Annotated in this window: 189 protein-coding genes, 3 tRNA genes and 1 other RNA gene (1 of these 193 cut by a window edge); 83 read left to right on the forward strand and 110 right to left on the reverse strand. The window is 61.9% G+C overall.

Translation table 11 applies throughout. The features are described from left to right. Window positions 1-50: 50 nt before the first annotated feature. Together ACFWHB_RS12315 and ACFWHB_RS12320 are read right to left on the reverse strand one after the other, a co-directional pair. Window positions 51-809 (reverse strand): tRNA isopentenyl-2-thiomethyl-A-37 hydroxylase MiaE, encoded by a 759-nt coding sequence (locus ACFWHB_RS12315; protein WP_005325367.1) that lies wholly within the window; start codon window positions 807-809, stop codon window positions 51-53. A 128-nt stretch (window positions 810-937) separates the two neighbouring features. Beyond that, window positions 938-1,951, reverse strand: a complete 1,014-nt coding sequence (locus ACFWHB_RS12320; RefSeq protein WP_395948521.1) for a LacI family DNA-binding transcriptional regulator — start codon at window positions 1,949-1,951, stop codon at window positions 938-940. A gap of 250 nt (window positions 1,952-2,201) precedes the next feature. Between ACFWHB_RS12320 and ascF the strand changes: the two genes are divergently transcribed. Continuing rightward, a complete protein-coding gene (ascF, locus tag ACFWHB_RS12325; protein ID WP_395948522.1) occupies window positions 2,202-3,656 on the forward strand; it encodes a PTS cellobiose/arbutin/salicin transporter subunit IIBC in 1,455 nt (484 codons plus the stop codon). Between the two features lie 31 nt (window positions 3,657-3,687). After that, window positions 3,688-5,118 (forward strand): 6-phospho-beta-glucosidase, encoded by a 1,431-nt coding sequence (locus tag ACFWHB_RS12330; RefSeq protein WP_395948523.1) that lies wholly within the window; start codon window positions 3,688-3,690, stop codon window positions 5,116-5,118. A gap of 105 nt (window positions 5,119-5,223) precedes the next feature. Here ACFWHB_RS12330 and purF read toward each other — a convergent pair whose 3' ends face one another. The 7 genes from purF to lrp all read right to left on the reverse strand — a co-directional run bounded on the left by purF (window position 5,224) and on the right by lrp (window position 14,381). Further along, complete coding sequence (gene purF / locus ACFWHB_RS12335; RefSeq protein ID WP_025326767.1) at window positions 5,224-6,744, reverse strand: amidophosphoribosyltransferase; 1,521 nt, start codon at window positions 6,742-6,744, stop codon at window positions 5,224-5,226. Between the two features lie 18 nt (window positions 6,745-6,762). Then, the gene (locus tag ACFWHB_RS12340) at window positions 6,763-7,254 is read right to left on the reverse strand and encodes a CvpA family protein (RefSeq protein WP_106886968.1); all 492 of its coding nucleotides are present in this window, start codon (window positions 7,252-7,254) and stop codon (window positions 6,763-6,765) included. Between the two features lie 187 nt (window positions 7,255-7,441). Next, complete coding sequence (serS, locus tag ACFWHB_RS12345; RefSeq protein ID WP_395948524.1) at window positions 7,442-8,737, reverse strand: serine--tRNA ligase; 1,296 nt, start codon at window positions 8,735-8,737, stop codon at window positions 7,442-7,444. A gap of 288 nt (window positions 8,738-9,025) precedes the next feature. Continuing rightward, window positions 9,026-10,363: a replication-associated recombination protein A gene (locus ACFWHB_RS12350; RefSeq protein ID WP_111910988.1), complete on the reverse strand. Its 1,338-nt coding sequence runs from the start codon at window positions 10,361-10,363 to the stop codon at window positions 9,026-9,028. 148 nt (window positions 10,364-10,511) lie between these two features. Continuing rightward, a complete protein-coding gene (gene lolA / locus ACFWHB_RS12355) occupies window positions 10,512-11,120 on the reverse strand; it encodes an outer membrane lipoprotein chaperone LolA (RefSeq protein WP_395948525.1) in 609 nt (202 codons plus the stop codon). Between the two features lie 69 nt (window positions 11,121-11,189). Further along, window positions 11,190-13,697 carry a DNA translocase FtsK gene (locus ACFWHB_RS12360; protein ID WP_111910986.1) on the reverse strand — a complete coding sequence of 836 codons (2,508 nt, stop codon included), beginning with the start codon at window positions 13,695-13,697 and terminating at the stop codon, window positions 11,190-11,192. Window positions 13,698-13,889: 192 nt separating this feature from the next. Continuing rightward, complete coding sequence (gene lrp, locus ACFWHB_RS12365) at window positions 13,890-14,381, reverse strand: leucine-responsive transcriptional regulator Lrp (RefSeq protein WP_005300047.1); 492 nt, start codon at window positions 14,379-14,381, stop codon at window positions 13,890-13,892. A gap of 150 nt (window positions 14,382-14,531) precedes the next feature. On the opposite strand from lrp, the gene ald reads away from it, so the two are divergent. From ald to ACFWHB_RS12380, 3 genes are all read left to right on the forward strand, one after another. Continuing rightward, window positions 14,532-15,647 carry an alanine dehydrogenase gene (gene ald / locus ACFWHB_RS12370; RefSeq protein WP_106886973.1) on the forward strand — a complete coding sequence of 372 codons (1,116 nt, stop codon included), beginning with the start codon at window positions 14,532-14,534 and terminating at the stop codon, window positions 15,645-15,647. A gap of 183 nt (window positions 15,648-15,830) precedes the next feature. Continuing rightward, window positions 15,831-16,781 (forward strand): thioredoxin-disulfide reductase, encoded by a 951-nt coding sequence (trxB, locus tag ACFWHB_RS12375; RefSeq protein WP_395948526.1) that lies wholly within the window; start codon window positions 15,831-15,833, stop codon window positions 16,779-16,781. 56 nt (window positions 16,782-16,837) lie between these two features. Next, window positions 16,838-18,079: a diguanylate cyclase gene (locus tag ACFWHB_RS12380; RefSeq protein WP_395948527.1), complete on the forward strand. Its 1,242-nt coding sequence runs from the start codon at window positions 16,838-16,840 to the stop codon at window positions 18,077-18,079. Window positions 18,080-18,178: 99 nt separating this feature from the next. On the opposite strand, the gene ACFWHB_RS12385 is transcribed toward ACFWHB_RS12380, so the two are convergent. Further along, window positions 18,179-18,649: a glycine zipper 2TM domain-containing protein gene (locus ACFWHB_RS12385; RefSeq protein ID WP_234676977.1), complete on the reverse strand. Its 471-nt coding sequence runs from the start codon at window positions 18,647-18,649 to the stop codon at window positions 18,179-18,181. 17 nt (window positions 18,650-18,666) lie between these two features. Here ACFWHB_RS12385 and aat point away from each other — a divergent pair, with 17 nt between their 5' ends. Genes aat through infA form a run of 3 tightly spaced genes read left to right on the forward strand, consistent with a single transcriptional unit; the run spans window position 18,667 to window position 20,374 of the window. Continuing rightward, window positions 18,667-19,374 carry a leucyl/phenylalanyl-tRNA--protein transferase gene (gene aat, locus ACFWHB_RS12390; protein ID WP_395948528.1) on the forward strand — a complete coding sequence of 236 codons (708 nt, stop codon included), beginning with the start codon at window positions 18,667-18,669 and terminating at the stop codon, window positions 19,372-19,374. Then, entirely contained in the window at window positions 19,371-20,087 is a 717-nt protein-coding gene (locus tag ACFWHB_RS12395) for an arginyltransferase (protein WP_139435447.1), read from the forward strand. Before aat ends, ACFWHB_RS12395 begins: the two co-directional genes overlap by 4 nt. Next, the gene (gene infA, locus ACFWHB_RS12400; RefSeq protein WP_231557514.1) at window positions 20,057-20,374 is read left to right on the forward strand and encodes a translation initiation factor IF-1; all 318 of its coding nucleotides are present in this window, start codon (window positions 20,057-20,059) and stop codon (window positions 20,372-20,374) included. Before ACFWHB_RS12395 ends, infA begins: the two co-directional genes overlap by 31 nt. 69 nt (window positions 20,375-20,443) lie before the next feature. Here the strand turns inward: infA and clpA are convergent, their stop codons facing one another. Then, entirely contained in the window at window positions 20,444-22,696 is a 2,253-nt protein-coding gene (clpA, locus tag ACFWHB_RS12405) for an ATP-dependent Clp protease ATP-binding subunit ClpA (protein WP_106886978.1), read from the reverse strand. A 60-nt stretch (window positions 22,697-22,756) separates the two neighbouring features. Continuing rightward, complete coding sequence (gene clpS / locus ACFWHB_RS12410; RefSeq protein WP_005325410.1) at window positions 22,757-23,074, reverse strand: ATP-dependent Clp protease adapter ClpS; 318 nt, start codon at window positions 23,072-23,074, stop codon at window positions 22,757-22,759. Between the two features lie 228 nt (window positions 23,075-23,302). Between clpS and cspD the strand changes: the two genes are divergently transcribed. Next, window positions 23,303-23,521 (forward strand): cold shock-like protein CspD, encoded by a 219-nt coding sequence (gene cspD, locus ACFWHB_RS12415; RefSeq protein WP_005300025.1) that lies wholly within the window; start codon window positions 23,303-23,305, stop codon window positions 23,519-23,521. A gap of 126 nt (window positions 23,522-23,647) precedes the next feature. On the opposite strand, the gene asd is transcribed toward cspD, so the two are convergent. After that, window positions 23,648-24,760 carry an aspartate-semialdehyde dehydrogenase gene (gene asd, locus ACFWHB_RS12420; RefSeq protein ID WP_395948529.1) on the reverse strand — a complete coding sequence of 371 codons (1,113 nt, stop codon included), beginning with the start codon at window positions 24,758-24,760 and terminating at the stop codon, window positions 23,648-23,650. 329 nt (window positions 24,761-25,089) lie between these two features. On the opposite strand from asd, the gene sugE reads away from it, so the two are divergent. Continuing rightward, window positions 25,090-25,404 carry a quaternary ammonium compound efflux SMR transporter SugE gene (gene sugE, locus ACFWHB_RS12425; RefSeq protein WP_139744377.1) on the forward strand — a complete coding sequence of 105 codons (315 nt, stop codon included), beginning with the start codon at window positions 25,090-25,092 and terminating at the stop codon, window positions 25,402-25,404. A gap of 80 nt (window positions 25,405-25,484) precedes the next feature. Here the strand turns inward: sugE and ACFWHB_RS12430 are convergent, their stop codons facing one another. Continuing rightward, the gene (locus tag ACFWHB_RS12430; protein ID WP_395948530.1) at window positions 25,485-26,183 is read right to left on the reverse strand and encodes a B3/B4 domain-containing protein; all 699 of its coding nucleotides are present in this window, start codon (window positions 26,181-26,183) and stop codon (window positions 25,485-25,487) included. Window positions 26,184-26,493: 310 nt separating this feature from the next. Here ACFWHB_RS12430 and ycaO point away from each other — a divergent pair, with 310 nt between their 5' ends. From ycaO to pflB, 3 genes are all read left to right on the forward strand, one after another. Then, complete coding sequence (ycaO, locus tag ACFWHB_RS12435; RefSeq protein WP_395948531.1) at window positions 26,494-28,254, forward strand: 30S ribosomal protein S12 methylthiotransferase accessory factor YcaO; 1,761 nt, start codon at window positions 26,494-26,496, stop codon at window positions 28,252-28,254. A gap of 381 nt (window positions 28,255-28,635) precedes the next feature. Then, window positions 28,636-29,484, forward strand: coding sequence for a formate transporter FocA (focA, locus tag ACFWHB_RS12440; protein ID WP_106886983.1), 849 nt, complete (start codon window positions 28,636-28,638; stop codon window positions 29,482-29,484). A 41-nt stretch (window positions 29,485-29,525) separates the two neighbouring features. Then, window positions 29,526-31,808 (forward strand): formate C-acetyltransferase, encoded by a 2,283-nt coding sequence (gene pflB, locus ACFWHB_RS12445; protein WP_025326749.1) that lies wholly within the window; start codon window positions 29,526-29,528, stop codon window positions 31,806-31,808. A 123-nt stretch (window positions 31,809-31,931) separates the two neighbouring features. Here pflB and phnX read toward each other — a convergent pair whose 3' ends face one another. Genes phnX through phnW form a run of 3 tightly spaced genes read right to left on the reverse strand, consistent with a single transcriptional unit; the run spans window position 31,932 to window position 35,300 of the window. Further along, window positions 31,932-32,771 carry a phosphonoacetaldehyde hydrolase gene (gene phnX, locus ACFWHB_RS12450; RefSeq protein WP_395948532.1) on the reverse strand — a complete coding sequence of 280 codons (840 nt, stop codon included), beginning with the start codon at window positions 32,769-32,771 and terminating at the stop codon, window positions 31,932-31,934. Further along, entirely contained in the window at window positions 32,764-34,161 is a 1,398-nt protein-coding gene (locus ACFWHB_RS12455; protein WP_395948533.1) for an aspartate aminotransferase family protein, read from the reverse strand. Before ACFWHB_RS12455 ends, phnX begins: the two co-directional genes overlap by 8 nt. Continuing rightward, a complete protein-coding gene (gene phnW / locus ACFWHB_RS12460; RefSeq protein WP_395948534.1) occupies window positions 34,161-35,300 on the reverse strand; it encodes a 2-aminoethylphosphonate--pyruvate transaminase in 1,140 nt (379 codons plus the stop codon). Before phnW ends, ACFWHB_RS12455 begins: the two co-directional genes overlap by 1 nt. Window positions 35,301-35,529: 229 nt before the next feature. Between phnW and phnR the strand changes: the two genes are divergently transcribed. From phnR to ACFWHB_RS12485, 5 genes are all read left to right on the forward strand, one after another. Beyond that, complete coding sequence (phnR, locus tag ACFWHB_RS12465; RefSeq protein WP_395948535.1) at window positions 35,530-36,237, forward strand: phosphonate utilization transcriptional regulator PhnR; 708 nt, start codon at window positions 35,530-35,532, stop codon at window positions 36,235-36,237. 134 nt (window positions 36,238-36,371) lie between these two features. Further along, window positions 36,372-37,391, forward strand: coding sequence for a putative 2-aminoethylphosphonate ABC transporter substrate-binding protein (locus tag ACFWHB_RS12470; protein WP_106886988.1), 1,020 nt, complete (start codon window positions 36,372-36,374; stop codon window positions 37,389-37,391). A 271-nt stretch (window positions 37,392-37,662) separates the two neighbouring features. Then, window positions 37,663-38,757 carry a putative 2-aminoethylphosphonate ABC transporter ATP-binding protein gene (locus ACFWHB_RS12475; RefSeq protein WP_395948536.1) on the forward strand — a complete coding sequence of 365 codons (1,095 nt, stop codon included), beginning with the start codon at window positions 37,663-37,665 and terminating at the stop codon, window positions 38,755-38,757. After that, complete coding sequence (locus ACFWHB_RS12480; RefSeq protein ID WP_395948537.1) at window positions 38,754-40,520, forward strand: putative 2-aminoethylphosphonate ABC transporter permease subunit; 1,767 nt, start codon at window positions 38,754-38,756, stop codon at window positions 40,518-40,520. The genes ACFWHB_RS12475 and ACFWHB_RS12480 overlap by 4 nt, the downstream gene beginning before the upstream one ends. 18 nt (window positions 40,521-40,538) lie before the next feature. Further along, window positions 40,539-41,945: an FAD-dependent oxidoreductase gene (locus ACFWHB_RS12485; RefSeq protein WP_395948538.1), complete on the forward strand. Its 1,407-nt coding sequence runs from the start codon at window positions 40,539-40,541 to the stop codon at window positions 41,943-41,945. A 123-nt stretch (window positions 41,946-42,068) separates the two neighbouring features. Here ACFWHB_RS12485 and ACFWHB_RS12490 read toward each other — a convergent pair whose 3' ends face one another. Further along, window positions 42,069-42,536 (reverse strand): YcgN family cysteine cluster protein, encoded by a 468-nt coding sequence (locus ACFWHB_RS12490; RefSeq protein WP_395948539.1) that lies wholly within the window; start codon window positions 42,534-42,536, stop codon window positions 42,069-42,071. Window positions 42,537-43,173: 637 nt separating this feature from the next. On the opposite strand from ACFWHB_RS12490, the gene ACFWHB_RS12495 reads away from it, so the two are divergent. Then, window positions 43,174-44,106, forward strand: a complete 933-nt coding sequence (locus tag ACFWHB_RS12495) for a HEPN-associated N-terminal domain-containing protein (protein WP_290028435.1) — start codon at window positions 43,174-43,176, stop codon at window positions 44,104-44,106. A 211-nt stretch (window positions 44,107-44,317) separates the two neighbouring features. Here ACFWHB_RS12495 and sucD read toward each other — a convergent pair whose 3' ends face one another. The 8 genes from sucD to sdhC all read right to left on the reverse strand — a co-directional run bounded on the left by sucD (window position 44,318) and on the right by sdhC (window position 53,900). Then, the gene (sucD, locus tag ACFWHB_RS12500) at window positions 44,318-45,190 is read right to left on the reverse strand and encodes a succinate--CoA ligase subunit alpha (RefSeq protein WP_139435410.1); all 873 of its coding nucleotides are present in this window, start codon (window positions 45,188-45,190) and stop codon (window positions 44,318-44,320) included. Then, window positions 45,190-46,356, reverse strand: a complete 1,167-nt coding sequence (sucC, locus tag ACFWHB_RS12505; RefSeq protein ID WP_106886993.1) for an ADP-forming succinate--CoA ligase subunit beta — start codon at window positions 46,354-46,356, stop codon at window positions 45,190-45,192. Before sucC ends, sucD begins: the two co-directional genes overlap by 1 nt. 106 nt (window positions 46,357-46,462) lie before the next feature. Beyond that, complete coding sequence (gene odhB / locus ACFWHB_RS12510; protein ID WP_395948540.1) at window positions 46,463-47,653, reverse strand: 2-oxoglutarate dehydrogenase complex dihydrolipoyllysine-residue succinyltransferase; 1,191 nt, start codon at window positions 47,651-47,653, stop codon at window positions 46,463-46,465. A gap of 92 nt (window positions 47,654-47,745) precedes the next feature. Then, window positions 47,746-50,556 carry a 2-oxoglutarate dehydrogenase E1 component gene (gene sucA, locus ACFWHB_RS12515; protein ID WP_139744392.1) on the reverse strand — a complete coding sequence of 937 codons (2,811 nt, stop codon included), beginning with the start codon at window positions 50,554-50,556 and terminating at the stop codon, window positions 47,746-47,748. Window positions 50,557-50,670: 114 nt separating this feature from the next. Then, window positions 50,671-51,387, reverse strand: coding sequence for a succinate dehydrogenase iron-sulfur subunit (locus ACFWHB_RS12520; RefSeq protein ID WP_025326736.1), 717 nt, complete (start codon window positions 51,385-51,387; stop codon window positions 50,671-50,673). A 17-nt stretch (window positions 51,388-51,404) separates the two neighbouring features. After that, entirely contained in the window at window positions 51,405-53,171 is a 1,767-nt protein-coding gene (gene sdhA, locus ACFWHB_RS12525; RefSeq protein WP_395948541.1) for a succinate dehydrogenase flavoprotein subunit, read from the reverse strand. A 1-nt stretch (window position 53,172) separates the two neighbouring features. Next, on the reverse strand, window positions 53,173-53,517 hold the full coding sequence (gene sdhD, locus ACFWHB_RS12530; RefSeq protein WP_005326929.1) for a succinate dehydrogenase, hydrophobic membrane anchor protein: 345 nt from the start codon (window positions 53,515-53,517) through the stop codon (window positions 53,173-53,175). Next, entirely contained in the window at window positions 53,511-53,900 is a 390-nt protein-coding gene (sdhC, locus tag ACFWHB_RS12535) for a succinate dehydrogenase cytochrome b556 subunit (RefSeq protein ID WP_025326734.1), read from the reverse strand. Before sdhC ends, sdhD begins: the two co-directional genes overlap by 7 nt. 423 nt (window positions 53,901-54,323) lie before the next feature. Here sdhC and ACFWHB_RS12540 point away from each other — a divergent pair, with 423 nt between their 5' ends. The 3 genes from ACFWHB_RS12540 (at window position 54,324) to ACFWHB_RS12550 (ending at window position 56,608) form a co-directional block, all read left to right on the forward strand. Then, complete coding sequence (locus ACFWHB_RS12540) at window positions 54,324-55,610, forward strand: citrate synthase (RefSeq protein WP_041205909.1); 1,287 nt, start codon at window positions 54,324-54,326, stop codon at window positions 55,608-55,610. Window positions 55,611-55,705: 95 nt separating this feature from the next. Beyond that, window positions 55,706-56,020: a DUF4377 domain-containing protein gene (locus tag ACFWHB_RS12545; protein WP_106886998.1), complete on the forward strand. Its 315-nt coding sequence runs from the start codon at window positions 55,706-55,708 to the stop codon at window positions 56,018-56,020. A 93-nt stretch (window positions 56,021-56,113) separates the two neighbouring features. Continuing rightward, window positions 56,114-56,608 (forward strand): GNAT family N-acetyltransferase, encoded by a 495-nt coding sequence (locus ACFWHB_RS12550; protein WP_395948542.1) that lies wholly within the window; start codon window positions 56,114-56,116, stop codon window positions 56,606-56,608. Window positions 56,609-56,670: 62 nt separating this feature from the next. Here the strand turns inward: ACFWHB_RS12550 and fabB are convergent, their stop codons facing one another. After that, window positions 56,671-57,882 (reverse strand): beta-ketoacyl-ACP synthase I, encoded by a 1,212-nt coding sequence (gene fabB, locus ACFWHB_RS12555; protein WP_111910965.1) that lies wholly within the window; start codon window positions 57,880-57,882, stop codon window positions 56,671-56,673. A 90-nt stretch (window positions 57,883-57,972) separates the two neighbouring features. Here fabB and mnmC point away from each other — a divergent pair, with 90 nt between their 5' ends. Then, a complete protein-coding gene (mnmC, locus tag ACFWHB_RS12560) occupies window positions 57,973-59,988 on the forward strand; it encodes a bifunctional tRNA (5-methylaminomethyl-2-thiouridine)(34)-methyltransferase MnmD/FAD-dependent 5-carboxymethylaminomethyl-2-thiouridine(34) oxidoreductase MnmC (protein WP_395948543.1) in 2,016 nt (671 codons plus the stop codon). Between the two features lie 101 nt (window positions 59,989-60,089). Here mnmC and ACFWHB_RS12565 read toward each other — a convergent pair whose 3' ends face one another. Further along, window positions 60,090-60,695, reverse strand: coding sequence for a DUF922 domain-containing protein (locus ACFWHB_RS12565; RefSeq protein WP_111910963.1), 606 nt, complete (start codon window positions 60,693-60,695; stop codon window positions 60,090-60,092). A 321-nt stretch (window positions 60,696-61,016) separates the two neighbouring features. Here ACFWHB_RS12565 and dcuC point away from each other — a divergent pair, with 321 nt between their 5' ends. The 5 genes from dcuC to ACFWHB_RS12590 all read left to right on the forward strand — a co-directional run bounded on the left by dcuC (window position 61,017) and on the right by ACFWHB_RS12590 (window position 67,641). Then, window positions 61,017-62,369 (forward strand): anaerobic C4-dicarboxylate transporter DcuC, encoded by a 1,353-nt coding sequence (gene dcuC / locus ACFWHB_RS12570; RefSeq protein ID WP_171269763.1) that lies wholly within the window; start codon window positions 61,017-61,019, stop codon window positions 62,367-62,369. A gap of 101 nt (window positions 62,370-62,470) precedes the next feature. Continuing rightward, a complete protein-coding gene (locus ACFWHB_RS12575) occupies window positions 62,471-64,132 on the forward strand; it encodes a bifunctional metallophosphatase/5'-nucleotidase (RefSeq protein ID WP_395948544.1) in 1,662 nt (553 codons plus the stop codon). 384 nt (window positions 64,133-64,516) lie between these two features. Beyond that, the gene (locus tag ACFWHB_RS12580; protein WP_162627260.1) at window positions 64,517-66,160 is read left to right on the forward strand and encodes a hypothetical protein; all 1,644 of its coding nucleotides are present in this window, start codon (window positions 64,517-64,519) and stop codon (window positions 66,158-66,160) included. 131 nt (window positions 66,161-66,291) lie between these two features. Next, window positions 66,292-66,795, forward strand: a complete 504-nt coding sequence (locus ACFWHB_RS12585) for a M48 family metallopeptidase (RefSeq protein ID WP_111910960.1) — start codon at window positions 66,292-66,294, stop codon at window positions 66,793-66,795. Window positions 66,796-66,876: 81 nt separating this feature from the next. Next, the gene (locus ACFWHB_RS12590; protein WP_163149081.1) at window positions 66,877-67,641 is read left to right on the forward strand and encodes a DUF2927 domain-containing protein; all 765 of its coding nucleotides are present in this window, start codon (window positions 66,877-66,879) and stop codon (window positions 67,639-67,641) included. 130 nt (window positions 67,642-67,771) lie between these two features. On the opposite strand, the gene ACFWHB_RS12595 is transcribed toward ACFWHB_RS12590, so the two are convergent. Beyond that, window positions 67,772-68,026, reverse strand: coding sequence for a DinI family protein (locus ACFWHB_RS12595; protein ID WP_025326722.1), 255 nt, complete (start codon window positions 68,024-68,026; stop codon window positions 67,772-67,774). A 255-nt stretch (window positions 68,027-68,281) separates the two neighbouring features. On the opposite strand from ACFWHB_RS12595, the gene ACFWHB_RS12600 reads away from it, so the two are divergent. The 7 genes from ACFWHB_RS12600 to ACFWHB_RS12630 all read left to right on the forward strand — a co-directional run bounded on the left by ACFWHB_RS12600 (window position 68,282) and on the right by ACFWHB_RS12630 (window position 76,597). Further along, the gene (locus ACFWHB_RS12600) at window positions 68,282-68,551 is read left to right on the forward strand and encodes a type B 50S ribosomal protein L31 (RefSeq protein WP_139744400.1); all 270 of its coding nucleotides are present in this window, start codon (window positions 68,282-68,284) and stop codon (window positions 68,549-68,551) included. Next, the gene (ykgO, locus tag ACFWHB_RS12605) at window positions 68,548-68,673 is read left to right on the forward strand and encodes a type B 50S ribosomal protein L36 (protein ID WP_025326720.1); all 126 of its coding nucleotides are present in this window, start codon (window positions 68,548-68,550) and stop codon (window positions 68,671-68,673) included. The genes ACFWHB_RS12600 and ykgO overlap by 4 nt, the downstream gene beginning before the upstream one ends. Window positions 68,674-69,120: 447 nt before the next feature. After that, window positions 69,121-69,828: an oligogalacturonate-specific porin KdgM family protein gene (locus ACFWHB_RS12610; protein ID WP_106887010.1), complete on the forward strand. Its 708-nt coding sequence runs from the start codon at window positions 69,121-69,123 to the stop codon at window positions 69,826-69,828. 545 nt (window positions 69,829-70,373) lie between these two features. Continuing rightward, window positions 70,374-72,836 carry a hypothetical protein gene (locus ACFWHB_RS12615; RefSeq protein ID WP_395948545.1) on the forward strand — a complete coding sequence of 821 codons (2,463 nt, stop codon included), beginning with the start codon at window positions 70,374-70,376 and terminating at the stop codon, window positions 72,834-72,836. After that, window positions 72,833-73,906: a beta-galactosidase BglB gene (locus ACFWHB_RS12620; RefSeq protein ID WP_395948546.1), complete on the forward strand. Its 1,074-nt coding sequence runs from the start codon at window positions 72,833-72,835 to the stop codon at window positions 73,904-73,906. The genes ACFWHB_RS12615 and ACFWHB_RS12620 overlap by 4 nt, the downstream gene beginning before the upstream one ends. A gap of 35 nt (window positions 73,907-73,941) precedes the next feature. Next, the gene (locus tag ACFWHB_RS12625) at window positions 73,942-75,585 is read left to right on the forward strand and encodes an alpha-glucoside-specific PTS transporter subunit IIBC (RefSeq protein WP_395948547.1); all 1,644 of its coding nucleotides are present in this window, start codon (window positions 73,942-73,944) and stop codon (window positions 75,583-75,585) included. Between the two features lie 178 nt (window positions 75,586-75,763). Continuing rightward, on the forward strand, window positions 75,764-76,597 hold the full coding sequence (locus ACFWHB_RS12630; RefSeq protein ID WP_395948548.1) for a sugar phosphate isomerase/epimerase family protein: 834 nt from the start codon (window positions 75,764-75,766) through the stop codon (window positions 76,595-76,597). Between the two features lie 153 nt (window positions 76,598-76,750). Here the strand turns inward: ACFWHB_RS12630 and ACFWHB_RS12635 are convergent, their stop codons facing one another. Then, entirely contained in the window at window positions 76,751-77,083 is a 333-nt protein-coding gene (locus ACFWHB_RS12635; protein WP_111910953.1) for a SemiSWEET family sugar transporter, read from the reverse strand. Between the two features lie 280 nt (window positions 77,084-77,363). Between ACFWHB_RS12635 and kduI the strand changes: the two genes are divergently transcribed. From kduI to ACFWHB_RS12650, 3 genes are all read left to right on the forward strand, one after another. Continuing rightward, window positions 77,364-78,200, forward strand: coding sequence for a 5-dehydro-4-deoxy-D-glucuronate isomerase (kduI, locus tag ACFWHB_RS12640; protein WP_395948549.1), 837 nt, complete (start codon window positions 77,364-77,366; stop codon window positions 78,198-78,200). A gap of 82 nt (window positions 78,201-78,282) precedes the next feature. Beyond that, window positions 78,283-79,044, forward strand: a complete 762-nt coding sequence (gene kduD / locus ACFWHB_RS12645) for a 2-dehydro-3-deoxy-D-gluconate 5-dehydrogenase KduD (RefSeq protein ID WP_106887017.1) — start codon at window positions 78,283-78,285, stop codon at window positions 79,042-79,044. A 67-nt stretch (window positions 79,045-79,111) separates the two neighbouring features. After that, window positions 79,112-79,636, forward strand: coding sequence for a YgjV family protein (locus tag ACFWHB_RS12650; RefSeq protein ID WP_395948550.1), 525 nt, complete (start codon window positions 79,112-79,114; stop codon window positions 79,634-79,636). A gap of 124 nt (window positions 79,637-79,760) precedes the next feature. Here the strand turns inward: ACFWHB_RS12650 and kdgR are convergent, their stop codons facing one another. After that, window positions 79,761-80,555 carry a DNA-binding transcriptional regulator KdgR gene (gene kdgR, locus ACFWHB_RS12655; protein WP_290028453.1) on the reverse strand — a complete coding sequence of 265 codons (795 nt, stop codon included), beginning with the start codon at window positions 80,553-80,555 and terminating at the stop codon, window positions 79,761-79,763. Window positions 80,556-80,866: 311 nt separating this feature from the next. On the opposite strand from kdgR, the gene ACFWHB_RS12660 reads away from it, so the two are divergent. Together ACFWHB_RS12660 and ACFWHB_RS12665 are read left to right on the forward strand one after the other, a co-directional pair. Next, a complete protein-coding gene (locus tag ACFWHB_RS12660; RefSeq protein WP_395948551.1) occupies window positions 80,867-81,829 on the forward strand; it encodes a sugar kinase in 963 nt (320 codons plus the stop codon). Beyond that, window positions 81,813-82,433 (forward strand): bifunctional 4-hydroxy-2-oxoglutarate aldolase/2-dehydro-3-deoxy-phosphogluconate aldolase, encoded by a 621-nt coding sequence (locus tag ACFWHB_RS12665; protein WP_290028455.1) that lies wholly within the window; start codon window positions 81,813-81,815, stop codon window positions 82,431-82,433. Before ACFWHB_RS12660 ends, ACFWHB_RS12665 begins: the two co-directional genes overlap by 17 nt. A 76-nt stretch (window positions 82,434-82,509) precedes the next feature. Here ACFWHB_RS12665 and araC read toward each other — a convergent pair whose 3' ends face one another. The 4 genes from araC to ACFWHB_RS12685 form a co-directional block, all read right to left on the reverse strand. Then, window positions 82,510-83,421, reverse strand: a complete 912-nt coding sequence (araC, locus tag ACFWHB_RS12670) for an arabinose operon transcriptional regulator AraC (RefSeq protein ID WP_163156424.1) — start codon at window positions 83,419-83,421, stop codon at window positions 82,510-82,512. 132 nt (window positions 83,422-83,553) lie between these two features. Further along, entirely contained in the window at window positions 83,554-84,555 is a 1,002-nt protein-coding gene (gene araH, locus ACFWHB_RS12675) for an L-arabinose ABC transporter permease AraH (RefSeq protein WP_111910947.1), read from the reverse strand. A gap of 50 nt (window positions 84,556-84,605) precedes the next feature. Then, complete coding sequence (gene araG / locus ACFWHB_RS12680; protein WP_163136973.1) at window positions 84,606-86,102, reverse strand: L-arabinose ABC transporter ATP-binding protein AraG; 1,497 nt, start codon at window positions 86,100-86,102, stop codon at window positions 84,606-84,608. A 66-nt stretch (window positions 86,103-86,168) separates the two neighbouring features. Continuing rightward, the gene (locus tag ACFWHB_RS12685; RefSeq protein ID WP_163149068.1) at window positions 86,169-87,152 is read right to left on the reverse strand and encodes an arabinose ABC transporter substrate-binding protein; all 984 of its coding nucleotides are present in this window, start codon (window positions 87,150-87,152) and stop codon (window positions 86,169-86,171) included. Between the two features lie 361 nt (window positions 87,153-87,513). Between ACFWHB_RS12685 and ACFWHB_RS12690 the strand changes: the two genes are divergently transcribed. Genes ACFWHB_RS12690 through araA form a run of 3 tightly spaced genes read left to right on the forward strand, consistent with a single transcriptional unit; the run spans window position 87,514 to window position 91,400 of the window. Beyond that, window positions 87,514-89,190, forward strand: coding sequence for a ribulokinase (locus ACFWHB_RS12690; RefSeq protein WP_395948552.1), 1,677 nt, complete (start codon window positions 87,514-87,516; stop codon window positions 89,188-89,190). After that, window positions 89,187-89,885, forward strand: coding sequence for an L-ribulose-5-phosphate 4-epimerase (locus tag ACFWHB_RS12695; RefSeq protein ID WP_395948553.1), 699 nt, complete (start codon window positions 89,187-89,189; stop codon window positions 89,883-89,885). The genes ACFWHB_RS12690 and ACFWHB_RS12695 overlap by 4 nt, the downstream gene beginning before the upstream one ends. 15 nt (window positions 89,886-89,900) lie before the next feature. Further along, window positions 89,901-91,400, forward strand: a complete 1,500-nt coding sequence (araA, locus tag ACFWHB_RS12700) for an L-arabinose isomerase (protein ID WP_395948554.1) — start codon at window positions 89,901-89,903, stop codon at window positions 91,398-91,400. Between the two features lie 111 nt (window positions 91,401-91,511). Here the strand turns inward: araA and ACFWHB_RS12705 are convergent, their stop codons facing one another. Continuing rightward, window positions 91,512-92,402 carry a LysR family transcriptional regulator gene (locus ACFWHB_RS12705; protein WP_395948555.1) on the reverse strand — a complete coding sequence of 297 codons (891 nt, stop codon included), beginning with the start codon at window positions 92,400-92,402 and terminating at the stop codon, window positions 91,512-91,514. Window positions 92,403-92,515: 113 nt separating this feature from the next. Between ACFWHB_RS12705 and ACFWHB_RS12710 the strand changes: the two genes are divergently transcribed. From ACFWHB_RS12710 to ACFWHB_RS12735, 6 genes are all read left to right on the forward strand, one after another. Beyond that, on the forward strand, window positions 92,516-93,667 hold the full coding sequence (locus ACFWHB_RS12710; protein ID WP_395948556.1) for a methionine aminotransferase: 1,152 nt from the start codon (window positions 92,516-92,518) through the stop codon (window positions 93,665-93,667). Window positions 93,668-93,675: 8 nt separating this feature from the next. Continuing rightward, window positions 93,676-94,491, forward strand: coding sequence for a carbon-nitrogen hydrolase family protein (locus ACFWHB_RS12715; RefSeq protein ID WP_395948557.1), 816 nt, complete (start codon window positions 93,676-93,678; stop codon window positions 94,489-94,491). 53 nt (window positions 94,492-94,544) lie between these two features. Further along, window positions 94,545-95,315, forward strand: a complete 771-nt coding sequence (locus ACFWHB_RS12720) for an ABC transporter substrate-binding protein (RefSeq protein WP_111910938.1) — start codon at window positions 94,545-94,547, stop codon at window positions 95,313-95,315. 263 nt (window positions 95,316-95,578) lie between these two features. Next, window positions 95,579-96,292, forward strand: coding sequence for a metallophosphoesterase (locus ACFWHB_RS12725; protein WP_395948558.1), 714 nt, complete (start codon window positions 95,579-95,581; stop codon window positions 96,290-96,292). Between the two features lie 187 nt (window positions 96,293-96,479). Next, window positions 96,480-97,907 carry an exodeoxyribonuclease I gene (gene sbcB / locus ACFWHB_RS12730; protein WP_289983001.1) on the forward strand — a complete coding sequence of 476 codons (1,428 nt, stop codon included), beginning with the start codon at window positions 96,480-96,482 and terminating at the stop codon, window positions 97,905-97,907. Between the two features lie 146 nt (window positions 97,908-98,053). After that, on the forward strand, window positions 98,054-98,560 hold the full coding sequence (locus ACFWHB_RS12735) for a hypothetical protein (RefSeq protein ID WP_106887035.1): 507 nt from the start codon (window positions 98,054-98,056) through the stop codon (window positions 98,558-98,560). A 59-nt stretch (window positions 98,561-98,619) separates the two neighbouring features. Here the strand turns inward: ACFWHB_RS12735 and ACFWHB_RS12740 are convergent, their stop codons facing one another. Further along, window positions 98,620-100,335 carry a glycoside hydrolase family 36 protein gene (locus tag ACFWHB_RS12740; protein WP_395948559.1) on the reverse strand — a complete coding sequence of 572 codons (1,716 nt, stop codon included), beginning with the start codon at window positions 100,333-100,335 and terminating at the stop codon, window positions 98,620-98,622. Window positions 100,336-100,465: 130 nt separating this feature from the next. On the opposite strand from ACFWHB_RS12740, the gene ACFWHB_RS12745 reads away from it, so the two are divergent. From ACFWHB_RS12745 to cdd, 3 genes are all read left to right on the forward strand, one after another. Beyond that, window positions 100,466-100,825 carry a CidA/LrgA family protein gene (locus ACFWHB_RS12745; RefSeq protein WP_106887037.1) on the forward strand — a complete coding sequence of 120 codons (360 nt, stop codon included), beginning with the start codon at window positions 100,466-100,468 and terminating at the stop codon, window positions 100,823-100,825. After that, window positions 100,822-101,508, forward strand: coding sequence for an LrgB family protein (locus ACFWHB_RS12750; RefSeq protein WP_106887038.1), 687 nt, complete (start codon window positions 100,822-100,824; stop codon window positions 101,506-101,508). The genes ACFWHB_RS12745 and ACFWHB_RS12750 overlap by 4 nt, the downstream gene beginning before the upstream one ends. A gap of 237 nt (window positions 101,509-101,745) precedes the next feature. After that, a complete protein-coding gene (gene cdd, locus ACFWHB_RS12755; protein WP_395948560.1) occupies window positions 101,746-102,627 on the forward strand; it encodes a cytidine deaminase in 882 nt (293 codons plus the stop codon). A 193-nt stretch (window positions 102,628-102,820) separates the two neighbouring features. On the opposite strand, the gene ACFWHB_RS12760 is transcribed toward cdd, so the two are convergent. The 3 genes from ACFWHB_RS12760 to ACFWHB_RS12770 all read right to left on the reverse strand — a co-directional run bounded on the left by ACFWHB_RS12760 (window position 102,821) and on the right by ACFWHB_RS12770 (window position 106,087). Then, window positions 102,821-104,485 (reverse strand): AMP-binding protein, encoded by a 1,665-nt coding sequence (locus ACFWHB_RS12760; RefSeq protein WP_106887040.1) that lies wholly within the window; start codon window positions 104,483-104,485, stop codon window positions 102,821-102,823. A gap of 99 nt (window positions 104,486-104,584) precedes the next feature. Next, a complete protein-coding gene (locus ACFWHB_RS12765; RefSeq protein ID WP_111910930.1) occupies window positions 104,585-104,863 on the reverse strand; it encodes a YfcL family protein in 279 nt (92 codons plus the stop codon). 108 nt (window positions 104,864-104,971) lie between these two features. Then, the gene (locus ACFWHB_RS12770) at window positions 104,972-106,087 is read right to left on the reverse strand and encodes an ATP-NAD kinase family protein (RefSeq protein WP_290071892.1); all 1,116 of its coding nucleotides are present in this window, start codon (window positions 106,085-106,087) and stop codon (window positions 104,972-104,974) included. Window positions 106,088-106,160: 73 nt separating this feature from the next. Between ACFWHB_RS12770 and ACFWHB_RS12775 the strand changes: the two genes are divergently transcribed. Next, window positions 106,161-106,919: a TerC family protein gene (locus tag ACFWHB_RS12775; protein ID WP_106887041.1), complete on the forward strand. Its 759-nt coding sequence runs from the start codon at window positions 106,161-106,163 to the stop codon at window positions 106,917-106,919. 78 nt (window positions 106,920-106,997) lie between these two features. Here the strand turns inward: ACFWHB_RS12775 and aroG are convergent, their stop codons facing one another. The 5 genes from aroG to ACFWHB_RS12800 all read right to left on the reverse strand — a co-directional run bounded on the left by aroG (window position 106,998) and on the right by ACFWHB_RS12800 (window position 112,951). Further along, window positions 106,998-108,053, reverse strand: coding sequence for a 3-deoxy-7-phosphoheptulonate synthase AroG (gene aroG, locus ACFWHB_RS12780; RefSeq protein ID WP_106887042.1), 1,056 nt, complete (start codon window positions 108,051-108,053; stop codon window positions 106,998-107,000). A 208-nt stretch (window positions 108,054-108,261) separates the two neighbouring features. Continuing rightward, window positions 108,262-109,542: a 3-phosphoshikimate 1-carboxyvinyltransferase gene (aroA, locus tag ACFWHB_RS12785; protein ID WP_025326697.1), complete on the reverse strand. Its 1,281-nt coding sequence runs from the start codon at window positions 109,540-109,542 to the stop codon at window positions 108,262-108,264. A gap of 310 nt (window positions 109,543-109,852) precedes the next feature. Further along, a complete protein-coding gene (gene serC / locus ACFWHB_RS12790) occupies window positions 109,853-110,941 on the reverse strand; it encodes a 3-phosphoserine/phosphohydroxythreonine transaminase (RefSeq protein ID WP_395948561.1) in 1,089 nt (362 codons plus the stop codon). A 224-nt stretch (window positions 110,942-111,165) separates the two neighbouring features. Then, entirely contained in the window at window positions 111,166-112,095 is a 930-nt protein-coding gene (locus tag ACFWHB_RS12795; protein WP_395948562.1) for an electron transfer flavoprotein subunit alpha/FixB family protein, read from the reverse strand. A 103-nt stretch (window positions 112,096-112,198) separates the two neighbouring features. Beyond that, window positions 112,199-112,951, reverse strand: coding sequence for an electron transfer flavoprotein subunit beta/FixA family protein (locus ACFWHB_RS12800; RefSeq protein ID WP_395948563.1), 753 nt, complete (start codon window positions 112,949-112,951; stop codon window positions 112,199-112,201). 126 nt (window positions 112,952-113,077) lie between these two features. On the opposite strand from ACFWHB_RS12800, the gene ACFWHB_RS12805 reads away from it, so the two are divergent. The 5 genes from ACFWHB_RS12805 to ACFWHB_RS12825 all read left to right on the forward strand — a co-directional run bounded on the left by ACFWHB_RS12805 (window position 113,078) and on the right by ACFWHB_RS12825 (window position 116,800). After that, window positions 113,078-114,748 (forward strand): electron transfer flavoprotein-ubiquinone oxidoreductase, encoded by a 1,671-nt coding sequence (locus tag ACFWHB_RS12805; protein WP_395948564.1) that lies wholly within the window; start codon window positions 113,078-113,080, stop codon window positions 114,746-114,748. A gap of 13 nt (window positions 114,749-114,761) precedes the next feature. Then, a complete protein-coding gene (locus ACFWHB_RS12810; RefSeq protein WP_392417278.1) occupies window positions 114,762-114,848 on the forward strand; it encodes a 4Fe-4S dicluster domain-containing protein in 87 nt (28 codons plus the stop codon). Next, on the forward strand, window positions 114,841-114,945 hold the full coding sequence (locus ACFWHB_RS12815) for a 4Fe-4S dicluster domain-containing protein (protein WP_392417279.1): 105 nt from the start codon (window positions 114,841-114,843) through the stop codon (window positions 114,943-114,945). The genes ACFWHB_RS12810 and ACFWHB_RS12815 overlap by 8 nt, the downstream gene beginning before the upstream one ends. 310 nt (window positions 114,946-115,255) lie before the next feature. Further along, window positions 115,256-116,203, forward strand: a complete 948-nt coding sequence (gene corA / locus ACFWHB_RS12820; RefSeq protein ID WP_005332981.1) for a magnesium/cobalt transporter CorA — start codon at window positions 115,256-115,258, stop codon at window positions 116,201-116,203. Window positions 116,204-116,338: 135 nt separating this feature from the next. Beyond that, entirely contained in the window at window positions 116,339-116,800 is a 462-nt protein-coding gene (locus tag ACFWHB_RS12825) for a DUF2919 domain-containing protein (RefSeq protein ID WP_163156488.1), read from the forward strand. An 18-nt stretch (window positions 116,801-116,818) separates the two neighbouring features. Here ACFWHB_RS12825 and ACFWHB_RS12830 read toward each other — a convergent pair whose 3' ends face one another. After that, entirely contained in the window at window positions 116,819-117,565 is a 747-nt protein-coding gene (locus ACFWHB_RS12830) for a hypothetical protein (protein WP_395948565.1), read from the reverse strand. 287 nt (window positions 117,566-117,852) lie between these two features. On the opposite strand from ACFWHB_RS12830, the gene ACFWHB_RS12835 reads away from it, so the two are divergent. The 5 genes from ACFWHB_RS12835 to ACFWHB_RS12855 all read left to right on the forward strand — a co-directional run bounded on the left by ACFWHB_RS12835 (window position 117,853) and on the right by ACFWHB_RS12855 (window position 124,177). Beyond that, a complete protein-coding gene (locus ACFWHB_RS12835; RefSeq protein WP_395948566.1) occupies window positions 117,853-119,088 on the forward strand; it encodes an MFS transporter in 1,236 nt (411 codons plus the stop codon). Between the two features lie 58 nt (window positions 119,089-119,146). After that, a complete protein-coding gene (locus tag ACFWHB_RS12840; RefSeq protein WP_395948567.1) occupies window positions 119,147-121,120 on the forward strand; it encodes a siderophore amonabactin TonB-dependent receptor in 1,974 nt (657 codons plus the stop codon). Window positions 121,121-121,195: 75 nt separating this feature from the next. Beyond that, complete coding sequence (locus ACFWHB_RS12845) at window positions 121,196-122,212, forward strand: amonabactin ABC transporter permease subunit 2 (protein ID WP_395948568.1); 1,017 nt, start codon at window positions 121,196-121,198, stop codon at window positions 122,210-122,212. An 11-nt stretch (window positions 122,213-122,223) separates the two neighbouring features. After that, window positions 122,224-123,306 (forward strand): amonabactin ABC transporter permease subunit 1, encoded by a 1,083-nt coding sequence (locus tag ACFWHB_RS12850; RefSeq protein WP_395948569.1) that lies wholly within the window; start codon window positions 122,224-122,226, stop codon window positions 123,304-123,306. Between the two features lie 43 nt (window positions 123,307-123,349). After that, window positions 123,350-124,177, forward strand: coding sequence for an amonabactin ABC transporter ATP-binding protein (locus ACFWHB_RS12855; protein ID WP_395948570.1), 828 nt, complete (start codon window positions 123,350-123,352; stop codon window positions 124,175-124,177). Window positions 124,178-124,252: 75 nt separating this feature from the next. Here the strand turns inward: ACFWHB_RS12855 and ACFWHB_RS12860 are convergent, their stop codons facing one another. Further along, window positions 124,253-124,978 carry a 4'-phosphopantetheinyl transferase family protein gene (locus tag ACFWHB_RS12860; RefSeq protein WP_395948571.1) on the reverse strand — a complete coding sequence of 242 codons (726 nt, stop codon included), beginning with the start codon at window positions 124,976-124,978 and terminating at the stop codon, window positions 124,253-124,255. 210 nt (window positions 124,979-125,188) lie between these two features. Between ACFWHB_RS12860 and ACFWHB_RS12865 the strand changes: the two genes are divergently transcribed. Further along, window positions 125,189-126,127, forward strand: coding sequence for an ABC transporter substrate-binding protein (locus ACFWHB_RS12865; RefSeq protein ID WP_395948572.1), 939 nt, complete (start codon window positions 125,189-125,191; stop codon window positions 126,125-126,127). Window positions 126,128-126,202: 75 nt separating this feature from the next. Here the strand turns inward: ACFWHB_RS12865 and ACFWHB_RS12870 are convergent, their stop codons facing one another. From ACFWHB_RS12870 to ACFWHB_RS12900, 7 genes are all read right to left on the reverse strand, one after another. Then, entirely contained in the window at window positions 126,203-127,726 is a 1,524-nt protein-coding gene (locus tag ACFWHB_RS12870; protein ID WP_395948573.1) for an amino acid adenylation domain-containing protein, read from the reverse strand. Then, window positions 127,723-134,010, reverse strand: a complete 6,288-nt coding sequence (gene amoG, locus ACFWHB_RS12875; protein ID WP_395948574.1) for an amonabactin biosynthesis non-ribosomal peptide synthetase AmoG — start codon at window positions 134,008-134,010, stop codon at window positions 127,723-127,725. Before amoG ends, ACFWHB_RS12870 begins: the two co-directional genes overlap by 4 nt. A 135-nt stretch (window positions 134,011-134,145) precedes the next feature. Further along, the gene (gene amoA / locus ACFWHB_RS12880) at window positions 134,146-134,895 is read right to left on the reverse strand and encodes an amonabactin biosynthesis protein AmoA (RefSeq protein WP_395950202.1); all 750 of its coding nucleotides are present in this window, start codon (window positions 134,893-134,895) and stop codon (window positions 134,146-134,148) included. Between the two features lie 20 nt (window positions 134,896-134,915). Next, on the reverse strand, window positions 134,916-138,017 hold the full coding sequence (amoF, locus tag ACFWHB_RS12885; RefSeq protein WP_395948575.1) for an amonabactin biosynthesis non-ribosomal peptide synthetase AmoF: 3,102 nt from the start codon (window positions 138,015-138,017) through the stop codon (window positions 134,916-134,918). Continuing rightward, complete coding sequence (gene amoB, locus ACFWHB_RS12890) at window positions 138,014-138,940, reverse strand: amonabactin biosynthesis bifunctional protein AmoB (protein ID WP_395948576.1); 927 nt, start codon at window positions 138,938-138,940, stop codon at window positions 138,014-138,016. Before amoB ends, amoF begins: the two co-directional genes overlap by 4 nt. Before the next feature lie 23 nt (window positions 138,941-138,963). Next, a complete protein-coding gene (locus ACFWHB_RS12895; RefSeq protein WP_395948577.1) occupies window positions 138,964-140,634 on the reverse strand; it encodes a (2,3-dihydroxybenzoyl)adenylate synthase in 1,671 nt (556 codons plus the stop codon). After that, entirely contained in the window at window positions 140,631-141,794 is a 1,164-nt protein-coding gene (locus tag ACFWHB_RS12900; protein ID WP_395948578.1) for an isochorismate synthase, read from the reverse strand. Before ACFWHB_RS12900 ends, ACFWHB_RS12895 begins: the two co-directional genes overlap by 4 nt. Window positions 141,795-142,116: 322 nt before the next feature. On the opposite strand from ACFWHB_RS12900, the gene ACFWHB_RS12905 reads away from it, so the two are divergent. Both ACFWHB_RS12905 and ACFWHB_RS12910 read left to right on the forward strand, forming a co-directional pair. Beyond that, entirely contained in the window at window positions 142,117-142,668 is a 552-nt protein-coding gene (locus ACFWHB_RS12905; RefSeq protein ID WP_025326676.1) for a lipoprotein, read from the forward strand. 148 nt (window positions 142,669-142,816) lie between these two features. Further along, the gene (locus ACFWHB_RS12910; RefSeq protein WP_395948579.1) at window positions 142,817-144,814 is read left to right on the forward strand and encodes a hypothetical protein; all 1,998 of its coding nucleotides are present in this window, start codon (window positions 142,817-142,819) and stop codon (window positions 144,812-144,814) included. Window positions 144,815-144,877: 63 nt separating this feature from the next. Here the strand turns inward: ACFWHB_RS12910 and glgC are convergent, their stop codons facing one another. Continuing rightward, window positions 144,878-146,152, reverse strand: coding sequence for a glucose-1-phosphate adenylyltransferase (gene glgC / locus ACFWHB_RS12915; RefSeq protein WP_106887061.1), 1,275 nt, complete (start codon window positions 146,150-146,152; stop codon window positions 144,878-144,880). A gap of 187 nt (window positions 146,153-146,339) precedes the next feature. On the opposite strand from glgC, the gene ACFWHB_RS12920 reads away from it, so the two are divergent. After that, window positions 146,340-147,980 (forward strand): EAL domain-containing protein, encoded by a 1,641-nt coding sequence (locus ACFWHB_RS12920; protein ID WP_395948580.1) that lies wholly within the window; start codon window positions 146,340-146,342, stop codon window positions 147,978-147,980. Here the strand turns inward: ACFWHB_RS12920 and ACFWHB_RS12925 are convergent. From ACFWHB_RS12925 to recR, 9 genes are all read right to left on the reverse strand, one after another. Continuing rightward, window positions 147,943-148,437 carry a hypothetical protein gene (locus tag ACFWHB_RS12925; RefSeq protein WP_106887063.1) on the reverse strand — a complete coding sequence of 165 codons (495 nt, stop codon included), beginning with the start codon at window positions 148,435-148,437 and terminating at the stop codon, window positions 147,943-147,945. The genes ACFWHB_RS12920 and ACFWHB_RS12925 overlap by 38 nt on opposite strands. Before the next feature lie 172 nt (window positions 148,438-148,609). Next, the gene (locus tag ACFWHB_RS12930) at window positions 148,610-148,972 is read right to left on the reverse strand and encodes a DUF2750 domain-containing protein (protein ID WP_010674427.1); all 363 of its coding nucleotides are present in this window, start codon (window positions 148,970-148,972) and stop codon (window positions 148,610-148,612) included. Between the two features lie 114 nt (window positions 148,973-149,086). Then, the gene (locus ACFWHB_RS12935) at window positions 149,087-150,715 is read right to left on the reverse strand and encodes a methyl-accepting chemotaxis protein (RefSeq protein ID WP_395948581.1); all 1,629 of its coding nucleotides are present in this window, start codon (window positions 150,713-150,715) and stop codon (window positions 149,087-149,089) included. A 161-nt stretch (window positions 150,716-150,876) separates the two neighbouring features. Then, on the reverse strand, window positions 150,877-152,181 hold the full coding sequence (locus ACFWHB_RS12940) for an inosine/guanosine kinase (protein WP_106887064.1): 1,305 nt from the start codon (window positions 152,179-152,181) through the stop codon (window positions 150,877-150,879). 186 nt (window positions 152,182-152,367) lie between these two features. Then, window positions 152,368-152,760: an MAPEG family protein gene (locus tag ACFWHB_RS12945; protein ID WP_368169494.1), complete on the reverse strand. Its 393-nt coding sequence runs from the start codon at window positions 152,758-152,760 to the stop codon at window positions 152,368-152,370. 64 nt (window positions 152,761-152,824) lie between these two features. Then, entirely contained in the window at window positions 152,825-153,799 is a 975-nt protein-coding gene (hemH, locus tag ACFWHB_RS12950) for a ferrochelatase (protein WP_139744348.1), read from the reverse strand. Between the two features lie 153 nt (window positions 153,800-153,952). Beyond that, window positions 153,953-154,597: an adenylate kinase gene (gene adk, locus ACFWHB_RS12955; RefSeq protein WP_106887067.1), complete on the reverse strand. Its 645-nt coding sequence runs from the start codon at window positions 154,595-154,597 to the stop codon at window positions 153,953-153,955. 254 nt (window positions 154,598-154,851) lie between these two features. Continuing rightward, the gene (gene htpG / locus ACFWHB_RS12960) at window positions 154,852-156,765 is read right to left on the reverse strand and encodes a molecular chaperone HtpG (protein WP_368169496.1); all 1,914 of its coding nucleotides are present in this window, start codon (window positions 156,763-156,765) and stop codon (window positions 154,852-154,854) included. A 306-nt stretch (window positions 156,766-157,071) separates the two neighbouring features. Next, window positions 157,072-157,671, reverse strand: coding sequence for a recombination mediator RecR (gene recR, locus ACFWHB_RS12965; RefSeq protein WP_025326665.1), 600 nt, complete (start codon window positions 157,669-157,671; stop codon window positions 157,072-157,074). Between the two features lie 877 nt (window positions 157,672-158,548). On the opposite strand from recR, the gene hypF reads away from it, so the two are divergent. The 5 genes from hypF (at window position 158,549) to hypA (ending at window position 163,833) form a co-directional block, all read left to right on the forward strand. Continuing rightward, on the forward strand, window positions 158,549-160,954 hold the full coding sequence (gene hypF / locus ACFWHB_RS12970) for a carbamoyltransferase HypF (protein ID WP_395948582.1): 2,406 nt from the start codon (window positions 158,549-158,551) through the stop codon (window positions 160,952-160,954). Between the two features lie 5 nt (window positions 160,955-160,959). Beyond that, entirely contained in the window at window positions 160,960-161,211 is a 252-nt protein-coding gene (locus tag ACFWHB_RS12975) for a HypC/HybG/HupF family hydrogenase formation chaperone (RefSeq protein WP_064337840.1), read from the forward strand. Next, window positions 161,205-162,317, forward strand: a complete 1,113-nt coding sequence (gene hypD, locus ACFWHB_RS12980; RefSeq protein ID WP_395948584.1) for a hydrogenase formation protein HypD — start codon at window positions 161,205-161,207, stop codon at window positions 162,315-162,317. The genes ACFWHB_RS12975 and hypD overlap by 7 nt, the downstream gene beginning before the upstream one ends. An 85-nt stretch (window positions 162,318-162,402) precedes the next feature. Continuing rightward, window positions 162,403-163,407, forward strand: coding sequence for a hydrogenase expression/formation protein HypE (gene hypE, locus ACFWHB_RS12985; RefSeq protein ID WP_395948585.1), 1,005 nt, complete (start codon window positions 162,403-162,405; stop codon window positions 163,405-163,407). 84 nt (window positions 163,408-163,491) lie between these two features. Next, a complete protein-coding gene (gene hypA, locus ACFWHB_RS12990; RefSeq protein ID WP_395948586.1) occupies window positions 163,492-163,833 on the forward strand; it encodes a hydrogenase maturation nickel metallochaperone HypA in 342 nt (113 codons plus the stop codon). Here hypA and ACFWHB_RS12995 read toward each other — a convergent pair. After that, window positions 163,811-164,179: a hypothetical protein gene (locus tag ACFWHB_RS12995; protein WP_338120454.1), complete on the reverse strand. Its 369-nt coding sequence runs from the start codon at window positions 164,177-164,179 to the stop codon at window positions 163,811-163,813. The two genes, hypA and ACFWHB_RS12995, sit on opposite strands and share 23 nt — an antisense overlap. On the opposite strand from ACFWHB_RS12995, the gene hypB reads away from it, so the two are divergent. Further along, a complete protein-coding gene (gene hypB / locus ACFWHB_RS13000) occupies window positions 164,072-164,920 on the forward strand; it encodes a hydrogenase nickel incorporation protein HypB (protein ID WP_395948587.1) in 849 nt (282 codons plus the stop codon). The two genes, ACFWHB_RS12995 and hypB, sit on opposite strands and share 108 nt — an antisense overlap. Window positions 164,921-165,248: 328 nt before the next feature. Here hypB and ACFWHB_RS13005 read toward each other — a convergent pair whose 3' ends face one another. The 42 genes from ACFWHB_RS13005 to hcp1 all read right to left on the reverse strand — a co-directional run bounded on the left by ACFWHB_RS13005 (window position 165,249) and on the right by hcp1 (window position 217,882). Then, window positions 165,249-165,890 carry an ATP-binding cassette domain-containing protein gene (locus tag ACFWHB_RS13005; protein ID WP_395948588.1) on the reverse strand — a complete coding sequence of 214 codons (642 nt, stop codon included), beginning with the start codon at window positions 165,888-165,890 and terminating at the stop codon, window positions 165,249-165,251. Next, entirely contained in the window at window positions 165,890-166,678 is a 789-nt protein-coding gene (locus ACFWHB_RS13010; protein WP_395948589.1) for an ATP-binding cassette domain-containing protein, read from the reverse strand. The genes ACFWHB_RS13005 and ACFWHB_RS13010 overlap by 1 nt, the downstream gene beginning before the upstream one ends. Next, complete coding sequence (locus ACFWHB_RS13015; protein WP_395948590.1) at window positions 166,672-167,487, reverse strand: ABC transporter permease; 816 nt, start codon at window positions 167,485-167,487, stop codon at window positions 166,672-166,674. Before ACFWHB_RS13015 ends, ACFWHB_RS13010 begins: the two co-directional genes overlap by 7 nt. Beyond that, window positions 167,477-168,487 carry an ABC transporter permease gene (locus ACFWHB_RS13020; RefSeq protein ID WP_395948591.1) on the reverse strand — a complete coding sequence of 337 codons (1,011 nt, stop codon included), beginning with the start codon at window positions 168,485-168,487 and terminating at the stop codon, window positions 167,477-167,479. The genes ACFWHB_RS13015 and ACFWHB_RS13020 overlap by 11 nt, the downstream gene beginning before the upstream one ends. After that, on the reverse strand, window positions 168,472-170,100 hold the full coding sequence (locus tag ACFWHB_RS13025) for an ABC transporter substrate-binding protein (RefSeq protein WP_395948592.1): 1,629 nt from the start codon (window positions 170,098-170,100) through the stop codon (window positions 168,472-168,474). The genes ACFWHB_RS13020 and ACFWHB_RS13025 overlap by 16 nt, the downstream gene beginning before the upstream one ends. A 103-nt stretch (window positions 170,101-170,203) precedes the next feature. Further along, entirely contained in the window at window positions 170,204-170,743 is a 540-nt protein-coding gene (gene hybE, locus ACFWHB_RS13030) for a hydrogenase-2 assembly chaperone (RefSeq protein ID WP_395948593.1), read from the reverse strand. Beyond that, complete coding sequence (locus ACFWHB_RS13035) at window positions 170,725-171,255, reverse strand: HyaD/HybD family hydrogenase maturation endopeptidase (protein WP_395948594.1); 531 nt, start codon at window positions 171,253-171,255, stop codon at window positions 170,725-170,727. The genes hybE and ACFWHB_RS13035 overlap by 19 nt, the downstream gene beginning before the upstream one ends. After that, entirely contained in the window at window positions 171,255-172,958 is a 1,704-nt protein-coding gene (gene hybC / locus ACFWHB_RS13040; RefSeq protein WP_395948595.1) for a hydrogenase 2 large subunit, read from the reverse strand. Before hybC ends, ACFWHB_RS13035 begins: the two co-directional genes overlap by 1 nt. Further along, window positions 172,955-174,142, reverse strand: a complete 1,188-nt coding sequence (gene hybB / locus ACFWHB_RS13045; protein WP_139744840.1) for a Ni/Fe-hydrogenase cytochrome b subunit — start codon at window positions 174,140-174,142, stop codon at window positions 172,955-172,957. The genes hybC and hybB overlap by 4 nt, the downstream gene beginning before the upstream one ends. Further along, complete coding sequence (gene hybA, locus ACFWHB_RS13050; RefSeq protein ID WP_395948596.1) at window positions 174,135-175,178, reverse strand: hydrogenase 2 operon protein HybA; 1,044 nt, start codon at window positions 175,176-175,178, stop codon at window positions 174,135-174,137. Before hybA ends, hybB begins: the two co-directional genes overlap by 8 nt. Before the next feature lie 2 nt (window positions 175,179-175,180). Beyond that, a complete protein-coding gene (gene hybO / locus ACFWHB_RS13055; RefSeq protein ID WP_395948597.1) occupies window positions 175,181-176,314 on the reverse strand; it encodes a hydrogenase 2 small subunit in 1,134 nt (377 codons plus the stop codon). Between the two features lie 663 nt (window positions 176,315-176,977). Continuing rightward, on the reverse strand, window positions 176,978-177,790 hold the full coding sequence (locus ACFWHB_RS13060) for a hypothetical protein (RefSeq protein WP_395948598.1): 813 nt from the start codon (window positions 177,788-177,790) through the stop codon (window positions 176,978-176,980). Between the two features lie 30 nt (window positions 177,791-177,820). After that, entirely contained in the window at window positions 177,821-178,270 is a 450-nt protein-coding gene (locus ACFWHB_RS13065) for a hypothetical protein (protein WP_395948599.1), read from the reverse strand. Next, window positions 178,260-180,749 (reverse strand): N-acetylmuramidase family protein, encoded by a 2,490-nt coding sequence (locus tag ACFWHB_RS13070; RefSeq protein WP_395948600.1) that lies wholly within the window; start codon window positions 180,747-180,749, stop codon window positions 178,260-178,262. The genes ACFWHB_RS13065 and ACFWHB_RS13070 overlap by 11 nt, the downstream gene beginning before the upstream one ends. A 9-nt stretch (window positions 180,750-180,758) precedes the next feature. Then, window positions 180,759-182,789, reverse strand: coding sequence for a type VI secretion system Vgr family protein (gene tssI / locus ACFWHB_RS13075; protein WP_395948601.1), 2,031 nt, complete (start codon window positions 182,787-182,789; stop codon window positions 180,759-180,761). Window positions 182,790-182,799: 10 nt separating this feature from the next. Next, a complete protein-coding gene (locus tag ACFWHB_RS13080; RefSeq protein WP_025326642.1) occupies window positions 182,800-183,087 on the reverse strand; it encodes a type VI secretion system PAAR protein in 288 nt (95 codons plus the stop codon). Window positions 183,088-183,382: 295 nt separating this feature from the next. Next, window positions 183,383-184,813: a VasL domain-containing protein gene (locus tag ACFWHB_RS13085; protein ID WP_395948602.1), complete on the reverse strand. Its 1,431-nt coding sequence runs from the start codon at window positions 184,811-184,813 to the stop codon at window positions 183,383-183,385. A gap of 43 nt (window positions 184,814-184,856) precedes the next feature. After that, entirely contained in the window at window positions 184,857-188,348 is a 3,492-nt protein-coding gene (gene tssM / locus ACFWHB_RS13090) for a type VI secretion system membrane subunit TssM (RefSeq protein WP_395948603.1), read from the reverse strand. A gap of 41 nt (window positions 188,349-188,389) precedes the next feature. After that, window positions 188,390-189,817 (reverse strand): type VI secretion system protein TssA, encoded by a 1,428-nt coding sequence (gene tssA / locus ACFWHB_RS13095; protein ID WP_395948604.1) that lies wholly within the window; start codon window positions 189,815-189,817, stop codon window positions 188,390-188,392. Between the two features lie 8 nt (window positions 189,818-189,825). Continuing rightward, window positions 189,826-190,422, reverse strand: coding sequence for a type VI secretion system-associated protein VasI (gene vasI / locus ACFWHB_RS13100; RefSeq protein ID WP_395948605.1), 597 nt, complete (start codon window positions 190,420-190,422; stop codon window positions 189,826-189,828). Further along, entirely contained in the window at window positions 190,422-191,960 is a 1,539-nt protein-coding gene (locus ACFWHB_RS13105) for a sigma-54 interaction domain-containing protein (RefSeq protein WP_394293297.1), read from the reverse strand. The genes vasI and ACFWHB_RS13105 overlap by 1 nt, the downstream gene beginning before the upstream one ends. Window positions 191,961-191,962: 2 nt before the next feature. After that, the gene (tssH, locus tag ACFWHB_RS13110; protein ID WP_395948606.1) at window positions 191,963-194,605 is read right to left on the reverse strand and encodes a type VI secretion system ATPase TssH; all 2,643 of its coding nucleotides are present in this window, start codon (window positions 194,603-194,605) and stop codon (window positions 191,963-191,965) included. Window positions 194,606-194,625: 20 nt separating this feature from the next. Next, window positions 194,626-195,405, reverse strand: a complete 780-nt coding sequence (icmH, locus tag ACFWHB_RS13115; RefSeq protein WP_162519181.1) for a type IVB secretion system protein IcmH/DotU — start codon at window positions 195,403-195,405, stop codon at window positions 194,626-194,628. A gap of 23 nt (window positions 195,406-195,428) precedes the next feature. Beyond that, on the reverse strand, window positions 195,429-196,763 hold the full coding sequence (gene tssK, locus ACFWHB_RS13120; protein WP_395948607.1) for a type VI secretion system baseplate subunit TssK: 1,335 nt from the start codon (window positions 196,761-196,763) through the stop codon (window positions 195,429-195,431). 2 nt (window positions 196,764-196,765) lie between these two features. Continuing rightward, window positions 196,766-197,281: a type VI secretion system lipoprotein TssJ gene (gene tssJ / locus ACFWHB_RS13125; protein WP_139436165.1), complete on the reverse strand. Its 516-nt coding sequence runs from the start codon at window positions 197,279-197,281 to the stop codon at window positions 196,766-196,768. After that, a complete protein-coding gene (gene tagH, locus ACFWHB_RS13130; RefSeq protein WP_395948608.1) occupies window positions 197,281-198,519 on the reverse strand; it encodes a type VI secretion system-associated FHA domain protein TagH in 1,239 nt (412 codons plus the stop codon). Before tagH ends, tssJ begins: the two co-directional genes overlap by 1 nt. A gap of 2 nt (window positions 198,520-198,521) precedes the next feature. Continuing rightward, window positions 198,522-199,520, reverse strand: coding sequence for a type VI secretion system baseplate subunit TssG (tssG, locus tag ACFWHB_RS13135; RefSeq protein ID WP_139744855.1), 999 nt, complete (start codon window positions 199,518-199,520; stop codon window positions 198,522-198,524). Then, window positions 199,484-201,250, reverse strand: a complete 1,767-nt coding sequence (gene tssF, locus ACFWHB_RS13140) for a type VI secretion system baseplate subunit TssF (protein ID WP_234567940.1) — start codon at window positions 201,248-201,250, stop codon at window positions 199,484-199,486. Before tssF ends, tssG begins: the two co-directional genes overlap by 37 nt. 5 nt (window positions 201,251-201,255) lie before the next feature. Beyond that, window positions 201,256-201,687 (reverse strand): type VI secretion system baseplate subunit TssE, encoded by a 432-nt coding sequence (gene tssE, locus ACFWHB_RS13145; RefSeq protein WP_025326630.1) that lies wholly within the window; start codon window positions 201,685-201,687, stop codon window positions 201,256-201,258. A gap of 6 nt (window positions 201,688-201,693) precedes the next feature. Continuing rightward, the gene (gene tssC, locus ACFWHB_RS13150) at window positions 201,694-203,172 is read right to left on the reverse strand and encodes a type VI secretion system contractile sheath large subunit (protein ID WP_025326629.1); all 1,479 of its coding nucleotides are present in this window, start codon (window positions 203,170-203,172) and stop codon (window positions 201,694-201,696) included. Window positions 203,173-203,208: 36 nt separating this feature from the next. Continuing rightward, the gene (gene tssB, locus ACFWHB_RS13155) at window positions 203,209-203,712 is read right to left on the reverse strand and encodes a type VI secretion system contractile sheath small subunit (RefSeq protein ID WP_395948609.1); all 504 of its coding nucleotides are present in this window, start codon (window positions 203,710-203,712) and stop codon (window positions 203,209-203,211) included. Between the two features lie 685 nt (window positions 203,713-204,397). After that, window positions 204,398-205,783: a tetratricopeptide repeat protein gene (locus ACFWHB_RS13160; RefSeq protein WP_395948610.1), complete on the reverse strand. Its 1,386-nt coding sequence runs from the start codon at window positions 205,781-205,783 to the stop codon at window positions 204,398-204,400. Between the two features lie 140 nt (window positions 205,784-205,923). Next, the gene (locus ACFWHB_RS13165; protein WP_395948611.1) at window positions 205,924-206,493 is read right to left on the reverse strand and encodes a DUF6630 family protein; all 570 of its coding nucleotides are present in this window, start codon (window positions 206,491-206,493) and stop codon (window positions 205,924-205,926) included. Between the two features lie 629 nt (window positions 206,494-207,122). Then, window positions 207,123-207,629 (reverse strand): RHS repeat-associated core domain-containing protein, encoded by a 507-nt coding sequence (locus tag ACFWHB_RS13170; protein WP_395950203.1) that lies wholly within the window; start codon window positions 207,627-207,629, stop codon window positions 207,123-207,125. Continuing rightward, entirely contained in the window at window positions 207,524-208,282 is a 759-nt protein-coding gene (locus ACFWHB_RS13175) for an RHS repeat domain-containing protein (RefSeq protein WP_395948612.1), read from the reverse strand. The genes ACFWHB_RS13170 and ACFWHB_RS13175 overlap by 106 nt, the downstream gene beginning before the upstream one ends. Window positions 208,283-208,363: 81 nt before the next feature. After that, entirely contained in the window at window positions 208,364-208,597 is a 234-nt protein-coding gene (locus ACFWHB_RS13180) for a hypothetical protein (RefSeq protein ID WP_395948613.1), read from the reverse strand. A 367-nt stretch (window positions 208,598-208,964) separates the two neighbouring features. Continuing rightward, window positions 208,965-209,186, reverse strand: a complete 222-nt coding sequence (locus ACFWHB_RS13185; RefSeq protein WP_395948614.1) for a hypothetical protein — start codon at window positions 209,184-209,186, stop codon at window positions 208,965-208,967. Between the two features lie 2 nt (window positions 209,187-209,188). Then, window positions 209,189-214,060 (reverse strand): RHS repeat-associated core domain-containing protein, encoded by a 4,872-nt coding sequence (locus tag ACFWHB_RS13190; RefSeq protein ID WP_395948615.1) that lies wholly within the window; start codon window positions 214,058-214,060, stop codon window positions 209,189-209,191. Then, the gene (locus ACFWHB_RS13195) at window positions 214,057-214,788 is read right to left on the reverse strand and encodes a DUF4123 domain-containing protein (RefSeq protein WP_395948616.1); all 732 of its coding nucleotides are present in this window, start codon (window positions 214,786-214,788) and stop codon (window positions 214,057-214,059) included. The genes ACFWHB_RS13190 and ACFWHB_RS13195 overlap by 4 nt, the downstream gene beginning before the upstream one ends. Further along, window positions 214,778-216,844: a type VI secretion system Vgr family protein gene (tssI, locus tag ACFWHB_RS13200; protein ID WP_395948617.1), complete on the reverse strand. Its 2,067-nt coding sequence runs from the start codon at window positions 216,842-216,844 to the stop codon at window positions 214,778-214,780. The genes ACFWHB_RS13195 and tssI (ACFWHB_RS13200) overlap by 11 nt, the downstream gene beginning before the upstream one ends. Before the next feature lie 242 nt (window positions 216,845-217,086). Then, window positions 217,087-217,305: a hypothetical protein gene (locus ACFWHB_RS13205; RefSeq protein ID WP_139746077.1), complete on the reverse strand. Its 219-nt coding sequence runs from the start codon at window positions 217,303-217,305 to the stop codon at window positions 217,087-217,089. 58 nt (window positions 217,306-217,363) lie between these two features. Then, entirely contained in the window at window positions 217,364-217,882 is a 519-nt protein-coding gene (hcp1, locus tag ACFWHB_RS13210; RefSeq protein ID WP_025326621.1) for a type VI secretion system effector Hcp1, read from the reverse strand. A 671-nt stretch (window positions 217,883-218,553) separates the two neighbouring features. Between hcp1 and ACFWHB_RS13215 the strand changes: the two genes are divergently transcribed. After that, on the forward strand, window positions 218,554-219,768 hold the full coding sequence (locus ACFWHB_RS13215) for a hypothetical protein (protein ID WP_106887082.1): 1,215 nt from the start codon (window positions 218,554-218,556) through the stop codon (window positions 219,766-219,768). 328 nt (window positions 219,769-220,096) lie between these two features. Here ACFWHB_RS13215 and ACFWHB_RS13220 read toward each other — a convergent pair. The 3 genes from ACFWHB_RS13220 to dauA all read right to left on the reverse strand — a co-directional run bounded on the left by ACFWHB_RS13220 (window position 220,097) and on the right by dauA (window position 222,286). Then, window positions 220,097-220,225, reverse strand: a non-coding RNA gene (locus ACFWHB_RS13220) — RtT sRNA. 54 nt (window positions 220,226-220,279) lie between these two features. Then, window positions 220,280-220,367, reverse strand: a tRNA-Ser gene (locus ACFWHB_RS13225). A 182-nt stretch (window positions 220,368-220,549) separates the two neighbouring features. Then, complete coding sequence (dauA, locus tag ACFWHB_RS13230; RefSeq protein WP_163149127.1) at window positions 220,550-222,286, reverse strand: C4-dicarboxylic acid transporter DauA; 1,737 nt, start codon at window positions 222,284-222,286, stop codon at window positions 220,550-220,552. A gap of 555 nt (window positions 222,287-222,841) precedes the next feature. Between dauA and ACFWHB_RS13235 the strand changes: the two genes are divergently transcribed. The 9 genes from ACFWHB_RS13235 to ACFWHB_RS13275 all read left to right on the forward strand — a co-directional run. Then, a tRNA-Asn gene (locus ACFWHB_RS13235) sits at window positions 222,842-222,917 on the forward strand. 2 nt (window positions 222,918-222,919) lie between these two features. Beyond that, window positions 222,920-222,995, forward strand: a tRNA-Asn gene (locus ACFWHB_RS13240). Between the two features lie 310 nt (window positions 222,996-223,305). After that, window positions 223,306-224,742, forward strand: coding sequence for a circularly permuted type 2 ATP-grasp protein (locus tag ACFWHB_RS13245; protein ID WP_395948618.1), 1,437 nt, complete (start codon window positions 223,306-223,308; stop codon window positions 224,740-224,742). Next, entirely contained in the window at window positions 224,736-225,662 is a 927-nt protein-coding gene (locus ACFWHB_RS13250) for an alpha-E domain-containing protein (protein ID WP_106887085.1), read from the forward strand. Before ACFWHB_RS13245 ends, ACFWHB_RS13250 begins: the two co-directional genes overlap by 7 nt. Beyond that, the gene (locus ACFWHB_RS13255; RefSeq protein WP_395948619.1) at window positions 225,659-226,459 is read left to right on the forward strand and encodes a transglutaminase family protein; all 801 of its coding nucleotides are present in this window, start codon (window positions 225,659-225,661) and stop codon (window positions 226,457-226,459) included. Before ACFWHB_RS13250 ends, ACFWHB_RS13255 begins: the two co-directional genes overlap by 4 nt. Before the next feature lie 31 nt (window positions 226,460-226,490). Beyond that, window positions 226,491-227,192: a peptidase gene (locus tag ACFWHB_RS13260; protein WP_395948620.1), complete on the forward strand. Its 702-nt coding sequence runs from the start codon at window positions 226,491-226,493 to the stop codon at window positions 227,190-227,192. 87 nt (window positions 227,193-227,279) lie between these two features. Then, the gene (locus ACFWHB_RS13265; RefSeq protein ID WP_106887087.1) at window positions 227,280-227,765 is read left to right on the forward strand and encodes a YqhA family protein; all 486 of its coding nucleotides are present in this window, start codon (window positions 227,280-227,282) and stop codon (window positions 227,763-227,765) included. A gap of 122 nt (window positions 227,766-227,887) precedes the next feature. After that, window positions 227,888-228,337, forward strand: a complete 450-nt coding sequence (locus tag ACFWHB_RS13270) for a hypothetical protein (RefSeq protein ID WP_111912365.1) — start codon at window positions 227,888-227,890, stop codon at window positions 228,335-228,337. A 4-nt stretch (window positions 228,338-228,341) separates the two neighbouring features. Further along, window positions 228,342-230,686: the 5' portion of a YncE family protein gene (locus ACFWHB_RS13275; protein WP_395948621.1), read on the forward strand. Its footprint extends 646 nt past the window's final position; the window shows 2,345 of its 2,991 coding nt (coding positions 1-2,345); it begins with the start codon at window positions 228,342-228,344; its stop codon lies off the right edge, out of view.

The raw sequence follows: 230,686 nt of genomic DNA on the forward strand, positions 1-230,686 counted from the left end.
TTGCGTCGCTCGTAGTAGGAACACCGAGATAGTAGGCAGCCCCTTTGGGCTCAACAACTGTCAGATCTGACAGGCAGGCCGCTATGGAACCTGAACTGCGGATCCGGCGAGCAGATAAGCTCGGCTTCAATCCGGCCAAAATAGGCGACCCGCTCGCTGATATCCTCCCCGGCGTACTGCTCGGCCAGTGCCAGATAATCCTGGTAGTGGCGCGCCTCCGATCGCAGCAGGGAGACATAGAAGCGACCCAGCTCCTCGTCCAGGTGGGGGGCAATCTTCGCAAAGCGCTCGCAGGAGCGCGCCTCTATGTAGGCGCCGATGATCATCTTGTCCACCACGGCCGCCGGCTCGTAGGTACGCACGTGGGCCAGCAGGCTGCGGGCATAGCGGGAGGCGGTGACGGGCCCATAGGGGATGCCGCGGGCCTGCATTATCTCCAGCACCTGCTCGAAGTGGTGCAGCTCCTCCTGGATGAGCCGCACCATGGGAAACAGCAGGGGATTGCGTTCGAGCTCGGCGAACACGCTTCTGTCTGACTCGCCCATGGTGCGTTTACCGAGGATCTCGGCCTTCTCGGGGATGGCATCCAGCTCACGGTAAAATTCAAGCTTGGGCAGCAGGTGGCGCTTCTCCTTGGGCAGGCAGTAGCGGCGCACCAGGCTGTGGGCCGTCAGGGCGGCCTTGTTCTCGCAGTTGGCGTGATCGATGAGCAGGGTCGGCAACTGGGCGGGATCCCGCGCCATCTCCACCCACTCATCCGGGGTCTCGCAATGCAGGAACTGACGAACGGGGGCTAGCAGGTCATCCATCTGAACTCTTGTACTCTCTGGTTAGTCTTGATTGGCATATATTGATGCGGCTTGATACGGCGGGCGAAGCCCGCGAAGGGGGCCCATGCTAACGGATCCCGACCCGCCTGCCCAGCGCAGAGGCGGCCTCACTCCAGCAGGCGCTTGAGGGAATCGCGCCGGACCAGCTTGCCACTGAAAGAGGGCAGCTCACCGGCTTCCCCCTCCTCCACCATGGTGATCAGCCGGCTGATGGTCTCCTGGATCATCTCGGTCACCGGCATCTTGACGCTGGCCAGCGAAGGAATGACGTAGGGAGCCAGGGCGATGTCGTCGAACCCCACCACAGAGACCTGCTCCGGCACCGACACGCCGCTCTCGTACAACTGCTTGATGGCACCGATCGCCATGTCATCGTTGCTGGCGATCAGGGCACTGAAGCTCACCCCGCGCGCCAGCAGGATCGAGACCCCGGCCGCGCCGCAGGCGGGGGTCCACTTGCCGGGAGCGATCAGTGCCTCTCGCACGGGAATGCCGTGCCGGGCAAGGGCCTCGCGGTAGCCGGCGAGGCGCTCCATACCGGTGGGGGAATCCGTCGAGCCTGTGATGAAGGCGATGTCGCTGTGGCCCATCTCCACCAATTTGTCCACCACGGCCGCGGCGGCCGCCTGCTGATCGGAGTAGACGCAGTGCGCCGGGTGTCGCCGCAGCCGCCGGTTGAGCACCATGATGGGCTGGGAGTGCTGCTCGATGATCTCGTCCATCTCCTCGACGCTGAGAAAACGCGGGTAGATGATGACGCCGTCACAGCGGGAGTCGAGCAGGTACTGGATGGCCTGTCGCTCCTCCTCGGCGCTGTGCTTGCCGTCGGCCAGGATCAGCTGCCGGCCCCGATCTTCGGTCAACCGCGCCGCGTGGGAGAGCAGCTCGCTGAAATAGACGCCGTGATAGAGGGTATTGGTCACCACCAGGCCCAGAGTCTGGGTGTTTTTGGTGGCCAGTTGCCTGGCCAGCAGGTTGGGGCGATAGCCGCTCTCCTCTATGGCCTGGAACACCCGATCCCGGGTCTCCTGACTGGTATAGCCATTGCCCGACAGCACCCGGGAGACAGTCGCCTTCGACACCCCTGCCCGCCTTGCCACCTCCAGCATAGTCGTCATCATCTTCCCCTCTTCTCGACGGGCCGCAGTGTACTGCACGGGACCCGCTTGTGCTAACGAGAATGGGCGCAGGCCCCCCCTTTCAGTGATCCCATTCACGGTTCTGCACAATGGCGGTGCGGCCGTCTTGTCTGTGAGCATGAAACTGAGCATGCTGTGTGGAACCGGTTCCACAATGCAGTTTCATTCCCGTTCTTCCCGTCGTCAATGACGGGGTTCGACAGGCCTCATTTGGTAAAAAGGATACGACTAGATGTCAAAGAACTACGCGGCCCTGGCCGGCAAGGTCATCACGGCCCTCGGCGGAACCGGCAACATAGTCGCCGTGACCCACTGCATGACGCGCCTGCGTTTCGTGCTGCAAGACCCCACCCTGGTGGACAGTCCAACGCTCAAGGCCACTGCCGGGGTACTTGGGGTGGTCAGCAGTGATAACCAGTGCCAGGTGATCATCGGCAACATGGTCTCCCACGCCTATCGCGAGGTGCTTGCCCAGTTGCCGGAAGGCGCACGGGGAGACGTGCCGGCGGCCAAGCCAGGTTTCAGCCTGCGCCGCCTGGGCGCCGCCATCCTCGACGCCCTGATCGGCACCATGTCGCCCCTCATCCCGGCCATCATCGGCGGCTCCATGCTCAAGCTGCTGGCCATGGTGCTGGAGATGACTGGGGTGCTGGAGAAAGGATCCTCGACCCTCACCATACTCACTGTGGCCGGTGACGGCGCCTTCTTCTTCCTGCCCCTGATGGTGGCCGCCTCCGCCGCCGTCAAGTTCAAGACCAATATGTCGCTCGCCATCGCCATCGCCGGCGTGCTGGTGCACCCCAGCTTCATCGATCTGATGGCCAGGGCCGCCGAGGGGGAGCAGGTGACCTTCGGCTTTATCCCGGTCACCGCGGTGAAATACACCTACACAGTGATCCCGGCCCTGGTGATGACCTGGTGCCTCTCCTACATAGAGCTCTGGGTCGATCGCGTCACCCCGGCGGTGACCAAGAACTTCTTGAAGCCCATGCTGATAGTGCTGCTCGCGGCGCCTCTCGCCATCCTGCTCATCGGCCCCATCGGCATCTGGATTGGCACCGCCATCTCGGGCCTGGTCTACACGGTTCACGACTACCTCGGCTGGCTGTCGGTGGCCATCATGGGCGCACTCTGGCCCCTGCTGGTGATGACCGGCATGCACCGCGTCTTCACCCCGACCATCATCCAGACCATCGCCGAGACCGGCAAGGAAGGCATGGTGATGCCCTCCGAGATTGGTGCCAACCTCTCCCTGGGGGGCTCCTCCCTGGCGGTGGCCTGGCGTACCAAGAACCCCGAGCTGCGCCAGACCGCGCTGGCGGCGGCCGCCTCCGCCATCATGGCGGGGATCTCCGAGCCCGCCCTCTACGGGGTGGCCCTGCGACTGAAGCGGCCCCTCATCGCCAGCCTTATCAGCGGTTTCATCTGCGGCGCCGTGGCGGGCATGGCCGGGCTTGCCAGCCACTCCATGGCGGCCCCCGGGCTCTTCACCAGCGTCCAGTTCTTCGATCCGGCCAACCCCATGAGCATCGCCTGGGTGTTCGCCGTGATGGCACTCTCGGTGGTGCTCTCCTTCGTGCTGACCCTGCTGATGGGCTTTGAGGACATTCCTGTGGAGGTACCCGGCGAGAGCGCCGCTCCCCAGCCCGTCGCGGCCAGCCAGACGCAGGCCACCGCCGGCGCGTGACTCCCCTATCAGACATGACAAGAGGTAACCAATGTCGTTAGCAAGATTTCCACAAGGCTTCCTGTGGGGTGGCGCCCTGGCCGCCAACCAGGCGGAAGGCGCCCATCTCGAGGGGGGCAAGGGGCTGACTACGGTCGACATGATCCCCCATGGCGCCAACCGCATGGCGGTGAAACTCGGCCAGGAGAAGCGTTTCACCCTGCGAGATGACGAGTTCTACCCAAGCCACGAGGCCATAGATTTCTATCACCGCTACAAGGAAGACATCGCCCTGATGGCCGAGATGGGCTTCACCGTGTTTCGCACCTCCATCGCCTGGGCCCGGCTCTATCCCAAGGGGGACGAGCAAGAGCCCAACCCCGAGGGCATCGCCTTCTACCGGGCGGTGTTCGAGGAGTGCAAGAAGTACGGCATCGAGCCCCTGGTGACCCTGTGCCACTTCGACGTGCCCATGCACCTGGTGGTGGAGTACGGCTCCTGGCGCAACCGCAAGATGGTGGAGTTCTTCACCCGCTACGCGCGCACCTGCTTCGAGCAATTCGATGGTCTGGTGAAGTACTGGCTCACCTTCAACGAGATCAACATCATGCTGCACAGCCCCTTCTCCGGCGCCGGGCTGGTGTTCGAGGAAGGAGAAGAGAGGGAGCAGGTCAAATACCAGGCGGCTCACCACGAGCTGGTGGCGAGCGCCCTGGCGACCCAAATTGCGCACGAGGTGAACCCGCACAACCAGGTAGGCTGCATGCTGGCGGGGGGCAGCTTCTACCCCTACTCCTGCAAGCCGGACGATGTCTGGGCTGCGCTGCAAAAGGAGCGGGAGAACCTGCTGTTCATCGACGTGCAGGCTCGCGGCGCCTACCCGGCCTATGCCGCCAGCCTGTTTCGCGAGAAGGGGGTGACCCTGATCAAGGAGCCGGGGGATGACGAGGTCCTCAAACACAGCGTCGACTTCGTCTCCTTCAGCTACTACGCCTCCCGCTGCGCCTCGGCCGACATGAACGCGGGCAACACCAGCGCCGCCAACGTGGTCAAGTCCCTGCGAAACCCCCACATCCAGCAGAGCCAATGGGGTTGGGGCATAGACCCGCTCGGCCTTCGCATCACCATGAACAGCCTGTACGATCGCTACCAGAAGCCCCTGTTCCTGGTGGAGAACGGCCTGGGGGCCATGGACGAGATCAATGCCGATGGCGAGATAGAGGACGACTATCGCATCGACTACCTGCGCGCGCACATCAGCGCCATGGGGGATGCCATCGCCGACGGGGTGCCGCTCTTGGGCTACACCAGCTGGGGCTGCATCGATCTGGTCGCCGCCTCCACCGGCGAGATGAGCAAGCGCTACGGCTTCGTCCACGTGGACAGGGACGATGCCGGCCGGGGCACCCTGGCGCGCAGGCGCAAGAAGTCGTTCTGGTGGTACCAAAAGGTGATCGCCAGCAACGGGGAAGATCTGGCGTGACGAGGGTCGCCCCCGGTGAGGGCGGCGGCTTGGGACAGAGACGAAAACAGAGATGGGGGCCTGGGCCCCCATCTCTGTTTCATGTCGACGGCAATCGGAAAACGTTTAACTGCCTTCGTTGAAGATCTCCAGGTTGCTGGTCCCTTCCTGCCACTCGCGCACCGCCTTGTTGTCGTCGCTGCGCAGGGCATTCAGGTGGTCCAGATAGCCCTGATCCACGTCGGAGGTCACGTAGTGGCCATTGAACACCGAGGTCTCGAAGTGGCGCAGCTCGGGGTTGATCTCCCGCACCGCCTCTTCCAGATCTTCCAGATCCTGGAAAATCAGGCCATCGGCGCCGATCAGCTTGCACACCTCTTCCACTTCACGGCCATGGGCGATCAGCTCGTTGGCGGTGGGCATGTCGATGCCGTAGACGTTGGGGAAGCGAATTTCCGGTGCTGCCGAGGCGAAATAGACCTTGGCCGCCCCCGCTTCACGGGCCATCTGGATGATCTGCTCCGAGGTGGTGCCACGGACGATGGAGTCATCCACCAGCAACACCTTCTTGCCCTTGAATTCGGAGCTGATGGCGTTGAGCTTGCGACGCACCGACTTCTTGCGCTGGGTCTGGCCCGGCATGATGAAGGTACGGCCTATGTAGCGGTTCTTCACGAAGCCCTGGCGGTAAGGCAGGCCCAGGGTATGGGCGATTTCCAGCGCCACGTCGCAGGAGGTCTCGGGGATGGGGATGACCACGTCCACGTCGAGATCTTCCCACTCCCGCGCAATCTTCTTGCCCAGCTTGCGACCCATGTTGAGGCGGGCGGCATAGACGGAGACCTTGTCGATGCAGGAGTCAGGACGGGCGAAGTAGACGTACTCGAAGATGCAGGAGCTCATCTGGGGGTTCTCCGCACACTGCTCGGAGAAGAGCTGGCCCTGCTCTGTGATGTAGATGGCCTCGCCCGGGGCGACGTCACGCACCGTCTCGAAACCGATAGCGTCGAGCGCCACGCTCTCGGAGGCGAGCATGTACTCCACCTGGCCCTGATCGTCGACGCGACGACCCAGGATCAGCGGGCGAATGCCGTTGGGATCGCGAAAACCGATGAGGCCGTGGCCTATCACCAGCGACACCACGGCATAGGCGCCGCGGATCTGCTGGTGCACCTTGCGCACCGCAGAGAAGATATCCTCCGGCCGCAGCGCCATCTTGTCGCACAGATCCAGCTCGTGGGCCAGCACGTTCAGCAGCACTTCGGAATCCGAGGTGGTGTTGATGTGGCGGCGGGCCACCTTGAACTGCTGCTCCTTGAGATCCTTGGCGTTGGTGAGGTTGCCGTTATGGGCCAGCACCATGCCGTAGGGAGAGTTCACGTAAAAAGGTTGGGCTTCAGCGGCACTGGAGCTGCCTGCGGTGGGATATCTGACATGTCCTATGCCGATATGCCCCTTCAGTCGCTGCATGTGGCGCACTTCAAACACATCCTTCACCAGGCCGTTGGCCTTGCGTTGCCGGAAGTTTCCACTGTCAATGGTCACGATCCCGGCGGCATCCTGTCCCCTGTGCTGCAACACCGTCAAGGCGTCGTAGAGGGCCTGATTGACGGGGGTGGTGCCAACTATACCGACAATACCGCACATGTCTTTGCTACCTCGAAGTCACTGTACCTGTTGAAGAAAACTGGACGAGTTCAGCATGAACCCGAAAAACCACTGGATCACCGGCTTGAACTCGGGAACCAGTCTGGACGCCACCCACCAGTCGCTCTGGGAGAGGCTGGTGAAGGTATCCATAAAAAACAGCAGGGCACTGACGATCAGTACCCCGCGAATGGCGCCAAAACAGACCCCCAGCACCCGATCCGTGCCGGAGAGTCCCGTCTTTTCCACCAGCAGGCCCACCACGTAGTTGACCACGCTCCCCAGGATCAGGGTCGCCACGAAGAGGGCGGCGATGGCCAGGCCGTTGCGCACCATGGCGTCGGAGAAGGAGGTGAAGTAGATGGCGAGATCGGGATAGAAATGGCTGGCAATGAAAAAGGCGACGAACCAGGTGACGAGGGACATGGCTTCCTTCAGGAAGCCGCGCACCAGGCTGATGAGGGCAGAGAAACCGACGATGCCGATGATGGCGTAATCAATCCAGACCATAGAAAAAGATGTCCTGCGAAATTGCGGCGCAGTCTAACAAAAACGATTGCGCAATGCTTGATAAAAATGTGTTAAAGGTTCAATGGAGCGCCGAAGGAGACCGCTCCTCTCCCCTGCCGGGGGGCGACTGGCGCCCAAATGCACAACGCCATGGCATGGCCATGGCGTTGTGCTCAGCAAGGGGAACTTACCCTATGTGGGTCAGGCCGCCCATGTAGGACTGCAGCGCCGCCGGGATGGCGATGCGGCCGTCTTCCTGCTGGTAGTTCTCGATCACCGCCACCAGGGTGCGGCCCACCGCCAGGCCGGAGCCGTTCAGGGTGTGCAGCAGCTGCGGCTTGCCGTCGACACGCACGCGGGCCTGCATGCGGCGCGCCTGGAAGTCGGTGCAGTTGGAGACGGAGGAGATCTCGCGGTAGGTGTTCTGAGCCGGCAGCCAGACTTCCAGATCGTAGGTCTTGGCGGCGCAGAAGCCCATGTCACCGGTACAGAGCGCCATCACGCGATACGGCAGCTCCAGCAGTTGCAGCACCTTCTCGGCGTGACCCACCATATCTTCCAGCGCATCCCAGGACTTTTCCGGGTGCACCAGCTGGACCATCTCGACCTTGTCGAACTGGTGCATGCGGATGAGACCCCGGGTGTCACGGCCATAAGAGCCGGCTTCGGAGCGGAAGCAGGGGCTGTGGGCCGTCATCTTGATGGGCAGTTCCTGCTCGTCGAAGATCTCGTCGCGGGCCATGTTGGTGAGCGGCACTTCGGAGGTCGGGATCAGGGAGAACTTGCGCACCTTGCCCTCGTCTTCCCCTTCGCCCTCGATACCTGTGTTGAACAGATCCTGAGAGAACTTGGGCAGCTGGCCGGTGCCGTACAGGCTGTCCGGGTTCACCAGGTAGGGCACGTAGCATTCGGTGTAGCCGTGCTGCAGGGTGTGCAGGTCCAGCATGAACTGTGCCAGGGCGCGGTGCAGGCGGGCAATCTGACCCTTCATCACCACGAAGCGGGCACCGGAGAGCTTGACGCCGTTCTTGAAGTCCACGCCCTTGGCCGCTTCGCCCAGATCGATGTGATCGCGCACCGGGAAGTCAAACGCGCGCGGGGTGCCCCAGCGGCGCACTTCCACGTTGTCGTTCTCGTCGCGGCCCACCGGGGTGCTGTCGCTCGGCAGGTTGGGGATGGCGTCGGAGATGGCCTTGATGTCGCCCAGCAGAGCCTCGAGCTCGACCTTGCTGGTCTCCAGCTCGTCGTTGATCTTGGTCACCTCGGCCTTGAGCGGAGCCACATCTTCGCCGCGACGGGCAGCCTCACCGATGGACTTGGAGCGGGCGTTGCGCTCGGCCTGCAGCTCCTGGGTACGGGACTGCAGATCCTTGCGTTTCTCTTCCAGAGCGTTGACAGCCGCTACGTCCAGCGCGTAGCCACGTGCAGCCAGACGAGCGGCGGCCTCTTCGATATCGCTGCGCAGATATTTGGGATCCAGCATGGTTTACCTACTTTTTTTAATGGGATCTGGGCCTGGGTCATCCGCCCTGGCGAGAAAACAGATCCGGAAGTTAACATCGGTTGGCGCACCCCTATGTCTTCGGAATCGGGCCTTCTAAATCAAGAAGATGGTGCAAGGCCAAGACAAGCGGGGTCAGAGGGGCAGTGTAGCAGACCGCCCCCCCGCCCGAACAGGGCGTATTGCTGTCGTTTTTGCCAAGTTTGACGGCATCGGCAGGCTTATCTTCGCCGATCAGAGCGATCGCCATGCTGCCCGGGCAAGGCGCCCTTACTTCTCTCTTTGACGCGGGCTTTGGCGGTCCAGCTCGCGCAGATAGTCGAGCTTCTGGGCGATCTGCTTCTCGAGACCCCGTTCGGTGGGCTGGTAGTAGTGCTTGCCAGCCAATTCAGGCGGGAAGTACTCCTCGCCGGCGGCATAGGCGCCGGGTTCGTCGTGGGCATAGCGGTACTCTGCGCCATAGCCGAGCTCGCTCATCAGCTTGGTCGGCGCGTTGCGCAGGTGCGGCGGCACCTCGAAGTCCGGCAGGTTTTTGGCGTCATTGAGCGCTGCCTTCCAGGCGGTGTAGACCGCATTGCTCTTGGGGGCACAGGCGAGATAGACGATGGCCTGGGCGATGGCTCGCTCCCCTTCCGCCGGGCCTATCCGATGGAAGCAGTCCCAGGCTGACAGCGCCACCTGCATGGCACGGGGATCGGCGTTGCCCACATCTTCCGAGGCAATCGCCAGCAATCGGCGGGCAATATAGAGGGGATCGCAACCGGCGCTCACCATGCGGGCATACCAGTAGAGGGCAGCATCCGGCGCCGATCCGCGAATGGACTTGTGCACCGCCGAGATGAGGTCGTAGAAGTGATCTCCGCCCTTGTCAAAACGTGCCACGTGCTCCCCCACCACGGCGGCGAGCAGGGCGCTGTCGATCACCCTCTCCCCTGCCCCATTGGCCTCGGCCATGTCGGCCAGGAGCTCCAGGTAGTTGAGGGACTTTCGCCCGTCCCCATCCACGGCTTTTGCCAGCGCCGCCTTCACCCCGGGGGCAAAGGTGAGGTTCGGGTCATTGAGACCGCGCGGATCCTGCATCGCCTGATCGAGCATGGCGAGGATGTCGTCTTCCTCCAGCCTTTTCAGCAGGTAGACCCGGGCCCGGGAGAGCAGTGCGTTGTTGAGTTCGAACGAGGGGTTTTCGGTGGTGGCGCCGATAAAGGTGATGGTGCCGTCTTCGATGTGAGGCAGGAACACATCCTGCTGGCTCTTGTTGAAGCGGTGCACCTCGTCCACGAAGAGGATGGTGCGCACCCCGCGCCAGCTGTTCTCCTTCGCCTTGTCGATGGCGGCGCGGATCTCCTTGATGCCGGAGGTGACCGCGGAGAGCCGCTCCACCTCGGCCTGGCAGTAGTGGGCCATCAGCTCGGCGAGGGTGGTCTTGCCGGTACCGGGCGGCCCCCACAGGATCATGGAGTGGCAATGCCCCGCCAGGATCGCCTTGCGCAGGGGTTTGTCAGCCCCCAGGATGTGCTGCTGGCCTATGTATTGATCCAGGTTCTGCGGCCGCATCCTGGCCGCCAGCGGACGAAAGTCCGACGAGAAATCCAGGGATAAATTGCTCATCTGCGTTAACCGTCCAGTGCCACGCCGGCCGCCGGTGAGAGGCGCTCCGACGATGATTCCAAAGAGCGCTTGCTCATCTTGGTTGAGAGCCCCCGAGGGGCCGTCAGCGGATGACGGCCCGACCGGAGATCCAAAGAGAGAGGGCTCATCAGCGCTGATCGTCCAGTGCGACCCCCTTGGGTATCTTGAACACGAACTCGTTGCCCTTGAGCACCGGCTTGCGGTTGAAGTTGCTCAAGGTGAATTCGCTCCACTGCCCCTGGGCCTCTTTCACGTCGAACCGGCTGATGTTGTTCTGACGGTCGAAGGTGATGCGAAAGGAGGCAATAAGCTCATCCTTGTTGCGGCTGGTGACTGTGTAGACGTCCCCCTGCTGGGTCACGTCGTAGTTCTTCCAGAGCCCGACATCGTTGCCGGCGATCAGCACGAAGGGGGTGTTGAGCACCGCATCCTTCATCTTGAGGGCGGTGACCTGCTCGACGAAGGGGTCATAGACCCACACATCCTTGCCGTCCGCCACTATCAGGCTCTCGTCCGGGGCAGTGGTGTGCCAGTTGAAGCGATTCGGGCGCTGTACCAGCAGGGAGCCGCTCGCCTTCTGCAGCTCCTCGCCCTTGCTGTCATAGACGGTCTGGGCAAACTTGGCCGAGAACAGGCTGACGCCCGTCAGCTTCTGCTTGAGGTCGCTGGCCGCATCGGCCCACACCTGGCTGCTGGCGAGCAACAGTACAGAACCCATCAATAATGCTTTTTTCATCGCGATTCCCGTTGAAGAGGGTCAGATAAAAGGCCATGTCCGCAGACATGGCCAGGATGATAAGAAGGCTTAATCACGCACCGGGGGCGGTGCCAGCACGTCGCGCTGGCCGTTGCCCCCCGGAGAGCTGACGATGCCCTGGTTTTCCATCTGTTCGATGAGACGGGCCGCCCGGTTGTAACCAATCTTGAACTTGCGCTGCACACTGGAGGTCGAGCCACGGCGGGATTCCACCACGAAGGCGACCGCCTCGTCGAACAGGGGATCCAGCTCCTCGTCACCACCGCCGCCGTACTCGCCGCCACCGCCCTCGCCGTCCGACTCACCGGAGAGGATCTCCTCGATGTAGTTCGGCTCGCCGCGCAGTTTCCAGTCCGCCACCACCTTGTGCACCTCGTGGTCATCGACGAAGGCGCCGTGGACCCGGGTCGGGTTGGAGGTACCGGCCGGCATGTAGAGCATGTCCCCCATGCCGAGCAGGGATTCGGCGCCGCCCTGATCCAGGATGGTGCGCGAATCTATCTTGCTCGACACCTGGAAGGAGATCCGGGTCGGGATGTTGGCCTTGATGAGGCCGGTAATGACATCCACCGACGGGCGCTGGGTCGCGAGGATCAGGTGAATACCGGCCGCCCGCGCCTTCTGGGCGATACGGGCGATGAGCTCTTCCACCTTCTTGCCGACGATCATCATCATGTCGGCGAACTCGTCCACCACCACCACTATGTGGGGCAGCTTCTCGAGCTCAGGCGGCATCTGATCCATGGAGTCACCCGGACGCCACAGGGGATCCCGCAGGGGCTCGCCCTCGGCGGCCGCGGCCAGCACCTTGTCGTTGTAACCCTTGAGGTTGCGCACCCCGACCGCGGACATCAGCTTGTAGCGACGTTCCATCTCTCCTACGCACCAGCGCAGGGCGTTGGCGGCGTCCTTCATGTCGGTGACCACCTCGGTCAGCAGATGGGGGATACCTTCGTAGACCGAGAGTTCCAGCATCTTGGGGTCGATCATGATGAAGCGCAGATCATCGGGGGATGACTTGTAGAGCATGGAGATGATCATGGTGTTCACCCCCACCGACTTGCCCGAGCCGGTGGTACCGGCCACCAGCAGGTGGGGCATCTTGGCGAGGTTCACCACCACGGGTTCCCCCGCAATGTCCTGCCCCAGCCCCATGGTCAGAGGATTGTGGCTGCCAGAGAAGGCCTCGCAGTCCAGGGTCTCGCGCAGGTAGACGGTCTGGCGTACCCGGTTGGGCAGCTCGATGCCGACGAAGGTCTTGCCCGGGATCACCTCCACCACCCGCACGCTGCTGGCGGACAGCGAACGGGCGAGATCCCGCGACAGGTTGGTGATCTTGCTCGCCTTCATGCCCGGCGCCAGATCCAGCTCGAAGCGGGTGATGACGGGGCCCGGATAGACGCCGACCACCTTGGCCTGCACGTTGTAGTCGGCGAGTTTCGCCTCCACCAGCCGGCCCATGCGGTCCAGCTCGTCCTTGCTCATCATCTGGGTCTTGGCGGGCGGTCTGTCCAGCAGATCTATGCTCGGCAGCGGCGCCATGGCGGGCTGGGGGCGACGCTTGGGCTTGACCGGTGCGGCGACCGCAGGGGCGGCAGCGGCCTCCTCCCCTTCCGCCCAGGGCAGATCGAGCTCGTCATCCCCGTCATCGGCCAGGGCCGGCTGACGGCGGGCATGGGCAACGGCGGCGCGCTTGGGTCTGGCCACAGGCGCCGGCTCGTCCTCTTCATCATCGAATTGCGGATCGAACTGGAAGGTATCCTCATCGAGCTCCGGCAACCATTCGTCAGATTTTGACTTCTGGCTCCCCTTGGCCTTGGGGTTGCGCGTCCAGCTGCTATGAGGCTCGTCCTCTTCCTCGTCGAGATCCAGGGCTCCCACGCCCCCTTCCAGCAGGGGATCCGGTCCCTCAAAACGGGGCTGGCGCCAGCCGCCGGTCAGCCAGCGACCCAAGGTGGTGGGGAAATGGTAGATGGCGCTGACGCTGCCGGTGCAGGTGGCACCGATCCGCTCGACTATGGTGAGCCAGGACCAGCCGGTGAACAGGGTGATGCCGGTGGCCACGAAGCAGAGCAGCATCAGGTTGGCCCCGACCCCGCCAAACAGGGGCACCACGGCGGACGCGATCACGTCACCCACCAGGCCGCCCGCGGAGAAATTCTGCAAGTCATTGAAGTTCATGCTGGCAATGGCCGACATGCCGAGCACCGTCAGGACGAAGCCGATGATGCGCACCGACAGGGTGAGATAGTCCACCTCCAGCAGCCGGCTCGGGCGCCAGAACAGGCTCCATCCGAGCAGCACCACCAGGGGAGGCACCAGATAGGAGAAGGCCCCGAAGGTGAACATGGTGATGTCGGCGAGCCAGGCACCGGCGCTGCCCGCCAGGTTCTTCACCTCTCCCTGCCAGGAGGTCTGGGACCAACCGGGATCGGCGGGATGGTAGGTCAACAGGGCAAGCAAGAGATAGGCAGCCATCAGCGTGATGGCGATCAAGACGGCCTCGAAGATCCGTTGCGTACCTGACAAAGGAGTAAACAGCTTTTTATCGGCCAAACTCCGGCTCCTTTCTGAAAACATGTAATGCGGGGATAGGGGGCCTAGTATCCCTGAAAAGCCCACCGATTGTCAGCCAGTGCCTGAGGGCGGGGCCATGAATACAGTAATAAGAAGAAACGAGCGGACCGGCCGCTCGTTTCTGACTATCGTGACTCGTCGTGGTGCTTGCAAGTCACAGCACAATCCCGCTTATCGGGTGCTGATCACCAGACGGCTGCTCTGCTTGACCTCTTCCATGACCACATAGGTACGGGTGTCATTGACGCCGGGCAGACGCAGCAGGGTTTCCCCCAGCAGGCGGCGATAGGCCGACATGTCGCTGACGCGGGTCTTGAGCAGATAGTCGAAATCACCGGACACCAGATGGCACTCCTGGATCTCTTCGAGCACCTGAACAGCCTTGTTGAACTGTTCGAAAACGTCGGGGGCGCCACGATTGAGGGTAATTTCCACGAACACCAGCAGAGACGCATCCAGATAATGAGGGTTCAGAATAGCGGCATATCCTTCGATATAGCCTTGACGCTCGAGGCGACGAACCCGTTCCAGACACGGTGTGGGACTCAGGCCAACTCGTTTGGACAACTCAACGTTCGAAATCCTGCCATCCTTTTGCAGTTCATTCAGAATGTTGCGGTCAATCCTGTCCAAATCCTTTAGCCGACTCTTAGCTTCCATCATTTAATTCCATCCTTTGGCTATTTTTTGGTAAGAATCACCAGTCATTTTATAATAATGGTCACAAATCCTGTCAATACCTGAATATACTAGGCGCAAATGTTGCTTAACATCTGGGCAACATAAACCACCAATCGATAGACGAGGGATAGCATGATTATCGGTGTACCTAAGGAAATAAAAAACCATGAATATCGCGTAGGCATGGTTCCGGCCAGTGTACGTGAACTGACAGCACGAAACCATACCGTTTTCGTCCAAAGCGGCGCAGGAAATGGCATTGGCTTCAGTGACGCAGATTATCTGGCTGCCGGAGCCGAGATCCTGGCCTCCGCGGCAGACGTTTTCGCCAAGGCGGAGATGATCGTCAAAGTCAAGGAACCCCAGGCGGTCGAGCGCGCCATGCTGCGTCCGGGCCAGACCCTCTTTACCTACCTGCACCTGGCGCCAGACCTGGCCCAGACCCGGGAGCTGGTCGACAGCGGCGCCGTCTGCATCGCCTACGAGACAGTCACCGATGGCCGTGGCGGCCTGCCCCTGTTGGCACCCATGTCGGAAGTGGCCGGGCGCATGTCTATTCAGGCCGGTGCCCAAGCGCTGGAGAAGTCCCGCGGGGGTAGCGGCATGTTGCTCGGCGGCGTGCCCGGAGTCGAACCGGCCAAGGTGGTGATCATCGGCGGTGGCGTGGTGGGTTCCAACGCAGCCCGCATGGCCATCGGCCTGCGTGCCGATGTCACCATACTCGACAACAACATCGACACCCTGCGCCGTCTCGACAGCGAGTTCCAGGGGGCAGCCAAGGTGGTCTACTCCAATCGCGAGACCCTGGAGCGCCACCTGCTGGCGGCGGATCTGGTCATCGGCGGCGTGCTGGTGCCGGGCGCCACTGCGCCAAAACTTGTCAGCCGTGACCACATTGCACGCATGAAGCCGGGCTCCGCCATCGTGGACGTGGCCATCGATCAGGGCGGCTGCGTCGAGACCTCGCACGCCACCACCCACGAAGATCCCACCTTCATCGTCGACGAGGTGGTGCACTACTGCGTGGCCAACATGCCAGGCGCCGTGGCCCGCACCTCCACAGTGGCCCTCAACAACGCCACCCTGCCCTTCATCATCAAGCTGGCGGAACAGGGCTATCGCGGTGCACTGCTCAGCGATCCCCACCTGTTGCACGGCCTGAACGTGATGGCGGGCAAGATCACCTGCAAGGAGGTCGCCGTGGCGCACAACCTGGCCTACACGGATCCCCTGACCCTGCTGAACTGATCCCGTCCCCGCAAGGGTGCGTCGATGAGTGAAAATCCGCCCGCGATGGGCGGTTTTTTTATGGCGCAATCCGGCCACCCTCCCCCCTCTTTGGCGATTGCCACAATCGATGCCCTGGCCTTTGACCCCGGATCACGAATTACCTACAATCGCGCAAACTCATCACGTCTCGGAAATCACATCATGAGCGAAGTCATTCATAGCAAACTGCTGATCCTGGGGTCAGGCCCGGCGGGTTACACCGCCGCCGTCTACGCCGCCCGCGCCAACCTCAATCCCCTGCTCATCACCGGCATGCAGCAAGGTGGTCAGCTGACCACCACCACAGAGGTGGAAAACTGGCCAGGTGATGCGGAAGGGCTGACCGGCCCGGCCCTGATGGAGCGCATGAAAGAGCATGCGGAAAAATTCGATACCCGCATCCTCTTTGATCACATCAATGAAGTGGAGCTGACCCAGCGCCCCTTCCGTCTCAAGGGTGACAACGGTGAATACACTTGCGACGCGCTCATCATCGCCACCGGCGCCTCCGCCAAGTACCTGGGACTGCCTTCCGAAGAGGCCTTCAAGGGCCGTGGCGTCTCCGCCTGTGCCACCTGTGACGGGTTCTTCTATCGCAACCAGGAAGTGGCCGTGGTCGGCGGCGGCAACACCGCTGTGGAAGAGGCGCTCTATCTGGCCAACATCGCCAAGAAGGTGCACCTGATCCACCGCCGCGACGAGTTCCGCGCCGAGAAGATCCTGATCAAGCGCCTCAATGACAAGGTCGAGAGCGGCAACATAGTGCTGCACACTCACCAGACCCTGGACGAGGTGCTGGGCGACAACATGGGCGTGACCGGCGTGCGCCTGCGCAGCACCCGGGACGACGCCACCTCCGAGCTGCCGCTGATGGGGGTCTTCATCGCCATAGGTCACCAGCCCAACACCCAGATCTTCGAAGGCCAGTTGGCGATGGAAAACGGCTACCTCAAGGTCCGTGGCGGCCTGGAAGGCTTCGCGACCCAGACCAGCATCCCAGGCGTGTTTGCCGCCGGCGACGTGGCCGACCACGTTTACCGTCAGGCGATCACCTCAGCCGGTACCGGCTGCATGGCGGCCCTGGATGCCGAGCGATATCTGGACGCACAATAAGCACAAGGATATAAAGGGCATGCCAAGTGGCATGCCCTTTTCTTTTAAGGAGCCGGATGAAACGGAAAATATTGATTGTGGAAGACAGCCTGACGGTGCGCCGCATGTTGACCCAGGCCATTGCGCAGCAAACCGGGCTGGAGATAGATGCGTTCGATACCCTGGAGGGTGCCCGTGACTGCCAGGGAGAAGAGTACGTGGTAGCCCTGGTGGATCTCACCCTGCCGGATGCCCCGAGCGGAGAAGCCGTCAACGTGTTGCTGGCGCGAGGGTTGCCCGTGGTGATCCTCACCGCCGACATCAGCGAGGAGAAACGGGAAGCCTGGCTGGAGGCCGGGGTGCTGGATTACGTGATGAAGGATTCACGGCACTCCCTGCAATACGCCGTCAGCCTGGTGCACCGCCTCTACCTCAACCAGGCCATAGAAGTGCTGGTGGTCGATGATTCGCGAACCTCCCGTCATCGCACCGCCGCCCAGCTGCGCAAGCAACTGCTGCTGGTGCACGAGGCAACCTGCGCCCGGGATGCCCTGGCCCTGCTCGAGCAGCACCCGGCCATTCGCCTGATGCTGGTGGATTACTACATGCCGGAGATAGACGGCATCAGCCTGGTGCGGATGCTGCGGGAGCGCTACAGCAAGCAGCAGCTCGCCATCATCGGCATCTCGGTGTCGGACAAGCACGGCCTCTCTGCCCGCTACCTCAAGCAGGGGGCGAACGATTTTCTCAACCAGCCGTTCGAACCGGAGGAGCTGCAATGCCGGGTCAGCCACAATCTGGAGGCCCTTGAGCAGTTCAACAGCATCCAGGAATCCGCCAACCGCGACTACCTGACCGGGCTCTACAACCGGCGTTACTGGTTCAACGAGGGGCAGAAGTGGTTCGAGGAGCATCAGCGTCAGCAGGCGCAGCTCGCCCTGTGCGTGCTCGATGTGGATCATTTCAAGCTGGTCAACGATCACTGGGGCCATGCCATCGGCGATGAGCTGCTCTGCCACCTGACCCGGTTGCTCTCCCAGTTCTTCCCGGATGCCATGATAGCCCGCTTCGGTGGGGAGGAGTTTGCCCTGATGGTGCCCCATTGCCCGGTTCCCGTGCTGCTCAAGCGGCTGGAAGGGCTGCGGCAACAGCTGCGTCAGCAGCCGCTGTCACGGGAAGTGCCGCTGTTCGTGCGCGCCAGTTTTGGCGTCATCAACGTCGGGCGGCTCTCCATGGACGAGGCGCTCTGCGAGGCAGATCGCCAGCTGTATCAGGCAAAGAACACGGGTCGTGACAAGATAGTCTCCCAGGACGCCTGAGCACGTCTCGAGTGAGACGCTCCGTGTAGTACCGCCCGGCGCCCCTTGCGGCCGCCGGGTTATTCCCCCTCCTCACGCCCTGCCCGCCCACGGGTTTCCTCAATAGGTCTTGTCGACCCGCACCCCATCGCTGAAATAGAGGATGCGCACCTTGTCCCCGCTCGCAAACACCATGGCCGGATCGTAATCCTGGATCACGTTGATAAGCCCGTCTTGCTCGTTGCGGATTAGCAGCTCCACCAGCTTGTTCTCCACCACGCTGCCACCGGACTGGTAGTGCTGCACCGCGGCCGCCCCCGCCAATGCCCCCACGGCGGTGGCTATCTCCCGCCCATGACCGCCGCCAAACTGGTTGCCGAGCAGCCCCCCCAGCACGGCGCCCCCCAGGGTTTTCCAGCCGGTATGCTCGGATTCCAGCACCTGGCGCTGGGTGATATTGCGCACCGTTTCCACCTGGCCAAACACCACCTGATCGACGGGGCGCGCAGTATTGCGCTCATAGGGTGCAGCCCAGGCGGGCGCCGTGACAAAGCCCAGCAAGCTGGATACTATCAGGATAATGGCCTTCATCTGTGAACCTCTGTCTTATGTCTCGCTATCTCACCGAACTGGATGATGAGCTGTGCTGGTTTCCCTCCCCCAGCCATGCGCTGGAAGAGCCCAACGGCCTACTGGCGATTGGGGGAGATCTCTCTCCTGCTCGATTGCTGGCAGCTTATCACAGCGGGATCTTTCCGTGGAATGAGCCACACCAGCCACTGCTGTGGTGGTCGCCGGATCCCAGGGGGGTGATAGTGCCCGATGAGCTGCACATAGGGCGCAGCCTGCAGAAGTATCTGCGCCGCACCCCCTTCGACATTACCGTCGACAGTGCCTTCGATGAGGTGATAGCGGCCTGCGCCGCCCCCCGTCGCAGCGCCAGCGGCACCTGGATAAGCGCCCCCATGATCGACGCCTATCGGCAGTTGCACCGCCAGGGCCATGCCCACTCCATCGAGATCTGGCAGGACGGGGAGTTGCAGGCGGGGCTCTACGGTCTCTCCCTTGGCCGCCTCTTCTGCGGTGAATCCATGTTCAGCCGCATCAATAACGGCGCCAAACTGGCCATGGTGGCGCTCTGTCGTCACTTTTCCCGCCATGGGGGTGCCCTCATCGATTGCCAGATGCAGAACGACTTCCTGGCCACCCTGGGGGTCCAGGAGTGGCCAAGAAGCCGGTTTCTGACCACATTGGCGCGCCTGACCAGGCAACCACTGCAGGACGGTTGCTGGCAGCAGAGGAGAATCAGCCTATGACAGAAGAAGTGATCCTCAAGGTAGGCCTGACCCCCAGACACCCGTGCAGCTACCTCGGCCATGAGCAGGAGCAGTTGCTGGTACTGATGGATCATGAGCTGCTTAATGCGGCCGGTTATGAGCGACTGCTGACGGCAGGATTCAGGCGCAGTGGCAACGACATCTATCGCCCCCATTGCCCGGCCTGCAGTGCCTGCCAGTCCCTGCGCATCCACAGCGAGCGTTTCGTGCCGAACCGCAGTCAGAAACGCGTGCGTCAGCTGAACCGGGATCTCGAGCTGGTGCTGAGTTACGACGACAAACCCGAGTATTACCAGCTCTATGAGCGCTACATCCGCGAGCGCCACCACGATGGCAGCATGTACCCGCCGAGTCGGACCCAGTACAAGGGATTCCTGCACTGCGACTGGATGCCACCGCTCTACATGGAGATACGCAAGGAGGGACGCCTCATCGGGGTGGCCACCACGGACCTGCTACCCCACTCCATGAGCGCCATGTATACCTTCTTCGATCCTGACTATGCCGACCGCTCTCTGGGCACCTTTGCCATTCTGAGCCAGTTGGAACTAGCCAGGCGCACGGGCCGCAGCTGGCTGTATCTGGGCTATCTGGTGGAGGCCTGTCGCAAGATGAATTACAAACGCCAATACCTGCCCCACGAGCTGCTGGTGCAGGGAGAATGGAAAAATATCGACACCAAGCCCGAGTAAACTTTACACATAGCCTTAAATCCGGCATGATCCAGCGGTTTTTTGTTGTGGCTTATCAAGAGGATTCAATGGCTAAAGAAGACAGTATTGAGATGCAGGGTACCATTCTCGAAACCTTGCCCAATACCATGTTCCGTGTGGAACTGGAAAATGGTCACGTGGTTATCGCTCATATTTCCGGCAAGATGCGCAAAAACTACATCCGTATCCTGACTGGGGACAAAGTAACGGTGGCTCTGACTCCGTACGATCTCTCCAAGGGACGTATTGTTTTCCGCTCTCGCTAAGCCAGGAATTCAGCAAAAAACCCCAGCCTCTCGGCTGGGGTTTTTTGTCGTTTCTGGCCTCAATCACATTTAGTGAGAGACAGCTTCAACATTGACCTGGAAGTCAAAGCTGAGGCTGTTATTCACCAGCTCCACTCTCACCACTCCGCCATCGACCAGTGAGCCGAACAGGATCTCATTGGCCAACGGCTTCTTGAGGTGCTCCTGAATGACCCGTCCCATGGGTCTTGCACCCATTGCCCTATCATAACCCTTCTCGGCCAACCAGTGCCGCGCCTCTTCAGATACCTCCAGTGACACCCCTTTGGCATCCAGCTGTACCTGCAGTTCGACGATGAACTTGTCGACGACCTGATGGATCACCGTCATGTCCAGATGGTTGAACCAGATGGTGTGATCGAGCCGGTTGCGGAACTCCGGACTGAACGTCTTGTTGATCACCGCCATGGCATCGTGGCTCATGTCCTGCTGCTGGAAGCCAATGGACTTGCGCTGGGTCTCCTGCACCCCCGCGTTGGTGGTCATCACCAGGATCACGTTGCGAAAATCGGCCTTGCGCCCGTTGTTGTCCGTCAGGGTGCCGTTGTCCATGACCTGCAGCAGCAAGTTGAAGACATCCGGGTGCGCCTTCTCGATCTCGTCCAGCAGCACCACCGAATGGGGATGCTTGAGCACAGAATCGGTCAGCAAGCCGCCCTGCTCGAAGCCCACATAGCCGGGAGGTGCCCCAATCAGGCGGGAGACGGTATGGCGCTCCATGTATTCGGACATATCAAAACGCAGCACCTCGACCCCAAGCGCCTTGCCGAGCTGCTGAGTGACTTCGGTCTTGCCCACCCCGGTCGGGCCGGCAAACAGGAAGCAGCCCACAGGACGACGCTCGTTGCCAAGGCCGGAGCGTGACAGCCGGATGGCATCGGTCAATACGGTGATGGCCTTGTCCTGGCCGAACACCACCATCTTGAGGTTGCGCTCCAGGTTCTTCAGCACCTCCTTGTCGGAAGAGGAGACAGATTTCTCCGGGATGCGGGCAATCTTCGCGACTATGGCCTCGATCTCCGGCACATTGATCACTTTTTTACGCTTGCTGACCGGCAACAGACGTTGCCCCGCCCCTGCCTCGTCGATCACGTCGATGGCCTTGTCCGGCAGGTGACGGTCGTTGATGTACTTGGCGGAGAGCTCGACCGCGGCACGGATGGCCTTGACGGTGTAACGCACGCCATGGTGCGCCTCATAGCGGCTCTTGAGCCCCATCAGGATACGAGTGGTGTCATCTATGCTCGGCTCGACGATGTCGATCTTCTGGAAACGGCGCGCCAGAGCCCGATCTTTTTCGAAGATCTGGGAATATTCCTGATAAGTGGTGGATCCCACACAGCGCAGCAGGCCATTGGAGAGTAGCGGCTTGATGAGGTTGGCCGCATCCAGCTGACCGCCGGAGGCTGCACCCGCCCCAATGATGGTGTGGATCTCGTCGATGAAGAGGATGGCCCCTTCCTGGCGTTCGATCTGCTTGAGCAGCACCTTGAGACGCTTCTCGAAGTCACCGCGGTACTTGGTGCCTGCCAGCAGGGAGCCCATGTCCAGGGAATATATAGTGCTGTTAGCTATCACCTCGGGCACGTCACCCTTGACGATACGATAGGCGAGCCCCTCGGCGATGGCGGTCTTGCCCACGCCAGCCTCCCCCACCAGCAAGGGATTGTTCTTGCGCCGACGGCACAGCACCTGGATGGTGCGACTCAGCTCCTGATCGCGACCGATCAGCGGGTCGATGCGCCCCTCCAGCACCAGTTGGTTGAGATTGGTGGCGAAGCTCTCGATCTGGGCTGACGAGACCTCATCATCGGACTCGGCATTGTTGCCGCCACTTTCGGGCTTGCTGTCTTTGCGCACCCCGTGGGAGAGGAAGTTCACCACATCCAGGCGGCTTATTTCGGCTTTTTTCAGGAAGTAGGCGGCCTGGGACTCTTGCTCGCTGAAGATGGCGACCAGCACATTGGCGCCGCTCACCTCGGTATTGCCCGACGACTGGACATGGAACACGGCACGTTGCAGCACGCGCTGGAAGCCAAGGGTCGGTTGGGTTTCTCTGTCTTCGTCATCGCGGGGGATGAGCGGGGTCGTTTGATTGATGAATGCGCGGATCTCCTTGCGCATCTGCTCCACATCCGCACCACACGAACTCAGCGCCTCATGGGCTGAGCTGTTATCCAGCAGGGCTAACAACAGGTGCTCGACGGTCATGAATTCGTGGCGCTCGTCACGGGCCAGTTTGAAAGCCTCGTTCAGCGTCTTTTCTAGATCTTTGTTCAACATAGGCACCTCCCCTCAGTACAGCAACAATGCGGTGTCGTTATCGCCATCAAGTCATCAGATTCAAGCCTTTTCCATGGTACATAGCAGTGGATGTTCGTTATTACGTGAATAGGTGTTGACCTGGACCACTTTGGTCTCGGCAATCTCGGCGGTAAATGTGCCGCAGACTCCCTTACCACTATAATGCACGCTCAGCATGACCTGAGTGGCCTTCTCCAGATCCATACCAAAGAACCTTTGCAGCACCTCCACCACGAACTCCATCGGTGTGTAGTCATCGTTGTTCAAGACGACCTTGTACATGGGTGGCGGTTGCAGCTTCGTTTTCTCTGCTTCTGCAATCTCTTCATTAGCAAAGAGTTCTTTCTGCTTGCTCATAGTTGCGCTTTGGTACCTCTAGATTACTACCGTCTCGCTCAAGATTGTCAATAGACTTGTTAACCAGATCACATCGGTTGTTAACAACTTCTTGACTCGCTTAAAAGTTGGACTAGATTGGTTACTTGCTAATCGGCGCCCGTCTGCTACGGGGTGATGCTCTAGTTATATAAGGCTGGCGCAGGTTACTCAACGACTTCAGGGTAATCAATAAAAGGATGTAGATGTATGGCAACCGGAACAGTCAAGTGGTTCAACAACGCAAAAGGATTTGGGTTTATCTGTCCGGAAGGCGGTGGTGAAGACATCTTCGCTCACTACTCCACGATTCAAATGGAAGGTTACAAGACCTTGAAAGCGGGTCAGGCAGTCAACTTTGAATTGCAGCAGGGGCCGAAAGGAAATCACGCCTCTGTCATCGTGCCAAACGAAGCACAGAACATGTAAGAGTCAAACTGGATAAATTGAAAAACGGCATCCCGCAAGGATGCCGTTTTTTTATGTCGCTCGATGTGCCGGCACAATAAGAAAGGCCAGGCCTTCCTTATTGTGTGCTCTTGCGAGCCATCCCTGTCAGCGTGCCAGCAGGATGTTGAGCATGCGGCGCAGCGGCTCGGCGGCACCCCACAGCAGTTGGTCACCCACGGTGAAGGCCGCCAGGTATTCCGGGCCCATGTTGAGCTTGCGCAAACGGCCTACCGGGATGCTGAGGGTACCGGTGACGGCGGCCGGGGTCAGCTCGCGGGCTGTGATGTCGCGATCGTTCGGGATCACCTTGACCCAGTCGTTGTGGGCGGCCAGCAGGGCCTCGATCTCGGGGAGCGGCACGTCTTTCTTCAGCTTGATGGTGAAGGCCTGGCTGTGGCAGCGCAGGGCACCGATCCGCACGCAGAGACCATCCACCGGAATGGCGGTATCTTCGATCCCCAGGATCTTGTTGGTCTCGGCCTGACCCTTCCACTCTTCGCGGCTCTGGCCGTTGTCGAGCTTGGTGTCGATCCAGGGGATGAGGCCACCGGCCAGCGGCACGCCGAAGTTGTCCACCGGCAGGGTGCCGGATCGGGTCTTCTCGGTGATCTTGCGCTCGATGTCGAGGATGGCGGAGGCGGGATCCGCCAGCTCCACCGCCACTTCGTCGCGCAGCAGCCCCATCTGGGTGACCAGCTCGCGCATGTGGCGCGCGCCACCGCCCGATGCGGCCTGATAGGTGGCCACACTCACCCACTCCACCAGATCGGCCTTGAACAGGCCACCCAGGGCCAGCAGCATCAGGCTGACGGTACAGTTACCGCCGACGAAGGTCTTGATCCCCTTGTCCAGCGCCTCGTCGATCACGTCGCCGTTGACCGGATCCAGGATGATGACGGCGTCCTTCTCCATGCGCAGGGAGGAGGCGGCATCAATCCAGTAACCCTGCCAGCCGGAGGCCAGCAGACGGGGATAGACATCCTTGGTGTAGTCGCCACCCTGAGCCGTGATGATGATCTCCTGCGCGGCCAGCGCCTCGATGTCGAAGGCGTCCTGCAAGGTACCGGCATCGACGCCGAAATTGGGGGCGGCCTCACCGGCCTGGGAGGTGGTGAAGAAGGTGGGTTGAATGCGGGCAAAATCCTTCTCTTCCTGCATCCGGCTCATCAGTACCGAACCCACCATGCCACGCCAACCGACCAAACCAACTTTTTTCATAATGTCCTACCCTGGATAGCTGCTGTAAAAATGAAGTCTCATACGCCGTGATCCCTTGCCGGACACGGGTCCGTTCACAAATTGGCCACAAGCATGATGTGTAATTAATGCGTCTGTCCACATTACGGATTGTGGCGACGGGCGCAAGTCGAATTGCGCAATAATCTGTGTCATTTGCCGCAATAACCATGGGTTCCGGGCTACCGCGCTTGGCGGACTCCCCATCGCTCAGGCATCATGATGTCCGACTGGCAACCACTGCCCCCTGGGGACGACCCCAAGGCCTTCTTGACTCGCAGGGACGACCCTGCCCCGCGTGGAATACTCATATGCCCTGGTTACTCCTGCTACTGGCCGGCCTGTTCGAGGTCGCCTGGGCCATCGGCCTCAAATACACCGACGGTTTCAGCCGTCCCCTCCCCACCCTGCTGACCCTAGCTGCCATGGGGGTGAGCGTGCTGTTGCTCGCCATGGCGGTCAAACAACTGCCCCTTGGCACCGCCTACGCGGTCTGGACCGGCATAGGCGCGGTCGGCACAGTGTTGATGGGGATCTGGCTGTTCAACGAGCCGGCCACCCTGGCCCGGGTGCTTTGCCTGCTGCTGATCATTGGCGGTATCCTGGGGCTCAAGGTTATCGGCTGATAACGAGATGGAAGCGCAGCCCGCGGCGCCCCAGCAGCGCGTATAAAAAATGGCCACCCAGGGTGGCCATTATGTTTTCCTCATGCCCCGTCTGGGCTTCCTATCAGCACACTCTCAATCCGGGCACCCGGCATCATCTGCCTTAACCCCTCGATCAGCCGATCACCGGCCTCCTGCAGCGCCGCCAGCGGCATTTCAGGCAAGCTTTCCAGAATAAACCACATCTGCCCGGACTCGGCGCTGAGCCGGGTTCTGGTCCCCTGGCGCCAATTCCAGCGGCGACAGGTCACGCCTCTGTCATCACACCAGACCACCTCGCCAGGTTCGGGGGTCTCGTGGGCAGGGGCCCCCTCCTTCATGGTGTCAAACAGTTCGGTGCCATCGGCAATGATCAACCGGGGCGACCCCTCATAAGCGGTGAGATCCTCCCCACCGACGGGGATGGCGTATTCGATGCTAATGGCGTTGTAGAGATCGACGACGGGATCGATGCAGGGCAGGCAGCCCTCCCGTTGCACCCGCTTGAGCAGCGCCTGGGCCGAGCAGGGGGTCCGCTGGGGCTTGGCACCGAAGCGTTTGAACACCTCACCCCAGGCGGACAGATGATCCTGTGCCCAGGGAGCACCGCCCGCCGCAACGTATTGGCAGGCCCGCGCCAGCGCCTGTGCGCCGACGTTGCGATCGACCATGGTGGCCCCGTCGACCTGGATGCTCAGGGCCCGGAATCCCGGGGCCAGGCTGGTCACCCTGGCATCAATCTGTGGTGTCATGAATGGCATAGCAACTCCCAATGGGTGAATCGTGGCGAAGGCGAGAACGGCAGACGAGGCCAAGTGACCCATGCCCAGAGGGCTAGCGCGTGATGCTTGTCACCACGAAGAAACAAATCGGCCCCATGATGGACGGCGGCATGGCATAAAAAAATCTACTTTTTCTTAATGTTGTTCAGGAGAGCTAATAACCCAGACTATGCCGGCCACCGACGGCAACCTGACCCGCACCTGGAAGGGGATTGTCCTGGCCGCTTTTCCCGCCACTCATGCTATTATCTGCGACCGAACATGAGCCATTAAAAATCAGGATATTGTGATGACCGACCACACTTTTATTCCCGGCAAGGACGCGGCGCTGGAAGACTCCATCGAGCGGTTCCAGACCAAATTGCAGGCCCTGGGGTTTGATATCGAAGAGGCCTCCTGGCTCAACCCAGTGCCCAACGTCTGGTCCGTGCACATTCGGGACAAAGAGTGCGCCCTCTGCTTCACCAACGGCAAGGGAGCCAGCAAGAAGGCGGCCCTGGCGTCGGCCCTGGGGGAGTATTTCGAGCGTCTCTCCACCAACTACTTCTTCGCCGACTTCTATCTGGGCGAGCAGGTGGCGAACGGTGACTTCGTCCACTACCCGAACGAGAAGTGGTTCCCCATCCAGGGTGACCAACTGCCTGCCGGTCTGCTCGACAGCTTCACCCGCAAGTTCTACAACCCGGATGGCGAAGTGACTGCCGACATGCTGGTGGATCTGCAATCCGGCAACGAAGAGCGCGGCATAGTCGCGCTGCCGTTCGAGCGCCAGTCCGATCATCAGACCGTCTATATCCCGATGAACATCATCGGCAACCTCTATGTCTCCAACGGCATGAGCGCAGGCAACACCAGGACTGAAGCCCGCACCCAGGGCTTGTCCGAGGTGTTCGAGCGCCACGTGAAGAACAAGATCATCGCCGAGGCCATCAGCCTGCCCGAGATCCCGAGCGAGGTGATCGCCCGCTACCCCGGCATCAAGGCCTCCATCGATGCGCTGGAGGCCGAAGGCTTCCCCATCTACAGCTTCGATGCCTCCCTGGGTGGCCGTTATCCGGTCATCTGCGTGGTGCTGCTCAACCCGAGCAACGGCACCTGCTTTGCCTCCTTCGGCGCCCACCCGCGCTTCGAGGTGGCCTTCGAGCGGACCGTCACCGAACTGCTGCAGGGCCGTGGCCTCAAGGATCTGGACGTCTTCGTGCCGCCGTCATTCGATAACGAGCAGGTGGCGGATCACCACAATCTGGAGACCCACTTCATCGACTCCTCCGGCCTCATCAGCTGGGATCTGTTCAAGCAGGAGTCCGACTTCGAGTTTGCCGACTGGGACTTCCGCGGCACCTCCCAGGAGGAGTTCGATCACCTGATCGGCATCTTCCACGAGCTGGAGCAGCCGGTCTACATCGCCGACTACGAGCACCTGGGCGTCTACGCCTGCCGCATCCTGGTGCCGGGCATGTCCGACATCTATCCGGTCGAGGATCTGCTGCTGGCCAACAACACCATGGGCGCCCACCTGCGAGAAATCATCCTGGCCCTGCCGTCCCTGGAGTGGGACGCGGAGCAGTTCATGGCACTCTTTGATCAGCTGGATGAAGAGGGTCACGACGAGCGCACCCGGGTGCGCGAGCTGCTCGGCATCGCCGCCGCCAAGGGCACCGCCCTGCACACCCTGCGGGTTGGTGAGCTCAAAGCCATGCTGGCGCTGGCCGCAGGTGAGCTGGAAAGCGCGCTGGATCTCATCGACTGGACCATGGAGTTCAACCAGTCGGTGTTCCCGGCGGATCGCGCCAACTACTACCGCGCCCTGCGCGCCTGCGTCGAGTTGTTCCTGGATGAAGAGCGTGACCCCGAGCAGTACCGCCCGGTGTTCGCCCGCATGTTCGGGGAAGAGACCCTGGCCGAGGCCTGGGCCCATGCCCGCGGCGAGGCGCGTTTCCACGGGCTGGAGGCGGCCGATCTGTCCCTCTCCCAGTTCCCGCTGCATCAGAAATTGCTCGCGGCCTACGAGAAACTGCAAAAAGCCAAACGAATCCATACGTGGAACTGATATGCTAGTGTGACGAAGGGGCCTGATGGCCCCTTCTGTTTTATGGGCTACGCTTTGGCGGGCCCTTACTCAAAGATGAAATAAATAACAAAAAATACCTCTTAGGGGGTTGTCAGTTCGAGGTTCATCATGTTCGGGAGGCGTAAAGGTGCATTGCCGGTGCTTTTTTTGATGCGAAAGATATAAATTCTTAAAAATCATGAAATTAAAAACAGACCCATTTCTGTTTCACCTGAAACCTGGTGTAAAGTCAAGCTTCCGGATGAAGAAAAAACCTGTAGTAAAATTACATTCACAATCTGTAATTCTTGATCGGAGTCAATTTTGGGGATCAGCCCCTTTGTTATGATTTCCACAGGCAAAATATGCAGGTACTGAGAATTGAAAGCAGAATCTCCCTTTGATTGTCTGAAGCCCGAAGCCATAGCCGCGCTGGCCGAAGACATTACCTATGCCAAGGCAACCAAGCCCGCCCACAAGGTCATTCCTCTGGCCATCACGGCAGGTGCTTTCATCGCCATCGCATTCGTCTTCTATATCACCGTCACCACGGGATCGAGCGGCATGGCCTGGGGTATGTCCAAGCTGGTCGGCGGTCTCTGTTTCTCCCTCGGTCTCATTCTGTGCGTACTGCTCGGTGCCGAGTTGTTCACCTCCACCACCCTGACCCTGGTGGCCAAGGCCGCCAACCGCATCAGCTGGGCTCAGCTGTTCAAGAACTGGGGTCTGGTCTACTTTGGCAACCTCATCGGCGGGCTCATCATAGTCGCGCTCATCATCATGTCGGCCGAATACACGGCGGCGGATGGTCAGTGGGGACTGAACGCCATGAAAGTGGCCCAGCACAAGATCCACCACACCTTCTTCGAGGCCCTGGCCCTTGGCATCCTCTGCAACCTCATGGTGTGTCTCGCCGTGTGGATGGCCTTCGGTGCCCGCACTGCCACCGACAAGGTGATGGTGATGCTGCTCCCCGTCGCCATGTTCGTGGCCTCCGGCTTTGAGCACAGCATCGCAAACATGTTTATGATCCCGGTCGGCATCGCCATCCATGCGGTAGCAGGCCCGGAATTCTGGCAGGCCATCGGCCAGGACCCGGCATCGTTCGCCGACTTGACCGTATCCAACTTCGTCCTAAACAACCTCATTCCGGTCACCCTTGGTAATATCATTGGTGGCGGCGTCATGGTTGGTCTGACTTACTGGTTTATCTTCCGTCGCCATCATTAAGGATGGCGGCAGACACATAAATACCTTGAGAGGTAATGAAAATGGCAGAACTTAACGAACAGTTCCAAAAAGCATGGGAAGGCTTCGCGGCCGGTGAATGGCAGACCTCTGTCAACACCCGTGACTTCATCCAGAAGAACTACACCCCGTATGAAGGTGACGAGTCCTTCCTGGCTGGCGCGACCGAAGCTACCACCAAGCTGTGGGACAAGGTCATGGAAGGGATCAAGATCGAGAACCGCACTCACGCGCCGGTCGATTTTGATACCGACCTGCCCTCCACCATTACCGCTCACGATGCCGGCTATATCGATCAGAGCCTGGAGCAAATCGTCGGTCTGCAGACTGACAAGCCGCTCAAGCGCGCCATCATCGCCAACGGCGGTATCAAGATGGTCAAGACCTCTTGCGAAGTCTACGGTCGTCAACTTGACCCCATGGTCGAGAAGATCTTCACCGAGTACCGCAAGACTCACAACCAGGGCGTGTTCGACGTTTACACCAAGGACATCCTGAACTGCCGTAAATCCGGCGTCATCACCGGTCTGCCGGATGCCTACGGCCGTGGCCGCATCATCGGTGACTACCGCCGTGTTGCCCTGTACGGTATCGACTTCCTGATGGCCGACAAACTGGCCCAGTTCAAGTCCCTGCAGGCTGATCTGGAAAACGGTGTCAACCTGGAAGCCACCATCCGTCTGCGCGAAGAGATCTCCGAGCAGCACCGTGCCCTGGCCCAGATGAAGGTGATGGCCGCCAAATATGGCTGCGACATCTCAGTGCCGGCCAAGACCGCCAAAGAAGCCGTGCAGTGGACCTACTTCGCCTACCTGGCGGCGGTCAAGTCCCAGAACGGCGCCGCCATGTCCTTCGGTCGTACCTCCAGCTTCCTGGACGTCTACATCGAGCGTGACCTGAAGAAAGGCCTGCTGACCGAGCAAGAAGCCCAGGAGCTGATGGACCACATGGTCATGAAGCTGCGCATGGTTCGCTTCCTGCGTACTCCCGAATACGATTCACTGTTCTCCGGCGACCCCATGTGGGCCACCGAGACCCTGGCCGGTATGGGCGTTGATGGCCGTACCCTGGTCACCAAGAACAGCTTCCGTATGCTGAACACCCTGTACACCATGGGCCCGTCCCCTGAGCCGAACCTGACCATACTGTGGTCCGAGAAGCTGCCGGTCGGTTTCAAGAAGTACTGCGCCAAGGTATCCATCGAGACCTCTTCCGTTCAGTACGAGAACGATGATCTGATGCGTCCGGACTTCAACAACGATGACTATGCCATCGCTTGCTGCGTGTCCCCGATGATCGTCGGCAAACAAATGCAGTTCTTCGGTGCCCGTGCCAACCTGGCCAAGACCATGCTGTATGCAATCAACGGCGGCATGGACGAAAAGCTCAAGATCCAGGTCGGCCCGAAAACCGAAATGGTCAAGTCCGAGTACCTCGACTACAACGACGTGATGGACAGGCTGGATCACTTCATGGACTGGCTGGCCAAGCAGTACGTCGCCGCCCTGAACATCATCCACTACATGCACGACAAGTACAGCTACGAAGCCTCCCTGATGGCGCTGCACGACCGTGACGTCTATCGCACCATGGCTTGCGGCATCGCCGGTCTGTCCGTGGCAGCTGACTCCCTGTCTGCCATCAAGTACGCCAAGGTCAAGCCGGTTCGTGACGAAGATGGCGTTGCCATCGACTTCGAAATCGACGGCGAGTACCCGCAGTTCGGTAACAACGACGCTCGCGTCGATGACATCGCCTGTGACCTGGTCGAGCGCTTCATGAAGAAAATTCAGAAGCTGAACACCTACCGTGGTGCCGTGGCTACCCAGTCCGTGCTGACCATCACCTCCAACGTGGTGTACGGCAAGAAGACAGGTAACACCCCGGATGGCCGTCGTTCCGGTGCGCCGTTCGGCCCGGGTGCCAACCCGATGCACGGTCGTGATCAGAAGGGTGCCGTTGCGTCCCTGACTTCCGTCGCCAAGCTGCCGTTCGCCTACGCCAAAGATGGTATCTCCTATACCTTCTCCATAGTGCCGAACGCCCTGGGTAAAGACATGGAAGCCCAGAAAGCCAACCTGGCCGGCCTGATGGATGGTTACTTCCACCATGAAGCCAACCTGGAAGGTGGTCAGCACCTGAACGTCAACGTGATGAACCGTGAAATGCTGCTGGACGCCATGGAAAACCCGGAGAAATATCCGCAGTTGACCATCCGCGTATCCGGTTATGCCGTTCGCTTCAACTCTTTGACCAAAGAGCAACAGCAAGACGTCATCACCCGTACCTTCACCGCCTCTCTGTAATAGAATCTCGGTGAACAAAAACCGGCGCCCAAGGCGCCGGTTTTTTTATGTCTGCTCTTCAGGGCCCAGCGGCTTGCAAGGCCGATGACAACCCAAGCCTCCCCTTCCCTCACACCATCTTGTTCAGGGCCGCTCCCCTGCCGCCAGACGGCGATTGATGTCGGCGATGACGGGGGCTATGTCGGCCAGAGTATCGATGACATAGTGGGCACCCGCCCCCCGCAGCTTGGCCTCTGCCGGTGCGCGCTTGGCGGCGATCTCCGCCTCGCTCATGGCATCAAATTCTTCCCAGGTGGCACCGAACTCGTTGCCGGAAACCGACAGACCTACGGTCCACATACCGGCGTTCAGCCCCTCGCTGATACCCGGCACGGCGTCATCGACCTTGATGCAGCGATGCACTGCACTCACTCCCAGCTCAATCACGTTGGCCAGCGCCATCCAGGGGCCGGGGCGCCCGCCGGCCTTGAGATCGTCGGTGGCAACCCAGTGATCGGGGCTATAGCCGTGCTCGGCTGCCGCCGGCACCAGCGCCTCCATCACCGGACGGGGGTAACCGGAGCAGGATCCGATCCGCACCTCTTGTGCTCGCAGCCCATCCAACACCGGCAGCACGCCCGGGATGGGGGCGGCGAAGCGGGTCACCGCAGCAATCTGCAGCGGCATGAAGGTGTGATAGAGGTGGTCCACCTCGGCGTGGCTCATGGGGTGGCCGAAGCGCGCCTGCCAGCGCTCATCCACCGAAGGAAGACGGCCCAGCGCGGCGATATGATCCCACTTGCCAAGGCCCATGGGCTGGCGCGCTTCCTCCAGGCTCACCGGGAAGTCATAGGCGCGGGCGAAGGCCTCGACGAAGATGGAGGTGGGGGCGAAGGAGCCGAAATCGACGACGGTGCCGGCCCAGTCGAGGATCAGCGCCTCCACGTCGGTGCTCGGGTCTGCGGCAATCTGCAAGTCAGTCATGGTGATGTTCCTGTTTCGATGAAAGGGCGATCTCGCCGAGGGCGCGATCGAGAATGTTGATGGCGCGCACCAGATCGGCGCGGACGATATTGAGCGGTGGCGAGAGCTGGATGACGTTGCCCTGGGAGACCTTGAAGCTGAGCCCCAGTTCCAGACAGCGGTAGAGCAGCCGCTCGGCGGCCTGGCTATTGCGCGTTCGACTCTGGTGATCGACCACCAGATCGAGCGCCCACAAGAGGCCGATACCGCGCACCTGACCGATCAGCGGGTGGCGCTCGGCAAGCGCCGCGAGCTCGGCGGCCATAAAACGGCCATCCTCCTGCACCTTGGCCAGCAATCCCTCTTCACGGATGGTGGCTATGGTGGCGAGGGCCGCCGCGCAGCCGATGGGGCTCTTCTCATGGGTGTAGTGACCCAGCGAAATAGCCGCCGCCTGATTGAAGCGATCCCGGGTGATAAGCGCGGCAAAGGGCACCACCCCGCCCCCCAACCCCTTGCCTAGGCAGATGATGTCGGGTTCTATGCCGAACTCTTCGAAGCTGAACCAGTGGCCGGTGCGGCCAAGGGCATTGGGGATCTCGTCTACGATCAGCAGCACCTTGTGGCGATCGCAGATCTCCCGCACCCGCTGCCAGTAGGCCTTTGATGGCACCTGCACGTCGGTGTTGCGAATAGGCTCGGCGATAAAGGCACCTATCCCCCCCTCCTTCTCGATGACGTACTCCAGATAATCGGCGTAGTGCAGGTCGTCCCCCTCCCCGCGATACCAGACGCCGCGATAACGGGTGGGCGGCGGGATGCGCTCCACCCCGGCCATCAAGGGGCCCATGCCGGCGCGAAAACAGGCCTCGCCACCGACCGAGATGGCATCGAGGGAGGCGCCGTGAAAGGCATCCCACAGGGACACCACCTTGCTGTTGCCTGTGATAAAGCGGGCGAGCTTGAGCGCAATTCCCACCACCTCGCTGCCGCCGGGAGCGAACAACACCCGGTTGAGATCCCTGGGAGCCAGCTCGGCCAGGGTGCGGGCGCAGTCGATGGCGACCTGATGGGTGTAGCGGCGGGGCGCGAACGGCAGATCGGCAAGCTGCTGCTGCACCGCGGCCACGACGTTGGGGTGACCGTGGCCCAGTTGATGAACGCTGTTGCCGTGAAAATCGAGGTAACGCGCGCCCGATACGCTGGTCAGCCAACTCCCCTGCGCCCCCTCAAGCAGATCGAGGCAGGGGCTGGAGAGGGCCTGATGAAGGAAGTAGCGGCTATCTTCCGCCAATCCCGCCTGCACCGCCTCGCTCTGGTCTGCCCACCAGCGCACGCGTCCCTCCCCCAGATTGATGTCCCCTTCGCTGTCGGCCCGGCCACTGCCGTGAAGAGCATCGCGCATCATCATCACGCCTCCCCTTGCCAGTAGCAGGCACTGGCCATGGCCGCGAGCAGGGCTCGCACCCGCGCCGGGGTCACGTCGCCGATATTGCCGATACGGAAGCAATCGGCCTGCGAGACCTTGCCCGGGTAGATGACAAAGCCCTGCCCCTTGAGCCGCTGGTAGAAGTCGGCGAAGCGGTAGTCAGGGTGAGCCGGGGAGTAGAAGGCGGTGATGATGGGGGATTGCCACTGCTCGGACAGCAGCGGCGCAAAGCCGAGTTCGGCCATACCCGCCACCAGAATGCGCTGGTTCTCGCTGTAGCGCTGATAACGGGCGGCAATGCCCCCCTCTTCATCCAGCTCGCGCAGGGCCTGGGCAAAGGCCAGCACCGTATGGGTGGGTGAGGTAAAGCGCCACTTGCCCCCCTGCTTCTCCATGGTCTGCCACTGGGCGTGCAGGTCGAGGGAGACCGAGCGGGCGCGACCGGCGCAGGCTGTCAGCGCGGCGCGACGGGCGATGACGAAGCCAAAGCCCGGCACCCCCTGAATGCACTTGTTGGCGGAGCTGATCAGAAACTCGATGCCAAGGCGCCCCATGTCGATGGGGATGCCGCCAAAGCTACTCATGGCATCGACGATGAGGCGAATGCCGCGGCGCTGGCAGAGCTCAGCCACCTCTTCAAGGGGGTTGAGCATGCCGGTGGTGGTCTCGCAGTGCACTATGGCCAGATGGGTTATTTCGGGGTGGCGCGCCAGCATCGCCTCGATGGCGGCAGGCTCGGGGCGGCTGGTCTCGCCGCAGTCGAGCTCATGATGGCGCAGGCCAAGGCAGCGGGCCATCTCCCCCATGCGAGCACCGTAGGCGCCGTTGTTGATGATGAGCAGACACTCGTCAGCGCCGATTGCCGACCCCAGCACGCTCTCCACCACATAGCTGCCGCTCCCCTGCAGCAACACGGCGCTGTAGTCGCTTTCATATTCCGGGCCAGTGGCCAGCCGCACCAGCTCGCGGCGGATGGGCTCCACCACGCCGAGGTTGTAGTCCGCATCCCAGGTGCAGCTGTCTTGCAGCATGGCGGCGCGCACAGTGGCGGTGGTCGAGAGGGGGCCCGGGGTCAGCAGCAGGTAATCAACGGCGGCGGGGGCCGCAGGAATATGGGTCATGACTTCGCTCCATTTGGTATATACCAGAATGAGCGCATTGTGGGTAACTGCCCCGCCAAGGTCAAAGGGGTGGGGCCACGTGCAACAAAAAATTCATTTTCGGCGCCAGGATCGCGATAATCTAGGAAGCCTGAACAACAGGGGCAACACTGGTATCTACCAACGCATTATATCGCCTCCATTTAGCGACCGGACCTGTGCCCCAACCACTGCCCAGCCAAGGATTTTCATGAGCAAACCCCAATACCTGCAGATCAAGGATGCCCTCGCCAACCAGATCCTGGCGGGGGGCCTGGCCCCCAACGACAAGCTCCCTTCCGAGCGGCTGCTGGGGGAGCTTTACGGCACCACCCGGGTCACCATCCGCGAGGCGCTGGTGCAGCTGGAGGCCAACGGCCTCATCTATCGGGAGGATCGCCGGGGCTGGTTCGTCACCCCGCCGCGCTTTCGCCTCAACCCCAGGCGCACCTCCAACTTTCACCAGATAGTGCACGAACAAGGGGGCGAGCCGCGCACCGAGCTGCTGGAAAAAAGCCGCCAGGCGGTGCCACCCGCGTTGATGGCGCAGTTGCAGCTCAAGCCGTTCGACAGCCTGTTTCTGCTCAAGCGACTGCGCTATGCCAACGGGCGCGCCATCTGCTATTGCGAAAACCACTGCCTGCCCGAGCGGGTGCCCGGTCTGCTGGAGCTGGATCTTGCCGGCAGCCTGACCGAGATCTACCAGGCCCATTACGATCTTCACTACGCCCGCATGCAGGTGCGCTTCTTCCCCACAGCCCTGCCGGACGAAGTGGCCAAGGCGCTGGGGGCCACCGCCGGTCTGCCCGCCCTGCGCCTGGAGCGGCTCAACTTCGATCAGCACGGCCGGGTGCTCGACTTCGATCTGGAGTACTGGCGCCACGACAGCCTGGAGATAGAGGTGGATACCCAGGATTAGGAACAGACAAGTTAAGTACGGCAAATGGAGTGCGGCAAAACGTCACTGAGCCGTCACCGTACCGTCATAAAGTTCCCCTAGCCTCTGCTTCGACCAATCTGGTTTATACCAAGCCAACCAAAATGGAGAAAAGGATGAAACAGGGAACCCATTTGCTGGCCGCCGCCGTGCTGGCCGCCATGACAGCCCCGGCACTGGCCGCGACCGATCTCACCGTCTACACCGCCTTCGAGCCGGAGCAGCTCGGCGAGCTGAAGACGGCGTTTGAGCGCCAGCACCCGGATATCAACATCAAGTGGGTGCGTGACTCCACCGGGGTGGTCACCGCCAGGCTGCTGGCTGAAAAAGCGCAGCCCAAGGCCGACGTGGTGTGGGGACTGGCCGCCACCAGCCTGATGCAGCTCGATCAGCAGCAGATGCTGACCGGTTACGCCCCCAAGGGACTGGAGAAGCTCGACAGCCGTTTTCGTGACGGCAAAGCCGAGCCCCACTGGATTGGTCTGGACGCCTTCTTCAGCGCCATCTGCTTCAACAAGGTAGAGGCAGAGAAGCAAGGAATACCGGCGCCGACCAGCTGGGCCGATCTCACCAAGCCCATCTACAAGGGCAAGGTGATCATGCCCAACCCCAGCTCCTCCGGCACCGGCTACCTGAGCGTCGCGGGCTGGCTGCAGACCATGGGCGAGCAGCAGGGCTGGCAGTTCATGAACGGCCTGCACCAGAACATAGACCGCTACACCCACTCGGGCTCGGCCCCCTGCAAGCTGGCCGCCAGCGGCGAGACGGTGATCGGCATCTCCTTTGACTTCCCGGCCACCAGCCTCAAGGCCAAGGGGGCCCCCATAGAGGTGGTGTTCCCGAGCGAAGGCTCGGGCTGGGACATGGAAGCCGCCGCCATCATCAAGGGTACCCCCAAGCTGGATGCGGCCAAGCAGTTGCTCGACTTTGCCGCCACCGAGCAGGCCAACGCCCTCTACAACAAGTCGTTCGCCGTAGTCGCCATCCCTGGGGTCGCCCAACCGAGAGCGGGCTATCCGGCAGATATCAAGGGCCAGATGATCGACAACGACTTTGCCTGGGCAGCCCGCGAGCGCAACGCCATCCTGACCCAGTGGAGTGCCAGCTTCGACGGCAAGTCGGAAGCCAAGCAGTAATTCCAAACAGGAGCGGTTTGTGCCCCCCAGACAAACCGCTGCCAATCAACCCCTTGCCGAAGGCCAACAGGTGTTGGCCTTCGTTTTTTGGGTTTCGTCCCCCATGTTTGTTTCGCCCCCATTGGCGACGCCTCGCCCATCTGCACAGGGCCAAGCCACCTGCTGGCGACCCGTCGTCATCTGACTGTCATCAAGCTGTCATCCCCCGATCACCTGACCGTCACACTTCACCCGCAAACTGGTATATACCAAATCAGTAGCGAGTCGAACCATGACCCAGCCCTATCTGGACATTCAACATCTCAACAAGCAGTTCGGTACCTTCCAGGCGCTCAAGGGGATCTCTCTGAGCATCCATCCGGGGGAGTTCATCTGCTTTCTCGGCCCCTCCGGCTGCGGCAAGACCACCTTGCTCAGAGCCATCGCCGGTCTGGATCTGCCGGACAGCGGCCGGATCTGGCAAGGGGGACGGGAGATCTCCCTGCTGCCCCCCCAGGAGCGGGACTTTGGCATAGTGTTTCAGTCCTACGCCCTCTTCCCCAACCTGACGGTGGCCCAGAACATCGCCTTCGGCCTTGAGAATCAGGGGCTGGCGCGCGATGCCATCAAGGAGCGAGTCGATCACTGGCTGGCGCTGGTGGATCTCGATGCCCAGTCCCACAAGTACCCGAGCCAGATCTCCGGCGGCCAGCAGCAGCGGGTGGCGCTGGCCCGGGCGCTCGCCCTCTCCCCCGGTCTGCTGCTGCTGGACGAACCGCTCAGCGCCCTGGATGCCCTGGTGCGCACCCACCTTCGCAGCGAGATCCGCGCCCTGCAGCAGCGCCTCGGTATCACCACCATCATGGTGACCCACGATCAGGAAGAGGCGCTGATCATGGCCGATCGTATAGTAGTGATGGAAGGCGGCCGCATAGTGCAGGTGGGCACCCCGCAGGAGATCTACCACAGGCCTGCGAGCCGCTTCGTGGCAAGCTTCGTCGGCACCATGAACTTCCTCGACACCCTGGTGCTCGGCCCCACTCAGGTGCGCCTCAACGAACAGCCCTTGACGCTCGCCAACCAGGCCGCTGCCGGCAGCAAATTGCAGGTGGCGATCCGCCCCGAGGCGATCAGCCTGGGCGCCCCCCATGAGCCTTATCCTGGTCAGCATGGCGTAGAAGCGCAGATCGATCAGGTAGAGTTTCTCGGCGCCGCCCAGCGCCTTATCTGCACCGCCGACACCTATCTGGGCCCGCAGCAAATTCTGGTGGAGCGCCCGACCCAGGAGCTGCCCCACCACGAACAGGGTGGCTGGCGAAGCGGCATGCGCTGCTCCCTGCACTGGCCCGCCGGGGTCATGCAGCTGTTTGAAGGGGAACGCCCATGAGCCCTCATCTCTCCACTCCGGCACTGGCAACCCCAGCACAGGCAACATCAGAACAGGCAACCCAAGAGCCCCAGCCTCGCTACCCCTTGTGGCAGCGGCTCTGCTCCGGCTGGAGCCGGGATCAGCTGCTGCAACTCCTGCTGCTTCTGCTAGGTATTGCCCTGCTCACCGGCGGCCTGCTGCTGCCGCTGCTCACCATGCTGCAAAAGAGCCTGCAAGACGAAAACGGCCTCTGGGTGGGGCTCGCCAACTTCAGCGCCTACTTCGACTCCCCCCATCTGGGTCAAACCCTCGGCAACACCCTCTGGCTCGGGGTGCTCATCACCGCCCTGGTGGTGACCATCGCCTTTGGCTACGCTTATGCCCTCACCCGCACCTGCATGCCGGGCAAGAGCCTGTTTCGCCTCGTTGGCCTTATTCCGCTCTTGATGCCCTCCCTGCTGCCCGCCATCAGTCTGGTCTACTGGTTTGGCAATCAGGGGATCGCCAAGGGGCTGCTCGGCGGCGAGAGCATCTACGGCCCCATCGGCATCGTCATTGGTCTGGGCTTCTGGTGCTTCCCCCACGCCCTGATGATCCTCATCACGGCGCTGGGTCAGAGCGACGCCCGCCTCTATGAAGCGGCCCGGGTGCTGGGCAGCAGCGGTTGGCGCACCTTTGTCACCGTCACCCTGCCTACCGCCCGTTATGGCCTGCTCAGCGCCGCCATCGCCGTCTTCACCCTCACCATCTGCGACTTCGGGGTGGCCAAGGTGATTGGCGGCCAGTACAGCGTGCTGGCCACCGATATCTACCGGCAGGTGATTGGGATGCAGAACTTCTCCCTCGGCGCCGTTGCCAGCGTCACCCTGCTGCTGCCTGCGCTGCTGAGCTTTGCGCTGGAGCACAGGGTACGCAGCAAAATGCAGGAGCAAAGCAGCACCAAGGCGGTGCCCTATCAGCCCAAACCCCATCGGCTGCGGGATCTGTTGGCGCTCGGCTGGTGCACTCTCTGGGCCCTGCTGTTTCTGGCGCTGGTCGGGATGGCCGTTTATGGCTCCCTGGTGCAGTTCTGGCCCTATAACCTTGGGCTGACGCTCGCTCACTACGCCTTTGACAGCAACAGCGTCTATGGCTGGCAGCCCTTTACCAACACCCTGCAACTTGGCCTCTATACCGCCTTGGTGGGCACAGTGCTGGTCATGGTGCTGGCCTGGGCACAGGAGAAGGGGCGCCACTTCGCGCCCCTGCGCCAGCTGCTGCATCTGCTCGCCATGCTGTCGCTGGCGGTGCCCGGCATGGTGCTGGGGCTGGGTTACATCTTCTTCTTCAACGGCAATCCGCTGTTTGGCAGCCTCCATGGCACCCTGCCGCTCATGGTGCTCTCCTGCGTCATCCACTACTACACAGTGGGCCATATGACGGCGCTGACTAGCCTGAAACAGTTGCCCAGGGAGCTGGAGCTGGTGGCTATTTCCCTGCGCATTCCGCTCTGGAAGGCGTTCTGGCGCGTCACCCTGCCCGCCTCCCTGCCGGCGCTCTTGGAGATCTTCATCTATCTGTTCGTCAACGCCATGACCACCACCTCGGCGGTGATCTTCCTCTACTCGAGCGACAGCGTGCTCGCCTCCATCGCCGTGCTGAACATGGAGGATTCCGGCGATACCGCCGCGGCCGCCGCCATGGCCACCCTGATCCTGCTGGCCGCCGCCACCGTCAAGCTGCTCCAGCTCTTTTTGAGCCGCGCCCTGCTGGATCGCACCCAGCGCTGGCGCCATCAATAACCTCATCGAGGAGTCATCATGTCCACTCTCCCCTTTTGGCTGGCCGAAGCGCTCGCCGCCGAACAACCCGAGCCACCCACGCCCCTTGTCGGCAACCACGAGGTGGATGTCTGCATCGTCGGCGGCGGTTTTACCGGGCTCTGGAGCGCCATCACCCTTAAACAGGCCGAGCCTCACTTGCGTATCCTGGTGCTGGAAAAAGACCTGTGTGGCAGCGGCGCCTCCGGGCGCAACGGCGGCTGCCTGCTCACCTGGTCGGCCAAGTATTTGACGTTAAAGCGCCTCTTTGGGGAGCAGCAGGCCGCCTGGCTGGTGCGAAGCTCCGAGCAGGCGGTGCACGAGATCGCCCGCTTCTGCGCGGCGCACCAGATAGAGGCGGAACTGAGGGTCGAGGGCACCTGCTACACAGCCACCAGCGAGGCCCAGCGCGGCCTGATGGAGCCGGTATTGCAGGCACTAAAGCGAGCCGGTCTTAACCAGTGGCAGACGATTGAGGAGGATAAACTGGCGAGCCTGAGCGGCTCCCACGTTCATCTGGAGGGGCTCTACAGCCCCCACGCGGGTTCGGTGCAACCGGCGCTGCTGGTGCGCGGCCTGCTGCGGGTGGCACGGGAACTGGGCATTGAGGTTTATGAAAACTCTCCCATGCAGCGCCTGGAGGCGGGCCAGCCTGCACGGGTGCAAACGCCAGAGGCCATCGTGCGCGCCCGCAAGGTGGTGCTGGCCCTCAACAGCGCCATGACGGCGCACTTTCGCGAGTTTCGCCGCAGCATAGTGCTGGTCTCCTCGGATATGGTGATAACCGACCCGGCGCCACAGGCACTGGCCGCCCAGCAACTCGCGCACGGTCGCTCCGTGGTGGATGGCCGCACCTTTGTGCACTACTACAGATCCACCCCGCAAGGGCGGCTGATGCTGGGCAAGGGGGGCAACACCTTCGCCTTTGCCAACCGCCATCTGGCTGAGTTCGATGCGCCAAGCCGTTATCTTGCCCCTCTCACCCGCACCCTGCGCCGCTTCTTTCCGGCACTTGAAGATGTGCCCATCGCCGCCAGTTGGTGCGGCGCCTCCGATCGCTCGGTGGATGGTCTCCCCTTCTTCGGCCACTGGCGCGAGCAGCCCAACGTCGTCTATGGCCTCGGCTATTCGGGCAACGGAGTGGCCCAGAGCTGGATGGGCGGTCAAATCCTGGCGGCCCTGGTGAGAGATGATGTGCGGGAAGCGGATAAACCGTGGCGCGAATGCGCCCTGGTGAGCGGCCCGCGCGGCTATTTCCCGCCCGAGCCGTTGCGCTGGCTGGGGGCCATGGTGGTACGCAACGCCATCAGGCGCAAGGAGCGAGCGGAAGATGAAAACCGCCCGGTGGCCTGGTATGACAAGCAGCTGGCCCGGCTGGCGGATGCGGCGGGCAAGGCGGACAAATAGGGGCCGCCTGGCACGCCAACATGCAGAAGGGGCAGGAGAGTATGACTCCCCTGCCCCTTCGGTTACCCGCACGGCACGTTCTGACCGCCGGGTTTCACTGGCTCAGATTAAACTCGCCAGTATTTAGCTCGCCCAGGTAATGATGTGATCTATCCAGTCGCCGGCGTGGGCCTCGTGCACCACCTTGCCGCGCACCGATTGGCCGGCCTGGTGCATGGCGCTGCGGCTGCCGGTGATAAGCGGATGCCACTCAGGCAGGCTCTGCCCCTCCGCCAGCAGGCGGTAGGCGCAGCTCGACGGCAGCCAGTTGAACTCGGCAATCTTGTCGAAGGTGATCTGCAGGCAGTCTGGCTCTTTCTTGAAGCGGTTGCCGTAGTCGGAGCACTGGCAGGTCTTGGTATTGAGCAGGTTGCAGGCCACATTGGTGAACACCAGCTCCTCGGTGTCCTCGTCGATCAGCTTGTTCAGGCAGCACTTGCCGCAGCCGTCGCACAGGGACTCCCACTCCGTCATGGTCATCTGTTGCAGGCTCTTCGCCACCCAGAAGGGGGGGTTCTGCACTTCGTTTAACTGCGGCACTTTTTGCTGCATGGCAATGGGCTCACTCAATACACTGACAAGCGCGTGGTTATACGCCTTATGGCCCGATTTTTCAAGATAAACGGTGAAATACCAAAGAAATTGAAAGGTCGGAAACAACGAATAAACATTGGGCTTCGCTGCGCTCTGCACCAACCTACCACATCCGCAAGTTGCGGCTGAGCCCACGAAGCCCAACATACGAGATTATTGTTATGGGGAGTTGTTACTTGTTGTATTTATTAAAATCTATTAAAAGGGTTGCTCTGGGAATGTGGCAAGGACAATATTGGCATAAATAGATGCTATAGCTGCTTGTAATACGCTGCACGCAATTTTAAAGACTTGTTAGCGCACTGGTGCTTAAAGCACGGAGAGGCGTTTTTTTGCTTGTGATAAATGGAGGGAATTGGAGTGCTTGTTTATTATATTGTGTTGTGTTGTGTTGTGTTGTGTTGTGTTGTGTTGTGTTGTCTTGTGTTGAGTTACTGCAATAAATTAAAATACAGAACAAGTCATACCAATAAGCATTACTCAGTTAAGCTTTATTTGTGAGCTGAGGATGCGCATTACAAAAATCATGTGAATCCACAGACCATCTGATGTGTGCTACAATACGGTTCACTTTTATACAAGGAGGCGTAGCATCGTGAACATTGTTTTTAATGTAGGTGGGAAGAAAGTCCCGCTAAAATCGTTAAAGTACATAAGCAAAGAAAATCAACTAGAAGTAATGCGTGAATGGTTCTACGAAAACTACGAGGACCCTGCTAATTCTTGCCCTTATGAAAGCCGCGAGGGCGGGTATGCATACATTTATGGTGGTCCGTATGATGCGAACCAAGAACTACAAGATATGTTCGATCCATACGTCAAATTTGACTACATCGAAGAGCTAGTAAGCGAACTGCAACAGCAATGTTATGACTGGTCTGGCAACTCCAATAACATCGATGACTGGTACGATGAAGACTTGTATGATGCAGTAACGTCTTCTGAAAGACCTTTTGTTAAGTTCGTTGCAAATATCGATAGCATAAAAGCACTTGCAAAAGATAAAAGTGCACAGCAGCAAAAAGATCACCTGCTTAGCCTTTTATATACAAATGTCATCACAGCATTAGAAACTCTCTACGTAGAGTTATTCATTAACTCTATAGAGAAAGATGATGCCTATATTGCTGAATGTATAGAAAAGGGTAAAACGGAGTTCAAAGTAAGCAAAGAAATTGCTGCCTTGCCATTCAAAGGTGAGTCTATTGAAAAGATAAGAAAAGAACTTATCAAAGCAATCAAAGAGCATTTGATTAGCGCAAGCTGGCATAGTACTAATTTAGTTGTAAAACGCTATAAGCTAACGTTCGACATTGACGTACAAAAAGAATGGCCTATAGATGCTATTGAAATTGCAACACAGAAGCGAAATCACTTAGTACATCGCGGAGGCAGGGATAAAGAAGGTAACCTTGTAGTAGTTACTGAGCAGGATTTAGAACAGTTGCTGGACCATGCACTGTCGCTCGGTGAAAAGCTAAACGAAAGCCTAGAAAGTGCAGTACAAAAAAAGAAATCGCAGGACTAGATGCCTTGATTAAGAGGGGGCAATGCCCCCTCATGTATTAACGGTATAAGAGCTAAACTTGCTCTTCACTTAGCCCAGTGAGGTCCTTCCCATTCTCGCTAACGATAATGACAGTACCAAAAGCAACTAGGGTTTTTTGGTGTTCATAAAAACCATAAATAATGCCGCCCATCGGGCGGCATTATTATTAGAGATAACAGTCTGAAAGGAATTACCAGCCGGTTACTTCACGCAGGGCTTTGCCGATATCGGCCAGGGAGCGCACGGTTTTTACACCGGCATCTTCCAAGGCGGCAAATTTCTCTGCTGCCGTGCCCTTGCCACCGGCGATGATGGCGCCCGCATGACCCATGCGCTTGCCAGCCGGGGCGGTGACACCCGCTATGTAGGAGACCACCGGCTTGGTGACATTGGCCTTGATATAGGCCGCGGCTTCTTCCTCGGCGCTGCCGCCGATTTCGCCGATCATGACGATGGCTTCGGTCTTGGGATCGTTCTGGAACATCTCCAGGATGTCGATGAAGTTGGAGCCCGGGATGGGGTCGCCACCGATACCGACGCAGGTGGACTGGCCGAAGCCCTCGTCCGTGGTCTGCTTGACCGCTTCGTAGGTCAGGGTGCCGGAGCGGGAGACGATGCCCACCTTGCCCGGCTTGTGGATGTGACCCGGCATGATGCCGATCTTGCACTCACCCGGAGTGATGACGCCCGGGCAGTTGGGCCCAATCATGCGCACGCCGGTTTCCTGCAGCTTCACCTTGACCTGCAGCATGTCCAGGGTCGGGATGCCTTCGGTGATGGTGACGATGAGCTTGATGCCCGCATCGATGGCTTCCAGGATGGCGTCCTTGCAGAACGGGGCCGGAACATAGATGACGGAGGCGGTGGCGCCGGTGGCTTCCACGGCGTCACGGACTGTGTTGAACACCGGCAGGCCCAGGTGGGTGGTGCCACCCTTGCCCGGGGAGACGCCGCCGACCATCTGGGTACCGTAGGCAATCGCCTGTTCGGAGTGGAAGGTACCCTGACCGCCGGTGAAGCCCTGGCAGATCACCTTGGTGTCTTTGTTGATCAGAACGCTCATTATTTGGCCTCCGCTGCTTTAACCACTTGCTGAGCTGCGTCAGTCAGACTCGTTGCGGCGATGATATTGAGGCCGCTGTCGGCCAGTTTACGGGCACCCAGTTCGGCATTGTTGCCTTCCAGACGCACTACCACGGGCACCTTGACCCCCACTTCCTTGACCGCGCCGATAATGCCTTCCGCGATCATGTCGCAGCGCACTATGCCGCCGAAGATGTTGACCAGCACGGCTTGTACCTTGCTGTCAGACAGGATGATCTTGAAGGCCTCGGTCACGCGCTCCTTGGTGGCGCCGCCGCCGACGTCCAGGAAGTTGGCCGGGGAACCGCCGTGCAGGTTGACGATGTCCATGGTGCCCATGGCCAGACCGGCGCCGTTGACCATGCAGCCGATGTTGCCATCCAGCGCCACATAGTTCAGCTCCCACTGGGCGGCGTGCGCTTCGCGGGGGTCATCCTGGGAGGGATCGTGCATCTGGCGCAGCTTGGGCTGACGGTACAGAGCGTTGGCATCGATGTTGATCTTGCCGTCGAGGCAATGCAGGTTGCCCTTGTCGGTGATGACCAGAGGGTTGATCTCCAGCAGGGCGAAGTCGCAGTCCAGGAACATCTGGCCCAGACCCATGAAGATCTTGGTGAACTGCTTGATCTGATCGCCGACCAGACCCAGCTTGAAGGCCAGCTCGCGGGCCTGATAAGCCTGCGGGCCCACCAGGGGATCGATGGCAGCCTTATGAATGAGTTCCGGGGTTTCGTGGGCGATCTTCTCGATGTCCACGCCACCCTCGGTGGAGGCCATGAAGACCACGCGGCGGCTGCCACGGTCAACCACGGCGCCGAGGTAAAGCTCCTTGGCGATGTCGGTGCAGGACTCTACCAGGATCTTGGTGACCGGCTGACCATTGGCGTCAGTCTGATAGGTCACCAGGTTCTTGCCGAGCCAGTTCTGGGCGAAGGCACGGATCTCGTCCTTGCTCTTGGCCAGCTTGACGCCGCCCGCCTTGCCACGCCCACCGGCGTGGACCTGGCACTTGACGACCCAGGTATTGCCGCCAATCTTGTCGGCCGCTTCGGCCGCTTCCTGCGGGGTAGCACAGGCATAACCTTCGGAGACCGGCAGGCCATACTCGGCAAACAGCTGTTTTGCCTGATATTCATGCAGATTCATAGATGCTCTATCCGTGTTGTAGGTATTTCCGTCCGGGGCTCGTGTTTCTCAATCCCCTGTGAATGGGGGCCTGGGCGGCCCCTCGTTATCTTTCAGTCACTCCTGCTCAGACATCCAGCAGCAGACGGGTCGGGTCTTCCAGCAGCTCCTTGATGGAGACCAGGAAGCCCACGGACTCGCGGCCGTCGATGATGCGGTGATCGTAGGAGAGCGCCAGGTACATCATCGGCAGGATCTCGACCTTGCCGTCGACGGCCATGGGTCTGTCCTGGATCTTGTGCATCCCTAAGATGGCGCTCTGGGGCGGGTTGATGATGGGGGTGGACATCAGGGAGCCGAACACGCCGCCGTTGGTGATGGTGAAGTTGCCGCCGGTCAGTTCATCCACGGTCAGCTTGCCGTTACGGCCCTTGCCCGCCAGATCCTTGATGGCCTTCTCGATGTCGGCGAGGCTCATGTTGTCGCAGTCACGCAGCACAGGGGTCACCAGACCACGGGGGGTGGAGACGGCGATGCTGACGTCGAAGTAGTTGTGGTACACCACATCATCACCATCCAGCGCCGCGTTCACTTCCGGATAGCGCTTGAGGGATTCGACCACGGCCTTGACGTAGAAGGACATGAAGCCGAGCTTGATGCCGTGCTTCTTCTCGAAGATCTCGCCGTACTGCTTGCGCAGCTTCATGATGGGCGCCATGTTGATCTCGTTGAAGGTGGTCAGCATGGCGGTGGTGTTCTTGGCCTCCAGCAGACGCTCGGCGATGCGCTTGCGCAGACGGGTCATGGGCACGCGCTTCTCGGTACGACCGGCCAGCGGGGCTATGGGCGCAACCGATGCGGCTGCCACGGCGGCGACGGGGGCTGCCGGCTTGCCCAGGTTCTTGATGAAGGCATCCACGTCTTCCTTGGTGACGCGACCGCCCTTGCCGGTGCCGGACAGCTTGGCCACGTCGATGTCGTGCTCGGCCACCAGGCGGCGCACTGAGGGGCTCAGGCCGTCGGCAGCGTCATCGGCTGCCACTTCCACCGGCTTCTCCTTGGTCTCTTCACCGGCCACAGGGGCCGCCTTGAGGATGGCGATCAGCTGGCGGGAGAGCACGGTCGCGCCTTCCAGTTGCAGGATGTCGCCCAGTACGCCGGCTTCGGGCGCGGGGACTTCCAGCACGACTTTATCGGTTTCGATGTCAACCAGCACTTCGTCACGGGCAACCAGATCACCCGGTTTCTTGTGCCAGGTGGCGATGGTGGCGTCCGCCACTGATTCCGGCAGGTCCGGTACCTTGATCTCGATAGTCATGTAATCAGTTCCTTGTTACTTCTTGGCCAGCAGGCTTGTTCCAGAGACGGAGAGGGTCGGCTTCACAGTGCCCCCTCCCCTTCACAACTCGTTTATTCCAGGGTCAGCGCGTCTTCCACCAGGGCTTTCTGCTGCTTGGCGTGGACAGACATGTAACCGACGGCCGGTGAGGCCGAGGCCGGGCGACCGGCGTAACGCAGACGGGCATTGCTTGGCAGCACGCTGTCATAGTGATGACGGGTGCTGTACCAGGCGCCCTGGTTCTGCGGCTCTTCCTGACACCAGACGAAATCGGTGACGTGGGCATAATCGGCCAGGATGGCGCGCACTTCCTCTTCAGGGAAGGGGTAGAGCTGTTCGATCCGTACCAGAGCCACATCCTGCTGCTCCGCCTTGCGACGGGCATCGAGCAGGTCGTAGTAGACCTTGCCGGAGCAGAAGACCACCCGCTTGACGGCTTTCGGATCCAGGGCATCGATCTCGCCGATGGCGTTCTGGAAGGTGCCAGTCGCCAGCTCGTCAAGCTTGCTCACCGCCAGCGGGTGGCGCAGCAAGGACTTGGGCGTCATCACGATGAGCGGACGGCGCATCGGGCGCACCACCTGGCGGCGCAGCATGTGGAACACCTGGGCCGGGGTGGAGGGCACGCACACCTGCATGTTGTGCTGGGCGCACATCTGCAGATAGCGCTCCAGACGGGCGGAGGAGTGCTCAGGGCCCTGGCCCTCGTAACCGTGGGGCAGCAGCATGGTCAGACCGCACATCCGGCCCCACTTCTGCTCGCCGGAGGAGAGGAACTGATCCACCACCACCTGGGCGCAGTTGGCGAAGTCGCCGAACTGGGCTTCCCAGATGGTCAGACCGGCCGGCTCGGCACTGGCGTAGCCATATTCGAAGGCCAGTACCGCGTTTTCGGTCAGCACAGAGTCGTAGATCTCGAACGGACCCTGCTCGTCGTGCAGGTTGCACAGCGGGGTGTAGGTGCTCGCATCGGTCTGGTTGTGCAGCACGGCGTGGCGATGGAAGAAGGTGCCACGACCGGAGTCTTCCCCGGTGAAGCGGATGCGCGCGCCCTTGTCCACCAGGGTGGCGTAGGCCAGGGTCTCGGCAAAGCCCCAGTCCACCAGCTTCTCGCCGGCGGCCATCAGGCGGCGGTCTTCGTAAATTTTCTCGACCTGGCGTTGCAGCACATGGGTCGCCGGGTACTGGCTGATGCGCTCGCCGAGGGACTTGAGGTGATCCATGGGCACAGTGCTGTCGTAGCTCATGGCCCAGTCGTGACCGAGGTACGGGGTCCAGTCCACGGAGTGCAGCTCCATGGGACGCCACTCCTTGCTCACCCGCTCGCCCCGATCCAGGGTATCGCGATAGTCGTTGACTAGCGTGGTGGCCAGCTCCGGGGTGATGGTGCCTTCGCCAATCAGCTGATCGGCGTAGATCTTGCGCGGCGTCGGGTGCTGCTTGATCTTCTGGTACATCAAGGGCTGGGTCGCGCTCGGCTCATCGGCCTCGTTGTGGCCGTGACGACGGTAGCAGACCAGCTCGATCACCACGTCGCGCTTGAAGGTGTTGCGGTAATCCAGCGCAATCTGGGTCACCAGCACCACGGCTTCCGGGTCATCCCCGTTGACGTGCAGCACAGGGGCCTGCACCGCCTTGGCGATGTCGGTACAGTATTCGGTGGAGCGCAGGTCACGTTGATAGGAGGTGGTGAAACCGACCTGGTTGTTGATGACGATGCGCACAGTGCCGCCGACGCCGTAGGCACGGGTCAGGGACATGTTGAAGGTCTCGGCCACCACACCCTGCCCCGCAATGGCGGAGTCACCGTGGATGGTGATGGGCAAGACGCTGGAGCCGTCCTTGTCACCGCGTCTGTCCATGCGGGCACGGACCGAGCCGATGACCACGGGGTTGACGATCTCGAGGTGGGACGGGTTGAAGGCCAGCGCCAGGTGGACGTTGCCGCCCGGAGTGGCGAAGTCGGAGGAGAAGCCCATGTGGTACTTCACATCCCCTGTGCCCCAGGATTCGCCGTGCTTGCCGGCGAACTCGTCGAACAGCTCTTGCGCGCGCTTGCCCAGCACGTTGATCAGCACGTTCAGGCGACCCCGGTGGGCCATGCCGATGACGGCCTCTTTGCAGCCCTGCTCACCGGCGCGGCGGATAAGCTCCTTGAGCATGGGCACCATGGCATCGCCCCCTTCCAGGGAGAAACGCTTGGCCCCCGGGAACTTGGCACCCAGGTATTTTTCCAGCCCTTCGGCGGCGGTCAGGCTCTCGAGGAAGCGGGTCTTCTCTTCGAGGGTATAGGTCCCCTTCCCTTCGATGGATTCAAGACGGTCTTGCAGCCAGCGCTTCTCCTCGGTGGAGGTGATGTGCATGTAGTCTGCACCTATGCTGCTGCAGTAGGTTTTCTTCAGCGAGGCGTAGAGATCGGAGAGCACCATGGTCTCGCGACCTATGGCGTAGGAGCCCACATTGAAGGTGGCCTCCATGTCTGCGCCCTGCAGGTTGTGAAATGCCGGGTCGAGCTCGGCAACGGTTTCACGGGTCCAGAGGCCGAGGGGATCCAGATTGGCATTCTGGTGACCGCGGAAGCGGAAGGCGTTGATCAGCTGCAGTACGCGCACCTGCTTGGCATCCACCTGGGGATCGGAGACAGGGGCGCTGTAACGGGAGGGATCCTTGGCCAGGCGGCGGAAATAGTCGCGAACCTGGGAGTGGGGTTGTTCAACTGCATGGCCATTGACCTGGGGCAGCTCGCTAAACAGGCTGCGCCACTCATCGGCCACGGAGTCGGGGTTTTCCAGGAAGGATTCGTACAAATCCTCAATGTAGCTTGCATTCGCACCAGCCAGGTGAGATGACTCCAACCAGGCCTTCATCACGCCGTTATGCATTTCTATCCCTTGTACATCTTGTTCACTGCAGCGCAGCTTGTTGGGTCATAGCCATCCCGGGGCGGGATGGCTATCCAGAGGTCGGGCCCGGCGCAAGGCGCCCTGGCCCTGGTATCAAACAGCCCGGTTGAGCAACATCGACTTGATCTGACCGATGGCCTTGGTCGGGTTCAAGCCCTTGGGACAGACGTTCACGCAGTTCATGATGCCGTGGCAGCGGAACACGCTAAAGGCGTCATCCAGGTTGCCCAGTCGTTCAGTGGCGGCGGTGTCGCGGCTGTCCGCCAGCCAGCGGTAGGCGGCGAGCAGCCCGGCCGGGCCTATGAACTTGTCCGGGTTCCACCAGAAGGAGGGGCAAGAGGTGGAGCAGCAGGCACAGAGAATACACTCGTACAGGCCATCCAGCTTGGCGCGCTCTTCGGGGGATTGCAGGTGCTCACGCACGGGCGGCAGTTTTTCATCGTTGATGAGGAAGGGCTTGACCTTCTCCCACTGGGTGTAGAACTGGGTCATGTCGATCACCAGATCGCGGATCACTGGCAGACCAGGCAGGGGCCGGATGACGACCTTGTTGCCCTTCTTCAGCAGATCGGAGAGCGGGGTGATGCAGGCAAGACCGTTCTTGCCATTCATGTTGAGACCGTCTGATCCACAGACCCCTTCGCGGCACGAGCGGCGGAAGGAGAGGGTGGGATCCAGCTCTTTCAACTGGATCAGTGCGTCGAGCACCATCATGTCGGAACCTTCAGGAATATCAAGACGATATTCCTTCATATGCGGGACGTTATCAACGTCCGGGTTATAGCGATATACCGAGAATGTGACGTTCATTGTGCTTGGCTCCGCAATCAGTAAGTCCGGACCTTGGGCGGGAACGCCTCACGGGTCTTGGGTGACATGTTGACCGCGCGACGGGTCATGGACTCGGTGTCCGGATGATAGAGGCTGTGGCACAACCAGCTCTCGTCGTCACGCTCCGGGAAGTCGAAGCGGCTATGGGCGCCCCGGCTCTCGGTACGGAAGTTGGCGGCAACTGCGGTGGCAAACGCCGTCTCCATCAGGTTGTCCAGCTCCAGGCACTCGATGCGCTGGGTGTTGAACTCCTTGGAGGTGTCGTCCAGACGGGCATTCTTGAGGCGCTCGCGGATGAGTTTCAGCTCGGCCAGCCCTTCTGCCATGGCGTCCCCTTCACGGAACACGGAGAAATTGTTCTGCATGCAGCGTTGCAGGTCACGGCGGATCTCGGCGGGATCCTCGCCATCGCGGTTGTTCTCCCAGCGATTGAAGCGGGCCAGCGCCGCGGCGATATCGGCTTCGGACGCATCGCGGCCATGATCCATCTCGCCCAGGGTCTCCACCAGGTGCATGCCGGCGGCACGACCGAACACCACCAGATCCAGCAGGGAGTTGCCGCCGAGGCGGTTGGCACCGTGCACGGAAACGCAGGCTATCTCCCCCACCGCGAACAGGCCGACCACGGGGACGTCGTTGCCGTCTTTATCCTGGGTCAGGCACTGGCCGTTCACGCTGGTCGGCACGCCGCCCATCATGTAGTGGCAGGTCGGGATGATGGGAATGGGTTCCTTGACCGGATCCACGTGGGCGAAGGTGCGAGAGAGTTCGCAGATGCCCGGCAGACGGGATTCCAATACCTCTTTGCCGAGGTGATCCAGCTTGAGCTTGATGTGCGGGCCCCAGGGACCGTCACAGCCACGGCCTTCGCGGATCTCGATCATGATGGAGCGAGCCACCACGTCGCGACCGGCCAGGTCCTTGGCGTTGGGCGCATAGCGCTCCATGAAGCGCTCGCCATCTTTGTTGAGCAGATAGCCGCCTTCACCACGGCAACCCTCGGTCACCAGTACCCCTGCCCCGGCGATGCCGGTGGGGTGGAACTGCCAGAACTCCATGTCCTGCACGCCGACCCCGGCACGCAGTGCCATGCCGACGCCGTCACCCGTGTTGATGTGGGCGTTGGTGGTGGACTGGTAGATGCGACCGGCGCCGCCGGTGGCGAGCACCGTGGCCTTGGCCTTGAAGTAGACGACTTCGCCGCTCTCCATGTCGATAGCGGTACAGCCGACGATGTGGCCGTCCTGATTCTTCACCAGATCCAGGGCATACCACTCGGAGAAGACGGTGGTCTTGTTCTTGACGTTCTGCTGATACAGGGTATGCAGCAGGGCGTGACCTGTCCGGTCGGCAGCGGCCGCGGTACGGGCCGCTTGCTCGCCGCCAAAATTCTTGGACTGACCGCCGAAGGGGCGCTGATAGACAGAGCCGTTGTCGAAGCGGGAGAAGGGCAAGCCCATGTTCTCCAGCTCATAGATGGCCTCGGGGCCCGTCTTGCACATGTATTCAATCGCTTCCTGGTCACCGATGTAATCGGAGCCCTTGACGGTGTCATACATGTGCCACTGCCAGTTGTCGTCATGGGCATTGCCCAGGGCGACCGTGATCCCGCCCTGGGCGGAAACCGTGTGGGAACGAGTCGGGAAAACCTTGGAAAGCAGTGCGCAGCTCTTGCCGGACTGGGCAATCTGCAGCGCGGCGCGCATGCCGGCACCACCGGCACCGATCACGACCGCATCAAATTCACGAGTTGGAATAGTCACCTTACACACCCCACAGCACGACGAAACCCGTCATCAGATAGACGAACAGCACCACCACCAGCGCAAACTGCAGCGCACCGCGCAGCCCGACCGGCTTGATATAGTCGGTCAGCACCTGCCACAGACCGATCCAGGCGTGGATCAGGACGCACAAGAGCGTCAGCAGGGTGAAGACCTTGGTGAAGGTTGTGGCGAAGAAGCCGGTCCACACCTCGTAGGTAATGTCGTTGAAGGCGACAAAGCCGACCAGGTAGAGGACGTAAGCCGTCATGATGAGGGCGGTGGCGCGGATCAGGATGTAATCATGAACACCGCTGCGCCCGAAAGTTGCAGAATTGGTTACCATACCAGTACCCCCGCCAATACCGCCAGAATCCCGGTAATCACGAAGCCCACCCGGGCACTCTGATTCGCGGAATCCAGCTCTTCCCAATGCCCCATGTCCATGACCAGGTGACGCAGGCCGCCCACTATGTGGTATGCCAGCGCAGTCAGGATCCCCCACAACACGAACTTGACCAGGAAGTTGTCCATGATGGCAACGACGGTTTCAAATCCTTCGGGAGAGGAGAGTGAAGTACCAAGCATCCACAGCAAGATGGCCAGCGCCACAAAGGTGATGACCCCTGAGACACGGTGCAAGATGGAAGCGATGGCGGTGACAGGAAAGCTGATCGTTTGCAGGTCGAGGTTTACAGGTCTCTGTTTATTTTTCACGGCTTTGCCCACTCAGCTCCATTGAGCACGTTAGTTATTGTTTTCACACGCTTTGAGGGCTAGGAGTGGCATTTGTTAGGTTTTTGTTACCAAAACAACTCAGAAAAGCCAAAAACAACATTTTAGATATCACATCTGGCTTTGCGAAAGCGTTTCAAACACCGACGGCCATCACCCACGAGGCGCAGTATATCGGCGGCCTTAACCAATGACAATCAATTAGCTACATAGAAAACCCAAAACCGTAAACCAGATCTCACAACCGCTTTAACAAATCATTAATGATCATTCAAGAAAATTGACAAGAAGGTGGTTCTCTGGTTCAAATAAGGCGCTCCAGCCGCCGTGGTACGGGTAAGAACCTTTGCCAGCGTCATGAAAGTCGTAATAAAGTAGGACTGGAACCAAATTATAAAAGAGCAAAGGAGACGTGCTATGGCTGATAAGATAGCCACCCTACATCTGCCCGGAAAAGAGCCGGTAGAACTACCGATCCTGTCCGGTACTGTTGGACCCGATGTAATCGATGTCAGAAAACTGGGCGCGCAAGGGTATTTCACCTTCGACCCCGGCTTTATGGCCACCGGTGCTTGCAAATCATCCATTACCTATATCGACGGAGATCAGGGTGTCTTGCTGCACCGTGGTTATCCCATCGCCCAGTTGGCCACCCAGGCCAGCTACCTGGAAGTCTGCTACATACTGCTGTACGGCGAGGCGCCCACCAAGACGCAATACGCGGAATTTGAACGCCTGGTCACCCGCCACACCATGGTGCACGAGCAGATCGCCTTCTTCTTCCGCGGCTTCCGCCGTGACTCCCACCCCATGGCGATCATGTGCGGTGTGGTCAGCGCCCTGTCCGCCTTCTATCACGATGCCCTCGACATCAACAACGAAGAGCATCGCGAGATCTGCGCCTTCCGTCTGCTCTCCAAGATGCCGACCCTGGCCGCCATGTGTTACAAGTACTCCATCGGCCAGCCCTTCATGCAGCCGCGCAACGCCCTCTCCTATGCCGGCAACTTCCTGCACATGATGTTTGGCGTGCCGACCGAAGAGTACAAGGTCAACCCCATAGTCGAGCGGGCCATGGATCGCATCTTCACCCTGCATGCGGATCACGAGCAGAACGCCTCCACCTCCACGGTGCGTCTGGCTGGCTCCTCCGGTGCCAACCCGTTTGCCTGTATCGCCGCGGGGATCGCCTCCCTGTGGGGACCGGCCCACGGTGGTGCCAACGAAGCCTGCCTCAAGATGCTCGAAGAGATTGGCTCCGTGGATCGCATCCCCGAGTACATTGCCAAGGCCAAGGACAAGAACGACCCCTTCCGTCTGATGGGCTTCGGTCACCGGGTCTACAAGAACCACGATCCCCGTGCCACAGTGATGCGCGAAACCTGCCACGAGGTACTGACCGAGCTGCAGATCAAGGATCCGCTGCTGGATGTGGCCATGGAGCTGGAGCGCATCGCGCTCTCCGACCCCTACTTCATCGAGAAGAAGCTCTACCCGAACGTGGACTTCTACTCCGGCATCATCATGAAGGCCATCGGCATCCCCATGTCCATGTTCACCGTGATCTTCGCCATCTCCCGCACCATCGGCTGGATAGCCCACTGGAACGAGATGCACTCGGACCCGGATCAGAAGATCGGTCGTCCGCGTCAGCTCTATACCGGCCTGGCCCAACGGGACTTCACTCCGCTCGATCAACGCTGATCCGGCAAGTTGTCATGGTTTGTTACAAAGGCGGTCATTGACCGCCTTTTCATTTGAGGGTTTAATCGCGCCCTTTTACGCCAAGGACACCCGTCATGAAAGCTCCCCTGCTCCTCTGCTCCGCCCTGTTGCTCAGCGCCTGCCAGAGCACCCCGACCACAGAGACCCTCTATATCCAGGACAAGCTGGCCGACTGCGTCGGTGTCGCCCCCATGAAGTGCATGCAGGTGCGCAGCCAGCCCGGTGAGAGCTGGACCCTCTTCTACCAGCAGATCGAGGGCTTCACCTTCGAGCCTGGTTTCCGTTATCAGCTGGAAGTGCGCACCGAGCAGCTCACCGACGTACCGGCGGACGCCTCCTCGGTGCGTTATCAGCTGATCAAGGTGGTGAGCAAGCAGGCCGTTCGCTGAGCCTTGAGGAACCCCGGTTCCGTTTGCGCGCCCCTTGGGTTATGCTGACCCTTTCTTTCATGGGTTGACCAGGGGCGCACGCCCTTCAGTACGATGATCAAGATAAGAACCATACGGACCCCAGACTGGCCCGCCATCATGGCCATTCAGCGCGAGTGCTACCACCAGCTGGAGCCCGAGCCCCTCGAGGTGATGAGCAACAAGGCAGAGCTCGCCCCCGCCTGCTGCTGGGTCGCCGAGCGCCAGGGCAAGGTGCTGGGCTATCTGCTCTGTCATCCCTGGCGCGCCCACTGCCCTCCTCCGCTCTCGCAACCCTTGCAGCCCCTCATCGACCACGAGGAGTTCTACCTGCACGATCTCGCGGTCAGTGGCGAGGCGCGCGGCCTGGGAGTGGGCCAGCGGCTGCTCGCTACCGCTCTCGCCTTTGCCAGCGATGAGGGTTACCAGCATGCCGGGCTGGTGGCGGTGCAGGATGCCCCGGCCTTCTGGCGCAAGCAGGGCTTCGTGCCAGCCAGGACCCCCAAGTCGCTGGAGGAGTACGGCGAGGGCGCCGTCTATATGCGGCTACCCCTGGCCGAACCGGCCTGAGGCCCAGTTCAAGCCCAATAAAAAAGGCGCCTTTCGGCGCCTTTTTTCACTTCATCGGTTCATCAAGCCTTGAACTTGCTGAAGACCAGGGAAGCGTTGGTACCGCCAAAGCCGAAGCTGTTGGACATGACGGTATTGAGATCGGCGGTTTCGTAGGCGCGCACTATGGGCAGACCCACGGCCTTCTCGTCCAGGTTCTCGATGTTGATGCTGGGGGCGATGAAGCCGTGTTCCATCATCAGCAGGGAGTAGACGGCCTCGTGCACACCGGCGGCGCCCAGGGCATGACCCGTCATCGCCTTGGTGGCGGAGAGCTTGGGCGCATTGCTGCCAAACAGGGTCTGGATGGCTTCCAGCTCCTTGGTATCACCGACCGGGGTGGAGGTACCGTGGGTGTTGATGTAGTCCACGGAGCCGACGTCCTTCATCGCCATCTTCATGCAACGCACAGCACCTTCACCGCTCGGGGCGACCATGTCGTAGCCGTCGGAGGTGGCACCGTAACCGGTGATCTCGGCGTAGATGTGGGCACCGCGGGCCAGGGCGTGTTCCAGCTCCTCGACCACCAGGATACCGCCGCCACCGGAGATGACGAAACCATCGCGGTCCGCATCATAGGTACGGGACGCCTTTTCCGGGGTGTCATTGTACTTGGTGGAGAGGGCGCCCATGGCATCGAACTGTATGGTGGAAGACCAGTCCAGCTCCTCGCCGCCGCCGGCGAAGACGATGTCCTGCTTGCCAAGCTGGATCAGCTCCAGTGCGTGGCCTATGCAGTGGGCAGAGGTGGCACAGGCGGAGCTGATGGTGTAGTTGACACCCTTGATCTTGAACGGGGTGGCCAGGCAGGCAGAGGTGGTGGAGGACATGGTGCGCGGCACCATGTAGGGACCCACGCGCTTGACCCCTTTCTCACGGGCAATGTCCGCAGACTCCGAGGTGTTCTTGCCGGAGGCGCCGCCGGAGCCGACCACTATGCCGGTACGCTCGTTGGAGACCTGATCCTCTGGCAGACCTGCGTCAGCGATGGCCTGCTCCATGGACAGATAGGCATAGGCCGCGGCGTCACCCATGAAACGCATGACTTTACGGTCGATCAGTTCAGACGGATCGAGTTTGATGTTACCCCAGACACGGCTGCGCAGGTTGTACTGTTCAAACTGCTCGGAATAGGTGATGCCGGATTTGCCTGCTTTCAGGGAGGCCAGCACCTCTTCCTTGTTGTTGCCGATACTGGAGATGACGCCGATACCGGTGATCACTGCTCTTCTCATTAATTCATCTCGTCTGGAAAAACTGGCACCGAGTCTACCCGCTTTCGGCTGCCAAACTGGTCTGCTTTCACGTAGAATGCCCGCGAATTTATGACGCGAGCAGAGGAAAACGTGAGTCAAACATCCTTACATCATGCCCGATTGGACTGGAATGAAGCGGGAACTCCAGTCTCCAGTGAGTTCGGGGATGTGTACTTTTCCAATGATAACGGTCTAAGTGAAACCCGCTACGTCTTTTTATTGCAAAATCACCTACCGGCACGATTTTCGCACCACGATAGTGACAGTTTCGTGATTGGCGAAACAGGTTTCGGCACAGGTCTTAACTTTCTGGCGACAATGGCCGCCTTCCTGGAACAGGCGCCCCAATCCGGCAACGGCTCGCGCCTGCACTTCATCAGCTTCGAGAAATACCCCCTGGCCCAGGCCGATCTGCGCAAGGCCCTGGCGGCCTGGCCCGAGCTAGCGTCCTTAAGCCAGCCTCTCATCGACCAGTGGCCACTGCCGGTCTCCGGCTGCCATCGCCTGCTGTTTGCAGACGGCCGCATCCGCCTCGATCTCTGGCTTGGCGACATCAAGGAGATGCTGCCCCAGGTGCCTCACGGGCCCCAGGGCCTGGTGGATACCTGGTATCTGGATGGCTTCTCGCCGGCCAAGAATCCCGAGATGTGGACGCAAGCGCTGTTCGATGGTCTCGCTCGCCTCGCCCGCCCCGCCGCAACCCTCTCCACCTTTACCTGCGCCGGTTTCGTGCGCCGCGGCCTGATTGACGCCGGCTTTGCCATGAAGAAGGTGAAGGGGCACGGCAGCAAGCGGGAGATGCTGGCAGGGATGCGGGAGGGCAAATCGCCCGAGCAGAGCATCTCCCCCTGGTATGCCCGCCCCGTCGGCCGTGACGGCGAGGTGCTCATCATCGGCGGCGGCATCGCCTCGGCCATGACGGCACTGTCGCTGGTGGAGCGGGGCCGCAAGGTGACCCTGTTGTGTGCAGAGGGCGAGCCCGCCACCGGCGCCTCCGGCAACCGCCAGGGGGCGCTCTATCCCCTGCTCAATGGGGAGCACGATGCGCTGTCGCGCTTCTATTCCCTGGCCTTCGGCTATGCCCGCCAGCGGCTGCAGGCCCTGGCCGCGCGCCATCCCGTCGCCTTCTCCCTGTGCGGCGTCACCCAGCTTGGCTATGACGAGAAATCCGCCGCCAAGCTCGCCAAGATGGGTCAGGGTCCCTTCCCCCCCGAGCTGATGCACCCACTCTCTGCCTCGGAAGTTGAGCAGGTGGTCGGCCTGCCCTGCGGTCATGGTGGTGTCAGTTACCCCCTGGGGGGCTGGCTCTGCCCGGCGGATCTCACCCGCGCCGCCCTGAAAGAAGCGCAAGCCAGCGGCCTGCTGCGCCTTGAGTACCACACACCGGTTGGCACCATTACCGAGCTCACGGACGGCTGGCAGGTGGAGAGCCAGGATGGCCGCCAGTGGCTGGCCCCCAACCTGGTGGTGGCCGCCGGTCACCAGCTGCCCGCCCTGATCCCCTTTGCGGAACTCCCCCTCTACCCGGTGCGCGGTCAGGTGAGCCATGTACCGACCACGGCGCGGTTAAGCCAGCTCAGGACTGTACTCTGTTACGACGGCTACCTCACCCCGGCCCACGACGGAGCGCACTGCATCGGTGCCAGCTATGGCCGCAACCAGAGCACCCTCGCGTATAGTGCCGAGGAGCAGGTTCAGAACCAGGCGCGGCTGCAAGCCTGCCTGCCGGATCAAAGCTGGCCTGCCGAGGTGGACGTGAGCGGCAAGGAGGCGCGAGTGGGAGTGCGCTGCGCCAGCCGGGATCACCTGCCGGTGGCAGGGCCAATCGCCAGATTGGCAAGCCTGGCGGATCACGACCTCAAGGCCCCCGCTGATCAGCAGAGCGCGCTGCCCCTGCACGCCGGTCTCTATGTGCTGGGCGCCCTCGGCTCCCGTGGTCTGTGCTCGGCGCCGCTCTGCGGTGAGCTGGTCGCGAGCGAAATTTGCGGTGATCCGCTGCCGCTGGCCGCCGATCTGCTGGAGGCGCTGCATCCGGCCCGCTACTGGGTGCGCAGGCTGCGCAAGGGCAAGCCGCTACGGGACTAGGCCAAGGAGGCGCGGCGGCCGCTGCCGACCGCCGCACCATCCAGCGCGCCAATAAAAAATGGGCTTCCCCAGGGAAGCCCGTTTTTTATTGGCTATGACGCTCAACTGCCCTCTGGCCAGAGGACCCCGAGCTTGCGCCCCCGATCTGTCTGCTGCGCCAGGGTGGCGAATCGATCGCGGGTTGCCTCCAGCACTGCCTGCCCCTGTTGCCAGCCCTGGTACTGCAAGGCGGCGCAATCCTGGGCGACGGGCAGCTGGGCGAGCCGAATGCCAAGCTGGCTGACGCTCTCCAGCAATATGTCCTTGTGACGGCTCTCGTAGTCGAACATGGCCGCCACCAGCTTGTCCCACTTCTGCCGCTCCACCGCGGACGCCCTGCCCTTGTCCATCCAGTTCGGCACCCTGACCTGGATGCGGGCCGTCACGCTGGCCTGATCCAGCTCGCAGCGTGCCGGGGTCGCCCTGGTCTGCAACTGCCAGGAGAGCTGATAGCTGGCCCTGCCGATATGGCCATCGGCCTGGGCCGGTGCCTGCCTGGCTATCTGGCGCATCACGGCGGCCACATCGGCCCCTGATACCCGATAGAACTGGAAATCGACCTTGATATCGGGCGCCACCCGAATACCTGCGTAATGGGAGGGTGCCGCTCCGATTGAGGCGGCATATATGAGGGCCGCCACCGCCCCTGTCTTGCTGAAGAATCCCATCGCTGTGCTGCCTTGCTCCTTGTGAGTCCGGCGTAATTTCAATTAATAATCAATGAATTAATAGTCAGTGTGGGAGATTAACCGCGATCAGGGACGCTGTCACCTGCTCTCGGTGCCGGGGGCGGCAAAGGGGCGGGATCCGACCCTGTTCCGGATGGGGATTTGCAAGGGAGATCACAGCCAGCCACCATCCCTATGGTGAATTACTCCTTATGAGGTAATAATCCCGGCGTTTTTGTTGGCACATGTCGAGCTAGCCAGTCCAACCCTCTGCTCAGCCCGCTAGATGCCCGACGTCACTCCATACTCAGGAACCTATTTATGATGGAACTCCTTATTGGCACCCTGGTCACCCTGGCCGTGGGTCGCTACATCTTCAAGGGCTATTCGGCGACCGGGGTGCTGCTCAGCGGCGGCCTCCTGCTGCTGGCGATCACCGCCCTGATGGGCAAGGCGGTACTGCCTGCCAGCGTCGCCTCCACCGGCCACGTGGCTACCGACGTGTTCGAGTACGTGCGCTTCCTGCTGGTGGACAGGGGCGGCGGCCTCGGCATGCTGATCATGGTGCTGTGCGGCTTTGCCGGCTACATGAGCCACATCGGCGCCAACACCATCTTGGTGAAACTGGCCAGCAAGCCCCTCGGCATCATCAAGTCCCCCTACATACTGCTGGTGGCCGCCTACCTGGTGGCCTGTGCCATGTCGCTGGCGGTGAGCTCGGCGACCGGCCTTGGCGTGCTGCTGATGGCGACCCTGTTCCCGCTGATGGTCAACATGGGGATCTCCCGTGGCGCCGCGGCTGCGGTGTGCGCCTCTCCGGCCGCCATCATACTGGCCCCCACCTCGGGGGACGTGGTGATGGCCGCCCAGGCCGCCAACATGGAGCTCATCGAGTTTGCCTTCAAGCTGACCCTGCCCATCTCCCTGACGGCCATAGCCGCCATGGCGGTGACCCACTTCTTCTGGCAGCGCTATCTGGACAGAAAGTCCGGCGAGCACAACGAGGCGGTCGCCCCGAGCGATCTCATCACAGATGCCCCCGGCTTCTACGCCATACTGCCGTTCACCCCCATCATCGGCGTGCTGCTGTTTGACGGCAAGCTTGGCCCCAAGCTCGACATAGTCACCATCATCGTCATCTGCCTGGTGCTGGCCGCCCTGCTGGAGTTGATGCGCAAGCGCAACGGCCGCGAGCTGCTGGACGGTCTGCAGGTGTGCTGGCGCAGCATGGCTGACGCCTTCGCCGGCGTGGTCATGCTGCTGGTGGGGGCCGGGGTCTTCGCCCAGGGGCTGATGGGGCTCGGCTTCATCGCCAACCTCCTGGATCTGGCCCAGAGCTTTGGCACAGGCGGCATCGTCATCATGCTGGTGCTGGTGGTCATCACCACATTGGCCGCCTTCACCACCGGCTCGGGCAATGCCCCCTTCTACGCCTTCGTGGAGCTGATCCCGCACCTGGCCACCAGTCTGGGCGTCAATCCCGCCTACCTGGTCATCCCCATGCTGCAGGCTTCCAATCTGGGTCGCACCATCTCGCCGGTCTCCGGGGTGGTGGTCGCCTGTGCGGGCATGGGCAACCTCTCCCCGTTCGAGGTGGTCAAACGCACCTCTATGCCGGTCGCCGTCGGCCTGCTGGTGGTGATCCTGGCCACCCAGATCCTGGTGCCTGCCTGAGTACCGTCTGACTCTTTTCCAGCCCTGCGTCTGCCGGGCTGGCATCCCCCCCACCCCTTGCAGTAGACTCGGTGCTCTTTTTCCCTAAGGAGGACCGAGCCTTGAGTATTACGGTTCAACTTGCCCACTTCAGTGACTGCCACTCCCATTTCGATGGCGCGCCCATGCGCTTCTCCCCTGAGGGTGAGTCCGAGTGGCGCACCCAATGTGGCGGCTACGGCCGCATCCTGACCCGGCTGACCGCCCTGCGCCAGCAGGCCGCCGCCGCGGGCCAGACCTGCCTGTTGCTGCACGGGGGTGACACCTTCCAGGGGTCGCTCTATTTCAACCGCTTCAAGGGGCGGGCCAACGCCGACTTGCTCGGCCTGCTGCGACCGGATGCCATGGTGATCGGCAACCATGAATTCGATCTCGGCAACGGCCCGCTGGTGGAGTTTCTGCGCCAGCTCGACTATCCGGTGCTGGCCGCCAACCTCGACAGCAGCCAGGAGCCGGCCGATGCCCCGCTGCGACTGCACGGCTTGCCTCACCTGTTTGATGCCAGCCGCCCCTGGCACAGGCGCGTCATCGACGGCGTCCCCTTCGCCCTGCTCGGCATCACCTTGCCGCAGATGGCCGCCATCGCGAGCCCGGATCCCCACACCCGCTTCCATGGCATAGAGGAGACCCTGAGCGCCGCCCTCGGCGAGATCAAGGCCGAAGGAATAGCGCACATCATATTGCTCAGTCACCTGGGGCTGGAGCAGGACAAGCGGCTGGCGGCCCGCTTCCCCGAACTCAGCCTGATTGTCGGCGGCCACACCCACAGCCAGCTGGGGGATCTGGCCCCGCTCGGGCTGACAAGCGAGGGGAGCTACCCCTTGATGATCGAGGGTGTCGCCATACTGCATGCGGCCCACAGCGCTCTCTGCCTCGGGGTGTGCGAGCTGGAATTTGATGAGCGCGGGCGAGTTTGCCGAAGCCACGGCCAGCTGGAGTGGCTGCCCTGGCAGCCCTGGCCCTTTGCCTCGCCCCCGCCCGCAGGCCTCCATTTCTGCGAGCCGGCCCCCGAGCTCGAGCAGCACCTGGCCAGGCGCTACCGGCCCGAGCTCGAGACCATGACCCGGCGCATAGTGACCCGCCTCGCCGGGCCACTTCACCATCAGCGCCTGCCCGATGCCGCCCTGCCCGCCGGCAGCCAGATCGCCCCCCTGGTGGCCCAGGCCATGCTGGCCGGTGCCCGCGAACAGGTGGGTCAGGTGGACTTCGCCCTGCACAACGCAGGGGGGGTGCGCTGCTCCCTCGAGCCAGGGCCCTTAAGCGAGGCAGACATCGCCGGGCGCCTGCTGCCCTTTGCCATCCCGCTCACCCTCTACCGGGTGCATGGTCACGAACTGGCGGAGGCGCTGGAAGGTGCCATCGACAACGCCACCAACAACGGCGTGGTCGGAAATGGCAGCGGCAGCTTCCCCTATACCGCCGGGATGCGCTTCAGTTATCAGGCAGGCAGGCCCAAGGGGAGCCGGATCACCCGCCTCGAATGGGAGGCGAGCCCGGGTCAGTGGCAGAGCGTCGAGATGGATGCCATCTATCGGGGGGTCTCCAGCGCCTACACCGCCTCCGGCAAGGAGGGCTACACGGCCCTGGCCCGCACCCTGACCCAGCACAATCAGGAGCTCGGCATCACCCTGGCCGATGCCTTTATCCGCTGGGCCCGCCATCTGCCCGAGCTGGCCCCCCTGCCGCCGCTGGTGGAATACCAGGGTGCCAGTCCCATGGCCTGAGGCCCCTCATCGGGCCATCCCCTGTCAAGGCGCCGCTTTTCTTCGTGAGAGCGGCGCTTATTACATTTTTCGAGCAAAGTCCCCAGCCCCATTGCAGCGGACTGTCACCCTCGGCAATACCTGGTTTGACCGTTCGTCTTGTGCAATGCAGGCACTGAAAACGCTACTTTTATACATTATTTCAAACACATCACCCCAGCCCATTGCATCAAACTGCCGGCCTCGGCAACACCAGGCACCGCCGTTCGTCTTGTGCAATGCAGGCACTGAAAACGTTACTTTTATACATTATTTCAAACACATCGCCCCAGCCCATTGCATCGGACTGCCGGCCTCGGCAAGATAGGCCCGCTTTTACGTCTTTCCCGCAGGAACAGGTCATCCATGAATCACGCCATCCGTTTTACCCCTCAGCGCTACAACCCCGGGCTCAAGCCGCTGGTTGTCCTGCTCACCGCCCTGATGGCGCTGCTGTTTTGCTTGCGCAACCCGCTGTTCCACGGCATGGCGCCCGGCTTTGATGCCTCCCTGTTCGCTGTGATGGGCAAGATGTGGAGCGAGGGGGGCGTGCTCTACCGGGACATGATCGACATCAAGGGCCCCATGATCTTCGCCCTCGATGCGCTCGGATACCATCTGGGGGGCTTCTTCGGGATCTGGCTGCTGGAGTGGGTCCTCTGCTGGCTCGGCCTGCTCGCCAGCTGGCAGGCCTTTTCCCAGCTGGGTCTCTCCCTGCGGGCCCGCCTCGGCAGCATGCTGGCGCTCCTCGCGCTCTACAGCACCCGCTACTACTACGGCAACATGACCGAGGACTGGACCTTCCACCTGGCCCTCATCGCCCAGTGGGCCTTCATCACCCTGCTGCTGGACAAGCAGTTTCGCTGGGGCCCGGCCCTGGTGGCGGCCCTCACCTTCGCCATAGTGGCCTGGATGCGCACCAACAACGGCGCCTTCTGGGGGGCCTGGTATCTGGTGCTGTTCTGCCACTGGTGTCTGCGTGAGCAGTGGCGCTGCGCCTTCGGCCTGCTCTGCTCCAGCCTGCTGGGGCTGGCCCTGATCGGCGGCCCGCTGTTTGCCTACTTCCAGCACCACGGGTTGCTGGCCGAATTCAAATACTACGCCTTCGGCATCTTCTTCGAGGGGAGCTACGGCAACGGCTTCTCGCCGGAAGTGGGGGCCGTCGGCTTGCTGCGTACCGGCCTCGTCATGCTGCTGCCGGCCTTCATTGTGCTGATGCTGGGACGCCGCCAGGAGTGGTATCTGCCCGCCTTGTGCGCCACCCTGTTCGGCGTGCTCTTCACCCTGATAGCCAACTCTGTCTCCGGCCATGTGTTCGATCACTACGACGTGCTCTACCTGCAGCTTGGCCTGCTGCCACTCGCCTGCCTGCTGGATCGCAGCGAGCAGCAGTCCGATGCCCTGGGCCTGCTCTGCATCTCCCTGGTGGTGCTGACCGCCAGCTGGCTGCTGGCCCAGCAGCTCGGTTACGGCTGGAGCACCAAGGAGTGGTCGCTGCCGCGGGTGCGCGAAGTGCTCGGCAACAGTCTCTTGTGGGCCCTGCCGGTGCTCATCCTGGTGCCGCTCTGGCGCGCCTGGGATGTACGCAGCGCCACCCCCTGGCTGGCGTCGCTCGCCATGCTGGCACTCCTGGTCAACAACGCCTGGGAGGGCAACCTCAAGGGCAAGCCGTTCAATCCGCCGGCCCAGGTGCGGGTCGACAGGATCAAGGCCGAGACCGGGCCTGCCGACAAGATCTGGGTCGATGGCATACAGCCGCAATACTATCTGTGGACAGATCGCCAGCCCGCCTCCGCCTATCTGTTCTTCGCCAACGTCAACCCGCCCTATGACGTGCGCGAGCGGGTGCTGGCCGACATCAGGCGGCAGGACCCCAAGTTCATCATCGCCAAGCCGGAGCGGGTGGCAGAGCAGTTGAAAACGCCGAGCTCTCCCTCCAGCCTCGCCTTCTATCAATATCTGACGGACCGCTACGAAGAGGTGGATCCGGGTCTCTATCGCCGTCGCTGAGACCGATTGACGAAAGTCGGGGCCGTCGCTGGCAACAGCGACGGCCCCTTTCATTGGTGTGCAGACGTGTGTTCAAGGGGGCCCATCATGATTACAATGGCGCTCTTTTTTAGTGTGAAGGGGGAGACATCATGGCCGAACTGACCTATCTGGGGGGCTATCCTGACCCTCTCAAGAGCCAGGTACAGCAGTTGATCGCGGCGGGAAAACTCGGCGAGATGCTGGCCAAACGCTACCCCGAGACCCACCTCGTCCAGAGTGACAAGGCGCTGCTGGCCTATACCATGGAGCTGAAAAACCGCTACCTGAAAAGCTCGGCGCCGCTCTCCAAGGTGATCTTCGACGGCAAGATCAATGTGATCAAGGATGCCCTAGGCCTGCACACCTATGTCAGCCGGGTACAGGGCAACAAGCTCAAGGCCAAGAACGAGATCCGCATCGCCGCCCTGTTCAAGGAGGCGCATCCCGCCTTCCTGAAGATGATAGTGGTGCACGAGCTGGCCCACTTGCGGGAGAAGGATCACAACAAGGCCTTCTACCAGCTCTGTCAGCACATGGAACCGGACTATCATCAACTGGAGTTCGATCTCAGGCTCTGGCTCACCTGGCGTGACATCGAACGCTCCTCGGGCTGACCCTATCGATTGCAAGGAGGCAAGATGATCCCAGGGCACACTCGTTCAGGGCACAGCCGTCGTCATATCACGCCAGGCCGGATGCTGGCCCTGTGGCTCGCCGCGCTGCTGCCCTGCTCCCTGCAGGCCACCGAACGCTGGCAGAGCAACGACTATCTGGTCCAGAGCTTCATGGAAGTCGCCATGAAGCGGGAATATGGACATGAGGCCCAGGTACGCTTCTCCCGCTGGCAAGGCCCCATCCGCCTCAAGCTCATCAACGAATTTGGCGACAAGGCGCTGCAGGCCGAGGTGGTCAAGGTGCAGAGCCAGCATCTGGCCAGGATCACCGGCCACCCCATACAGCTTGTCAACGACAACCCCAATCTCACCCTCATCATGACAAGGCACCAGCAGATGGCCAGCTGGGCCGGCCGCACCATGCGCCAGGATGACTCTGTCAACATTGCCCTCAAGGAGGGGATCTGCCTGGCCAATTTCGCCACCAATGCCCGCTACGAGATCACCCGTGCCACCATCATCATCCCGGTGGACTACAGTCGGGCCAAGGGCCGCTTCCTGGATTGCGTGGTGGAAGAGCTCACCCAGGTGATGGGGCTGCCCAACGACTCGAACAAGGTGTTTCCCTCCATCTTCAATGACAACAGCATCGACAGCTTCCCCACCGGCCTCGACTATGTGCTGCTCAAGCTCGCCTATCATCCCGCCCTCCTGGCAGGGATGACGGCCGACGAGGTGCGCACTGCCCTGCCCATTGCCCTCAAGGCGCTTCGCGCCAATGGGGACATCGCAGAGGCCAACCAGCGGGTACAGAGCGGCAGCCTCAAACGCTGGGCCGGGCTCTGATTTTTCTGGCCTGGCTCAGTGCCCGGCCCCCTGCCCACAAACACGAAACGCAGCCTTGAGCTGCGTTTCGTTCAAACCGGTGTGAGTGCCTGCCCTGGCCAGGACAGGCAAATCGACAACCTGCTCCTGATCAGGCCTCGGCGCCTTCTGCCTCCGGCATCCAGCTCTCGGCGTTCTCCCATACTTCCTGCACCATGGTCTCGGCCAGTTCCCTGTCCTCCTTGCTGGCACGGCTGACCGTCAGGGCCATGGCACTGCCCGGGGCGACCCGCACATGCAGATCAGGGAATCGCTCGCCCAGTTGCTTGAGCAACTCCTGGCGCAGCGCCTCCATGGTCGCAGTGGGGATCTGATGTTTTCTGTCGATGATGATTTCCAGGCGCATAGGATAGGTCTCCATAATGGTTAACTGTATTTTTATACAGTAAAAACCAAAAGTAAAGGCTCAGCTTCTCGTTCCCCTTCCATCGCTCAACAATCCATCGTTCCCCCCTGTCATGACCACATCTGCATTCCCTCCAGCCCCCCTTCGTTAAGCGCGTTGCATCCTGCCTAGTCACCTCGGGAGAAAAAATGATTGATATTGGTTCTCATCCATCGCATCATTATCTTGTGTTATAACATAACAAAAGAGGCAATCATGCGCCCCAATATTCACCCTGAATACCGCAAGGTTCTGTTTCACGATCTGGCCAGCAACACCTGCTTCCTGATCGGATCCACCTTGCAGACCGATCGCACCAAGCAATGGGAAGATGGCAACACCTACCCCTATGTGACGCTGGATGTCTCCAGTGCCTCCCACCCCTTCTATACCGGCAAGCAGAAGCAGGTCGGCAAGGAAGGACAGGTCGCCCGCTTCGGTCAGCGATTCGGCCAATTCTTCAACAAAGGAAAAGAGAAATCATGAAAGTGCTCGCCTCCCTGAAATCAGCCAAGTCACGTCACCCGGATTGCCAGGTCGTTCGTCGACGCGGCAAGCTGTTCGTGATCTGCAAGAGCAATCCCAGATTCAAGGCTCGCCAGGGCTAAACACGCAGACACACTGTCCATCCTCCCTGGCCCTCTTTCCGAGGGCCAGATCATTTCTGGCTCATCGCAAACACCGCCTGCTCGTCTTCGAGCCATGAATGTTCCCCCCCAAGTTCCAGTCAACTCCCTCCACCACCATAAAAGAAACATCGTTTCATTTTATATAGATGCAGATCCCATTTTTGGATGTGATCATGTCGCCACCATTGTAAATGAAACGCCAAATAAACTATATTTGAACCGTCGTTTTGAAATTGCAAAATGCCTGGTGAGATGAAACCTGGTCGGCACGTCCTCACAGATGCGCGAGCTGACCTTCACAACCCACGGCCATGCCTTGCCACCAAACTCGACCCCAACGAGTCCAATCCAGATTGAAAGCCACATGCGCTATCTGGCAATGGGACCACTGTCAGTAGCTTTTTTTCATAGGATTGATCGAACGTTATGACGTTGAAATTCACATGTGCAGCCATCGCCGTCTGCTCGGCGCTCACCAGCATGAATGCAAATGCATGGAGCCTCAATTATCGACACGAGTTCCTGGAAAAACAGGATCAACAAAGCGATCGTCTGGTGGTTTCCCACCGCTTCGATAATGGTTGGGGATTTGGCGTCGAATCCAAATTTACCAACGGAGGTGAGGGCGAAGGTGCTTTCGATGAACTTCATACCACGGGCACTGAATATGACTTGAGCTATCTTGCCAAGCCCAATGACAAATGGTGGTGGGAAGCCGGATTCAATACCGAGATCACCAATGATGTGCAAGATCTGCGTGTTCATTTCAAACCAACTTACTGGTTCAATCCCAACTTTTATACTGCCGCACGTTTCCGGGTGGGTCAGCGTAACTACGATGATTCACTCAACAAGGAGAACGGTCATTATTTCCAGTTGAATTATTACCTTGGTTATAACGCAGAGAATTGGTCTGTTGCCTATGACTTCGAATATAAGAAGCTCGATTATCCTGACTTTAATGGCGAAGAGTATTCATATCTGAATAACGTCACCATCCGCGTGCCCATCAACAAGAACTGGCGCCCCTTCACCGAAATCGGCTACGTATCATACAACGATCCGGCCGATGACAACCCCTACCCCAATGACTGGCAGTGGCGCTGGCGTGTCGGGATTGAGTACATCTTCTAAGCCTGAGCCTCCCCCCTCATGGCAGAGCCCCCAGGTTCATCTCTGCGGCATCAAGAGCCATTGGGGTCAGTGAATAACGACAGCACCCTTGAAAGTCGATGCCAATTTGGTCCGATGACACGGCAAATAAAAGGTCGTGAGAGATGAAGTAAAAAGGGAATCCAATGACCCCTTACATTCATTACGAATGACAATTCATCACTGAATATGGGCCTTGTGTCACGCAATACTGACTTATCTTAAATTGACATTTTGCTGTCACTGAATGAACAAGCATTATGGTTATGCTCCAGTTCAGGAAGTATTAACCGGTTGGCTGGTGACATATTGTCGCCCAGGTCACAGTTTGCATCATTGCGTTGAATGAGGGATGAAATCAGATGTCAAACGGCCCAATGACTTTCATCGACTGCCGTTAAAGAAGACTGCTATTCGCTTTTATATTCATTAAGGTGACGAACCCCTTTAATTACATAAAAGGGGTTCGTCTGGTTACTCAATATAAATAAAGCCCTATGGGTGTCAATAGCTTCAAGGAGAGTTGTATGAAGCTTGGAAATTGGGTGCTTGAGCCAAATGCGGCACTCACCCGTTTTTGCGTATCTGAGCCACGCGAGGAGCGATTCGCCGAGTTTTTTGCCGGTGAAGCCATGGACATGGCCATGGATTACCGCTTCCAGAATGGTGCCGGGCCGCAAGACGATGCCTTTTGCCGGCGCATTTTCCGCCAGCAGATGGCCGAGCGCACCGTCGAACCGGATGAAGCCCTGCCTCGCACTCAGGTGAGTTTCACCGGCGAGAGCGATACCGTCTCTTTTTCCTCCTTCCAGCGTGTGCCATTCCATGTGCAGCGCTGGCTGGAGGTGGAGTTGCATGCCGACGAGGCGGGAAACTATCCCTTCCAGCTGTCGACTTGTGGGGGGGCCCGCCTGTGGTGCGACGGGGTTGCCATCACCCGGTTCACCCCCTTCACCCGCAACAAGCTGCAGAGCTGCGAGCTGATGCTGCCCTTGCAGGCGGGCAAGAACACCCTGCTGGTCCATCTGGAAGAGCTGTTCGAACGGGATACGGTGTTTGCGCTGCGACTCATCTACCGTGGTCACGCGCCTCTTGGGGTCTCGCTGCCCCATATCGATGCCAAGGTGCTCGATGAGCTGTGCCAGCTTGCCGGCGCCATGCGCCCCGAACTCAGCGCCTGGCACAACCAGGCCCGAATCCGGCTCGGCGTGGCCGCACCGGCTCATCCCGTTCGCCTGCAAGGCGAGATCCACGGCATGGGCAATGACAATTTCAAGGTGCGTCAGGTGGATTTCGGCACCCTCTCGCCGGGTAGCCAGCTGCTGACCCTGGCGCTCCCCGCCGACATAGGGCCGGCGCACTACCAGATCGTGCTGAACATGCACTGTGCCGGCGTCACCATCAGCCGCAGCGTCGGTGTCAACGTCATGCAACCCCTCGGCCAGGCCGAGCAATCAGCCAGCCTGAGCGATCGCAAGCAGCAGGCGCTGCGCCACACCGCCCGTCATGGCATGGATCGTACCGCTCGCCTGCTGGCCATGCTGCACTGCGGCGAGTTAACGGCCGAGGCCGATCAGCTGCTGCTCGATACCCTGGCACGGATCAGCGCCCGCGAGGATTGCTCCGATTTTTCCCTGGTTCCGCTGCTTTGGATCTGGCAGCGCCATCAGGGCGAGCACTTCCAGCCCGCCATGTGGCGACGGGTGCGCAGCTCCATCCTCGGTTATCGCTACTGGCTGGATGAGCCGGGTAACGACGTGATGTGGTTCTGGAGCGAGAACCATACCCTCTGCTTCCACACCGCCCAATACCTGGCCGGCCAGATGTTCCCCCATGAGCGCTTCCTGGCGTCGGGGCGCAGCGGCGAGCAGCAACGTGCCATCGCGGCAGAGCGCCTGGCGCAGTGGTTCGATGCCATCGATCGGCACGGCTTCGTCGAATGGAACTCGGCGCCCTACTATCCGGTCGACTACATCGGCCTGTTTGCGCTCTATCAACTGGCGGAAGATGCCTGGGTGCGCGAGCGCGCCAAGGCGCTCATCGATCGGCTGATGCTGCTCAGCTCCCTGCATTATCAGGCAGGGATCGCCGCCGGCACCATGGGGCGGGTCTACGAGAAAGAGCTGCTGGCCGGCGTGCTCACCGAGCTGTCGGCCTACGGCAACGTCGCCTGGGGCGGCGGCTGGTATAACCGCAAGTGCGCCTCCCTGCCGCTGTTCTGTGCCAGCGACTATCAGCCGCCGGTTGCGGCTGACCGCTACGCGACCCTGCAACAGGGCACGCTGGCGGCCTGCTATCAGGCGGGAGGCGGCAAGATAGTCGTCTGGAAGGAGCCGGGTGTCAGCCTCTCCAGCTGCGTCGACCACAACACCGGTCAGCGCGGCCATCAGCAGCATCTGGTGGATGTGCAGTTCGCCTCCGGTCATGACGCCAAATTCTGGGTCAACCACCCCGGCGAAGCCGAACCCGGCGGCGAGCAGCGCCCCTCCTACTGGTCCGGCAACGGCGTGCTGCCGCGGGTGATGCAGGTGGAAAACCGCACCCTGCAGCTCTATCAGCTGGCCGAGGATGATCCCTTCCCCTGGACCCACCTCTACCTGCCGGCGGAGGCCTTCGATCAGGTGATCGTGACGACTCACTGCTGCCTGATCCGGGCCGGGAATGCCTTCGCCGCCATCGGCTGCTCGGCCCCCCTGTGCGCGGTGACGGCGGGGATGACCGCCGGTAACGAATATCGCGCCAAGGCGCACCGGGTGGCCTGGTATATCGAGGTCGGCCATGGCGACGACATGGCCTTCGCAGCCTTCTGCCAACGCATGGCGGCGCTCGAGGTCCGCCTCGAGGGCGAGACGGCCATCGCCTGTACCCCGGAGTCTGAGCTCATGCGCCTGGACTGGCAGGGCAACTGCCTGATCGAGGGGGTTTCCTACTCCTTCCCCGCCGAGGCGGGATGCGATCCCATCGTCACCTATCGTGGAGAGGCACAATGAAACAGCAAGCACTCATCCCTACCCTGGAGCGGGTGGTCCGCGGCTTCTGCCAGCTCAAAGGCATGGGCGAGCTGACCGCCAGCCAGGGCCTGGCCATCCAGTTCGAGCAGTGGGAGTGGGAGGTCGGGGTCGGGCTCTACGGCTTCTGGCGCTATGCCAGGCACAAGGACGACGCCGAACTGCAAGCCTCGTTGCTGGCCTGGTATGAGGGGCAGATAGCCAAAGGGCTGCCCGCCATGCAGATCAACACCACTGCCCCCATGATCACCCTGGCGCTGCTGGCGGGCCACAGCGGCCGCGCCGATCTGCGCGAGGTGGTCAACGCCTGGGCCGACGATCTGCTGGCCAACCTGCCCAGAACCGAAGAGGGCGGCTTCCAGCACGTGGTGAAGGAGCAACCCAACACCGGCCAGCTCTGGGATGACACCCTCTTCATGACCTGCCTGTTCCTCGGCACCGCCGGAAGGGTGCTTGCACGGCAGGATCTGATCGACGAGGCCGTCTACCAGTTCCTGTTGCACACCCGCTACCTGAGCGAGCCCAAGAGCGGCCTCTGGTACCACGGCTGGACCTTCCTCGACCGGCACCATTACGCCGAGGCCTTCTGGGCCAGGGGCAACGCCTGGATCACCGTGGCCATTCCCGAGTTCATCGATCTGATGGGGGAGCACCTGGATGCCGGCGTGCGGCGCTACTTCACCCAGGTGGTGGCGCGCCAGGTGCGCTCCCTGTGCGAGCTGCAGGCCGACAACGGCATGTGGCACACGGTGCTGGATGATCCCTTATCTCCCCAGGAGTCCTCAGCCACGGCGGGGATCGCCTATGGCATGTTGCGCTGTGTCCGTCTGGGCCTGCTGGATGAGAGCACGGTGGAACCTGCGCTGCGGGCGGCCCGTGCCGTGTGGCAGCGCATCGATGGGGACGGCATCGTCCTCGAGGCCTCCAAAGGCACCATGGTGGGTCATGACCATCAGTACTACTGCGACATTGCCATGGCGCCCGTGCCCTATGCCCAGGCGCTGACGATGTTGCTGCTGCTCGAGCTGGAGCAGGGCCAGTGGCTGGCCTGAACACTTTATTGCTGTAACCATTCGGAGAAAACTTAATGTCCAAACGGAACTTTATGGGGGCCTTCCAGACCTTTGGCGGTGCCATGGCTGTCCCCATTGCCTTTCTACCCTTTACCGGTCTGCTGCTCGCCATCACCGGGCTGCTCACCATGCCCGATATCATGGGAGATCTGGCTCACCCAGACTCCAACTTCTTCAAGGTGATGACCATTATCAAGTCGGGGGGCTGGACCATCTTCCGCAACTTCCCCCTGCTGTTCTGCATGGCGCTCCCCGTGGGTCTTGCCAAGACGGGTCAGGCCCGGGCGGCGCTGGTCGCCTTCTTTGCCTACATGGCCTACAACTACTTCACCAACAGCATGCTCACCTTCTGGGGGCCTGAGTTTGGGGTCAACTTCAATCAGGAAGTGGGCGGCTCCAGTGGCCTGGCGCTGGTGGGGGGCATCAAGACGCTGGATACCAGCATCGTCTTCTCCCTGATCATCGGCGGTGTAGTGACCTGGATCCACAACCGTTTCTTCGAGAAGAAGTTGCCGGATTACCTCACCATCTTCCAGGGCATGAGCCTAGTGTTCATCATCTCCTTCTTCGTCATGTTGCCCATGGCCTGGTTGACCTGCGAGTTCTGGCCCAAGGTCCAGGTGGGGATCAACGCCATGCAGGGCTTCTATGTGGAAGCCGATGCCTTCGGCATGTGGCTGCTCGCCTTCGTGGAGCGGATCCTGGTGCCGACCGGTCTGCACCGCTTCGTCTACTTCCCCTTCTTCTTCGGCCCGGCCGTGGTCGACGGCGGCCTCTATACCCACTGGATCGAGAACGTCTCCACCTACGCGGCTTCCACCGTGCCCCTGGTTGAGCAGTTCCCGGCCGCCGGCTACTCCCTGTACGGCAACATCAGCGTGTTCTGCTCCCTGGGGGCCGGCCTTGCCATCTATGCCACCGCCAAACAGAAGATGAAGCGCAAGATAGCCGCCCTGGTGATCCCGGCCATCATCACCGCCATGGCGGTCGGCATCACCGAACCCATCGAATTTACCTACCTGTTCGTGGCCCCTGTGCTCTATCTCATCAATGCGGTCATAGGCGCGACCCTGTGCGTGGCGCTCTATCTGTCCGGCGTGGTCGGTTTCATGGGCGGCGGTCTGAACGACATCATCCTGTTCAACTGGGTCTTCTACGCCAAGAACCATGCTCACCTCATCTGGATCCACCTGGCCTTGGGCCTCGGCTTCGCCGCCATCAACTTCTTCGTGTTCCGCTACATGATCCTGAAGTTCAACTTCCTGACCCCGGGTCGTGGCGATGAAGAGGAAGAAGACGACGTGCGTCTCTACTCCAAGCAGGACTACCGCGACAAGCAGTCTGGCAAGGCCGTGGCCGGCCAGGAGCCGGATCGCCTCCGGGCTGCCGCCATCCTGCGTTGTGTCGGGGGATGTGACAACGTCGAGACCATAGGCAACTGCCAGACCCGTCTGCGCCTGGTGGTGAAGGATCAGACCCTGGTGCAGGATGACAAGGCCCTCAAACAGGCCGGTGCCCTGGGGGTCATGCGTTCTGGCAAGAACCTGCAGGTGGTGGTCGGTCTGTCGGCCCCCATGGTGCGTGAGTACTTCGAGCAGGAGTACAACAAGGGCCCGCAGCCAGCCCCCGATGCCGTCGTCCCGGCCCCTGTCGCCTGATGAAGCACTGACTGTGCCGATGGCAAGCGCCCGCATCGCCCCCCGCAGGGGCCCATTCGCGACGCTACTTGCCTCTTGAACTTGCGAGCCCCCGTGGGCTCGCAAGCCGTTTCTGATGCCGGCCCTCGCCAGGTGCCAAACCGCTGTCAGAGACAGCCATGACCCACAGGAGCATGTCATGAACAGATTGAAGATTGGGGCCCGTGCCCATGATCTCGCGGATCAGACGCCCCAGGCGCTGATCGCCCAGGCACATGAGCTCGGCCTCGACGGGCTGCAGCTGGCCGTGCACAAGAGCTGGCCCGAGGCCTATCAGGCCCGTGATATCCACGCCCTGACTACCCACATCCAGCAGTTGCAAGAGGCCGGGCTCCCCCTCTTCCTGCTGGCCAGCTACTTCAACCCCGCCCACTCCGACGCCGACGTCCTGGGGCGCGAGCTGGCGCGGGTGCGCCTCAACATCGAGCTCGCCCAGCGCTGCCACATCGGCGCCGTGGGCAGCGAGACCGGCTCCCTGAACGACGATGACTGGACCCGGCACCCGGACAACCACGGCGCCGCCGCCTTTCACAAGGTGGAGCAGACCCTGGCCCAGTTAAAACCCGATCTGGCGCAAGCCGGTTGCGACTTTTTGGTCGAGGCGGTGTGCGATCACATCATTCACGACGCCCGGAGCCTGACGCGGCTGAATGCGCGCCTGGGGGAGCACTTCCTGGTGACCCTGGATCTGGCCAATCTGCTGGATGCCGACAACGCCGCGAACTGGCGCGAGATCCTGGCGGATTTTCTCGACCAGCATGGCGAGCGCATCCGGCTGTTTCATTTCAAGAACTTCATCCTGGCGGGACGTGACAAGGTGTCGGTGGAGTTGGCGCAGGGGCTGATCGATTATGCCGAGGTGCTGGTCATGCTGGCGCAGTGTCAGCTGACCCATATTCCCATCATCGTTGAGGAGCTGACGGGGGACGCCTTGCGGGAGAGCGTGGCCTATCTACGCCACTTGAGTCGATAACACGGGATGCTGGAGAGGATGAGCCCCCTACGACAAACGGCGCCCGGGGCGCCGCTTGGTTCATCCACCAGAGGGAGGGAGCTGAGCCCCGATATGGATGGCGCGTCCGATGGCCATCCCCGGTGGAGGATGGTCATCTTCGCGGCTATTAGGTCAGGCCCGCTCATTGCTCCACTTCAGCACCATGACGGCGCTGGCCAGCAGCAGTGTGATGCCATTGGCCATGATCAGCGGCGTGTCGCCCGATTTCAGGCCATAGGTCAGCCAGAGCAGCAGGCCGCTGATGAAGACCAGGTACATCTTGGTGGAGATCGCCTTGGTTTCTCGCGTCTTGAGGATGTCGAACACCTGCAGGGAGAAGGATCCCGTGGTCAGGAAGGCCGCACAGAGCCCGAGGGAAGCGGTATCGAAGGCAAACAGAACTGTGCTCAGGGCAGCCACCCCGGCCAGCATGATGATTCGATTGGATGAAACACACTTGTTCATTGATAGACCTGTAATTGAATGAGATTGGCAACGAATGTCCTGTCGCCACCACCCGGCAGGGAGGCAGCCACTCTTGGCCGCGCGCGTCTCCTGGTGCGGCAAAAGGATTTGTGGCCCGGTTTCACGGGCCCGGCACGGCCATGAGCCACACCGGGCACGAAGTTTAATCTCAACAAATAAAAATACAAAACAGTGTTTTGATTTTTATTTTTCACTTGTTATCATTATTGACACTACAGACAACGCGACTGCCAACCTGCGGCGCTCATCGAGGTTAACCATGCAAATTCGTCAAAGCATTCACAGCGATCATGCCAGGCAGCTGGACACTCAGGGCCTGCGCCGTGAGTTTCTGGTGGAAGAGATCTTCAGCGCCGATCGGCTGACCATGACCTACAGCCACATCGACCGCATCGTGTTCGGCGGCATCATGCCAATTCAGAGCCCCCTCGCCTTCTCGGATTCGCTGGGCAAGACCTTCGGCGTCAACTACTTCCTCGAGCGCCGCGAGCTGGGGCTCATCAACATCGGCGGCCCCGGAGTGGTGGTGGTGGATGGTACCCCCTTCGAGATCGGCAACGCCGAGGCGCTCTATGTGGGTCAAGGTGCCCGCGAGCTGAGCTTCACCAGCGTCGACGCCGCGCAGCCGGCCAAGTTTTACTACAACAGCGCCCCGGCCCATGTGAGCTTCCCGACCCGCAAGGTCACCCGGGCAGAAGCCTCACCGGCCACCCTGGGAGATGCGGCCACCAGCAACCGTCGCACCATCTACAAGTACCTGGTGCCGGATGTGCTGCCGACCTGCCAGCTGGTGATGGGCATGACCCAGCTGGAAGAGGGCAGCCTGTGGAACACCATGCCCTGCCACACCCACGAGCGCCGCATGGAGGTCTATTTCTACTTCAACATGAAGGACGACGCCGCCGTGTTCCACATGATGGGCAAGCCAGACGAGACCCGTCACCTGCTGGTTCACAACGAGCAGGCGGTGATCTCCCCGAGCTGGTCCATCCACTCCGGCGTCGGCACCCAGGCCTACACCTTTATCTGGGGCATGGTTGGCGAGAACCAGGTATTCGGCGACATGGATCATGTGGCCGTCAGGGATCTGCGCTGATCCCCATTCTTTGCCGGGCAGTGTGCACTGCCCGTTTTCCCCCATCATGCCTGCCACTTCGGGTGGCAGCAGAGGAAACAAGATGATTCTCAATGCATTCGATTTGAAGGGTAAGGTTGCCATAGTGACCGGTTGTGACACTGGTCTGGGTCAGGGCATGGCGCTCGGTCTGGCCGAAGCCGGCTGTGACATCGTCGGCATCAACATAGTCGAGCCCACGGATACCATCGCCAAGGTGGAGGCGCTCGGGCGCCAGTTCCTGAGCCTCAAGGCCGACGTCAGCAAGGTGGATACCCTGCCCGCCCTGGTGGATCAGGCTGTCTCCTGGTTCGGCCGCGTCGATATCCTGGTCAACAACGCCGGCATCATCCGCCGCGACGACGCCATCAACTTCAGCGAGAAGGACTGGGACGACGTGATGAATATCAACATCAAGAGCGTCTTCTTCATGTCCCAGGCGGTCGCCAAACAGTTCATCGCCCAGGGCCAGGGCGGCAAGATAGTCAACATCGCCTCCATGCTCTCCTACCAGGGCGGGATCCGCGTCCCCTCCTACACGGCATCCAAGAGCGGCGTCATGGGGATCACCCGCCTGCTGGCCAACGAGTGGGCCAACAAAGGCATCAACGTCAACGCCATCGCCCCCGGCTACATGGCCACCAATAACACCACGGCTCTGCGCGCCGATGAGGATCGCAACGCCGCCATTCTGGAGCGGATCCCGGCCGGACGCTGGGGCGTGCCGGATGACATGATGGGCCCCGTGGTCTTCCTGGCCTCCCCCGCCTCCGACTACATCAACGGCTACACCATTGCCGTCGATGGTGGCTGGCTGGCTCGCTAACCCTTAACCCATACAAAAGGCGCCATCAGGCGCCTTTTTTCGTTCATCTCGTCTCGGAATCTATCCAATGCCGCTCGACTCCCTGGCCCAACTGCTTGGCCTGCTGGCCTGTGCCATAGGTATCACCGCCTTCCTGCAATCTCAGGACAGCAAACTGCGGCTGCACCTGACCCTCAACGGTGCACTCCTCACAGCCCATTTCATGCTGCTCGGCGCCACGGCCGCCGCCATCAACTGCCTGCTCTGTGCGGTACGGACCTGGGTCTCCGGCTATTATCGCGGCCTGGGTGTGATGCTGTTTTTTCTGGGACTGACCTGGCTATTGGTGATGCCCAAGGTCATACACCCCATCCAGTTGCTGACGCTGCTCGGCACCACCTTGAGCACCTACGCCCTGTTTCGGCTCGAGGGCATGGCGCTGCGGTTGTGCATGTTGAGCAGCACCGTCTGCTGGCTTGTCCACAACATCTGGGCGGGGTCATGGGGAGGCATCTTGCTGGAAGGCAGCTTTTTCATCGTCAACGGCCACATCACCCTCGGCCTCTACAGGGCGCGGCGACGGGGAAGATGCACGAGCACGCCACAGTTATAAGTCCCTGGTGCCCGGGCGAGCACGGAAAGCGACAAAAAAGCCAGTGGCGGAACTGCTGTCAGACAGTCCCGCCACCGGCTTGGTTCGAGAAAGAGCGCGGCAGGCTGCCGCGACTCATCCCCTGTTACCTGGCCAGGAATGGATAATCGTGAAAACCGAGTTCGGCCGAGATACGGGCCGCCGCCTCATGCAGCAAGCCCACCAGCTCCTCCTTGTTCTCTTCACTGAAACGCACCAGGGGCAGTGACAGTGAGAGCCCGGCGATGATGCGCCCCATGCGGTTGTAGATGGGCACGGCGAAGCAGCGCAGGCCAGGCTCCATCTCTTCGTTGTCTTCCGCGTAACCCTGCTCGCGCACCAGGACCAATTGGGCCAGCAAGGCGTCGATGTCGGTCAGGGTGTGCTCGGTAAAGCGCTCAAAGCTCACATTGGCCAGCATGCCTCGCACCTCTTCCTCGGGCAACCAGGCCATCATCACCTTGCCAAGGGCAGTGCTGTAGAGCGGGCGGCGGCGACCGATGCGGGAGTACATCCGCAGGTTGTACTCGGAGTCTACCTTGTGCAGATAGACGATGCTGTCCTCATCGAGGGCCCCCAGGTGCAGGGTCTCCTTGGTCAGCTTGCCCAGGCGATGCATCTGGATATCCGCGATCGGGATCAGCTCCTGATGCTCCAGCGCCTTGCCACCGAGTTCGAACAGCTTCAGGCTCAGGGTGTACTTGTCGGACTCCCCCTCCTGATTGACATAACCCAGGGTCTTCATCGTCTGCAAGAAGCGATAGACGGTACTCTTCGACATCATGATCCGCTGGGACAACTCGGTGACGCCAATCTCTTTCTGCTCCCCCAGCGCCTGCAGGATGCCAAAGACCTTCAGGACGGATGAAACGGAATCTGGCGAGGTATCTACCACTGACATAGGGTTCTCCTTATAAGCTCCATCGTTTCAGTGTATTTGAAACGCAAGCCCAATCATAGCCATGGGTGTGTCTCACAGGCGGCAACACCCGGACTTTGCGCCATTGCCGATGAGGTCACAGACCCGGCTGACCGACGCCGCCGCCCTTGCAACCGGGCGGCACGGCGGCCATGCAGCCTCTCTCGACATCAAGATCGCACCCTCAGCCCCATAGCGGGGCCATATCGTATTTTTATGAAATGATGTTTTATTTTATTTGATGCGAGTTACACATTAAATATAATGACTGCGTCATCAACACGGGAGGGCATATGCCGACCAAGATTGCCGTCATTGGCGAGTGCATGATCGAACTATCCGAGAGCAAGGCGGGCATAGTCCGTCATTTTGGAGGGGACACCCTCAACACCGCCGTCTACCTGACCCGTACCAACCCCGAGCTGGCCGTCTCCTATGTCACTGCCCTTGGCACCGACACCATGAGCGACGCCATGCTGACCCAGTGGCAGCAGGAAGGGGTGCACACAGAGCTGGTACAGAGGCTGGAGCACAAACTGCCCGGTCTCTATCTCATCGAAACCGATGCCCGGGGCGAACGCACCTTCCATTACTGGCGCAATGATGCCGCCGCCCGCTACTGGTTGCAGGGCGAAAACGCCGGGTCAATCTATCAACAGTTGCAGCACGTTGACTGGCTCTATTTGAGCGGTATCAGCCTCGCCATCCTCCCCCTCGCCGATCGTGCCAGCCTGCTGCAGCAACTGGCCTTGTGTCGGGCCAAGGGGGTGAAGATCGCCTTTGACAACAACTTCCGGCCACGGCTGTGGGAAAGCAAGGAGGCGGCGCAACAGGCCTACCGTGCCATGCTGGCCCTCACCGACATCGCCTTCCTGACCCTGGACGACGAATTCTCCCTGTGGGGCGACAGCCAGGAGGCTGAGGTTGTGGCGCGCACTCAGGCACTCGGGGTCGGCGAGATCGTCATCAAACGCGGGGCCGCGCCCTGCCTCATAGTACAAGGCGAGCGGCACGACGAGGTGCCTGCCATGTCACTGGCCAGGGAGCGGGTGATAGACACCACGGCGGCGGGCGACTCCTTCAGCGCCGGCTATCTCGCCACGCGGCTCGCCGGGCAAGCGGCAAGCGAAGCGGCCCGCTATGCCCATCTGCTGGCCGGCACCGTCATCCAGCATCGCGGGGCCATCATTCCCGGCTCGGCGATGCCAACAACCCCCCTTCCCACTGCTGAGGCAACCCATGTCAACCTTGCTTGAAACACTCTCGACCCTGAAGATCATCCCCGTCATCGCCATCCAGAACGCCGACGACGCAGTGGCCCTGGGCCAAGCCCTGATGGACAACGGCATGCCGAGCGCCGAGATCACCTTCCGCACCCCGGCGGCGGCCGAGGCTATCCGTCAGCTGCGGGCCGCCTTCCCCGCCATGATCATCGGGGCCGGCACAGTCCTCACCACGGACCAGGTGGATCAGGCCATAGACGCCGGGGTGGACTTCATCGTGAGCCCCGGCCTCAACCCGCGCATCGTCCAGTATTGCCAGGCTCGCGGCGTGCTGATGATCCCCGGGGTCAACAACCCCAGCCTGGTCGAGCAGGCGATGGAGCTGGGCTTGCGAACCCTCAAGTTCTTCCCGGCGGAGCCCTCCGGTGGCCTGCCCATGCTCAAAGCCATGAGCGCCGTCTACCCGGTTCGCTTCATGCCCACCGGGGGCGTCAGCCCCGCCAATGTGAAGGATTACCTGGCCCTGAACTCGGTGTTTGCCTGCGGCGGTACCTGGATGGTCCCGGCCGATCTCATAGAGAAACAGGAGTGGGACAAGATAGGCGCCCTGGTCCGTGAGGCCGTCGCGGCGCTCTGAACCCAGGCCCGCACCTGAATGACAAAGCCCTCACCATGAGGGCTTTGTCATCTCTGGGAGCTTGCCGTGCCCGGCATCACAGGGGGGTGGCGCACTTGCGGTATTCGGTGGGGCTGACCCCGACCCGCTTTCGGAACACCCGGGAGAAGTAGAGCTGATCGTCATAACCCACCTGCTGGCCTATGGTAGCCACCGACATGGGGGTGGTCTGCAGCAGCAGCTTGGCCCGCATGATCCGCTGATCCTCGCGCCAGCGCACTATGCTCACCCCCACCTGCTCGCGGAACAGGTGGGCGAGGCGCGAGGGGGACAAGAAGACCTGCTCCGCCAGCGCCTCCACCGAGATCTCGGCGCAGAGGGACTCGCTCAGGATCTGGCACGCCTGGTGAACTCTGTGATCTATGGTGGGGTAGGCACTGAGGGAGGAGGCCTCGTAGCAGCGGATGAGCAGCCGCTCCAGCAGGTTCATGGCCAGCTGTTCCGACATGGGTCTGAGCTGCTGGTGGGTCTCTTCGATGTCGAGGAAGAGGGCGTCAAATTCGGCGAGCAACTGGCTGTCCGCCAGTTGCAATCGCCCCACCCGCTCCGTCACCTGGGGCCACTTGAGCCAGTCTGCCCAATATGCCCGCGGCCGGAAATAGACCCAGCGGTGATACCACTCCCGGGCATCCGGCGCCCGGCCGTAATAGTGCACGGCCGCGGGCGGAAACAGCAGCAGGTCGCCGGGCTCCACGGTGAAGGCCTGATCCCCCTGAAAGATCTGCCCCTTGCCCCTGATGGTCAGGTTGACGATGAAGCCCTTCATGCCCTGGGGCCGGTCGATGATGAAGTCGAGGGCGCTCCCCTGCTCTATGGGGGTCATGCCCGAGACCAGGAAGACATCGAAGGCGTACCCCGGCAACAGGGGGTTGAGTTGTTTCGGCTTCTCTTTTTGCATCGAAGACATGGCGGAAAACAGCGCTTGGGTAAAAAAATCGGCTTGGGCCATTGTAGAGATCCGGCGTTGGAACAACCTATTTTCGCAAGCTGCCTGATGTGAATTTATTGAACTGGCTCACAGCTTGCTCGAAGGAGGCACCAGGCCAGCGTGGGCCGACCTGGTGCCTGAGGGCGCAACCGCTCAGACGCGCGCCTTGCGCACCTGCTTGTAGCGGTCGAACAGCACGGCGGCGAGCAGGATAAGGCCGCGCACCACGTACTGGGCGAAGGGGGAGATGTTGAGCAGGTTCATGGCGTTCTCCATCAGCCCCAAAATCAGCACACCGGCGATGATGTAGGAGATCTTGCCAATCCCCCCCTTCATGGAGACCCCACCCAGCACGCAGGCGGAGATCACCACCAGCTCGAAGCCGATGGAGGTCATGGGCTGGCCCGAGGTCATGCGCGACGCCAGTATGATGCCCGCGATGGAGGCAATCAGCCCGGTCATGGTGAAGATGATGATCTTGGTGCGCACCACGTTGACCCCGGCGAGGCGCGCGGCCTCCTCGTTGCCCCCCATGGCCAGGGTGTTGCGACCGAAGGTGGTCTTGTTGAGCAGCAGGCCGAAGAGCACGAAGCAGAGGGCCGTCAGCCAGACCGGGGTCGGGATCCCGAGCAGGGCTGAGTTGCCGAGCTCGAAGAAGCCCTCTTCCACTATGCCGACCGCCTTGCCGTCCGAGATGATGTAGCCCACCCCGCGCGCCATTTGCATGGTGGCGAGGGTGGTGATGAGGGCGTTGATCTTGAATTTGGCTACCACTATGCCGTTGATGAGGCCAAACAGCACCCCCACCGACATGCCGGCCAGGATGCCGACCGTGATGCTCTCGGTGGCGTTGATGCCCACGGCGCAGGCGACGCCGGAGCAGGCCACCACGGATCCGACCGACATGTCGAATTCGCCGGAGGCGAGGCAGAACAGCATGCCGCAGGCCACCATGCCTGACATGGAGACGGCCAGCCCCAGGCCACGCATGTTGATCAGGCTGGCGAAGTTGGGCACCAGCGCGCAGGCCAGCAGGAACAGGATGGCGAAGATCACCAGCATGCCGTACTGATCCCACACTCGGGCCAGTTGCACTCTGGAGCCGGTGGCCGCCGAGACGGTCGCGGCCTGACCGGCAGAGGTAGTTGTTGTCATGGTATTTCTCCTAAAAATTCTGGGTGCTATCCCGTTGCAGTCACGGGGGATTAACGGGCCGGCATGGCCAGATTGAGCGCCTTGACCTCGTCGGCCTCGTCGTGGGAGAGCTCCCCTGCTATCACCCCCTCCCGCATGACCATGATCCGATCCGCGATGCCCAGCACCTCAGGCAGCTCGCTTGAGACCACCACCACGGCGATGCCCACCTTGGCCAGATCGTAAATCACGTTGTAAATCTCGTTTTTTGCCCCGACGTCTATGCCGCGGGTCGGCTCGTCGAGCAAAATCACCTTCATGTCTTCGGAGAGCCAGCGCCCCAGAATGGCCTTCTGCTGGTTGCCGCCGGAGAGGTTCATGATGGCCTGATGGGGGGACGGGGTCTTGACCCGCATGTCGCGGATCCGCAGCCTCGCGTTTTCGTCCTCCCATTTCTGGTTGATCCAGAAGCCCCCCCACGCCTTGTGGCGGCGGGCACTGATGTTGATGTTCTCCTGCACCGAGTGAATGGGGATGATGCCGAGGGCCTTTCTGTCTTCGGTACAGAGCATGATGCCGCTGTGAATGGCGTCGATGGGGTTGCGGATGGGCACCGGTTTGCCAAACACGGCTATCTCGCCCCCACTCGCCTTCTCGGCGCCGAAGACAAGCTTCATCAGCTCGCTGCGACCGGCCCCCACCAGCCCGAAGATGCCGAGGATCTCGCCGCGTTTCACTTCAAACGACACCGGCGCCTTGAGTCCCGGCCCCATCAGGTTCTCTACCTTGAGGCCCACCTCGCCGAGTGCCCTCGGGCTGTAGCCATAGATGTCGGTCAGATCCCGCCCCACCATGGTCTTGACCAGCAGATCCCGGTTGACCTCGGCCATGGAGGCGAAGGTGCGCACGAACTGGCCATCCTTGAAGACGGTGATGGCATCGCACAGGGCGAAGATCTCGTCCATGCGGTGGGAGACGTAGAGAATGACCTTGCCCTCGTCCCGCAACTGGCGAATGACCCTAAACAGCTGATCTATCTCGCGAGACGACAGGCTGCTGGTCGGCTCGTCGAAGGCGATGACGCTGGCGTCCCGGGTCAGGGCCTTGGCGATCTCCACCATCTGCCATTGACCCAGCGACAGGTATTTGAGCGGCGTCTCGGGCGACACATCCATGCCGAGGCGCGCCAGCTGTTTCGCCGCATCCTGATAGAGCTTCTCCCTATCGATGACGCCGCGCCGGGTGGGCAGCTGGCCGAGGTAGATGTTCTCGGCGATGGTCATCTCGGGCACCAGATGCAGCTCCTGATAGATGATGGCGATCCCGCTCTCCAGCGCGTCGACCGTGTCTTGAAACACCTTCTCCTGGCCGGCCAGCTTCACCACCCCTGTGGTGGGCGCCTGAAAGCCGCTCAGGATCTTGAGCAGGGTGGATTTGCCTGCGCCGTTCTCCCCCATCAGCGCATGCACCGAGCCCTGCTGGCAGGAGAAGGAGACGTTCTGCAGCGCCTTGACGCCGGGGAACTCCTTGCTGATGCCGCAAAACTCCAGATATGGAACTTGATTCATGACATGACTCCAGCCAGCCGGCACGGCGCAGGGCACCATGCCGGCATGGGTATCAGGGGTTGGCGATCACAGACCTTTCTTCTGCAGCTCGACCTTGAAGTTGTCGCGGGTGATGAGCACAACATCGGTCACTTCGGTGAACTTGGCAGGTTCGGTGCCATTGACGACCCAGTCATGGAGCATCTGGATGCTCTTGTAGCCGTGCACGTCCGGGCTTGGCAGCAGGGAGCCGAGGAAGCCGGTGGCGCTGGACTTGGAGAGCTCGTTCACCGCATCCACCCCGTTGATACCGATGCCGATGACGTTCTCGGCCTTGAAGCCCTGCCCTTCGGTGGCACGCACGCCGCCGAGCACTGTATTGTCATTCATGCCGACGATGAGCCAGTTTTTGACCTCGGGGTGCTGCACCAGCATGGAGTTGGCGGCATCCAGGGCCCCCGGAATGTCGTTGGCCTTGGTGGGGGAGCGGTAGATCTGGCCTTCGGGGAAACCGGCAGCCTTGAGCGCACTCAAGGAGCCGTCGACCCGGCGACGGGCGGTATCCAGCTCATCGGCGGTGATGGCCAGCACCCCGGTGGCCTTCAGGTCCCACTGGCGTTTTTGCATCTCCTTGTAGAGCTCCTGGCCCTGGCGCTCGCCAATCTTGGTGGCGGCCATCATCACCAGGGGCACCTGTTCCATGGGCAGCCCCTTGGCGTTGACGAACTGGTCATCCACGGTGATGACTTTCAGATCCATGCTGTTGGCCTTGGCCATGATGGCGGCCCCGAGCTTGGGGTCCGGGGTGCAGATGACGAAACCCTTGGCGCCATTGGCCGCCAGGCTGTCGATGGCATTGAGGGTCTTCTCCCCATCGGGGACGGCTATCTTGATCACCTCGAAACCGAGATCCTTGCCCGCCTTGTCGGCGAAGTTCCATTCGGTCTGGAACCAGGGCTCCTCCGGCTGCTTGACCAGGTAGCCCAGCTTCAGCGCCTCGGCCGAGAAAGCAGAATTTGCCATACCAAGGGCAAACCCCATCGCGATCATGCCTTTAACGATTTTGTTCATGCGAGTGTCTCCAGATGTTCCATCAATCCATGTATCCATGAAACGCAGCCATTGGGTCCATTCCTCTGACCGCCACATAAAAACATGTCCAAACATGACGTTATTGTTGTTGCTAGATGAGCGAACCAAGTTGTAATCGTTTTCACATGGAAAAATGGAGAGCAGGATCACGCCATGAGATTGCAGCCATTTTGTCTATATATTTAGCAAAATCGTTACATACGGAATCCTCGACCAGGGTCACTCTCTTGCGCTTGTAGCGTTTAAATCCATATTTCCAGCAGCCAATGGCTAACCGTCCGTTCGGTGCATCTCCTATGGTTCCTCCCCAGTCACCCCTCATTGATGGTCAGGAGCACATATGTCTGAGCACATCGTCATCGGACTCGATTTCGGCAGCGACTCGGTCAGGGCACTCGCCGTGCGCTGCCAGGACGGCGCCGAGCTGGCGACCCATGTCGTCTATTACCCGCGCTGGCAGGCCGGCCACTACTGCCAGCCGGTCACCAACCAGTTCCGCCACCACCCCCTCGACTACATCGAATCCATGGAGCAGGCGGTGGTGGCTGTGGTGAGCCAGCTCACCCCAACCCAGCGAACCGCAGTGCGCGGCATAGGGGTGGACAGCACCGGCTCCACCCCGGCCCCTATCGATGAGGAAGGGCGGGTGCTGGCCCTGCGCCCGGAATTTGCCGACAACCCCAACGCCATGTTCGTGCTGTGGAAGGATCACACCGCCATCGAGGAGGCCGAGGCCATCACGGCGCTGTGTCACGGCGGCCAGTTCCCCGACTACAGCCGCTACATAGGCGGCATCTACTCCTCCGAGTGGTTCTGGGCCAAGATACTGCACGTCTCCCGAGCCGATGCGGCAGTGCGCGCCGCCGCCTGCAACTGGGTCGAGCTGTGTGACTGGGTGCCCGCCATACTGAGCGGCACCCAGGCCCCGGCGACCCTCAAGCGCGGGCGCTGCGCCGCCGGTCACAAGTCCCTCTGGCACCCGAGCTGGGGTGGTCTGCCTGCCGCCGACTTTCTCAACGCGCTGGATCCGCTGTTGACCGAGGATCTCGACTTCCCCCTCTTTACCGACAGCTGGACCGCCGATCTGCCGGTCGGCACCCTGACCCCGGAGTGGGCCGAGCGGCTGCACCTCTCCTGCGAGGTGGTGATCGCCGGCGGCGCCTTTGACTGCCACATGGGGGCTGTGGGGGCCGGGGCCGGCAACAATGCGCTGGTCAAGGTGATAGGCACCTCCACCTGCGACATCCTGATCGCGGATGAGGCCACCATAGGCGATCGGGCCATTGCCGGGATCTGCGGCCAGGTGGACGGCAGCGTGGTGCCGGGCATGGTGGGGCTGGAGGCGGGACAATCGGCGTTCGGCGACATCTATGCCTGGTATCAGCGCCAGCTCGGCTGGCCGCTGGAGAGCCTCGCCGCCCAATACCCCGAGCTTCGTACCGCCATCGAGGCCCACAAGCGGGAGCTGTTGCCGAGCCTCGCCGCCGCCTGGGAGCAGCAGCGCGATCTCGCCCACCTGCCGGTGGTGCTCGACTGGTTCAACGGCCGCCGCACCCCCTATGCCAACCAGCGCCTGCAGGGCACCCTCACGGGCATCAACCTCGGCACGGATGCGCCCGACCTGTTCGGCGCCCTGGTGGCCTCCACCGCCTTCGGGGCCCGCAGCATCATGGAGTGCATGACGAGCCAGCAGGTGCCGGTGGAGCAGGTCATCGCGCTCGGCGGCATAGCCCGCAAATCAACGACTGTGATGCAGACCTGCGCCGATGTGATGAATCGCCCCATCCAGGTGGTGGCCTCGGATCAGTGCTGCGCTCTGGGGGCGGCCATCTTTGCCGCCGTGGCGGCCGGTCTCTACGCCGATGTGGCTGATGCCCAGCGCCACATGGCGAGCGCCGTGGAGCGCACCCACCAGCCGGATCCGGGGCGGGTCGCCGAGTATGAGCGGCTCTACCAGCGCTACCTCGCCTGGGGCGCCGCCGCCGAACCCCTCTACAACCGGGGGGCACTGACATGAGCCTCAACACCCTCAAGGAGCAGGTACTCGCCGCCAACCTGGATCTGCCGCGCCACGGTCTGGTGACCTTCACCTGGGGCAACGTGAGCGGCATAGACCGGGAACAGGGTCTGGTGGTGATAAAGCCGAGCGGCGTCAGCTACGAGCGGATGCGGGCCGAGGACATGGTGGTGCTGGATCTCGCGGGCAAGCAGGTGGAAGGGTCCTTGCGTCCCTCCTCCGACACCGCCACCCACCTGGTGCTCTATCGCACCTATCCCGAACTTGGCGGCGTGGTGCACACCCACTCCACCCACGCCACCGCCTGGGCCCAGGCCGGACGCCCCATTCCGATTTTCGGCACCACCCAGGCCGACTACTTCAACGGCGAGATCCCCTGCTCCCGCCTGCTCACCCCGGGGGAAGTGGAGGAGGACTACGAGGGGCTGACCGGTCATCTCATCGTCGAGACCCTCAAACAGACCCCCATCCTCACCATGCCGGGGGTGCTGGTGGCCAACCACGGTCCCTTCAGCTGGGGCAAGAGCCCCGATGATGCTGTGCACAACGCCGTGGTGCTGGAAGAAGTGGCCCGCATGGCCTGGCTCACCGGCCAGATCAACCCCGCAGCCCGCCCCCTGCCCCATTACCTGCTGGAGAAGCACTACCAGCGCAAACATGGCAAACACGCCTATTACGGCCAGACAAAAGCGTAAAAAGAGGACACCAAGATGGAATTGATGAAACAGCTGGAAGTGTGGTTCCTGGTCGGCAGCCAGCACCTGTATGGCGCCACCACCTTGAAGCAGGTGGCCGATCACGCCCACACCATCACCAGCCAGCTCAACGAGGGGGCGAATTTGCCCCTCAAGATAGTGCTCAAGCCCACAGGCACCACACTCGACGAGATAAGCAGCGTCGCTCGCGATGCCAACCACAGCGAGCAGTGCGTGGGGCTCATGGTGTGGATGCACACCTTCTCCCCCGCCAAGATGTGGATCCCGGCCCTGAGTCAGCTGCAAAAACCCCTGCTGCAGTTCCACACCCAGTTCAACCGGGATCTGCCGTGGAGCGAGATCGACATGGACTTCATGAACCTGAACCAGACCGCCCACGGCGGGCGCGAGTTCGGTTTCATGGGGGCCCGGCTGCGGCTGCCCCGCACCGTGGTGGTGGGCCACTGGCAGGATGAAGAGGCCAGGCAGAAGATTGGCAACTGGATGCGAGTTGCCGCCGCCATCCACGACAGCCGCCACCTGAAGATCGCCCGCTTTGGCGACAACATGCGCAACGTGGCGGTCACCGAGGGCGACAAGATCGAAGCACAGATCCAGTTCGGCTATCAGGTGAACTACCACCCGGTCGGCGATCTGGTCAAAGTGATCGACGCCGTGCCTGACAGCGACATCGAGGCGCTGCTGGCCGAATACGAGCAGACCTACACCCTGACCGAGGCGGTGCAGGCGGGTGGGCCGCTGCGTGCCTCCCTCCGTGAGGCGGCGCGCCAGGAGCTGGGGATGAAGAAGTTCCTCACCGACGGCGGTTTTGGCGCCTTTACCACCACCTTTGAGGATCTCCACGGCCTGCACCAGCTGCCGGGGCTCGCCTGCCAGCGCCTGATGCAGCAAGGCTTCGGCTTTGGGGCCGAAGGGGACTGGAAGACGGCGGCTCTGCTGCGCACCCTCAAGGTGATGGGGGCCGGTCTTGCGGGCGGCGCCTCCTTCATGGAGGACTACACCTACCACCTGGAGGCGGGCAACAACCTGGTGCTGGGGGCCCACATGCTGGAGGTCTGCCCCTCCATCGCCTCAGGCAAACCCGTGCTGGACGCCCAGCACCTGGGGATAGGCAAGAAGGCCGATCCGGCCCGCCTGCTGTTCGCGGCCCCGGCCGGCAAGGCGGTCAATGCCAGCCTCATCGATCTCGGCAATCGCTTCAGACTGGTGGTCAATCAGCTGGAGGTGGTGGACTTGCCAGAGGCCATGCCGAAACTCCCGGTGGCCAGCGCCCTGTGGCAACCCATGCCCGACCTGCAAACCAGCGCCGAGGCCTGGATCCTGGCGGGGGCCGCCCACCACTCCGTCTTCACCCAATCGGTGGACATAGAGCAGTTGCGCACCTTCGCCGACATCATGGGCATAGAGTTCGTGGTGATCGACGAGCACACCCGGATCCCCGCGCTCAAGGAGACCCTGCGCTGGAACGAGGTCTACTACAAGATCTGCCACTGACTCCTTAATCGGCCAGCGACCCCCACAATGACAACAGCCCCGCCAGCGGGGCTGTTGTTTTTTTGATGGGGCAGACAGATGTCACCCCGTCAGGGGAGGCACTGACGGCGATCAGGGCTGGTCGCGGCTCTCCAGCAACCAGTGACAGGTGCGGGCCACCCCCTGACGCTGGCTGTCGGGCCGTGCGAGCAGGGCGTACTCGTGGTCCGTCTCCAGCACGGGGGCAAAGGGTGCCACCAGGGCACCGCTCTCCAGCTCCTCGGCCACGATTGTGGGATCCCCGAGTGAGAGGCCGAATCCCTGCAAGGCGGCATTCATCGCCAGGTCCAGGGTATCGAATAGCTGGCCGCCCTGGGGCTGCCAGGGGGTGGAGAGGAAGGCGGCAAACCAGTTGCGCCAGTCCCGCCGATCCGCGCTGGCATGGAGCAGCGGCAGCCGGGGCAGCTCTTCTATGGTGCGCTCGAACAGGCGGTGCTTGGCGGCAAAGGCGGGGGCACAGACCGGGGTCAGCCGCTCCTGGAACAGCGGCTGGCTATGAGGGTACCTGGCCTGACAGGATTGATAGACGATGGCGAGATCGAAGGACTCCCGGGAGAAGTCGATGCCATGGCTGTGGCTGCCGCGCACTTCGACTGCCTCCCCCTCGAACGCCTGCAACCGTCGCAGCAGCCAGCGGCTGGCGCAGGAGGGCACCTTGATGCTGATGGCCTGCTCGTGGGGCAGGGTTTGCAGGGCGCTGAGCCCCTCCCCCATGCGGGCCAGCCCTTCGCGAACGAAGGGCAGCAACCGCTCGGCGGCCGGGGTCAGGGTGAGGCAGCGGGTGCCGCGCACGAACAGCAGATGACCGAGGCGGGCCTCCAGCTGGGCGATCTGCTTGCTCACCGCCCCCTGGCTCACGCACAGCTCATCGGCGGCCAGGGTGAAACTCAGATGGCGGGCAGAACACTCGAAAACCTGCAAGCCATACAGGGGCAACTGGCTGCGGGGTTGGCTGGACAACATACAAGCCTCCATGCTTGAGAAAAACTCATGCATAACATGCCGAATAATCCGTTGTCCGGCAAGGAAGCGAGGGCTAAAAAGGGACATCTTTCACACACATCGGTGACGGCGCCATGTCTTCCCCCCGCATTGTCAGCAAACTGCCCCAAGTGGGCACCACCATCTTCAGCGTGATCGGGGATCTGGCTGCCCGCCATCCCAGCATCAACCTCTCCCAGGGGGCCCCGAGTTTCCCCTGCGATCCCGAGCTCATCCGGGTGACCCACGAGGCCATGCTGGCCGGGGAGAACCAGTATGCCCCCATGACGGGGCTGCCCGCCCTGCGCGAGCAGCTCGCGGCCAAGATAGGGACCAGCTATGGCCACCACTATGACGCGGGCGAGGAAATCACCATCACCGCCAGCGCCAGCGAGGCCCTGTTCTGCGCCATCACAGCCCTGGTGCACCCGGGGGACGAGGTGATCATGTTCGAGCCGGCGTTCGACAGCTACCGCCCCATGATCCAGCTGCAGGGGGCCACCCCTGTGGTGATCGCCCTCAAGGCCCCCCATTTTGCCATCCCCTGGGATGAGGTGGCGGCCCGCATCACACCCCGCACCCGCATGATAGTGCTCAACACCCCCCACAATCCCACCGGCACCGTCTGGCAGGCGGGGGATCAGGAGCAGCTCGCCCGCCTGGTGCGCGGCACCGACATCCTGATCCTCTCGGACGAGGTGTACGAGCACGTGGTATTCGACGGCGCCCTGCACCAGAGCGTGATCCGTTACCCCGAGCTGGTGGAGCGCTCCGTCGCCGTCTTCTCCTTCGGCAAGACCTTCCACGTCACCGGCTGGCGAGTGGGTTACTGCGTGGCGCCCCGCCCCCTGATGGAGGAGATCCGCAAGGTGCACCAGTTTGCCATGTTCGCCGCCGACACCCCCATGCAGTACGGCTTCGCCCACCTGTTGCAGCAACCGGCCCACTACCAGGGGCTGGCGGCCTTCTACCAGCGCAAGCGGGACCTGCTGGTCTCGGCCCTGGCGGACTCGCGCTTTACCCTGCTCCCCTCCGCCGGCAGCTTCTTCATGCTGGCGAGCTATGAACGGATCAGCGACGAGCCGGACAGCCTCTTCGTGCAGCGCCTCATCCGCGACCACGGGGTCGCCACCATACCCGTCTCCGCCTTCTATCACGACGGCACGGATCAGCGGGTCATCCGCCTCTCCTTCTCCAAGGATGACGACACCCTGCTGGCGGGCGCCGAGCGCCTGTGCGGCGTCTAGGAGGCACCATGGACTCAGTACGCGTTGCCGTCCTGCAGATGGTGTCGGGGGACAGTCTCGACCACAACCTGGCCCAGGCCGAGGCGCTGCTGCGTCAGGCCGCAGCCGAGGGGGCCGAGCTGGCCCTGCTGCCCGAATACTTCTACCTGATGCCTGCCGACGAGCGGGCACGGGTGGCCCTGGCCGCCCCCGTGAGCGATCACCCTCTGTTGGCCTGGGCCCAGGGGCTGGCCCGGGAGCTCGGGATCTGGATACTGGCTGGCACCCTGCCCCTTGAAAGCGACGAGCCCGGCAAGATGCACAACAGCAGCCTGCTGATCGACCCGCGAGGGCAGTTGGCCAGCCGCTATGACAAGCTGCACCTGTTTGGCTTTTGCACCGGGCAGGAGCAGTATGACGAGGCCGCGACCATGAGCCCGGGCCGGGAGGTGGTGAGCCATCCCCTGCCCTGGGGGCTGCTGCGCTTCGGGATCTGCTACGACCTGCGCTTCCCCGAGCTGTTTCGCCTGGGGCCCGCCCCCGACTTTATCGCCCTGCCAGCGGCCTTCACCCACACCACTGGGCTGGCGCACTGGGAGCTGCTGCTGCGGGCCAGAGCGGTGGAAAACCTCGCCTTCGTGCTGGCCTCGGCCCAGGGGGGAGAGCACCCCGGCGGGCGCCGCACCTTCGGCCACAGCATGATCATCGATCCCTGGGGCCGGGTGCTGGCCCAGGTAGAGGAGGGTCAGGGACTGGCCATCGCCACCCTGGATCTGGCGGCCCAGCGCAAGGTGCGCAGCCAGCTGCCGGCCCTCACTCATCGCAAGATAGCCGTCGGCCCCTGAGGCCGGCACCATTTAGAACCATAGGAATGACACCACACTTCAAGGGACTGACCATGAAACTCAACACACTGATGATGATGCTGGCCCTGGCCACCGCCGGCCAGGCGGCCGCCAAACCCCTGGTGATCGCCACCGACGCCACCTATCCCCCCTTCGAAATGGTCGACAGCAGCGGCAAGCTCGGCGGCTTCGAAGTGGATCTGGCCTATGCCCTGTGCGCGGCCATGAAGACAGAGTGCGAGGTGATCAATCAGCCCTGGGATGCCCTGCTCCCCGGCCTGCAGGTGCGCAAGTACGACGCCATCATGTCCTCCATGAACATCACGGACGAGCGGCGCCAGAAGGTCGCCTTCAGCCAGGTCTACTACATGATGCAGAACCGCTTCGTGGGGCGCAGCGACAAGGCGGCCGACTTTGCCGACACCCCTGAGCACTTCAAGGACAAGGTGATAGCGGTGCAGGAAGGCACGCCCCAGGACAACTTCATCACCGCCCGCTACGGTGACGTGGCCAAGATCAAGCGCTACGTCAACGCCCAGTCCCCCATGCTGGATCTGCAGTCCAGCCGCGCCGACTACACCTTCGGCAACATGGTGCAATTGAAGGTCGGCTTCCTCGACAAGGAGATGGGCAAGCAGTTCGCCTTCGTCGGTCCCCAGTACAACGGCACTCAGGACAAGATCCTGGGAGAAGGGGTGGCGGTAGCCCTGCGCAAAAACGATGACAAGCTCAAGAGCCAGTTCGATGCCGCCATCGAGAGCGTCAAGGCCGATGGCACCTTCGACACCTTGCTCAAGAAGTACCAGCTCGAAGACCTGCTCTGATCACGACGACGGGCATCCGTCAGGCCATACCTTGCATGCCAGTCGACACCGACTGGCATTTTTTTACCTGGGTTCTGCCGGCAACGGGGCAAACGGCCCTCCTTTATGCAGGCGCCTGTCACCTCGACGCGAAAGCCCCCCCCCATCTGCCTCTACTATGGCGAGGCAGAGCATGCCATGCTGCACTTGTCCACGAGCCCTTGATCCCCCATAGGTCATCCGGCGGCGCCGCGAGCCGGTCAAACCAGACAAGGAGGCAAGCCATGAACCCGTCCCCACTCATCAGACGCTTCTCCTGCAATCCTCTGGGACGGGATCTCGCCGTCGGCGATATCCACGGCTACTTTTCGCAGCTGGAACAGGCTCTGAACCAGGCGGGATTCGACCCCGCTCGGGATCGCCTCTTCTCCGTCGGCGATCTGACGGATCGCGGCCCCGACTGCCCAGCGGTACTCGAGTGGCTGGCCAAGCCCTGGTTTCACCCTGTCTGCGGCAATCACGACGACTACGTCTGCCGTTACGAGAGCTGCGATCGGGAAAACTGGATCCAGAACGGCGGCGGCTGGTTTCAGCAGCTGACCCCGGACGAGCAGAGGGCGTTCGCCGCCCACTACCGCACCCTGCCTATCGCCATCGAGGTGGCCACCCCGGCCGGCCCGGTCGGGCTGCTCCACGCCGATTGCCCCTTCTCCTCCTGGCAGGGGCTGCTGGACAAACTTGATGCGGGGGTGAGCGGCGGCAGGCTTAGGGCCATCAAGAACGTCTGTCTCTGGTCAAGGCGTCGCATCGAGGGGCTGGACGAGAGCGGCGTCGAGGGTCTCGTCGCCCTGGTGGTGGGCCACACCCCGGTAGGCCGCCCGGCCCGCCTTGGCAATGTCTACTACATAGACACCGGCGGCTGGTATCCCGACGAAGGCGGCTACTTCACCCTGCTCGACCTGCACACCCTGATGCCGCTGCCGGGTACAACCCGATAAGCCCCATCCAGCCGCAGTCAGGTACCGCCCTCTGAGCCGACGCCCATGAGCGTTCAATAAACCGGCAGCCAGGGCGCCCGGGCTTCGCTCTGCCTGCGCTATGGTTTACCATGCTGGCAACTGCGGTGCATGGCACTGCCCACCCAGGCGCCATGGCGCCGCCATCGGACACCTCACCTCGAGCAACATGAGCAAAACAGCACAGCCCGGCAGCGAGCCCACCTTCTACTTCCACGACTACGAGACCTTCGGCATCAGCCCCGCCAGGGACAGGCCGTCGCAGTTTGCGGGCATTCGCACCGACGCCGATTTCAACATCATCGGCGAGCCGCTGGTGATCTATTGCAAGCCGCCCGCGGACTACCTGCCGGAGCCAGAAGCCTGTCTCATCACCGGCATCACGCCGCAGAAGGCGATGAAGGACGGGCTCTGCGAGGCGGACTTCATTCGCCAAATTCACGAGCAGTTCGCCACCCCGAACACCTGCGTGCTGGGCTACAACAGCATCCGCTTCGATGATGAAGTGACCCGCTACACCCTCTATCGCAACTTCTATGACCCCTACGCCTACGCCTGGCAGAACGGCAACTCCCGCTGGGATATCCTCGACATGCTGAGGGCCTGCTATGCCCTGCGCCCGGAGGGGATAGAGTGGGCCCTCGACGACGAGGGCAAGCCGAGCTTCAAGCTGGAGAGGCTGACGGTGGCCAACGGCGTGGCCCACGCCAACGCCCACGACGCGCTCTCCGACGTCTTGGCCACCATAGAGATGGCCAAGCTGGTGAAAAAGGCCCAGCCCAAGCTGTTTGACTACCTGTTTGCCCTGCGCAACAAGAACAAGGTGAAGGCGCTCATCGACGTGGTGACCATGAAGCCCCTGGTCCACGTCTCCGGCATGTTCTCCCCCTGGCAGGGGTGCGCAAGCTGGGTGTCGCCGCTGGCCTGGCATCCCAGCAACCAGAATGCGGTGATCATGGTGGATCTGACCCGTGACCCGACGCCGCTTGTCGAGCTCACGAGCGAGGAGATCCGCGAGCGCCTCTACACCAGGAAGGATGATCTCGGGGATCTGGCGGCCATTCCGGTCAAGCTTGTGCACATCAACAAGTGCCCCGTGCTGGCGCCGGCCGCCACCCTGACCCCGGAGCGGGCCGACCAGCTTGGCATAGACAGGGAGCAGTGCCGCAAGAGCCTGGATCTGCTGCGGGCCCATCCCGAGGTGCGGGAAAAACTGGTGGAGGTGTTCAATCAGGAGTTTGCCGGCAGCAATGACAGCGATCCCGATACCCAGCTCTACGCCGGTTTCTTCGGTCACGGCGACAAGTCCACCATGGATCTGGTGCGCGCCACCCCGGCGGATCTGCTGGGGGAGCGGGAGTTTGCCTTCACCGACTCACGACTGCCGGAGATGCTGTTCCGCTACCGTGCCCGCAACTGGCCCCACACCTTGAGCGAAGCTGAGCAGAAGCGCTGGCGCCTGCACTGTAGCGACTACTTCAGCCGCCGTCTGCCGGACTATGTGCCCCGTCTCGAGGCGCTGGCGGAGCAGAATCAGAGTAACGAACGGAACTTTGCGATCCTAAAGAGTCTCTATCACTATCTGGAAGATCTATGAGATGTGAGGCGTTTCACACTTAAAACCCTGTCGGCTCCCCGCGCCCGCGACATAATGAGCAGGGGAGCCAAGCTCCTGATAGTTTGATGATTACATGCGCTGCCGGCATGGATGCCGCGCCTCGACTGTTGGGGATCTTTCGTTATATGCGTTCAGCACTGCCTGCTCTCACTCTTGTCGCTTGTGCCTTGCTGCCCCAGGCCACCCTGGCCGGGGTACGTTTCGAGGTGCCGGACTATCTGCTGCGTCTACCGGAGCAGACCTATCAGCTCATAGAGCGCAACTTCAGCACCCTCTATCAGCAGACCGACTTCACCCCCCAGATCACCAACAGCTATTTCAACCACTCGGATCTCTATCGCTTCGCCGGCATTCCCCTGGCCATCACGCCCCAGAACGGCTTCCAGATGGAGATCTTCGGTCAGCTCTACAACAAGTCGTCCCAGATCTATGCCCAGATGAGCCAGGATCTCTCCCTCTATCGCACCCTGCGGGTCGACATGATGGGGGATCAGAGCGACGAGGTCGCCATCGGCATGGGGCTCGGCATTCCCTTGGGCGCCCGCCTGACCCTCAAGGCGCTCGCCTCCAGCAACGAGATCCCGGGTTATGGCTCCGCCAACTACGCCATCGGGATGGAGTGGCACTTCTAGGGGTCAACCCCACCCGATAAAAAGGCTCCATAGGGAGCCTTTTTTGCTGAGTGCAGCATTCAGGAGTAGCGGATCACCCGCCCCTGGCCCCCCGCCAGTTCCAGCGTCTCTCCCAGGGCAGTGTCGTCCCAGAAATCCGTGCCCCCTGCTGGCAGCTCAAACTGTGCAGCATGCTCGCCCCAGTTGAACAGGCAGAGCAGCTCGCCGCCCCCGGGCAGGGCCACCCGGCCGCGGCCAAACCCCATGTCATCGAAACGGGCCGCCGGGGTGCGCGCCGCGCACAGGGCCAGCAGCTTGCCAAGGTGCGTCCCCTGCACCTCGTCCAGATCCTGCAGCCGGTCGCCGGCCAGCACCATGCCGCCGCTCGCCACCAGGGCGGCCAGGTGGAACTGATACTCGGGCTCGCTGGCGTGCTGGCACGGGATATCCCGCAGGCAGACGCAGTCGGGATCCAGCGCCCAGAGCCGGTCGTTCTGCCAGGCACGGCAGAAGGCTTCCCGCGCTATCTGGCGAAAACGGGGGCCCTGGCGCTCCACGTCATCGCTCACCCGCATGCCGTGTACCAGGCCAAGGCTAGGCCAGATGGGGGCGTTGCAGCCGAGCAGGAAGGCCCCCTCCCCTGCACCGCGCAGCACGGCGGCCATGCCACGTCTATAGGCCTCGACCCGGGTGGCGGCGGGGTCATGGAAGCTGCCCCCGTGGATGGCGCCCCAGAAGTTGGCATCCAGCTTGAAGTAGTGGATGCCCCACTGCTCGCGCAGGGTGCGAAACACCTGTTCGAGGTGGGCCTGCACCTCGGGATGGGTGCCGTCCAGCACATACCAGGGGGTGCAGCGCCAGCCGCCGTAGGTGACCCGCTCCGAGGGCAGCGGCAGGCCATCCTCCCCCTTCACGAACCAGTCAGGGTGCTGCTGGAACACTTGCGAGCCGGGCTCGGCGATGAAGGGGGCGACCCAGAGCGCGGGCTCGCAGCCAGCGGCGCGGATCTCCCCTGCCAGGGTTGCCACCCCCTGCTCGAACTTGGATGAAGGGGTGAGCCAGTCCCCCATCCTGGCCTGATAGCCGTCATCTATCTGCACGTAACGCAGGGCCGGGAAGCGCATCGCCCGCACCGCCAGGTTCTCGCGAATATCGGCGGCGCTCACGTCCGCATAGTAGTGATACCAGGAGCACCAGCCACTCGGGCGCGCGGCCAGGTCCGCCACCAGCGAAGGGTGTTCGGCCTCGATATAGTCCGCCAGCGACCCCAGCAGGGCCTCCCTGTCCGGCCCCTCCAGGCAGATCAGCGCCTCGCTCTGCCAGTGCTGGCCGGGTGCGAGGGTGCGCCCTTCGGCGTTCATCACTATCTCCAGGCGGCCGTCCGGATAGAGGCGGAACTCGCCGCCGAAGCGGTGGCAGCTCGCGAACGCCAGCAGCAGCCAGCCCCCCTCGCAGGCCACCAGCAGCAGGTTGTGGACTGTGTGATAGCCGTCGTCCTCGGTGATGCGATAGACGCTGGCGTCGGGGCAGCGACCCACCGGCTCTGGGGCCTGCCAGCGGCCCATGGTCTGGGCCAGCATCTGGAACCCCTCTCCGTAGATGGCCGCGTCGGGAGAGAGCCCAAGCGCCCCCTCAAACAGCCGCCAGTGGCGAACGACCTCGGGACTGGACCCGGTATTGTCCAGCCTCACCCGGCACAGGGGGCCGTCCCACTGGCGGGTTTGCAGCAGTTGGGGAGGCAGGGCGGGATCGGCGGGCAACTGGCGCAATCTGGCCAGGAGAGAGGGGTACGACATGGGAGCTCCTTCTTGTGAATGGGGATGATGCCGGGGCCATTGTATCCCCTGTGGGTCAGTTGACCCTGTTCCATGCCCCCCGTGCCTGTTAAACTGCGACCTCGCTCACAGTTGCCAAGATGAGGCCCCCGTGCTGTTGCAACGCGCCTTGCGCTACCTTCGTGATTTTCTAGTCATCATCGCCTGCCTGCTGGCGGGCAAGGTCCTGGCCGCCTTGCTGCCCTTCGCCTTCCCCGGCAGCATCATCGGCATGCTGCTGCTGTTCGTGCTGCTCTCTTTGCAGCTGATCCGCTTCTCCTGGGTCGAACAGGGGGGCGGCCTGCTGCTGCGTCACATGGGGGTCCTGTTCGTGCCGGTCGCCGTCGGTCTGGTGGCCTGGCTCGAGCCCCTGCGTCAATCCTTCGGCCTCATCATGCTCTGCGTCGTGCTCGGCATAGTGCTGATCCTGGGCGCCGTCGGCCATCTCTACCAGAGGATGAACAGACAATGATGTTCTGGTTGGCCATTCCCCTGACCCTGGCGCTCTATTTCATGACCCGGGCCCTCTACCGCCGCCTGCCCTGGCCCGTCATCAATCCGGTGCTGATCCCCACCGCCGTCATCATTGGCCTGCTGCTCTGGCTGGATCTGCCGCTGGATCAGTACCAGCGCGGTACCGCCCCCATCACTGCCCTGCTGGAGCCCGCCGTGGTGGCGCTGGCGCTGCCCCTCTATCAGCAGGCCCGCCAGATCCGGGACAAGCTCAAGCCCATCATCCTCTGCACCCTCACCTCTGTGCTCATCTCGGTCTGCACCACCTTGGGCATTGGCCACCTGATGGGGGCGGATCCGGCCCTGCTCGCCTCCATCGCCACCAAGTCCATCACCACGCCGCTCGCCATGAGCGTCAGCCAGTCCCTCGGCGGCATTCCCGCCATCGCCGCCGCCGTGGTGGTGGTGGTGGGGATATTGGGGGCCCTGATAGGCTATCCCCTGCTCAGGCTGATGCGGGTCACCGACCCCGAGGCCCAGGGGCTCGCCATGGGGGCCTGTGCCCACGCCATCGGCACCGCCGCCTCCGCCGAACAGGGGGTCACCCAGGGGGCCTTCTCGTCGCTCGCCATGGTGGTGTGCGGCGTGCTGACCGCCGCCGTCGCCCCCCTGCTGTTTGCCCTCTATCACTGGCTGACCTGAGCCCGGCGCCACGCCCTCTGCCATGGCCGCCCCTGCGGCCATGGCCTCTTTGCCCCTTCAAGCAGTCCATATGACACCGCCATGCCCCTGATGCTGCGAGCAAGCGCACAGATTGCGAAAGACAAACGTTTCCTTTACCATCCCCGGCCCTTTGCCCATCAAGGCGTGAGCGCGCTCACACATTTAGCCGCGCTTGCTCCCTACAATGGCCCCCCAATTGGCCTTTGAGGACACAGTATGCATCCCCGCTTTGCCAAGCCGTTCGAGACCCTTTCCGCCCCGCTCCAGGCCGCCCTGCTGCCCATGCTGGGGGACGATTTCCAGGCCCGTTTTACCCCTGAACAGGTGGCGACGCTGAAAGCCGCCACCAGGCTCGACGATCGGGCCCTGCGCCTGGCCCTGCTGCCGCTGGCGGCCGCCTGCTCGGTCGCCCCCATCTCCAGGTTCTTCGTCGGCGCCATCGCCTGCGGCCTGAGCGGCGCCTGGTATTTTGGCGCCAACATGGAGTTTGCCGGTCAGGGGCTGTTCCACTCGGTGCACGCCGAGCAGTCCGCCATCTCCAACGCCTGGCTCGGCGGCGAGACCGGGATCAGTGAGATCACCGTCAACTACACCCCTTGCGGTCACTGCCGCCAGTTCATGAACGAGCTGAGCACCGCCAAGACCCTGAAAGTCTCCCTGCCGGATGACCTGAGCGAGCTGCAGTCCTTCCTGCCCCACTCCTTCGGCCCCGCCGATCTCGAGATCACCGATGCCCTGATGAGCCCCCAGGCCCACGACGAGCTGGTGCTTGAGAGCGACGACCCCCTGTGGCAGGCCGCGCTGGCCGCCGCCCGCCAGAGCTATGCCCCCTACAGCCAGGGCTATGCCGCTGTGGCGCTGCAGTTCGAGGATGGTCGCATCTTCTGCGGTCGCTACGCCGAGAACGCCGCCTTCAACCCCAGCCTCCCCCCCATGCAGATGGCCTGCGCCCATGCGGTGCTGGGTGGCGAGGAGCTCACCAGAGTCCGCCGCGCCGTGCTCTTGGAGAGCAAGGATGGCCAGATCAGCCAGCGGGATTCGGCCCAGTCGACCCTCAAGGCCCTGGGATCCGTCCAGCTGGAGTACCTGGCGGTCTGATCCGGCGCCGGAATGTATTAGGGGAGCCACTGGCTCCCCTTTTTGCATTAATTTTCCAAATACCTTCACCCCTGCCAGTCCCCGGGATCATGGGTCTGCACTGGCCGCGACGCGCTGATTTTCGCCCAGTATGTATCAGGGGAGCCGCCGGCTCCCCTGATCTCATTGATATTCCAACTAGTGCACGCCCCTGTCAGGACTCCCAGATGATGGTCCTGGCACCGGACCAGCGCTCGCCTATGTCCGCGTATTTTTGCTCCAGCAGGTGGCGGCGGATCTTCATGGTGGGGGTCAACACCCCGTTCTCGATATTCCAGGGGCTCTTGACCACCAGGATGCCGCGCAGGCGGGCATGGGATTCGAGCTGGCCGTTGACCCGGGTCAGGGCGGCCTCCAGCTGGGCATCGACCGCCCCCCTGTCCCCCTTCATGGCGCTCTCGGCCAGCTGCACCAGGGCGACCGGTTGCGGCATGCCGTAACCGATGACGCACAGCTGCTCTATGATGGGCTCCTGCCCCAGCATCCCCTCGATGGGCACGGGGGCCACGTACTTGCCCTTGGCGGTCTTGAACACGTCCTTCATGCGGCCCGTGATGGTGAGGTAGCCCTCCCTGTCCAGCTTGCCCATGTCACCGGTGTGGAGCCAGCCCTCGGCGTCGATGGCCTCGGCGCTGTGCTCGGGATCCTTGTAGTAGCCCAGCATCATGCCGTCGCAGCGGCAGAGGATCTCACCCTCGTCGGAGATCTTGAGGGTCACCCCTGGGCCCGCCTTGCCCACAGTCCCTATCTTGTCCGCCCGGAAGGGGTAGTTGAGGGTGGAGTAGGCGTGGTTCTCGGTCATGCCCCAGGCCTCGGTGATCTCGATGCCTATGCTGTGATACCACTCGAGCAGCGCCGGGGCCACCGGGGCCGAGCCGCAGCCCAGCACCCGCGCCTGATCCAGCCCCAGCCCCTTTTGCAGCTTGCTCTTGATGAGACCCGAGATGAGCGGGATCTTGAGCAGCAGCGCCAGCTTCTTCTGGGGCAACTTCTCGTGGATCTTGATGCGGAACATGGCCCACAGCCGCGGCACCGAGATGAAGACGGTGGGTCGGCAGCGCTTGACGTCCTCGATGAAGGTATCGAGGGACTCGGGGAAGGCGATGGTGGCGCCGCTGAACAGGCTGCCGCCGTAGATGTAGACCCGCTCGGTGATGTGGGCGAGCGGCAGGTAGGAGAAGCCGCGATCCGCGGCCGTCAGGGAGACTGCCTCCACCAGCTTCTCGCAGGACCAGGCGTAGCGCTCCACGCTCAGCATGGCGCCCTTGGGCTTGCCGGTACTGCCAGAGGTGTAGACCAGGCTCAGCAGGGCATCCGGTGCCTGCACCGGGCTGTCCGGGATGGGGTCATGGGCATCGAGCAACGCGTCCCACTGGTGGGCGGCCGGCATGGTGTCATAGGGCAGCGCTATGCGCAGCAGATCCGCGGGCACCCCCGCCTCCTGGCTCTTCCAGTCGTCCAGCTTGCCGACGAAGATGGCCTTGGCCTCGCTGTGGCGCAGCACGTATTCGATGGTGTCGACGTTGGCGGTCGGATAGATGGGCACGCTCACGTACTGTCCCATCTGCATGGCGAGATCGGCGATGAACCACTCTGCGCAATTCTTGGAGAGCAGGGCCACCTTGTCCCCTGGGACCAGCCCCAGGGCGCGCAGTGCCGTCACCATGCGGCGCGCCTCGTCGGCGACCTCACCCCAGGTGAAGTCGACGTATTCGCGGTTGATGGTCTGGCGAAGATAGATCCGGTCGGGACACTGCCGCTCCCAGTGATAGAGCATCTCGAGCGGCAGTTTGGTGGCAATGCGTGAGGTGGAGGCCATAGTTTAATCCCTGAAACAAAAGGCGAGCCTCATTATTAACCTTTTGATAACACTCAGGGAAGCAGATTACTTAAACTTCTGTTTGAATTGCGAATGGGATCAAGCTTCCGCCTGCTGCTGCAGCCGCTTCCACATGGCTTGTACCAGCACCTCATCCTGCTCGGAGAGCTCCCCCTGCAAGATGGCCTCGTTCAGGCTGCGCAGCACATAGCTCTTTACGTCCCGCACCAGCGTCTTGCCCTCCAGCTCGGCGCGCGCCACCGCGAGCGAGATATGACCCCGCAGGTAGCCGCCCGCAAACAGCTCGTCCTCGCTGGCCGTGGCGACCATGGCGTCGATCAGTCCCAACAACTTGTGTTCAAAATCGTGAATCGTCATTTAACGCAGCCTCATTTCCGGGATTGCCGGCAAAAAATTCGGGGGAGTGGAACCGCGATCCGGTTGATCGCGGCTCTCTGGCGCCAGGCCAGCCGCATCCTTGATGTCCTATTCCGGGTTGGCCACCGGGTAGATGACCTGATCCTTGTATCCCGTGGTTATGCGCAGATAACCACGTAACGACCGGTTCAGTGCCGGGTCATCGGTATCCACCAGCAGCGGACGACCATCGAGGGCCGCCAGCTTGGACTTGGTGGCGAGCACCTGAATATGGTCTCGCCCGACGGCCCGGATCACCTCTGGACTCAGTTGCTGATTTCCGCGCCCGAACAGATGTCCCTGACCACCGATCAGGGTAATGATCAGGCGGCAGCGACGACCGCGGATCCGGGTCAGGATCTCGGCGGCGCTGAGATCCTGCCCGATAAGTTGGCCATTTTCCACCAGATCCACACCGAGCAAGGTATTTTCCAGACCCAGCTCTGCCATGCAGGCGGCCACTGTGCTCCCCGACCCCATCAGATAGAGGGTGTCAGGCTCCATCTGCTCGACCACGCCGGCGGCGAGATCCGCCAGCACCAGCTCCTCGGACTCCCGCCCGCCCTGCTTGACCGCCTGGACGTAACGCAGATCCCCGGGCACCAGCAACTGGCCGTAGTGGCGGGCGCGCACCTTGCCCGCCCGAAACGCCTCTTCGTCGATGTCCATCACCTCGGCATCCACCAGGCTCAGCAGCTCCCCCGCTATCATCCGCGCCGCCACCCGGCCGCTCGCCGTCGGGGTCACGCCGTAGACACCGGAGTGGATCTTGCACCCCGCCGGGATGCCGAGCACATGGCAGGACTCCCCCACAGCCGCGCAGATGTCCCTGGCTGTGCCATCCCCACCGGCAAAGAGCAGCAGATCCACCCCGGCTTCCCGCAGGGCCAGGGCGGCGGCCCGGGTATCCTCGGCGCACGTCTGGGCCCCGGCGGGCTGGTAGAGGATGCGGTGAGGCAAATGCAGCTCGGCGGCGAGCGTCTCCCCCATCTCCCCCGCCACCGTCAGCAGCTCGAACTGGTCTGTGAGCGAGCACAGGGGCAGAAGGGCCTGACGGGCCCGCTCCCGGGCCTTGGGCATGGCGCCCCGCGCCAGCGCCTCGGCCACCATGCCGTCGCTGCCCTTGAGACCGACCGCACCGCCAATGCCGGCGATGGGGTTGATGATGAGCCCTAATCGAAACATGTTTTCCTCCCGTTGGATGGCTGCCATTTTTATCTTTTCGCGCTACTGGGACAAGCCATAACCCCCTGCTAGAATGCGCTGCTTCAAATTATTCAACCAAGGTTCAATCATGCTGGAATGGATTGCTGACCCCTCAGCCTGGGTGGCGCTCGCCACCCTGACCCTGCTCGAGATCGTGCTGGGCATCGACAACATCATCTTTATCTCCATCCTGGTGGGGCGACTGCCGGAGGCTCAGCGCCAGAAGGCGCGGATCCTCGGGCTGGGGCTTGCCATGGGCACCCGCATCCTGCTGCTGCTCTCCCTGGCCTGGGTGATGCGCCTCACCGAGCCGCTGTTCAGCATGCTGGATGAAGCCATCTCGGGCCGGGATCTCATCCTGCTGGTGGGGGGCCTGTTCCTCATCGCCAAGAGTACCCACGAGATCCACCAGAGCCTGGAGGGCGCCGCCGAAGAGCCCGGCATGGTGAGCAAGACCGCCGGCTTCATGTCGACACTGGTGCAGATCGCCATCCTCGACATCATCTTCAGCCTGGATTCCGTCATCACTGCGGTCGGCATGGCGGATCACGTGCCCGTCATGGTGCTGGCCATCATGATCGCCGTCGGCGTCATGATGTTTGCCGCCAAGGCCATAGGTGACTTCGTCGACGAGCACCCCACCATCAAGATGCTGGCGCTCGCCTTCCTGATCCTGGTCGGGGTCGCCCTGGTCGGCGAGGGGCTGGACATGCACATTCCGAAGGGCTACATCTACTTCGCCATGGCCTTCTCGCTGGTGGTGGAGATGATCAACATCCGCCTCCGTGGTCATCAGGAGCGGGCCAAGTAAGCCCCTCTTTGAGCCAACAAAAAGCGCGACCCTGGGGTCGCGCTTTTTTATTGCCGTGAGCGGGGCATCCCCCCGGCCTCAGAGTGCGTTGCGGGTGGCGACCGCATCGGCCAGATTGCGCAGCAGCACCTCGGTATCGGCCCAGCCGATGCAGGCATCAGTGATGCTCTGACCGAAGGTGAGCTCGCACCCTTCCACCAGATCCTGACGGCCTTCCACCAGGTGGCTCTCCACCATGACACCGAACACCGCCTTGCTGCCGGCGCGCAGCTGACCTGCCACATCCTCGGCCACCAGCATCTGGTTCTTGAACTGCTTGCTGCTGTTGGCGTGGCTGAAGTCGATCATCACCTTCTGGGGCAGACCAGCCTTGTCCAGCCCCTTCACCACCTCATCCACGTGGGCGGCGCTGTAGTTCGGCTCGCGGCCACCGCGCAATATGATGTGACAATCCGGGTTGCCGGCGGTCGAGACGATGGCGGAGTGACCGTACTTGGTCACCGACAGGAAGTGGTGCGGGGCGCTGGCGGCGCCGATGGCATCGATGGCCACCTTGATGGTGCCGTCGGTGCCGTTCTTGAAGCCCACCGGGCAGGAGAGACCCGAGGCCAGCTCGCGGTGCACCTGGGATTCGGTGGTGCGGGCCCCGATGGCCCCCCAGCTCATCAGATCCGCCACGTATTGCGGGGTGATCATGTCGAGGAACTCGGAGGCGGTCGGCAGCCCCATGTCGTTGAGATCCAGCAGCAGCTTGCGACCCAGGCGCAGGCCGTCGTTGATCTGGCAGCTGTTGTCGAGGTAAGGGTCGTTGATCAGCCCCTTCCAGCCCACTGTGGTGCGCGGCTTCTCGAAGTAGACCCGCATCACGATTTCCAGCTGGCCCTTGAGCTCGTCGCGCAAGGTCTTGAGGCGTTTGCCGTATTCCAGCGCGGCCACGGGATCGTGGATGGAGCAGGGACCGATCACCACCAGCAGGCGCTGATCTTCACCGGCCAGGATCTGATGGATGGCCTGACGGGATTCAAACACTGTATTTGATGCGGTCTCGGTCGCCGGAAACTTCTCAAGCACCGCAACCGGGGGCAATAACTCTTTGATTTCACTGATACGAACGTCGTCGGTTTGATGCTGCATGACCAAGTTTCCTGCTAAATGACTGCGATGAAGAAACTTCAATCTAGCCCGCGACCGGGACGGTGTAAATAGAAAATTACATTCTTGGACTAGGAATTTTATCTGCGCACCTTGCAAGTTTGGATAATGCTGCTAGGGGTGTTGGCAAGCCGGGGGAGAAGGCGGGAGGCAGAAACGAACGGGCCCGCACAAGGCGGGCCCGACGGACTTAAGCCTGGCTGATGCTGGCCAGCTTGGTGAAGTAGTCCGGGAAGGTCTTGGAGGTACAACCCGGATCATTGATGGTGACTGCGGTATCGGACAGCGCCACCAGGGAGAAGCACATGGCGATGCGGTGATCGTTGTAGGTATCGATCTCGGCGTGCTTGAGCTGCTCCGGCGGGGTGACGGCGATGAAGTCGTGCCCCTCCTCCACTTCGACGCCCAGCTTGCGCAGCTCGGTCGCCATGGCGTGCAGGCGATCCGTCTCCTTCACCCGCCAGTTGTAGATGTTGCGAATGGCGGTGGGCCCCTTCGCAAACAGCGCCGCGACGGCTATGGTCATGGCCGCATCCGGGATGTGGTTCATGTCCATGTCGACGCCGTGCAGGGGGGCCTGCTCGGCCTCGATGAAGTCGTCGCCCCAGGTGATGCGGGCGCCCATCTTCTCCAGCACGTCGGCGAAGTGGATGTCCCCCTGGATACTGTGCTTGCCGATGCCGGTGACCCGCACCTTGCCCTTGATGGCGCCTGCCGCGAGGAAGTAGGAGGCGCTGGAGGCATCCCCTTCCACCAGGAAGTCACCGGGGCTGACATAGGTCTGGTTGCCCTTGATGTAGAACACCTTGTAGTCATCGTGCTCGATGACCACCCCGAACTGCTTCATGATGTGCAGTGTGATGTCGATGTAGGGCTTGGAGACCAGCTCCCCCTTGATGTGGATGCGGGTGTCGCCGGCCGCCATGGGGGCCGCCATCAAAAACGCCGTCAGGAACTGGCTGGAGACGGAGCCGTCGACGTGCACGTCGCCGCCCCACAGACCCTTGGCATCCACCACCAGGGGCGGATAGCCATCTTTTTTCAGGTACTGGATATGGGCACCCGCTTCGCGCAGGGCATCCACCAGGTGACCGATGGGACGCTCTTCCATGCGCGGCTCGCCCCCCAGCATGTACTCACCGGAGCCCAGACAGAGCGCAGCACAGAGCGGGCGCATGGCGGTGCCGGCGTTGCCGAGGAAGAGGTTGACCGGTGCCGATACCGCAAAGCTGCGACCCAGGCCATGCACGGTGCACTCTGTCTTGTCGGCGGAGAGCTTGTACTTGACCCCGAGCTGGGTCAGCGCCGCCAGCATGTGGCGGATGTCATCGCTGTCGAGCAGGTTGGTCAGCCGGGTAGTGCCCCGTGCCAGGGCTGCCAGCAGCAGGGCTCGGTTAGAGACACTTTTGGAGCCAGGCAGATTGACCACCCCGGCCACGCTAGAAATGGGTTCCAAACGCAACGAATTCATAGACTTCCTGTACAATCTCAAGTAAATCACCTGACCGGACGTTAACAGCCCGCGCCCCGCGCGGCAAGACCGTCTGTGGCACAAAACCGGGGCAACCGGGCTGGCGGTCAGGATCTTCTGGAAAAACAGACGCCGGGGAGTCCCCGGCGCCTTGCATCAACAGTAATACCCTGGCTGTTCACGCTCTGTCGCGAGAGGTCATCAGCAAGGTGAAGCGCAGCACAGGAACCGGAATTGATACCCATCAATGAGGTTCCGCGCAGCACATGAGCCTTGATCACGGCGTCGCAGCCAGCGCGTGAGCGGCGGCTCAGCCGTGGCGCTTGGCAAAGCCATCCATAAAGCTCACCAGGGCCTTGACCCCTTCCAGGGGCATGGCGTTGTAGAGGCTGGCACGCATGCCGCCGACGATGCGGTGCCCCTTGAGCGCCAGCAGACCGGCGGCTTCCGACTCGGCCAGGAACTGCTTGTCCAGGGCCTCGTTTTTCAGCTGGAAGGGCACGTTCATGCGGGAGCGGCAGGCCACGTCCACCTTGTTGCCGTAGAAGCTGGAGTCGTCGAGGTAGCCGTAGAGGAAATCGGCCTTCGCCTTGTTGCGCGCCTCCATCGCCTCCAGCCCGCCCTGTTCTTTGAGCCACTCGAACACCAGGCCGGCCAGATACCAGGCGTAGGTGGGGGGAGTGTTGAACATGGAGTCATTCTTGGCGGTGAGCTGGTAGTCGAAGATCGAGGGCACGTCGGCTCTCGCCTGGTTCAGCAGGTCGTCCCGCACTATGGCGATAGCCAGGCCCGACGGGCCTATGTTCTTCTGGGCACCGGCGTAGAGGATGCCGAAGCGGCTCACGTCGATGGGACGGGAGAGGATGGTGGAGGAGAGATCCGCCACCAGGGGCACATCGCCGGTGGCCGGGATGTCGAACATCTCTATGCCATCTATGGTTTCGTTCGGGCAGTAGTGCACATAGGCCGCATCGGCGCGAAACGCCGGGGTCGGCAGCAGGTGGCTTATCCCCTGCTCGTTCTTCGCCACCCCCTGGAAGGTCTGGATGTCCCCGTATTTCTGGGCCTCATCCACGGCGCTCTGGGCCCAGACGCCGGTCAGCAGGTAATCGGCCTTTTTATTGGCGCCGCCGAGCAGGTTCATGGGCACGGCAGAGAACTGGCCGCGACCGCCGCCGTGCATGAACAACACCTTGTAGTTGTCCGGCACCGCCAGCAGATCTCGCAGATCGGCCTCGGCCTTCTCGGCGACCGCCATATAGGGCTTGCCGCGATGGGATAGCTCCATGACCGAGGCTCCCAGCCCCTGGAAATTACAAAATTCGCGCTGGGCGCGCTCCATGACTTCAACCGGCAACATGGCGGGGCCGGCGCAGAAGTTGTAAATCTGTTTGCTCATGACGCTTTCCGTGAATGGATGAGAGTGATCGATGACTTGAATGTTTTTACACGACAGGCCCCCGTGGGGGCAAAGGCTTTTTGGGATCTGGCGCAACCTTTTGCCCCCATGGCCGACGCCGACACCATGGAAAAAGCCCTGAACGGGCCAGGGCTTGCAGAGAACATGCATGGAAACGGGGGCGAGACAGCACAGACGGCTTTCTGTGCCCCTTTTTGGCAAATTTACAGCTTGGCAGTGAGCTCCGGCAGCAGGGTGAAGAGATCTCCCACCAGGCCATAGTCCGCCACCTGGAAGATGGGGGCTTCCGGGTCCTTGTTGATGGCAACTATCACCTTGGACTCCTTCATCCCCGCCAGGTGCTGGATGGCCCCCGAGATGCCGATGGCGATGTAGAGCTCGGGGGCCACTATCTTGCCGGTCTGGCCCACCTGCAGATCGTTGGCGACAAAACCCGCATCCACCGCGGCCCGCGAGGCACCGACCGCGGCCCCCAGCTTGTCGGCAAGGGCATCAATCAGGGCAAACTGCTCTTTCGATCCGAGCGCCCGCCCGCCTGAGACCACCACCCGCGCCGCGCCAAGCTCAGGCCGTGCGGATCGCACCGCACGCCGCTCGATGAGCCGGGTCCGGCAGCCCAGCTCGGGGACGGGGAGGTGCTCGACCCTGGCCTCAGCCCCCTCGCTCTCGGCGCAAGGGAAGGCCGATGCCCGTATGCTGAGCACCTTGACGGGCGCCGTGCTCGCCACCCGGGCAATGGCGTTGCCCGCATAAAGGGGGCGCAGGAAGGTATCCGGCCCCTCTATGTCCGTCACCTCGGAGATCATCTCCACCCCCAGCCTGGCCGCCACCCGTGGCAGCAGATCCTTGCCGTGGCTGCTCGCCGCCATCAGGCAGTGCTGATAATCCCGTACCACGGGGGCCAGCAGCCGATCGATCCCGTCATTGAGCCCTTCCGCCAGCATGGGATGTTCGGCCAGCAGCACCCGGCTGACCCCCTGCAAGGAGGCCGCCTGCTCCCCCGCCTCCGCCAGCCCCTGGCCCAGCAGCAGCAAGTGGACCTCGGCGTCGAGCCGGGTCGCCGCCGTGACCAGACGGGCGGCGCTGTCCGCCAGCTGGCCCTGATGATGTTCGGCAATAATGAGTACGCTCATGGCTGCACCTTGATGTCGTCCGTTGTAGTTCCTGTCTGTCCACCAACGCGCCCGCTGGTGGCAGCCGGTCGGCCTGCGGGATAGGCCGTGACCCTGCATGTGCTCATGGGAGCACCTTGGCTTCGTGCTTGAGCCTATCCAGCAGCTCGTCCACCGAGCTCACCCTGATGCCGGCGCGGCGGGGGGCAGGCGCCATCACCCCGAGCAGCCGGGTCTGACCGGCGGGCTCGACCCCAAGGGCCGCAAAGGGAGCGCTCTCAATCGGCTTGCGCTTGGCCTTCATGATGTTGGGCAGCGAGGCGAAGCGGGGTTCGTTCAGGCGCAGGTCCACCGTCACCACGGCGGGCAGCCCCATGCCGAGGGTCTCGAGACCGCCGTCTATCTCGCGGGTCACCTGCAGCTCCCCCTCCACCAGCTTGATGGCGGAGGCGAAGGTGGCGAGCGGCCAGTCGCAGAGGGCCGAGAGCATCTGGCCGACCTGGTTGTTGTCAGAGTCGATGGACTGCTTGCCAAGCAGCACCAGGCTGGGCTGCTCCCGCTCGCACACCTTTTGCAGGGCGCGAGCCACGGTGAGCGGGGTCAGGGTCTCGTCGGTGACATAGTGCAGGGCCCGATCCGCCCCCAGCGCCAGGGCATGGCGCAGCTGTTCGGCCGCCGCCTCCGGGCCCAGGGTCACCACCACCAGCTCGGTGGCCACCCCGGCTTCGCGCAGCCTCACCCCCTCCTCCACCGCGATCTCACAAAACGGGTTGATGCCCATCTTCACATTGGCGAGCTCCACATCGGAGCCATCGCTCTTGACCCGGATCTTGACGTTGAAATCAACGACCCGTTTGACAGCGACCAGCAGCTTCATGGCGGTCATCCCTCGTATCGGTTGAGTGAATCCATTTTGCACTCTCACACTTTTATGCTGACAAAATGGTTTACGTTTACGTAAACTACCAGCACTACCCTAGGCCAAGTCGAGCGCAGAGGCAAGATGGAACGCGAAGCAATGGAATTTGATGTCGTCATCGTCGGTGGCGGCCCGGCTGGCCTCAGTGCCGCCATCGCATTGAAGCAGCAGGCCCCGGATCTCTCGGTCTGCCTGCTGGAGAAGGGGGCGGAAGTGGGTGCCCATCTGCTCTCCGGCGCCCTGCTCGATCCCGTCGCCCTCAGGGAGCTGCTGCCGGCGCGCTGGCAAGAGGCCCCCCTCGGCGTACCGGTCACGGATGATCGGCTCCATCTGCTGCAAAGCGCGTCGCGCGCCCTGCAACTGCCCAACTGGGCGGTGCCCCCGCGCATGCACAACGACGGCTGCCACATCATTAGCCTCGGCAACCTCTGCCGCTGGCTCGCCCGGGAGGCCGAGGCGCTCGGTGTCGAGATCTACCCCGGCTTCGCGGCGAGCGAACTCATAGTGGAAGAGAGCAGGATAAGAGGGGTGCTGACAGGGGATCTGGGTCTCGACAAAGAGGGCAACCCAAAGCCGGATCACGTGCCCGGCATGGCGCTCTATGGCCGCTACACCCTGTTCGCCGAGGGGGCCCGCGGCCACCTCGGCAAGCAGCTTGGCGCCCTGTTCCAGCTGGAGAATACCGCCCAGCCCCAGCACCAACCGCAGCACTATGCCATCGGCTTCAAGGAGCTGTGGCAGGTGCCCGCCGGTCAGTCTCATCCCGGCCGCGTGCTGCACGGCAGCGGCTGGCCGCTCGGGGAGCAGCGGGGCAGCAAGAGTCAGGGGGGCTTTTATCTCTATCACCTGGCGGACAACCAGGTGGCAGTCGGCCTCATCGTCGATCTCAACTACCAGAATCCCTGGCTCAGCCCCTTCGACGAGTTCCAGCGCCTCAAGCACCACCCTCTCATCTCCGCAACATTGCAGGGGGGGGAACGCATCAGCTACGGCGCCCGGGCCATCACCAAGGGGGGCTGGCACTCCCTGCCCCGCATGCACTTCCCCGGCGGCCTGCTCATCGGCTGCGATGCGGGCACCCTGGATTTCTCCCGCATCAAGGGCATTCACACCGCCATGAAGTCCGGCATGCTGGCGGCCAGCACTGTCGCCATGAGCCTGCGCGGTGGCGATGAGGGCGGGCGGGATCTCGCCGAGTATGGCGATGCGCTGCAACAGAGCTGGCTGGCCCGGGAGTTGATCGCGGCCCGCAACTTCGGCGCCGCCCTGCACCGCTTCGGTCCCTGGCTCGGCGGCGCCTTCAACTGGCTGGAGCAACGGCTGTTTGCCCGCTCCTCTCCTTTTACCCTGCTGGACAAGGAGCCGGACTACCGCCAACTGCGCCTGGCCAGCCGCTGCCAGCCCATCGACTACCCCAAGCCGGACGGGCGACTCAGCTTCGACAAGCTCTCTTCGGTGTATCTGGCCAACACCAGCCACGACGAGGATCAGCCCTGCCACCTCAAGTTGCAGGACGAGCGCATCCCGGTGGCGGTCAACCTGCCCACCTGGGCGGAACCCGCCCAGCGCTACTGCCCGGCCGGCGTCTTTGAGATCATTGAGGCCGAGATCCCGGAGGCGGAGGGCCGGCCTCGCTTGCAGATCAACGCGGCCAACTGCATCCACTGCAAGACCTGCGACATCAAGGATCCCAGCCAAAACATCGTCTGGACGCCACCCCAGGGAGGCTCCGGCCCCAACTATCCCAATATGTGAGATGGGCAAACGGATGTGTGACATCAAGGATGCTCAGCCCCAGAACATCGTCTGGACCCCGCCCCAGGGAGGCTCGGGTCCCAACTACCCCAATATGTGATGATGCAAGGACCTGCAACATCAAGGATGCTCAGCCCCAGAACATCGCCTGGACCCCGCCTCAAGGAGGATCCGGGCCGAACTACCCCAATATGTGACCGGTGCGGTCCAGATCTGAGTCTGGAAACGCCAAAGATGCCCAGTCCCGGGGAGGCGAGGCAGCGCATTCTTTAAAGCGGTAACGGGATGCCGGCAGCTGCTCCGACCTCGCCGTTTTTTTGAGCAAACAGGCTGAACCCCCGATGAATAGCCCCTGACAAGCGGGGCCCGCCCCTGTATAGTTCGCCGCATTCAGGTTGTCCATCGGCCTCGTTATGCTATTTCATGGGATCGCTTTCTGTGCGATCTAGGGCCGCATGAACCTGTGCAACCATCCCTGATTACCCACGACTTCTTAAGGGGGGACAGATGATCACCGCCTACATTCTCAATAACAAGGTGCTGGACATAGTCACGCTCGGGCCGGACGACATAGTCCCCGACAACACCGTCTGGCTGGATGCCTACAAGCCGGACACGGCGGAGCGAGAATGGTTGACGGGCCTGTTTCTGGAAGAGGTCCCCGACAAGGAAGAGCTGGACGACATCGAGGCGTCCGCCCGTTTCTACTGGGACACAGATGGTCTGCACATCCACTCCCTGTTCCCCCAGCGCATCGGCCGCGACACCAAGGGTGTCCACGTCTCCTTTACCCTGCGCAACAACCTGCTGATCAGCATTCGCGAGGATGACATCGGCCTGGTGCGCCTGCTGCGCCACTACATGCGCCAGGACAGGCTGGAGGTGGAGAACGCCCTCGACATCCTGCTGGAGGTGCAGAACCTCAAGGTGGAGTACCTCTCGGATCTCATCGAGGATGGCTACAAGACTCTGGAGAACACCGCCGATCAGATCTTCGAGCCGGATCAGATCAACTCCATGCTCAAGGAGCTGATGGCCCAGGAAGAGGCCAACGGCCAGATCCGTCTCTCCCTGCACGATACCCGCCGAGCCCTGCGCTTCCTGAAACGCAGCCTGCGCCAGCGCATGACAGGGGAGCAGAACAAGTGGATCGACGAGATGCTGCACGACGTGGAGTCCCTCTTGCCCCACACCCAGTTCCTGTTCGACAAGATCAACTTCCAGCTGGAGGCCTCCATGGGGGTGACCAATCTGGAGCAGAACAAGGTGATCAAGATCTTCTCGGTGGCCGCGGTGATCTTCCTGCCCCCCACCCTGATCGCCAGCATCTACGGCATGAACTTCGGCCGCATGCCGGAGCTCGCCTGGGAATACGGCTATCAGATGTCCCTGGTGCTGATGGTGATGTCGTCGCTCGGCACCGGTCTCTTCTTCAAGCGCAAGGGCTGGCTGTAACGCCATCCGGCATCAGACAAGCTGAGCAGAGATTGGGGGGCACTGGCCCCCCGATTAATTCCCCCGCCTTGCAAAGGGCCGCCCCCCGCCCCATATCCCTCTTATCATTCATCCAATTCACGCAAACAGGGCCTTATGACCCTCTACCCCGAACATCGATATGACGATCACGGCCAGCTGCGCCCACCGCTCTGGTTCTGGCCCATCGCCCTCTTGCTGACCCGCTCGGTCTGGCTGTTTCTGATGGCCGGCGTCACCCGGGAGAGCGGCAGCGCCATCCTGACCCTCTTCTACCCGGACAAGATGAGCCTCTATATCAGCCTGCTGACGGACGTGCCCGCCATGCTGGCACTGCTCGCCTTTGGCGGCACCTATCAGCAGACTAACAGCGTGCGCGCCTGGCTCAGACGCCACAGCCGGGGCCTGTTGCTCTGCTCCACCGCGAGCGGTCTGCTGATGCAGTTGCACAGCCTCAATCTGCAGAAGTGGTCATTTAGCTGGCCCACCGCCCTGGTGCTGGTCGCCAGCCTCTGGGCGCTCTGGTATCTGCTCAAGAGCCGCCAGCTGCGGGATTACACCCGGGATCAACCCCATTAATGGCCGCCGTCGTCCGCCTCATTGGCGAGTGACCCGGATCTGCAGGGTCTGGCGTTCACTGCCGCTCGCCACCCCGACCCGTGACGGATTGGACAGCGCGGTCCCCTGGCCCTCCTGACTGGTGGAGAGTTCCCCCACCGTCAGCCACTGCCCCGGGGCGCCGCTCACCTCGGTGGCGTTCTGGCCGGTCTTGATGCCGCCCCGCTCAAGCCTGGCCTGCTCGCTGCTGAGGGCTATCTGTACCCTGTCCCCTATCAGGGTAGCGGTGGCGTAGAGGCCGTTCATCAGCGGCATCATGCCCACCACCCGACCCCCCTGCCAGCGATAGAAGGTGACCGGCTGATAGGAGCCCATCTGCAGCAGCACGGGCCGCCCCGAGAGGCCGCGCACCTGCCAGTTGTCCTGCTGGGTACGCTGGTAATCCTCGGCCCCACCCTCCAGCAGCCACTGCCGTTTGGCGTTGTCATTGCCGATGCCTATCCCCGCCTGCCGGCTGCTGGACGCCCCCGCCACCCGCCACTCGATGAGCAGGCTCTGGGGCGGCTGGTTGAGCTTATCCAGCACCCTCTCGGCCTCCTGCAACTGGGCGGGCGTCCCGCTCAGCACCAGCTGGTTGCCCATGGCACTGACCCCAAGATCGGGATATAGCTCCTTGAGGGTCTGCACCATCCCCTCTGCCTCAAACACAAGGATCACCTTCACCTCGGCCCGCAGGGGCAAGGCCCAGAGCACGCAGCACCCGAGCACCCAACACCAAGCTCTCATCCTCGTCCCCCTCTTGCCGTCCCTTTTGCCGTCCCTTTTGCCGTCTCTCATGGCGTCTCTCTCATCACTCCTTGCCATCATGGGCCATGGCGCCCCGATTGCAATGGCAAGGGGCAAAACTGCCTGGCCCATGACGGTGTCATGGAGGTCCTTATCCGGCTCGTTTTCGAGCCCAAATAAAAGACTCATTGAGAGACCACTCAATACAAATAAAAATGGTTATCATTTGTTGTCACAACAATATCCCTCGGATACAATTCGGACTCATTTTTTCGAGTCAGCCTCTGATGAAGCCAGAACCTGTCGTCTCCTCCCCTGCTGCCATCCATCTGGCCCTGCTGATCAACATGCTCTCCATGGGCAGCATGATGATGGTGATGCCCCTCGGGCCGGATCTGGTGACAAGCCTCGGCATGGCCCCGGAGCAGACCGGTTACTTCAGCGGCGGCGCCACCCTGGGAGCCGCCCTCATGGGTATTATCGCCGCTCCCTGGCTCGACCGCTTCGATCGCAAACCCGCCCTGCTGCTGCTGCTGAGCCTGCGCTTCCTGCTGCTGATGGCCTGCGCCCTGGTGCAAGACAGTCAGCAACTGCTGGTGATCTTCATCCTGTCCGGCTGTGTGGCCGGGCCCCTTGCCGCCATCCTGATGGCCGCCGTGCTGGATCTGGTGCCCCCCGCCGAGCGTGGGCGTCGCCTCGCCTACGTGGGGATGGCGTTTTCACTTGCCGCCATCCTGATCGTGCCCGTCGCCCTGGTGCTGGCCCAGTGGCTCGGCTGGCAGAGCCCCTTCCTGCTGTTTGGCGCGAGCGGCCTGCTGCTGGCCCTGCTCTGCGCCCGGCTGCTGCCCTCACTGCCGGTCACCCGCGCCCCGCAGGGCCAGGGGCTGCGCCAGCTGCTGGGTTCGCCGCTCTGTCAGGGGGCCCTGTGCATCCTCTGCCTGCAGATGTTCGGCCACTTCCTGCTGATCCCGCACTTTGCCAACTACTTCCAGTTCAACCTAGGTTTCCCGCGGGAGCAGATCGCCGCCCTCTATCTGTGCGGTGGCCTCGCCAGCATGGCTACCATGCGCCTGTGCGGCGGCTGGATAGACCAGGGTCGTGCCCAGGGCGCCATACTGCTCACCAGCCTGTTGCTGGCCCTGGTCACCCTGCTCGGCTTCGCCATGCAGCTCGGCCTGCCCGTCTACCTGCTGTTTACCCTCTTCATGGCCCTGAGCTCGGCCCGCGCCAGCACCACCCTAGCTGTCACCGCCGCCATTCCGGCCCCCCATCAGCGCGCCGCCTTCATGTCCTTCCAGGGCACTGTCACCAATGTGGCGGCCGGGGTCGGCAGCCTGCTTTCGGCCAGATACCTGGTCTCCGATGCGGGGGGCGCCTTGCACGGTTTCTCCACCCTGGCCTGGATCAACATCGGCTGCGGCCTGCTGGCCTGCGCCGGCGTCTGGTTCCTCATCCGGGGACTGGAGCGGACAAGAGATAACAATAATCCTGCCTCTGGTACTGCCAGACAAGGAAGTCAGTGAGCATTTGGGCCCACAGCGCCCTACCCCATAACCTCTGTTTATTCATGGAGTTTTGACAATGCAGTTGCAGCATGGCGTATTTCGTTTGAACCCGATTTTGCTCTCCCTCGGCCTACTGGCCGTACCTGGCCTGGCCCAGGCAGAGTCGGTCAAGGCCAACGAGACCATGGTGGTCACCGCCACCCAGACCAAGCACACCGAGCTGTCCGCCCCGGCCAGCGTCTCGGTGGTGACCCGTGCCGATCTGGACAAGATGAACGTCAACAACATCGGCGATGCCCTCAAGCACGTGCCGGGGGTCAACATAGTCTCCACCAACCCCACCGGCCGCAACGAGATCAAGATCCGTGGCATGGGGGGTGACTACACCCTGCTGCTGATCAACGGCAAGCGGGTCAACGCCCGCGAGACCCTTGGCAGCGCCTACGGCAACGACTTCGACTTGAGCTCCATCCCCATGGCCGCCATCGAGCGCATCGAGGTGATCCGTGGCCCCGTCTCCTCCCTGTACGGGGCAGATGCCCTGGGCGGCGTAGTCAACGTGATCCTGCGCCAGGCCAAGGAGAAGACAGAGGCCGCCGTCGGTTACACCCACAGCATGCCCACCGAGGGTGATGGCGGCGATGCCAACCAGGCCAGCGCCTATGTTTCCGGCGCCCTGATCGACAACAAGCTGCTGGGCAACGTGGTGGTGGAAGGCTATCAGCGCGACAACTGGAAGAGCGATCAGTCCAACAACCCGGACGCCGATGCCCTGGAAAAACGGGAAGTGGTCAACGTGCTGACCAGCCTGAAGTGGCTGGTGGCCGATAACCAGGACATCGACTTCGATCTGGGTTACAACCAGAACGACATGGACAGCTACTTCAACAACGTGCCCCGCGCCCCGACCGCACCGGCCACCCCCCACAACGTGCAGAACCTGGATCGCCTGAGCCTGGGGCTGACCCACAACGGCCGTTGGGAGCACTTCGACAGCCGCGCTCGTTACTACTTCGAGCAAATCGATCTGATGGATGACTCCCAGCTCAATGGCGGCGCCGCCGATGTCACCCAGACCAACAACACGGTTGACGGTCAGGTCAGCGGTTACCTGGGTGATCACCTGCTCACCTCAGGCGCCGAGCTGCGCAAGACAGAGCTGGAGCACAGCCGCAACATCGCCAATGGCAGCGTGGATGCGACCCAGAGCGCCGTCTACCTGCAAGACGAGTTCGGCTTCGGCGATCTGGCCCTGACCCTCTCCGGTCGCCTGGATCACCACGAGACCTATGGCACCGAGTTCAGCCCGCGCGCCTACGCCCTCTACACCCTGACCGACGAGTGGGTGATCAAGGGTGGCGCCGGTAAGGCGTTCAAGGCCCCGACCCTGGCCCAGTCCAGCGAAGGCTTCTCCACCACCGCCTGCCGCGGCGCCTGCCAGGTCATCGGCAACCCGGATCTGAAGCCGGAAACCGCCGTCAGCTATGAGCTGGGCACCGCCTACGAGGCCGCACGCTTCGGCGCCGGGGTGACCGGCTTCCACAACGAGATCGAGGATCTGATCCAGAGCGATCAGTGGGGCCCGGGCTACCGTCCGACCGTGATGACCTACCTCAACGTCAAGGAGGCCCGCATCAAGGGTCTGGAGCTGACCGGCTGGGTCGACGTGCTGGACAACGTGAAGCTGACCGGCAACTTCACCCTGCTGGACTCAGTGGACAGGAGCACTGGGGATGATCTGGCCAAGACCCCGGATCACACCGGCAACCTCGGTCTGGACTGGCAGGCGAGCGAGCTCGTCATCGCCAACCTGGCCTGGCAATATGTCGGCAGCCAGGTGATCAAGGTCCCGGCCCGCAACTCCCAGGCGTTCACCTCCAAGCACTACCAGACCCTGGACGTCAACACCAACTGGACTGTCACCCCGGCGCTGGACTTCAAGCTCGGCATCACCAACCTCACCAACACCAAGCGTGATGAGGTGGCCACCGACGCCGACTTCATCCTGGAAGGACGCACCGTCTACGCTGGCGTAGATTACAAGCTGTAAGCTCTCCCTGCGGGAGCCCCGAGATCGGGGCTCCCTTTTTGCGTTTCTACTGCCCCGTATCAAAGGAGTTGTTGCGTGCTCAGATACCAAGCTCAGCTGTTCTGGCTCGGAGTGCTGCTCCTCATACTGCTGATTTCTCTGTCACTGGCCACAGGCGCCGGTGTCTATGGTGGCCGCGAGGTCGCCGGTTTCCTGCTGGGCGATCCCGCCCTGGTGGCCGATGAAAAACTCGCCATGATAGTCAATACATTGCGATTGCCCCGCACCCTGGCGGCCCTGGTGGTGGGAGTCTGTCTCGCACTCGCCGCCTCCATGCTGCAAAGCGCTACCCGCAACCCCCTGGCCGAACCCGGCCTGCTCGGGGTCAACGCCGGCGCCGTCTTCGCCCTGGTCATCGGCCTCACCTGGTTTGGCGTCGAATCCGCCTACGGCTATCTGCTCTGGTCCGGCATGGGGGCCCTGCTCGGCAACCTCATCGTACTGGGTCTCGGCCTCATGGTGGGGCGCTCCAACCCCCTCAAGCTCATCCTGGTGGGGGTCGCCCTCTCCGCCACCTTCGGCGGCCTCTCCAACTTCCTGCTGCTCTCCAACAAGGTGGTGCTGGAGCAGTTTCGTTTCTGGAACCTGGGGTCGCTGGCCGCCTCCAGCCTCGAGTCCGTGCTGACGGTGATCCCCTTCGCGCTGGCCGCCCTGCTGCTGACCCTGGCGCTCTGCCGCCAGCTCACCCTGATGCAGATGGGGGACAACCAGGCCCAGGCGCTCGGCATACGGCCGACCCGGGTGCGCATCGGCGTGCTGCTGGCCGCCACCCTGTTCACCGCCTGCGCCATCGCCATCGCAGGTCCCATCGGCTTCGTCGGCTTCCTGGCCGCCTACTGCGCCCGCCTGGTGGAGCCGGTGCGCCTGGCCATCCAGGTGCGCTTCTCCGCCCTGTTCGGGGTGCTGTTCCTGCTCGGCGCCGACATACTGGCGCGCTGGCTGCTGCAGCCGTTCGAACTGCCCAACGGCGTCATCCTGGCGCTGATCGGCGCCCCCGTGCTCATCCTGGTGGTGCGCAGCGGCGGCTTCCGCTCCCTGCTGGCCGTCAAATAAGGTGCCCTCCCATGAACAACCCCATGAATGACACCCTGACGGGCACCCTGCCCGAGACCCGACTCCCCACCGGCACCCTCTGCCTGCGCCTCGGCCGCCGCACCCTGCTGCTGGAGCGCCGCGCCTGGCTAATCACCCTCGGGCTAGTGCTCGCCCTCACCCTGCTCTCCCTGTTGGCCCTGACCCTGGGCTCCGGCAAGATCACCATGATGGGGGTCATCCAGACACTGCTTGGGGAGGGAAGCCGGCTCGACCAGGTGACTGTGTTCAAGATCCGGCTGCCGCGCATCGTCGCCGTGCTGGTGGCGGGCGCCGCCATGGGCCTCTCCGGCTGCCTGGTGCAGACCCTGGTCCGCAACCGCCTCGCCACCCCGGACATGATAGGGGTCAACGAGGGGGCGTCCCTTGCCATCATCATCTTCTCCCTCTACCTGACACTGGGCAGCTGGCCCTGGTGGGCCGCCCCCTTCGGCGCCCTGTTTGCCGCCGCCGTACTCTATGCCCTGTGCAACAAGCCGGGGGAGCAGGGCTACCTGTTCGTGGTGATCGGCATCGGCGTCTCCGAGCTGATGAACGCCATCGGCCAGTTCGCCATGTCCACCCAGTCCCTGGTGCACCTCACCAGCCTCTACCTCTGGAACATGGGCAACTTCGTCGGCCAGGGCTATGGCACTGTGCTGCCGGTGGGGATACTGATCCTGCTCATCTGCCCCTGGGTCGTCTATCTCTCCCGCGCCCTCGGCGTGCTGCGTCTCGGGCCCGTCACCGCCAGCACCCTGGGGGTAAACGTCAACCGGGTGCAGCTCGGGGTGCTGGCCCAGGCCATCATAGTCGCGGCCCTTGGCACCGCCATCGGCGGCCCCGTGGTCTTCATCGCCATGGCGGCCCCCATACTCGCATCCTGGCTCTCCCGGGATCGCATAGTGCCGCTCTGGATAGCGGCCCTGTGCGGCGCCCTGATGCTGCTCGCCAGCGACACCCTGGTGCGGGTGCTGGCCAGCCCCCACGAGGTGGCCACCGGCATCATGACCCGTATCCTCGGCGGCCTGTTGCTGCTGTTCATCCTTATCAAAGACAGACAACGGGCGGACTGACCATGCCATTCATCCATTTCCAAGACAGACCGAGGGCCGCCTGATGACGCTCACCGTGAATCGACTCCATTTCGGCTACCAGCACAAGGCCATCTTCAAGGAGATCTCCCTCTCCATCCCCCAGGGCAAGCTGGTGGGCATAGTCGGTCCCAACGGGGGTGGCAAGTCCACCCTGCTCAAACTGCTGGCGGGCCAGGAGCAGCCCCAGTCCGGGGAGATACTGCTCAAGGGCAGGCCCCTCGGTAGCTATGGCATGAAGGCCCTGGCCCGGGAGCTGGCCTACCTGCCCCAGCGCCCCCTGGTACCGCCCGGCATCCGGGTCGAGCAGCTGGTGCAGTATGGCCGCCATCCCCATCAGGGCTGGTTCACCCAGTGGAGCGAGGAGGACGCCCGCATGGTGGACTGGGCCAGGCAGCGGATGCAGCTCGATGCCATCTGGCAGCAGAGCGCCAATTCGCTGTCCGGCGGCCAGGCCCAGCGGGTCTGGCTCGCCATGGTGCTGGCCCAGGATGCGGATCTCATCTTGCTGGACGAGCCCACCAGCGCCCTGGACATAGGCCACCAGACCGAGGTGATGGAGGCTATCCACAGGGTCGCCGCCGAGGGCAAGACGGTGCTCATCGTGATCCATGATCTCGCCACCGCCGCTCGCTACTGCGACGAGCTGATTGCCCTGGGGGACGGCGGTATCCAGGCCATGGGCCCGGCCCGGGAGGTGGTGACCAAGTCCCTGATCGATCGTCTCTACCAGACCGATGTGGACATACTGCACGCCCCCGGCGATGGTGCCCCCGTCATAGTGCCGCGCCGGCGCGGTGAAGAGGTGCCCCACCGGCGCCAGGATACAGCGCCAAGCAAGCAGTCGGCCTGAGAGAGATAGCAAGAAACCGCCTGATGGCGGTTTCTTTGTCTGGGCAGTGACGGAGCGCGAGGGCCCGGGCGCCGCTCACAGCAGCAAGGTGGTGAGCACGCCCCCCGGCAACCGCTGCCAGTTCAGGGTGCAGCGCCAGCCGGCGGGCAGGGTCGGCGTCAGGGGGGCCTTAAGCTCCAGGGTGAGGGTCTGATCCGTCAAGGTGAGCCAGCGGGCATCGAGAAAGTCGAAGTAGCGCCCCACCCTGGGATAGAGCGCCTTGAACAGGCTCTCCTTGGCCGAGAACACCAAGGTCAGCCCCCGGGATCTGTCGAGCCCTACCGCGCGGGCCCCGGCCTCCAGCCGCCCCCACTCATCCTCATCGACTATGCCGGGCCAGAGCTGGCGCCCCTGCTCCGGCCCCAGCCAGGCCTCCAGATCCAGCCCCATCCCCCCCTGGGCGGGGCGCACCCCGCAGAGCGCCACCCCCTGCCCCGCCAGCTGGCTGTGGCTGATGCTCCCCTCCATCCCCTCAGGCCACAGCGGCTCGCGGGCGCTCCCGATGGCCACCCCATGCGCCCCCAGGCCGAAGGGGCACAGGGCCTCGCGGGCCGCGAGGCGTCCCGCCAGAAACTCCCCCAGCCGCTTGGGGGCTGCCCCTTGCAGGCTGGCGGGCAGCGCCATGCCCTGGGCCTCGAAGCAGGCGGGGGTAAAGGCGGCGGCATCGAAGCAGATCCGGTGCAACAGGAGATCAGGGGAGCCCGGCAGCGGCAGGTGCTCCCGTTGCAAAAGGAAGGCGGTAAGAGGGGATAAAGGGGGCATCTGAGCTCCTCGCAATGGAGCCTTATGGTAACAAAACCGCCAGGGCCAGCACCACAAATACAAATGACAATGTTTCTCACTTGCGCTTCTGTGGTAGCATGTCCCAGCCCATTTGGACCCCGGTTTTAGGCTGACTGGCAGGCACGACCAACAGGGGCCGCCCGGCATGGGCCAAGAGTGCCGCCGATTTCACCCATTAAGGATGTAACCATGAAGATCTCCTCCCCCCTGGCCGCCGCGCTCATGCTGGCCAGTCTGGTCGGCTTTCAGGCCCAGGCCGGCACCCGCCAGGTGCTCGATGCCAACGGCCAGTCCCACACTGTCCCCGATGATCCCCGGCGCGTCGTGGTGCTGAGCGAGCTCGATCTCGACAGCGCCCTGACCCTGGGGGTGCAACCGGTCGGCACAGTCAACGGCCGCGGCCAGGGCACCCTGCCCCGCTATCTGCTGGACAAGGCGGGCAAGGCGATCCAGGTGGTCGGGGATCTCGACAACCCCAATCTGGAGAAACTCATCGATCTGGAGCCCGACCTCATCCTCACCGGCCAGACCAAGCCAGAGCTCTTGGCCCTGCTGCAGGAGATAGCCCCCACAGTGGTCACCGGCAACTGGGGCGAGCCCTGGAAAACCGTGTTCAACCGCAGCGCCAATGTGATGAACAAGGAGGCCGAGGCCAAGGCCTTCCTCGCCCGGTATGACGCCCGCCTGGCAGAGGCCCGCAGCAAGCTCGCCAAGCACCAGGGGGAGCAGGTGAGCATAGTGCGCTGGAACCCCAAGGGGCCTAGCTACATGCACGGCGGCACCTTCGCCAGCAGCGTGGTCACCGAGATGGGGCTGGCTCGCCCTGCCCACCAGATAGGCGACAAGAGCCCCCACTCCCCGGCCCTGAGCCTCGAATCCCTCAACCTGCTGGACGGTGACTGGCTGGTGGTCGGCACCCTGAGCGCCAGCGGCGATGCGGTGGATGCCATGAAGCAGGCCGAGCAGACCCCGGCCTTCCAGCAGCTCGGCGCCATCCAGGGCAAGCGCTTCGGTGCCGTGGACGGGTCGCTCTGGACCTCCACCGGCGGCCCCCAGGCGGCACTTAGAGTCATTGAGGATGTCGAGGGGCTGCTCACCAAACCCGATGCGGCCCCCATCACCCAATAAGCCCGCGTGATTGAACGCCAAAAAGGAAGCCCGCATAATGCGGGCTTCTTTGTTTCTCTACGCTTTCGGACAATGCTACTCCGGCAAGGGCAGCGCCTTTCTGTCGAGCTTGCCACTACCAGTCTTGGGCAGGGCATCCAGCAAGAGGATGCGCGCCGGCACCATGTAATGGGGCAGGCTGGCCTGCAGCCCCTTGCGCAGGGCGAGGCGATTGAGGATCACCCCGGCCCTGGCCTCCACGTAGCCCACCAGCATGGCCTCGTCCCCCTCGCCCATCAGGCGCACCGCCGCCTCCTGCACTCCGGGTTGACGGCGAAGGCCAGCCTCCACCTCCCCCAGCTCGATGCGAAAGCCCCGCAGCTTGACCTGATCGTCCCGCCGCCCGAGATAGAGGAAGCTGTCCGCCCCAAGGAGGCGCACCCTATCCCCGGTGCGGTAGAGGCGGTGGCTCTCCAGGCGCAGGAAGGCTGCCGCCGTCAGGGCGGGCTTGCGCCAGTACCCCTCACACAGGGCCGGGCTCTCGATGCAAAGCTCACCGACCTCCCCCTCTGCCACCGGCTGCCCCGCCTCGTCCAGCACCCAGTGGCGGTAGCCGGGCAGGCTGTGGCTGATGGTGATCTGCCCATCGGCCGGGGGCCCGCGCACCTCGCTCACCAGGGACCAGACGGTGGCCTCGGTCGGCCCGTAGCAGTTCCACAGCCGCTGGGTGCGAGTGCAAAGCTGCTCGGCCAGCCCCATATCCAGCGCCTCGCCGCCGCACAGGGCAGTGAGGGTATGGCGTCCCTGCCATCCTGCCTTGAGCAACATGCGCCAGCAGGCCGGGGTGGCCTGCAGGAAGTTAATACTGGGGTCTGCCGCCAGCAGCGCCAGCATCCCCAGGGGATCCTTGTTGTGCTCGCCGCCCGCCACCGTCAGCCGGCCACCGCCCCAGAGCGGCCCCAGCATCTCCAGCAAGGAGATGTCAAAGGCCGGGGTGGTGATAAAGAGCCAATGGCAGTTAGGTGATAGCCCGAACCGCTCGCGGATCCCGTCGAGGAAGCAGAGCAAGGCTCGCCGGCTGATGACCACCCCCTTGGGCTCGCCGGTAGAGCCCGAGGTGAACATCATATAGGCGGCCAGGGCGTCGTCCGCCCTGGGCCAGGAGAGGGTCCCGCCAGGGGCGGGCCCCTTGAGGGAGCGCAGGGGACAACCGAAATCCGGGGTCCCCACCTCGTCATCGCAGATCACCGCCGAGAGCCGGGCCTGACGGGTTATCCCCTGCAGCCGCTCCACCGGGAAATCCGGCTCCAGCGGCACAAAGGTGAGGCCGAGCCGCAGGCAGGCCAGCAGGCTGGCCACCAGATCCGGGCTGCGCGCCAGATAGAGGCCAACCCGCTCTCCCACCGCCAGCCCCTGCAGGCGGGCGGCGACTTGCTCGACCCGCCCATTGAGCGCCCCGTAGCTGAGCCAGGGCTCTGCTGTCTCAGACTCACTTCTGCCAGCCCCGCCCAGGCGGATGGCGGGGGCCAGCGGGGTGGCGGCAAGGCAAGCCGCCAGCCGAGAGCCGAGGGAGTGCTCCCTTGCCCCGACCCCCTTGCCTGAGCCTATCGCCATCGTCATAGCACCTCCTCGGGCTGGCGCACCAGCCAATGGTTGAACAGCCGGCAGGGGGAGCCGTATGTCTTGAGATCCCCCAGGCTGAGGGGGGCCCGCCCATCGGCAAAGGCTTCATTGAGGGCCGCCAGCAGGGCAAGCTGCTGCACCGAGTCCACCCCCAGATCCATCAAGGTCTGCTGCCAGACACCGGACACGCCGCACTGGCGCTCCCACAGAGCCACCAGGGCGCGGGCCGCCGCAGGGGCGTCAGCCGGATAGGGCTCAGCCCCTGCGGCGCGCGCGGCCACCTGTGCCCTCAGACTCAGCGCCTCGGGTCTGGCCGATTGAGCCAGGCTCACCTGCGCCAGCCATTCCAGCTCTCTTATCCAGGCGGCCAGCACGGCTTCAGCCTTCACCATGGGGATCAGATCCCCGTCGAACTCGAGGCGCAGGTTGAGCTGGCCGCCCCGGGCGTTTACCACCAGGGAGAGCGGAAGCTCCACCTTCTCCACCACAGTGCCAAACTGCGGCACCAGCTGATGGGGCTCGGGGGCAGCAGGCGCCGCCGGCATGGGGTAGTTCTCGAACACGAACAGGCTCTGGAAGAGACGCGATCTACCTTTCGTCAGTGCCGCCAGCGACTGGGTGCCGTGCTCATTGAGGGCCATCAAATCCGTCTGCAACTGGGCGATATGCTCGGCCAGGCTCAGCTCGGTGCGCCAATCCAGGCTGAGCGGCAGGCTGTTGATGTAGAGGCCGACGCTCTGGGTGATCCCCTCGATGGGGAAATCCCGGCCCGGCGTCACGTTGCCCACCAGGGTGATGTCGTCGCCACAGCGGCGGGCCAGCAACCGATGCCAGGCATATTGGGCCAGCAGCCCCGGGGTCACCCCGAGCGCCCGGGCACGGGCCTCCAGTTGAGCCGACACGTGCGGCGCCAGGGTCTGGCCGCACACCGCAGGCCTATGTTGCGTATAGCGCTGGGTCAGCTGCGGCTCCAGCGCCACCCCGAACAGGCGGGAGAGATCATTGGGTTTGGCCAGCAAATCGCCACGCCCCTGCCAGTAGGCCTCAGCTGCGCTGGCCTGGCTCGCCATATGGCGGCCGAATTCGAGCCAGGCGGTATCCGGCTCTGCCTGGGGCTGCTGGCCCTTCATCAGTTGCTGATAGTGACTGTGCAGGCTGCCCAGCAACACAGGGCCGCTCCAGCCATCCAGCACGCAGTGATGGGCGCTGAAGATCATCTTGTGGTGATCGGGGGCCAGTTTGAAGCAGGCGACCCGCAGCAAGGGGGCCGCATCCAGCGCTATGGGCCGGGCCAGATCCTGCTGGCGATAGGCCGCGATATGGGCCTCGGCCTGCGCATCCCCCACCAGATCCTGATAGTGGAACGGCAGCTCGGCCCGTTGCAGGATGCGCTGCAACACGACCCCGTCCGCCAGCACCAGTTCGCTGCGAAGGGCCGGCCAGCGGGCGATCTGCCCCTGCCAGGCCTGGCAATAGACCGCCAGATCCAGCGGCTGGTGATAGTCGATCTCGGTCTGCAGGTGGTAAGCCGTGTCACGAGGCGCCAGCGCCCTGTGATAGAGCATGCTCTGCTGCAGCGAGGTCATGGGCAGCAGTGTCTCCACCTCGCGCCCGCTCAGCACCCGATCCAGCGCCCCTTGCGAGAGGCCAAGCCCCGGGAAGTCGCTCGGGGTGTGGCGCGGAGCGCTCACCTCACAGCAGTGATCCACCAGGGCACGCAGGTTGGCAGCCAATCTCACCATCAGGGCATCGCTCCCTTGCTGGTTGAGGGCACCGACCTGGCGCAGGGTGAGGCAGCCGTCATAGACGCCCCCGTGCAGGCTGATGAGCTCCCGCGGCAGGTTGTCCGGTGAGGAGGGCGCCCCCGGCGCCATGGGCAGGGGCTGCCAGGGCTGACCTGCAACGCCCTGATGGCTGACCCCCAGGTAGTTGAAGACGATGAGGGCTTCGGGCAGCTCCCAGCCACGGGGATGGTGCAGACGCAGGGCGTTGAAACCCACCCCCTTGTCCGGCACGGCCCGCAACCGCTCCTTGGTGGCGCACACCAGCGCATCCCACTCTGGCTCATCGGCCAGCGCCAGCGGATAGGTGCTGGTGAACCAACCCAGGGTGCGGCTCACGTCGAGCTCAGCATCGATGGCCTCACGGCCGTGCCCTTCCAGCATCACGCAGTGGCGTGCGCCATAACCCAGCTCGCTCAGGGTACGGGTCAGGGCCGCCAGCAGCAGGTCGGGCACCCGGGTGAAGAAGGCCTGATTGGCCGGGTCTATCAAACGGGCCGTGGTCTCCTTGTCCAGTTGCAGCAGGCTGGCGGCGGCGCGGCCATCGGCGGCGCGCGCCGCTTCCAGCAGGTGACCTTGGCTGCCTTCCCCCTGAGCCAGCCAGAAGCCAAGCTGATCCTCTTCCCGTTTGGCGTAGGCCGCGAGCCCCTCGCCCCACTGGCGATAGCTGCTGCCTTTGGCGGGCAGGGGCTCGCCCCTGCTCACCCGTGCCAGATCTTCGGCCAGGATGCGCCAGGAGACGGCATCTATGACCAGGTGATGGAAGGCGAGGAAGAGCCCCTCCACCGGATCGGCCTCACCCTCTATGGCCAAGTTGCGCAGGCGGGCCCAGGCCAGGGTGTGGCCGCTGGCGGGATCGAAATCTCCCTGCAGCTCGGTCAGGCGGGCCTGCAGCCCGACCTCATCGAGATTGGCGGCATCCAGGGTCGGCAGCGGCGGCAATGGCAGTTCGGCCAGGTAGCGCTGACCGGCCGGGGTGACCGCCAGGCGCAGGACATCGTGGTGCTGGCGAAGGGCATCCAGCCAGCCGCGCAGGGTCTCATCCTCCACCCCGGCCGGCAGGCGCAGGATCACCCCCTGGTTCCAGTGACCGGACTTGGCAAAGTCCTGCTCGAAGAACCAGTGCTGGATGGGATGGAGCGGGAACTCGCCGGTCAGGCTGCCCTGCTCGCTCCTGTGGCTGACTGCCTGCTGCTGGCCGAGCTGGCCGAGCTGGCGGCAGAGGCGGCGCACCGTTTTGGCTTCGAACACGTCCTTCACGCTGCAGTGCAGCCCCGCATCCCGCAGCCTGGTGGTGAGCTGGATGCTGAGGATGGAATCCCCCCCTAGGCGGAAGAAGTCATCCTCCACTCCGAGGGGCTGTTTCAGCACCCCTTGCCAGATGGCGAGCACAGTCTGCTCCAGCTCGCTCTGCGGCTCCCCCTTGCTCTCCTGCCACTGGATGGCGGGCAGGCGGCGCAGGTCCAGCTTGCCGTTGGGGGTGAGCGGCATCTCGGAAAGCCAACAGAGCCGCGCCGGCACCATGTATTCCGGCAGCTGTTCACCGGCCCGTTGCAACAGGGCCTCGCCGTCCGGCTCGCTCGCCTCCTCATGCAGGCAGGCATACGCCAGCAGACGCCCCTCCTGCACCACCACCTTGATCTGGCGGATGGCCGGGCACAATTCGGCAAGCCGGGTCTCTATTTCCCCCGGCTCGATGCGATAGCCCCGCAGCTTGATCTGCTCGTCAATCCGGCCCAGATATTGGATGTTGCCGTCGCGGCGCCTGAGCGCCCGATCGCCGGTGCGGTAGAGGCGGTAAGTGCGGGTATCCGTGTCTTCATCAAGCGCCAGCTCGATAAAAGTCTCTTGAGTACGCTCAGGCAGATTGAGGTAGCCACGAGCAAGACCCAGACCACTCAGGCAGAGCTCACCGGGCACACCCACGGGGCAGAGGTTGCCCGCCTCGTCCAGGATCAGCGCCTTCAGGTTGTTGACGGGTCGACCTATGGTGATGGGCGCACCCGGGGTGAGTCGCGCACAGAGCGCGGTGACGGTGCACTCGGTGGGGCCGTACATGTTGAAGAGTGCCACTCGCTCCCCCCAACGCTCCACCAGGCTGCTCGGACACGCCTCTCCGCCAAAGCCGATGGCCTTGAGGGAACCGAGATCGGTCGGTGGCAGCAGGTTCGCCAGCAGGGCGGTGGGCAGGATCATATGGCTGGCACCACTTTTGATCGCGGCCGTGATGGCCCCCTCTCCCGGCTCGCCGAAATGCAGGGCCGCGCCGCAGTAAAGCGGCAGCAGAGTGGTCATGTTGCCCGCATCGAACGACAGGGACATGCAGTTGAACATGGCCCCATTCTGATCAAGAGCGATGCGCTCACCGTGATCCGCCATCAGGTTGACCAGGCTGCCCTGCTCCACCATGACCCCCTTGGGCAGACCGGTGCTGCCGGAGGTATAGATGATCTGGGCCAGCATGGCGGCGTCCCGAGGCTGTGCAGGCGTGCTGGTTGGCATCTTGTCCAGCGCAAGCTGGTGCAGGTCGTGATACTCGGCGGCCGTACCCGCCAGCGCCTCGCCAAGCCGGGCATCCGGCACGCCACCCAGCACCAGCCCAATACCAGCATCGGTGAGGATATGGGCCAGCCGCTCGGCGGGATAGGCAGGGTCGAGGGGCACATAGGCCGCCCCCGCCTTCCAGCAGGCGAGCAGGGTGATGACGAAGGCGACATCCCGTTTGGCCTGGATGCCGATGGCGGCGCCCGGGGTGACGCCCTGGGCCTGCAGCCAGTAGGCCAGCCGGTTGGCGCGTACCTCCAGCTCGCCATAAGTCAACGCCTCCGCGCCGTCACTCACCGCCAGGGCGTCGGGACGCTCCGCCGCGCGGCGTTCGATATGGCAGAGCAGGGTGTCGCGGTTGTGGTAGTCCCGTGGCAGGTCAGCCAGCTCGGCGGCCAGCGCTGCCCTGTCTGTGCCCGCCTCCAGCGGCAACTGCCAGATCTCGGTCTCGGGGGCCGCCACCACAGCGCGCATCAGGTGCAGCAGGCGATCGGCGTAAGCCTGGATGGTCTCTCGCTCGAACAGGGCGGTGGCAAACAGCCAGTCCACCCTGACGGAGTCCATCAGCTCGGTCACCTTGACCGAGATGTCGGTCTTGGCCGGCAGCACGGGGGAGGTCTCCTCCACCAGCTGGCAGCCGGGGATGAGATCGTTGAAGTCCACCTTGGCCTGATAGACCAACATGATCTGGAAGATGGGGTTGATGGCGGTGGTGCGATCGGCGCCTATGGCCTCGGCCAGCGCCTCGAAGCGGTAGAGCTGGTGATCGAAGGCCGCCAGATCCTCCTCCCGGCACTGCTGCAGATAGTCGACAAAGCTGGGCCGCCCCGCCAACTGCGTTCTCAGCACCAGGGTATTGACGAAAAAGCCCACCAGGGACTCGATTTCGTGGCGCTCGCGATAGGCGAGCGGGGTACCGATCACCACCTCCTTCTCGCCGCTCTGGCGCACCATCAGCAGGGCAAAGAGGGCGTGCAGACCGATGAAGTTGGAGGTGCTGTGGCGCTGACAGAGGCGCTTGAAGCTCTCCCACAGCCCGTTGTCTATGGTGGAGAAGACCAGCTCGCCGCCGCTGGTCTGATGGGCCGGGCGGGGCTTGTCGAGCGGCAGGCCATGCACCTCGGGGCTGCCACCGAGCCTGTCCACCCAGAACGGCTTGAACTCGGCGTGATAATCGAGAAAACGCGGCGAGTTGAACCAGCGGGCATAGTCGATGTAGGTGAGCGGCAGCTCGGGCACGCTCAAGGGCGCACGGTTCTGATGAGCAAGAAAGGCACGCTTCAAGTCCGCAAACATGTTCTTGACCGACCAGCCGTCGGAGATGATGTGGTGCTGGGTGATCAGCAGCACGTGCTCGCGGCTGCCGAGGCGAATGAGGTGCACCCGGCTCAAGTCCCCTTGGGTCAGGGAGAAGGGGCGCCCGATCTCCTCGCATACCCGCCTGGCCACATAGGCCTCCCGCTCGGCTGCGGGCTGCTCACTCACGTCCTCGATCTGCAGCTTGAAGGGCGTGTGGGGCAGGATCTCCTGCGCCCCCCTGCCCGCCTCGTCCTTGATGAAGCGGGTACGCATGCTGGGGTGGCGGGCAAACAGGTGGTCGAAGGCAAACTCCAGCGCCGCCGTGTCCAGCTCGCCGCAGACCCTGAAGTAGACCGGCATGTTGTAGAGGTGGGAGGCCTCCTCGTACTGCTCGATAAACCAGAGCCCGCTCTGGGACGAGGAGAGCGGCCCCTGCCGGGCGCCCTCGGCATCAGGTTGCGCAAGAATGGGCGCCTCGAAGGCGGCACGGGCCGCCAGGCAGCGTACCAGCTCATCCTTGTGGGCCTTGATGGTGGCGCCGATGGCCGGCGTCACCGCCTCCTTGCTCGACTGGGAGATAAGCTGGCCCTTGTCGTTCAGAGCCAGCTTGACCCCCTGCCGTTCCAGCTGTTTCAACAGCAAAATCATATTGTTCATTTGTACCTCAGACAGCCGGCGTGGCGCGATAGGAAGAAAAACCGTCCTGCCCCTTCTCATTCAGGGCGAGCTTGACGCTCTGACCGTCCAGGCGTTTCAACAGCAAAATCATATTGTTCATCTGTTTCTCAAGCCTCAGGCACTCAGGGTGGCGCCGCCGTCGACGACCAGATCCTGCAGCGTGATGTGGCTGGCCAAGTCCGAGGCCAGGAAGAGGACGGTATGGGCGATCTCCGCCGGGGTGGCTACCTTGTGCAAGGGGATACCGAGCTTGAACTGATCCGGCAGCCCGGCAATGGTGCGGGCCATGGCCTCCTCGTTCGGCAGCATGCCGCGCAGCATGGGGGTATCCGTCGAGCCCGGCGACACCAGGTTGACCCGCACGCCGAAGGGGGCCAGCTCCAGTCCCACCGTCTGGGTCAGGCTGGTGACCGCCGCCTTGGAGGCGCAGTAGGCCGCCATCTGCATGCGCGGCACATGAGCCGCGTTGGAGCCTATGGTGACGATGGCACCGCGCTGCTGCCCCTTGAAGTGGGGCACCAGGGCCCGCAGCAGATAGAAGACGCCGCTGGCGTTGACCGTCATGCAGTCGTGCCAGTCGTCATCGCTCAGGGCTTCGGTGGGGCCGAGGCGCAGCACCCCGGCCCCGTTGACCAGCACATCCAGCCCGCCGTCCGTCAGCAGCGCTGCGCAGCAGGCGTTGACCGCCTTCGAGTCGCCAATATCGAGCAGCCGGGTGGCATAGAGGTAGTCGGCTTCAGGAAACGCCAGATCCAGCCCCACCACGGACGCGCCGGCCGCCACGAACTGCTCCGCCACCTCGCGCCCTATGCCACGGCCAGCCCCGGTCACCCAGACCCGCTTGCCACTAAAATCAAACGCCACTGCTTGTTGCTCCTTGCTCATCACCACACCATCTCCATGCTCTCTTCATCCTCGGTCAGCTTGCCGTCGAGGAAGCGGCAGAAGTCGTCCAGACGGGGGTGGTCGAACACATCGGAGACCTTGACCTGCACCCCGAACTCGGCGCCGAGCCGGTTCACTATCTGTATGGTCTGCAGGGACTGGCCCCCCAGTTCGAAGAAATTGTCCGCAGGCGCCATGGTGGCCAGCCCCAGGATCTGCTGCCAGATGGCGCCGACCCGGTTCTCGGTTTCACTGCCGAGGGTCAGTGCCTCATCCGTAGACTGGTACTGAGCCAGCAGGGCCTTGCGATCCAGCTTGTTGGAGCCGGTGCGGGGCAGCTGGTCATAGTGGCGATAGTCGGTGGGGATCATGGCGGCGGGCAGCACCCTGGCCAGCTGCGCCTTGATGGCCCGGCTGTCGCGCTCCGGCCCCGCCACGAAGGCCACCAGCCGGCGCACGCTGCCTATGCTCACCCCCTGCACGCAGGCCTCGTCCACCCCGGGCAGGGCCAGCAGCTGGGCCTCCACCTCGCCGGGCTGAATGCGATAGCCGCTTATCTTGAATTCGTTGTCGCGCCGACCGAGGTAGACCAGCCGACCGGCCACCAAGCACACCCGATCGCCGGTGCGATAGACAGGCACATCCTCCTCACCGATCCGCAGGGTGCCAAAGCTGCCTTGTACGCCCCCCACGTAGCCGTTGGCCAGCTGCGGGCCGAGCAGCACCAGCTCACCCTCGATGGCGGGTTGCTCCCCCGCCCCCAGAATGAGCGCCTGCATGCCGGGCAGCGGCAGGCCGATAGGCAACTGGGCCAGGCTCGGGTCTTCCTGTTGCAGCTCCTGGGTGGTCACCACCACTGTGGTTTCGGTGGGGCCGTAGGTGTTGAAGAGGCGCACATCGGAGCGGCCCTGGCGCTGCCACTGGGCCAGCTGCTCGGGGTAGACCGCCTCACCGCCGATGATGACGCTGGCCAGCCCGGAAGGTATGTGGGCCTGGCCCGCCGTCAGCGCCACCACCCACTCGTTCCAGAAGGCGGTGGGCAGGTCGAGGTGGGTGATTTCCATCTGCTCCACCCCGGCCGCAAAGGCGGGCATGGATTCGAGCAGGGCGTCGGTGCGCAGCACCAGGGTGGCACCGGCGCTCAGGGTGGCGAACACCTCCTCGATGCTGGCGTCGAAGTTGAAGGGGGCGAATTGCAACATCCGCGCTCCTTCATCCAGGTGATAACGGCAGCGGGCGGCGGCGGCGAAGTGATCCAGGGCGCCGTGGCTGACCGCCACCCCCTTGGGCAGACCGGTCGAGCCCGAGGTGAACATCAGGTAGGCGACGGCGCGGCCGGCGGCCGGCTGGTTGAGCCGATCGCCACTCACCAGATCCCCCGCCAGGAGCGTACGTCCCTCAAACAGGCTGGCCAGCTTGTGGCGGTACTCGGCCTGGGTGATCAGGGTCTTGACCTCCCCCAGCCGCAGGATATGGCCCTGGCGCTCCAGCGGCTGCTCGGGGTCGAGCGGCACGTAGACGGCGCCGGCCAGCAGCACCGCCAGCTGGGCGAAGATGGCCTGGGGGGTGCGGGCCAGCATGACGCCGACTCTGTCCCCCGGCTGCACGCCGGACGCCTGCAGGGCCGCAGCCATCTGTTCGGATCTGGCCAGCAGCGCCTCGTAGCTGAAGCGGGCCTCTCCCTGCTCCGTGCTCTGAATCAAGGCAATCTTGTGCGGGGTCTGGGCGGCGAAGTGGCAGAGCGCCTCCAGCACCGGCCGCACCTGGAGAGCTTCATGGGTGGGTCCAACAATCAGCTCCTTGGCTCGCTGCTCGGCCAGCCAGTCGGCCTTGAGGCTGCCCAGGGTCTGGGCGGGCTCGGCGAGCCAGCGTCCCAGCAGGGCAAACAGGGTATCGGCGATGGCCGCCAGATCCCCCTGCTGGTAGCAGCCAGGGTTGGCGTCCAGATCCAGGCGTGGCTGGCCATCGGCGCCGACCTGCACCTCTATGGTGAGATCCTCCACCGGGCCGGCGCTGATGTTGAGAATATGGGCACTGAGGGGGCCAAACCGGCGGGCATGATCGAACGGCATGATGTTGACCAGGGGGCCGAACAGCCGCTTGACGCCCCCCACCAGGCCAAGGTCTCGGCGCAGCAGCTCGTAGCGGTAGTGCTGGTGCTTGCGCACGCCGCGCTTGGCCTTGGCCACGGCGCCGGCCGCCCCCGCCAGATCCAGTTCTTCACCAAGATCGAGGGCAAGGGGGGTGATGTTCATCTGCATGCAGGGCACTGTCAGGGACGCCGAGCCGATGCGGTTCATCATCATCAGGCCGAGCAAGATCTGGCCCTGGCCGCTTGCCAAGGAGAGCTGGGCCGAGAGGCCGGCCAGCAGCAGATCGGGCCAGCCCAGCTTGTGCTCGTCGGCAAAGCCGGTCAGGGATTGCCAGAGCGCCGCGGGCAGCGGGCGGCTCTCGCGGATAAACTCGGCGGCAATCGGCGCCCTAGACTCGCCAAAGGATTTCACCTCGGGCCAAGCCTGCAATTGCTCCTGCCAGAAGCTGCGGGCGGCGGCGTTCTTGCCGCTCTCCTCGCGGCTCGCCTCTTCGGCCAGCACCTCAGCCAAGGAGCCGAAGGGGGATGGGGAGTTCATCTCACCGACCAGCCCCTCTGCATACAGCTCGGCGATGCGCTGGAACAGCAAGGTGGTGCCAAAGCCATCGAGAGCGATGTGGTGCACGCAGCTGTAGAGGTAATCGCTGCCGGGGCCGCGCAGCAGGGCGAAGCGGCAGGGAGCCTCTTCAGTCAGTTTGAACGGGCGGCGCAGATCGGCCCAGGCCCAGCCGCAGGCGACGACCTCGTCATCGCTTTCAAGGTTCACCTCGTCATAGGCGAGTGGCGCCTCGTCCGAGACGAAGCAGACCGCCTCCCCATCGTCTTCGAAGTGGCCCTGCAGCGCCTCGCACTCCCCTACAGCCCGGGTGAGGGCGGCCACCAGCACGGCAGCCTCGACCTTGCCGTCGAAGGCGATGCACTCGGCGGTGTTGAACATCGCCTTGTCGTCATTGAGCAGATGTCCGGACCAGAGCCCCTGCTGGGGTATGGTCAGAGGGAAGCGGCTCATTGCACCACCTCCAGGTTTTTTTGCTCGGCCAGCTTGGCGTCGATCAGGCGCCACCAGCCGTTGAGGGTCGGCAGCTTGGCCAAGTCCACGAAGCCCAGCTCCACCCCGGCGGCGCGCCACTCGGTGAGCAGGGACATGATACGCACCGAATCCAGGCCGTAGTCGATGAGGTTCTCGTCAGGGTCAAACTCCCCTTCCTCCTCGTCGATATGGCTCAGCAGCCGCGCCTTGAGCCCCTCATACGTCAACAACGGATTGGTGAGCAATGGATTGCTCTGGGCGGCAGAAGCAGAAGCTGGGGCAAGGGCCAGCACCTCCTCGCAGGGGATCACCTTGCCGCAACGGGTCGCCACGTAGTCGAGCGCCATCTGGTGGTCGGCCAGGGAGAAGTCTGCCACCCCGTCCGCCAGGAAGAAGGGCTGGATGTCGCGCATGAAGGCGTCGCAGGCGGTCATCATGCAGCCGATGTGGCCGTAGATGCCGCCTATGATGAGCTGATCCCGCCCCTGCTCTTTGAGCATCTGTTCGAGCTCGGAGCGCTGGAAGGCGCTGTAGCGCCACTTGACCAACACAATATCGTCAGGCTCCGGACGCAGCCCTGCCACCACCTGTTGCAACTCGGGGCTCTTGTTCAGACCCGGGCCCCACATGTCATTGAGCAGGGCGCGATCTTCGGGGGATTGATCCTTGGGCTGGGCGGTGTAGAAGACCGGAATGCCGAGGGCCTTGCACTGCTTGCGCACGGCGACCAGGCGCTCGGTCAGGGCCGCGATCAGCGGGCTGTTCTCGCCATAGAAGGCGGTGAAGTACTCCTGCATGTCGTGGATCAGCAGGGCGGCGCGTTTGGGATCCAGGGTCCAGTCGACCTTGTTGGCCTTCCACTGGCTGGGCATGGCGTAGTTGTTCAGGGTTGGGATAGCCATAACGTCATGATTCCTTTTTAGTTTTAAGCTGTGGTCAGGGGCTGGCCGGCTGCGATGATCTCGGCGATACGCGCGCGCAACCCCTGCTTGTCAATCTTGCCCACCGCCGTCATGGGCAGGGCATCCAAGGTTTCGAAACGGTCGGGCAGCTTGAAGTCCGCCACCCCGCGCTCGCGCAGAAACTTGCGCAAGGCCAGCGGCTTGAGACCTGGCTCGGTGGTGACGATAAAGGCGCAGCTCTTCTCCCCCATGGCGCTGTCGGGCATGGAGACCAGGGCCGCCTGGGTGATGGCCGGATGGTGCAGCAGCTGGTTTTCCACCTCTTCCGCCGCTATCTTCTCGCCGCCTCTGTTGATCTGATCCTTCTGTCGCCCCACGACCGTGAGGTAACCATCGGCATCCTGTACCACCAGATCTCCGGAGCAGTAGAAGCCCTCGCTATCAAACACCCGGGCGTTGTGAGCCGGGCTCTGGTAGTAACCGCGGAAGGTATAGGGGCCCCGGGTGTGCAGGGCGCCAGGCTCGCCGGGGGCCACCGGGTTGCCCGCCTCATCGAGGATGCGCACCTCGTCGTCCGGGCTCATGGGGCGGCCCTGGGTGTGAATGACCTTCTCGTCGGGGTCGTCCAGCCGGGTGTAGTTGACCAGCCCCTCCGCCATGCCGAACACCTGCTGCAGCCGGCAGCCGAGCAGCGGGGTGATCTTGCGCGCCACCGCTTCGGCCAGCTTGGCGCCGCCCACCTGCAGCAGGTCGAGGCTCTCAAGCTGACTGCGGACGGACGGATCAGATTCGGCCGCCTGCAACCAGAGGGAGACCGCCGGCGGCACCAGGGAGCAGAGGTTGATCTTGTGGCGGGCGATCAGCGGGAAACAGCTGATGGGGCTGGGATCTTGCGCCAGCACCACGGCGCCGCCCGCCTCGAACACCCCCAGTGCCCCGGGGGAACTCAGGGGGAAGTTGTGGGGGGCCGGCAGGGCGCACAGATAACGGGTATGGGGCCCCAGCTCACAGATCTCATTGCTGCGGCGCACGCTGTAGAAATAGTCGTCGTGAGTACGGGGAATGAGCTTGGGGGTGCCGGTGCTGCCACCGGAGAGCTGGAAGAAGGCTACTTCGTCCGCCGGAGTCGGGCCATGGACGGGGATGGGCAATTCTTCGCTCCTGGCCAGATCACTCAGCCAGTGAGCCAGCCCCAACTCCCCCGCGTCGCCATCCAGCAGCACCAGCTCGGCGCCTATGCCTAGCAGCAGATCACTGTGGCGATCCCCGCTGGCAAACAGCGGATGGGCGAGCGAGCCGATAAAGAGGCGAGGTCGGATCTGCTCGGCGTAAGAGGCCAACTCCAGCCGATTGTGGCTAAAGAGGGCGTTGACCGGGGCTATGCCCGCTTTAAGCAGGGCGAAGAACACCAGATAGAACTCGGCCACGTTGGGGAGTTGCACCAGAGCAGTATCGCCGACCCCCAGGCCGTGGCGGGCGAGCCGCCCGGCCAGCCAGCTCGAGGCGGCGTCCAGCTCGCGATAGCTGAAGCTGCGCTCGCCGCAGAGGATGGCGGCGGCATCGGGGGCCAGCTCGCACTGGCGCGCCAGCATGGCGGTCAGGGGCTCGCCGTGCCAATGACCCTTGGCACGGTATTGATCCGCCAGCTCTGCGGGCCAGCGGCTATAGGACAGGAAGCGGTTGGGCTGAGTCATTGTGCCACCTCCGGACTCAGGCCCAGGGCTTTGAGCATTGTGCCCAGCTTGGTGCCGGTCTCGGCCCACTCCATGGCGGGATCCGAACCCGCCACTATACCGGCACCGGCAAACAGCTCCACCTGGTGGCCATCGAGCACGCCGCAGCGGATCACCACAGCCCACTCGCCGTTGCCCTGGCTGTCACACCAGCCGACGATGCCGCTAAACAGGGCGCGCCGGAAGGGCTCCTGCTCGCGGATGAACTGGCGCGCCAGATCCGTGGGATAACCGCACAGGGCCGGGGTCGGATGGAGCTGGCAGGCCAGGGAGAGCACTGAGGCGTCGCTGCCGTGCAACTGGCCCGCAATGGGGGTGCCCAGATGCCAGAGGGTGTCCGTGCTCATCAAGGAAGGGTGGGAGGGGATCGCCAGCACGCGGCAGTGGGGAGTCAGCACCCGGCGGATCTCGTCGATCACCAACTTGTGTTCATGCTGATCCTTGCGAGAGGCCAGCAGGTCCCGGGCCACCGCCTCGTCCTGCACCGGCTCGCTCGCCCGTCTGGCGGAACCCGCCAGCGGGTGGGTGAAGACCTCTCCCCCGCTGACCCGCAGCAGCAGCTCGGGGCTGGCTCCAAGCAGGCGGCGGCCCTGACCGAGCGGCAAGGAGAAGTGGAAGGCGTGGGGATTCTGGGCCATCAGGCGGGCCAGTACCCGCTCGGGATCGGCGGGTTTGTGCAGGGTGAGGATCAGCTTGCGCGACAGCACCACCTTGGCAAGCTTGCCTTGGGCGAACGCATCCAGTGCGGCGCTGACCGAGGCCTTGAATTCACCCGCAGCCGGGGTGCTCTGCACCGCGATGACACTGTTGGTCTCGGTGGTCTGCTCTTCTGGTGCGATGCGCTCACCCCGCTCATAGCGGCCGGGCACATAGAGACAGGAGGCTTCCGCCGGATCGAAGGCGAAGGCGCCGATCAGCAAGGGATTGGCCTGGCCGGCGGCCCTGGCGGCTGCCAGTGCATCGGCAATCTGCTGTTCTAGCAAAGGCCATTCACAGGCGGGGGTGGTGATGGGCTGGCCCAGGTCAGTGGCACTGATCGTGCCCTGACCCGAGGTAAACAAGAAATCAGGCGACATCTTCGCCTCGGCAGGTGCGCCATTTTCCATTACTCGAGTATTCACGTTACACCCTCAAAGAAGATTCAAAATGATAATGATTATCAGTTTGACTTTGTGCGGCGGTAAAATACTCGCTTTGAAATCACGGGGTCAATGGGATTTTGAGTCGATAAAACAGGGGCTTTTCTATGGGTATTGGCACTATGGCGCCGCGGCGGGCCTGCCGGCACAGGGGGTGGCAACGCTACTCGAATGAACACGGATTGCCATCCCCATATGGGGGATGCGACAGAAACGGGGTCAGGCTGCCCCCACTGGCGGCCGACCCGCTTTGCCCCTAAGATGGCGCCATCTGTTGTTGCCACCCATTTGATGGAACCTTCCCATGTTAAAGCACCTGCTTCTGCTCCCCTTCGCCCTGCTGCTGGCGGCCTGCTCCCTCACCCAGTACAGCGTCAGCGAGGGCGAGATCAACCAGTACCTCAAAGAGCGAGTCGCTTTCGAGAAACAGCTGGGGATCCCCGGCATCATGTCGAGCAAGATCCGCCTGGACGACATGGAGAGTCGCATCGGTCGCACCCGCGCCGATCGGGTAGAGCTGGATGCCGCCGGCGATCTGGAGGTGGCGAGCCCTCTTGGCAGCCAGCAGATGAAGATCCGCCTCTCCCTCAGTGCCCGCCCGGACTATGTGGCCGAGCAGGGCGCCATCTACCTGCGTGACCTCGAACTCATCTCGGTCAAGACAGAGCCGGCCGACGTGGGCGCCGCCCTCACGCCGCTGCTGCCCACCTTCAACCAGTCCCTCTCCCTCTTCCTCTCCCAGACCCCTGTCTATCGGCTGGATGGCAGTCGCAAGAACGAGGCCAGGATCAAGGAGAAGGTCGAGGCCCTCAAGGTGGAGCCCGGTCGTCTGGTGATCCCCTTCAAGCTGATGTAACCCCTGCCGCCGCGCCCCCCTCTCCCCAGACCCCTGGGGCGCGGTTTTTCGCTTCTAAAGTTCCCTCCCTTGCCTCATAATGCACACCATTCTCATTTAGATTCATGAGAAGCGTCATAATAAAATCAAACATATGGGTGAAAAGGACATGAGAAAAACCGTACTGGTGCAGGCGATCGCCTGTGCACTGCTCAGCAGCGCCGCGCACGCTGCCGTCAAGGTGGAAGACAAGACCTTCAACACCGCCGCCAGCATGCTGACCTATACCGAATTCGAACTCTCCGGCGAGCCGCTGGCCGAAGCCCTGGGGCTGGATCTGGACGTGCTGGACGCCAACCGCACCGATGAACCGACTCCCTTCGACTTCGCCGCCGGCATCGAATCCTATGAGTACTCCGAAGAGGCGATGTACGCCCTCAACTACCAGTCCGGCATGGGCCCGCACCTGGTGAACGGGCCGCAGAACCAGGCTCGTGGTGGCACCCTGGCCGACCTTGGCAAGCGGGTGCTGGCCATGGCCGATGCGGTCGGCTTCCCGGCCGATGAGGTGCCGCAGGGCATGTATCCCCTCTCCCTGCCCTACGCCTCCGCCAACCCGGAGTTCGCCCAAGCCGTCAACGCCGCCCCGGTCAACGGCGATCAGCTCACCATCAAGACCGCCAAGGGCACCGAGAAATCGGTCAAGACCCAGGTCCCGGCCTACTTCCGCGACTACGCCACCCTGCGCTGGAGCGGCAGTGACAACCTGCTGGTGCCGGCGGCCGTGGGGGGCATACTGCTCAAGGAAGTGATGTGGTCCCAGGACTTCCTCGGCGGCATGCACGTGGCCGAGAGCGATGAAGAGGTGGAAGCCGCGTCCGCCACCATGGATCAGGACGGCAAGCACAAGCTCGGCGTCTCCGCCGCCGATGGCTTCAACGGCATGATGCTGACCGAGCAGTCCATCGACAAGCTGGCCATACTGCAGGGCCAGCTCGGCTTCGATGGCAAACAGCTCGGCGCCAGGATCAGCCCCCAGTACGATCCGGCCAAGGGTGTCGTCTACTTCCCCCATCAGGTGAAAGTGACCGAAACCAGCAAGAACGACGTCGGTGCCATCGGCAAGCTGGAGGTGGTGGACGGCTCCGCCCAACTGCGCGACGCCTGGATGCTGCTGTGGCCGCTCTCCGAGTTCTACGCCTTCAGCGATCAGCGCAGCGCCAACACCAACCAGAACCCGGCCTTCCACGCCGTGTTTGACGGCGCCCCCTTCGCCGCCGCCCCGGCCGCCAACAAGGCCAATGACCTGGCCAAGGCAGTGGCGGGCAGCGATGCCTTCTCCCTGGCCCAGAACCTCTCCAACCTGACCTTCAAGAACCTGGCCGCCCTGCACTTCGAGCCCAAGGCCGGTACCCTGGTGGACAGCTGGCAAGAGGGCAAGCAGAGCGCTCACGTCACCACCTTCGACGCCGCCTACGCCCTGGTCGCCCTGCAGATCTTCCAGCGCGCCCAGGATGCCTTGCCGGTCGGTTATGCCGCCGGTGACAACGGCGAGCTGAACCTCAAGACCCAGCAGGGTCAACAGGCACTCGAGCTGGTACGCAAGCAGGCTGACTTCATCCTCGGCAAGCTGGTGGGCAAGAACGGCCTGGTCCACGACGGCCTGACCCTGGGCGGGTCGCTGGATGCCGGTCAATCCATAGAGGCGCAATTTGCCGCCATCCGTGGCCTGAGCGCCGCCTTCCTGGCCACCTCGGATGCCAAGTACCGCACTGCCGCACGGGATCTCTTCATCGCCACCGACAAGGCCTACTTCAATGCCAAGGCGGGCACCTGGCTGGCGGGCAAGCAGGGTGAATACACCCCCTGGACCCAGGCTGCCATCTCCGGCGCACTGCGCTCTGCCATGCTGAACCTGCGCAACGAAGGGGCCGAGAAGGCACCCGAGCTGGAGCTGGCCAAGCTGACCGGCCAGTACGTCAGCTGGTTCCGTGGCACAGTCAACGGCGGCATGCAGATGGCCGAGTGGGTCGGCGACTCCGGCGAGAACGTCATCGACGGCGCCGGTGGTGACACCGACGAAGACGGCGTGCCGCAAGTCACCGCCGCCGGTGGCAAGCACGGCACCGCCATGGTGATGGCCGGCAAGGCCATCGTCAGCGAATAAGTCAGCGATGACCGCATGAAAAAGGGAGCCTTCAAGGCTCCCTTTTTGTTGGTCTCGATCTCATCAGCCGAGCTTGGCCACCATCTCCTTGGTCACCAGCACGATGCCCTGCTCGGAGCGGTAGAAGCGACGGGCATCCTCGTCCGCGTTCTCCCCCACCACCAGGCCATCGGGCAGCTTGCAGCCCTTGTCCACCACCACTCGGCGCAGGCGGCAGCCCGCCCCCACTTCGACCCCGGGGAAGATCACCGCCTGATCCAGGGTGCAGAAGGAGTGCACCCGCACATTGGTGAAGAGCACAGAGTTCAGCACGAAGGAGCCGCTGACGATGGAGCCGCCCGCGAACATGGAGTTGATGGTCATGCCGTGCTGGCCGTTTCTGTCCTGCACGAACTTGGCGGGGGGCGACATGTTCTGGCTGGTCCAGATGGGCCAGTTCTCGTCATAGATGTCGAGCTCGGGCACCACGGAGGCGAGATCCATGTTCGCCTCCCAGAAGGAGTCCAGAGTCCCCACGTCGCGCCAGTAGGGCTTTTGCCCCTCCTTGGCACCGACGCAGGAGATGGTGAAGGGGTGCGCAAAGGCCTTGCCCTCTCCCACTATGCGCGGGATCACGTCCATGCCGAAGTCGTGCTTGGACTCCAGATTGTGGATGTCCTCCTCCAGCAGTTGATAGAGGTATTCCGCATCAAAGATGTAGATCCCCATGGAGGCCAGGGAGATCTGGTCATTGCCCGGCATGGCGGGCGGATTGGCCGGTTTCTCCACGAAGGCGCGGATCTTGCGCTGCTCGTCGATGTCCATGACCCCGAAGGCGGACGCCTCCGCGCGCGGCACCTCGATGCAGGCCACCGTCACCTTGGCCCCGAGGCGCACGTGATCGAGCAGCATGGCGGCGTAGTCCATCTTGTAGATGTGATCCCCCGCCAGCACCACTATGTATTTGGGGCCGTAGTCACGAATGATGTCGACGTTCTGGTAGATGGCATCGGCGGTGCCGCGATACCAGTGCACCTCATCCACCCGCTGCTGGGCGGGCAACAAGTCGATGAACTCGTTCATCTGATAGCGCAGGAAGGACCAGCCAGACTGCAGGTGGCGCAGCAGGCTGTGGGACTTGTACTGGGTGACCACACCCACCCGGCGAATGCCGGAGTTGATGCAGTTGGAAAGCACGAAATCGATGATGCGGAACTTGCCGCCGAAATGGACGGCGGGCTTGGCGCGATTGTCGGTCAACTGCTTCAGGCGACTACCACGTCCCCCTGCGAGCACCAAGGCCATACTCTGATTCAATAGTTGCCGTGCTTTGGCTGTGTCTACGGGTTCTAGCAACATATCTACCTCTGCTCTGTTGGGGCTGTTTTCAACCCATCTTCGCTTTTTTTGCGAACTGTGAAAGTGTTTTCACTCACATTTAGTGGCTTTCCGACGACCCTTTTCATGGAGTTGCGTGAGTACTCAAGCTTTGTGCCGGCGGCTTGATTAGAATTTCTACATCACGAGCATCATCAAGGATGAAACGATGTTGAATAAACACGAGGGAAATCTGCTGCTGGTCAGCGCCCTGGTCTGCATTCCCATGCTGTTGCTGCAGGGACTCTGGCTTGCGCCTCCGGCCTCCCCCCTCACCCTGCTGCTGGTCCTGATGACCACCCTCATCGGCTTCGCCCTGCTGCTCTTGCTCACCCACAGCGTGCGCAAGGGGGAGCGGGAGAGGCAGGAGCAGCGCTGGCTGCTGGCGCTGCAACAACGGGATCCCGCCATGCTGGAGAGCCCGCAGGCACAAACGGCGCTACGCCAGTTGCTTGCCTCCTTCAGTGAAGCCGAACTCGATGCACATCGCCAGATAAGCGAACTGCAACAGCAGGCGACCCAGGACGAGATGACGGGCCTGCGCAACCGCCATGCATTCAGGCGCGATCTCACCGAGCTGCTGCTGCAGGAGACGACCCAGACCGCCATCCTGGTGCTGATCCGCGCCACCGAGCTGGCCCGCCTCAATGCCCAACGCGGCTTCCAGTCCGGGGATGCCTACATCAGGGATATTTCCAACCTCATCAATCTGGTGGTCAACCGCTTTCCCGGGCATCAGGTCTATCGCATCTCGGGGTCTGATTTTGCGGTGCTGCTCCCATCTGACATCAACATTCCGCCCCATTTGCTGGGGCAGGAGTTCAAGCGGGCCTTCGATCATTATCATCGGGAACGGGAATTGGAAAATGTGGCCTACACAGGGCTGACCCAGCTCTCCCGCGCGCAGAATATCGAGGCAATCCTGGCTCGTGCAGATCTCGCCCTGGCACGGGCTCAGACTGAGACCATCAACGGCTGGGCCATCCAGCAACATGATCATTCCAGCAACCTCCATGGCCAGCAGCACTGGAAGAGAGTGCTGGAGGACCTGCTGTCGCAGCCGGATTGCATCACGCTCTTCAGCCAGCCGGTGCAGGCGTTCAATCGGGACATGGTGCCCTACCAGGACATCTCTGCCCGCTTCAGCAATCGAGAAGGCATACAGCTCCCCACAGACACGCTCTTTGCCATGGCACAGCGACTGGAAATGCTGATGCGGCTGGAGCAGATGCTGATCACCCATGTCATGCGCCAGTATCGCGCCTTCGACCAGCAGACCCACCGCTGGGGGCTCAACCTCTCCAGCTGCCTGTTGCAGAACAGCGCCTTTTTGATCTGGTTTGATCACCAGCTGCAAAAGGATGCGAACATCAGCGCCAATCTGGTCTTCGCTCTGGATGAGGAGCACCTGAAACACAACATGAACGGTGGAAAGCGGCTGTTTGAACTGCTCAGGCGCCATGGCAGTCGCTCCACCATTCGCAACTTTGGCAAGGGGATGGACTCCTTCACCCTGCTTCATGAGCTGAGGCCGGATTATGTGAAGCTGGATCCGCTGCTGCTTGGCACCCTGGAACGGGACATCGCCAACCAGCAGTTCGTGCGGATGATAGTCGACGTCTCCCATCGCATGGGCTGTCTGGTGATAGCGGAAGGGGTGGAGGAGCTCGGTCAGAAGCAGTTGTTGCAAGGCATGTATGTGGACGGATTGCAGGGGTATCTGATCGCACGGCCCCAGGAGCTGAGGCCTGACATTCCCCATCCGGGGGTCTTCACTGGGGACGTTTCAACTTCAGCAGGGTCAGAATGATGTCATTGAGCTGGCGATAGCGCTCCAGCTCCTTCTGATCGTAACGGGTCGCCAGCATGGTCGGGTTGTGGCGGTTCTTGAGGTAACGGTTGATCTGCAGACGATTGAAACCGGCCACCTTGTAGACCTGACCGAGCAAGGCATTGAGCTCCTCGTCCGCCAGTCCCGCCCGGGCCAGATAGTCCTCCTGGGACGGGCTCTCCAGCTGGCAGCTCTGCTTGTCGAGGTGGCCGCTCTCCTGCAGGTAGGCGAGCCACTGCTCCACATAGAGCGGCTTGCAACCGGCCAGCAGATCGAAATAGCCCACCGCATCGCAGCGGCAGCCGGTCAGCAGCACCAGGGCCAGGGCATCGCTGTCGCATTGGAAGGTCACGGGACCGCTCTGACCCCAATCCAGCGCCTGCACCCGGATCCGGGCCCGCGCGCCCGCCGCTGTAGTCACGTCAAAGACAAACATGGCACCTCCCGATCGGCAAAGGGTTGATGATGACCCATCTCGGTGACGGGTGCAAAGCCAAATCGCCCGCTCATCTTGGCGCCCTTGCCGGGCATAAAAAAACCGACGGCCTCGCAGCCGTCGGTTCTGGTCTCGGAGATGGCCCGCGTCGGGGCCATCAGTGCAGCACAGTTCAGGCGTCCAGCTCAACCAGCGCCTTGGCCAGCTCGATAGGCTCGAGCTCCTGGCCTTCCAGATCGGCGTTCCAGTTCGGGCCGACCAGCACATCGTCTTCGTCCAGATCGTTGATCCAGATGTCGAGAAACTCTTCGAGTTCGATCACTTCCGGCTCGTAATCCGCCCACTCGTCCACGCAGTGCAGACGGGCATCGCCCTCGGCAGACCACAGCGGCATGACGTCGGCATCTTCGAACTCGGCGGAGCGGCACACCACCCAGTCTTCACCGTAACGCAGACCCCACACCTGACCCGACTCGCGGACTTCTTCGATGAACAGCTGGAAATTGGCGTCAAGATTGTCAGTTAGTTTGCTCATGGGGGTCTCTCTCTTGCAGGCGGTCGGCCAACGCTGGCCAATAATGGGGCTGATGGTGTCCCAAAAGCCCCCCAGACTCAAGCCTTATCCCCAAAAAGGCGGGGATAAGCGCCATCAGGTTCGATATTGGGCGACCAGGGCCCCCAACTCGTCGCAAGAGAGCGCCAGCTGGCTTGCCGCCTGCTCGGTCAACCGGTTCTGGGCCAGGGCATCCGCCGCCAGCTCGGTGATGGCCACCAGCCGCTGGTTGATCTCCTCGGCCGCCCGGCTCTGCTCGGCGGCGGCCGTGGCGATCTGGCTATTCATGGCATTGATGGTGTGCACAGATCCATCGATGGCATGAATGGCGCCGTCGGCATCACCTGCCCTGTCGGCGGTGGAGCGGGAGAGTTGCTGCAACTGGGTGATGCCACTGACCACCCGGCCCGCCCCTTCCTGCAGCCGCAGGATCATCTGCCGGATCTCGTCGGTGGAGCTGTGGGTGCGGGTCGCCAGGGTGCGCACCTCGTCGGCCACCACAGCGAAGCCACGCCCCTGCTCGCCGGCCCGGGCCGCCTCGATGGCGGCATTGAGGGCCAGCAGGTTGGTCTGCTCCGCCACCCCCCGGATCACGTCAAGCACGGAGCCAATCTGCTGGGTCTCCTGCTCGAGCTGGCTCACCGCCTGCACCGTCTCCACCATCTCGTCCGCCAGCTGGCTGATGGTCTCCCTGGTCTGGGCCACCACCTGACGCCCGTGCCGGGCGAGATTGAGCGCTGAGTCCGCCGCCTCGGCGGCCTGGGCCGCGTGCTGGCCCACCTCCCGGCTGCTCACCGTCATCTGCTCCATGGCGCTGGCCACCCGCAGGGTGTCCTGCTCCTGGCCGGTGACGATGGCGCCGGTCCGGTCGACGATCTGGGCCAGCTGGTGCGCCTGCTCCCGGTTCTGGGCCGTGATCTGCTGGCTGCGCCCCACCAGCTGCGCCATCTGGCCGGCGAAGAGGTTGAAGTTGACCGAGAGCTGGCTCAGCTCGTCCCGGCCCGACTCCGGCAGCCGAAAACGCAGATCCCCCTCCCCCCTGGCGATGTTGCCGAGGGCCGATACCGACTGGGAGAGAGGCACCACTATGCTGCGCACTATGAGCCCGACCACGGCAAACAGCAGTATGGCCAGCACCAGGCCTATCCCGAGCAGGGTGCGCAGCACCTCCTGATACTGGGCCTCGACGTCGTCCACATAGACGCCGGTACCGATGATCCAGTCCCAGGGTGCGAAGCGCTTGATGTAGGAGATCTTGCGCACCGGCTCCTCCACCCCGGGCTTGGGCCAGTAGTAGGCCACCTCTCCCGCGCCCTGCGCCTTCGCCAGATCGGCGAAGGCCACAAACAGCCTGAGCCCCTGCTTGTCCTCCACCCCGGAGAGATCCTTGCCGTCCAGCTCGGGTTTCATGGGGTGCATTACCATGGTGGGATGGCTGTCATTGATCCAGAAGTAATCCTCCTCGCCATAGCGCAGCCCATTGATCGCCGCGAGGGCCTCGGCCTTGGCGCGCCCCTCGTCGAGCTCCCCCTTGCGTACCCTGGCCTCGAATCCGGCCACCAGGCTGTAGGCGGTCTCGACCTGGGCCCGGGTCTGACGGCTCTTCTCCCCCATCAGCCCCTGCTGATAGATCTGCAGGCAGAAGAACAGCAGCAGTCCCAGCAGCGCCAGCACCATCAGGGTCACCAGCGACAGGCGCCGGCCGATACTCCATTGTCTCAACATACCCTAGTCCCGAACCAGCTACATGTTGTTAACAAGGTATGTCGCCATGGCGCGCCCTGTCCACGATGACAGCAAAAGCAGTGCCAAAAACATGATCCAGCCCCAAAAACAAGAAAGGGTGCCCAGTGGCACCCTTTCTTGTTGTCGACCGGATGACGCGATCAGCGCTCCCAGTACACCTCTTCCAGGCTGTCTTCCTTCTCCGGCAGGCCGCGGGAGAGACGCGGGCTGCTCTGGGCCAGCACCTCGTAGCTCACCCGGTTGGCGTACTTGCACACCTGGGCCAGGGAGGAGTAGGTGAGGAACTCGGAGAGGTGCTTGGCGGAGTTCGGCACATTCATACGGTGATAGGCGTTGGCCACCATGTCGTGCAGCACCGCAGACAGGGCGCCATCCCCGGCACCATTGGTGTTCTTGATCTTCTCCGGACCGCCCATGTAGGGGGAGATATGGGAGTAGATCCGCGCCGGATTGCGGCACTTCTCGCGGGCCATGGGGCGGCTGAACTCATACATGTTGAACTCGGGGATCACCCCGGGCAGCAGGGTATGGGTGGTCTCGCGCTTGTAGTCTTCCTCGGTGTAGCTCGCCATGTAGAGGCCGATGGGACCGGCGGTGCAGAGCACCATGTCGGCCCAGTCCAGCGCCTTGTCGGCTGCGCCGAGCGGATCTTTGATCCCGGTCAGGGCCTCGGCCTCGTCCTCGTTCATGGCGAGCACTGTCACGTTCTCGCTGATGAAATCACGCCACCATTGGGGGTTCTCGTCGATGACGAAACGGGTGCCCAGGGTCAGCACCACGGGCACACCGGCCTCGCGGGCATAACGGACGGCAGCCATGGCCGCCTCCTTCATGGGAGTGCCGTCGGCGCCGCGCACCAGGTAGGCGGTGATCACCAGGGCGGAGGAGTCCTTGATGATGGCCTCAGGGATGTGCGCCACGTCCAGGTGGTCCATCTTGCCGGCGTTGATGCCAAAGCTACGCTCGCCCCCTTCGGTGATGAAGGTGAAGCAGCGACCGACAGGGCCATCCACCGGCTGCAGGTAGTCGAGGTTGACGCGGGAGGATGTGTTGCACAGATAGCGGTAGGCGTAGCTGCCGATGCGGATGTCCTGGCTCATCACCCCGAGCAGGATGGAGTGGGAATCGGCCAGCACAGAGTAGTTGTGCATGGTGTTGCCTATGGTGCCGCCGGCAAACTCGCTCACCACCATGTTGTTGGCCTTGAGCTCTTCATAGACCCGCTCGGCCACGTCGTCGGAGATGAGCATGGAGTGACCCTTGCTCAGGCCGTACCGGTTCAGAAAGTCCTCGTCCACATGGGCTTCGATATCCACCAGAGTCTGATCTATACCCACCACATAGGCCTTGCCCAGTTCGGTGAGCTGGGGATTTTGCGGGATCAGGGGATCACGCCTGTCGACCGGGAAGTAGTGTTTGGACTTGCGCTGACCGGGAAATTTCATGGCAATCTTCTGTGCTCTGGGGGAAAGAGGGGCGGGATTTTAACACAATCCACCCCGCCGAAAAGTCGCCCGATTAAAATATGGGGTCAGTATAGGCAAGGGTTTGCGAGGAAAACGTTTGATCTTTCCCCCTCAAAAAACCACCTCGCGGTGAGGTGGTTTTTCGCACTCAAGTGGCCTCTGGCCTCAGCCGAATGACAGCCCCTGCACCAGCGCCAGCACCGAGAAGAGCCCCAGGGCCAGCCAGAAGAAGAGGGTACCAAACAGCCGCGGCTTGTTCGGCGCCTTGGGGATCTGGATACCGATGGCGTGCAGTATGCGCCCGACCAGCAGCAGTCCCCCACCCAGGTGCAGCCAGAGCGCCCCCACCCCGGCCAGTTCGCACAGGGCCATCAGCAAGAGGGTGAGCGGCACGTACTCGGCGAAGTTGCCGTGGGCACGGATGGCGGAGAGCATCTCGGGCGCCTCCCCTTCCCCTATCATCACCTTGAACTGGGCACGGCGCTTGACCACCCAGAACGAGAGCAGCAAAAACAAGAGCCCCAGCAGGCCGCCGTAGATCAGCGTGATATGCATCATCAAGACACTCCTTTATCGTTGAACCCGAACACCCGGCGCACATAGTCGCGGCCGCGAAGCCCCCTCACGCCAGCTCGCGGCAGATCAACGACACCATCATGCGGATGTGGGCCTGATCGCTGTTGAGGGCGGCTATGTAGTGGAACTGCTCTCCTCCCGCGTCCATGAAGACGGCGCGGTTCTCGACCTGGATCTCCTCCAGGGTCTCGAGGCAATCCGCCGAGAAGGCCGGGCAGATCACATCGAGCCGCTTGACCCCTTGTTCCGCCAGCTGGGCTATGGTGACGTCGGTATAGGGCTTGAGCCACTCCTGCTTGCCAAAGCGGGACTGGAAGCTGGCACTCCACTGCTCGGGGGACAGACCCAGCGCCTCCGCCAGCAAGGCGGCGGTGCGGCGACACTGGTGACCGTAAGGGTCCCCCTCGTCCTCGCTGCGCTGGGGAATGCCGTGGAAGGACATCAGCAGATGCTCACCCTGGCCCTGCTGCTCCCACTGGCGGCGCACGCTCATGGCCAGCGCCTGAATGTATTCCGGGTGGTTGTGATAGTCACGGATGAGGCGCATCACCGGCAGGTGGCGCTCCTTCTTCATCACCCGGGCCCAGCCGTCGAACACGGCGGCCGTGGTGCTGGCGGCATACTGCGGGTAGAGCGGCAGCAGTATCACCCGATTGACCCCCTGGGCCTTGAGCGCCTGCCAGCCCTCGTCGAGGGAGGGCGAGCCATAGGTCATGGCCAGCACCACGGGCACATCGACCCCTTCCCGCTTGAGCTCCTGCTCCAGCGCCGCCCGCTGCCGCTGGCTGATGGCCATCAGGGGTGAGCCCTGCTCGGTCCAGACCTGCTGATAGAGCTTGGCGACCCTGGGGGCCCGAAACGGCAGTATGGCGAAGGTCAGCAGCGGGGCCCACAGCAGGCGAGGTATCTCGACCACGCGCGGGTCCTGCAGGAACTGACTGAGAAAGGCCTTGACGGCCGCCGAGGTTGGCGCCGCTGGGGTCCCAAGATTGACGAGCAAGATCCCGGTTTTCGTGGTCACGTTAGCGTCCTGTCGTGGGGTGTTTGTGGTGCTTGTGATAATGCAAGAAAGGGCCCTGTGTGGACCCTTGTCTCAATGTCGTTGCCAGGCGATCGCCCTTGGCGTGGCAAGAGGATTGCCAGCACGGCGGCAATGTCGGTGGCAAGACCAGCTTTAGCCGAGGATCGCCGCCAGCTGCTGGCTGACCTGATCCACCGGCTGGGTGCCGTCGATCTTGACGTAACGGGTGTTGCCCGCTTCCGCTTCCTTGCCGTAGAAACCGATGAGCGGTGCGGTCTGCTGATGGTAGACATCCAGACGCTTGCGAACCGTGGTCTCTTCGTCGTCGGCACGGATCACCAGATCCTCGCCGGTCACGTCATCCTTGCCTTCCACTTTCGGCGGGTTGAACACCACGTGGTAGGTACGGCCGGAGCCGGAGTGCACGCGGCGACCGCTCATGCGCTTGACGATCTCTTCGTCCGGCACCGCGAATTCCAGCACGAAGTCCACCACCACACCGGCATCCTTCATGGCTTGCGCCTGGGGGATGGTGCGGGGGAAGCCGTCCAGCAGGAAGCCGTTGGCGCAATCCGGTTGCGCGATACGTTCTTTGACCAGGCCGATGATGATGTCGTCGGAGACGAGCTGACCTGCGTCCATCACGGCCTTGGCCTTGAGGCCCAGCTCGGTACCCGCCTTGATCGCCGCACGCAGCATGTCGCCGGTGGAGATCTGCGGAATACCGTGTTTTTCCATGATGAACTGAGCCTGGGTACCTTTGCCGGCACCCGGTGCTCCCAACAGAACAATGCGCATACACGCTCCTAATTGATTGGTTATTCAATTCTTGAGAAGGCAAAAAACTACACGTTTTCGCCCGTATTAACAAGCTCGCCCCGTGTGAGTGGCCAGATTATCACCAGCCCCTGGCGCCGTCTCTGCGACCAAAGACGCAGGCCCCTGCCACGAAAAATGATTGAAAATGCAGCAGACATCCAGGGTGGACAACGCCGCCCCGGGGGCGGCGTCGGCCAAAAAAAAGCCCACTGCCTTGCAGTGGGCCAATCACATCACGCCTGGAGTAGCAGACGGTTGATACGGGAGACGAAGCTCGCCGGATCATTGAGGCCGCCCTGCTCCGCCAGCTGGGCCTGCTCGTGCAAGAGGCTGACCCACTCACCGAACAGCGCCTCGTCTTCGATGGTGTCGAGTTTCTTCACCAGGGCGTGGTCAGGGTTGAGCTCCAGTATGTACTTCTGCTCCGGTACCGGCTGGCCGGCGGCGCGCATCAGCTTGATCATCTGGGTGCTCATGCCGTGGTCATCGGTGACGATACAGGAGGGGGAGTCGGTCAGACGGTGGGTGACACGCACCTCTTTCACCGCATCGGCCAGGCTCTGCTTGACCCGCGCCACCAGACCGGCGTTGGCTTTTTCAGCCTCCTCCTGGGCCTGCTTGGACGCCTCGTCCTCCAGCTCGCCCAAGTCCAGCTCGCCACGGGTGACGGAGACCAGCTGCTTGCCGTCGAACTCGGTGAGGTGGCTCATCAGCCACTCGTCCACCCGCTCCCACATCAGCAGCACTTCGACGCCCTTCTTGCGGAAGATCTCGAGGTGCGGGCTGTTCTTGGCGGCGGCATAGGAGTCGGCGGTGATGTAGTAAATCTTCTGCTGGCCTTCCTTCATGCGGCCAACGTAATCCTCAAGCGAGACGGTCTGGGCCTCGCCCTCGCCGGCGGTGCTGGCAAAGCGCAGCAGCTTGGCGATCTCTTCGCGGTTGGCGTAATCCTCGGCCGGGCCCTCTTTGAGCACGTTGCCGAACTCGCTCCAGAACTTGGCGTACTTCTCGCCGTCATCCTTGGCCAGCTTGTTCAGCATGGTCAGGACGCGCTTGGAGCAGGCCTTGCGCAGGGAGGCGGTCACCTTGTTGTCTTGCAGGATCTCGCGGCTGACGTTGAGCGGCAGATCGTTGGAGTCCAGCACCCCTTTGACGAAGCGCAGGTAGGTCGGCATAAACTGCTCGGCGTCATCCATGATGAAGACGCGCTGCACGTAGAGCTTGAGGCCGTGCTTCTGCTCGCGGTTGTAGAGATCGAAGGGTGCGCGGGCCGGGATGTAGAGCAGGCTGGTGTACTCCTGGGCCCCTTCCACCCGGTTGTGACCCCACAAGAGCGGATCTTCGAAGTCATGGGCGACGTGCTTGTAGAACTCCTGGTACTCCTCGTCCTTGATGTCTTTGGGGTTGCGGGTCCAGAGCGCGGTGGCGCGGTTGACCTGCTCCCACTCGCCGGGGGTGCCGACTATGGTCTCGCCATCTTCTTCGCGATCCGGGGTGCCCTCCTTGAACATCTCCACCGGCACAGAGATATGGTCGGAATACTTGGCGACCACGGCGCGCAGGCGCCAGTCGTCCAGGAACTCCTCTTCCTCGGCGCGCAGGTGCAGGATGACGTCGGTGCCGCGCCCTTCTTTGGTCACGTCAGCTACCGTGAAGGAGCCTTCCCCTTCCGATTCCCACTGCACGCCCTGGCCCGGCTCTGTGCCGGCGGCGCGGGAGATCACGGTCACCTTGTCGGCGACGATGAAGGCGGAGTAGAAGCCCACCCCGAACTGACCGATCAGCTGGGAGTCCTTGCCTTGATCACCAGAGAGGTGCTTGAAGAACTCGGCGGTACCGGACTTGGCGATGGTGCCCAGGTGCTCGATTACCTGGTCACGGGTCATGCCGATTCCGTTGTCCGAGATGGTCAGGGTCTTGTTCTCTTTGTCCACCACCAGGCGCACGCGCAGCTGGCCGTCGTTTTCGAACAAAGAGGCATCGGAAAGCGCCTTGAAGCGCAGCTTGTCCGCCGCATCGGATGCGTTGGAGATAAGCTCGCGCAGGAATACTTCTTTGTTGGAGTAGAGGCTGTGAGCCATCAGGCTCAGCAGTTGTTTGACTTCAGTCTGAAAGCCGTGGGTTTCGGCGTGAACACTTTGGGTCATCGACCAGTCCTCAAAACGTCGGGTTGAACAGATTCCCAACCTAGATGGGGTTGGCCCACCAAATATCAAGGGGCCAAAGTGCAAACTTGAGAGCAAACTTGCACACTGGCCCCTTGTCGCGGGCTTGGCTGCCCATTTTTTGTACCATCCAGCCAAACCTGTTGATGAGCCGTCGCGAGAAGCCGTCAGCAAGGTATCGATCCGCGCAGGAACCGGAACGTATAGGCATACGTGAGCCCCTGGTTTCACATAAGCGAGCAGCACATGAGCCTTGATCACGGTTTCGCAGCAGGCCCATAAGCAGGTTTAGATGCGCTGGCGCCCCATCAGGGAGTGAGACAGCGTGGTGCCATCCACCAGCTCCAGCTCGCCGCCCACCGGCACCCCGTGGGCGATGCGGCTCACCTCCACCCCGGCGGCGCGGGCCATGTCGGCGATATACCAGGCGGTGGCATCCCCCTCTATGGTGGGGTTGGTGGCGAGGATCAACTCCTTGATGTGCTCATCCTTGAGGCGCCGCTCCAGGATCTCCAGCCCCAGCTCCTCGGGCCCTATGCCGTCCAGGGGCGACAGATGGCCCATCAGCACGAAGTAGCGGCCGGAGAACTGGCCGGTCTGCTCGATGGCCGCCACGTCTGCCGGGCTTTCCACCACGCAGAGCAGACCGTTCTCCTCGCGCTTGGGATTGGCGCAGATCTCGCAGCGATCGTTCTCGGTGAAGGTGCGGCAGTGGCTGCAATGACCGATTTCGGTCAGCGCCCGATTGAGCAGGGAGGCGAGACGCAGGCCGCCGCTGCGCTCGCGCTCCAGCAGGGTGAACGCCATGCGCTGGGCCGACTTGGGGCCCACGCCCGGCAAGACCTGCAGCGCCTTCATCATCTCATCGAGCAGGGGACTGAATTTCATGGGGATATCCTTTAAAGCCGCGCCGAAGGGAGGAGTAGGCCCGCTTGCCTGACGCGGCGCCGACGCCTCCATCCGAACCTATCTTGTTGGCGCAGGACTATACCCGAGCCGCCCCCAGCCGCCAATGGCAGATCCCGCCAAATGGCCCCTCCCCCTTGCCACACAGCTCCTCGGCAAACCGGGTGGCGCCCCGCTTCCCCGGCCCATGCCGACCCCGCAAGGCCATCCAGGGCTCAGAAGGCGATAAAAAGCGCCCAGGATGTTTAGCTTTACTATACGGTTAATGAGTATCGTCAAATAAAACCAAACAAAAATCCCTCCCGATGCCAGCGCCCCTGGCCGCGGCCCCCTGCAAGGGCGCTATCAGGGCACCCAATAAGTTGCGCCGTCACTGCCCCGTCGATTCCCCCTACCCTATGTCAACCATCCAATACCGAACAGGCCCGCCTCGCAGAGCTGCGTCGTCACTGCCCCACCGATTCCCCCACCCTATGACCTCCAATACCGAACGGGGCCCGCCTCGCAGGATCGCAAAGAAGCGCCGCGTCTGGCACTCAAACCGGTGCGAGATCAAGGTAATGGGGGCCACTGACCCGATAAACTTGGCCCCCGCGGCAGGGCCGACCTTCCTCTTTTCCCTGCCAAGCCAAGGCCCCTTCCCCTCCCGGCGCCGCCCATTGCAACCCTGTCCGTTGCACCCTGAGGCCGACGCCGTGGCGGCAGGCCAGCAGACGGGAGTTCGATATCGCATGACATTCCCCAGGATGATCGCCGGATGGCCGCCCCTGCTGGCCCTCCCCTGCCCTCTTGTCATCAGGGAAGGCTATCTGCCCCCTTGTTATCAGGGAGGGGCGCCCGCCTCTCTTTGGATGGCGTCATGACGGCCCGGACCCGGACGCGCTCCAGGCTGCGCCGCGAATTTCATATGGACGGCATAGTGCAGGGGGTCGGCTTTCGCCCCTTCGTCTATGGGCTGGCGCTGCGTCACGGCCTTGCCGGTTATGTCTTGAACGATGCCAACGGCGTCACCATAGGTGCCGAGGGATCCCCCGATCAGCTGGCCAGCTTTGCCCGCAAACTGCGGGAGCTGGCGCCGCCGCTCAGCCGCATCGATCATTTCAGCGAGCGGGTTCTGCCCCAAAATGATGACCCCGATTATGACGGTCAATTCCATATAAAGGCGAGTCAGCAGCAGAGCGCCGCCACTGTCGCCATCTCGCCGGATCAGGGGATGTGCGAGGCGTGCGCCACGGACGTGGCCAACCCCAAAGATCGCCACCATCACTACCCCTTTACCAACTGCACCCACTGCGGCCCGCGCTACACCATCATCCGCCGCCTCCCCTACGACAGACCTCACACCGCCATGGCGGGCTTTGCCATGTGCCCGCGCTGTGCGGCGGCCTATGAAAACCCGCTGGACAGACGCTACCACGCCCAGCCGGTGAGCTGCCCCGAGTGCGGGCCCCATCTCAGCTGGCGCACCGGCAAGGGTGATGCCCTGGCCGAGCGCGAGGATGCCCTGCACGCCGCCGCCCACGCCCTGCAAGCGGGGGCCCTGATTGCGGTCAAGGGGATGAGTGGCTATCACCTGATATGCGATGCCCGCAGCGAGTCTGCCGTGGCGCGGCTTCGCCAGCTCAAGCGGCGCGAGCGCAAGCCGCTGGCGGTGATGATGGGTTCCCTTGCAGAAGCCAGGCTCCATGTCACCGGCTGCGAGGCGGAGTGGAAGCTGCTCGCCTCTCAGGCCAGACCCATCACATTGCTGCGCAAACGCAAAAACGATGATCGGCCGCCAGAATCCAAACTGACAGCCGCGTCGCTGGCCGAGGGGATAGCTCCCGGCATACCCTACCTTGGGATCATGCTTCCCTATACCCCGCTCCATCAACTGCTGCTGGACGCCTGTGCCATACCGCTGGTGGCCACCAGCGCCAATGGTCGCGGCAGCCCGATCCATGTCGAGTGCGAGGCGGTGGTCAGGGAACTCGGGGGCGAGATTGACGGCATCCTGGATCACAACCGCCCCATACTGCACCCCTGCGACGACAGTCTGGTGCAGTGGGCTGGCGGGCGGCGCCAGACGTTGCGCCTCGCCCGGGGTTATGCTCCCTGCACCCCCAGCCTGAAGCAGGCGGTCAAGGTGCCGCTGCTGGCGGTCGGGGCGCAGCAGAAGAACCAGCTGGCGCTGGCCTTCGGCCGCCAGCGCATCTACAGCCCCTATATCGGCGATCTGCACAGCCTGCCGATGCAGGGCCACTTCGAGCAGACCCTGGCGACCTTTCGCGATCTCTACGATCTCAAGCCCCAGCTGCTGGTATCGGATCGCCACCCCGGCTATCTCAGCCACCAGTGGGCCAAGGGCTATTGCCGCGATCAGGGTGCAACCCATCTTGAGGTGCAGCACCATCACGCCCACCTGCTGGCTGTGATGGCCGAGCACGACATCACTGGCCCCGTGCTGGGAGTTGCCTTCGACGGCACCGGCCTTGGCGATGACGGCACCCTCTGGGGTGGCGAGCTGCTGCTGGCCGATGTGAAAGGCTTCGAGCGGGTTGCCCACCTCCAGCCCTTCAAGCTGATCGGCGGCGAGGCGGCGATTCGCGAGCCGGTGCGCCAGCTGCTGGGGCTGCTGTTTGAATCGCATAGCCCTGAGGAGATCAGCACCCTCGATATTCCGGCGATCAAGCAACTGCCCGCTGAGCGGATCAGCAACCTGCACCAGCTCTGGCAGCTGGGTCGCAACGCCCCCCATACCAGCTCCATCGGCCGGCTGTTCGATGCCGTGGCGGCGCTGCTGGGGGCGATCGATGCCCCGGATTACGAGGGCGAAGCGGGACTCCTGCTGGAGGCGGCCGCCTTGCAGCTGGCCCCCGATGAAGCGCCCTTCCCCCTCGCCTTTGACCTCAGCCAATCAACAGAGGGGCCACTGCAGATCGAGTGGGCCGAGCTCATCCATACCCTTGTCAGCGAGCGGGCCAAAGGCACCTCAACCGCCAGCCTGGCTGCCGGCTTTATCCGCGCCATCAGCAAGCTGGTGGTTGCCCTGGCCGAGCGCTTTCCCGGTTATCCGGTGGCGCTGGGGGGCGGCGTCTTTCAAAACCGGGTGCTGATGGACGAGCTGGTGCCCGGCCTCGAAGCGGCCGGTCGGCAGGTATTAACCAGCGAAACCCTGCCGCTCAATGACGGTGGCATCGCCGCCGGTCAGCTCTGGTTTGCCATCCACCATATTGCCACGCACCAGCCTGCCACAGCCGGCTGTGCCACCTTGTCGGAGTCCTGAAATCCATGTGTCTATCCATCCCCTCTCAGGTGGTGCAGCTGCACCCAGAAGATAACTGCGTCACCGTCGATACCCTGGGGGTGCAGCGTCGCGTCAGCTGCATGCTGCTCGAAGAGCCCCTCCAGGTGGGCGACTATGTGCTGCTCCATATCGGCTTTGTGATGAGCAAGATTGACGAAGAGGAGGCGCAGGCCAGCCTCGAGAGCTTCCGCCAGATGGTGGCCCTGATGCCCGATCAGGATATCTTGCCATGCTGACCTTGAATGACTTGTTTCAGGGCTTTCGTCAGCCCGACGTCATCCGCGCCCTCGCCGCGCAAATTACCGAGCTTGCCAAAGATCTCCCCGAACCGCTGCGGGTGATGGAGGTGTGCGGCGGCCATACCCACACCATCATGAAGTACGGCCTGCCCCAGTTGCTGCCGGCCAGCATAGAGTTCGTCCACGGTCCTGGCTGCCCGGTCTGCATCATGCCCAAAGAGCGCATCGATCAGGCCATCGAGCTGGCGAGTCAACCGAGCGTCATACTGGTCACCCTGGGGGACATGATCCGGGTGCCGGGATCCAAAGGCACGCTGGCCCAGCAGCGGGCCAGGGGGAGCGATATCCGCCCGGTCTATGACCCCCTCGATGCCCTGCGCATCGCTAAAGAGAACCCGGAGAAAACCGTGGTCTTCTTCGCCATAGGTTTCGAGACCTCCACCCCCATGACGGCCGCGCTCTTGGCAGCAGCTGAAGAGAAAGGGGTCGATAACCTCTTGTTTCATATCAACCATGTGCTGGTGCCCCCCGCCATTCACGCCGTGATGGCCGACGGGGTCGCCAAGGTGAACGCCTTTATCGGCCCCTCCCACGTCAGCGTCATCACAGGCGCCGATATCTACCTGCCCATAGTCCAGCGCTATCAGGTGCCGGTAGTGGTGAGCGGCTTCGAGCCGGTGGATGTGATGGAGGCACTGCTGATGATGGTGCGCCAGAAGGTGGAAGGCCGCTACGCACTGGAGGTGCAGTACAGCCGCGCCGTCACTGCCAGTGGCAATAAAGCCGCCCAGCGGCTGGTCGAGCGCTTTTTCGAGACCCGCGAGCATTTTCGCTGGCGAGGTCTGGGGGATATCAACGCCTCCGCCCTGCGCCTGCGCTATGCCTTCGCCAGGAGCGATGCGGAGCGCCACTTCCAGCTTGATCAGACCCCCATCGATGACCACAAGGCGTGCCAGTGCGCCGATATTCTGCGAGGGCTGGCCAAGCCCAATCAGTGCAAAGTCTTTGGCCGGGGCTGCACCCCGACCCAGCCCATGGGCAGCTGCATGGTCAGCTCCGAGGGGGCCTGCAATGCCTACTACCGATATATGGGGATCCAATGAGAGAAATTCAGTTAAGCCACGGTGGTCGGGTGATGGGTGGAGATGAACCAGCCTGTTTCGGCAATCTTGTGGAGAACCAGACCCGATGAGAGAAATCCAGTTAAGCCACGGCGGCGGCGGTGTGGAGATGAACCAGCTGATCTACCAGCTCTTCTTTCACCACTTTGGCAACGAGATCCTGCTGCGCGGTGAAGATGCCGCCCTGCTGCCGGTGAGCGGCCCCGTCGCCTTCACCACCGACAGCTTTACCGTCTCGCCGCTCTTCTTCGAGGGGGGCGATATCGGCAAACTGGCCATCGCCGGCACGGTCAACGATCTCGCCATGATGGGAGCCAAACCGGAATACCTGAGCGCCAGCTTCATTATCGAGGAGGGTTTCCCCTACGCCGATCTCGTCCGCATCGTCGAGTCGATGGCCGCAGAGCTTGCCAAGAGCGGCGCCCGCATCGTCTGCGGCGACACCAAGGTGGTGCCCAGGGGAGCGGCCGACAAGATCTTCATCAACACCAGCGGGGTCGGCACCTTCCCCCTGCCCGAACAGAGCCGGGGCATCTCGGTGCGGAGCCTCAAGGCCGGTGACGCCATTCTGGTGTCGCGGGATATCGGCAGCCACGGCGCCTGCATTCTGATGGCCCGCGATGCCTTGCAGCTAGGCTCGACACTCAAGAGCGACTGCACCACCCTCTGGCCGCAGGTAGAAGCGCTGCTAAAAGCTGGCATTACCCCCCACGCCCTGCGCGATGCCACCCGCGGTGGCCTTGCGGCAGTGCTCAACGAATGGAGCAGCGCCTCCCAAGTGGGTATCGAGCTGGAGGAGTCTGCCATTCCGGTCTGCGATCCGGTGCGTGGCCTGTGCGAACTCTACGGCTTCGAGCCCCATGATCTCGCCAACGAGGGGACCATGGTGCTGGCCCTGCCTGCCGAACAGGCGCAGGACGCGCTGGGCATCTTGCGGCAATTCAACCCTGCCGCCAACCAGATCGGCGTGGTGCAGGCGAGCGATCGCCACAAGGTGATCCTCAACAACCCCTGGGGCAGCCGCCGTTATCTGGAGCTGCCGCAGGGGGAACTGCTGCCTCGGATCTGTTGAGCGGCCATGCCGTTCACCCATATGCCATTTTCCCAATTAGGGGGAGGAGTCACTCCTCCTCCCCATATCGGTTAAGGAGCCACCATGCACGAAATGTCTCTGGCCATGGCCGCCATCGATCTGGCGGCCGAACAGGCCACCCAGCGGGGCTTTACCAGGGTGACCGCCCTCTGGCTCGAGGTCGGCAGCTTCTCCTGCGTCGACCCGGACACCATTGCCTTCTGTTTCGAGGCCGCCGCCAAGGGCACAGTCGTCGAGGGGGCCCAACTTCACTTTCAGCACCAGGCGGCAGAGGCCTGGTGTTACGACTGCAACCAGACGGTCACCCTCACCGAGCGTGGACAAGCCTGTCCCGAGTGTGGCGGATACAAATTACGAGTCGCGCAAGGGAACAGCCTGCGCATCACCGACATCGAGGTAAGTTGATATGTGTAGCGTATGCGGATGCGGCCAGGCGCGGATCGCCGGCCATAAAGATGGTAACGACCATGCCCACCACCACGATCACGACCATGAACACGCTCATGAGCACCACCATGAACATGGCCATGAGCACGATCATCATCATGCCCATGAGCAGAGCGCGCCGCGCACCCTGATCATTCACCACCACTATCACCATCAGGGGGATGTCCATCACCACTACCACGGGGTGCGGGCGCCAGTGGGAGCAGAGGGTCATGAGCACCATCACAATCACCCCCACGACCATCATCATGATCACGCCCACCCGCATCACCATAGTCATGCTCATGACCACGAGCATCCCCATGACCACGACCACGACCACGACCACGACCACGACCATCAACAGGGTGAGCTGCACTATGGCAAAGGGGAAGCGGGATTGTCGGTGCCCGGCATAGGGCAGCGTCAGCTGATCGCCATCGAGATGGATGTGCTGGCCAAGAACAACAAGCTGGCAGCCCACAACCGCGAACACTTCGACGAGGCGGCCCAGTTGGTGCTCAATCTCGTCTCTAGCCCGGGTTCAGGCAAAACCACCCTGCTGTGCGAAACCTTGCGCCAGCTGGCCGACAAGCGCCCCTGCGCCGTGATCGAAGGGGATCAGCAGACCAGCGCCGATGCGGACCGCATCCGTGCCACCGGTGTCCCTGCCGTGCAGATCAACACCGGCAAGGGCTGCCATCTGGACGCCAAAATGGTCCACGATGCCTGCCACCAGCTGCCCGCCAATGAAGGGGGCATCCTCTTTATCGAGAACGTGGGCAATCTGGTCTGCCCCGCCAGCTTCGATCTCGGCGAGAAGTACAAGGTGGCGATCCTCTCCGTCACCGAAGGGGAAGAGAAGCCCCTCAAATACCCGGACATGTTCGCCGCCGCCCAGCTGATGGTGATCAACAAGATTGACCTGCTGCCCTATGTCAGCTTTGACGTGGCCCGCTGCATCGAGAACGCCAAACGGGTCAACCCCTATATTCAGGTGATCCAGGTCAGCGCCACCACGGGCGAAGGGATGGATGCCTGGCTTAACTGGCTGGCCACGGCCTGAGGTTACGAGCGTCCGATTACGCTGCGCTAATCGAACCTACCGCCACCAAGGTGCCGGGAATGTTGATAACAAGAGAGGGAGGCATAGGCCTCCCTCTCTTGTTATGTTCGAACCTTGCATGGCTATCTGCGCCAAACTGCCAGCTTCTCATGTGCGTCGCCCCCTCACCCTGGCCCTCTCCCCAGGGATAGGGAACCTGTTCGTGGATACCGATCGTGCCGCCGTATCTGCAAATATTCCGACACACAGATCGCACACACGAATCGCATATTTTGCTCCCTTCTCCCCTCGCGGGAGAAGGGTTGGGGATGAGGGGGTACGCCAGCGCTCAGGCCGCGCTGCTCACGGCAGCCGCCTGCTCGGATGGCCCCTCGCCGACACGGATCAGCCGGTGGCACACCTGGCGCAGCAGTGCCTGCTGGTGACTGAAGACAAGCATGCCAAGCCCGCGCTGCTCGCACTCGCGCATCAACTCCTGCCAGAGCTGGCGCTGGATTTGCGGATCCAGCTGGGCGGTCACCTCGTCGGCGACAAGCAACCGGGTGCGGGGATCGAGGGCGCGCAACAGCGCGATGCGGGCCAGCTCGCCACCGGAGAGCTGACCCGGCTTGCGACTGAGCCACTCTGGTTTGACCATAAAGCGGGCCAGCATGGCGTCATCGGGGCGCCATACATCCCAGAGCGCCTGCCCTGTGGTGCGATAGGGATTGAAGGTGAGTTCGGGGTGCTGGGGCACCAGCTGGATAGGGTTATAACCTTTTACCTGTTCAGGCACTGGCTGCCCATCCAGCAGAATTTCCCCACTTCCCCGAACCGGTTGCCAGCCCGCCAATACCCGCCCCAGCGTGGTCTTGCCATAACCGCTCGGGGCGGAAATGCCGAGCCGCTCGCCCGCTTTCACCGTCAGGATAAGCCCCTGCCAGAGGGGGCGTTTCCCCTGGGTAATGGTGAGATCCCGTACCTCAAACATCAGGAAACCTCCGGCACAGAGAAGAGTGCGTTGAACTCCGGCAGCGCCTGCCAGTGGGCGCGGAGCATCTCGCTCCCCTGCCCTTGCCGCAGATGCTGGCTGCTCAAGGTATCGCTCACCTGCCCCTGATGCAGCGCGACTATGCGATCGGCAAACCGGGCCGCCAGCGCCAGATCGTGGGTGACCCAAAGGATGCCGCTACCCTGATTGGCCAATTCACGCAATTGGCTGAGCAGCAGACAGGCCAGCCCCTCGTCGAGCCAGGCGGTGATCTCGTCCGCCAGAATGTAGCGGGCGCCGCCGAGCGCCGCGGTGCAGGCCAGAATGCGCTTGGCCATGCCGCCGGAGAGCTGGCGCGGGTATCTGTCCAGGGTGGCAGCGGGTAGCTGGTAGCGCTGCAACTGCTCGCCGAGCCGCTCGCGGGAACCGCTCTGGCCACACAGACGTGCCGCGCGGCCCAGCTGGCGTTCCACCGTCAGCAGCGGATTGAGGGCGCTCACCCCCTGCGGCACATAGCAGAGGGTGTGGCCGCGCAAACGGGCCCGGCTGGCATCGCACAGGGGCGTGCCATCGAGGGAGATGGTGCCGTGCATCCGCAGGTTGTCCGGCAGCAGGGTCAGGGCACTTTGCAGCAACAGGCTCTTGCCCTCGCCGCTCCCCCCCACCAGCGCCACTATCTCCCCCTGCGCCAGTTGCAGGCTGATATCGGTCAGCAATGGCTGCCAGCTGCGCCGCCCCAGCCAGGAGTAGTGGGCCGCCTCTATGGTCACATGGTCAAAACTCAGCACGGTTCACTCCTGTGCCACAGCAGCTGTTGCAAAGCGCGGGTAGCCTGATCAAACAGCAACACCAGCAGCAGCAACATCAGTCCCGGGAAGAGGGCCAGCCACCAGCCGCCACCGGCCAGATAACGCAACGCATCGGCCAGCAGCAGGCCAAGAGAGGCCTCGTGGGCCGCCAGACCAAAGCCGAGAAAGCTCAAGGCGGCGCTGTGCAGCACCGCATGGGGAAACATCAGCAGGGTGCCGATAAACCACTGGGGCAAGAGCCCCGGCAGCAGGTGGGTGCGCCAGCGACGCAGCGCCCCCATCCCCTGACAACGGGCCAGCACCACATAGTCGCTGCAGGCGATCCGCCGCGCTTCTGCGCAAAGGATCAGCGCCAGCTTAGGCCAGTGGGTCAGCGCCACCGCCAGGATCACCCCGCGCATGCCGCCCCCCAGGGTAAAGCAGATCAGGATCAGCAGCAGCATATGGGGTAACGCCAGCATGGCGTCGATGAGCAGCCGCACCGCTACATCGCATCTGGGGTGGATGAGCGAGAGGCTTGCCGCCACCATGGCCAGCAGGCCACTGCACAGGGCCGTGCCTAGCCCTATCTCAAGACTGGTGAGGGTGCCCTGAAATGCCCGCAGCCAGAGATCCCGCCCCATCTGATCGGTGCCGAACCAGTGGGCCAGCGAGGGGGGCTGCTGGCGCGCCAGCAGATCCATCGGTACATCCTGAGCCGACAAGCTCCAGCCGTAGGCGGCCAGCAGTGCCAATCCTATCAGGGCAAAACCCAGCCGCAGCAGTGAAGGAAGCGGATTAAACAGCATGCTCGCCCTCCCAGCCCCGATTGATGCGGGCCAGCAGCAAACTGGCCACAGTGTTGCCAATAAAGACCAGCAGGGTGCAAAAAAGCACGATTCCCATCAGCAAGGGGATGTCGCCCCGCAGCCCCGCATCCACGGTGGCTTGCCCGAGCCCCGGATAAGAGAAAACTTTCTCCGCCAACAGGGATCCGCCAATCAGCTCACCGAGGGAGGCAAACTGCAGGCAGAGCGCCGGGGTCAGGGCGTGGCGCAGCACATGAAAACGCAGCATGGGCCAGCCGCCATCGCCCTGGGCGCGGGCGTAGCGGATAAAGTCACTCTCCAGCACCTCGGCCACCCGCCCCCGGGTATGCAGGGCAATGTTGCCCACTCCGAGCAACGCAAGCGTGGTCACCGGCAGAAACAGATGGCGCAATCGCATCAGCCAGTCCGCCTCATCGGCAGAGAGGCCCGGCGTCCAGGCGCAGCAAACAGGGAGCAGCGGCCAGTGCACCGCAAACAGGGCGAGCAGCAACAGACCGACCCAGAAGGTGGGCAGGGAGGCGAGCAAGTAAGCAAAGCGGCAGATAAAGCGATCGGGCCAGCGGTTAAGATAGCGACCGGCGCAGAGGCCCAGCAAAATGCCGAAAAAGCCGGAGAGCAGCCAGGCGCCCGCCAGCAGCAGGAAGGAGGCAGCAAAGCGGCTGCCTATCACCTGAGCCACAGGCGCGTTGTAGAGCATGGAGTAACCGAGATCCCCCCGCAGCACCTGACCGAACCAGTGCCAGTAGCGCAGCCACAGCGGCTGATCCAGCCCCCAGCGGGCGGCGATGCGGGCGTACTGCTCGGGCGGCACATGGAGCAGATCGTTGCCGATATAGGCCTTGATGGGATCTATGGGGGAGTAGCTCAGCAGCACAAAGGTGGCGACCGAGACCAGACACAAGAGCCCTGCCAGACGCAGCAGGGCTTTTAGCAACAGATAACCTGAATGACTCAAGGGCGAACTTACCGGCACGTCCACCGCCAATCCTGCAGGTTGTTGAGGAGTGACCAGCTACCGTGAATTTCCGGCGCCCCCTTGCCAAGGTCGATGCAACTGTTGGCCAGATAGGTGTGCTGCACATTGAGCAGCCAGGCCCAGGCGGCATCCCCCTGCACCCCGGCGCCAGTTTTGCCATCCCACTCCACCTGCTGCCAGAAGGGTACGGCCGCCTGCCAGTTCGGGGCATCCAGCGCCTGCTTGAGATGGCCATCCACCACAGGGTTGCTGTAATAGCCCGGGTTGTAGAACTCCACGCCGCGGGAGCCGCTCTGGTAGTGGTGATAGAGCTCCATGGGGTCCAGACTCCCCCACCCCATCAGCACCGGATTGGCATGCATCTCGCGCTCGACCTGCTCCCAGCTGCCGGATTTGAGGCTCACCTCCAGACCTATGGGTTTGAGCATGGCACGCACCGCTTCCGCCAGATCCCGGCGGGTGCTGTCGCCACTGGTGTACCAGAGGGTAAAAGCGGCGCGAAGCGGGCCCTTGTGACGAATGCCGTCACTGCCCATCTTCCAGCCCGCCTCGTCGAGCAGGGCGTTGGCATGGGCGACATCGCCATCCTTAAAGGCGGCTGCAGGGTTGTTCCACGGCAAGCCTTCTACCGCGCTGTAGGCGGGAATGGCGTGCCCTTCCAGCAGCTGGTCGGCCAGCAGCTGGCGGTCGATGGCGTAGTTGATGGCGCGGCGCACCGCCACGTCCGAGGTTATGTCGTTGCCGATGGGATAACCCTTGGCATCCTTGCCGCCCGCTGGCGGAATGGGGAAGACGATGCCACGGTTCTCCACACTCGGCCGCACCCAGAGCCGCAGCGAATCCGGCACTGTGGGCGCAAGCGACGGGGCGATGCGCACCAGATCGAGTTGATTGCTCCGGGCGGCGGCATAGGCGCTCTCTTCGTCGATAAAGACAAACACCAGCCGTTTGAAGTCATTGCTGCCGCCGGCGTAATAGGGGTTCGCCTCCACCACCAGTTGCTGGCCGGGCAGGAAACTCACCAGCCGGTAAGGGCCGGCACCGACTGGCTTCTGGGCGTACGCCTTGGGATCGTAATCCCGCTTTGACACTATGCCCAAGGAGCCCAGCACGTTGACGAAGGTGCTCTGGGGGGCGCTTAAGACTATGGCAACCTCGGTGGGCGACACCACTTCAGCCTTCACGAAATTGCCCATATCAATCTTGCCGCCGCCCTTGGCCGCGCTGTTGTAGGTAAAGGCCACATCCTCGGCGGTGAGCGGCGCGCCGTTGGAGAATTTCAGGTCAGGCTTGAGGCGGATGAGCCACCTCTTGCCATCCTGGTTCGGGGTCACAGATTCGGTGAGCAGATCCTGCCAGCCGAGATCCGCACTATCGCCAGCAATCTGCTTGAGCAGCGGGCTGTGCAGCAGCAGATGGCTGCCGTGACTCCAGCCAAGCAAGGGGTCGAACCCTTCGGTGGGCTCACAGCCGATGGCGAGCTTGAGCTCGGTGGGTACCGGCTGGGCGGCCTGCACCGAATGAGACATGCCCGAGAGCAGGGCCAGCAGTAGGGTGGCGACCACAGGGGCGCCATAAGGGCGAACCTGGCTGCGGGCATGACGGGGGATGGTCATAAGACTCCTTATCCATCTGAGCCAGCCGACGCAGGGCGCCGGGCGACACATCGAACGAAGGGGCCGACAGGGGCCCCCGATATATGGCGGATGCTCCCTGAAACTAGGACTCGGTGGCCCCTGGCCCCTGGCTGCGGCGGGCTCCAAACAGCCGGCGCCGACCCAGATCCACGCCACCGCCTTGCTGCACCGGCAAGGAGAGCAGCATCTTGAGGGTACTGCTCACCAGCGCCCTGCCCTCCTCCGCCCCGAGATGAGGATCCAGCGGCGACATGAGCGAACAGGCCAGCAGCTGCCCCGTCTCGGGCAGCTCACCCACCATAAAGGTCATATTGCCGCAGGGGAGCTGCAGGGCGAGCCGATCGCTGTTGCTACGCACCGGCCACAGTTGATCCGGCCCCGGCAGCACCACCAGGCTCAGCATCCAGGGGGTGAGCACGCAACCGAGCCACTGACCTTCAAACAGCACGCACTGTGCCACGATTGGCATGGTGGCGTGATAGAAGGGCAGCCCTTGCATCTGTTCCCGGGCGATCAGCTCATACTGGGCCACCAGCAGGGGCGCGGGATTGCTGGCAAAACCCGAAATCTCCTGCACACATTCCAGCTCAGCATCAAGCTCGCTTAAATGGGACTGCGCCATAGACCCTCCCGTTCTTGTTTTGCCCGCTCGGCGGCAGAGAGCGCAATGGCGGGGGCGCCGACGCTGGCCAGCAGGGTCAAGATCCTATCCTTCGCCTCCCCCATGGCGGCGGCCACCACTGGGGTGAGACCGATGCGGGGTTCGAGTGATTCAGGCTCTATGCCGATCAGGGTGAGCCGCTTGGGGGATTCCCCCGTCATGTGCAGCGCCGAGAGCACATCCGCCAGCCCCAGCTGATGGGGGGAGATCTTGCGGCCAAACAGGGTCGGGATCTCCTCATCCTTCAGGGTCACCACAGTGCCCGGCGGATTACCGCTTCGCACCGCATCCGCCAGAATGATGTGGTCGCGACTGGCCATGGCTTCGAGCAGCTCCATGCCGGCGGTGCCGCCGTCGAGCAGCTCTATGCCGGGGGCGAAACGGTATTCGCGCCCCAGCGCCTCGACGATGCGCACGCCCACCGCCTCGTCACTCAAGAGCAGGTTGCCCACCCCCAGGATCAGGGTGTTCATCACAGCACCTTCACCTGAGTCGTTTCACCATTCTGGGTATCCACCACGTGCACCGCGCAGGACATGCAGGGGTCGAACGAGTGGATGGTGCGTACCACCTCCAGCGGCTTGGCCGGATCGGCCACCGGGGTACCTACCAGCGCTTGCTCGTAGGGGCCGGGCTCGTCATTGAAGTTGCGCGGGCCCGAGTTCCAGGTCGATGGCACTACCGCCTGATAGTTGGCGATCTTGCCCTCCTTGATGACGATCCAGTGGGAGAGCATGCCGCGCGGCGCCTCTTCAAAGCCCACCCCGCGAAACTCCTTGTCCGCCGGGATCTCGGCCTTGATATAGGCTGTGGTGTCCCCCTTGCCGATGTTGTCGATGAGCGCCTTCCACTGGTGCGCCAGGGTGTCTTTTAGCACGCAGCAGCGCACCGCCCGGCCGATGATGCGGCCCAGGGTGGAGTGCAGTTGCTCGGTCTTGATGGCAGAGCCGGTGAGTGCCTTGTAGATGCCATTCAACTGGTCGAAGTGCGCCACCGTTTCCGGGTGTTTGGCGGCCAGTTTCACCAGCAAGTCTGCGAGAGGCCCTACCTCCACCACCTTGCCGTAGAAGGTGGGGGATTTGACCCAGGAGTATTTGCCGTCATCCTGCCAGCCGGTGTAGTTCGGCTCCGTCTTGCCCTCCCAGGGCTTGAGGGGGGCGTCATCCTTGTACCAGGCGTGCTTGTTGCTCTCGGCGATGCCATCCATCAGCCAGGCGTCCTGATGGCTCTCTATGGGGCGGTAATTCGCCAGATCGCCGTTTTCGATGTAGCCGCCCGGCATCAGGAAGCTGCCGCCGTCGGCATCGGTGGGGAGCTCGGGCACGCTCAGGTAGTGCTTGGCCCCCTGCCCCAGTGCCAGCCACTCGGGATAGTGGGCGGCTATGATGGCGGCATCCACCTTGTAGACCTGTTCGATAAACTCGCCGAGCCGGTCGATAAAGCTCTTCACATACATGAGGCGCTCGAGGTTGAGCACGCTGGGCGCATCCAGGTTGATGGGGTTGGCCACGCCGCCCACCGCCAGGTTCTGAATGTGCGGGCTCTTGCCCCCCAGGATGGCGACGATGCGGTTGGCATCGCGCTGGCACTCCAGTGCCTGCAGGTAGTGGGCCACGGCGATGAGGTTCACCTCAGGGCTCAGCTTCATCGCCTTGTGGCCCCAGTAGCCGTTGGCAAAGATGCCTAGCTGGCCGCTGGCAACCAGGGCGCGGATCTTGTCCTGCACCTTGGTCAGCTCCTCGGCGCTGTTGAGGGACCAGGTAGAGACCCCCTTGAGAATATCCGCCGCCTTCTGCGGATTGGCCTCAAGGGCTGCCGTGATGTCCACCCAGTCCAGCGCGGAGAGCTGGTAGAAGTGGACTATGTGATCGTGGATGTTGTGGGCCGCGATGATGAGGTTGCGGATGAACTGGGCGTTGACCGGCACCTTGGCGCCGATGGCGTTCTCCACCGCCCGCACCGAGGCGATGGCGTGAATGGAGGTACAGACCCCGCAGATGCGCTGCACAATCATCCAGGCATCGCGCGGGTCGTTGCCTTTGACGATCTCCTCCATCCCGCGCCACATGGTGCCGGACGACCAGGCTTTGGTCACTTTGCCGCCTTCGATTTCGCAGTCGATACGCAGGTGCCCCTCAATGCGGGTGATGGGGTCTATGGTGATACGTTGGCTCATACGTTGGCTTTCCCTCGGGCCTGATAATCTTGGTGAACACGTTCAAGTGATGGCAGTACCGGCAGCAGCCGGATCAACAGCAAATAGGCACACACCTCGATGGCGACGAAGCCCAGGGAGATCAGTACCTCCTCCGCAGAGGGGAAGTAGTGGTAGCCATTGCCGGGGTTGAAGGCGAGCAGGGAGTAATCCAGCCGCCAGAGGGCGGCGCCCAGCAGCATGCTGAGGGCCCCCAGGAACAACATGCGCGAATCCCGGCGGCTCTTGTCCCAGTGGAACACCAGCAGCGGGAATATCATCAGCGCGATCTCGCTCCAGAACATCAAGGCGTAGCGATTCCACTCGGAGAGGTACTCCGACTTGTCGTTGATGACGATCTCGGCAAAGCGCAGCGCCACAAACAGGATCAGGAAGATGTCGATCACCTGGGTCAGCTTGTAGAAGAGTGACTTCTCGTTGGGCCCACGCCCCGCCAGCCCCGCCTGCACCAAAGAGCCCTCGAACACTACGATGGAGAAGCCCATGATGAAGGCGGTGAGCAAGGAGAAGACAGGCAGCAACTCGTAGCTTTGCCAGAGCGGATGTATCTTCTCCCCCGCCACTATCATCAGGGAACCCATGGAGGACTGGTGCATGGTGGGCAGCAGCGCCCCCAACGCCAGCACGAAGAACATGATCTTGTTGAGGCGAATGAGTGACGCCTTCCAGCCGAACTTCTCCAACAGCACAGGTGCGAACTCCAGCGCCATGACCCCGATATAGATGGTCATGCAGACCGCCGTCTCGAACAGTACCGAGGAGGTGTTGAAGTGGCCGGGCAGATAGAAGTACGGCAAATTCCAGTAACGCCCCACGTCTATGGTGATGGAGAGGCCACCTAGCGAGTAGCCGAACAGGCTCGCCAGCAGGGCCGGTCGCACCAGCGGGTGATACTCGCCCCGGTTGAACACATAGACCGCCCAGGCCAGCGCCCAGCCGCCACAGGCGAAACCTGTGCCGATCAGCAGATCGAACGAGATCCACAGCCCCCAGGGATAGCCGCCGTTGAGATCGGTGACCGAGCCCAGCCCGAAGAAGAGGCGTTTCAAAATCAACATGCCGCACAACACGGCGAAGGGGGCCAGCACCAGCACCGGCCAGCTGACCAGCTTGCCGCCCAGCGGATGCGCCTTGTGATTACTCATGATCCTTGCCTCCCTTTGCCGAGCCCTGATCCTGGTGACTGTCAGGCCCATGGCCCTCGTCATCAGGGTGATCGTGGCCATTCTTCTTGCTGTTGCGGCGAATGAGCACCGAGAGCCCGGTCAGCACCACCATGGGCAGCACCATCCCCTTGTAGAGGGTGTGCTGGATATGTTCGGAGCGGGCCCCGGAGGAGAGCTCCGGCAGATCGGGCATGTCGAGCCTGGTATAGGGCACTCCGGCCAGCACCAGCACCTGGGTACCGCCCCCCTCCTTCTCGCCATAGACGTAAGGCTGGTAGCTCGGCACCTGATGCAGGTAGGGGTCGTTGGCGGAGAGGGTCTGGCGGGGATAGGCGTATTCACTGCCGGGGGTGGCCAGCAGGCGGCGCTTGGCCTCGGCCATCAGATCCTCGCGGGTACCGAAAATCACGGCGCCAGTCGGGCACACCTCGACACAGCCGGGTAGCTTGCCCTGATCGATCCGCTCAAGCCCCTTCTGGTTGCAGAGCTCGCACTTGTGGATGGCCCCAAGCGGATTGTCGTAGTCATATTTGGGCACGTCGAAGGGGCAACCCACCATGCAGTAGCGGCAGCCGGTGCAGACGTCCGGATCGTAGTGAACTATGCCGGTCTTGGGATCTTTTTTAAGGGCCTGCACCGGACAGACGGAGACGCAGTTGGGATCGACACAGTGCATGCACTGCTTCTTGATGTAGGCGTAGCCATCCACCAGTTGATCCTTGTGCTCGCCGGTGCCGCTCTTCCACACCTGAATGATGTTGTTGGTGTAGGGGGTCAGCTTGTCGTTGGTGGACCAGGTCTGTGCGCCCTCCGGATTGGCCGGGTTGCCGTTGAGGCGCTGACACTCCGCCACACAGGCCTGACAGCCTACGCAGAGGGTGGAGTCGTAGAGCATGCCGAGCGACCCGGGAATCGGCGGCTTGTTCTTGGCCGCCGCCAGTGCGGTGCCGGGGACGGCTGTGCCCGCCGCCAGTGCACCGACGGAGGCGAATTTGAGGAAATTGCGTCTGTTCACGGTCACTCCTCCCGTGAGGGGTGCTGCCCGGCTTCGTGGCGCTTCTGCTGGCGACCGAGTTCACGCACCGTCATCAGACTCACCCCTACCAGCACCCCGAGGGCGCCACCGATAAGGCCAGTCGCGGTGGGCGAGGTATAGCCCCCCTCCTGGATCTTCACATCGGGTTTATCCACCCGTGGGGTCGGGTTCTCTACCTTGGCGAGCTGGAAGATCCCCTTGCTAAAACCTACCCCTTGCTCGTTGCAGCCATAACAGGGGTGGCCGATACCGACCGGCCAGATGCCGCCGCCCACGTCGCAGAACTCCAGGGTCGAACAGTTGCCATAGGTCTCCGGCCCCTTGCAGCCCAGATGGTAGAGGCACCAGCCCTGACGGTGGCCTTCGTCACCGAACTCCTTGGCAAAGCGTCCAGCGTCGAAGTGCGGACGGCGTTCGCAGTTTTCGTGGATCAGTCGCTCGTAGGCAAACAGCGGACGCTTCTTGGCATCCAGCGCCGGCAGCTTGCCGTAGGTGATGTAGTAGGCGACCGTGGTGAGGAAGTTGTGGGGATTGGGCGGGCAACCCGGGATATTGATGATGGGGGTGCCGATATTGCCGAGGGCCTCCTCCAGACTGACGGCGCCGGTCGGGTTGCCACCACTGGCGGGCACGCCCCCCCAGGCAGAGCAGGAGCCGATGGCGATGACGGCAGCCGCATCGGCGGCGGCACGGCGAATATGGTCGACGATGGGCTCACCGGCCACCATGCAGTAGACGCCGCCATCTTTCAGCGGAATGGAGCCATCCACCACCAGCACATACTTGCCTTTATAACGCTCGATGGCGTTGTGCTTGTTCTCTTCCGCCTGATGACCAAAGGCCGCCGAGAGCACCTCGTGGTACTCCAGCGAGATGGTGTTGAGGATCAGGTTTTCGATGGTGGGGTGGGTGGCGCGCAGCAGTGACTCGGTGCAACCGGTACACTCCTGCGCCCCAATCCAGATCACCGGCGGCCGCTCCGGGCTGGTGAGCGCCGTGGCCATCTTGGCCACGGCATTCTGGCTTAATCCCAGGGTTGCGGCCATCCCGGCGCACAATTTCATAAAGTCACGGCGATTAATTCCATGAGCCGATAAAAATGTATCCTCGACCATTCTTTTTATTCCCGTCAGTGAGCATTGTTTGACAAATGCTTAATGGCGGGAATGCTATGCCTCCCCCTCGCTCTCTATGTTGATCTTTATCAAGTCGAAGGGTATTAGTCGCCGATAAAACTCATCACCACAAAACAAAAAATCCATATGCAGCAATAGGTTATCGAAAACCATTCTCAACTAAAAAATACCCATTAGGGGGTGATTTTGGGAGGTGGTGTATTAAATCCTTATAAACTTCACTTATTTCGAGCATCGTATATTCGAAAATGAAAGAGTTGTCACAGAAACATTTTCTCGTGGCTGATATCGGATATTCTTGAAACAGAGATCACAATTCTTTAAGGAGAGCCCCCCCAAGAAAGGCGAGAAGCTGGCACTACAGAGTCGATTAATTAATCGGCATACCTGGTTGCTGAGCGTCAGTCACAGGACATCTACACCCTATAACCCCTCTTTTTAATCTTCTGCCTAGTGTGAGCCTCAAGTAATCCTCCTTTCATAAGCCCTCTACAAACACGACAACAGCGGGATCTGCTCCCTGACTCAAGGGAAAAACCAAGAAAGGTAGTGATGCCGCCGCTGTTGCATGATATTGGATATAAAAACACCGGCCTTAAGCCGGTGTCGGGGATAACATAATCTGTACTGACAAAGCATGCTTCATGTGCATGAAATGACAGATAATTGTTTACCATTCTGTATGACGGAGATCACACCTTTATCAGGTGATACATTGTAGCTTGTATTTTTATTCTTGAATATAAATGTTTCGCCCATCAATGAAAAATCATTAAGGGATAACTCTTTCCCCTGCTTACCATAATTATATGTTATATCTCCTGAGAAAGGAGAGTAGCATAAATTCAGAACTTTCCCTGTTCTTGTCTTGCAATAATAAAACACGCGTTCTCCACTGTCACAAACTCTGTTGCTAGTACTTTCTGACAATGCATCTATCTCAATATATCGCATTTCACTATATAAATCTGACATTTTATTACTTGTGGGACCATAAGCAATATTCATGATCTTGCTTATGATAACAGCATCTTCACTTGCTACCCCTTCCAAATTAATAGCAGTAATTCCATTGCCTTTATTTATTTCGCCAATACCACTTACTCGCTCTTCACCTGAGCTTGTTGAGATAGATGCACTACCTATATAATTAGATTTCCCAGAAACATCAAAGTAATATATAGCTTTCAGTCTCGGTCTATCAGCAGAGACAGTTATTTTTATAAGTCCATCATTATTTATTTTCTTACATGAGCTATTTCCAGAAAGAAATGGAACTGTGAACGCCTGCCCTTTCCCGCTATGCATTATCGATAAGGTGCTACTTAGTTCATCATCTGAAGTCTTAGTAGTAATATAATACAATATATCATCATTGCAGGCGCTATAGGCATATGTGTACATAGGGATAACACTATAAAAAGCGATGTACAACTTTTTTGAAAAAAGATTCATTAATCTGTACCAGAAACAATATTAAAGATATTATTTTTCAGGATAGCATCCCAATGCATCTTCTTTATCACATTGTAGCAAGGGGATAAGATCAACAAGTTTGTTTGTAATTTTTTTTCTGCAAGGGATATTATATTCCTTTTCGGATATAGTTACTATTACACCTGACACTTCTTCATTTCCTTCGTAGTTACTAAAAATCGAATACTTGTATTTCCCTTTACTGAAAGAAACCTTTCCATATTCAGTCTGGTATCTATAGTAATAATTATGACTGAATCCACTAAACCCATCTCCCAATGAGTGATAAGAAAGCTCAGTCTTATCACCTTTCGAGAATTCATAACTCAATATATTTCCATCAACAAATAATTTAACGTCACCTTTATCAGTCTCACAAGAAAAATACACGTTTTCGCTGCTATACGAAGAAGCTGAAATTAAATAAAGTAACATGAAAATATAAATATTAGAGCGCATTGTAATTATCCTTCATTCGTTTATCATACCCTTTCTGCCTAGGACCATTGTACACTAGTGCAAATGCTAGCCAATCCTTTGCTCGAATAGCTTTGAGCAATCTATTATCAGCTTTTATAAAATTAACAAAAGCTTTAAGATGGTTTTTTTCTGAAACACTGAGCGAATTAACGAATTCATTTACATCTTTATATCCAGCACTCAAGTGGTTGGAACCTAATATCTGGAACTTCCCCCAAGATGCTGCTTTTAGTGCAGCATTCTTATCCAATGAGTAGGCCAGCATTAGTTTCCTATACTGAACTTTATATGCCCCATATCCCCCCCCCACAGGGTTAGATATTTCAGGGTGAGACTTATCATATTTCCCACTCGTCATATTACTAAATTTATGCCTTTCAAACAAAATAGAAAGCACTGCATCATCCTGATCTGAGAACTTATAATAACTGCCTGTACTACCTGTTTCAGTTAATGCTACTGCTTTTATAGCATTTATCTCACAACCAAGCTCAGAAGCAGCATTGACATAATCTGACTCTTCAACTATTTCACCATTATAGAAAGACAAAAATTCAATTTCGTTTAAAGTGTCACCTATATACGTTTTAGGGTACCCATTTTGGGTCTTTATTGCTAACGCCATTATTCCGACAGGTGAAAAGTGCCAACTATCTTTCTCAAGTGTTAACTTAGTTACACTCTGCATCCACTCCAGCTTATCGATCCGCTGCTTTTCGTGATCCACCAACTTGTCAAAGTCGGGCAGACCAATCTTGGCCATCAATTTATCAAGCCACATGTAACTTCTGGCCGAGGATTTTTCATACCACTCACTGGGGTGCTTGACGATTAGCTTATGAAGTTGATCGGCATTACCGCTATTTTGCAGGGCAGCCTGGATCTCTTCACTGCTGAGCTCACCATCGCCATCCGTATCAAAACTTTTTACCAGATTGGTAAAGAATGCAGACGGTGCATCGGGATCCAGATAGCCGTCAGAGCCTGAACCATCGACCTTTTTAAAACCTATCTTCAGCCAGTCATGTTGGTTCAAAAGCTCCACTTGCTCTTTCTTGACATATTTTCCTGACGAGACGCTGACCCACTCCTGCTTGGCAGCGTCTTTTTCAAGCCTGGGTGATTCAACCAACTCTTCCAGACTCTTGCCACCGGTCGCCACCCACTGCTCTTTACCATCCTGCTTTTTCTTCTCATACAAGGGGAGTTCTGCCGACACCTTGGCATAGATGGTTCCCCCCTTGGTGCCCGCCTTGTTGGCCAGCACGTCGTCCAGACGAGGATCCTGGGTGAAAACTTCAAGATGCACCTGATGCTTGCTCTCTTTCCCCCCCATGAGGGAGCCCGGAGTTTCTACTAGGCCGAGATACCCTATGGTTTCCCCTGCGGCGATGGCGACGGGGGATGGCAACACATAGAGTTCGCCAAGATGGGAGGGAGGAAGCGTATTTGCCTTGATATATTTGTCTTCGACGCATACCCAGGCGACACCACAACTACCTGGCGCAGTGTCCACACTCGGCGTCACATATTTGCATCTGGCCATCTTGCGCGCCTTGTCACCATCCCAATGGAATTCCAATTGGTGCGCATCATACTGCAACTTGGTACCGGCAGGCAGAGAAACACTTCTCTTTCCCACCACCGGACGACCTGTAGGCCCATCAACTCCAGGATCCGCACGACCAACCATATTAGTCAGCAGTTCCGCCTCGATCTGATCGAATAGCCAAGTAGGCAGGTTGGGTTTAATCACCTCGACAGCGTCCGGGCTATTGGCGATCCAGACCGAACTACCTTCACTGACCACAACACCAGACTTCTCGGCCTCTTTTATCTGGGCACTGGAAAGCGGGCTCTTGATGATCACCTTGATGAAGTCATACACCTTGCCTCCGACATTCCCCTTTTGGGATGGCGCACTGCTGTCCATTTCCAGCTCGGTATCCTTGGGCAGGGTGAAATGAGGCAAGGCGGCATCGGAACGCTGCTGATCGGCATCGGGGTTGGCGTGAGGAACGGAATTGCGTGCATTCCAGCCTTTTTTCAGTACCAGTTTCTCGGAGGTTTGGTACTGAACCCAAGGCAGCAAGTGCATATAGAGGGAATAGAAGGTGAACTCATTTTTCTCCTTCGTCTCGGGGTTTATTTCGCAATACTCATGTTCGACCAAACAGAAGCAGTTGGAATAGCGTAAGGATTCCCCTTGATACTCGGAGGTCAGGTAATCCTTCATCATCCGGAATGCCACCACCTTGCCATCGGCCATGGCTCTGACGGGGTACTTGTCCTTGCACCAGGGAGCACTATGGTCGCTGATATGAATGCCACCATGCCACTTGTTGTGATTACCAAGGAGGTAATGGCCCGACTTTTCACCATTGATGAGTGCCGTCAGCGCCTTGACGTCCTTGAACTCTTCCCCTTTGGCCGTGAGGATGGGAAATGCAAACTTCATGCTTTCTCCTTATTCAGAAAAGAGGTAGAACGCCGCTGGCTTCTGCTCCTTGAGCAGTGCCTCCATCGCCTTCTCGGTGGGGATGGCCTTGATGATCTCAACCAGCTCGGGAGCCTTGACCACTTCAACCCCCTTGGGCACCACGGGAGCCTTGCCACCCCAGCCGGATCCTGACCCTGCGCTGCCGCCGGCATTCAGCTTGATGGCGGGGCCGACCAGCTTGATGCCGCTCGGATCAACCTTCACGAAGCTGCCGCCCCCCTTGAGGGTGATCTCGGAGCCTGCCTCCAGCACCAGCTTGTCGCCCACCTTGATATGCACTTCCTGCCCGGCCTCCACCAACAATGACTGGCCGAGCTTCTGATGCATGCTGGCATCCACGGTCAGGGAATAGTCTGCCTTGATCTGGTCGCGCTTCTCCCCCTCCACTGTCAGGTGGTCATTGGCCTTGATGCGGGTCACCCGCTCATTGTCGATGTCCCTGTGCTCGTCGTGCTTGATATGCCAGGCGGCGTCGTTTTCGATGAGCAGGTTCAGGTCTTTCTGACCGTGGATATAGATCTCTTCCTGCCCCGCCTGGTCTTCGAAGCGCAGCTCGTTGAACCCCTCCCCCTGATGGGTTTCGGTGCGCAGCACTGTGCGGGTCTTGTTGGCCGGCAACTCGTAGGGCGGCCGATTGGTGGCATGGAAGGTGCGGCCCGTGATGATGGGCTGGTCCGGGTCCCCTTCGAGGAAACTAACTATCACCTCGTGGCCGATGCGCGGGATAGCCATGATGCCGTACTGACCGCCCGCCCAGCCCTGACTCACCCGCACCCAGCAGGAGCTCATATCGTTGCTAGAACCGTAGCGGTCCCAGGGGAATTGCAGCTTCACCCGGCCGTGCTCGTCGCAGTAAATCTCCTCCCCTTCAGGCCCCACCACTATGGCGATTTGCGGACCATCCACCATGGGCCTGGCCGGCATCAGCGCTCGCCAGGTGGTGCTCGCCTTCACTACGCCAAATTCGTTGTGATAGACGGTGGGGCCGCTGCCTCCCTCCTCTTCCAGCGCCTGTGGCTGCAAGCCGGTGTGGCTGATGCGCACCACTTGCCAATCGGTGTTGAGCGCCCCGTTCGGGTGTTCGGTGAGGGCGAAGGTCTGGCCCGGCAGCAGGGCCGCGCAGTTGGACTTGCCACTGCCGGTGACGGCATCGTTACGCAGGGCATCGAGTCGGTGCTGGGCAAAGGCCTTGCCGCTCGGGTCCAGCTTGTAGCGGCCCGGGTAGTCGAAGTGCTGGTAGGTATCGCGCTGGTGCGCAAGCTCTGCCCCCATCTTCTTGTGGGAGAGGCCGTAAGCCGGGGTCTTGAAGCTGTAGTCTTTGAGCTCCACATCCGAGGGGCGCACCGCCTCGCGGTAGTGGAACTGGCGCACATAGGGGCCCTGTTCCAGTGAGCGGTTGCCCAGGTTGAAGAAGAGCTCGGGGCCGGCGGTCAGGGCCGCCGCATCGTCGGCAAAGACGATGCGGTGTTTGCCCTGCTCGAACTCGTGGAAGTAGAACACCCCCTCTTCCGCGGCGAGGCGATTGACGAAGTCGAGGTCGCTCTCCCGGTACTGGACGCAGTATTCCCGTTTGGCGTGCTCGTTCTTAAGCGCAAAGGCGTAGTCTGTGATGCCGTGCTCTTGCAGCAGGATGCTGAGGATTTCGTCGGGCTTCTGCGCCTGGAAGATGCGGGAATTTTGGCGAAGGGAGAGCCGCCACAGGGCCGGTTTAACTTCAAGGGTGTAGCGGGTACGGCGAAAGCCGCTGTCCCCTTGAGCAAAATCACTCACTACCCCGCACACCCGCCGTTGCAGCTCGCCGTTGTACCACACCAAGAGCTCGCAGGGCTGGTCCAGCACGGCGCCGAAATCCACATCGGGCTCAGGGCTTGCCAGCTCAAGGCGCAGGCGAAATGGCTGGTTCAGCCCCTCGTCCAGGGCAAACTCCGCCACCACAAAGGTGCTCTCGGGCAGGGCCCCCACCTTGACGGTAAATTGTAATCCTGTGCTGTCTGCCATCAGTGACTCCTTATCCTGCCTGTCCGCTGCCAGAACCAATGACAACGCCGCCGCAGCCGATGGCGGTGCCGGTCACTGCGATGGGCTTGCCATTGACCAGTACCGAGCCGACGCCCCCCGAGATGCTGCGCGGATGGGGGGGATTGTTGGGTTTGTCGTGGGGGGCCAGCGGATCCCCCTGCCGGGCCACCGGCTTGCCATCGAGGAACACATCGGGGCTGGCGGCAATCACCGGGGAGGGGTGAAATCCCTCGTGGTCGGTGCCTATGTCACCGAGCAATGCAATGGAAGGGCACATCTGGATTCTCCGTGTGGGCAAGGGCGCGCCACGGATGACGGCCCTGCCATGGCTCCTGCCCACCCGGGTGGGCAGGAGGCGTAAATGCACATTGGGGTGGCTGTCCAGCAGCCTCCATGCCAACGCAAATGACGCGAAAATATTGTTTTATATCAGTCAATTACAACCAACTACTCCGACCATGACGCAGCGCACTGCAATGGATGGCACAAGAGTGCGCGAAAACATGGCAAAACTTTGCCCACATAGAGAATTTATCTATTCCTTGCGCAATATCTTGCTCGGGGCAGCATGATCACCCACCAATATTGCCTTGCTGCAACTGATAGAGGCGGATATTGAGCGCCTTCAGATCGTTCTCCAGCCCCTTCAGATCCGCCGCAGTGATGGGCTCCCGGGCTGCCCTTCTCGCCTCCAGCTCATCGAGGCGCAGGCTGAACGGAATGTTCTGCATCAGGTTCTTCTGCACCTCGTAGAGCTGGGACTTGAGATAGGAGATGGTCACCGTCTTGCGCTGGCGCTCCAGCTCCAGCAGTTGATCCAGCAGGGCATCCACCCCGGCGCGGGCATCCAGATAGGTCGGCACGCCGAGAGCGTCGCCCTGCTGGCCAGCCAGCGCGCTCTGCCACTGCTTGTCGAGCGACTTGACCGCCAGCGAGTCGGGGTAAAGCATCTGCAGCGAGGCACGCAGTCCCTCGCCATAGCGATACCAATAGAGCGGCGAGGTCTGCTCCAGCCGGGCAAGCTGGCTCTGATAACGGGCCACCAGATCGCTCTCCATCCCTTGCAGGGCCTGCTCCCCCAGCACGATGCGCGCCTGACGGATATCGTCATAGCTAAGCGCCCTGGGCAACTCGGCGGCCGGCTGTTGCAAGCGCTGGGCGACCACCATCTTCTCCTGCTGCTGCTGCTGCCAGCCGAGCCAGCCCATCACCGGCAGGGCGCAGCTGAGCAGGCCGCAGCCAAACCAGAACCAGGCAGGACGCTGTTTGCGATGCTGCTCAATCTTGAGCACTGTTGGTTTGACCTGCCCCTTCTCCCGGCCCACCAGTATGCTGCCCTGGGGCAAGTGCCCGGTCGCCAACCCGGCAGAAGCGCCCTGGTCGCTCTCCATATCCGACTTGAAGAAGACCATGGGCGGGATCTGCAGCTCATCCTTGAGGCCGGGCTCATCGGAGACGATGACGATCTCGGTCTCGTCAAAGAGGTGGGTATAGCCCTCGATGAAGTGCACCAGGTTCTCGACCCGGGGAATGCGGCTCAAGCCCGCGTTGTGCAGCTTCTCGCTGATGAGCTGCAACGCCCGCTCGCAGCGGTAGACCAGCCGCTTGTCCTCGTGGCTGATCTGGTACTGGCGAATGACGTCGCTGATGCGGGCGATGAACCAGTCCAGCATCTCGATGCGGGCCCGCTCCTGATGGACCGGCGGCCAGAAGCTATCCCACTGGGTCACGATGAGGTTGGCGAGAAACTCGCACCCCTCGGTAAAGCCGCTCAGGCCCTGCAGCCGTGAGCGCGCCAGGGTGAAATAGATGGCGGTCTGCAGATCCACCCCGTGCTTTTCGAAGATCTGGCTCGCGAGCTGATGGATCTTGAGCCAGTCCACCTCGGGACGGGAGGCGTGGCTGAGCTTGTTGATCTCCGCTCGCAGCGCCTCGTATTCAGGCAACATTCTGGGGTCGCGCCCCACTTTCAGCGCCTGCTGACCTTGTTGATTCTGTGACATATCGGCTTCCAAAATGCGGGGGCACTCTGTCCCCCCGACTCGATCAATAGAGGGATTCAGGCAATCTGAACTGGCTGAACAGGCCGCCGGTGAAGGGGTTCTGCGCGCTGTCGGTATAGACGCGATAGGTCATGGACCCCTGATCCACCGGGAAGCGCACATCGAAGGTGGCCTCGTTGACCTGGGTCAGCTCCCCCTTGTCCATCAGGCGGAACATGGCCCAGGGGCCGACGAAGCCTTCGCTGCGCGGCGAGCGCTCGCGGGCAGCCGGCACCAGGGTGATCTTGCTCTCGGCCCCGTCGCGCATGGTGTTGGGCCACACCAGCGGGATCTTGGTGCGACGACCGTGGGCGTACTCCAGCAACTGGCCATCCAGGTTCAGCACGCTACGCCGCTTGTTGGCGGTGAGCTCTATGGGCTCGAGGGCAAATTGCACCTCCAGGTTGCCCTGCTGACTGAAGAAGATCTGGCGGATGCGGGCGGCTCTATCCAGCTGTTTCACCAGCTCGGCCTGGATGGGCGAGCTCAGCTCCCCCTCCATCAGACCGCTCTCCACCATGGGTTTGAGATTGACCTGGTAGAAGCTGTCCAGGGTCCCGCCCGGCGCGAAGAAGCGCTCCATCTCGGAGAGGGGCACATCCTTGGCGGAACCGGGTTCGAAGGGATAGCGCCCCGCCAGCTGGCTGTTGAACGGGGCCAGCACCTTATCCTGCCACTCCTGATTGAGGGAGGACATGGCGAGATCGATGACCAGCCGCGAGCTCTGATCGGATAGTTGCCCCACCCAGCGATCCAGCGGGGCCGGCAGGCCACGGGCATACTGCTGCAAGGCAAACACGGGGTCTGCGTACTTGTTGGTCAGGCGCAGCTGCACCGCCTTCAAGGCCGACTGGCCCGGCTCGGTGGCGTTGACGATGAGCTCCAGATAGTGCTGCAACTCCACCAGCTTCTGGTTCACCTCCGAGATCAGCGGGCCCTGCTCACCCCGGCCAGCCAGCGCCGCGTTGGTGGCCATGAAGGGGCGACCGATGCGGGCCGTGATGGCCTGCGCCGGATCCCCTTCCACGTCGGAGATCTTGCGAATGCGGGTGTTGTCATCGAGGGCCGCCAGCACCCGCTGGAACGGCTGATCGTTGCCTGTGATGGCGGAGAGCACGTCCAGTGCCTGCTCCGGACTCTCCAGGGTCTGCACGTCCAGATTGGTCAGCAGTTTTTGCCACTGGTTGACGTAGTCGGTGACGTAACGCTCATTGACCTGACGGGTGATCTCCTTGCGATCCGCCTCGCTCAGCTGAGTCAGCTTGCGCTGGCCCAGCACCCAGGCATCCATGGCGGTGAGATCGATCAGCGTCTTGTCCTGCTTCTGGAAGAAGTCGCTGAAACCGGGCCAGGTCAGCAGACGGGGCACCTGGCCGGCGCTGTCGCTGCGCAGGGCAAAGACGGTGTCGAAGGTGGGTCCCACCTCGTCGCGCACGTAGAGATCCGGCGGCAACACATCATTCGCCTTCACCACCAGGTTCTGGTAGACCCGCTGATACATGGGCAGCTTGCCAAGCTCGCGCTGGGCACCATAGATGGGCTCCTTGAAGGGTACGAAGGCGGTGATGGCCCCCTGATCCCGGGCCGCACGGGCGCCGTGCCAGTCGGTGTGATCGAGGGCGTAATCCAGATGCCCTATCAACTGCTCCTGCACGGCCCCCTGCCCCGGGAAGGCCTGCTGCCAGCGGCTCGCCATGTATTGTGCCACCAGCTCCTTGTTGCGACCCGATGCATCGTCCAGCATCCGCATCACCCGCAGTATGGCGAGTTTCTCCTCGCTGCCCGCCGGTGCCTGCTCGAGATCCGCCAGCAGCCCCTGCATCTGGGCCGGCAGGAAGCGCAGGCTCAGCAGTTGCAGATAGGAGCCCTCCACATAGGGGCCAATCTCGTCCCCCTGATAGAGGCCAAGGTCGGCCACCAGCGGGGTACGATCGCGGTAGTTGCCAAAGGAGAGGGTCGCCTCGCGAATGAGATTGAGGCGCGGCAGCTGGCTCACCCCGAAGGCGTGGGCGTCCGCCACCTCGTTGGTCTCCATGAAGGCCTGGGCCTTGGTCAGCACATTGCGACCCGCCTCCTCGTTGACCCTGTAGAAGTGGTGCCAGCCACCGATGAGGGTCGCCGAGAACAGCGACAGGCAGCTCAGACCGATGGCCATGCGGCGGCGGCGATAGAGGGTGTGCAGCCGGTTCTCCCCGGCCAGATGGGCCTCGGGGAAGATGATGGAGGAGAAGAGCTTGCGCACGAAATAGGTATTGGACTCCCCGCGCAGGGCCGAGTGAATGGGCTCCGGCAGGTTGTAGCGGCGGGAAGCCGCCTGGGCGAACGCATCGAACGGCACCCCTTGCTGATAGACGGAGCTGATGTAGACACCGCGCACCAGCAGCGGCTTGCTCTCTTCTATGGCAAGGGTCTCGTCGAGCAGGCTGGTGACATAATCCTTCAGCCCCGCCAGCTGGCGCACGAAGGAGAAGAGCGCGCTGCGCTGGGCGGCATCGAGCCGGGCCAGCATCAACTCCGGCAGATTCTGGTTGAGGTTGTCCACCCACTGATCCCAGAACAGGGCCAGATCCTGCTGCCAGGATTGACCGTCACCGGGTTGGAAGGTCACCCCCAGCACGGCCTCGCGGGCCTCCTTGTCAAGCTGCTCATATACAACGTCGAAGCCGCGCAGCAGGTCGAGCTTGGTGAAGGTGACATAGAGCGGCAACCGGGTGTTCATGGTGGCCGACACCTCCTGCAGGCGTGCGCGCATCAACTGGGCGTAGGCCTTGCGTTCGGCCACGCTGGCGTGGGAGAGCCAGGCCAGATCCACTGTCAGTACCAGGCCGTTGAGGGGCTGACGACGACGATGTTCGGACAGCCAGGTCAGCAGGTGCAGCCAGAGCCGCTCGTGCTTGCGCGCCAGAGGCTCCAGCTCGGGTTCGGACTGGGACAATAGCTCGCCGGCGGGATCCAGCATCACCGCCTGCTCCCCCAGCCAGCAGTCCACCAGCTGATCCTGCGCCACGTCGCGCAGCTCGGTGTCGAGCCTGGGATTGAGCTTGTTGGCCGGGTTGGCACGGTGAATAAGGCTGCTCTTGCCGCTGCCGGGCAGCCCCAGCACCAGGTACCAGGGCATGGCGTAGAGCGCCCCTTTGCCCAGATGGGTATTCAATGCCTGCAGCCAGCGTTCGAGGAACAGCGCCTGCCTGTCGAGCAGCCCCTTGACCGGATCCTGCTCCAGCACCACCTCGTGCTGGCGCTCGGCCTTGAGCTGCTGCATCTTGCGCCACATCCGCCAGGAGAGCACCCCCAGCAGCAGCCAGAGCCAGAGCAGGGTGAACACCACCCGCCCCCACAGCGGCGCCAACGGCTTGGCGTCACGGATCTCGAGGCGAGGGCCCAGCCACCACGCCAGGATCAGGGCAAGCGCCCAGAGCACCACACCGAGCAGAGGCCAGGAGGGTTTCAATTTCGGCAGCTGTTGCCTTGACCAGGTAAATATGGTTTTGAACATAAAATGTGATCCAACTCCGACTCAATGACTCATTTCGGCACTTATTTCGACAACGGGGTCACCTGGCTCTCCAGGCGGCTGACCAGCCCGGGTTCCCAGTGCGACAGCCCAAGGCGATCTGCCTCTTGCCACAAGTGTTGATAGTGCTGACGCGCAAGCGCCTCCATGCCTTCCTGTGCCAACAGCTCCGCCTGCACCAGCTGGGCGTGAAAGCGATCTCTTGGCTCCTTCATCTGCGCCATACGTTCATCGAGCAGGGCCAGGGCCGCAGCCACCCCCTGCTCCCCATGGCGCTGGGCTATCTCTTCGGCCAGACAGGACTCCCCCTCGCCTCCCCCACCACCCCTGACGGGTTGCAGCCAGCGGCCACATTCGGGGGAAAGGAAGGGGCTGCCGTCACTGAAGGCGAGGTCCCGCAAGGCCGGCAGACGCTGCAAGAAACCATCGAGCTCCTCTGCGATGGCCTTGGCCACGGCGGCAAATCCCAGCTTCTGGGCCACCTCTGCCGAGAGACGATGCCCCTCGAACCAGTAGGGGGCCAGGGTCAGGCTCTGCTCGATGCGCTGCCAGAGCCCCTGCTCGGGGGTGCTCATGGCGGCGCGATATTCATCCACCATGTCCACCGACATGGGGGCCAGCTGGGTTTTGTTGTCCCGGGCCACCATGGGCGGAGTCGTGATGCCGGCCCAGATGGCGTGACGGCGCAGGCGATAGCCCACCGCCGCCTCCGGCTGGCGCTCGATGAGCAGATCCGCCACCTTGAGCTGGGTCTGGCGCCAGGCCCTGTCATTGGAGCTGTCGATCTCGACGCCGGATCCCTTGGTGCTGCCACTGAGCACCATGGAACCCGCCATGCCGGTAGCGGCGGCCGTCGCCACGACGGCGCTGCTCCCGGGTAGCACACCGGTATCCGCCTGGGCCTGGGCCACCTGCTGACGCTGGGCCCGCTTCAACCCCATCAGCAGGGGATCGAGCAGCTCGCCCTTTTCCGGACACAGGGCCAGCCAGACCCGCTCCAGCTGCTCGGCCTGGGCCAGCAACTGGGCCAGCTCGGCCGCCGAGGCGCTGTCACTCACCCGTGGCAGCGCCCCCTCGAAGCGCTTGACGACTTGCACCATCAGCCGCTGTTTCTGGCTGGCATTGCCGGGCCAGGCCAGCAGCCAATAAGCCTGGATCCAGGCTTCCAGCAGACTGAGCGCGGCCCCCATGGGAGTCGCCTTGGCCGGGTGCTGCAAACAGCGCAGCAACTGGGCCAGCACCCGCATGTCCTTGGTACGGCTCTCCAGCAATCCCAGACAGGCTTCTGCCACCGCATTGAGATCCACCTGGCCATGGGCCAGGGATCCCAGCTTGACCAGCTCTGTCTCCACATAGTCCCAGCGCGGCTCGTCGGCCAGCACGGCGCCTCTCGTCTGTTCATCCGGCAAGGGGGTGAGCAGCCGGGCACACCAGGGGTGTTGATAGCTCATGACGCCCCCTACCAGCGACACTGCTGGCGCAGCGGCGCCAGCGCTTCTTTCAGACCGCTCAAGTCGACCCGCAGCACGACGCCGTTGGCCGCCTTGACCTGCAGCTCGCGATGGCCAATCCAGCGCTTGAGCTCCTCGATGGCGGGCAGGCCGCGGCCATACTCCAGCAGCATTCCCTTGTCCCGGATAAACCAGCCCTGGGCGCTGTTGCCGGGGGAGCCGTCGAGCGCTATCTGCACCTGCTCGCCGACCCAGGGCGCATCGAGCCGCAGGCGGATATGGGTGATGCTGTCGACGCAGCCTATGGCCAGGGTCGCCCCCCGCAAGGCGGGACGGGTGAGCGTCTCGCTGCCGCGCCCCTCGTCGCTTTGCAGCAGGAAGGGTGGGCTGTCAGGGGTACGGCCCTGCTCCTGATCCCGGATGGCTTGCCAGGCGGCAGACATAGCCCCGGTGCCAGACTCTGTGTCGGGGCCACTGCCAAGGGCGTCATAGCAGGCGAGCCGCACCAGGGGAGAGGGTTCGCGGCGGCACTGTTGCCAGCCGTGCATATCCAGCTGCGGCGCCGCGCTGCCGGCAGCCAGCAGCAATAGGCCGAGGACGCTCATCAATTCACCTCCAGTTTCTGGCACTTGTGATCCAGGGTGCGCTTGGGAATGTTGAGGCTCTCGGCCACCAGCATGCGGTTGCCCTGGAAGTGGCGCAGGCGCGCCTCGATGACGGAGGCTTCGTACTGCTGCATGGCCCGGCGCAGATCCCGGATATGGTTGTAGTCGTCCATCGAGGCAGGCAGCTCCACACAGACCCGCTCCCGCAGCTCAGGCGGCAGCGCCTCCAGCACCACCTCTTCCCCGTGGCGGGTGTGGGCACAGGCCACCTCCAAGAGGTTGCGCAGCTCTCGCACGTTGCCGGGGAAGTCATAACTTTGCAGTTGCTTCAAGAACTTGCGCTGCAACCCCGCCAGGGTCTTGCCATCCTGGGCGGCAAACTGGGCCATGAAGTGCTGGCACAGCAGGGGCACGTCGTCCATGTGCTCCCGCAAGGGAGCAATCAGCAACAGGCACTGGCAGAGCCTGTGGTAGAGATCGGCCCGAAACTGCCCCTCCTCCACATGACGGCTGAGGGGCTGATGGGTGGCGGCGATGAGGCGAAAATCGGAGTGGTACTCCTGCTCGGCCCCAAGGGGCCGGTAGCTGCGGGTTTCCAGCACCCGCAGCAGCTTGGCCTGCATGGCGGCGGGCATGTCCCCCACCTCGTCCAGAAAGAGGGTGCCGCCATTGGCCTGGGCCACCAGCCCCGCTTTGTTGGCCAGCGCCCCGGAGAAGGCTCCCTTCTGGTAACCGAACAGCTCGCTCTCGATGAGGTTCTCCGGGATGGCGGCGCAGTTGATGGCGACGAACGGCTTGGCCGCGCGATCCGAGCACTGGTGCACCAGGCGGGCCACCACCTCCTTGCCGCTGCCGGTCTCCCCCTGAATGAGCACTGTCAGCTTGTGCTGACCCGCCAGGCTTATCTGCTCGCGCAGCCCGCGGATCACCGCCGACTGGCCGACCAGCTGATCGCCGAGCAGCTTCTCATGCTGGCGCAGTCGCTCTCCCTCCCCCTTCATCTGGCGCAGGGAGTCTCGCAGCACGCTCTGATCCCGGCGGCTGCGCCCCAGATCCCGAATGAGGGTGAGCTGGTTGCAAAAGACTTGGGACAGCTGTGCCAGCTCGGGGCTCTCCGCCCACCCCTGCAACACAGCCCCCTCATCCATCATGGCCAGCACGGCGAACGGCTTGCCGTTGCCGTCCAGAAGCGGCAAGGCATGCAGGCCGCAGTGCTGACCGAGATTGCCCAGCAGGGCGCGAAATCCGGCGTGCTCTATGCGGGCGCCGCCATGGAGGGAGTCCCAGGTGCGGGACTGGGCCTTGTGCAGCACATAGGCGAGCGGGTGGGAAAAGTCGTCCACCGCCAGGGCCAGGGCAACCGCCTGCCCCTTGACCCAGCCGGTGCATTCGAGCTGGCGTCCGCTCACATCCAGCATGCCGAGCAGTATCCCCTTGGGCTGGAAGCTGGCGTCCAGGGTCGAGCTCCACCAGTGGCACAGGTGCTGTTCGTCTCGCTGCTGGGTCAAGGCGAGGGCAAAGGCGAGGGCTTGTTCCATGGTCAGCCCTCCACCTCGGCCACGAACTGATGATCGGCCACCGAGAAGCGGACGCACTTGATGGGTTCACCGGCCGAGAGACGCTGCAGCAGTTGCAGGGAGACCGGAGGCAGCAGGGCACCGTCGATGACGGACTCCAGCATGCGGGCGCCGTTCTCGCTGCGATTGGCGCGGCGCAATATCTCCTCGGCCACCTCCTCTTCCAGCACCACCTCGGCGCCAAAGCGCTCCTTGAGCAGCCTGACCAGTCGGTTGAGCTTGCCGCCGACGATTTGCACCAGGGTATCGTGACCGAGCGGCAGGTAGGGGATCACCTCCATGCGCGCCAGCAGCGCCGGCTTGAAGAAGGCGGCGAGCTCCGGATAGAGGGCATCCAGCAGATCGTCGGGCTGCTCGGCGTGATCCACTATGGTCTGGAAGCCGAGGTTGGAGGTGAGGAAGAAGACCACGTTCTTGCAGTCGATGATGCGCCCTTCCCCGTCCGCCAGCTCGCCCTTGTCGAACGCCTGATAGAAGAGGTTGAGCACGTCCGGGTGCGCTTTTTCCACCTCGTCCAGCAGCACCACCGAATAGGGCTTCTGACGAATGGCCTCGGTCAGCACGCCCCCCTCGCCAAAGCCGACATAGCCGGGAGGCGAACCGATCAGGCGCGAGACAGTGTGCTTCTCCTGATACTCGGACATGTTGATGGTGGTCAGATACTGGCGACCGCCAAACATCAGCTCGGCAATCTGCAGCACGGTTTCTGTCTTGCCGACCCCGCTTGGTCCCACCAGCAGGAAGGCCCCGAGCGGTCGGCCCGGGCGGCGCAGGTCGGCGCGGGCGGTCAGCAGGTGCTTGTGCAGGTGGGCCACCGCCACATCCTGCCCCTTGATGAGGGAGCCAAGGTACTCCGGCAGCCGGGTCACCACGTCCAGCTCCCCCTGGGAGATGCGATTGAGCGGCACCCCGGTCCACTCGGCGATCACGGCCGCAATCTGGGTCTTGTCGACGTGAGCGGAGACCAGCACTTCTCCTTGCTGCAGGGCGGCCAGCTCGCGCTCCAGCCCGGCCAGCGTCTCGGCGGCGGCTTGCAGATCCAGCGGCGCATCGGCGAGATCCAGCGCCTCTCTGGCCAGCATCTCATCCTGCTGATCGGCGAGCAGGGCGGCGCGCAGCTCGACTATCTGGTGCACTAACCCTTGCTGCTGCTGCCACTGGGCCTCCTGCTCGGCCAGCGACTCGCGGCAAGCCTGCTGGGCGGCCTGCAACTCGGCCAGGCGCTCGGCGTTGTCGCCAAGTCCTATCAGGCTCTGACGCTCCAGCTGGCGGATCTCCAGCTCACGCTGGCGCAGCGCGTTTTGCAGGTGGCTGACCGCGCGCGGCGGCGTGGTCAGGTTGATGGCGACCCGGGCGCAGGCGGTATCGAGTACGTCGATCGCCTTGTCCGGCAGTTGACGGCCGGAGATGTAGCGGGCGGAGAGCTGGGCGGCGGCTTGCAGCGCCTCCTCGTCGATCAGCACCCCATGAGCCTTCTCGTAGATGCTGCGCAGGCCGCGCAGTATCACTGTGGCTTCATCGGCATTGGGCTCGCCCACCTTCACCAGCTGGAAGCGGCGCGACAGGGCCGCGTCTTTTTCCACGTATTTCTTGTATTCGCCCCAGGTGGTGGCGGCTATGGTGCGCAGCTCCCCCCGGGCCAGGGCCGGCTTGATGAGGTTGGAGACATCCAGCCCGCCCGCCTGATTGCCGGCCCCGATCAGGGTGTGGGCCTCATCGATGAAGAGGATGACAGGACGCACCGAATCCTTGACCTCCTGCATCACCCCCTTGAAGCGCTTCTCGAACTCCCCCTTGACCGAGGCCCCCGCCTGCATGGCGCCAAGATCCAGCGTCATCAGCTCCACATCACGCAATTTTTCCGGCACCTGACCCGCTACGATGCGCAGGGCCAGCCCCTCGATGAGGGCGCTTTTACCGACGCCCGCCTCCCCCACGACTATGGGGTTGTTCTTGCGACGACGAGAGAGGATGTCGATCATCAGATCGATCTCGTGATCCCGGCAAAGCACGGGATCCAGGCTGCCCTGACGGGCCTGTTCGGTGACGTTGACGGTGAAGCGGGCCAGCAGGCTGGCATCGGCTGGCAGGGCGGCCTGAGTCGAGGTGCCGTTTGCAGAAACGGTAACTTGGGTCTCGGCGGAGTCTTTCACCCACTCGTCGAACTGCTGACGCAGCAGCTCGCGATTGACGTTGGCCAAGAGCCGCGTCACCGACCCCGGCAGGTAGCGCTGCGGAGTCATCAAGAGCACCAACAGCATGACGCCGCTGCGAAGCTGGGCGTGTTGCAGCTCGGCCGAGGCCAGCAGCCAGCTGTCTTGCAGCCACTCCACCAGGAGCGGCGAGAAGGAGGGGTACCCCTGGCCATAACCGCTGTCGGCGCTCGAGGGTTGCAGCAGTGTCTTGAGTTCCTCTACCTCCACCCCGGCCATTTTCAGGATCTGGCGCACATCGCTGAGGGGGGTCTCCAGCATCTTGAGCAGCAGGTGCTCGATGCGGATCTCGGCCCCCTGATGGTTGACGCAGAGGGCCGCAGCCTCCTCCAGCATGTGACGGCAGATGGGGTTGAGTCTTTCCACCAGTACGGGTAGCTCTATACGAATCAAGGCGTGCTCTCCTTAAGTATTTATTTTAATAATTCGCCCAGTTGACGCAGCACGTCCTGGGTCTGGTTATTGAGTTGGTGGTGATAGAGGCCAAAGATGATGGCCAGGATCAGGGCCCCGCCCATGAACAGGCTGCGCAGGGAAACCTGCTTGCGCAGCTGGTAGCGGGAGGCCTGGCGACCGAGGTCGAGGTGAAACACGCTGGGGGCCTCGCCACCGACCTCGGGGGCCAGCTGCTTGTGCAACTGCCTGACGATGCGCTCGAATTCGTCCCGTCCCTGGCTCATCACCTTGTAGCGCCCCTCGAAACCGAGGCACAGGCACAGATAGATGAACTCCAGGATGTCGCGATAGCGCACCGGATCTTCCTGCAGGCGGGCCAGCAGCACGAACACCTTCTCGCCGCCCCAGGTCTCGTTGTGAAAACGGGTCAGCAAGGAGTGTTCAGACCACTCGCTCTGGCTGCCCCAGTCGCGACCCATCACGGCCTCGTCGATGAAGGTGCAGAGGATGTAGCGAAACGAGAGCACCACCCCGTTCTCGTAGCCCTGGGCCATCAGCTCCTGCTCAATGGCCTGGATCTCGGTCACCACCCGCTGATAGAGCTCGGGCACCCTGTCGTGGCGCGACAACAGGCGCACCCGCTGCACCAGCCCCAGCAAGGGGGTCACCGCATCTATCATTGGGTTGATGCTCTGGCCGCGCAGGCGGAACCAGTGGTCCGAGTCCATGTCCAGCTGCTCGGCATGATCGAACAGCAGGTCGCTCAGTTGCTCGTTCTTGATAATGTCCGTGGTCATCTTTGCTTGTTTCCTTGGTGCTATCACTGGCTACGGATGGCCCAGAGCTGCATGTCGAGCTCCGGGAAATCGCCGGCGATGTGGAAGGCGAGCGTGTTGCCCACCGCCAGCATCTGCCAGGCCGGGCTCTGCCGGTCGAGCTGGAAGTAGCTGTAACCGGCGTGATAGGGCAGCTGACGCGGCGCCACCGGCAGCGGCAGCAGCGGAATGCCGGGCAGTTGCAGGCTGATGAGCTCGCGGATCTTGTCGCTGGAGGCCACCTTGGTCTGTTGCAGCAACTGCTTGCGCAGCTGCTCCTGGGGCATGCGGGCGCGCACCGCCAGCACGAAGTCGGCGCTTTGCATCAGCTCGCTCTCCCCCACCACGGCCACCATGACGCCGTACTGGTGCTTGCGCAGCTGGATGGAGACGGCGCGGGGCGACAGCACTGTGCTCAGCGCCTGCCGCAGGGCCAGCATCACCGGCTCGAAGCTCACCTGCTGATCGTCGTGACGATAGGCGGGGAACTCGGGGGGCAGGCGGGACTCGTCGGTGAAGGTCATCAGCTCGCCGCACAGCTGCACCAGCGCCTCGTGCAGCCGCTCCGGGTGCAATGTGCCAAGACGCGAGAGGTGCGACAGCTGGGGCTGGGCCCGGTTGAGCAGTTGCAGCATCATGAACTCGGCCACATCGGCGACCCCCTGCTGACCCGGCGCCGCGATGCGCTGGGAGAGGCTGCGGGCCCGCTCTGCCACCAGACCCGCCGACTCGCCGAGGAAGCGCTTGAGGGTCGGGATGGCCGAGACGCTGATGCTGCAGGGCATGAAGTTGGGATCCAGCACCAGACCGCCGTCCGGGCGCTTGTCCAGAATGCGGGCGATGGCGAGCGAGGCATAGGCGCTGCGATCGTCCCGCTCCAGCATCAGCCGCAGACTGACCCTGCCCACCTCGAGGGAGACCACGTCCCCCCCTTCGCTGTGCAGATCCCGCACGTCGTGGCGATGGGCCTGCAACCGGCTGGAGACCAGACCTCCCTGCCCCACCTCGTTGACACCGCTCACCGAGAGGGGCAGCGCCAGATAGACCTTCTGGTTCGCCACCGAGGCGTCGGTGACCTCCAGGGGGGATGGCAGCACGTCGTCATTGGGAATATTGAAGACGGTGCCGTCCGGCAGTATGCCGGTGGCCCCCACCAGGGCGATGCGGCCAAAGCCGAGGTAATCCTCGTTGATGACCAGCGACTGCAAGCCATAGAAATAGTCGGAGAGCGCGCTCAGGCGAGCGTGCAGCGCGTAGTCCGAATGCCTTTGTTGTTGCTGGAAGTGCTGGGGCTTGATGAAGAGCCCCTCACGCCAGATAACCCGATTTCGACTCGACATGGTTATTCTTCTTCTTGTTGCAGTTCCACTTCATCCAGACGCAGATGAACCAGGATTTGATAGGCCGTGCCCTTGCTCTTGACCTTGATGACCTTGCGCCACTCGGCGCTGTCCGGATCGGCATAACGCGCGATCACCCCGATGTAGCGGGTCTTCTCGTCCAGCTTGATGGGGGGCAGATACTTGAACTGCCCCGGCAGCAGGGTGTAGTCCTGATGATCCAGGTAGTTCTTGCCAAGGGCCTTCTCCACGTCCTCTGTCACCTGGTCGTAGTCGGTGGCGAGCAGCTTGGAATCTTCCGCCAGCAGCAGCACCTGAAACTCGATCGGCGCCGCCTCCCCGCTCTCGTTGGGGTTGACGTCGGGCTCGGCCACCAGGCTCAGCCCCAGGGTGGAAGGCTGGCTGTCATTGCTGCCCACCTGGATGTCCGGGTTCATGGCCACGTCGGCCATCTTGCCCATGGTGGTACAAGCTGCCAGGGTCAGCACACAGGCCCCCAGCATCAACGCACGTATCATCAAATCAGTCCCTGTTGCTGACGCACGGCCTGGTCATAGGCTTGGGCATACACCTGGTGGAACAGCTTGTCGAACCCCTGCTGGCGGGCCGAGGTGAGCTCGCGGTAGTAGTGCTGATACATGTTCCAGGCCCAGCCCTCGTCGGCCATGCCGGGGGTGCCGGTGCGGCGGTAGTGCTCGAAGCGACCGAGCAGGGCCTCGGGCGAGAAGGCTTGAAGGATGCTGTCCAGCGCCGCGCCGATCGCCTGCTGATTCGCCACGTGGTGGATGCGCACATTGCGCAGGCTCTCGGCCACCGCCGCCGGGGCGGTCAGGTGCACCGGGCTCTTCTGCTCGGCAAACATCACCGCCAGGGTCTCGTCATAGTCGAGCCCGAGCCGCAGCGGGTTGTCCTCGATGGGACGCAGGTGCTTGTCCGCCAGCGCCGCCTGATCGCTTTGCAGTTGCAGCAGCCCCTCAACCATGGCCCGCACCGTCTTGCCCATCTCTTCGAGCATGTCGTGAGCCTGCTGGGTATCCTGCAACTGCAACGGCTGACCCAGGCCACGCATCAGCGGAGTCAGGGCGACGTGATCGACCCCCTCCAGCGGATGGGCGTAATCGGGATGGTTCTCTATGGTGGGCATATCCAGAAATTCTTGGTTCATGGTGTTCTCGGCGGCAGAAAAGGGGGACAGGGAGGGGTATTCCCTGCCCGGTTGCGGGTTCGAGTCAGGCTGGTGACGAGCATCGACCAGCGGGGTCAGAACGGAGCGCTCATGCTGCAGCGCCAGCAGGGGGTCGACGGCCAGGGCACGCGGATCGGCCATGGGCTGGCTGGCCAGATCATCGCCGGTCAGCCACTCGTCGAGCTGCTCGGCCGGACGCGTGCCCAGCACCTGCTGCAGGCTCTGCTCGGCCGAGATGGCCCCCAGGTAGGCCCGCAGCCGAAACGGGCCGACGACGAGCTCGTCCCCCTGCTCCAGATGTACCTTGCGGGCCCGCCCTATGGGGGAGGTCGCGCCATTGATATAGGTCTGGCCGCTCAGATCGCACAGGCAGAAGCGGCCATCCTGGTGCTCGACCCTGGCGTGGGCCGGCATCACGGCCCCCAACCTGTCGCGCAGTTGCCAGTCATCCTGCTCGGAGGCCCCCAGGGTCCCCCCCATCTCGTCGAAGCGGTATTGCCCCTGCTGGTTGCCGTCGAGCTGCTCGCTGTTGAGCACCACCAGGGAAAGTTGCTGGTTAAAGTCGTCCACATTCACTCCTGCACACAAATGGTCACGAAGGGATCACTCGGCGGCTGGCCAAGAAAGGTACTCCACCCCAGGCGGGCACTCTGCTCCTCCCCCAGCCGCAGCCCCCTGGCCTGCTCCTGGCCGAAACCAAGTCGCAGATCCCAGGCCAGCTGATCGCGCAAGATGAAGGAGACAAAGGTCACCAGGGCGGGGAAGTGCTCCCCGTTCGGCAGAAACCCGAGAAACTGCCCAAAACTCAGGTTGTTGATCTTCAATAGAAACTTGCCCGCACAGTCGTTCACCTTGTCGCCGATGACAAAATCATCCCCCAGGGTGGCGCAGGCGCTGCCCAGCCGGTTTTGCTGATCCTGATGAATAGGCACCCTGCGCCATTGCCAGGCACTCACCTCCACCTGCGCCAGATCGAAACAGTGCGCCACCAGACCGGCCACCACCTCGGGAGAGCGGCTGGGGCTGGCCAGCAGCCCCGCATAGGAGAGCATCTTGGCGCGGTTGACCGGCAGGCTCTGGCAGACCGCCTCGTTGCCCAGCCCCACCAGGGCGAACATCAGACGGGAGAAACCATCCTCGCCGTTGTCCTGAAAGCGCACGTGATAGCGATACTTGCGCCAGATCCGGTGCAGCAGGGTCAGCAGACGGTGGTGGAAGAAGTCCAGAAACAGACCCAGCTTCTGCTCCCCCTGGGCGTACTCCCAGGCCAGGGAGTCCAGGTAGTAGCCGGGCATGGGCGACTGGCTGCCGTGCAGGCCGAGGAAGGCCACCTCCAGCTCGTGGCGCCCCTTGCCATCGCGGCCGATCTGCAGCACGTCGCTGGTGGGAAAACCGAGGGAGGCGGTCGCCTTGAAGCGGATCCCCTCATCCCCGGGCAGGTGATCCAGCCTGCGCTCCTGATCGGTACCGTCCAGCCGGTTGAGCAGCTCAACCAGCTGGAAGAAACTGAAGCGGGGCGCGTCCCTGGCGGACGTCACATCAGGGAGTGCTGACCGATCTGGACTGGCCACAGGTAACGCTCCTTGTTGTCGAGATTGACCACCTCAAGGAGGTGGAAGGCATTGACGCTGGCATACAGCGAGAAGAAGTGGGCCAGCACAGTGCTGAACAGATAGAGCTCCCCTTCGCTGCCAAAGGCGGACTGGCGGATGGATAGCACCGACTTGAGCCCGCGCACCGGCATGCCCCGCACCAGCCTGTCCACCGGGCTGGTTTCGATCTGCTCTATCCCCGCCAGCCGCTTGCGCGACGCCTGCTCCGCCTGCTTGTCGTGCAGCGCCGGAAAATCGTAGGTGCGCAGCACCTGCACCAGGGCATCGCGGCGCAGCAGGGAGACATAGTTGAGCGAGAGGTTGGAGATCAGCGTCCAGTGCAGGCTGCCATCGAGGGCCGGCCGCAACGGCCGGGTCGGCCGGATCAGGTTGCGGAAGGTGGCAAACGAGGGCGAGCTGCCGGTGGGCACGCAGATGCTACCCACCTTGAGACGGGCGGCACGGGAGCGGTTGGTGCAGGTCAGGGTGACAGAGATGGACTCATCCAGATTGACTGTGGTGGTTTCATCCCCCCGCACGAAGGAGAGGCTGTGCTCGAAACCGTCGCCGCTCACCGACTCTCTGACCCGCACCCGGTAATAGAGCGCCAGCCGCTGCTTGGCCCGCTCTATCTGGTGCTGGAAACTCTCGAACGGCTGATAGATGCGCGGCGTACCGCGGGAGCGCCCCTGGTTGCCCTCGACCCAGCCCTCGACCTCATCAACCGAGAAGATCTCGAAGCTGTCCGCATGGCGATAACTCGCCTTGAGGGGGTACTCCGTCTGGCGACCGTTGAGGTTGACCGGCTCGCTGTCGTGCTGGAACAAATTGATGGCCGGCACGCAGTTGAGCATGAAGGAGTCGGGGCGGATCTTGAGTTCCGCCGGCAGGGGCCGGTCGAAACAGAAGTGGATCTGGAATTCACTCACCGGCAGCGGCTGTTTGGGCCAGTCGCCACCGCTGAGTTCAAAGAAGAGGAAGCTCTCCGGGAAGCAGAAGTACTCCTGCAGGATCCGGTAGCCGGAGTAGACGTTGTTCGGATAGGGCAGGAGCGCATCGTCGCGCTCGAAGCCGACGGGCTTGAGTGCCTTGGCCTCCTGGCGAAAGCGCTTGCCGTCGATCTCCAGCTCGATATGGGAGAGCTGGTTGGAGAGCCAGAAGTAGAGCTCATAGGCGGTGTAACTGTCGCCACCGAGGAAGAAACGCAGCTTGTCCAGCTGCAGTTCGCTCAATGGCAAGGGGGCATGCAGGGCGATATCCAGCGAAATGGTGGAGAGATCGTTGCCGCTTTGGGCAGCGATGTGGCGGATATCGGCCGGATAGACCCAGGCATCGTGACTGGTCTGGAAGTGACAGGTCACTTCGTCCATGGGCAGGCTGTCGAGCTGGCAGCCTTGCTTCACCAGCGCCGGCTGGGTGATGGCTCCCGGAATGACCGAGAACTGCATGATGGTCATGCTGGGCACGGGGCGCAGATAGTTGGGCCAGAGCATATTGAGCAGACCGTGAGTCAGCTCGGGGAACTCATCCTCTATCTTGGCGCGCAGATTGCCGGTGAGAAACGCGAAGCCTTCCAGCAAGCGTTCCACGTCCGGATCGGTATTTTGCTCCGACAGGAAACGGGTGAGTTCGGGATGCGCATCGGCAAATTCGCGCCCTTGCAGGCGCAAAAATGCCAATTCATCCCTGAAGTAATGTTCCAGCGACATTGAGATCAGACCATGCGGTAGTGACGGTGGCTGTCCATATGGACGTTGAACGAGGTAACCTGCTCGATATGCTCCAGTCTCACGTGGGCCGTCACCTGAAACGACATCTCAAGCGGGCTCGCCTGATGGTCGGGTGAACGGACATCCACATGAATGATCCGCGGCTCATAGCGGCGGATGCATTGCCGGATCGCCTCACGGATCCGCCCACGGATGTCGGCGCTGCCCTGGGTGGCATCATTGAGATCGATGACACCGAGCTCGGGCGCGCTGCGGCAATTGCCGGGGCGAGTGTTGAGGATCTGATCGAGCTGGCGTTTGACCGAGTCGATCAGCTCCTCAACGTCCGATTGGGGGGAGGAGACGAGCCCCTCCCCCCGGATCCGGTCAAACAGACTGGCCGCATTGCCTCTATCCCAGGAAGAGAGATACGGCATCGGGCATTATTCCTTGTCCAGACGACCCACCAGGGACAGCTCGAAGCTGGCACCCATGTACTTGAAGTGCGGGCGCACGGCCATGGCGACCTGATACCAGCCCGGCTCCCCTTCCACGTCCAGCACCTTGATCTGGGCGGCACGCAGCGGGCGACGGCTGCGCACATCTGCCGGCGGGTTCTCCTGATCGGCCACGTACTGCTTGATCCAGCCGTTCAGTTCACGCTCCAGATCCTGACGCTCCTTCCAGGAGCCGATCTGCTCGCGCTGCAGCACCTTGATGTAGTGCGCCAGGCGATTGATGATGAACATGTAGGGCAGCTGGGTGCCGAGCTTGTAGTTGGTCTCCGCTTCCTTGCCTTCTTTGGTGTTCGGGAACACCTTGGGTTTTTGCACCGAGTTGGCGGAGAAGAAGGCCGCGTTGTCGCTGTCCTTGCGCATGGTCAGGGTGATGAAGCCCTCTTCCGACAGCTCGTATTCGCGGCGATCCGTGATCAGCACCTCGGTCGGGATCTTCGCCTGCAGCTGACCCATGGCCTCGTAGACATGCACCGGCAGATCGTGGATGGCACCGCCGCTCTGGGGACCTATGATGTTCGGGCACCAGCGATACTTGGCGAAGCTGTCGGTCAGGGAGGTGCCCATCAGATAGGCGGTGTTGCCCCACAGGTAGTGGTCGTGATCCGAGCTGATGTCTTCCTGATAGTTGAAGCCCTTGATGGGGTTTTCGGTCGGATCATAGGGCAGACGGGCCAGGAAACGCGGTGCGGTCAGCCCCAGATAGCGGGCATCTTCCGATTCACGCAGGGAGCGCCACTTGGTGTAGGACGGGCCTTCGAAGACCGACTTGAGATCCTTGATGGACGGCAGATCGGTGAAGCTGTCCACGCCAAAGAAGGCCGGTGCGACAGAGGAGATGAAAGGCGCGTGGGCCATGGCCCCCACCGCACTGACATACTGCATCAGCTTGATGTCGGGCGAGCTGTGGGTGAAGGCATAGTCGCCGATCACGGCGCCGACAGGCTGGCCGCCAAACTGGCCGTAACCGGTCGAGTAGACATGCTTGTAGAGACCGGACTGAGTGATCTCGGGCGAGAATTCGAAATCCTCCAGCAGCTCTTCCTTGGTCGCATGGAGCACCTGGATCTTGATGTTTTCACGAAAATCGGTGCGATCCACCAGCAGCTTGAGGGAGCGCCAGGAGGACTCCAGCTCCTGCACCTCTTTGGCGTGCAGGATGACGTCCATCTGCTTGCTCAGCTTCTTGTCGAGCTCGACAATCATGCTGTCCACCAGCGCCTTGTTGACTGGCTCCGAGGTGGTACCGCTGTCCAGAATGTTGGCGATCAGGGCGGCAACCCCCTGCTTGGCGACACTGTATCCCTCATCCACCGGGGTGATGCGGGCCTGCGCCATGATTTCGTCCAGCAAGGACGAGGAGGCCGCACTCGCCCCCGCTTGAACCTGTTCTTCGACCAAAGACATATTTTTTCCTTATCAGTCAGTCAATTAATCTGCGGATCACTCGGCAGGCTTAATCAGATCCAGCTCCTTGAGCAGTTGCTCGCGAGCCTCGTCACTGGACAGCAGATCCTGCAAACGATTGCGGAAGGACGGGATATTTCCCAGGGGTCCTTTCAGGGCAACCAGGGCCTCACGCAGTTCCAGCAGCTTGCGCAGCTCGGGAACCTGCTGGGCCACGCTGTCGGGAGTGAAGTCTTCCAGAGACTGGATCTTGATCGACACAGGCAACTCGTCCTGGCTGTTTTCTTCCAGACGGTTGGGAACGGAGAACTTCAGCTCCAGTGCAGATTCTTTCATGACAGAGGAAAAATTATTCTTGTCGATGGAGACGGTGTGACGCTCCTCAATGGGGGTCTCTTCCGTGCGTCCTTTCATATTGCCAACCACCATCATGGTCAACGGAAGCTCTATTTCCGCCTGCTGACCACCGGTTGCCGGCACATATTTGATATTGATACGCTCTTTGGGCGCAACAGTGGCGCCATCAATTCCTTTTCCCATGCTCTAAATACCAAGTTAAGGATCCATGAAGACCCTAAAGCTTATAGCCAATGCATCTGTCAGCAACTGTAACAAATGACAGTTGACGGGATCGGCAGGGATCCTGACAAAAAAACATCAGCCGACGGTGCATTCTCGATATATGCCAAGGCAAGGCTTGGCAACCGAAAACACAGTATGCATCTTGTTACTTAATACAACCCGATAACGTCTCTACTCTTTGTTAGAGATCATCTTGGCTAGAGAGCCATTTGCGACAAATGGTATATTTTAAAATATCAATGAGTCAACAATAAATTATTAAATATGGATTTTAAAAGCAGAGTGAAATCAAAAAAATCAAATAAAAACAGCATGTTAGTGAAAATATATGAGCTTAATACAGGATTGTAGCAAACAAGAGTAAATCAGAAAAAACCATTATTCATGTAGGATAAATCTGATATTTACCAAAGATGTGAAGTGAACTTCACATCATGAAAAAGGTCAATCAACAATCTATTTAAAGATTGATTATGTAACAAAAGGTGTCTGCTGATAAATAAGAAAGCCGCCATGATGTGGTTTCATGACGGCTTCATAACGGCTTCATGACTGATTAGTGACAAGAGAACCGGAGCAATAGGGGGAAAAGATGTCATTCATTCACTGCGAATATGTGACATCGGCAACCATATTCGTGGCGCTAAATGTCGTTGCGTGGCTGCACCAGCTGACGGTTTTTTTCCTGTGTCACAAACCAGTGCTGCGCCAGTTTCTGTCCAGCTCCCTTCTCTTGTTCTGTCATGCCTTTTTCCAGCTCACGGCTGGCGGCTGTCGCATCTGTATTGCCATCCGTGGCTGCCAGCAAATACCATGCATAGGCATGCAATCTGTTACGAGGCGCCCCCCAGCCCTGTTCACGCATGGTACCCATACGATATTGGGCTTGACGGTGGTTGGCATTTGCCGCCAGTCGGTACTGTTTCAATGCCAGGCTGTAGTCCGCCTCGCCGCCGAGTCCCAGCCGCAACATCTCGCCATAGGCATAGCGGGCATCCACATTGCCTTCACCCGCCGCAAGGGAAAGGCTCTGGCGAGCCGCCTTCAGCTCTCCCCTCTCCTGCTGCAAGATTGCCAGCTCAAGTTGAGCCTGACTCACACCGCCAGCAGCGGCCAGGGTCAACCAATGTTCACGGGCAACTTCATCGGTCTGCTGCAGGCTCAACTGGTATTCAGCCTCATGGAAGCCCTGGCCTGCGGCCAGCTCCAGCCAGTACCTGCCCAGCGCCAGATCCTGGGGCACCTGTTCACCCGCCAGATAGGCCTGCCCCAGCCACAGCTGAGCTGATGGCGAGCCCGCATTGGCGGCACGCTGATAAAGGGGAAACGCCTCTGTCGTATTCGCTTTGCGAGCCAGGGTCAACAAGGCATCCGGTTGCTGCTGAGCGGCAGCCTTTTCGTACCAACGCTGGGCAAGGTCGGGACGTTTGCTCACCCCCTTGCCCTGCTCATAACGCAGGCCGAGCCGATATTGGGCGTCACGATTACCCTGCTCGGCGGCCTTTTCCAGCCACTGAACCGCATCGACATCGGCGCCGGGCTGGCTGGCATACCACTCCCCCAGAATCAACTGAGCGCCGGCATGATCCCGTTTGGCAGCCTGCTCGAACCACTCGAGACACGCGCTCACCAACTTATCCTGGTGTTGACGCTGGCATTCCTTGCCAAGTTGATAGCTGGCGTCCCGATTACCCAGCTTGGCCGAACGCTGCCACCAGTCATGGGCCAGCCTGGGGTTCTTGGGCTCACCCAAACCAGCCTGATACCAGCTCCCCACCTGCAGCGCCGCTTTACCGCGAATATCGGCATCCGCCGCCAAAGGCCCGGTTTGATCCGCGGCCTGCTTCATCCAGCGCATCGCCTCTGGATAATCGGGCTTGGCAGCCAGACGATTGGCAAGCTCATATTGCGCCTTGCCCTGGCCCTGCTGGGCGGCTTGAGATAGTTCGGATTCAGTCAGTGACGTCGTTGTGGCACAAGCGGCGAGCCAATGGGTCGCCAGTACCAACCATAATGTGCGGTATGTCATTATCTATATCTGCGAATAATTGAGATGGAGGGGGTGGCTGCGTGCATAACACTTTTTGACCACCTGATGTATTTGCTATTTCTCTTCAGCTCTCTTTAAAATTGACCGTTTTCTAGAGACCCTCATGCCGATACAAAGCACTATTGCTCGTTCACGTGGTCCAGCTTGACCAGGTCCAGACCCAGCTTGCGCCCCTCGTTTAACAGCTTATCGAGAATATCAGAGTGACAAATAAAACCTGTATATTGATCAGCATCTATATCCCAAAGCACAACTTCATATCCTCGCGCTTGCAGCCATAAGTCATAAAGCACCAACATGCTCCAAACCGATGCATCCTCATCCGGCTCGGAGCAAATGAAGTGCTCCTTCAAACCATGCATATCCGCCAATGCGTTGCCCTGTAACTCAACTTCCTCGACGTCTCGCCAGTCGATATTGAGACATCCCCAATGCTCATCGGAATTCAGCGCAACAAGTGTTGACACTATACCGTCCTGTAGCGCATCGGCATTGCTATTCATCAGAGAGTTCACTCTGCCGACTCGGATCTCTTCAGGCAGGGGGGATAGCAACGTTGATAAAAACCATTTTTTTCTTCGTCTTTCGACATAAACCATGGGAATCAACAGGGGGGACAAGATGATGACAGAGAGGATCAATAATACTTTTTTTATCACCTTCACTTGTTTTCCTCGATTTCTTTTCATACAGAACCACGGGACCAAGCAACGAAATGCCCACATCTAAAAGTTCTTAATTAACAATGCACATGTAGCCATTGATACATTCAGGGTTTTCAATGCCATATCTTGCGGTAATGAATTTCATCAAGCTAACAGCCTAACTGGAACTATTTTCTACATATTGAGTATTCGCCTGGACTGCTCCAAGATATCACATTGTATTCTCTCGATATCATATGTTTATCCTTATAAAAACCAACTACTTCTGAAGGATACCATCCATGCCCATAAGTAAAGAGCGCTTCATTTTCAATTAAATTATTTATTATTTTTATTTTTTTGATCTTCATCGATAACTGTGAGAATCATAAAGTCACCATCATGAGCAAAACCAAGGCTAGACATTGCATTGACCAGGGACTTTTACATGACTATTATCTTAATTGTGTTTCCTGCCAGTTCGGATACAACAATCGAATCACTCGGCATTATGTTTATTCAACTTTCACTCTTAACATTATAGAGGTTGATGTCGGTACATAATCTATAACTAGCTCTGGAGCTCCCCCAGGAATATGCTGGCTAGGCCCCTTAAAATAATTGTTTTCAGATAGTGGGCTACGAGGGCTCATACTGTTTATTCCTTTTATTTCTCACACATTAAAACCTTCTGATAATGACCCAGGGTTTAACCCCATATTATTTTCAATAGATGCGGCAGTTATTTTTGAAATGGTTACCTCACCACTCCCTGCATCTTCAAAGTACTTCATTACCCCTCGCGTATCGGTTACAAAAGTCCCATCTCTCCCGATCGACGGATATTGGTCCCAACTGGTGGGACTTATATTATACCCCACGTCATCAACCAACATTTGTTTTTGCCGCTCTCTCGCGGCAACCACACTTGGTGGCTCAATTGGCTGATCAATCGGATTAGGATACGTTGAGCCTTCTGATGGGCAATTAGCCGCTTTAAACATCAATCCCAATGGATCCACCCAGCCGGTGGGGTTGGGTGCGTACTGGTAGTTATTGAGCCCGCCAGCCAAGCCTATCGGGTCGGAGGTGATAAATCTACCAGTGTCGGGCTGGTAGTAACGGTGACGGTTATAATGCAGCCCGGTCTCTTCGTCATAATACTGGCCCTGGAAACGCAGGGGGTCTCTACCTCGGCCAGCTCCTGCTTCCAGACGTTGCCATAGGCGCGATAACGCACCTGCCAAGCGGTGTGACCGTCGTGATGAGTCAGGGCCAGCGGGGTGCCGAGGTGATCCAGCTGGTAGTGATAAACCTCGGCCTGATCCCCCTCTCCTTCCAGCTGTACTAGGGGTTTGAAACTGCCCGGCTCGTAGACAAAGCTGCGATAGATGCCGTCGCTGCGGCTCTCGGCGATGAGATAGTTGGCCTGCCACAAGAACTCGGTCACCAGCTCGGCGCCCTGCCCTTTCTGCCCATTGAGCGTCTTGCTAATGCGGCGACCAAAGGCATCGTAGTCGTAGCGGGCTGTGCTGCCATCAGGCAGCTCGACCGCAATCAGCTGATGCTGACAATCGTACTCATAGCGGGTCACCAATGATTGGCCCTTGCCGCGTCGTTCGACGGCCAGACGACCAAATTCGTCATATTCAAAGTGGCGATCGCCACTGAACAGCAGCCGGTTACCCTGGGCTCTAGCAGGCTCCAATTGAGCCCCGCGAATCTGGCTCAGCAGGTTGCCCGCCGGATCGTGCAGGAAGCGTTCGGTCAGCTCACCGCGCACCTCCAGCAAGCGATCCAGCGGGTCATAGCTGTAGTGCTGCTCCGCTTGCACGCTGTCATTGATCTGCAGCAGATTGCCGGTGCGGTCATAGCCGTAGCGCCGCTCACGAGCGATCTGCTTGTCCCGTTGCAGTCACAGCGCCGTCAGACGCCCCTGCTCGTCATATTCGTATTGCTGGATCAGCGTCCCCTGGCTGCGGCGCATCTCCAATCCACCAACCATCTGGTGGCGAGTCAGTTCGGCACCGTTCAGATCAATCCCGCTTAGCTCGCCATGCAGGCAGTGGTAAGCCAACTTGTTGCCATCAGGCAACTGCCAGTGGGCCAGCCGACCCATGGCATCATGCTTGAAATAGCTGGAAGCCAAGCTCGTCCCACTCGGCCGTCACCTTGCCGTATGGGATATGGAAGTAAAGAGATAGAAAAGTCAGGACATGGCGTTATCCTGGCCTTTACACATCCACATATTGAAAGAGGGCTAACTGAATTAATAAAGGTTCAATCCAGTATCCGGCGATAACCAGACCTATACAGATTGCTTCTCGAACGCAGATTACGCTGCACTAATCGAGCCTACGGCCCTAGTCATAACCACTGCTCGATAGTACAGCTCGCCTTGCACTGGTTAAAAAACAACCCAAGTTATCTCTATTGAGTTAAAATTCTCTCTTACGACTCAGCCTCGAACGCTTGTTCTCAGTAAAAATCGTGAGAATCTCAATATTTATATTGGTCTAACCATAACGATACATAGCTTCATCAAGTAGCTTTTTCTCAGCATCAGAGTACTTTGATTGGTCATACCCTTTCATACTCTCCCAAATCCCCCTTATGGGTATTCGTCTATTCTTATCTTTGAGAATTTCAATCAGATTTTCATAGTCATAAAAAAAATCCTCTTTATGATTTTCAATAAGAATTATTAATTGTTCTCTAAAGTATTCACCTTCGGTCATAATCATTCCTTTGGTAAAATATCAATTGCATCAGCCTTTATATATAAAGACTCATCCGTGTTAGGAACTAATTGTCTAGCACCACCCTTTCCATACTCTGGATAAGCCTCAGTGAATGGTTCTAGATCAGGCCCTTTCCCCCCATGACTTCTAGGCACTTCCACTCTTGGAACACCTGAGCCATCATATAATTGCAAAGTATCAAACTTGACACGTAATCGTCCATCACTCCATGACTTATCTGGATCATTCATCGTCACATGTTTTGGTGCTCGGATCTGGAATGCCTCTGTAACCTGATCACCTGTATCTAATTTATCAAAACCAAAATATGATAGTCGAGCCTCTCCCGTATTAATTGCATCTTGGCCGTATTTATATAATGAGCCATCATCATTTAAATACCTATCATACCTATACCCAGTACTCGGCAAAGTCGAGTCGGGGCCACTTGGGCCAACATAAAAATCGGGTTTACTTTGGCCAACACTCGGCGGTTCTTCCGGCCCACCTTGCAAGCTTGGGCTGGCTTTACCATCAATATTATTCGGCCCATTTTCTTTTACATTCTTCAACCCCAACGGATCCACCCAACCAATCGGGTTGGGGGCATACTGGTAGTTGTTAAGCCCGCCGGCCAAGCCTATCGGGTCGGGGCTGATAAATCTACCCGTTTCAGGTTGGTAGTAGCGGTAACGGTTATAGTGAAGGCCGGTCTCGGCATCAAAATATTGCCCCTGAAAACGCAAGGGAGTGGCAACCTCGGCGATCTCTTCCCGCCACACATTGCCATAGGCGCGATAACGCACCTGCCAGGCGGTCGCCCCATTATCACGAGTCAACGCCAGCGGGGTACCGAGGTGGTCAAGTTGATAATGGAATACCTCGGCATCCTGCCCTTCCCCTTCCAGCTGCACCAATGGCTTGAAGCTGCCCGGTTCATAGATAAAGCTGCGGTACTGCTCGTCGGTACGACGTTTATCATCACCAAGCTGATAACTGCTTTCGGCAATCAGGTTGTTCGCCTGCCACAAGAATTCGGTGACCAGCTCGCCCTTTGCCCCACTCACCGTCTTGCGAATACGGCGGCCAAAGGTGTCGTAGTCATAACGGGCCGTGGTACCATCCGGCAGTTCAGCCCTGACTAGCTGATGCTGGCAGTCGTAGTGATAACGGGTAACCAACGACTGGCCTTTGGCACGGCGCTCGATGGCCAGTCGGCCAAATTCGTCGTACTCAAAATGGCGATCACCGCTCAGTAGCAGCCGGTTCCCCTGGGTACGAGCCCCCTCAAACTGGCCACCCAGCGTCTGGCTCAACAGGTTGCCCGCCGGATCATGCAGGAACCGCTCGGTCAGTTCACCACGCACCTCCAGCAAGCGATCCAGCGGGTCGTAGCTGTAGTGCTGCGCCCCTTGCACGCTGTCATTGATCTGCAGCAGATTGCCGGTGCGGTCATAGCCGTAGCTCCGCTCACGGGCGACCTGTTTGCCCCGTTGCAGTCGCAGCGCAGTCAGGCGCCCTTGCTCGTCATATTCGTATTGTTGGGTCAGCGCCCCCTGGCTGCGGCGCATCTCAAGCCCGGCCAACATCTGGTGACGAGTCAGCTCATTTCCATTGAGATCGACGCCACTCAAGGCACCGTTCAGATAGTGGTAATCGAGACGATTGCCATCCGGCAGCCGCCACTGGGCGAGTTGCCCCATGACGTCGTGCTTGAAGTAGCTGGAAGCCCACCCCTGATGTTCGGCAACCAGATTGCCGCCCCTGTCATATTCAAAGGCAAGAGGCCAGACGCCATCATGGACCTGGGTCAGCTGACCATGTTGATCATAGGAGAACTGGATTTCACGGCCATCGGGCAAGGTTTTTGTAAGCAGCCGCCCCATGGGGTCTCGCTCATAGCGGGTGACCAGCTCTGTCCCCTGCTTGCCGAACTCGACCTTCTCGCTCAGGTGGCCATTGAGGTCGTAGCGATAAGCGGTGGTGCGGCCATCAAAGCCGGTTTCCCGCGCGACCAGGCCATTGGGGAAATAGTGAATGCGGTGCTGCTCGCCATGCTCGTTCTCAATCTCGCTCAAGAACAGCTTGGCATTGTCGTAGCGATACTTAAGCTCACTGCCGTCCGGGTTGATGCGGCGGCTCACCAGATGCAGGCCGGGTTGATATTCGTAGCGGGTCTCGCGCCCCAGCTCGTCCCACTCGGCCGTCACCTTGCCGTAGGCGTTATATTCGAAACGGCGGATGCCTCCACCAGGCAGATACACGGCTTGCAAGCGATCTGCCGCATTCCATTCATAATGGGTAATCGCACCATGCGGGTCGTGCCGTACAATCTGGCGACCCCGCTCGTCATAGCGCCAGCGGGTCACGCCACCGTTGGCACCCTTCTCCTCAATCAGCTGCCCAAGGCGGTTCCAGCCCAGTTCGATGCGGCTGCCATCAGGTTGCACCACGGTGCTGAGCTTGCCTTGCGCGTTATAGCTGTAGTGAGTCTCCCGCCCAAGGGGATCCCGTCTTGCAATCACATCCCCTTGCTCGTTGCGTTCAAAACGCCACTCACGATCCCCTTGTACGACTTTGCGAACACGGCCATCCCAGTAACTGTAGGCCGTCTGGTTGCCATCCGGGGCAACCTCGAGGGAGAGCAAACCCGCATCGTCATATTGATACCGGGTCTCGCCCCCCAGGGCATCGCGAGCCAGCACCTTCTGGCCCTTGTCGTTGTAAACATATTCAATGACTGCACCGTCCGGATCCTGCTGACGCACCAGGCGGGCATTGCTGTCATGTTGGTAGACTTCCAGGCTGCCGTCGGCGTTGTTGACGGTCACCTCTCCCTTGTCATCATCCCAGCCATAGCTGACATCGAATCGGGCGACATCGCTCCAGTGACGGATGGCGCGGGCGCGGCTCCCCTCACCTTCCCACTCCCAGAAGAAACCGGCCCCACCCGCGAGACGACGATCCAGGATCACCCCATCGCTGCGATAACGATAATGCTCCCTCTCTCCTGCCCCATTTTCGGCGGCCACCAGATGGCCAGCGTCATCGTAGTGATAGCGCTGAAGGGTAGCCTGCAGCTGCCAGTTGATGCCATCGAATCGCTGCAACTCGATGGCGGTGAGACGATCTTCTTGGTAGACGAGTCGCAGGGCCAGGCCACCATCGTGCTCAACCCAGCATGGGCGACCCTCGGCGTCCGGGCGCACCCTCAGGCGATTACCATAGACATCCGACATCGCCGTCAATCGGCCTTCATTTCCCTGCCAGATAAAATGCAGGAAGGGGGAGCCGGCCTTTGCCAGGATCACCTCATCGGTTTGATCCCCCAGGTAGGCTGCCGCCTCCGACACCCGGTTGGTTATCATGGGCCTCGTTGTCGACGGCAGCGGCAGCTCGACGGCTAACGACTCGTTATCGCGCCAGATCAGGGTCTCACCGCGGCGTTCGAGCCGGTGTGCCAAAGAGTGACTCCAGCCAGGTCCCATACCGCAGTGCTGCTCTACCGCCGAAGTTCGGTAGAGGCGGCCAAAGGTAAAGGGCAGCAGGCCAGGCAGCAGCGCATCTTCCAACGCCAGCAACTCCTCTCCTGTCACCATGGAGACAGGGCAGTTGTTCTTGCAGGTCTGTGCCTCAGGTTGACTGGATTGACCGGATGGCGTTTTTGCCGGTGTGGACACATCCGGCGTGCGGTTGATCTGCTGGACTTCGGTATGAGACTGGAATTTTCGTTTGGCGGCCGTCGCTTGCTCGACCTGAGTCAGGGCCTTGCCATCCCCCACCAGATTGAGATCGGCCTTCTTGGCCGGATTTAGTTTGGCCACTCCGGCCGTCAGTACCTTCTTGGCGCTCTGGGCATGCTGGGCCAGATTGTGCTTTTTGGAGAGCGTGACCAGAGAGGTAACCAGGCGCATCACCCGATCGCTGTTTTTGGTTATGGAGACGGTCTTGGCACCGTAACGGGCCGCAAGGCCAGCGCCACCAGTCAGCACCACACCGACGATGACGTCTATCAGCACAGAGGCGATTACCTGGGCACCAAACTCGGTCTGCTGATCCGGTGGCAGCAGCTTGACCCAGCTCACCAGGGCATAGGCATAGAGATAAAGCAGAGCTTCATCCTGCAGCACCAGCATGGCCGCCTCCATCTGGGAGGCACCCGCCTCGGCCATGGCGGCGGCATCGACGCCGAACTCGGCCAGTTTCTTGGCATTACCCACCGGATCGGCCAGCAGTTCGTAGATGGTCTTGAGATCATCCCATACCCCGACCAGGGCTTTACCAATACCGCTGGCTGCTGCCAGGGAATGACTGCCAAATCCGGCACCGGTCGCGCTGTAACGGCCCCAGGCGGCCTTGTGTTCGCCGTTCCACTCCTGAGTGAGCCAAGCTTCGAGATCTTTTTGTACCGGCGCATAGGATGCAAACAACGCATCGAGATCGCTCTTCTTCACATTGGGGTAGAAGGTCACCCGATAGGATTTGCCCGGGGTGAGCTTGCCTATCTCGGCAATACCCTTGGCATCCAGGCTGCCCTCCTTGACCACGGCCTCGGGCATGAAACCCGTTCTGGTCATGTTGCCAGCTTCCACCTTGTAAGGGGTGTTGCCGATGGGGATGAAGCGCACAGACTCGAACAGATGAACCAGGCGCAGAGTGCCGCTGAGCGGGCACTGGGTCACGACAGATTGGGCTTTACTGCTGCTGGATGAGGCTTTGATCGTCTTGTCGCCGACCTTGATGGTCTGCTCCATATCCATGCCGAGCATGTCACCGAGAAAGAAACTCTCCGCATCCTTGCGGTACTCTTTCAAGGCATTGCGATAGTCGGCAAGTACCTGGTTGAAGACGGCTTGGCCGGCATTGTTCATGCTTGCACCTCTTGACACAGCGCAGCTTCAAGCGCCGGGAATAATTCGGTATCACTCAAGGGGTTGCGTGCGACAAAGCGGGCAACCTTGAGTCGTAAATTGGTTTCGGGAAAGGACCAGTAGAGCTGGCCATTCTGATCGGCAAGCAGCTGCATCAGGTTGTTGACAAGGGGGGCTGGATCTCGTTTTGCCAGCACCGCGGCCAACGATTCGGGCAGGCTCCACCAAGGGAAGGGGCGTGGCGCCAAGGGCTCTGAAGGGGCCAATTCAAAGGCTCTGCCACAGACCCAGAGCTCACGCAACTCGGGCAACAGGGAGGTAAAGCGATCCCCCAGTTGTTCGATGATCGACGCCAGGTAAACGCCATCCCAGTAACGAAAAAACACCGCCTCCCCCTGGTGCAGGATCTGGGTCAGCCCCTGCAGATGAGCATAGAGTGTGTCGGCGGGTTGCTCCGTAGAGAGCAGAAATCCCCAATCACGGGCCGAAGTGCTGGACGCCCACTCCAGAAAGGCACTGCCCTCATCCAGCGCCACCAGATAGGGCATGACGGGGTGCCAGTCTGCATAGGCAGTGCCGAGATAGAGGCCACGGGGGGTATGACGGCCATCCAGCCGGTAGTAGTGCTGTAAGGGGGCGGCATCGCTGGCCCCCGCCAGCACGGCATACAAAGAGGATGAGCTGTGGGCGCCGATCCACTCGGGTAACGAGATGACCTCAGATCTCACAAGCCCCCTCCTTGCACTTCTCGCACTCCTCACAGAAAGGAGCCGCACTCTTCATGGTGGCGAGCTGAGCCGGGCTCAGCGGCACCTTGGGTGGGGGAGGTACGGTAACCCTCTGGGGATCGATGGGAGACTTGCCCGCCCAACCGGCGCCCGAGCCCGGGCTGCCGCCCGAGTTCATCTTGATGGTGGGGCCGACCAGGGTGACGCCACCGCCATCGACCTTGATAAAGCAGCCGCCCACCTTGACGGTAATTTCAGATCCCGCTTCCAACACCACCTTGGCACCGGCTTTGACGTGCACTTCCTGCCCGGCCTGGGTGAGCCAGCTCTGTCCGAGCTTCTGGTGCATAGACGCATCCACGGTCAGCGAATAATCGCCCTTGATCTGGTCGCGTTTTTCGCCTTCCACAGTCAGATGGTCATTGCCCAGGCTCGGTGGGGCCCCCTCCTTTCCCGGCACCTTTCTGATGCGGGTCACCCGCTCATTGTCGATGTCCCTGTGCTCATCGTGCTTGATGTGCCAGGCGGCGTCGTTTTCGATGAGCAGGTTCAGGTCTTTCTGACCGTGGATGTAAATCTCTTCCTTGCCAGCCTGGTCTTCGAAGCGCAGCTCGTTGAACCCTTCACCCTGATGGGTTTCGGTGCGCAGCACTGTGCGGGTCTTGTTGGCCGGCAACTCGTAGGGAGGCCGGTTGGTGGCGTGATAGGTGCGACCCGTGACGATGGGTTGGTCCGGGTCTCCTTCGAGGAAACTCACTATGACCTCGTGGCCGATGCGCGGGATGGCCATGATGCCGTACTGACCGCCCGCCCAGCCCTGACTCACCCGTACCCAGCAGGAGCTCATGTCATTGGAACTGCCGTATCTGTCCCAGGGGAATTGCAGCTTGACCCGGCCGTGCTCGTCGCAGTAAATCTCCTCCCCCTCCGGCCCCACCACGGTGGCGATTTGCGGACCGTCCACCATGGGCCTGGCCGGCATCAGCGCCCGCCAGGTAGTGCTCGCTTTCACCACCCCGAATTCGTTGTAATAGACGGTGGGGCCGCTCCCCCCCTCCTCTTCCAGCGCCTGGGGCTGCAAGCCGGTGTGGCTGATGCGCACCACTTGCCAGTCGGTATTGAGTGTCCCGTTCGGGTGTTCGGTCAGCGAAAAATACTGGCCCGGCAGCAGGGCCGCGCTGTTGGACTTGCCACTGCCGGTGACAGCGTCGTTGCGCAGGGCATCCAGCCTGTGTTGGGCAAAGGCCTTGCCGCTCGGGTCCAGCTTGTAGCGGCCCGGGTAGTCGAAGTGCTGGTAGGTATCGCGCTGGTGCGCAAGCTCTGCCCCCATCTTCTTGTGGGAGAGGCCATAGGCCGGGGTCTTGAAGCTGTAGTCCTTGAGTTCTACGTCAGAAGGCCGCACCACCTCCCGGTAGTGGAACTGCCGCACATAGGGGCCCTGCTCAAGAGAGCGGTTACCGAGATTGAAGAAAAGCTCGGGGCCGGCGGTCAGGGCCGCCGCATCATCGGCGAACACCACCCTGTGCTTGCCCTGCTCAAATTCGTGGAAGTAGAAGAGCCCCTCTTCGGCAGCCAGCCGATTGAGGAAATCGAGGTCGGTCTCCCGGTACTGGACGCAGTATTCCCGCTGGGCGTGCTCGTTCTTGAGCGCAAAGGCGTAGTCTGTGATGCCGTGCTCTTGCAGCAGGATACTGAGGATTTCGTCGGGCTTCTGCGCCTGGAAGATGCGAGAGTTCTGGCGAAGCGACAACCGCCATAGCGCCGGTTTAACTTCAAGGGTGTAGCGGGTACGGCGAAAACCGCTGTCCCCCTGCGCCATGTCGCTCACCACACCGCACACCCGCCGTTGCAGCTCGCCGTTGTACCACACCAAGAGCTCGCAGGGCTGATCCAACACGGCGCCGAAATCCACATCGGGCTCGGGACTTGCCAGCTCCAGACGCAGGTTGAACGGCCGGTTCAACCCTTCATCCAGGGCAAACTCCGCCACCACAAAGGTGCTCTCGGGCAAGGCCCCCACCTTGACGGTAAATTGTAATCCTGTGCTTTCTGCCATCGGTGCGCCTCTGCTGTGAACCCGGCCCTGCAATACTGCCGGGTGACGTCAAGGGGAGTGAGAGATCCGCCCTGGCTGCCACTTTTTCGCCGCCATGGCTACCGCACGCCCAAAGGCGCGCGGTTGGAACTTCAGTCGAGATCTTTCTTGTGCTCGCTCACAGCTGCAAACAAGCAGAAGAAAAACAGACAGGGCGTTATTGAGTGGGAGTCACAAGCAGGCCGGCATCCCGGCCTTCGTGGTCACGCCAGATTGGCCTGGATGTATTGCGCCATCTGGAGGCTGCGGGCATCACCGCGTCTTTGCAGCTCAGCGAGCACCTCTTGCAGGGTGCCGCGATACACCAAAGAGCCCCGCACCAGGGTTCTATGGCTGTGGCCAATGTCGGTGAAGGTGGCGCCCCCTCTGTGCAGGTGGATGTGCGGTTCATTGGTATCGGGATAGAACGACTCTCTTGGCATGCTGCCTCCTTGTCTGATTCAGAAAAGGGAGCCCCCGAACGAGTGCTCCCTCATGGCATCAAGCCTCGATGGGGGCACGCCAGTCGTCGGCACCCGAGGTACCGGCTACTGTGTGTTCCCAGTCGATCTTGCGGTAGGCCAGGGAGACCTGGATCAGCTGGGTGAAGTCGGCGTTGGCCGGATCCTGGCAGTGGGGCATCTGGCAGTCGATGTCGACTATGGTGGCATCGGTCAGCACGGTAGAGAAGAAGTGCTCCTGCTTGCCTTCCACCGAGGTGCGGTACCACTTCAGGGTCACTTTCGGCAGCATCTCGCCGGAGGCCAGGGAGTTGTACATCAGCGGCACGGCCTTGTTCAGGGCCACGGTGAACTTGAACGGCTTGTGGACACGCTGGCCCGCAGGCTGACCGGATTGCGGGTCGGTCGGGACTGTGACGACGTGCTGGAACTCTTGCACCAGCATCTCGTCTTCGTGACCCTGCACGAAGATGTTGCCGACGGAGTCGGAGGTGAAGGCACCGGCGGTGATGTTGCCCTGGGTTTTACCTTCGATGCTGATATAACATGGAGTTGGCATGGATTTGCTCCTGATGGGTTGAACGGTAATGACACTCAACCGAAACCATTAGCAGTGACCGTGCCAATTCATTTTTTTGTTATAAAACAGATACTTGAAATTATTTTTTGCCCACTTCCCCATCAACAGGCCGCAACACCTTGCGCACCCAGTATCTATCGCTGGCATTTATTGCAATGACAGCATTTAACCCCACCATTACGGCAAGATATTGCCCACACCAGCATGTGATACTGCCATCAGCGATGAATGCATGGATCCTCTTGCCGTTATCTCACCCATCGCAGCCCCGCTTTCTCTTACACGGCTCGGCCCTGAGGCAAGGAGCCGTACCAGCCATCATCGGGAAAGCGGGCGCTCCCAAAGGGTAAAATTGTCGTGGGCAGATCACATCGCCAGTCCATGGCAAACGCTATACCTATAGCCATGGGGCTTGGCTCAGGGGCATTACGGTTGAACCCGCCGTCACGACAGCCATTTTCCTCTGCCAATCCTGTTTTCATATGGGGTTTTCAGCCAACAGAGAGGCTGAGCTCAGAGGATCCGTCATGGTGCACTCATGACACCAAGCCCGAATCCCGGCACGCAGCAGCCTCCCCTTCCCCCCTGGTGGCAAGAGGAGTCGGTGGCGGCCGGATGGCACATTTGTCGCACAGCAAGGTGGTCCCATCATGTCGCATCACAGGCCTGTCACCCCGCCCGATCCCCTCAGCCCTCCCCTGTCCGATCCCAGCAACTTCTCCCTGATCCTGGGGGGCCCCCTCTATCAGCTGTGGAGCCGGGCGCATCTTGGTGACATAGAGGCGCACATCAGGCGACGGATCCTCGTCCTGAGCGGGATCTGCTGGCTGCCCCTGTTGTTGCTGTGCGGATGGGACGGCAGCCTGCTGCAAGGGGTGGCGGTGCCCTTTCTGCTGGACGTAGAGACTCATGTCCGCTTTCTCATCTGCGTCTCCTTGCTGGTGTTCGCCGAACTCGTCGTCCACCAGCGCATCCGGGGGATCGTCAGCCAGTTCATCGAACGGGGGTTGATCTCGCCGCTCTCCTTGCCACGCTTTCATGACGCCATTCGCAGCGCCATGATCTGGCGAAATTCGATCCCCGCGGAGGTCGGGCTTATCCTGCTGGTCCTCTCTATGGGGTACTTCATCCGGACCCACACCTTCGTCCTGGAGTCCTCGACCTGGTACGCCACCATGGAAGGGGGTAGCCCGACCCTGACCCTGCCCGGTTTCTGGTTTTTCTGGGTGAGCAACCCCATCATCCAGTTTCTGCTCCTGCGCTGGCTCTACCGGCTCCTGATCTGGACCCGCTTCCTCTGGCAGGTCTCCCGGATCCCCCTCTCCCTCATGCCGACCCATCCCGATCGCAACTGCGGCCTCGGCTTTCTCGGTGGCTCGGCCTACGCCTACTCGCCGCTGCTGACCGCTCTGGGGGCCCAGCTTGCCGGCTTTATCGCCAACCGGATCTTCCATGACGCCGCCGTGCTCACCGCCTACAAACCGGAGATCATTCTGCTCGCCGGCTTCGGCTTGCTGCTGGTGCTGGCACCTCTGACGGTCTTTGCTCCCCATATTCTGGCGGCCAAGCGTCTGGGACTGCGGGAATATGGCGCCCTCGCCGCCGAGTACAGCCGCAGCTTCGAGCACCGCTGGCTGCGCACGGCGGACAGAGACGGGGAATCCCTGCTCGGCGCCTCGGATATCCAGTCCCTCGCCGATCTGGGTACTGCCTATGCCGTCATCAAGGAGGTCAGGCCCATGCCATTCAGTCGGGACATGTTCCTGCAACTGGTGCTCGCGACTGTGGTGCCCTTCCTGCCCCTGCTCCTCACCCTCTTCTCCTTCGAGACACTGCTCGACAGGCTGGTGGGGGTGATCTTCTGATGCAGATAGGGAAGGAAAAGTCGACCTGAGACGGACGGAATACCATCTCCGGCAAGGAGACACAGCCACCCTGCGCTGAAGCCGAGGAGATGACGATCCCAACAACAAAAAAGCCCGACCATCAGGTCGGGCTTTGAATGTGGCGGTGGGCCCGGATTGACTCGCGCCATCCCTGGCGCTCACCCTGTGGATAGCCTGCGACTTTCCAAGCGGGCTATCCTGCCCTCTTGTCGAACCAGGGTCCGAACCGAGCCGCCCCTCGCTGGGCATCAGGGAATATGATAACCCCAGATGCAAAAAACCCGACCATAAGGTCGGGCTTTCAATTTGGCGGTGAGGGAGGGATGATTCGCCACTGCGTGGCTTACCCCTTCGGGGCGGCCGTTGGCCGTTCATCGCAGCAAGCTGCTCTGCTCGAACCCGGCGAGGGTTCTCACCCTCCCTCTATGGGCATCAGGTTTGCGGTGCCCCCAGATGCAAAAAGCCCGACCATAAGGTCGGGCTTTCAATTTGGCGGTGAGGGAGGGATTCGAACCCTCGATACGTTGCCGTATACACACTTTCCAGGCGTGCTCCTTCAGCCACTCGGACACCTCACCAAATTTTTGACTGCTGTTTAACGTGTTCAATCGCCACGTGGTTTGTTGCGCTGCTGCGCTGGAACGGGGCGTAATGTAAGGGATAGGAGCAAGCCGGTCAATCTCATTTTTCATCTTTTGCTATCGTTTGCTCAATTTGCGAACCAACTGACCAAAAAGATGCCGTTTCCTATCCCTTTACGTCAATTTTCAACCGCTTCGTGCAAATGTTCCCCTCTGATAGCCTCCTCTAGCGAGCCGTAGAACTCCAGCTCACCCGGGACAGGACGCACCTTGGCCCGCGCCAGGGTCTTGAGGGGCTGGAACTGCAACTCGGCCACCTTCAGCTGGACCCCCGACTTGGCCATGCGTTTGGCAAATTGCTGGAAGGCAGAGAGCCCGCCGGCGTCCAGGATGGAGACGGCCTCCATCTGCAGGATCAGCGCCTTGTGCTCCCCCACCTGGGCCAGCAGCTCCTCGAAGACCCGCTCGGCGGCGGCAAAGAACAGGGGACCGTTGATCTTGTAGAGCAGGGTCTGCGCCGGCACTTCGCTGGCATAACGGCCGTGCTCGGCCAGGTTGTGCAGTCGGGTCATCTTGGCGATTTCACGCATGAACAGCAGGGACGCCAGGATCACCCCGAAGGTGATGGCGATGACCATGTCGAAGATGACGGTGAGGGACAGGCAGACCAGCAGCACCAGCACATCCGAGCGGGGCGCCCTGCGCACCAGATCCACTACCTTGTGGGCCTCGCTCATGTTCCAGGCCACCAGCAGCAGCAGGGCGGCCATGGCAGAGAGCGGCAGCCAGGAGAGCCAGGGGGCCAGCACCAGAATGGCCGCCAGCACCACCAGAGCATGGACTATGCCGGAGATGGGCGAGGTGGCCCCCGCCCGCACGTTGGCGGCGGAGCGGGCGATGGCGGCCGTCGCCGTGATGCCGCCGAAGAAGGGGGCGAGTATGTTGCCAAGCCCCTGCCCCACCAGCTCGCCGTTGGAGCTGTGCTTGCGCCCCGTCATGCCGTCCAGCACCACGGCGCAGAGCAGGGATTCGATGGCTCCCAGCATGGCCATGGAGAAGGCGGCGGGCAGCAGCCGCTCTATGGCCGCCAGATCCCAGACCACGGGGGCGCCGTCCGGCCCGGGCAGTGCCCAGGGCATCACCAGGGTCGGCGCTATGGGGGGTATCCCCATGCCCTGAGTGCCATCGGCCAGGGTATAGCTGAACTTGCTGCCTATGGTGGCCACGTCCACTCCCAGGGCGTGCAGGCCGACACCCAGGCCTACCCCCACCAGCACGGCCGGCAGGTGACCCGGCACCGGCAGCCGCAATCTTGGCCAGAGCAGCAGCACAGCCAGGGTGGCCACCCCCACCAGGGTATCACCCCACTGCCAGCTGGGCAGGGCATGGGCCAGCGCCTGCACCTTGCCGACATAGGTTTCCGGCATCTCGGGAACGTGCAGGCCGAAGAAGTCCTTGATCTGCAAGGTGGCGATCACGATGGCGATGCCGCCGGTGAAGCCCAGGGTCACCGAGGGCGGAATGTATTCGATGAGGCGACCAAGGCGCGCCATCCCCATGGCCACCAGGAAGAAGCCGGAGATGAGGGTCGCCATCAAGAGGCCCCCCACCCCGAATTGCTGGGCCACCGGATAGAGGATCACCACAAAGGCGGCGGTCGGCCCCGAGATGGAGAAGCGCGAGCCCCCCGTCACGGCGATGACGATGCCGGCGATGATGGCGGTGTAGAGGCCGTGCTGGGGCGGCACCCCGCTGGCGATAGCCAGCGCCATGGCGAGCGGAATGGCGATGATGCCGACCGTGATGCCGGCGATGAGGTCGCGGCCGAAGCGCGCCACACTATAGGGTTCATCGATGCAGGATTGGCGCAATGCGATAGCCAGCTTCACGCCTTGTAAGGAAGCTTGATTGTGCATGTCTAGGGTAATACCAGAAGAGGGAGACAAAGGCCGGAGTGAACCGGCACCCGATCATCATCAAGGGCCGGCAGAGCTGTCGACGCGGCGATGGTATCCAGAGCAACCATACCCGAGCCGGCCCGATAATTCGATGGGCAGGATCAAGAAATGGCCATTACCCCGCATTATTCTCATCGATAGCTCGCATATCGCCGATTTTCCCAGCCATCCCTTCATCTACCTGGTCATCACGAACCTGCATCTTCCCCGCATCCCCCGCCCAACGCCTCAGAGGCAAACCCATCGACAGGGGGGATATCGCCGATATGTATCACCTCCCCTCCATGATCGGCTCATCCATTGCCTCGCCCCCTCCAGGCCGGGGCGCGCCTTCACGGCCAGCTCAACCGTGGCTGCAGGCAGGGCATCTCAAGCTGCTGATTGTGCTGAAAATAGTCCACAGCGCCCAAGTTTTGGGCAAACGGGCCGAAAAGCCATTTTTCCGTGGAATGGCGGGTTGACACCCGTCCGAGGGATCATTAATATCCGCTCCGTCTCGACGAGACAGGCAATTCCTCCTTAGTTCAGTCGGTAGAACGGCGGACTGTTAATCCGTATGTCACTGGTTCAAGTCCAGTAGGAGGAGCCAATTCCCTCGTAGTTCAGTCGGTAGAACGGCGGACTGTTAATCCGTATGTCACAGGTTCAAGTCCTGTCGAGGGAGCCATCTTCTAAAGCCCAGTCTCAGGACTGGGCTTTTTCGTTTCCCCTGCCCCAGGGCGGGGCAAGGCGAAGCTGCGCAGCCTCCCCTCCCTGTCCGCCTCTGCTCATCGCGCCTGGGGCGCTGCCACAAGATGACGCAGGACTACCCTCTCTGGGGTACCAGTCTGGTGCAGCGTCCTTTCCCCCTTGATGACAACGCACTCATCTCTCTGATTTATCAGTATAAAATTACTCATATCGGCCTTCATAGCGACTCCATTGACTGGCACAGCCCTTGCAATTCCTGACCTCAGGGACGTCACAAGGAGTTGCCTATGCTACCCATCAAGCCGCCCGGACCCGGTTGCTACGACGAGATGTTGCTCGCCAACAACCAGTTTCGCGATCACTACCACGCCTATCTGGCGTGGCTGCACCAGACCGACGAGAAGAGCATAGAACGCAAGCGTGAGGAGGCCGATCTGCTGTTTCACCGGGTCGGTATCACCTTCAACGTCTATGGGGATGGGGACGGCGCCGAGCGCCTCATCCCGTTCGACAGCATTCCCCGCATCATCCCCGCCCAGGAGTGGCAGCATCTGGACAAGGGGATCCGCCAGCGCGTCACCGCCCTCAACGCCTTCCTGCACGACATCTATCACGATCAGTGCATCCTGAAGGCGGGGGTGATCCCGGCCGCCCAGATCCTCACCAATGCCCAGTACCAGCCCTGCATGCAGGGGGTCGACCTGCACCGCAACACCTATGTCCACATCACAGGGGTCGACATCATCCGCAACAGCGACGGTGACTACTACGTGCTGGAGGACAATCTGCGCACCCCCTCCGGGGTCTCCTACATGCTGGAGAACCGCAAGATGATGATGCGCCTCTTCCCGGAGCTGTTTCACAACCAGCCCATAGCACCGGTGGAGCGCTACCCGGCTCTCTTGCTGCAGACCCTGCGCGAGAGCAGCCCGGTGGACAACCCCTGCGTGGTGGTGATGACCCCGGGCCGCTTCAACAGCGCCTACTTCGAGCACAGCTTCCTCGCCCAGCAGATGGGGGTGGAGCTGGTGGAGAGCGCGGATCTGGTGGTCAAGGATGGTCAGGTGCTGATGCGCACCACTACGGGGCTGAAACGGGTGGATGTCATCTATCGCCGCATCGACGACGACTACCTGGATCCCCTCGCCTTCAACCCGGACTCCCTCATAGGCGTGCCGGGCCTGCTCTCTGTCTACCGCGCCGGCGGCGTGGTGCTGGCCAATGCCATCGGCACCGGGGTGGCCGATGACAAGTCCATCTACCCCTATGTGCCGGAGATGATCCGCTTCTACCTGGGGGAGGAGCCCATCCTCAACAACGTCCCCACCTGGCAGTGCCGGGAACCCGATGCCCTGGCCTATGTGCTGGCGCACCTGGAGGAGCTGGTGGTCAAGGAGGTCCATGGCGCCGGCGGCTACGGCATGCTGATCGGCCCCTGCGCCAGCCGCGAGGAGCTGGCCCGTTTTCGCGAGCTGCTCAAGGCGCGCCCGGACAACTACATAGCCCAGCCCACCCTCTCCCTGTCTACTTGCCCCACCTTCGTCGAGGCGGGCATAGCCCCCCGCCACATCGACCTGCGTCCCTTCGTGCTCACCGGCCAGGAGCTGCGCCTGGTGCCGGGCGGCCTGACCCGGGTCGCCCTCACCGAGGGCTCCCTGGTGGTCAACTCCTCCCAGGGCGGCGGCACCAAGGACACCTGGGTCATGGAGGGCAACCCATGCTGAGCCGCACCGCAAGCGAACTCTACTGGATGTCCCGCCACCTGGAGCGGGCGGAGAACACGGCGCGCATGCTGGACGTCACCCAGACCATGTCGCTGATGCCCTCCATCGACGCCGATCACAGCGAGCTGCTGGCCCCCCTCACCATTAGCGGCACCCACGAACCTTTCCTCGCCCGCTACGGCCAGGTGAACATGGAGAACCTGCTGCAATTTTTCTGCTTCGACGAGGAGAACCCGAGCAGCATCTTCAGCTGCCTGCGCATGGCCAGGGACAATGCCCACGGGGTGCGCGGCAAGATCCCGGGGGAGGTGTGGGAGAGCATCAACGCCGCCTGGATAGAGATACGCCGGCGCCGCAAGGCGGGGCTTTCCAGCGGTCAGGCCCAGGAGTTCTTCGACTGGATCAAGGAGCGATCCCACCAGTTCCGTGGCGCCACCTACGGCACCATGATGCGGGGGGACGTGCTCTGGTTCCTGCGTCTTGGCACCTTCATCGAGCGGGCCGACAACACGGCGCGCATTCTCACCGTCAAGTATCAGGTGATCCGGGAGGACGAGGACAGCGTGCGCGAGTTCTACCGCTGGAACGCCCTGCTGCGTTCGGTGGGGGCCTACGAGGCGCACCAGACCCTCTACAAGACCCTCTCCCACGCCTCCATCGCCGAGCTGCTGATCCTGCGCAACGAGGTGCCGCGCTCCCTGCGCGCCTGCCTCGACGAGATGGAGCACATCCTGGCCCAGATCGAAGGCAACGCCGGCCAGGCGCCGCGCCGCCTCACCACCATACTCAACGCCCATCTGACCTATGGCGCCATCGAGGATGTGTTCGCCCTCGGCATGCAGGCGTACCTGAGGGACTTTCTCAGCGACATCGGCGCCATCGGCCAGAGCATCCACGCCGCCTACCTGGAGGTATTATGAGACTCATCATCGATCACCAGACCCGCTACCACTATGCCGACGTGGTACGCCGCAGCACCCAGTACCTGCGCCTGACCCCCCACAGCACGGCCCGCCAGCAGATCCTCTCCTGGCAGCTGGAGCTGCCGGGGGAGGCCACCTGCACCACGGACGGTTACGGCAACATACTGCACGTGCTGAGCCTGGAGTCCCCCCACGAGGGGATATTGATCCGCGCCCGTGGCGAGGTGGAGATCCGCGACGACGCCCTGGAGGACGAAGAGCACTCCCTCATCTCTCCCCTGAGCTACCTGAGGCCCACCACCCTCACCTGCCCAAGCGAGGCCCTGCGCGCCCTGGCGCAGGAGTGCCTGCCCTCCGAGCCGACCCAGGCCGACCTGCAGGGCCTGATGGCGCGCATCCTGGCCCGCATGCCCTATCAGCCGGGCAGCACGGACGCCACCTTCAGCGCCGACGAGGCCCTCGCCTCGGGCAGCGGCGTCTGTCAGGACCACACCCATGTCTTCCTGGCCTGCTGCCGCCACGCCGGTCTGCCGGCCAGGTACGTGAGTGGTTACCTCTACAGCCAGGACAGCAGCCACGTGGCGATGCACGCCTGGGCCGAGGTGTGGATTGAGGCGCGCTGGCACACCTTCGATGTCACCAACCTCACCTGCTCCGCCAACGAGCACCTCAAACTCGCGGTCGGCATGGACTACCTGGATGCCTGCCCGGTGCGCGGGGTGCGCTACGGCGGCGGCTGCGAGCAGTTGCAGAGCCAGGCACGGGTCACCCGCCTGGATGGGCAGCAGCAATGAGGGCCCAGGGAGTGCTGGCGGGAGCGCGGCCATGACCTATTGCGTCGCCATGTGCCTGCAAGATGGCATCGTCTTCGCCTCCGACTCGCGCACCAATGCGGGGGTGGACCACATCGCCACCTTCCGCAAGCTGCACCTCTTCACCCGGGAGGACAGGGTGATAGTGCTGCAAAGCGCTGGCAATCTGGCCACCACCCAGAGTGTCATCAGCCTGCTGACGGAGGGGCAGGAGCTTCTTGCCCTTCCCAGCCTGTACGAGGTCGCGGCCCTCATAGGCCAGACCATACGCACCGTCATCAGCCGGGATGGGGGCCAGCAGCAGGGGCATGTCAACTTCGGCTGCAACATACTGCTGGGGGGGCAGATCCGGGGGGAGCGCCACCGCCTGTTCCACATCTACCCGGAGGGCAACTTCATCGAGGCGGGCCCGGACACCCCCTACTTCCAGATTGGTGAGAGCAAGTACGGCAAGCCCATCATAGATCGCATCATCCACCATGAGACGCCGCTTCAGACCGCCATGCAGTGCGCCCTCATATCCATCGACTCGACCCTGCGCAGCAACCTCTCGGTGGGCCTGCCCCTGGATGCGCTCGTCTATTCCGAGGGGAGCTTCTCGGCGGCACAGCTGCACCGCATCACAGAGCAGAACCCCCACTTCCAGGCCCTGCGCAAGGCCTGGGGCGAGGGGTTACAGCGGCTGTTTCGAGATCTCCCCCCCTTCCCCCTCTGAACGGGCGAGGGAGCGCCATGGCGCTTTCCCGCCCCCCTCTTTCCAGATATTCTGGCTGCCATTCGCTTCCCTCTCGATGGAGTCCCCATGCGCCGCTTCAACTTCATGCTCAACGGCAGCCGGCTGATGATGTTCCCCTTCTATGTCTGCATCCTGGTGTGCGTCGCCCTCTTGATGGTGAAATTTGCCATGCAGCTCTATGTGCTGTGCCGCGACATCATCGAGATCGATTATCTGGATCTCATCACAGGGGTGCTCACCCTGGTGGACTTCGTGCTGGTGGCCCAGATGCTGATCCTGGTGGCCATCTGCGGCTATGTGCAGTTCATCAAGACCCCGGAGCAGCGGGCGGCCCTGGGGGACAACTGGCTCAGCAAGATCAACTTCGCGTCCCTCAAACTCATCGTCATCAACTCCCTGGTGACCATAGCCGGCATCGAAGTGCTCAAGGCCTTCCTGGAAGATGGCACCGGCAACGAGATAGAGATGAAGTGGTCTGTCATCGTCTTCCTCGCCTTCTCCACCGCCGCCCTCATCTACGCCATCACGGAGCGGCTGGCTGATCACAAGTGACCCGGCCCTGATTTCATTCAGGATCTATTCATCAGTGGCCGAATTGATAACTCTTTTCATTACCCTTACCCCATTGTAAACTTGCTCGCCCCGGGCCGAACCGCCCGGGTGCTGGAGCACCTATGACAAGCCTTTCCCTCTCACCGCGACACCTCTGGCAATGGCTGGCCTATCACCATCAGGCCGCCGAGGGCTCCCTCTACCTGATGTTCTTCTCCGGCCTGCTGCTGTGGGAACCCCTGACCCCGGTCTGGTCCCTGGCACGCTGGAACCTGTTTCTCCATGTGATGCTCTCCCTCTCCCTGTTTCCCCTGTTGTTTGGCGCCTTCTGGCTCTCCCATCGCAGCCTGCTGAACAAGAGCCGCAAACCCTTTCTGCGCACCACTGGCCGCATCATCGAAGGCCTGCTGCTGGTCTGTCTGGCGAGCGGCCTGCTGCTGGTGCTGCACGGCACCCCGGGGGACAGCCTGGGCAACCTCGCCAGCTGGGCCCACTGGCTGAGCGCACTAGCGTTGACGCCCCTGGTGCTGCGCCACGCCTGGCGCTGGACCATCTTGAAATGGCGCACCTGATCCCATGTTGAAGCTGTTGTTATCCCTGATGTTCGCCGCCCTGCTGCTGGGCAGCTCCCTTGCCAGCGCCCAGGAGATGGGCACGGCCATGGTAGCCTATGACGAGGGCGACGCCCCTCGCCTGCTGGTGGCCAACCAGAGCGCGGGCTCCGTCACCCTGCTCGAGCGCGATAGCGGCAAGCGACTCAAGGAGGTGCAGCTAGGGGGCGATCTGCGCCAGCTTGCCCGCGCCGATGACGGCACCCTGCTGGTCACCGACTACAGCGGCGATCGCCTGCTGCTGCTGGACGAAGATCTCGACCTGGAGAGGGCTATCCCCACCGGCCATAGACCCTATGGGGTCATCTTCGATCCCAAGCGGCGCTGGTTCTGGGTCACGCTGTTCGAGGCGAGCCGCCTGCAGGCCTACGACAGCTCGGGCAAGCTCCAGCTGGATGTGACCGTTGCCGAGACTCCGCGTGGACTGGCCCTGACTAACGACGATCGCCTGCTGCTGACCCACGCCATGACTGGCCAGCTCGCCATCTATGATCTCGCCAAGCTGGGCAGCGGGATCACGGGCGCCACCCTGCCCAAACCCAAACTCATCACCCTGGCCGAGACCCACAGCGACACCCCAAGCGACTCCCAGGGTCTGCCGCGTCTGCTGGACGGCATCGCCCTCTCCCCCGATGGCAGCGAAGCCTGGCTGCCCCATGTGCTGTGGAGCTTCGACCACCCCTTCCAGTTTCAGAGCACCGTCTTCCCGGCCGTCTCCATCATAGATCTCGATGAGGAGCAAGAACGGGTAGACGAGCGCAAGCAGCTCTTCTTGCAGATCAATCTGCCAAGCGTCGGCAACCGCAGCCAGATCGTCTCCAACCCCTTCGCCGCGCGCTTCGCCGCCGATGGCAAGCGGGTCTACCTGACCCTGGCGGGCTCGGAAGATCTGCTGGTGTTCGACCTGTCGCGCAGCGGCAAATCCAACAGCAACCGTCACAGACGCAAGAAGTTTCAGGGGGGCGCCAAGGCGACCCAGCTCTTGCGCCACCTGCCGGGCCAGAACCCACGGGACTTGTTTGTAGACGGCGACCACATTCTGGTGCACAACGTCATGGGGCAGGATCTCACCCGCCTCCATACCGGTGGCAGCGGCCCCTTCGCCAGGGTCACGGTCGATGTGCCCCACTTCGCCAAGCTGGTAGAGACGGATCCGCGCCCCGAGCCCCTCAAGCGTGGCGAGCGGCTGTTCAACCTGGGCAACACCGCCGCCAATGCCCGCTTCCCCATGGCCGGGGACAACTGGATGAGCTGCAACTCCTGCCATCTGGACGGGTTCAACTTCACCAACCGCCATCTGATGGCGGCCCATCGCCAGAAGAGCGGCGACAACGCCATCAACGGCCACGCCAACCTCGCCAACATGGTGGCGGGGGACTTCGTCGGCGAATACCTGCGCATGACCCAGCAGACCCAGGGCGGCATGGGCCACGACGGTCGCGATGGGGCCGAGACTGTGGATCCCGTCAAGCCCCAGCCCGAGGTGAAGGCCATGATGGAGGATCTGCACGCCTTCGTCACCGCCGATGGCAACCTCCCCTATCTCGCCAACTGGCTGCGGCTCGATGCCCCGCGCAGGGATCCCACCAAGGCACCGACCACCCATCCCAAGGAGTGGCTCAACTCCGCCTCCTGCCAGAACTGCCACCAAGAGGCGTTCAAGGACTGGAGCGAGAGCAACCACAGGCTGATGGGCAACTCCCACCCCTACTACAAGGTGGTGCAGGCGTTGGCCCGCGAAACCGAGGGGGAAGCCTTCGGTCAGTGGTGCCAGGGCTGCCACATGCCCCAGCAGGTGCTGAACGGCCAGACAGAGCTGCCCAAGGGCTCCCACATGTTCGAGCAGGGGGGGGCCTCCCTGATTGCCGCCCACAAGGCAGGCGAGCCCGTGGTGGAGGAAGGGACAGGCTGCGTGCTCTGCCATCGCATCACAAGGCTCGAAGATGCCGGCGGCAACAGCGCCTTCACGGTGAACCTCAAAGACCGCGAGAGCTATGTGTTCGAGGATGCCCCGGGGGGCAGTGCCCGCCACTGGCTGGCAGAGCGGCAGATCAACGCCCGTCCCGCCATGCACAAGGCCTCCTACCAGAAAGATTTCTACCAGGATGCGGCCCTGTGCAAGTCCTGCCACAACGAGTTTGCCCCGGGCAGCGGCGCCAATATCGTCAACACCTGGGATGAGTGGGAGAGCTCCAGCTTCGCCAAGGCGGAGGATCCCGCCAAGCGGCGCACCTGCATCGACTGCCATATGAACCCGGAGCCGGGCAATGGCGGCGCCCCTGTGGCGGGCCAGTCCACCGAAAACGGCAC

Source organism: Aeromonas mytilicola subsp. aquatica (assembly GCF_044336385.1).
GTDB classification, from domain to species: domain Bacteria; phylum Pseudomonadota; class Gammaproteobacteria; order Enterobacterales; family Aeromonadaceae; genus Aeromonas; species Aeromonas rivipollensis.

What these genes read in the sequence shown, in the direction of transcription:
- aat (WP_395948528.1), top strand. Translation starts at nt 18,667, where the DNA reads ATGTCTCGCTATCTCACCGAACTGGATGATGAGCTGTGCTGGTTTCCC.
- aroG (WP_106887042.1), bottom strand. Translation starts at nt 108,053, where the DNA reads ATGCAGCATCAAACCGACGACGTTCGTATCAGTGAAATCAAAGAGTTA.
- tssI (WP_395948617.1), bottom strand. Translation starts at nt 216,844, where the DNA reads ATGGCAGAAAGCACAGGATTACAATTTACCGTCAAGGTGGGGGCCTTG.
- ACFWHB_RS13215 (WP_106887082.1), top strand. Translation starts at nt 218,554, where the DNA reads ATGTCGCATCACAGGCCTGTCACCCCGCCCGATCCCCTCAGCCCTCCC.
- ACFWHB_RS13085 (WP_395948602.1), bottom strand. Translation starts at nt 184,813, where the DNA reads ATGTCACAGAATCAACAAGGTCAGCAGGCGCTGAAAGTGGGGCGCGAC.
- cdd (WP_395948560.1), top strand. Translation starts at nt 101,746, where the DNA reads ATGCATCCCCGCTTTGCCAAGCCGTTCGAGACCCTTTCCGCCCCGCTC.
- amoF (WP_395948575.1), bottom strand. Translation starts at nt 138,017, where the DNA reads ATGAGCCGCTTCCCTCTGACCATACCCCAGCAGGGGCTCTGGTCCGGA.
- ACFWHB_RS12995 (WP_338120454.1), bottom strand. Translation starts at nt 164,179, where the DNA reads ATGGGGATGCTCGTGGTCATGAGCATGACTATGGTGATGCGGGTGGGC.
- ACFWHB_RS12905 (WP_025326676.1), top strand. Translation starts at nt 142,117, where the DNA reads ATGTTAAAGCACCTGCTTCTGCTCCCCTTCGCCCTGCTGCTGGCGGCC.
- clpS (WP_005325410.1), bottom strand. Translation starts at nt 23,074, where the DNA reads ATGAGCAAGCAGAAAGAACTCTTTGCTAATGAAGAGATTGCAGAAGCA.
- ACFWHB_RS13185 (WP_395948614.1), bottom strand. Translation starts at nt 209,186, where the DNA reads ATGACCGAAGGTGAATACTTTAGAGAACAATTAATAATTCTTATTGAA.
- ACFWHB_RS12540 (WP_041205909.1), top strand. Translation starts at nt 54,324, where the DNA reads ATGGCTGATAAGATAGCCACCCTACATCTGCCCGGAAAAGAGCCGGTA.
- ACFWHB_RS13005 (WP_395948588.1), bottom strand. Translation starts at nt 165,890, where the DNA reads ATGTTTGAGGTACGGGATCTCACCATTACCCAGGGGAAACGCCCCCTC.
- ACFWHB_RS12760 (WP_106887040.1), bottom strand. Translation starts at nt 104,485, where the DNA reads ATGGCCTCCACCTCACGCATTGCCACCAAACTGCCGCTCGAGATGCTC.
- corA (WP_005332981.1), top strand. Translation starts at nt 115,256, where the DNA reads ATGATCACCGCCTACATTCTCAATAACAAGGTGCTGGACATAGTCACG.
- ACFWHB_RS12865 (WP_395948572.1), top strand. Translation starts at nt 125,189, where the DNA reads ATGAAGATCTCCTCCCCCCTGGCCGCCGCGCTCATGCTGGCCAGTCTG.
- ACFWHB_RS12930 (WP_010674427.1), bottom strand. Translation starts at nt 148,972, where the DNA reads ATGAGCAAACTAACTGACAATCTTGACGCCAATTTCCAGCTGTTCATC.
- ACFWHB_RS12350 (WP_111910988.1), bottom strand. Translation starts at nt 10,363, where the DNA reads ATGAGCAATTTATCCCTGGATTTCTCGTCGGACTTTCGTCCGCTGGCG.
- ACFWHB_RS12695 (WP_395948553.1), top strand. Translation starts at nt 89,187, where the DNA reads ATGAGCCTCAACACCCTCAAGGAGCAGGTACTCGCCGCCAACCTGGAT.
- ACFWHB_RS13245 (WP_395948618.1), top strand. Translation starts at nt 223,306, where the DNA reads ATGCTACCCATCAAGCCGCCCGGACCCGGTTGCTACGACGAGATGTTG.
- tssA (WP_395948604.1), bottom strand. Translation starts at nt 189,817, where the DNA reads ATGAGCTATCAACACCCCTGGTGTGCCCGGCTGCTCACCCCCTTGCCG.
- tssC (WP_025326629.1), bottom strand. Translation starts at nt 203,172, where the DNA reads ATGTCTTTGGTCGAAGAACAGGTTCAAGCGGGGGCGAGTGCGGCCTCC.
- dauA (WP_163149127.1), bottom strand. Translation starts at nt 222,286, where the DNA reads ATGCACAATCAAGCTTCCTTACAAGGCGTGAAGCTGGCTATCGCATTG.
- hcp1 (WP_025326621.1), bottom strand. Translation starts at nt 217,882, where the DNA reads ATGCCAACTCCATGTTATATCAGCATCGAAGGTAAAACCCAGGGCAAC.
- ACFWHB_RS12565 (WP_111910963.1), bottom strand. Translation starts at nt 60,695, where the DNA reads ATGGGATTCTTCAGCAAGACAGGGGCGGTGGCGGCCCTCATATATGCC.
- tssB (WP_395948609.1), bottom strand. Translation starts at nt 203,712, where the DNA reads ATGGGAAAAGGAATTGATGGCGCCACTGTTGCGCCCAAAGAGCGTATC.
- hypF (WP_395948582.1), top strand. Translation starts at nt 158,549, where the DNA reads ATGACGGCCCGGACCCGGACGCGCTCCAGGCTGCGCCGCGAATTTCAT.
- ACFWHB_RS12475 (WP_395948536.1), top strand. Translation starts at nt 37,663, where the DNA reads ATGACCCAGCCCTATCTGGACATTCAACATCTCAACAAGCAGTTCGGT.
- araC (WP_163156424.1), bottom strand. Translation starts at nt 83,421, where the DNA reads ATGGCCCAAGCCGATTTTTTTACCCAAGCGCTGTTTTCCGCCATGTCT.
- tssK (WP_395948607.1), bottom strand. Translation starts at nt 196,763, where the DNA reads ATGTCGAGTCGAAATCGGGTTATCTGGCGTGAGGGGCTCTTCATCAAG.
- ACFWHB_RS13165 (WP_395948611.1), bottom strand. Translation starts at nt 206,493, where the DNA reads ATGAAAAGAAATCGAGGAAAACAAGTGAAGGTGATAAAAAAAGTATTA.
- ACFWHB_RS12580 (WP_162627260.1), top strand. Translation starts at nt 64,517, where the DNA reads ATGAATCACGCCATCCGTTTTACCCCTCAGCGCTACAACCCCGGGCTC.
- ACFWHB_RS12595 (WP_025326722.1), bottom strand. Translation starts at nt 68,026, where the DNA reads ATGCGCCTGGAAATCATCATCGACAGAAAACATCAGATCCCCACTGCG.
- ACFWHB_RS12485 (WP_395948538.1), top strand. Translation starts at nt 40,539, where the DNA reads ATGTCCACTCTCCCCTTTTGGCTGGCCGAAGCGCTCGCCGCCGAACAA.
- ACFWHB_RS13190 (WP_395948615.1), bottom strand. Translation starts at nt 214,060, where the DNA reads ATGAACAATGCCGGCCAAGCCGTCTTCAACCAGGTACTTGCCGACTAT.
- ACFWHB_RS12545 (WP_106886998.1), top strand. Translation starts at nt 55,706, where the DNA reads ATGAAAGCTCCCCTGCTCCTCTGCTCCGCCCTGTTGCTCAGCGCCTGC.
- ACFWHB_RS12870 (WP_395948573.1), bottom strand. Translation starts at nt 127,726, where the DNA reads ATGACGATGGCGATAGGCTCAGGCAAGGGGGTCGGGGCAAGGGAGCAC.
- serS (WP_395948524.1), bottom strand. Translation starts at nt 8,737, where the DNA reads ATGCTGGATCCCAAATATCTGCGCAGCGATATCGAAGAGGCCGCCGCT.
- ACFWHB_RS12550 (WP_395948542.1), top strand. Translation starts at nt 56,114, where the DNA reads ATGATCAAGATAAGAACCATACGGACCCCAGACTGGCCCGCCATCATG.
- htpG (WP_368169496.1), bottom strand. Translation starts at nt 156,765, where the DNA reads ATGACCCAAAGTGTTCACGCCGAAACCCACGGCTTTCAGACTGAAGTC.
- ACFWHB_RS13250 (WP_106887085.1), top strand. Translation starts at nt 224,736, where the DNA reads ATGCTGAGCCGCACCGCAAGCGAACTCTACTGGATGTCCCGCCACCTG.
- ACFWHB_RS13205 (WP_139746077.1), bottom strand. Translation starts at nt 217,305, where the DNA reads ATGCCAAGAGAGTCGTTCTATCCCGATACCAATGAACCGCACATCCAC.
- ACFWHB_RS12765 (WP_111910930.1), bottom strand. Translation starts at nt 104,863, where the DNA reads ATGACGATTCACGATTTTGAACACAAGTTGTTGGGACTGATCGACGCC.
- tssI (WP_395948601.1), bottom strand. Translation starts at nt 182,789, where the DNA reads ATGGCAGACAGCACAGGATTACAATTTACCGTCAAGGTGGGGGCCCTG.
- adk (WP_106887067.1), bottom strand. Translation starts at nt 154,597, where the DNA reads ATGCGCATTGTTCTGTTGGGAGCACCGGGTGCCGGCAAAGGTACCCAG.
- ACFWHB_RS12320 (WP_395948521.1), bottom strand. Translation starts at nt 1,951, where the DNA reads ATGATGACGACTATGCTGGAGGTGGCAAGGCGGGCAGGGGTGTCGAAG.
- phnW (WP_395948534.1), bottom strand. Translation starts at nt 35,300, where the DNA reads ATGACCCATATTCCTGCGGCCCCCGCCGCCGTTGATTACCTGCTGCTG.
- ACFWHB_RS12585 (WP_111910960.1), top strand. Translation starts at nt 66,292, where the DNA reads ATGGCCGAACTGACCTATCTGGGGGGCTATCCTGACCCTCTCAAGAGC.
- icmH (WP_162519181.1), bottom strand. Translation starts at nt 195,405, where the DNA reads ATGACCACGGACATTATCAAGAACGAGCAACTGAGCGACCTGCTGTTC.
- ACFWHB_RS12860 (WP_395948571.1), bottom strand. Translation starts at nt 124,978, where the DNA reads ATGCCCCCTTTATCCCCTCTTACCGCCTTCCTTTTGCAACGGGAGCAC.
- ACFWHB_RS12710 (WP_395948556.1), top strand. Translation starts at nt 92,516, where the DNA reads ATGTCTTCCCCCCGCATTGTCAGCAAACTGCCCCAAGTGGGCACCACC.
- ACFWHB_RS12920 (WP_395948580.1), top strand. Translation starts at nt 146,340, where the DNA reads ATGTTGAATAAACACGAGGGAAATCTGCTGCTGGTCAGCGCCCTGGTC.
- ACFWHB_RS12800 (WP_395948563.1), bottom strand. Translation starts at nt 112,951, where the DNA reads ATGAAGCTGCTGGTCGCTGTCAAACGGGTCGTTGATTTCAACGTCAAG.
- ascF (WP_395948522.1), top strand. Translation starts at nt 2,202, where the DNA reads ATGTCAAAGAACTACGCGGCCCTGGCCGGCAAGGTCATCACGGCCCTC.
- ACFWHB_RS12590 (WP_163149081.1), top strand. Translation starts at nt 66,877, where the DNA reads ATGCTGGCCCTGTGGCTCGCCGCGCTGCTGCCCTGCTCCCTGCAGGCC.
- ACFWHB_RS12665 (WP_290028455.1), top strand. Translation starts at nt 81,813, where the DNA reads ATGTCAACCTTGCTTGAAACACTCTCGACCCTGAAGATCATCCCCGTC.
- ACFWHB_RS13015 (WP_395948590.1), bottom strand. Translation starts at nt 167,487, where the DNA reads ATGCTGTTTAATCCGCTTCCTTCACTGCTGCGGCTGGGTTTTGCCCTG.
- ACFWHB_RS12690 (WP_395948552.1), top strand. Translation starts at nt 87,514, where the DNA reads ATGTCTGAGCACATCGTCATCGGACTCGATTTCGGCAGCGACTCGGTC.
- ACFWHB_RS12520 (WP_025326736.1), bottom strand. Translation starts at nt 51,387, where the DNA reads ATGAACGTCACATTCTCGGTATATCGCTATAACCCGGACGTTGATAAC.
- serC (WP_395948561.1), bottom strand. Translation starts at nt 110,941, where the DNA reads ATGAGCAAACAGATTTACAACTTCTGCGCCGGCCCCGCCATGTTGCCG.
- hypA (WP_395948586.1), top strand. Translation starts at nt 163,492, where the DNA reads ATGCACGAAATGTCTCTGGCCATGGCCGCCATCGATCTGGCGGCCGAA.
- ACFWHB_RS12650 (WP_395948550.1), top strand. Translation starts at nt 79,112, where the DNA reads ATGCCGCTCGACTCCCTGGCCCAACTGCTTGGCCTGCTGGCCTGTGCC.
- ald (WP_106886973.1), top strand. Translation starts at nt 14,532, where the DNA reads ATGATTATCGGTGTACCTAAGGAAATAAAAAACCATGAATATCGCGTA.
- tssJ (WP_139436165.1), bottom strand. Translation starts at nt 197,281, where the DNA reads ATGATACGTGCGTTGATGCTGGGGGCCTGTGTGCTGACCCTGGCAGCT.
- ACFWHB_RS13105 (WP_394293297.1), bottom strand. Translation starts at nt 191,960, where the DNA reads ATGGAACAAGCCCTCGCCTTTGCCCTCGCCTTGACCCAGCAGCGAGAC.
- ACFWHB_RS12715 (WP_395948557.1), top strand. Translation starts at nt 93,676, where the DNA reads ATGGACTCAGTACGCGTTGCCGTCCTGCAGATGGTGTCGGGGGACAGT.
- ACFWHB_RS12600 (WP_139744400.1), top strand. Translation starts at nt 68,282, where the DNA reads ATGCGCCCCAATATTCACCCTGAATACCGCAAGGTTCTGTTTCACGAT.
- ACFWHB_RS13025 (WP_395948592.1), bottom strand. Translation starts at nt 170,100, where the DNA reads ATGACCATCCCCCGTCATGCCCGCAGCCAGGTTCGCCCTTATGGCGCC.
- vasI (WP_395948605.1), bottom strand. Translation starts at nt 190,422, where the DNA reads ATGAGCGTCCTCGGCCTATTGCTGCTGGCTGCCGGCAGCGCGGCGCCG.
- dcuC (WP_171269763.1), top strand. Translation starts at nt 61,017, where the DNA reads ATGATGGAACTCCTTATTGGCACCCTGGTCACCCTGGCCGTGGGTCGC.
- aroA (WP_025326697.1), bottom strand. Translation starts at nt 109,542, where the DNA reads ATGAATTCGTTGCGTTTGGAACCCATTTCTAGCGTGGCCGGGGTGGTC.
- sucA (WP_139744392.1), bottom strand. Translation starts at nt 50,556, where the DNA reads ATGCATAACGGCGTGATGAAGGCCTGGTTGGAGTCATCTCACCTGGCT.
- ACFWHB_RS12750 (WP_106887038.1), top strand. Translation starts at nt 100,822, where the DNA reads ATGATGTTCTGGTTGGCCATTCCCCTGACCCTGGCGCTCTATTTCATG.
- phnR (WP_395948535.1), top strand. Translation starts at nt 35,530, where the DNA reads ATGAGCAAACCCCAATACCTGCAGATCAAGGATGCCCTCGCCAACCAG.
- sugE (WP_139744377.1), top strand. Translation starts at nt 25,090, where the DNA reads ATGCCCTGGTTACTCCTGCTACTGGCCGGCCTGTTCGAGGTCGCCTGG.
- ACFWHB_RS12455 (WP_395948533.1), bottom strand. Translation starts at nt 34,161, where the DNA reads ATGATGATGCGCGATGCTCTTCACGGCAGTGGCCGGGCCGACAGCGAA.
- ACFWHB_RS12725 (WP_395948558.1), top strand. Translation starts at nt 95,579, where the DNA reads ATGAACCCGTCCCCACTCATCAGACGCTTCTCCTGCAATCCTCTGGGA.
- tssM (WP_395948603.1), bottom strand. Translation starts at nt 188,348, where the DNA reads ATGTTCAAAACCATATTTACCTGGTCAAGGCAACAGCTGCCGAAATTG.
- amoB (WP_395948576.1), bottom strand. Translation starts at nt 138,940, where the DNA reads ATGGCTATCCCAACCCTGAACAACTACGCCATGCCCAGCCAGTGGAAG.
- ACFWHB_RS13260 (WP_395948620.1), top strand. Translation starts at nt 226,491, where the DNA reads ATGACCTATTGCGTCGCCATGTGCCTGCAAGATGGCATCGTCTTCGCC.
- amoG (WP_395948574.1), bottom strand. Translation starts at nt 134,010, where the DNA reads ATGAACAATATGATTTTGCTGTTGAAACAGCTGGAACGGCAGGGGGTC.
- lolA (WP_395948525.1), bottom strand. Translation starts at nt 11,120, where the DNA reads ATGAAAAAAGCATTATTGATGGGTTCTGTACTGTTGCTCGCCAGCAGC.
- purF (WP_025326767.1), bottom strand. Translation starts at nt 6,744, where the DNA reads ATGTGCGGTATTGTCGGTATAGTTGGCACCACCCCCGTCAATCAGGCC.
- sucC (WP_106886993.1), bottom strand. Translation starts at nt 46,356, where the DNA reads ATGAATCTGCATGAATATCAGGCAAAACAGCTGTTTGCCGAGTATGGC.
- kduD (WP_106887017.1), top strand. Translation starts at nt 78,283, where the DNA reads ATGATTCTCAATGCATTCGATTTGAAGGGTAAGGTTGCCATAGTGACC.
- ACFWHB_RS12470 (WP_106886988.1), top strand. Translation starts at nt 36,372, where the DNA reads ATGAAACAGGGAACCCATTTGCTGGCCGCCGCCGTGCTGGCCGCCATG.
- ACFWHB_RS12660 (WP_395948551.1), top strand. Translation starts at nt 80,867, where the DNA reads ATGCCGACCAAGATTGCCGTCATTGGCGAGTGCATGATCGAACTATCC.
- tssE (WP_025326630.1), bottom strand. Translation starts at nt 201,687, where the DNA reads ATGCCGTATCTCTCTTCCTGGGATAGAGGCAATGCGGCCAGTCTGTTT.
- fabB (WP_111910965.1), bottom strand. Translation starts at nt 57,882, where the DNA reads ATGAGAAGAGCAGTGATCACCGGTATCGGCGTCATCTCCAGTATCGGC.
- ACFWHB_RS12685 (WP_163149068.1), bottom strand. Translation starts at nt 87,152, where the DNA reads ATGAACAAAATCGTTAAAGGCATGATCGCGATGGGGTTTGCCCTTGGT.
- ACFWHB_RS12430 (WP_395948530.1), bottom strand. Translation starts at nt 26,183, where the DNA reads ATGCCATTCATGACACCACAGATTGATGCCAGGGTGACCAGCCTGGCC.
- sbcB (WP_289983001.1), top strand. Translation starts at nt 96,480, where the DNA reads ATGAGCAAAACAGCACAGCCCGGCAGCGAGCCCACCTTCTACTTCCAC.
- ACFWHB_RS12740 (WP_395948559.1), bottom strand. Translation starts at nt 100,335, where the DNA reads ATGTCGTACCCCTCTCTCCTGGCCAGATTGCGCCAGTTGCCCGCCGAT.
- ACFWHB_RS12775 (WP_106887041.1), top strand. Translation starts at nt 106,161, where the DNA reads ATGCGCTGCTTCAAATTATTCAACCAAGGTTCAATCATGCTGGAATGG.
- ACFWHB_RS12840 (WP_395948567.1), top strand. Translation starts at nt 119,147, where the DNA reads ATGCAGTTGCAGCATGGCGTATTTCGTTTGAACCCGATTTTGCTCTCC.
- ACFWHB_RS12380 (WP_395948527.1), top strand. Translation starts at nt 16,838, where the DNA reads ATGAAACGGAAAATATTGATTGTGGAAGACAGCCTGACGGTGCGCCGC.
- ACFWHB_RS12330 (WP_395948523.1), top strand. Translation starts at nt 3,688, where the DNA reads ATGTCGTTAGCAAGATTTCCACAAGGCTTCCTGTGGGGTGGCGCCCTG.
- sucD (WP_139435410.1), bottom strand. Translation starts at nt 45,190, where the DNA reads ATGAGCGTTCTGATCAACAAAGACACCAAGGTGATCTGCCAGGGCTTC.
- kdgR (WP_290028453.1), bottom strand. Translation starts at nt 80,555, where the DNA reads ATGTCAGTGGTAGATACCTCGCCAGATTCCGTTTCATCCGTCCTGAAG.
- ACFWHB_RS12805 (WP_395948564.1), top strand. Translation starts at nt 113,078, where the DNA reads ATGGAACGCGAAGCAATGGAATTTGATGTCGTCATCGTCGGTGGCGGC.
- ACFWHB_RS12635 (WP_111910953.1), bottom strand. Translation starts at nt 77,083, where the DNA reads ATGAACAAGTGTGTTTCATCCAATCGAATCATCATGCTGGCCGGGGTG.
- trxB (WP_395948526.1), top strand. Translation starts at nt 15,831, where the DNA reads ATGAGCGAAGTCATTCATAGCAAACTGCTGATCCTGGGGTCAGGCCCG.
- mnmC (WP_395948543.1), top strand. Translation starts at nt 57,973, where the DNA reads ATGACGCGAGCAGAGGAAAACGTGAGTCAAACATCCTTACATCATGCC.
- glgC (WP_106887061.1), bottom strand. Translation starts at nt 146,152, where the DNA reads ATGTTGCTAGAACCCGTAGACACAGCCAAAGCACGGCAACTATTGAAT.
- ACFWHB_RS12855 (WP_395948570.1), top strand. Translation starts at nt 123,350, where the DNA reads ATGACGCTCACCGTGAATCGACTCCATTTCGGCTACCAGCACAAGGCC.
- ACFWHB_RS12975 (WP_064337840.1), top strand. Translation starts at nt 160,960, where the DNA reads ATGTGTCTATCCATCCCCTCTCAGGTGGTGCAGCTGCACCCAGAAGAT.
- ACFWHB_RS12925 (WP_106887063.1), bottom strand. Translation starts at nt 148,437, where the DNA reads ATGTTTGTCTTTGACGTGACTACAGCGGCGGGCGCGCGGGCCCGGATC.
- ACFWHB_RS12735 (WP_106887035.1), top strand. Translation starts at nt 98,054, where the DNA reads ATGCGTTCAGCACTGCCTGCTCTCACTCTTGTCGCTTGTGCCTTGCTG.
- ACFWHB_RS12935 (WP_395948581.1), bottom strand. Translation starts at nt 150,715, where the DNA reads ATGTTGAGACAATGGAGTATCGGCCGGCGCCTGTCGCTGGTGACCCTG.
- ACFWHB_RS12340 (WP_106886968.1), bottom strand. Translation starts at nt 7,254, where the DNA reads ATGGTCTGGATTGATTACGCCATCATCGGCATCGTCGGTTTCTCTGCC.
- ACFWHB_RS12830 (WP_395948565.1), bottom strand. Translation starts at nt 117,565, where the DNA reads ATGAGAGCTTGGTGTTGGGTGCTCGGGTGCTGCGTGCTCTGGGCCTTG.
- odhB (WP_395948540.1), bottom strand. Translation starts at nt 47,653, where the DNA reads ATGACTATCGAGATCAAGGTACCGGACCTGCCGGAATCAGTGGCGGAC.
- ACFWHB_RS12315 (WP_005325367.1), bottom strand. Translation starts at nt 809, where the DNA reads ATGGATGACCTGCTAGCCCCCGTTCGTCAGTTCCTGCATTGCGAGACC.
- lrp (WP_005300047.1), bottom strand. Translation starts at nt 14,381, where the DNA reads ATGATGGAAGCTAAGAGTCGGCTAAAGGATTTGGACAGGATTGACCGC.
- phnX (WP_395948532.1), bottom strand. Translation starts at nt 32,771, where the DNA reads ATGACTGACTTGCAGATTGCCGCAGACCCGAGCACCGACGTGGAGGCG.
- sdhD (WP_005326929.1), bottom strand. Translation starts at nt 53,517, where the DNA reads ATGGTAACCAATTCTGCAACTTTCGGGCGCAGCGGTGTTCATGATTAC.
- ycaO (WP_395948531.1), top strand. Translation starts at nt 26,494, where the DNA reads ATGACCGACCACACTTTTATTCCCGGCAAGGACGCGGCGCTGGAAGAC.
- hybE (WP_395948593.1), bottom strand. Translation starts at nt 170,743, where the DNA reads ATGGCGCAGTCCCATTTAAGCGAGCTTGATGCTGAGCTGGAATGTGTG.
- ACFWHB_RS13035 (WP_395948594.1), bottom strand. Translation starts at nt 171,255, where the DNA reads ATGAACACCCTGATCCTGGGGGTGGGCAACCTGCTCTTGAGTGACGAG.
- ACFWHB_RS12895 (WP_395948577.1), bottom strand. Translation starts at nt 140,634, where the DNA reads ATGACTCAGCCCAACCGCTTCCTGTCCTATAGCCGCTGGCCCGCAGAG.
- hybO (WP_395948597.1), bottom strand. Translation starts at nt 176,314, where the DNA reads ATGGTCGAGGATACATTTTTATCGGCTCATGGAATTAATCGCCGTGAC.
- ACFWHB_RS13065 (WP_395948599.1), bottom strand. Translation starts at nt 178,270, where the DNA reads ATGCGCTCTAATATTTATATTTTCATGTTACTTTATTTAATTTCAGCT.
- araA (WP_395948554.1), top strand. Translation starts at nt 89,901, where the DNA reads ATGGAATTGATGAAACAGCTGGAAGTGTGGTTCCTGGTCGGCAGCCAG.
- ACFWHB_RS12825 (WP_163156488.1), top strand. Translation starts at nt 116,339, where the DNA reads ATGACCCTCTACCCCGAACATCGATATGACGATCACGGCCAGCTGCGC.
- ACFWHB_RS12835 (WP_395948566.1), top strand. Translation starts at nt 117,853, where the DNA reads ATGAAGCCAGAACCTGTCGTCTCCTCCCCTGCTGCCATCCATCTGGCC.
- tssF (WP_234567940.1), bottom strand. Translation starts at nt 201,250, where the DNA reads ATGTCGCTGGAACATTACTTCAGGGATGAATTGGCATTTTTGCGCCTG.
- asd (WP_395948529.1), bottom strand. Translation starts at nt 24,760, where the DNA reads ATGAAAAAAGTTGGTTTGGTCGGTTGGCGTGGCATGGTGGGTTCGGTA.
- ACFWHB_RS12615 (WP_395948545.1), top strand. Translation starts at nt 70,374, where the DNA reads ATGAAGCTTGGAAATTGGGTGCTTGAGCCAAATGCGGCACTCACCCGT.
- ACFWHB_RS13160 (WP_395948610.1), bottom strand. Translation starts at nt 205,783, where the DNA reads ATGACATACCGCACATTATGGTTGGTACTGGCGACCCATTGGCTCGCC.
- cspD (WP_005300025.1), top strand. Translation starts at nt 23,303, where the DNA reads ATGGCAACCGGAACAGTCAAGTGGTTCAACAACGCAAAAGGATTTGGG.
- recR (WP_025326665.1), bottom strand. Translation starts at nt 157,671, where the DNA reads ATGAAATTCAGTCCCCTGCTCGATGAGATGATGAAGGCGCTGCAGGTC.
- ACFWHB_RS12620 (WP_395948546.1), top strand. Translation starts at nt 72,833, where the DNA reads ATGAAACAGCAAGCACTCATCCCTACCCTGGAGCGGGTGGTCCGCGGC.
- ACFWHB_RS12490 (WP_395948539.1), bottom strand. Translation starts at nt 42,536, where the DNA reads ATGCAGCAAAAAGTGCCGCAGTTAAACGAAGTGCAGAACCCCCCCTTC.
- kduI (WP_395948549.1), top strand. Translation starts at nt 77,364, where the DNA reads ATGCAAATTCGTCAAAGCATTCACAGCGATCATGCCAGGCAGCTGGAC.
- hypD (WP_395948584.1), top strand. Translation starts at nt 161,205, where the DNA reads ATGCTGACCTTGAATGACTTGTTTCAGGGCTTTCGTCAGCCCGACGTC.
- ACFWHB_RS12480 (WP_395948537.1), top strand. Translation starts at nt 38,754, where the DNA reads ATGAGCCCTCATCTCTCCACTCCGGCACTGGCAACCCCAGCACAGGCA.
- ACFWHB_RS13070 (WP_395948600.1), bottom strand. Translation starts at nt 180,749, where the DNA reads ATGAAGTTTGCATTTCCCATCCTCACGGCCAAAGGGGAAGAGTTCAAG.
- clpA (WP_106886978.1), bottom strand. Translation starts at nt 22,696, where the DNA reads ATGTTGAACAAAGATCTAGAAAAGACGCTGAACGAGGCTTTCAAACTG.
- ACFWHB_RS12720 (WP_111910938.1), top strand. Translation starts at nt 94,545, where the DNA reads ATGAAACTCAACACACTGATGATGATGCTGGCCCTGGCCACCGCCGGC.
- ACFWHB_RS12910 (WP_395948579.1), top strand. Translation starts at nt 142,817, where the DNA reads ATGAGAAAAACCGTACTGGTGCAGGCGATCGCCTGTGCACTGCTCAGC.
- ACFWHB_RS12810 (WP_392417278.1), top strand. Translation starts at nt 114,762, where the DNA reads ATGTGTGACATCAAGGATGCTCAGCCCCAGAACATCGTCTGGACCCCG.
- ACFWHB_RS13270 (WP_111912365.1), top strand. Translation starts at nt 227,888, where the DNA reads ATGACAAGCCTTTCCCTCTCACCGCGACACCTCTGGCAATGGCTGGCC.
- ACFWHB_RS12945 (WP_368169494.1), bottom strand. Translation starts at nt 152,760, where the DNA reads ATGATGCATATCACGCTGATCTACGGCGGCCTGCTGGGGCTCTTGTTT.
- ACFWHB_RS13060 (WP_395948598.1), bottom strand. Translation starts at nt 177,790, where the DNA reads ATGAATCTTTTTTCAAAAAAGTTGTACATCGCTTTTTATAGTGTTATC.
- hypE (WP_395948585.1), top strand. Translation starts at nt 162,403, where the DNA reads ATGAGAGAAATCCAGTTAAGCCACGGCGGCGGCGGTGTGGAGATGAAC.
- hybC (WP_395948595.1), bottom strand. Translation starts at nt 172,958, where the DNA reads ATGAGCCAACGTATCACCATAGACCCCATCACCCGCATTGAGGGGCAC.
- ACFWHB_RS13080 (WP_025326642.1), bottom strand. Translation starts at nt 183,087, where the DNA reads ATGTGCCCTTCCATTGCATTGCTCGGTGACATAGGCACCGACCACGAG.
- ACFWHB_RS12385 (WP_234676977.1), bottom strand. Translation starts at nt 18,649, where the DNA reads ATGAAGGCCATTATCCTGATAGTATCCAGCTTGCTGGGCTTTGTCACG.
- araG (WP_163136973.1), bottom strand. Translation starts at nt 86,102, where the DNA reads ATGAATCAAGTTCCATATCTGGAGTTTTGCGGCATCAGCAAGGAGTTC.
- ACFWHB_RS12395 (WP_139435447.1), top strand. Translation starts at nt 19,371, where the DNA reads ATGACAGAAGAAGTGATCCTCAAGGTAGGCCTGACCCCCAGACACCCG.
- ACFWHB_RS12940 (WP_106887064.1), bottom strand. Translation starts at nt 152,181, where the DNA reads ATGAAATTTCCCGGTCAGCGCAAGTCCAAACACTACTTCCCGGTCGAC.
- ACFWHB_RS12850 (WP_395948569.1), top strand. Translation starts at nt 122,224, where the DNA reads ATGAACAACCCCATGAATGACACCCTGACGGGCACCCTGCCCGAGACC.
- ACFWHB_RS12705 (WP_395948555.1), bottom strand. Translation starts at nt 92,402, where the DNA reads ATGTTGTCCAGCCAACCCCGCAGCCAGTTGCCCCTGTATGGCTTGCAG.
- ACFWHB_RS12770 (WP_290071892.1), bottom strand. Translation starts at nt 106,087, where the DNA reads ATGTTTCGATTAGGGCTCATCATCAACCCCATCGCCGGCATTGGCGGT.
- ACFWHB_RS12625 (WP_395948547.1), top strand. Translation starts at nt 73,942, where the DNA reads ATGTCCAAACGGAACTTTATGGGGGCCTTCCAGACCTTTGGCGGTGCC.
- ACFWHB_RS13255 (WP_395948619.1), top strand. Translation starts at nt 225,659, where the DNA reads ATGAGACTCATCATCGATCACCAGACCCGCTACCACTATGCCGACGTG.
- ACFWHB_RS13265 (WP_106887087.1), top strand. Translation starts at nt 227,280, where the DNA reads ATGCGCCGCTTCAACTTCATGCTCAACGGCAGCCGGCTGATGATGTTC.
- ACFWHB_RS12630 (WP_395948548.1), top strand. Translation starts at nt 75,764, where the DNA reads ATGAACAGATTGAAGATTGGGGCCCGTGCCCATGATCTCGCGGATCAG.
- araH (WP_111910947.1), bottom strand. Translation starts at nt 84,555, where the DNA reads ATGACAACAACTACCTCTGCCGGTCAGGCCGCGACCGTCTCGGCGGCC.
- infA (WP_231557514.1), top strand. Translation starts at nt 20,057, where the DNA reads ATGGAAAAATATCGACACCAAGCCCGAGTAAACTTTACACATAGCCTT.
- ACFWHB_RS12795 (WP_395948562.1), bottom strand. Translation starts at nt 112,095, where the DNA reads ATGAGCGTACTCATTATTGCCGAACATCATCAGGGCCAGCTGGCGGAC.
- hybB (WP_139744840.1), bottom strand. Translation starts at nt 174,142, where the DNA reads ATGAGTAATCACAAGGCGCATCCGCTGGGCGGCAAGCTGGTCAGCTGG.
- ACFWHB_RS12610 (WP_106887010.1), top strand. Translation starts at nt 69,121, where the DNA reads ATGACGTTGAAATTCACATGTGCAGCCATCGCCGTCTGCTCGGCGCTC.
- ykgO (WP_025326720.1), top strand. Translation starts at nt 68,548, where the DNA reads ATGAAAGTGCTCGCCTCCCTGAAATCAGCCAAGTCACGTCACCCGGAT.
- pflB (WP_025326749.1), top strand. Translation starts at nt 29,526, where the DNA reads ATGGCAGAACTTAACGAACAGTTCCAAAAAGCATGGGAAGGCTTCGCG.